We start from the raw sequence: 172418 nt of genomic DNA, 5'->3' as shown, positions 1-172418 counted from the left end.
CGTTGTTCAGTTTTCAAAGATCAATGTCTCTTTTTCGTGACCGCCGCTTGTCAGCAGCGACCTTTATAATATATCACGGCGTCCTCGTTTTAGTCAACAACTTTTTATTTTAATTTTATCAGTTGTCTTTCTTACGTTCCGGAGCCATGCAGCTCTTCGGAGGGACGAGTTATAATTTATCACATGAACCATGTGTGAGTCAACCATAAATTTTATCGCTCCTTTACTTAAAAACCAAACAAAAAAAGAGAGTACATAAGTCTCTCCCATACATGCATGTATTTTATCTTATATTATATAGTATAACGAATCTCGTGTCCGTCACTCGTTCCTTTATCTGCCCATGAGGTAATCTCTCTAATCAATGATCGGGAACTGAGCTTTCGCAATGTCAGCGGAAGTTCAGCGGCCAAATGGCTTAACCCGGACTGTTTCAACAATTCTTCTACACTCCACGCCTCTTTGCGGCTACCCAGTATGGACAAAAGAAATGAAGAGCAGTCGTTCATCTTTGACATAAGCGAAAATTCACATGCCAGCAGTATTAGCTCCACTCTCTGTTCCAACGTCTCCGTACTGATGGTAAGCTCCTCATACAACTTGTAGACCGATGTATTCTGGCTTCTCAGTTGTTCCCAGACTGCAGGTTCCGGAAACCGTCCTCCTTCGCTCACTTCAATACGCGCCCAATGATAGAGAGCTATCAGAACACAGTTATACGCATCCATTACACAACCTGCCCCGAGATAACGTTTAGCTTTCACATACATATGCAGAAAGCGTGCAAACTCCATAAACATCACACGTTCCCGAAGCGGGTTCTCAAACTTAATAATGGTATTACGAAGACTCCCCATGATTCCCAGAGGGTCCCAAATCACTTCACCTGAGATCAGGCTTGTAATCAGTTCGTTGTTGTCGCCAGCCGTTACTGCCCGCTGCAGGGTTGGAAGATCAACATGCAAAGTCTGAGTTCTAACCTCACCCGTTATGGAGTGGCTGATATTCTTGCCCCTCTCCACGTCATCATGCAGCATCATTACAATCATATCGTAATCGTGAAGAAGTGCACTTTGGAAAGAAGTACTGCTCTGCTGCCGCAAAGCGACTACTCCAAGGACACTCTCATCAAATGTTTCTCCACTTAATAATGTCAAATTGGATAGTTCCATGCTTCCCTCCATTAAATATGGCGATTGTGCGTCTGTTAAGCTATAATTCATTTATAATATTATTCTACATATTCACCACAGTTCCTTCTGTATGCCCGAACTATATTTAGTAAGGAGCAGATACTCATGAAGTTTAAATCAGCTAAAATCAATGCTTTCCGCACATGGGGTCTACTGCTCACTATGCTCGGAATGGGGCTAATGATTCTGGGAACGGCGGGTATCGTGTTTTGGGGACATGCAGGAAAAATCATTGCCGCTATAGGCCTGGTTATTGGATTGATCTCCATGGTTGCCAGCCTAGCCATCTATTTCTGGGCCGGAATGCTCTCAACAAGTGCTGTTCAGGTGGATTGTCCGGAATGCGGTAAGATGACCAAGATGCTCGGAAAAACAGACCGCTGCATGTTCTGCCATACCATACTAACTATGGACCCGGAACAGGCAACCATTACAGCAGAACACCTTGAACATCACCAAGCGAAATTGTAACCAAATCTCTGAGTTAAAAGAAAGCTTTAATATGCATAAAAGCAAGGGTCCCGTTGAGCCCTTGCTTTTTTTATGCTATTTGAAAATATCCTAAGAACGTATTAGTTCACTACTGAAAAATTTCTTTTAAAGCTGCCCACGCCTCCTGATTGCCAAAGCTGCGGTTCCAGGATGCGATGCCTCCAAGCGAAAAGGACTTGGCAAGCTCCACCCTTGCTTTAAGGGACACCTTGTCCTCAATCCATATTTTGCGGGGGACTCCTTCATCTTTGTATTCAATATAGTTCTGGCCCGTTGCCTGATCTAATTTCGGCTTAAGCTTCTTTGTACTTATAATTTCAGCTGCCGCATTCATACTCACTGCCTTGGAACTTACTTTAATCTCTCCATCCTTCTTCGTTTCCGACCAAATACGAGTATATAAAGGGACTCCAAGGATTATCTTCTCCGGCGGTACATCGTCTTCATCAATAATACGAGTAATAGAATTACCAACCCACGGCAATGAAGCTACTGATCCAGCAACAGGACTGGCTGCCCAGTGTTCGTCGTATGCCATCACGATAATGAAATCTGCGATTGTTCCAAGAGCCCGCCGGTCAAGGAATAGAGACCACATCTCACTGTTCGATTTGGGAGTCACATCTATGGATACGATCAGATTCTTGGCTTGTGCCATGGGCTTCAGTTCCCGCATAAACTGCGTAACATTCTCCCCATCCTTCGTATACACATTCTCAAAATCAATATTGATGCCGTCCAGGTTATACAAATCGGAATATTCCAGCATCTGTACGATGATCCGCATCCGCTTTTCATAGGTTGATAGGGCTACCGTGGTCATATCAGCCTCAAAGCTGTTGCTCAGCAGACCCCATACCTCCATTCCCTGCTTGTGGGCCCATTGGACGTACCCATTATCAGCCTGACTGCGTACATTGCCTTCCCCATCCACAATCCGGAACCAGGTGGGGCTGACGACATTGATGCCTGGTAGTTTACCAATGGACTCTGGATTCGGTTTACGTTCATAAACAGCTTCCCATACCAGGTTAATCGGCTTCCCTTTCCAGCTCCGCTCGGCTCTGGTAGGCTCGGAAGGCTGTGGCTCAACCGTTTTATCTCCATCCAAAAGGATACTCTTGCTTTGAACAAACCCTGTATAGCCGCTATCCATCTGAACATAGAGCCATTCCTCTGCCTTATCCCAGACCTTAACGATGCTTCCCGGAGGCATGTCAGCCGCAATGGGTGCGTGAATGGTGGGTTCCTGGCGTAGAGCAATGCTCTTTCCGCCCTCTTTACCTTTAACTTTACCCAGTGGTACGGTTTCTCCGGCAACCATCACCTGAACAGCTCCTGTGGACTTGTCCTCCTGAACCTCAAATCCATATAGCTCTTTCAGCGTTTCCGCGGGAAGGTAGGTGAGATCCCCTTTCTCCTCCGGAGCCAGGCGCAGTTGAAGCGGTTTATTGTTCAAGCTTGCTGCGGTGGTATCAGCCTGCATGTATAAAAGCTCGCTATCTGTAGATAAAATAACCGACTTACTCTCGGCTTCATACCGGATGGATGAATCAACATACTCCTGCAGAAAAGGCAATGGCAGCAGCAGTCCATCCCCGGACCCTGAAGCAGAAAACTCGGTAAGCTCCCCCTTGACGAAAATAGGCTTGTCTATATTTTTCCAGTCAGGATCGATATGTTGGCGGTTTGGCATCACATAGAATATGACCCAATATGCGGCAGCAGCAATTATAATAAGGCTCAGAAAGCGGCTAAAAAGACTTCTGCCTCTGCTTCCGCGCCTCTGTTTTTGTCTTCTGTCCAATTTAAGTCCTCCGTATATAGATGATTTTGAATGATACATGACATGCATAATCGGCACAGCCGACCTCTATGATACGTTTGAAAGAGCCTTTGGTTTCTGTAAAATTTTTCCAAAAAAATATAACGTGATTCATCCGGGTTACGGAATCAGCACGTTATTGATACTTCATGTTCTTAAATTTATTAATGCTGCTCTCCACAGCCTTGGCAAACCCCGTATAACTCCATGCGTAATCCATTGATTTTGAAGCCGGTAGCCTCTTCTGCCCGATGCTCCACCTCGTGAAGAGACGGATAACTGAAATCCTCTATTTTACCGCAATCCTGGCAGATTACATGATAGTGGTCTGATACATTAGCATCGAAACGGCTGGAATTATCACCGTAAGTGAGTTCGCGTACCATTCCTGCTTCCATAAACATTTTAAGATTATTATATACCGTCGCCACACTCATACTTGGAAATTTCGGTTCAAGCGCTCTATAAATATCATCGGCAGTTGGGTGATTCATCGCTTCCATCAAATAAGTTAAAATCGCATGACGCTGGGGTGTAATACGGACACCTGTTGTCTTCAATTGTTCCAATGCATGCTGTACGCCACTACCCATCCATGTCACCGCCCTTTACGGAAAGCAAATTAGCAAATCTACATGTAATTGTAAGACTGGCCCTTGAATATTGTCAACGCGGCTTCTACATTATATTTATTATTATATAATAAAAATTACTTATTTCAATATTTCCTCACATTTAAGTTGCTGTTTCCTTCAACATGCAGCTTAAATTCACCATTTCCTATTTCTCCGGAGATCGTCTTCTTGTCAACGGGAAGCTGCGGGAACTCCGAAATGATATCTCCATATCCGCTGGAGCCATCCATACTGAAATTGGCCTCTTCAGGCAAATACAAATTGAGGTCACCAACCGCGCTGTATATATCCCACTCCCCGCCCACAGCAGATGAACGGATATCGATATTCCCGTTAAGAGACTCCGCATGCAGTTTTGCTCTGGCTTCCGAAACTGTAAGATTACCGTTTTTACTGGCGACATGAATTGCATCCCCGCTGTTGATTGCGCCGATATCCCCTACCGCAGTAGTAAGCTTTAACGATCCTGCAATATCCCAGGCATTCATAGCCCCACCACCAGTCGAAATCTCAACACTCCCTTGAACGGAACGGACGCGAACCTCTCCATTCAACGTTTTACCTGTTACATTCCCAAATACACGATTCAAAATCACAGGCCCGTTGCCTGTTTCAAGAGAGATATTCTCGATAGCTTCTACATTCTGGAGTGTGATTCCACCATTCATTGTCCGAACCTCCAGATTGAACCGGCGGTCCTCTGGCAGATAAATATCCATGTCCATACGCGGCTGACGCTTGCCGGAATCACCGTAGGCCTTGCCTTTAGGTGTCAGTTTAATTGTCGGACCCTCTGAGACCTCAATAAACGACTGATCGGATATGGCTTCAGCCATAACTCCCTCCAGTTGGTCCACCCATACGGTAGTGACGATCTCAATATCCTCCACAGGTGCTTTGTGTAGCAGAATGTCTCCATTGATAGCGTTAATAGAAATTTTGGCAGAATTCAGTTCTACGGGTACTATAAGCGGCTGTTTCTGAAACTTGCTGCCTGATGCCTCACTGTAATCCACTGCTGCTGCAGTCAAATTAAGATTGACCCTGTTCCATAAATGCAGATAATGTTCTTGCTCAGCTACTACAAAAACGCAAGCCGCTGCCACCAGTGAAAGTACAAGGCCACGCAAATCAAGCCTGAGCCTATGCTCTGCCAAAGCTGCTCCTGAGATAGGACGATTTCCGAACCAAAACATGAGCAGATACTCCAGACCCCAGAATACAGGGACAGCCGGCCACCATTTCAGAAGAAGCAACAGAGCGTCAGGGTTTCCTTTCCAATCGAGAAGCAGCAGTATACTAACACCCACAAGCAGTGCGGCAGCCGTATATCTTCCAACTCTGCGTCTACTGTTCCCCTTACGCCGCTGACGAGCTGTACCCCGGTATATCTCACGTATTCCTAATGTAAGGCTGCTGCCCAGAAGGATCATTGCAATGGTCAAACCTGAGTAATTCTCAATAAACAGCTGAAGCCAAGGAGGTTTTTGACGGAAAAGAAAAAGCAGCGCCCCGCCAAACAATAGCAGGAGGCCAAAGGAAAGCCCAGGTTCAGTGATAAACACGGTACGTTTCGATATAGGTTCAACGGAATTGTCTGGAGATTCCATACCCTGTTCAAGCGCATGCTGAGGATAGGTGTTCGCCGTTCTAAGATTGTAGAGAATCCGGTCAGAGGCCTGCAGGACATTATAGATGTTATAGAAATAAACTACAGGTATGAACAGCGCTAGAAGGATAAGCAGCGGGACATTAATCTGCATGCCGATTGAAGAGAAATATAACAACGAGGCAATATCTACAAGAATCAGAAATATCAGAGAAATCCCAGTTCGGAAAAGCCCCAAATACAAATGCCCGGCCCCAGGCAGGAAGACAGCAAGCAACCCGGCTAGAAATTTATGTTTCCGGGGTGGGCGGCGTTTGGGGCGTGGAGGGATGATTGCCCTCTCCTCAGCCGGTACAGTAGTATCACGATCGGCGGTGTTCCCGAGTTCCTCGGATGAGGGTGGCATTCCGGTTGCATTTGTCATTTAGGGATTCTCCTTTCCTATCAGAATGTATATATTGATCCATAACTTAGTCCTTACCGCTTCGGTGGAATTCAACAAGTTCAACACCCGGTGCAACTTCTTCTACTCCTACCGGTATGAAACCATGTTTCTTATACAAGGATACCGCCGGACCGTTCAGCTTGCCTGTAGACACGATGAACTGCTCCATTTCTCCATAATAGTTGAATACATAGTTCAAGAGGCTGCTGGCGATTCCCCGGCCGAAATAAACCGGGTCTACCATCATCCGTGTGATTGTCAGCTTACCGGGCGATTCCTCCTCTACAGCCACTGCCCCCAACAATTCACCGTCTACACCTATATTTCCATAAAAAATCTCCACACTGCGGCGCAGCATGTCCATGGTTTCCATGAGAGGCGGAATCTCCTTAAATCCTATGAGCTCCGCTTCAAGCCTGTAAGCCTTGTGCTGCAGGCCCCATAATTCGCTGACTGTCAGATCATCCCTCAGGTTCAGCTTGATGATTTCACTCATTCTTTCGATCTCCTTATATATCGCGAAGAGCTTGCCGCTGCCCGGCAAGCTCTTTCATTAGGCTGCTTATATCATTACCCGAACCAAAGACTAAGCGTTCAGCACTTCTACCAGAAGCTTATTGGCCAAGCCTGGATTCGCTTTTCCTTTGCTCTCTTTCATAACCTGTCCTACAAGGAAGCCGATAGCCTTTTCTTTGCCAGCCTTGTAATCCTCAACCGACTGCGGATTCGCCGCTACAACGGCCTCGACAATCCCTTTAATTGCGCCTTCATCGCTAATCTGCACAAGACCCTTCTCCTCAACGATTACCGCAGGGAGCTTGCCGCTCTCCAGCATTTCCTTGAAGACGGTTTTAGCAATCTTACTGCTGATGGTTCCAGCGGAGATAAGTCCGATCATTTCACCCATTCCTTGCGGTGTGATCTTCACTTGGGATAACTCCAGATTATTGGCGTTCAAATAGGCAAGAAGATCACCCATTATCCAGTTAGCAACAGACTTGGCGTCCTGCGTAAAGCCAAGCGCCCCTTCAAAGAAGTCAGCCAGCGGCATAGATGAGGTAATTACGCCCGCATCGTATGCGGGAAGTCCATATTCCTCGGAGTAACGGACTTTGCGCGCGTCCGGAAGTTCAGGGATCGAAGCCCGGATCGATTCCTTCCAGGCATCATCAATATGCAGAACAATAAGATCCGGATCCGGGAAATAACGATAGTCATGCGCTTCTTCCTTGCCGCGCATAGACAAGGTCTTACCTCCAGCTTCATCCCAGCGGCGCGTCTCTTGAACGACAACGCCACCATCATCGAGGATTTCAGCTTGGCGGTATTCTTCATATTCCAGGCCGCGGAGTACGCCACGGAAAGAGTTCATATTCTTAAGCTCTGCACGGATACCAAATTCCTCTTGTCCTACAGGACGCAGACTGATATTCGCGTCACAACGCATGGAGCCTTCCTCCATTTTAACGTCGGATACATCACAATACTGCATAATCGCTCGAATCTTCTCCAAATAAGCGCGAGCTTCCTCCGGCGATCTCAAATCCGGTTCGGATACAATTTCAATGAGCGGTGTACCGACGCGGTTAAAGTCAACCAGCGAAGCATAACCTCCATCAACGTGGGTCAGCTTCCCGGCATCCTCCTCCAGGTGGAGGCGGGTAATGCCGATTCTTTTGGTTTCTCCGTTCACTTCGATATCAATCCAGCCGTTCAAGCCGATAGGCTGATCAAACTGCGAGATTTGATACGCTTTAGGTGAATCGGGATAAAAGTAATTCTTGCGGTCGAATTTGCTGACATCACCAATGGTGCAGTTCAGCGCCATCGCCGCTTTCATGGCGTAATCCACCGCCTGACGGTTCAATACCGGCAGTACGCCGGGATGACCGAGACATACGGGGCAGGTATGTGTATTGGGTGGTGCTCCAAATTCCGTGGAGCAGCCGCAGAAGATTTTGGATTTCGTATGAAGCTCTACGTGAACTTCTAGTCCGATGACCGTTTCATATTTAGATGACATGGTGTCCTGTTTACCTCCTTTGAACGTAATTACAGCTGCGGACGCTGTTTATGATGTTCTGTATGTTGTTCATAAGCGTGCGCCACGCGCAGCACCGTACTCTCATCAAATTCTTTGCCGATAATCTGCAGACCTACAGGCAGCCCTTCAGCAAAACCACAAGGAACGCTGATGGCAGGAATGCCCGCAAGACTGACTGGTATGGTCAATATATCGTTCAAGTACATGGTCAGCGGATCCTCTGTTTGAGAGCCAAGCTTGAACGCCGTTGTCGGCGCCGTCGGGCCAATGACTACATCATACTTCTTAAACACTTCGTCAAAATCCTGTTTGATCAAGGTCCGTACTTTTTGCGCCTTCAAGTAGTAAGCATCATAATACCCCGAGCTGAGCGCATAGGTTCCAAGCATAATACGGCGCTTAACCTCCGGTCCGAAACCACGGCTGCGGGACTTGAGGTAAAGGTCAAGCAGGCTTCCGCCTTCCTCCACCCGCATTCCATAACGGACGCCGTCGAAACGTGCCAGATTGGAGGATGCCTCCGAAGAGGATAACAGATAATAGGTAGCCACAGCATATTCCGTGTGCGGCAGCGAAACCTCTTCCCATACCGCACCAAGACCTTCAAGCACATTAAGCGCAGCCAGTACCGATTCACGGACTGCAGCGTCAACACCTTCACCAAGATACTCCTTAGGTACAGCAATGCGAAGCCCGGTGATGTCACCGGTAAGTGCGCTTAAATAATCAGGGATATCCACCTTGGCAGATGTGGAATCCTGTGCATCGTATCCTGCAATAGCCTGTAGTACATATGCCGAATCTTCGACGTTACGTGTAACAGGTCCAATCTGGTCCAGCGAGGACGCAAATGCCACAAGGCCGTAACGGGAAACAAGGCCATACGTTGGCTTCAATCCGACAACACCACAATAGGAAGCCGGCTGGCGGATCGAACCGCCAGTATCGGAGCCAAGAGAGAAGAACACTTCACCCGCAGCCACACTTGCAGCGGAACCGCCACTGGAGCCGCCAGGAACTCTTTCCAGATCCCAAGGATTACGGACCGGACCAAAACTGGAATTCTCATTAGAGCCGCCCATCGCGAACTCGTCCATGTTGAGTTTACCGATTACGACAGCGTCCGCCTGACGGAGCTTAGAGGCAACGGTAGCATCGTAAATCGGCTGGTAGTTAGCCAGAAACTGGCTCGCACAGGTAGTGCGAAGCCCCTGAGTCACGATATTATCCTTAACACCAGCAGGAAGCCCAAATAACAGTCCGCGGGAATCTCCGGCTGAGAGTTTATCATCCAGTGCACGGGCAGTGGCCCGGGCTCCCTCTTCATCCAGGGTCAAAAAGGCATGAAGCTCCTGATCCCGCCGGGCGATGACAGACAAGGATTCTTCGGTCAGTTCGCTGACAGACACCTCTTTGTTATGGAGCATATTATGTAATTCAGGTAGTCGGTAATGAAACAAGCTCAAGATTACATCCCCCTTCTCATATGGTTATACTATTCCAGAACAGCAGGCACCTTAAATTGCCCGTCTTCTTCATCAGGCGCATTAAGCAGAGCCGCCTCTTGGGAAAGACTCTCTTTTACGATATCCTCACGCATGACATTGCTGACCTGCAGCACATGTGTAGTCGGCTTGACGTTCTCCGTATCGAGTTCATTCAATTTCTCTGCATATTGTAAAATAGCATTCATTTGTTCTGTTAAGGTCGCCTCTTCTTCCGGGCTTAACTGCAACCGGGCCAGCTTGGCCACATGGTGCACATCCTTGACCGTGATGCTCATAAGAAATATCCCTCCTAGTGTAAAGGGCTAAAGTGCCCGGATAACGTTTCTAATTATATTGTAGAAGCCTGGACAATTCAATGACGTTGCTTTTGTGTCCTTATATAAGTTGAACCCGAAAAAAAAAGACCGGCTTTCGCCGGCCTTCCTTAAATCCATGCGCGGAGGTTCACCTGTTTGATGAACTCCGCCTGGGACATACTTTCTTGTGAAGTTGTCTCCGGCTCTTCGGTATCGACAGATTCGCCATTCATCAAATGATGGAACAGCTTCTCATTATACGTAGACAAAGCGTAATCTATTAAAGCTTCTCTTGTAGCTCTTTCCGCTTCCTCAACCAGCAGGTCCTCTTCAGCCTCCACGTCTTCCGCAGTGACATAAAAATTACGGTTCGCCTGAGGCACACGAATGACATAATCAAACGCATTATCCGGGTTGCGGTCGTAAGCAATCAAGTAGCCATAATCCCCGATAGGAAGATTCTGCTCAAAAGCATCCGCAATAATAATAACCTTCTCACCTAATCGCAGCATCGCCCTACCTCCTCGAATCAATCTAGCATCGCTTACTTATTTCAACAGTCTACTAAAAAAAGATAGTGATGTCTACTAGATGGGAGGCAGGTTTGAAAAGAGTTTGAAATTTATCATGAAAAAGCAGAAAACAACTACCATAGAGCGATACGGCATGCCTTAATTGCCCAGCTTATTGTTCCCTGCGAGCAGCGTTGTTCCAGTAATGCATAGAACGATAAACATCAGAGAAGAAATCAGTGGTCCGCCCAGGGATACACTGGAACCGCCGCTGCCTTCTGTAAGAAGCGCAGCGGAAAGTCCCGACAAATGCGCCGGTGTCCATTCCGTCCACGATGGAACCAGGCTGTTCACGAGGGATAATCCTGCTGCGGCAGCCAAAGATAAAAATGCGGCAACAGGGGCCTTCAAGAATGCACTAAACAGCAAGGTTATCGAAAGAATACATAATAACCATAGACCATAAAGACCAGTGGCCCCCAGCACATCGTTCCATGCAAGGCTTCCGATCAACTGCTCTGTATAATAGCCTGCCGCTCCTGCCCCGAGTCCAAGTGAGATAACCAGCAGGACAAGAAGTGCAGTCCATTTGGCCAGAACAATGGACAGAGATGAAACCGGTCTTACCTGCACCAATTCCGCTGTTCCGCTAACTCGTTCACCCGCGAGACTGTTCATCCCGGCCAGAACCAATACAAGCAGACCTATAGTTCCGTATTGCCCTATGGCTTGAACCATAGTGGCCGCAGCTCCCGGCATTTCATAAGCTTCCATTATAGCAGGAGGCACATCTCCGGAAGCCTTGAGAATCTCGGGCAGATAATACGTGCTCAAGGGCTGCATGATTCCCAGGATGATGAACACCACCGGAATCCATGCCAGCTTGTAGCTGCGGAGCATCTCAAGCATTTCCTTTTGGAATAAAATCACGCCGTTTCTCATGCTCCCACCACCTTCATAAACAAGTCCTCAAGCGTAGAGGAGCCCGCTTCAAAATTCAGCAGAGGAATGCTCAGATCAGCGGCTTCCTTCATAATAAAGCGGCGCGCTTCTTCCAGATCATTCACATTTAAAAAAGCGTCCTCACCGAACACTCTGCCTTCAAGCACAAAAGCTCTTGAGGAGAGTGAATTCAGCCAATCCAAGGCATCCTTTCGCTTCTCAACCCGAAGGCGAATCACGGGAATACGGTACTTCAACCGGAGCTCGTCAAGCGTTCCTTGCTCGGCGATGGTTCCCTCATTGAGCAAAATAATATCATCGCATATTTCCTCAGCGTCATGAAGCACATGCGTGGAAAAAATAACGGTGGTCTCCTGCCGGATCTCATGCAGCATTTCCATTACTTCGCGTCTGCCAATAGGATCAAGTGCAGAAACGGGCTCATCCAGCAGCAGAAGCCGCGGGCGGTGTACAAGTGCCTGGGCTAGACCCAGTCTCTGCTTCATTCCTCCGGAATAGCCGGCAATCCGGCGTCTGGCTGCGTCCTTCAATCCTGCCTTCTCCAGTGCAGCTGCACCGAGGGAAGAAGCTTCTTTTGCATTTAACCCGCTAAGTCTGGCGGCAAATGACACATACTCTCCTCCGGTCATCCAACCATAAAAAGACGGGGCTTGCGGTAAATACCCCAGCGTTCTGCGGTAATCCGCACCTGGCTTCATTCCTTCAAAAGCAATGCTTCCCGAGGTAGGTTGAAGCAGACCGGCAAGCATGCGCAGCGTGGTCGTTTTGCCCGCCCCATTGGGACCCAAAAGCGCCGTACAGCGGCCCTGATGAATATCAAAGCTGATATTATTAACAGATACCTGTTTGCCAAAGCTTTTGCTTAAATGGCTAACCTGCAGCAAAGAAGACATCAGACATTCTTCCTTCCTACAATAAAATAAATGATGGAGCCCAGAATATTGCCAAACAATATAATAAGCACCCATAACCATTTAGGACCCCGTGTGGCTTCCGCTTTCGCCAGTGATATCAATCCGATAACCGCCAATAATACCTGAAGAGCAAGTAACGGCCATATTAATCCCCAGTTGATTTCATTCATTATGATTCCCCCTTTCTATTCTCCCGCCGGATCTCCGGCAATACAACCACTAAGAGATACACCACCGTTGGAGTCGGCAGACCCGTTATCCCCCATAACCCCCAGAACCACGCCTTCTTTCCTCTTTTCCGTGCATCCCGGAACAAAAGAGTCCCTTGAATAAGCAAAGCTATCCCCAAAGGAATGAATAACCACGCCGGAAATCCCTGTGACTCATTCATGGTGACGAACCCTCTCCTTCCGGAACATACGGGATATTGCGGCAACGCCCAGTGCAACTACAGGAATAATCCCCTGAAGCGCCAGGTAGGCAAGTGGTGCCGCATTAAGAAGTGTCAGGCACGTTCCAACGAGGACTACCGCGAGCAGCAGGAACAGTAGCAATTCATTACGCATCCGGGTCCGGCGCTTCACGGCCTCAGCCTCAATCTGCTTGGTTAGGGCGCTGAGCGATGGAGGTGTAATTTCAGCATACATATGATCCAAGCGTTCAAGCTCAAGCGTCAGCTTCTCTATCAGTGGATCTTGAACCTTATTTCCGTCATTCTTCATCCAGTCTCAGCTCCTTCCTCAATTGGCGCAATCCATAGGCTACGCGTGATTTGACAGTTCCTTCGGGAATCTGTAGCATGTTGCCGATCTCTTCATAACCATAGCCGTAATAATGCTTCAGCAGAACAGCAATTCTCTGTTCCTCCGGAAGCCTGGACAAGACTTTCAGGACATCGCTGAACTCCTCATTCCGGCTCTCGAATTGCCACTTTAGCGACCGGATGCCCTGTTCCTGCTTCGATATCCATTCTTTCTCCACTTTACGCCGCCGCAGACGGTCAATGAACAATCGGGTAGCGATAGTCATCAGCCATGAAGAGAAGGAAGAATCTGAACGGTAAGATGAGATCTTCTCCATGCATCTAAGCATCGTATCCTGACATAAATCCTCGGCAAGTGACGGATCCAGGGTGACCTTAAGCAAATACCTGTAGATAAAGGTATAATGGTCGCGGAGGAGCTGAGCCAGTGCGGAAGCATCCCCCTGCCGGGCTGCAGTGATTAATTCCTGGTTACTGTGGGTCATTGCTCCCTATCCCTTTCGCGGTTGATGTAAATAATACGGATAGCTTCTGCATTTCGTTCAATTCGTTCTTATCAATATGTAAATTATTTATTCCGGTGGTCCCAAAGCTTGCGCCGCCAAGGCTGCATCGAACCCCGGCCCCGTGGAAAGCTCCAGAATAAAGGGTTCCGGACCTTATCTGCCCGATGAGACAGCTGCTCATGATGCGCTTCATTAGTATATGTACATAGTCCGCCATCCATATGATACTTGATGTCTTTACTCAAACAAATCCCTCATCCCATTATGATCTGAAAAAAGACAAAAAAAAGAACGCAAACCGGGAATAATCCACAGTCTGCGTGCTTCGCGAAGGTAAATGTTACATTTAATTAACATTATTGTAGCAAGTTTGTATCTTATTGTCTACCCTAAATTCGACAAACCGTTCTAGTTCACATACGGATTACGTTCACGCTCAAATCCGATGGTCGTCCGTGATCCGTGGCCCGGATACACCTTGACCTCATCATCCAGCTTATATAGCTTGCCGCGGATAGAATCGAACAGATCCCGCTCACGGCCTCCAGGAAGATCAGTTCGGCCTACACCAAGTCTAAACAGCACATCTCCCGAGAAAAGATCATTGCCGCAATGAAAGCTGACGCTACCCGGAGAGTGGCCCGGTGTATGATACACCTTGAATTCATGGCCGATCAGCTTCAGGGTTAAGCCCTCCGCGAGATCATATTCCGCAGGATCGGTAGTGAGTGGCGGCGAAACATTGGGCCACATGAGTGAACCGTTCAGCTTAGGATTTGTCAGCCATTCACTCTCCAGCGGATGCAGATAGACAGGACATTTCTTGAGCTTGCGGATCTCGTCCACACCGCCCATATGATCGAAATGCGCATGGGTCAGCAGGATCGCTTCAATCTCCATGTCTGCAACTGCACGCACGAGTGCGGCAGGATTCATTCCGGGATCAATAATGATTCCTTTAGAAGGATCAGCACCTGTCAGTAGATAAGCATTAGTCTGTAGAGGACCCAAATTGTAGTTACGAATATTTAGCATTCTTGTTTAGAATCCGGAGATCAGACTGCGCAGTTCCTGTACGATTACCGCGTGTGATTCCGTTCCTTCCCCGTAAGCTTGCCCCATGGCCTTACGTACTTCAGTGATCTTGCTCTCATAATCAGGAGCCTCGCGGTCCGGATTCTCCCGTTTGAAATCGTTCATCAGCGTCTGAACATGCAGAGGCCGTGGACCCCAATGGCCAAGCACATATCCTCCGGTATCTGCAAAAATAACAATCGGCACCGCTCGTCCGCCCATAGTCAGGAATTGATCCATAACCTCAAGATTCTCCTCCAGGATAAGCACTTCTGTCTTTATGCCCGCAGTCTCCAGAACACGGAATACTACCGGAATATTACGCACCACATCGCCGCACCAGTCCGCAGCAAGAATGAGCACACGCAGATCATCCCGGTGATTCAAACTTTCGAAAAATTCCCGGTCACCTTCGTCATCCCACGTAAACTTCTCATACCATGATTCAAACGCCTGTTGATTACGGGTCATACTCTCCACAAATTGACGGGGAGTTAAACCATGATCAAATTGGGCCGCTACATTTGTCTTCAATGCCATGACCTCACTTCTTCTTGGATTTGTACCACTTGTACCCAAAGTAAAGGATAATAAGCGCTATGGCCCCGAGAATAATCTCATGGGTATATTTGGAGGCTACCTCATCAATATCCTTCCACTTGTCACCGAGCGTCATTCCCAGATAGACAAACAAGGAGCTCCATGGGATTACCGCCAGCGTAGTCAGCAGAGTGAATTTACCCAGTGGCATACGCGAAATCCCCGCAGGAACGGAAATGGCGTGGCGCACCACCGGTATAAACCGGGCGGTAAAAATAACACCTGTCCCGTATTTATTGAACCATTCTTCCGAGTGGTCGATGTGTGACTTTTTGATAAAAATGTATTTCCCGTACTTCTCGAGCACCGGCCTGCCGCCGTACCGCCCAATCCAGTATACAAAAATCTGTGCGATCACACCGCCGATGGTACCGAACAGAACCGCGCCAAAGAAATTAATCTCTCCTGCCCACACCAGATATCCGCCGTAAGCCAGTACAATTTCACTCGGAATAACCTCAATCATCAGTCCGATCATAATTCCAAAATAACCAAGGCTCTGAATCCATTCGAACAGTTGCGAGATCAGATCAGAAATAAAATGCAATCCAGTTCCTCCTCCCGTGTATTTCGGAATACGCATCTTCTCGTATAGTCCTGAGTGAGCCGTCTCCGATTTATGTAGTTAGTCCTTCTTCTCTTAGCCTATTCTAGCATACGGAAGGATACGACTTCTACTTGAGCAAAACTTACAGCCAAATGCTGTTACCGTTTGAATACCGTATTATGGGACAGCTGAAACAGCCGTTCCATAACCTGACGGTTCAGGGAGTAATAATAGCGGTTCTCGGAGCGCTCGTAGACGACCATATTTTGCCCCAGTAAAAAAGTCATATGATACGAGATCGTAGCCGGCGTCAAATCCAGAAGCTCCGCAAGTTCCTGCCCGTAACACGGCCGTTCGGAGAGCAGACGGATAATCTCGATTCTTTTCTTATCGGAGAGGACTTTGAAAAAAAGGACCGCCTGCTCCACGGCAACGCCGCCTTCTTCGGCCTTGTTACTGTGCAGACCCAGCACGAACCACCGCGGATTCTCTTTACCCTCCAGACGGTAAGTATGCCAGCCGATCCCCTTAAAAAAACTTAAATGGATCATTGAAGCACTACTGCCATCCTCCTGCTCGTTCTTGTTATACCCAGGCTTGTCAGGACTGTTCAAAAAACGGCTCATAAATTCTACAGGATCCTTATCGTACACATCACGGAATGATGAGAGACGTTGTTCTAGTTCATGCAGCACCTTAGGTTCAACCGGAAGATAATAGCTTGTATAAAACATACGCAGTAAAAAAACAAACCGGGCATGGCTCTCCTGCGGATGACTCAGCATCTCCAGAACACGTAGCTTCCTCTGCGGATCGGCAAAAACCGTCTTCGCCGCAAGCTCAGCCATCGCTTTATAATCACTGCCCTTAATACCGCTTCCGGGATATACCTCCTTACACACGCTGCCCATCATATCGTCCATCAGCCGCCCAGGGCCGTCACTTTCTATGCGATCAATCACCGCTGCCGGATCCGGGATACCGCTGTAGCGAAGTATGCTTTTATAAAACAAATACCCCAAGCCGCTCAGATCAAAGAAATAGCTCAGCTCCTGCTGCAGAAACAGGGACATGGGGCTGCTGATTTCATCCAGCCACTCTGTCATTTCGGGCTCCGGAGTTAATCCGAAATCACTCAGCATATTAAGGAAATGCTGGCGAGTGCCCAAAGCAAACAAGGCATACATCATTTCCATGGGGGGATGGATGACAATAGGATGTTGGTTATTCATATAGAAAAGCTCCTTCCAAGTGCTAAATTGAGAGGCAGTAACGTACTCCCTTATTAAAGCGAGTAGCTTCCTGACCAGCTATTTCAGGTTTTTTACAGGGGGGCGTTATATTTATATAGATCTGGGAAAAGCACGTGAGTTGGCTTAACCTGTCCCGCCTTAGATGATTATCTAATAAAACCATGATCTCGTCAAAGTATCGCTTGACTAGATGCTCATCGAAGCTTAATATTTGCCTTAGATAAATTTCTAATGCGAAGAGGTGTGTATATTGAGTTCTTTTCTAATCTTGGGCGGCGTCACCTACGATACGATTGTCTCGATGAAAGAATTCCCCAAAGCCGAGCCGGCTACGCTTCACGCCCATGGCTTCCATGAAACTGTAGGCTCAACTGGAGCGGGCAAAGCTTTATGCCTACACAAGCTGGGAACGGAAACCACACTGCTCGCAACTGCGGGTGATGACGAGTATGGCCGCAAAATCCGGCGGTTTCTGGAACAGGAAGGTCTCTCCTTCCATTTGGACCACGATCCCACCGGAACAGAACGACATGTTAATCTCATGGATGAGAATGGCGGGCGGATCTCGATTTTCTTGAATACCTCCTCTGTCGATGCGAAGCTGGATCTTGAGCGGACCAAAGAGCTGCTTCAAAAGTCCGATTATGCCGTGCTGAATATCGTCGGCTATTGCAAGCAGTATATTCCGCTTCTTCAGGAACTGGGTAAGGAAGTGTGGTGCGATCTGCACGATTATGATGGCCGGAATACGTTCCACGATGGTTTCATTGCTGCTTCGCATTATCTTTTTCTGAGCTCGGACAATCTTCCGGATTACCGGCCGCTGATGGAGCAATGGATCCGAGAAGGTAAAAAGCTGGTTGTCTGTACGCATGGGCGAAACGGTGCAACCGCGCTTACCCCGGACGGGCAATGGCTGGAAATCCCTATTATTGAGCAATATGAGCGCGTGGACAGCAACGGGGCCGGGGACAATTTTTTTGCCGGATTCCTGTACGCCCACTCTCTTGGATGCTCACTGCCCACCTGCCTGCGTGCCGCTGCCGTCACCGCCGGCCTATGCGTGACCTCGAAAGAGCTCGTCGCAGAAGGATTGAGTGCCGCAAAGCTGCATGAGGATTACGAGAAGTATTACGGGGAGAAGCTGCTGTAAGGTATTGTTGATGGCTGAATCTGGCGTGCTGCAGGGTTTAGAGGTGGTGCACCGGAGTGCGTAGTTGCAAGCATTGAAGGATAGCGTACCGGAGTGCGTAGTTGTAGGCATGGAGGGTAGCTCCGATTTGTGTGGCTGCTGGTACTGGAGCATGGTGCGCTGGATTGGGTTGCTGTATGGATTGGATAATGATGCGCCGGATTGGGTTGATCACCCTCTCCGGTGCATCATTTGTTTACTATAAGGATTGAACTTAAGATTTTGTCATTTGGGCGAGGTCTTAACTAGGGTGAAGTTTTGGGCTTCCGGCAGCTGTTACCTCCCGATTTCTTGATCAAAACCGCTGTTCACGGAGAAATCCGGATACAGTGTATGCCTTCGCTGCGAGCATTCTTCGGATAACTTTCGAGCAGTACTGTTGCTCCTACAGGTCCACCCCCATTTGTCACCCTTCCGTTGTTATCCTTGCCTTATGCGATTGACAGAGAAATCACGGATCGCTATTATATATTTAGATAATTATTTAAATATCGAAAGGTCGAATACTGATGAATGAATCCTTTAAAGCGCTCGCTGATCCTACACGCCGCCAGATCATCCGTCTGCTTCGGGAGAGAGACAGAACCGCCGGAGAAATCGCTGATTATTTCAATATGAGCAAGCCGAGTATTTCCCATCATTTGAATGCGCTCAAGCACGCCGGTTTAGTTCAAGACGAAAGACAGGGGCAATTTATTCTGTATTCTCTAAACACCACCGTACTCCAGGAAGTCCTCGGCTGGCTGCTGGAATTGACCGGGACCGATAAAACTGATGATAGGCATTTATCTGCAGAAGAACAATCTGGAATGGAACATTCGGAGGAGGAACGAAAATGAGCAAGCTTAAGCTCGAAAATTTCAAATGGAAGTGGCAAGATACGTTCAGTGTAATCGCAGGGCTGCTCTCACTCGGCTATGCGCTGATCAATTATAACCAGCTGCCTCCGCAGCTGCCTGCCCAGTTCGGAATTACCGGAGAGGTCAACACCTACTGGGACAAAGACTCCCTAATTGCAGTCTTCGGAACACTTGCTGTACTGTGGCCATTCTTGCTGCAATTCACGCGGATCATTGATCCCAAAAGAGAAAACTATAAAAAATTCGAGAATGCCCACGCGATGATCCGGCTGGCGGTTGCCCTGCTTTTTGACGCTTGCCTAGTGCTCTCCGTAACATATGGACTCGACAAGGATATTCCAGTCTACAACATCCTGCTCGCTGCGCTTGGACTAATGTTCATTGTGATCGGCAATTTCATGCCACAACTGAAGCATAACTATTTCCTTGGCATCCGTACCCCTTGGACACTGGCGAGTCCTAAGGTATGGCGCAAAACCCACCGATTGTCCGGGATATGCTGGGCCGCAGCCGGACTGTTGTTTATTGCCGGAGCCCTGCTGCCCCAAATCTTATCGATCCCGGTTATTATTACCGGCCTTGTGGCGGCGACGGTTCCGCCAATGTTCTATTCCTGGTATATTTCCAATCAGGCGGGAGATTAGGGTGAATGTCGTATTTAGAGATGTAGGCTGAGAGGTAAGTTGAGAGGTGAGTTGAGAGGTGAGTTGAGAGGTGAGTTGAGAGGTAAGTTGGGGTTAATTCGCTTCGAACAATGCCAGGTATTCGCACCACTTAAAATAAATTAAAGTCCTTGCAGGGATATTAGAGCAGGCCGCTTGTGAACGCAGGCGGCTTGTTTTGTGCAATAGAATGCGCCGAAATCACCTCTAAAACTCGATCTGTTGCATTTTGTGCAACAGAATGCGCTGGAATGACTTCTAAAACTCGATCTGTTGCATTTTGTGCAATAGAATGCGCTGAAATCACCTCTAAAACTCGATCTGTTGCATTTAGTGCAACAGAATGCGCTGAAATCACCTCTAAAACTCGATCTGTTGCATTTTGTGCAATAGAATGCGCTGAAATCACCTCTAAAACTCGATCTGTTGCATTTTGTGCAATAGAATTTTAAGAACCACTCCATTATTTATCATTCTATTGCACAAAGTGCATCAGATTGCAAAAACAGAGTCTTTTTAGCTTATTCTATTGCATGAAATGCAATAGAATTCTTTGTTCCTAAGGATCTGATTTGAAATTGTACAGGGTTGGTACATTCAATTACACGTAGAGCTTGGTGTCAGATGCGATGTCTGTACACGGGCTGTCCTTATACTATGTTGGGATATAGGAATTTTGGGATGCTCTACTTAGGAGTTTAGAATATTCTAGTTAGATGCCTTATTTGAGCTGGGTATGCGCTACTGGGTTGAGTTATGGCGTTTGAATTACGGCGTTTGAGTTATTGAGTTAGAGTTATTGAGTTAGGAGATGCTTTGTCTAAGTAACATTTGCGTGTATAAGTTTGTGTCCAAGATACATAATTCGTGCATGGATTGAGAAAACGGCTGCGAGGTAGAAATAAAAATAGTCTTCCCGTCTCCTAAGGCTACCTATGTTTGAGGCTGTTCAGAGAGCAAGGTTTGAGGTTGTGTAGGTAGCAGAGATTGGCGCTGTTCAGGAAGCAGTGATTGGAGCCGCTGGCGGAGTCCGGCAGCTTGTTGCGTTAGATGGAAGCAGCGGTCATTAAATTGGTGGCTGGCATCACTGTCTGCAAGCAACTGATATTGACGAAGTAGCTCCAATCCGGCGGTAGCGCTGTGTTCAGCCCCCACCCTATCACCTACGGCCATCCTCCGCTCGGCAAGTTTCAGGAGACCCTGTACTGCTAACGTTCTTTGTCTAAAGTTATAGACATCGAGACTCAGGCTTCGGCGGATCCAATAAAGCGCATCTCCCTCATGCTCCCTCTTTAACATAATCTGAACCATCCCCCAGTGTAGTGAAGGACTATCTGGAGAATAGTGTAAGCTATACCGGAGCAAGCTTTCTCCCTGCTCTGGATTTAGACGCTCTGCCAAAGCGGCAGCCGCTCTGGCAGACATCGGATTCCAGCTCAGGGACTGTTGAAGCAATGTAATCTGTCTATCGGATTCCAGTGATTCCGAAGCCTTCCGGAACAATGTGGTGCTTACATCTGCACGCCAAGCTACGGTGCTAAGAGAAAGCAAGAGAACGATTGAACCTGCTACCATTATGCCCCTTATCATAGAAGAACTAAAAAAGGCGATCCTCCAAGGATGGATCAAAAGTTGCTGCTTAGCATCAGAGTCTGCTTGATGGTATGTCAAGGCACTCAAATGGGTTACTGGAACTGCCCGGTATGATACTTGGTCTGCCTGATGGGATAATTGGCCTGCTTGCTGGGTTAATAAAGCTGCCTGATGTGATACTTGGTCTGCCTGATGTGATACTTGGTCTGCTTGCTGGGATACTGAAGCTGCGTGCTGGGATACTTGGTCTGCCTGATGTGACACTAGGTCTACCTGAAGTGATTCTTGGTCTGCTTGCTGGGTTACTGAAGCTGCACGCTGGGTTACTGAATCTGTCTGATAAGTTATTGAGGATGTTTGAAAGCGTCTTGAGGCTGTCTGAATAAATACAGATTCTTCCTGATGGGTAACTGTATTGTCCTGAAGGCTTCCCGTAGCACTCTGATAGGATACGGAGGCCGCCTTATGACATGCAGCTTCTGCCTGATCCCGAACTGAAGCATCTGCCGCAGCCAGTGCGGACAGACTGAACAGCAGCAGCCACATCAGTCCATAGCTCCAGTCAAAGTCAATGGCACCATGCAATGCTATCACTAGAAAAGGGGGCAAGAGCCGGGGCGACGTTCCCCACAGCCATAAGGCTATCGCGGCCAACATTATCGCCGCGACCATCCACCCGGTTATCCCGAGATTCAAGAGAATATCGAGATAACCGCTATGCGGCTGGCTGCCTACATACGGATGAGACTGGGCGGAAAGGTACACATTCCGCCAAGTCTCTCCTCCCCGGCCCAGCCAGGGGGCCTCTGCCGCGAGCCGCCAGGCGTCGCGGTAGAACAGCGCACGCGCGGTGACCGTCGGGGACGGTCCGGCAATCCGCGCGTGTACGTGCAGGAGGACGGCGGCGACGCCCGCCGTCCATCCCAGCGCCGCCAGCAGCAGCACGGCGGCGCTCCCCCCGCCCGCCGCGCTCTGCCTGCGGCGGGCCAGCCACAGGCCGGCAAGCGCAGCGCCGGCCCAGAGCCCGGCCAGCGACAGCAGGCCGGGCCAAGGCTCTACCGCGAGCCGCGCCGCGGCCAGCTCGCGGTAGAGCAGCGCCGCCGCGGCCACGGGGGCGGCGCCTGCGGCAAGAAGCGGCGCGAGCAGGCGCCGCTTCCAGGGCAGCACGGCGGCGCAAGCACAAGCCGCCGCCAGCCACGCGCCGCGCGACTCGCTGAGCAGCAGCGCGGCAGTGTACGGGAACAGCGGCAGCAGTCGCAGCAGCGCAGCAGTGTACGATTGGCCTGCCGGTGAAGATGCATCGTCCCCGGCGACGGCAAATAACCGCTCGAGCAAAAACACAGCCATTACTGCCCCGAAGGTATTCGGGTACTGCAACAGCCCGCCCAGCCGGGCACCGGACACGCTCACCTCGGGAGAAGAGCTGTATGCAATAGCATACGGAATTCGTAAGCCTCCACAGGCAGATTGAAGGGCACTGAGACAAAGAACCATACCCGTGGTATGCCAGGCAGCGATGATTATCCGCGAGGAGCCGTTACTGGACGCCCCCTTATAAGCAAGGACAGCAAAAGTACCATAGAAGCTCCAGCGCAAACATTCATTCAAGGTACCCTGCATGGATACCACATCACCTTCCACCGCGTGAAGCATATATAACACAGCTATTCCAAACGGGCAGCACAGCACCAGCATTTCAGCCACGTTTGTCTTTCTCCGGGGAATTACCGGCTGCAACAACGCTTCTGACTTAAATATGAGTGAGGATATAAACCGGTACCCCATATAAACAGCGCACCACCCAAACCATCCGGCTGCAAAAGCATACAGATCCTCTGCAAAAAAGAATCCCCGCATAAAAACTGCAGTTATCATTGCTGCTGTAGCGGTGGCAGCGCAACAATAAAAAGACACCGGAAGAATTGTCTTATTCATAACATCTCTGACCATGCAATGCCCCGCCCCTTCGTTGGATAGATACCCTCATTGTTGCCACTTTCACTTGCAAACTACACCTAACTGAAATAATCGAGGGGTTCGGAAGACGATACCTGCTGGGCGAAGTAAAGTTACTTTATAAATTGAACTTAAAATTTTGTCATTTGGTCGAGTACGTAACTACGGTGAATGTTTGGACTTCCGTCCGCGGTTGAAATCCGGAGATAGCATATGCTATAGGTAGCGAGCTTTCCTGTGGACAGCTTATGGAGGGATGCTACCGCACCTCCAGCTCCAAAAATCTCCTGCCGTTACCTATGCTTGTTCATTAGATTCTTAAGTTCAGCCTATCTAATACATGATGCGGCGTTATAGCCTGATTTCTACTCCTCATGGGACTACTATCTCTGATCACGATTTCCACTCACTTTTTCCGACTACTATCCCCCTACAGATCCGGGTTAACGGGGGCTCGCGCTGCTTCTTGAACGGAACTATGCTTCCGCTGCATTTCAGTTCATCACAAAATAGGATAACCGTCTCCGTTTAGGAAGATTAGTTATCCTGTCATTTATGCGTATGGGGTTAAGCCGTTAATCAAGAGTGCACGTGCAGATCACCCGGCAGCAGGTCGCCGCAGGCTTGTTCTAGATAAGGTTTCGCCCCCAGAAAATCGCGGAACGTGCTATATTCGCGCCATTTCGCATCCTGGTCTCCGCCCGCGCTTTTAACGGCACGGATCAGAATATTCTTCGGGGTATGCTCCAAGTCAATGAATTCAAGGAGCTGGGTGCGGTAGCCCATCAGATCCAGAAGCTTCGCCCGCATGGCATCTGTCGCCAGCGCCGAGAAACGCTCCTTCAGTATGCCGTGGGACAGCAGCGGATTCATTACTTCATTGTCAATCTGGGCAAAAAGCTCGTGCTGGCAGCAGGGAACAGAGAGAATTACCGACGCGCCCCAGCGAACGGCTTTTTCGAGTGCAGCGTCCGTTGCCGTATCACAGGCGTGAAGGGTCACCACCATATCAACTTTCTCAAGCTCATTATATTCAGCAATATCTCCGACGAGAAAACGCAGATTGTTGTATTGTAGTTTGCTTGCAAGTAAGCTGCAGTGTTCGATGACATCTGCCTTAAGGTCAAGACCAACAACGTTGATTTCACGTTTCTCCCTCACCGCCAAATAATGATAGAGCGCAAAGGTCAGATACGATTTGCCGCAGCCAAAATCAACAATGGTAATCGGCCGCCCGGCAGGCAGGTCCATAAGAACATCCTCCACCATCTCCAGGAAGCGGTTGATCTGCCGGAACTTATCGTATTTCTTGGCCAACACCTTACCTTCACCATTCATGATCCCCAGCTCCACCAGGAATGGAACAGGTTCACCTTCGCTTAGAACGTACTGCTTCTGACGGTTATGCGCCAGATCAGCCTGAGCTTTTTTGGTTGGAGCTTTCTTCAGAATGGAGACCTTTTGTTTTTTACTCAGCAGCACCTGGTAATCCGCTTGTTCTGTGCAGAGCAGACCTTGCCGAAACGTCTCACCAAGCAGTTGAAAGAGCTCCGCCGCCGCCGTATCCGCAGGAATATTACGGTGCTCTACCTTGGTTCCGGTATAATAAGCGAACTGATAATGCAGTCCGCTTTTCAGCTCAACGGGTTTGACCTGAACCTTGCTGTAGGCTATGCCTTCTCTTTTGCGCAATTGGCTTAGAGTCGCCGTAATCAGGGTATGTTCGCCGATTATTTGATTAATCAATAATTGTAAGGATTCCACAGGGCACATCTCGCTTTCCACTTCTTATTTGAATCTTTCTGCTTCTAACCATGTTATCTTGTTTATTATGCTCTCCACTGCGCAGCCCGTGCAGCCACTTGAAACCACTCAGCCTGCCCCTCTTTCACTTCCAAAAGCGGCAAATTCCCAAGTGCAAGCTCCTCCGGGTCTTTAAGCAGTAGGCGCCGGTACAACTCTTCTCCCAGAACCGCAACATCTTCCCCCTGATCGATTAACCGGTACAGGCAGTCCTCGGCTTTGCCATAGCGGCCAATCGATTCCAGATAAGGGAGCAGCAGACGTTCGGTTTTGACCGGCAGCTGGTAGATGGAAACCTCGGACAGAACCTCATCAATGAGATCCGTCAACTGCAGCAGCTTCCGGTCCGCACCATGCAGATCACTGTAGAGATACAGGTGCAAAGCCTTCATCAGCCGTGTTACTGCCTCATATTGCTCATTCTTTTCTTTATATACACCAGCTTCTTCCTGAAGCATGCGGGCTACACCTTGCAGCTTGTCAACCTCCATCATGCCGCCCATCCGAAACATTTCGATGATATCTTCTACCGACAACGAATTCAAAAGACGCGAGTTCAACCGGAAATGCCTGTTCAGCAGCTCATCAATTTCCCACAGTGCTTCAGTCGTCTTCCGCTCCTGCTTCAGATTCAACACTTTAGCGACCATTTGAGTCATATCCTCAATCATCCGGACGATATAATCTCTGCGGAACATCCTGCACACTCCCTTCGCTTTACTAGCGGTTCTGATTATTTTAAACCATTCCCCTGCTCATTGCCACCAGAGATGCCTTTGTGTGAGCCTTGACAGTCCCAGGGAGAAGGGATACACTAAATTGAAATACGATCTAAATTATAGATCGATCTGAAACACAGATCATACAACCTCATAAAGGAGGCCCCATGGACACAAAAGAATCCAGCTCCAATAATCCCTTGGATTTGCATCCGCTTTTACCGGAAGATCCGTTCCCCGTAACCGAAGAGCAGAGCAAGCTGCTTGAAAGCGCTCTGCGCATCAAAATTATGCATGCTCTGGCGGGAGAGCCTCTCACCTCCAAGCAAGTTGCCGAGAAGCTGGAAAAGTCGCCAGGCAACATCCATTACCATATCATCAAACTATTCGATGGCGGACTGCTGGAATTGGTACGAACCGAGGTATCAGGCGGTATTATCCAGAAATTCTACCGCTCGAAGGCGACGTGGTTCAAATCGCCAAACCTCTCCGGTTTCCAGTTCCGCCCGGAGGATCAGATTGAGCATTTCTCAACAAGGCTTATCTTGTCAGATAAGGAATTAAAGGCATTTCGCCTAGAACTTAAAGAGCTCCTTACTAAGTGGGAGTCCGGTGCTTCACATGGCGGAGAATATGGCCTTGACGTCATTATCGGCCGTCTGGAACCTGAAAATGATCCCGCTTCAAAAAAAGGAGGCGAAGCCGAATGATACCCGCGAATACGTCCGAACCTGTTAAAAACAGTCCCCTACGCAGCTTCGCCGCCCCTTTTGCGAAATCACCTGCTTTTCTTTTCCTGTGGCTGGGACATCTTATTTCCTTTCTTGGCAGCTCCGTCACAATGGTAATTCTCCCGGTTCTGGTCTATTCACTTACAGGTTCAACCACTACCATGGGTTTTGTCATGGCAGCTTATATGCTGCCCAATGTAGTTATGCTTCCGGTTGCCGGACATATTGTTGACCGGTATGACCGGGTCAAAATCATGATGATCGCCGATCTATCCCGCTTTCTCATTATGATGACAACAGCCGGCTTGGCACTCTCCGGACAGCTTAACATTCCGCTTCTCTTCTTGCTGGTCGGCTTTTATGGCCTGCTGGACGGATTGTTTCAACCCGCATATTCCGCGGTACGTGCCAGCGTATTTACTCCTGATATTCGTGTAGCTGCTAACTCCCTTACACAGATGACCACCCAGACTGTTCGTCTTATTGGCCCTGCCCTTGGCGGTCTGCTAATTACACATTGGTCCGCAGGCATCGGATTCGGCATTGATGCTGTAACCTACATATTGTCCTGGGTCTGCCTGGTCTATTTGCGAAAAAGAATGATGGCCAGAATCAACAATGACGGTCCCGTACGTTCAGCCCCAACAGCTCCATCAAACTGGCGGGAGGACTTCAAAGAGGGTTTCGCGGTACTACGCAGTCATACGTGGTTGTGGATTACCATTATGGCCTTCTGCTTCGTGAATATTTGTTACTCGGGTGTGGCAAGCGTTCTTCTGCCTTGGCTCTTTAAGATTCACCACGGATGGGACCCCTACTTCTACGGTCTGGCAGTTACTTTCTCAGGTGTAGGAGCTATCGCTGCCGGGCTGCTCTTCGGCATGAGACCACAGTGGAGACATAGAGGGATTATGGCTTACGGAGGGGCGCTGCTCAGCGGAATCGCGCTTTTGGGCTTGGCTTTTGCCTCTACACCCGCTGCGGCAATTGCACTGTTTGCAGTGGAAGGCTTCGGGATTATGATATTTGGCCTCATCTGGGAAATCAGCCTGCAAGAACTCGTGCCAGAGGAAGCTTTCGGGAGGGTGGCCAGTCTGGATATGCTTGGTTCTTTCGCTCTGCTCCCGGTTGGCTTTATCGCCGTAGGTTGGCTGGCGGACCACATCGGAGGTGTGGCAGCTATCGCAATTTTTGCCGGGCTGGGCATGACAGCTATTGCGTGTGTGCTTAGTATTCCGGCAATCCGCAAATTCCAGTGACGCTTTCAACTCTATACTAACAGGAGGCCTTCCGTTCACTGAAGGCCTCCTGTCCATTTATCCGGGTCTCTGATTAGTTTTATCTGTGGACATACTACGCCCTTAAACCTTCATAAAATCCTTAATAACTTCAGCCAAACGTTCCGGAGCCTCAAACATGCTCATATGTCCCGCTCCTGAAATAATGGCTTGGGTTACATTACGTTTGTCCGAGGTGAAGGTCTTCTCTGACGGAACCAGCCCGTCCTCCGCTCCGGCAACCAACAGTACCGGAAGCTCGCTGGCAGAGATTACATCACGGCGGTCAGGACGCTCCCGCATCGCCAATGCAGATCCTACTGCACCTTGGGGAGGTGTCTTATATCCGATCTCCTTCACTCTGTCCACCAATTGCGGTGTATGCTCACGGCTGGATGGAGCGAACAGCCCAGGTACAAGAGCATCCACAAAGGCTGTAATTCCTTGATTTTGGATCGTACTCACACTTGCCAGCCGTTTCTCTTTCGCTTCTTCACTGTCGGGATAACCCGTAGAATGGATCAGTCCAAAGCTGTTCAATCGTGATGCATGACGCTGGGCAAAGGATAGGGCAATATAGCCCCCTAGAGAGTGGCCCAAAAGAGTTACCTTAGGCAATTCAAGCCCATCCAGCAGAGCTAGTACATCATCCGCCATCTGCTCAATCGTATAAGCTCGAAGCGGGGCATCGGAGCTGCCGTGTCCGCGTAAATCCGGAGTAATGACTCGGAACCTGCCGCTTAAGTGAGGTACTAGCTTCTCCCAATACTCTGAACTCCCACAAAAACCATGCAGCAGTACAAGCGCTTCTCCCTCTCCCTCTTCTTTGAAGCAAATGTCGCTGCCTTCCAAACGCACTGTCTCCATGCTTGCAACCTTCTTTCTATGAATTAGTTGACTTTGAACCGTTCAGCGGGATAGCCGAACCCTCTGGCCGCAGCTGCAGCAATTGTATCCGCCATGGTCATCACCCGGTGTAACGGAGTAGTCTGCAGTGTCCGGTAAGGTTTGGGGCCATGAACATCCACAACGGCAGCCAGACTGTAATTCCCCACGGCCGGGAGATCAACCCCCATGGATTGTGCAGGCTGCAACGGTTCACCGGAAGCCAGAAAATAACCCATTGCAGCAGGTGGTCCCAAGCAGGCATCAATGGCGATAATAATATGACCAGCCGGAATTTCTGCAAGTCTTACCAGCAAATTATTGGCATCACAAGGCTCAGGCAAAGTACCGGTCACATGAGGAAAACCGTATTCGAGCAACTTGCTTCCGGTTAATGGACCCAGCGCATCACCTGTAGAACGGTCTGTCCCAATGCATAGAAAGGTTACCTGTTCCACAGAATGAAGATCTGCGATCTCTTGAAAAAATGGAAGCAGTCCTGCCGCGTTCAGTTTATTCCGTTTCCCGCTTCCCTGCTCCCTGATTGCCATACAGCACCCCATTCAATAAAAATTTAATGTTCTTTACGCTCTCATTGCAGAATATCTTTAATTTTACATGATTTCTGCTACGAGGACAAAAAAATGGAGGTTCACCCTCCAAACATGGTAAAATACATGAATCAATAACAGAGAGGATGTTAAATAACGATGGATTTGAGTCAGCCCAGCCAGGAAAATGTTGAATATATGATCGAAGGCATCAAAAACAAACTGAAAATGGCCAGTGCTGCCGCTATGCAAGCTTCTGCCTTCTCGGTGGACCAGTATGAAGATATCCTCGATATATACGAAGTGACGATGAACGGCGGGAATTTGAGCATATCCCAAGTGGAAGCTATTGTATCTGAGCTTGGACATTTGCGGCGGAAATAAACTGCTGCTTATTATTAAAGGAGCCATCAGCTCTCACTCATCCTTATGGATGGTGGAAGCCGATGGCTCCTTTTAGTCTGGAGCAGTACATCATAGAATGTCTATATAATTTCCAGCGGGAACTCCGCTTGCGCACGGCCTACCAAGGTTCCGCCGTCATTGTAGATATCTCCAGAGAACGCTTTGCTGAGTTTATCCATCGTATTCGCATTCGAATATCCCAGCTGCTTTAAGATACTGTGAACGATAAGTCCCCATTCTTCTTCAGAGCCATCCAAAATTTTAAAAGAGATGCCGAGTCGCTCACGGCGCAGCCCGAAGCAATACACGCCTTTAAAGCCACCTTTGGCAATTATGTTGTCATCCTCCAGAAGAATTGAATCGAGCCGTCCAAATCCGGCTACCATCTCGGGATGCATGTGCATAGCAGAGGTAATAGTAGATACGGCTCTACGAGTAGGCCCATCTCCGATGAGATCCGGGCAGGAGAGCTTTAAATAGGCACATGCCAGTGCAGTTAAAGGCAAGGCGAATACCGGCAGCCCGCATCCGTCCGTACCCCGCCGGATGCTGTCAGGTGCTACATCTGCCATGTAGGCAATCGTCTCTATAATTTCACGCTGAACGGTATGATCCGGATTCGCGTATTCTTCCACAGGTAATTCCTTCAACTTACTATAAGAGAGGATCCCCAGATGTTTACCCGAACAGTTATGGTAAATTTTCCGTTTCCCCTTGCCACGAATGGCCTCTTCCCTGCTGCTTCTGTCCAGCGGGTAACTTGTCGCGCAGATCATCTGCTCCTCTACGATCCCAATCTTCGAGGAAATACTCTCAAGAGCTGCCACATGATAGCTCTCGCCACGGTGTGACGCAGTCATCAGGGCGATTTCAGCCGGTGTAAGTCGGTAATGTTCTGCGATTCCTCCCCGGATGCCGGGAATGGCCTGCAAAGGTTTAGCCGCTGAACGGGTAAATGATACAAATCCGGGATCACCGGCATAACCCTTAAGTTGACCATTCTCGCCAACTATGGCGATATGTCCGCTATGAACACATTCCAGTAAGTCGCTCCGGTACTCCCGCACCAGTACTGTTTCCATGATGTCTCTCCTCTTTTCTCTATATATCCATCTCATCTTTCTATCTGTCGGGGTGGTTTGTAAAGTGGCAAAACAGCTTGTTTGCACTGATAAAAGCCCTGATTGATCACTCATTCTATCCTTTGCTCCAGTAATCTTCCCCTTGCTACAATCGTGTTTCAGCCCATACCCCTACGTTTAAATACCAAGTAAGAAAACATCAGAATACTATATTCCCATAAGGAGTGATCTGTGATGAGTAACGTAGAACATGAAGTCGAAAATGGAAGCAACTTTCTAAAAGGTATATTCATTGGCGGCCTGCTTGGCGCTGCAGCTGCACTGCTGTTCGCTCCAAAACCCGGACGCGAAATACGAAGCGACTTGTCCGACAAGCTTACGCTTGCCACAGATAAAACCAAGGAAGTAGCTGGCGTAGTTACAGATAAGACCAAATCGATCGCTACGACTGTTAGCGAGAAGGCGACTGACCTTGCGAGCACAGTTTCGGCTAAAGCCTCTGATATCTTCACCACAGTCAGCGACAGTAAACAGCAAATCGCCGCTACCCTGCAAGAAACAGGCAAAAAAATCGGTGAGAAGCTGGGCGAAACCTCTGAAGGCGTCGCTTCTGATATAAAAGATGCTGCGAGGGATGTTAAGGATGAGGCCATTTCTTCCTCCAAGGAAGTTGCCGATGAAGCCAAAGATGCCAAAGAAGAAATGCAATCCGCTTATAAATCCTCCTACTAATATACAATGGAGCGGTTAGAACAGCTACGTACGAAATTTTAACAATAGCCAGCTGACCGCAGCTGGCTATTGTTATGCGAACCGTGGGTCAAGCATTCAACGCAACACCTAACGGCTGCCACAATGGATGAGGGAATCACTTGCATATTTTCAAGAGCTCAGGCCTTCTTGGGCCGGAAAGCAGGGATAGCTAATGAGTGACAACATAAGCAAAGCAAAAAGCTATGAAGTAGATGAGCATCCTTTCGAGCTCAGACATGAGGTTAAGCGGCTAAACGCCCGGCTTGACAAAATTGCCGATTCTCTCGAGAAATCTGAGTTCAAAGATATTCTTGAGAATTACAGCGATCCCAAAAAGAGAATTATCACCAATCTCATGGCCGGTATTTCCCGTGGGCTCGGATTATCGCTCGGTACCTTTGTAGTTCTCGGTCTGCTGGGATATATCATCAGCCTGTTTCTCGATGTACCGGTGCTCGGAGAATACCTCGCTGAAATAAAAAAATACATCGATGCGAATAGTTAAATTACCGCAGCAATAAGGACATGTTACCTTCGTACGCAAGGGAACATGTCCTTATTTGTTTCATGCTTGTCTTATAAATTAGAGGTGTTAGACATGATCTGCTTCAATTTCTCCGTTGCCCGCTTCTGTATTCGCGATACGCTCATTTGAGAGACACCCAGCTTCTGAGCAATTGCCCGCTGCGACTGTCCGTCCTGGAAAGCTAACAGCAGCACCTGCTGCTCTTGCTCTTTGAGCTGGGCTAAAGCTTGTTGCAGGTCCATCCGACTCTCAACGGTTTCATAATCGTTGGCATCCGAGCTGATCAGTTCACCAAGTGTAGCCCCGGTCTCCTCCTGTGAAAGCGGGGAGTCCAGCGAAACATAGTGATAGCATTCTCTGCCGGCAAGCACCTCTACCGTCTCCTCCACGGATAAATCAAGATACGCGGCAATTTCCTTAACGTCCGGAGAACGCTCCAGCCTGCCCGTCAGCTCATCAATAGCCTGCTGGACTAAAGCGCCCTTCTCCTTAATTCGTCTCGGAACCTGTATGTACCAGGATTTATCCCGCAGGAAGTTTTTCATATGTCCGATCATACTTTTCATCGCATAAGGTTCAAAAGGAATTCCCATACTGATGTCATATTGTTGCAGCAGACGGATGAGCGCCATTTGGCCTACCTGATACAAGTCCTCGTACAGATCTGGACGGTTGCGGGCAATTTTACCTGCAGCCATCTTCACCATGGGCTCGTATTTTCGGATGAGAACGGTGGCAATCTCATTATCTTTTGTCTGCTGGTATTCCCAAATTAGAGCAATTGCTTCATTCATGGACTCGGGGGGAGTCACTTTTTCATTCATACTTTCTCCTCGCTGAAATTAAGCCGTTTGGTGAGAGTGACTACTGTCCCTCTACCGGCTTCACTTACAACGGTTACATCATCCATCAATGCCTGCATTAAATAAAAGCCTAATCCGCCAACCTGAACCTCACTGAGCTCTTTGTCGTGCAGCGTCGTGCGTTCTGCTGGCGTACCCATGTTGTCAAAGCTCTCCCCCTCATCTTTGACAGTAATGGACAAGGCACTTGTCCCTACATCGAATATGACGTCAACCATGCCATCTTCCTGTCCATATGCATAGAGTACAGAGTTATTACAGGCCTCCGAAACCGCTACCTTCATATCTTCGATATCTTCATAAGAGAACCCCATCTTTGAGGCAATACCATATAAGTTGAGTCTTACAATATCGACGTAATCGGCACTGGCAGGTAATTGTAGAGATACTTTTTGCACGTCATCACTCATCCTATGTTCGATCCTTTCCTAGTGGGAATTCTATTGGGGGGCAAAAAACTTAGCTATACCCGTCATATCAAATAGCTTCTGAATTTGCGGGGGTACTTCTTCAACACTAAATTTAACATTCATTCCGTGTCTTGCTTTCAGAATGGACAGCAAGATACCTATGCCAGTACTGTCAATGTAGCGTAGATCTTTCAAATTGATGATAAGATCAAACTCTGTTTCACTAACCAGCGGCTCCATCACTTGCCGAAAATCAGGAGCGACGGACAAATCAAGTTCTCCGCTTAGAAACACGGTGCAAACATTATCTTCTGTCTGAGTCTTTGCATAAAATTTTTCGCTTTTATGTGTATTCATAGACAATCTCTCCTGATTAAATGTTTTCTTTACCAATAACCCTAAAGAACTCCCATTGAAACAAAATAAAAGTGGTAATTATTGAGCTAAATGTGATTTATAGATGAGTTCCAATCAAACATAAGCGGGTCTTTATCGTAATTACGGGTTATCACTTGCTTTAGGCTGCTCATCTTGAGAGGTTTGCTTATATAATCATTCATTCCTGAAGCGATGCAGCGGTTCTTAATGCCTTCCATTACGTGGGCGGTCATAGCAACAATAACAGCCTTACGAGATGATGCCCCATTACCTTCACGAATCAAGGCTGTGGCTTCCAGGCCGTCCATTACAGGCATTTGCAAGTCCATAAATACAAAATCATAGGGATAGGCCAGTGCAAGCTCCACAGCTCTTCTGCCGTTGTCGGCAACATCACTGTTAAATCCGAGCACGTCCAACATACTGACCATCAGTTTCTGGTTGATCGGATGATCATCAACAACCAGAACCCGCCCTCTGGTCTTCTCTGGCAGCATATCCACACCACTGTCATTCCCGAATACTGCATGAAACGCAGCATCCTCAGGCACTGCTGCCACGATCGTGAAGACGAATGTAGCCCCTTTTTCTTCCATAGATTCGATGCGGATATCGCCCCCCATCATCTCGACCAATGACTTACAGATGGCAAGACCAAGACCCGTCCCACCATACTTCCGTGACATGGAAGAATCCAACTGTGAAAAAGGCTGAAACAACCTGTCGCATTTATCTGGGGATACTCCAATTCCCGTGTCCTTCACTGTAAACTCAAGGACAACTCTATTATCCAATGTTTCTATACTTGAAGCAACCAAATATACGCCACCATGATTCGTAAACTTGATTGCGTTGGAGACTAAATTAATGAGAACCTGACGCAAACGGGTCATATCCCCGTGCAGCAGTCTCGGGATGTTCTGATCAATAAAATAAGCAAGCTCCAAATTTTTCTTGCCCGCCTCTGCGGAAAAAAGAGTAAATACCTCCTGAATGCAGGGCTGCAGCTCAAACAACTGCTGTTCCATTTCCATTTTTCCGGATTCCATCTTCGTGAAATCTAGGATATCTTTAATTACGGTTACCAGACTATCCGCACTTCTGCGGATAATATCCGTGTATTCCTTCTGTTCGGGATTAAGGTTCGTCTCCATAAGCAGATCAATCATACTCACCACACCATTCATCGGTGTACGTATTTCATGACTCATCATTGCCAGGAATTCAGTTTTTGCTTTGGCGGCAATATCCGCTTCTTCCTTCGCTTTAACCAGCTCTGCATTGATTCTCTCAAGTTCCTGTGTCTTCTGCTGCAGAAGCATAGACTGAGTCTGATGTTTCTTGTTCGTTACATACATATCCACAAAGCCTGCAATTTTCGACTTCAAAATCTGCGGAATAAATGGCTTGACCATGTAATCCATGGCTCCTGCCGAATATCCTGCGAATAGATGCTCCGCGTCTTTGCTGTTGGCGGATATAAAGATGATGGGGATGTTCTTTGTCTTATCCCTGGCTTTGATCAATCTTGCGGTCTCTATTCCGTCCATCTCCGGCATCTGCACATCCAGCACAATCACGGCGAACTCATAACGAAGCAGACAACGCAGTGCTTCATCACCGGAATTTGCTTTGATCAGCTTATATTGTGGACATTCCAGTACCGCCTCAAGAGCCAGCAAATTCTCAGGACGGTCATCTACAAGCAGTATATGAATCGGTTCACGTGCCCCCATAAGACCCTCCCGGTGCTTTATTTGATCTTTCGGTAAATTTTCTCCACTCGGTCCAAAGGTTGATAGCTGCTGCTGAACCGGGTGAAATGAATGGATTCCTTGGAGCCAAGAACGAGAACTCCATAGCGGCTTAAGCTGTCATGAAACAAGCCATGCACGTGATCCCGAAGATCATCGTTGAAATAAATCATTACATTGCGGCAAAAAATAACGTTGAATTCATTAAACGAGGTATCTGTAGCCAAATTGTGCTCCGAAAAAATTACGTTTTTTCGTAAAAAAGGCTGTAGAATAACTGAATTGTATTTTGCTGTGTAGTATTCAGAAAACGCCCGTGTTCCCCCGGCCTCCAAATAATTCTGGGTATACTGCTTCATCTTGCTGATCTCGTATACCCCTTCTTTGGCCTGCTGGAGCGAGCGGTTGTTCATATCTGTCGCATAAATCCGCGCTTTGTCATATAATCCTTCTTCGTGAAGCATTATGGCCATGGAATAGACCTCTTCCCCCGTGGAGCAGCCGGCATGCCAAATCCGGATATAGGGATAGGTACGCAGCAGCGGGATGACCTTACTCCTGAAGGTCTGGAACAGCCCCGGATCCCTGAACATATCTGTCACAGGAATAGACAAGCTGTGGACAAAACGCTCAAAGCATCCCCGGTCATGTAATACTTTGTCCTGCAACGCAGAAATGCTAGGCACGTTCTCCGCGTGAACATGATGCCATATCCTTCTTCTTAGCGATGGAAAGGCATAATTCCGGAAATCATATCCATATAAACGATGTACACCATCCAGAAGCAGTTCGATTTCAATAATTTCAAGTTCATTTTTCCCTTTGGACAAAGAGGTCATTTTTTCGTCAAATTGGTGCTCCATTGCAGTCATGATTTTCCCTGCTTCCTTACCGTTTGTAAGAGTATTACCCAAAAACGGGGATTACGAATACAGCCACACCCGCATTAGCGATAATAGTTGATCGGTTCCGATCGGTTTCTTCATATAATCGGATACACCGGCTTCAATACATTTGGCTCTGTCTTCTTTCATTACCTTGGCAGTCAAAGCTATAATCGGCATCTTGGCAAACTGCGGCATCTGGCGAATACGCCGTGTAGCCTCATATCCGTCCATCTCCGGCATCATCATATCCATTAGTACTAGGTCAAAATCTCCCCGCTCCGTAAGCATATCAATGGCTTCACGCCCGTTCTCAGCATACGTCACTTCCATCCGGTAACCCTCTAGCACGCTGGATAACGCAAACACGTTTCGGATATCATCGTCCACCAGCAAGATTTTTTTACCTTCAAACAGTTTTTCTTTATTATGGAGCTTTTGCAGGATTTTACGCTTGTCCTCCGGCAGATTGGCCTCCACACGATGGAGGAATAGCGTAGTCTCATCCAAAAGCCTTTCTGGTGACCGCACATCTTTGATGATGATGGACTCGGCATATTTCCGCAGTTTGGTCTCTTCCTCGCTGTTCAAATTCTTGCCGGTATAAATAATAATAGGCAGACCATTTAATTCCTCATCATCACGGATTTGATCGAGCAGTTCAAACCCGTCCATGTCTTCAATCATTAAATCAAGTACCATACAATCATATCTCTGCCTGTGAAGTTCACTTAGCGCTTCTTTGCCGCCAGATACCGTTGTAATCTCTACATCATCATGGCCGATCAGTTCAGTAATGGAGAGGCGCTGTGTTTCATCATCCTCGACGATGAGCAGATGTTTGAAGGTGCTTGACGTACGTGCCTCAATAGAGGAAAAAGCCCGCTCTAAGTCGTCTTTTGAAACCGGCTTCCTTAAATACGCCATGGCTCCCATCATGAGTCCCTCTTTCGCCTCATCATCCACAGAAATGACATGAACAGGTATATGGCGGGTCTGTGAAGAACTCTTCAGTTCCCGCAGAATCTCCCAGCCATCTAAAACCGGAAGCTGAATATCCAGAATAATGGCATCGGGCATATACGTCTTCGCCATCTGCAGCCCGGTATCACCCTGAAGGGCCACCATCGCCTTAAAGCCTCTTCCGCGCGCCATGTTGAGCAGGATTCCGGCAAAACTGGCATCATCCTCAATGATTAGCAGTACCTTATCATTAGATTCAAGTGAACCTCGATCATCCTCAATACTAACGGGCTCATGAGCAGGTAGTGTGTCCTGTGAAAATGGAGTCGGGGAGCTCAATGTATTTCCAATCTTTAGTGTACCGGTTTCGGAAGCAGCCACCCCCTCTGTAGGAAGCAGACTATAATCGGCTAATACAGGAAGATAGAGTGTAAATGTACTCCCCTGACCCTCAGATGATTCCAGGATAATCGCACCGCCCATCAAACGGGCGAGTTCACGGCTGATCGACAGTCCAAGACCCGTTCCGCCATATTTCCGGCTAGTCGTGCCGTCAACCTGCTGGAAGGCTTCGAAGACCAGATCCAGCTTGTCCGCCGGGATGCCGATACCGCTGTCTCTTACGGAAATCGCCAGATATTCCTTACTGTTTGGGAGGAATTCCGGAAGCTGATTGTGGTCTGCTTGGCTCACAGCAAATTCCACATAACCCTTGTTTGTAAATTTAAATGCATTAGATAGCAAATTGCGGAGCACCTGCTTCAGGCGGTGACTATCGGCAATGATGTTGTCCGGAAGTGGTTCTTCAAAGATTATCCGCAGCGCCAGGCCTTTCTTAACAGCTTGAGCGCTAAAATTCTGCTTCACAAAACTTTTTAAATCTGCCATCCTGATCGTATCAGTGTTCAATTCCATCTTACCTGCGTCCACTTTGGACAAATCAAGGATTTCATCAATCATCTTCAACAAATCTGTTCCCGACAAATAAATCGTATGGGCAAATTCAACCTGCTTCTCCGACAGATTACCTTCTTTGTTCTCTGTCAGCAGCTGCGATAGAATCAACAGGCTGTTCAGTGGTGTTCGCAGTTCATGAGACATATTCGCAAGAAACTGGGATTTGTATTTGCTCGCAATGGAGAGCTGCATCGCCTGCTTCTCCAATTGACTGCGGGCCTGCTCGATCTGATCTTTCTTCTCCTCCACCTGCTGCACCTGATCTTCTAGTGCCCGGGTTTTGGACATGAGCTCGCTGTTGTAATGCTCCAGCTCCCCCTGCTGACTCTGCAGCATTTCCTCGGATCGTTTAAGCGCCTCTGTCTGCTCCACCAGATTCTCATTAGAACGTCGCAGATCTTCTTGCTGGGCATGTAATTCTTCGGATTGGCACTGCAGCTCCTCCGTGAGTGTCTGGGATTCCCGCAGCAGTTCCTCGACGACAAGACGGCGGATTACATTATTCAGAATGATGGCCAGATTGACTGCCAGTTGATTCAACAGCTCGTTATGCAATCCGGACAGGGGTTTAAAAGATGCGAACTCGATAACTCCCAGCAACTCTTCATCAAATAGCAGAGGATAAATAGCAATATTGCCTGGCTGGGCTTCCCCAAGACCGGAAGAAACATTCATATAACCTTCAGGGGCAGATGATAGCCTAATAGGTGTTTTATCCAGTGCACTTTGTCCTACCAGTCCCTCCCCTAGCCCGAAGCTTGCCTTGGGATTACTGCTCCCGTCATACGCATAGGACCCTAAAAGCTGTAGGATTGCCGGATTATTTCGATCCTTCAAGTAAATCGCTCCATACTGGGCCCCCAATATAGGAGTGAACTCGCTGATAAACATTTGAGAGATTTGATCGAGAGAACTGACACCTCGCATCAACTCTGTCACCCGAGCCACATTGGTGCTCAGCCAGAACTGGTCATTCTGCGCTTGGGTATACGCCTTCTGAAGTGTCTGCTTCTCTTCAATATCCTCAGCCATTTCTTTAAATACGCGGGCAATTTCGCCGATCTCATCATTGGAGGTTACCTTAATACGGCGGATCGCCCTTGTCTTCCCGTTCCCAAAGCTGCTAATCATCATCGATATAACATTGAAACCACGCGTAATGCTCGGAATAACCCATAGAATAACGCCAAGACCAAGTAGTAGTCCCACAACCATAATGAGCGTTACCATTTGGAGAGAAGCCTTATAGGCAGCTTTAGCATTCGCTATTTCTTCATTAATTCTGAAATCCTGATAATCTGACAAGCTGTTTAGACTGGCCAGTATTTCACTCTGAATGTTCTGGCCGGTGTTATTGCGGTACTCATTGGCCTCTTTCACTTTGCCTTGATTCAGAAGATCGAGGACATGATTCTGATACTCCAGGTATGCAGTGCCTGCCGTTTCTATCCGCTTAACCAGTTGAAGTTCTTCGGTAGTGGTCATCGCTGTCTGCATCTGCTTGAAGAAAGCTGCCGCCTTTTGTTCATGCATCTCAATCTGACTCATTTGCGGGTTTGACTCGATGGTTTCAGGATTAAGGATAATGGTCGTCAGAGCTCTGGACATATCATTCACTTCACCCCGCATCCCCGAAGAAAAACGTACCTTTTGGTAACGATCCTGATAGATGGAATGAAGCTGGTTATTCATATAATTCAGACGGTCAAGTCCCGTTATGGTAAGTGCGAGCATGATTGCCAGCAGCGCACTGAAGCCAATCAGCAGCTTGGCCCTAATCTTCATTGCTCATCGTTTCCTTTCATTAATGAGATCCACACCAGACATTTATCGTCGTCGCGTTCTCCCTTAATCTCTTCTTTAAAAAAGGCATTGCTCATCATTTCCTCCTGCCAGGTATGGGAGCCGCTGAGGTGCCCAATTAGAAAATCAAGCTGCTCCTTATGAGCTCCATCCACTAATTCAAGAAGCCCGTCCGTGTAAAGTGCCAGGTGCGCATCTTCTTCATATGTAATACTCTGCGTCTCGACCTCCATATGGTCGAATAAACCAACAGGGTAACAATTACTTTTCAAAAGAACAGGATTTGACGCTTCTCCCTCAAACAGCATTCCAGGCGGATGTCCCGCATTGATATAATCAATCTGTTTTAATCGGGTATCAATAACAAGATAGATAGCAGTGAAATAATACTTAATGAGCTGCTGATCAATATGGAGCTGATTAAACCGTCTATTAAGCTCCTGGATAACCTTCTCAGGCTCCACATAGGTAGTCACGGTATCCTTTAGCACCGATGCGATGAACATGCAGAAAAGCGAGGAAGAAATTCCATGCCCCATCATATCCAGCAGAATTACACCATACCGTCCTTCTCCAAGCGCATACCAGGCATACAAATCACCTGCGAGCTCAAAAGAAGGCTGATACAGCGCATGCACGACAAATCTCTCCTCCTCGATCGGAAGGCTAAGTACAGCATTCTGGACTAGGGCGGCCAGCTTCAACTCATCCTGAATACGCTGGTCACGTTCTTTATGCCAGTCCTTCTCTTGCTTTAGACGGAGCGCAAGCCGAATTCTGGCCATAAGCTCTACTTTATTAATCGGCTTGGTCACGTAATCTACTGCTCCCGCGTCCAGCGCTTCAGCCAGCTTCTTAGAATCTCCAACGGCTGTAACCATAATAATGGGGATATCCCTTAATTGCTCATATTGCTGTACGACACGGCAAGCTTCAATTCCGTCCATCTCCGGCATCATCATATCCAGCAGAATCAAATCGATTCCAGATGGCCGGGGTCTCCTTCCGTTTTCGAGTGCACTGATATCCAGCAGATTGAGCATCTCTTTAGCGGAAGAAGCCGTAATGCAGTTTCTGTATTCTTCTTTTTTGAGAATTTCACGGATTATGATAACGTTTGTTGGATTGTCATCTACGATTAATATTTTCATCAGCTTCACCTCGCACGAATAGTATTCAGACCGGAAATTCCTTATATAACATAGGCAGTTTGTTTCATCATATCAGGATACATTCAATAAATTAACCTCCAACCCCACTACGTACAGCAGGGCTGGAGGTTACGCTCTTGGACTATGATAGTATCTGCCCAAAATCAAAGCTTATAGTGAGATTTTTTTGTGATAACAAGTACTTTCCCTAAATCCAGTTCTTTCCCGTAAAAATTCGCTTCCGCTCCACTGAAGCCAAGTGAGGTGATTTTCATCCGAAGTGCGTTACCGCGGGAACGAAACATGTTGGCGATGGCACCAAATAAACCTTCTTCCTGTAGACTCACCTCGTTGCTAGCAGCGGCATCAATGATGCGGCCTTCACGGTCCTGGTCATGACTGATTACATAAATATCCTCTTTATTATACCCACTGCTATGCAGCCGATTCACTTCCTCGATCGCTTGAACACCATTCTCCAACACTTTCGCATAAACCTGCGCACCTATTGAATCCATGAGTTCACTCTCCTTAGAAGTTTTTTTAAAGAAATTACTTGTCATGACTTATTTTTATTAACTTATTTTTATTAACCTCGTCGACACCGCTTTGAATCACTTAGGAAGAATTACCATCAAAGAGGTCGATTCCCTGCCATTCACCAGTAATCGTATCCCGGTAAATCTTGAGGGCAACATTCCCTCTCATATATACATCACCGTCTTCAGCTTTGAAATCAGGTGACCCCAATAACCCGCGAAGATTGTTCTTTGTGGGATCAAGCTCCACCCCATTGAGGAAAAGACCATAATGTTGAGCTTGCTCCGGTGTAATATGAACATAGATTACGATTCCGTCGCAAATCCCTGCTGTTATATCCTTATATTGATATTCCAGACAGTCCTGAAAGGGATCCTTGGTAATGTCTTGAGGAACTCCTTTTATCTTTAACACTTCCTCTTCAGAGACAAAAAGCGGAATTCCTCCCAGATCATTAAAATCATTAATGTATTCGGCAGGAGGCGGAATATGCTGAAAAGCCAGTTGAATCGCTGTTGGACGGGAGAATGCAGCAGCAGCAGAAAAAGGGTTATCTACTGCAGATGAATGAAGGTAAGGTGTTAAAAGTCCTAATAGAAGGAGAATTGTATTCATAAGAATATCCCACCTTTCTTAACTGGCTGCACCCGCTATTACTTACTCTTGATGTTACCGGCGGAATCTCTGCCAAAGCGATGCGGCTACATCCACACCCTTGAGCAAGGAACCCATTTTCCCCTGACCGCTTTTACCTTGTAGAGCTTCGTATGAATCCCGGGTTCGTTCCTCAGCTGGCGTCAAGGGTACTGCGTCAATCGATACGTCCTTTGCCTTCGCCCTCGTTTCCCGCGTTTTACGAAATTTCTCCAGTGCGGATACAGATACCTGTTTCATGCTAAGCGTCAATTCACTCATAACATCTCCAAGGTTCTTCACGGTATCCATGATAGGATCAATCTTCTGAATTTTACCTTGAACATCAAGAGTGATGTCATTCGCATGTCTAACGGTTGTCTTCACTTCATAGGTCAATTCATCTATAGTCTTTTGAACCTCCTGCAGAGTCTGGCTTACTTTATCCAGCGACTCTTTTGCAGACTTCAGGGTTTTTATTAAGAAAAAGACGAGGATTGCAAAGGCAACGGCTACAAGAGCAACGCTTAGTTCAATGATCATTTCCATACCCCTTTCCGGTTCATTGTGTCAAATGATTTCGCTTTGTTATTGCATAGTTACCCCTTCTATATTAGCCCGAAACAAACCGTTCCGGTCGGTTCCCGCACGGCTGACGCATTGATTCAAAACCGGCGGGCCCGTTTAAACAATGAATACATCAGTCACAAAGAAAGGGTGAACGCATCATGTTAAGATGGTCTGTAATCTTACTGGTGATTGCTTTAATTGCCGGTATCTTCGGTTTCTTCAATCTCGTTGCAGCTGCGGCGGGAATCGCTAAAATATTGTTCTACATCTTCCTTGTACTGTTCGTCGTCTCGCTCTTTACACGGCGAAGAGACCGGTCTATGTAGGCAACCTTTCAACCAAGACCGCGGTTCTTCTGACAAAAGAAGCACCGCGGTCTTTTTTTGTCTGCGCAGCATCATTCCCCTCCCTTGAAAGATCGGTTGTTCATTTCGACATTTTAAGTTTATAAATGACATGAATATAGAAAAAGTATAGGCTAATCAGGCGTTATTGTCATGTTTATCCAAAAAATTTCAGACAGTGGTTCATATCGCCCTTTATATGTTTACTACTGTATTAGCAAACCGAGAACAAAAAAAGCTTGACAAAAAAACACTGGGAGGAATTTAAATGAAAAAAGTCACCGGATTGGTTATTGCACTTGGTTTGATGGCCTCTATCGCCGCGTCTGCATCTGCTGCTGATGTCACAGGAACCGTAACTGAGAGCACTTACACAGATACGTTTACTATTCCTGTGATCACCCAGGCGGATTTGAGACCTGCAACACCACAGATCATACTAACTCGCGTAACCCCTTTTTATTTCACCCAAGACGGCTTCCCAATATCGCTTCTTGAGCCGCAAACTCTTGATACTACCGGTCAGGTAATGACTGATGCGCTGGGTAAAGAGTGGAGAGAAATCTATACCTGGATGGGTAAAGCATGGATTATGGTTCCGCCATCCGCTTATATCATCCTGCCATAAAGCAGCATACAAAACATCAAAAGGGGTTATCCGGCCGGCAATAAAACTTGCCGGAGAGATAACCCCTTTTGATATCCGATTTGGTGCACCCGTCACATAATGGTACTGCTCCGCTTCCTACTTAAATGAAGCAATGTATAATTAGCGGATGACAGATCCTCCGTAGAGGAAACGGTTCATCCAAGAAGCGCTAAGTTTGTCTATCCTCACACCGCCGGAATCCACGGAGTACGTATGCAGAATCTGCCCGTCTCCCAGGTAAAGTGCGACATGTGTAATTCGTTCTTGCGACTTATCGATTCCTGCATAAGCAGAAGCCGAGCTGCCTTTATAGCTCATAAAAAATATCAAATCTCCGCGTTTTAGCCCGGAAATATTATTAATGACCGTACGATTCTCCTTCACCCAAGTGCCTTGTTGACGGGAATCCGCTGGCAATAACAGCCCATTCCCATCCAGGAACATCTGCCGCACAAAATCAGAGCAGTCAAAAGTACTTGTATTGCTCCGGCTGGAGCCATACTCGTAAGGCGTTCCCAGATACTTCATGCCGGCTGCAATCACATTCTCAATTAATGCTGATGCTGGCGTCGGTGTTGGTGTTGGCGTCGGTGTTGGTGTCGGTGTTGGCGTTGGCGTTGGTGTTGGTGTTGGTGTTGCCGGACTCAATGGAATAAGGCTGATATACTGGTCCAATGAGCTGGTGTAACCTGTTTGGCCATCCGCATTTACTACTTTATAGAAGTAATCGTTCGTCTCCTCAAGAATGGTGACAATATCGCCCTTTTGCAGATAAGTGATCGTCTGGCTGCTTGTTGAAGGAGCGGTACGGAGACGGACACTGGACTCAATTATAGCTTTCTGTACCACAGGATTAGCTACCGGTGCGGAGACAAGGCTGATATACTGTTTCCCCGAACTGGTGTAGCCAACCTCTCCGGCTGCTGTACGCACCTTGTAAAAGTAAGCATTCGGCGTTTCCACAATTGTGACAACATCTCCCGCTTGTAAATAACCGAGTACGCTGCTGCTTGTTGAAGGAGCAGTCCGAAGACGAACTGAAGATTCAATGACGGCTGTCTGTACGGTTGCAGTTGAGAGGCTCGAAGTAACCGTAGCGGCAACTGCCGTCTGAGGACTGAACGTCCCCCAAGAAGCAGCTATAGCTGCCGTAACCAACAACGAGAAAGTATACTGCTTATGAAATTTAATCATCCTGTTCCCCCGAATAGCATGATGTGAACTCAACAAAGGCGCGCGCTGTGATTGTTGTTTTCTGCCCTCATTATAGGCTTACCCGGGATTTGGAACATGCTCCAAATTGCACAAATAAGTATGCCAAGTTATGGTAACATACAGGTCTATAGTCTCGATTTCTCCTTGGATTTGGTGGATTTTACATAGAACTAGGAGTATCCTCGGACGACGGTTCATTCACTCGGGGTTCAACATGCACATGAACGTTCATAATGTTGTGCATATTGTGCATGCGTTCCTCGATAGAGTCACTAATGATGTGTCCCTCCAACACGGAAATTGCCGCATTTACCTCAACAACAACATCTACAAGCACATGATTGCCATGCACCCTTGCCTTCAAATCCTTGATGCCTTCCACGCCGGGAGTTCGGGCAATGGTACTCCTTAGGTCCAACAGCCGATCCTCATCGAAACCATCGGTCAGACGGTAGGTTGAATCACGAAATATATCCCAGGCCGTCTTTAGAATAAGCAGGCCTACAGCCACCGCAGCCGCGGAATCGATCCATGGCAGACCGAACTGCGCGCCGGCAATTCCTATGGCAGCCCCTATACTAACCATGGCGTCGGAGAAATTATCTTTAGCCGCAGCCATCAGCGCATTGTTATTGATCTGCTTCGCTAGTCTTTTATTATAGGTATATACGCCTAGCATGGCGACTGCACAGACCAGTGCAATGCCTGCCGACCACAGTTCCGGCTTTTCTTTGGCGCCTTCAAACAGGGAGCGGATCGCTTCAACCATAACCTGAATTCCAACCATCGCCATAATAAAGGACGCAATCAAGGCTGCCACGGTCTCTGCACGGAAATGCCCGTAGGCATGATCAGAATCCGGCGGCTTGCGGGAAATCCGCAGACCGATCAATACAGCAAGTGAAGCCACGATATCGGTCAGGTTATTGAAACCGTCGGCTAACAGGGCGCTCGAAGCAAACAAATAGCCGCTGATCAGCTTCAGACTGGAAAGAACCAGATATGCCGCAATGCTTATCCAGGCGCCGCGTTCTCCTTTACGGATGTCCTCATAAATATCAACCAATTCGTTCCCTCCTAAAAGTTTTGTGAAGCATGTGCTCCTCTGTATGAGCTTCGTAACAAAACTGCTTCGAAAGCGTAAGCTAAAAAGTTTTGTGGAGCATGTGCTCCTCTGTATTACTTCGAGAACAAAACTGCTTCGCAAGCATATGCCAATTTTCAATTATTCTTACCCTTGTGGCAACTTTTAAAAACCATTAATATAAGGCTATGGACTTGCTTCAAAGGAGGTTAACACAATGAGCGAAAGCAACGATAAAGTTAAAGTCAATCTGGCGGATGCCATCCGTCAAAAATTAGAGCAAAAGAAACAGCAATCTTCAGGTAAACCGGGTTCTTCTTTCCAGGCCGGTTCCGCCAAACCGCTAAAAAGCCAGAACAACAAAAAGCCTAACAACCAGCGCCGCCGTACTGGCGGATCCTAATTGCTGACGGCAATTCCATGATGATCTGAGCATAAACGGCTGTGTTATCCCTCTCGGGATGACGCAGCCGTTTTTATGTACAAGAAAATTAAAAATGCAGCTGCCCATTCCCGGAGGACTGGACGGCTGCATGAACTATATTACACTTCAACAGGATACATGCGTTGGCGCATTTCCTTAATTTCAGGGCTTTCAAGGTACTCATCATACGTCATCGTACGGTCGATTACACCTGCCGGAGTAATTTCGACAATACGGTTCGCAATCGTCTGGATGAACTGATGGTCATGGGATGTGAATAGAATCGTCCCGTCGAAATCAATCAGACCATTATTGAGGGCTGTGATGGATTCCAGATCCAAGTGATTGGTAGGTTCATCAAACACAAGCACATTGGCACCATTCAGCATCATCTTAGCAAGCATACAGCGGACCTTCTCGCCCCCGGACAAAACGCTGGCTTTCTTGAGCGCTTCCTCGCCGGAGAACAACATACGTCCAAGGAATCCGCGGAGGAACGTCTCATCCTGATCCTTGGAGTACTGGCGCAGCCATTCTACAAGGTTCATCTCAACACCGTCGAAATAGTTCGAGTTGTCTTTCGGGAAATAGGCCTGAGTAGTCGTAACCCCCCAGCTGTATTCTCCGCCGTCCGCTTCCTTCTCACCCATCAGTACATCAAACAGCAACGATTTCGGCTGGGAGTTCGGGCCTACAAAAGCAATCTTGTCGCCCTTGTTCACCACAAGGCTGATTTCGTCGAGTACCTTCTCGCCATCTACGATTTTGGTCAAACCGCTGATGGTGAGGAGCTGCTTGCCGGCTTCACGCTCAGGCTTGAAGTTGAGGAAAGGATACTTCCGGTTGGAAGGACGGATATCATCAAGCGTAATTTTCTCAAGCTGCTTCTTCCGTGAGGTTGCCTGCTTGGACTTGGAAGCATTGGCCGAGAAACGCTGGATAAAGGCCTGCAGTTCCTTAATCTTGTCTTCCTTCTTCTTATTCGCATCACGCTGAAGTGCCTGTGCGAGCTGACTGGACTCATACCAGAAATCGTAGTTGCCTACATACATCTGGATTTTGCCAAAGTCGATATCTGCGATATGGGTACATACCTTGTTCAGGAAGTGACGGTCATGAGATACCACAATAACAGTACCTTCATAGTCCATCAGGAAGTTCTCCAGCCAGCCGATGGATTCGAGATCCAAATGGTTGGTAGGCTCATCCAGCAGCAGGTTGTTCGGACGGCCAAACAACGCCTGGGCCAGCAATACGCGGACTTTCTCGTTGCCGCTCAGTTCCGCCATTTGCTTGTCATGCATTTCGCGCGGGATTCCAAGACCAATCAGCATCGCTCCGGCATCCGGCTCGGCATCCCAGCCGTTCAGCTCAGCGAATTCGCCTTCCAGCTCACCGGCACGAATTCCGTCTGCTTCCGTAAAGTCACTCTTCGCATAAAGAGCATCCTTCTCTTTCATAATCTCATACAGACGGGTATGTCCCATGATTACCGTTTCCAGTACAGGGAACTCGTCATACTCGAAATGATTTTGTTTGAGGACTGCAAGCCGCTCGCCGGGTGTAATATGCACATCACCGGTGTTAGCTTCAATCTCGCCGGACAGGATTTTCAGAAATGTGGATTTGCCGGCACCGTTGGCACCGATCAGACCGTAGCAGTTGCCCGGGGTGAACTTTATATTTACATCCTCAAAAAGTGCGCGTTTTCCGTAGCGGAGTGTTACGCCGCTTGTACTAATCATTAAGCATTACCATCCTTTTCACTTAGGGTTCCGGCTCATTATAGCACAAAACCGTGCTCCATTGCCTGTAAGTTCAGGCATTTTCAACTCTTTTTCATTACCAAATTCTATTGTCTCGGTGAACGGTTCTGGGGATGAACCACCAGCGTCTCTCCGTAACTGAGCACTTTAATCCGTTCCTGGTCAATTCCGTGGCTCTGCCTGGAGAGCTCCATCCGGTCCAGCGCCTCACGCGCGGTATCATCTGCCAGCCTGAAGGTGCCGTAATGCATCGGAATCATCGTCTCTGCACCTACATCCAGAAAGGCCTGTACCGCTTCCTCCGGATTGACATGCTGGGAGGTCATAAACCATTCCGGTTCATAGGCCCCAATGGGCATCATGGCTACATGAATGGTAAACCGGCTGCCGATCTCCTTGAATCCGGGAAAGTAGCCGCTATCTCCGGCAAAATACAAATTCGGCGGGAGTTCACGCTTCTCTCCTGATCCCGGGGCTGCTGCAGGATGCTGCTCCAGGTTCGCCGGTTCAAGGACAAACCCGCCCCAGTGGGAGGTATTCGTATCAAAAGGGGTTCGCCGTGTCCAGTGCTGAGTCGGCACAAAAGAGAGCTTAATCCCGCCTACGGTAATCGTCTCCCACCATTTCATCTCTATACAGTTGTGGAATCCCTTGCGCTGCATCTTCCGCTTCAGGCCAACCGGGACAATCATCGTTGTTCCCGCACGGTATAATTTTCTAATCGAACGCACATGTAAATGGTCATAATGCGAATGGGAGATCAATATCAGGTCGATGGGCGGGACCTCTGCCAGCGGGATACCCGGCTCTCCCAGCCTTTTTTCAAAGCCCAGCCTCCGCGCCCAGATGGGGTCGGTAATAATGTTCATCCCTTCGTATTGCAGAAAAAAGGTCGAGTGCCCAATCCAGGTCACCGTCGTATCCAAACGGTTCTGCTTCAAGAAAGACACCTTGGGCGGAACATTCGGAACTACGTAGGAATAATCCTTCTGCTTTTTGCGGCGTTCTTCGCGCCACTGGCGGAATTCCTTCAGTGTTTTATCCGTGCTGACATTGTCAATATTATTGTAACGAAGTTTAGCCATGCTTTTGATTTCACTCCTTAACAGGCTTACCAGGCAATGGCAAACCGTGCGTCACGCGCATATACTCTTAATCTATTTATCGGCAGACTTCCCTGTAAAATATCCATATTTCGAAATATTCAAATTAAAATTTCTATATTATTCAACTTACTATCAGCTTCTCCACAGAGAATATGCGCAAACCCCTCTGCTCTAAGACAAATTCCAGCCTTCCTTTTTTGTACTGTACACTGCAAATGAGGTAAAATGCGGGTAAAGACACGACGTATATTCTAACGATCAAGGGGGAGTAAGCGCACTATGAAAATCACTTTTATTGAACCGACTCCAAGCCCTAATACGATGAAACTTCATCTGGACGAAAGCCTGGCCTCCGGCATCCGCCGGACATACACTCCGGAGAGCAAACGCTCCGCTCCCACCTGGGCACAGGAGATGCTGGAGATCCCGGGTGTAATCAGCGTCTTCCACGCTGCCGATTTCGCCGCACTCGAGCGGAAAGGCAGCGCCGACTGGGCCGCCATACTCCGGGAGGTACAGAGCCGGTTTGGCACCGGAGCCGGCCAAGGCGAAGACTGGAGCCTGACGGATGAGAACGCCGGAGCCCATTATGGAGAAGCGGCAGTATTCGTACAGATGTTCCGTGGAATTCCCATCCAGATCCGCGTTAAGACCGGAGCGCAGGAAGAGCGTATTGCTCTTTCTTCACGTTTCACCCAAGCGGTGACGGATGTCGCCAGCGCCGTGTTAATCAAGGAGCGCAAGCTCACCGACTACGGTGTGCGCTACGGGGAACCCGCGGACATCGCCCGCGAGGTGGAGCAGGAGCTGGAGGCGGCGTATCCGCAGGAACGCCTCGACTCGCTTGTGGCGCAAGCCATCGCACACGGTGCGAGTGGCGAGTTCGTCGAGCAGCGGCGAAAGCGGGAGCATAGCGAGCTGCTGCAGGATCTTGCGAGTGACGACTGGCGCGTGCGTTTCGCCGCGCTGGAGGATCTCGCGCCGGCGCCGGAGCTGCTGCCGCAGCTGCGGGCGGCGCTGCACGACTTCAAGCTGCAGATTCGCAGGCTTGCGGTCGTGTACCTGGGCGACCTGCGCACGCCGGAGGCGCTGGAGCTGCTCTTTGAGGCGATGGGCGACAGCGCCCCCGCCGTGCGGCGGACTGCGGGCGATACGCTGTCCGATATCGGTGATCCCGCTGCAACTGGCGTGATGACGAAGGCACTTGCGGACAGCAGCAAGCTTGTCCGCTGGCGTGCCGCCCGCTTCCTATATGAAGTCGGCACTGCTGAGGCTCAAGAAGCGCTGGCTGCAGCTGCCGAAGATCCCGAGTTTGAAGTCGGACTGCAGGCCCGAATGGCCTTGGAGCGCATTGCTTCCGGTGAGGAGGCAGCCGGTACCATCTGGCAGCAGATGTCCGAGCGGCGGAAAAGCTGACGCTAACCTTCCGTTATTTGTCATTGATCTCCGGAGCATCTTGCTCTATACTAAAACCTGTTGTGTTTATTAACGATAAAGTTAAGATAGCCTCATCATACCTACGATGAGGTAGAGGTCGCGGATATTAAGAGTAAGCATGGGGAGACGTTAGAGCCGTCAATGAGCCGTAGCTGAAAGGAATACCCGCCGAAGCCCGTGCTGCAGTTCTTGCAGCCGCACGGGCTGGGGCCGTTGCCGAAAGGAACGGAACTGTCATACTGTATTCCCGGGCATAATATCCGGATGCAGTATGTTGCGCTATCTTCACAGGGAGAGTATGATGCGGAGCTGTATCTTTTTGCGCCGCAGAGTCATTCTGCGGCTTTTTGACGTTCAGCACTCCCCGTTCATGAACAGAAACAAGACAATTCAGAAGGAGTGTTCTATTCATGCAAGGCAAGACTCAAAATAATGGGCACGGCATTAATACTCAGCCGGCGCTCAAGAAATCATTCAAGGCACGACATCTGACAATGATCGCGCTTGGCGGTTCCATCGGTACAGGCTTATTTCTTGCCAGCGGTGGTGCAATCGCTTCATCCGGTCCCGGCGGTGCACTTCTTGCGTTCACGGCAGTCGGAATCATGGTATATTTCCTGATGACGAGTCTCGGCGAGCTCGCAACCTACCTGCCGGAATCAGGATCATTCAGCACTTACGGAACACGGTTTGTCAGTCCCTCCTTTGGCTTCGCTATCGGCTGGAACTTCTGGTACAACTGGGCCGTCACGATCGCCGCGGAGCTTTCAGCCGCTACGGTAATCATCAAGTACTGGTTCCCGGACAGCCCTTCCTTCCTCTGGAGTCTGGTGTTCCTGCTGCTGATGTTCGGGCTGAACTTCCTGTCTGCCCGGGGATATGGTGAATCCGAATACTGGTTCGCCATTATCAAAATCATCACCGTAATCGTGTTCCTAGTGGTTGGCGTCCTGATGATCTTCGGTATTATGGGAGGCAAGTCAGTAGGCTTCAGTAACTTCACGCTCGGAGGCAGCTCCTTCCATGGCGGATTCTTTGCCTTTGTCGGAGTGTTCATGGCAGCCGGCTTCTCTTTCCAAGGGACGGAGCTGGTAGGTGTTGCCGCAGGTGAAAGTGAGAATCCTAGACGCAACGTTCCAATCGCCATCCGTCAGGTCTTCTGGCGCATTCTGATCTTCTACATCCTGGCTATCTTTGTAATTGGCATGCTTATTCCTTACACCAACCCGGATCTGCTGCGCGGAGGAATTGACGATATCGGGGTCAGCCCGTTCACCATCGTATTCAATAAAGCCGGACTGGCTATTGCCGCTTCTGTGATGAATGCTGTTATTCTTAGCTCCGTGCTCTCTGCTGGTAACTCCGGCATGTACGCTTCTACCCGTGTTCTTTATGCTATGGCCAAGGATGGCATGGCACCGAAAGCACTTGGTAAATTAAACAGCCGCGGTGTTCCTGTAGGAGCTTTGCTGGTTACAACTGCAGTTGGTATGCTTGCCTTCCTCGCTTCATTCTTCGGAGACGGTGCAGTATACAACTGGCTGCTTAATGCATCAGGCATGTGCGGCTTTATCAACTGGCTTGGCATTGCGATCTGCCATTACCGCTTCCGCAAAGCATTCGTAGCTCAAGGCCATTCTTTAGACGAGCTTCCTTACCGTGCGAAGTGGTTCCCATTCGGACCTATCTTTGCTTTCCTGCTCTGTCTGGTCGCTGTGTTTGGCCAGAACCTGGGTGCATTTACAGGCGGCAGTATCGACTGGTACGGCGTAGCAGTATCCTATATCAGCCTACCGTTGTTTCTGATCATCTGGCTCGGTTACCGCTGGTTCAGACCATCCCGTATCGTTCCGCTGGATCAATGCGATCTCAGCACTAATGTAGACTAACACTAAGGATGTCCTTAGCCATATCATGGCTGGGACATCCTTTTTTTTCGGAGCTTTTCAATAAAACACAAAAAAATCGCCTCTTCGAGATCGACGGATTCAACCACCGTCTCAACAAGAAGCGATTATTTGTTTATATAGAATACACTGAACCGGATTAATCCCAGGATACAGACACCTTGAGATCCCCCGTATTCTCAAATACAGAACTCTGATAGGAGAGATGATCAAATCCCAGATCATACAGCTGCTGCAAATCGGAGATCAGCGACGTTTTGCTGCCACGGTAACGGAACGTGATACCCGTCTCCCCGGAATCTGCCGCCTTCTCTGCCAAAGTCATAATTCCGGAGGCAGATGTGATGACCCGATCCTCATCATAGAGCACATAATGAAGTTCCTTCTGCAATGCTTCATAATAAGCGGTTTTGTCTCCGCCACGCTTCACCAATTCGCTAAGCGTCTGATAGTAGGGTACGGATGCTGCCGGATAATTTCTTACCCAGTAATGATCCACGGCCATTTGGCTGTCTGTGCGTAAATAATAACCCGTTTGAACCACTCCTGCTTGATCAGGAGAAGGATCATCCCATGTCGTATCTAGGTGATACCACCGTCCATCCAACTGCACCAGATTCCATGCATGTGACTGGCTTCGTCCACCCTCCGGTCTTGCAGTGCCTTCCACAATCTGGTTTGGAATGCCTGCTTCCTTGAGCATTTTATAGCTGAGCAGTGCATACCCCTGACATACGGCACTTCCCGTCTTCAATCCTTCATATGCGGTATATTTGCGGTAAGAGGTATCATATTGCAGCGTAAGCACTACCCAATCATGAATGGCTTTTACCTTCTCATGGCTGTTCATGCCCGGCTTTATTATTTCTTTCAGTGCCGCCTTCACTTCCTGCGATACAAAGTTGGTCTGCTGTAAGGTCTCCAGATATTTAATCTCGACCGTTACCTTCGCGGAGCGGGTACTGCCTCTGTATGAGAACCCATAGCTTCCAATGATATAGTGCAGATAAGGGTCACTACTCATTGCCTGATCTAGCGCAGCCTGTATCTGTGATTTCAGATTGCTTGTTTTTCCTTCATAATTAAATACAATGGTTCCGGTACGATTATTCATAGACTGGGTCAGTCTGCCTGCCATTTCATTCACGGAGTGCAGGGCCGACGTACTTGCCGCGGTAGCATATCCCAGCCCCCAATACATCGTCGGCGGAATTGCGGCAGCGATGATTACTCCGCTTAATATACCTTTCAACAGCGTCATGCGTACTTTTCCCATGAATGCACATTTCCTCCTGAAGTCTATATTGTTAACCCCTCTGAATGAGCAGAAATAGTCCTTATATTATTAAATGCAGAGTTCTTCATTCCCACAACCTTCTGTCAAAAAAACGATCGATACAGAGTTCGTATAGTTTAATACTATTACTATCGGTTCAAAAGTCCAGCGGTGTAAGATGAATCCTGTTCTCTATGCAAAAAAAAAGCACCACCTGTCAATCCCGGAATATCCAGGATTAAACGGCAATGCTGTGCTGCAGGGATAGCTAAGAAGTCAAATATACTACCATTAAAGTGTAATCAGATATTGTTGACCTATTCGGGTCTCGAACCCTCGGGCATCGGTCTTGGTTCCATCCGGCTGACAACATAAAAGCGGCTGGGTGTAGTAAACCGAGCACGGACGGCCATGCGTTGAAGTTACGGTAGCCTTCACCAATTTGCCTTCTGCCCATTCCATGTCTACGAGGAAGCCGCCGCGTCCAACCAATCCCTTCACACGGCCGTAGTTCCAGCTCTCCGGCAGTGCCGGCAGCAGCCGTAATCCGCCTTCATGGCTCTGAAGCAGCATCTCAGCGATTCCGGCAGTAACACCGAAGTTGCCGTCGATCTGGAATGGCGGGTGATTGCCGAACAGATTCGGCAGGCTGGAGACGGAAAGTATCCGGCGCAGGCAGGCGTATGCGCTGCCGGAATCGGCGAGCCGGGCATGCAGGTTCAGCAACCAGGCAGCGCTCCATCCCGTATGACCGCTGCCGGATTCCAGCCGCTTCGCAAGTGTGAGCGCCGCTGCTTCCGCAAGTTCGGGTGTTCCTGCCGGAGTAATGCTGCCGCCCGGATACAAATCATACAAATGCGACACATGCCGGTGTCCAGGCTCCTGCTCCGCAAAATCGCTACTCCATTCACGGAGGCGGCCATCCGGAGCAATTCCGGGATGGGACAGCCGTTCCCGTGCCTGAAACAGCTCTTCCCGAAATTCAGCGTCCATCTTCAAGATGTCTGCTGCCTCAATACAGTTCGCGAACAGCTCATGTATGAGCGACATATCCATGGCAGAACCCGAGGATATACTGCAGACTTCTCCGTCCGGAGTCAGGAAAACATTTTCTGGAGAGGTAGAGAGTCCTGTCTTCAGGTTCCCATCCGGCTGCTCCACCAGCCAATCCAGACAGAACAAGGCGGCTCCCTTCAGCAGCGGATAAGCTGTATCCCTGAGATATTCCTCATCGGGCCTAAAGGCATACCGCTCCCAGAGATGCCGCGACAGCCACACCCCGCCCATCGGCCAGAAAGCCCACAATGCCCGTCCGTCAGAAGGTGTCGACATCCGCCAAAGATCTGTATTATGATGTGCAGTCCAGCCTCTGGCCCCGTAATGTACGGAAGCTGTCCGGCTGCCGGTGTCAGCAAGCTCCTGAATCAAATCCAGCAGCGGTTCGTGGCATTCACCAAGCCCGCAGAGCTCCACAGGCCAGTAATTCATCTCTACATTAATATTAGTTGTATAATTGCTGTTCCATGGTGGCATAAGATGAGGGTTCCAGATGCCCTGTAAATTCAGCGCCTGCGTTCCCGGCCTGGAGCCGGCGATCATCAGATAACGCCCATAATCGAACAGCAGTGCTTCAAGATCGAGATCATCAGCTCCGGCTTTGTAGCGTTCAAGACGCGTATTTGTAGGCAGTCCTTCATCACCGGAGACAGAAGATTCCAACTCCATTTCCTGCCCGGAAAGACGCTGCAAGACTCCCTCATCTTCAGGTTCCGCAATCGGGCCTAGTTCAAGCCGAACGCGCCGGAACAAGGACTGATGATCGGTGATATGCCGTTCCCGCAGTAGATCATATCTGGCGGGCGCTTCTGCGAGCTGGTCCGTACAGAGGGGCGCCGGCAATATACCATGAGTGCCGGGAACCGCATCATACCCGGCAAAGTCTGTAGCCGCAGCCAGCAGGAAGGTGACTGACTGTGCTCCGGTAACGATAAGCTTACCGCCCGTTGCCTCCAGCATTCCGCCATCCACCCGAGCCGCAAGTCCAGCCGCAAAACTCAGTCCCCGCCCTTGTTCATACAATACAGCCCGGGGGTGATCGCCCATATAATTATCGGCTACATGGGATGGCGCGCTGCCAGACATAACAAGCATTTCACCTGAAATCTCCGTAGTATACGGATGAGGTGAAGAAAGTTCAGCCGTCAAGATAGGAAGTATACCCTGCATCGCAGAGATATGTACGACGAGCAACCCGTCCGGACGGCTGACGAATACCTCCCGTTTAATCTCCTTACCCCCTTGGCGATATTCCACCGCCGCAATCGCGGTATCCAGATCCAGTTCCCTCCTGTAACCCTGAACCTCATCTTCTCCTTCAAAGGAGATGCACAAATCGCCGAGTGGTTGGTATGATTCCGTTCGTCTGCCCAGCATCCCCTGTTCGATGAGCGCTTCAGCCTGTATAAGGTTCCCCTCAGCGACCAGCCTGCGGGCTGGCTCCAAATGCCGCCGCGCATCATAATTTAGCGTATCCCGCGGAAATCCGGACCACAATGTGTCTTCGTTCAACTGGATAACCTCGCGGGAGTTCCCCCCGAACACCATAGCTCCAAGACTCCCGTTGCCGAGCGGAAGTGCTTCTTCCCACACTGCTGCCGGTTTGGTATAGCTCAGCTTCCTGCTTCTCCCTAGCATGCTGTCACCCCATATACTTTCCTGTATTCAACGAAATACGGCGGGAATCCTGGGCGACTGCCCGGACTTCCCGCCTGCATATTCTAATTATCAATTTATCCGTTAGGTTTGAACCCCGGCTTATTCAGTCCACAGTTTCACGCGTTTCTTAACAAGCTCTTCACGCAGATCTTCTGCTTTAGTTACATCGGCTTTATCCAGATCCGCCATGTAGGCATCCCAGATCTTATCGAAGTCAGCCGGTTTGGACAGAATAGCTTCTGGAATGCGTTTCCAGGTAATATCTTTCAGCTTGTTGTCCAGAACAACGATTTCACTGTCTCCGGGAATCGTGATGTTCCAGGCAGCGCCCCAAGGCTTAACTTTAAATTCTTCTTCTTTCGGGAACAAGTCTCTCCATGTGGTAGCACCATAAGCTGCCAATGTTTCTTTTTCAACATCATTGAAGCCTGCTACTACTTGATCAGGGAAACGGGTAGTGTAATAGTTGCCCGTAGGGTCCAGTACACCGTCTCCATAGTGAGCGCTCAGCAATGCATAGCTGGAGCCGACCGACCCCAAACCTGTTTCTTTTTGGAAATTGGTGGAATCATTATATTTGCGGTTATTCACATCTTCAGGGATTACGCGTTTGCCGTCAACTACGTTGTAGTGCTTGCCTTCAATCCCCCAGTTAATCAGCACTTGACCTGCGTCCGATGCCAGGTAATCCAGGAATTTAATCGCACGTACCGGATCTTTACAATCTACGCTGATTCCGACTCCGTTACCAGCCATGAAGCCTGTTGGCCAGAATGAAGTTTCCTTATACTCTTCGGACAAAGTTACCGGGTAGTGACCATAACCCTGATCAAATTTACCTGCAGTCTTAAGTGCGTTCTCGCCTTCTCCATAACCCCAGTCCTGGTCAATCAGACCAACCACACGGCCGGTAGCGATTTTTGCTTTGTATTGGTCATATTTCTGCACGAAGCTCTCAGGGTCAAGCAAGCCGATATCGTTCATATGGTTCAGCCAACGGAAGTATTCCTTCTCGGCAGCACGACGGAAGTGATACGTTACTTCCTGTGTATCGATATCGATAGCATACTCGCCGTCATCCGGGGAGCCTGTAGTTAAGAATGCCGGATTAGTAACAGTGATGTACATGTACCAGTCATCGGCATTCAGCGTCAGACCAATATTTTTATTGCCGTTTTCATCAGTCGGATGTTTTTCAAGGTAGGCCTTGATTACGTTTTCATAATCCTGAACTGTTTTGATTGCTGGATAGCCTGCTTCCTTTACTGCACGGTGCTGAAGCTCAAATCCGCCGCCGGCGTTAAAATACTTGTTGTCTACACCTGCATAAGTAGGAATGGCATAAATGGCATGATCATCGTCGCTGTAACGCGCACGCTTCAAACCTTCTTCGCCGAGTACTTTTTTGATATTTGGAGCATATTTGTCAATCAGGTCCGTCAGGTCAAGCATAGCGCCAGCGTCTACCAGCTTGCTGACATCGGTCTTTGCACTGACGAGATCAGGATATTCGCCGCTTGCTGCGATCAAGGCCACTTTCTGTTGTGGATCGCCAACGGCGAACTCCGCATCCAGCGTGATACCTGTTTTTTCGGTAAGTACCTTACCTACTTCATCCTGCATACCAGCCCAGTTCGGACTTGGATCAGCGCTGAAGAAGGAGAAAGTCATCGGACTTGTATCTTCAGGTGCTTCTGTAGCTGTAGCTGCATTATTGCCGGTATTCCCTGTGTTGCCAGCATTATTGGTGTTGGCCGAGTTATTGTTGCCGCCGCAGCCTGCAACCATGCCGAGCAGCAAAGTCGAGACCATCAACAAGGCGGAAGCTTTGGCCATTCTTTTTGTACTTGCCATCTTGTAAACCCTCCTCATATTTATCTATCGTATAACAGGGAGTTCCCTGATGATACCATAATCTTGGCTTCCACCGCACATTGGCGGTGGAGACCATTTACTGGAACAATTAGCTCTTGACTGCTCCCAGCGTCATGCCTTTAACAAAATAGTTCTGCAGGAACGGATACACCAGCAGAATCGGCACAGTAACCACAATCGTGATGGCCATCTTGATCGATTCCGGAGATACCTGGTTCGTGGCTTGACTCACGATGTTAGAACGGTAATCTCCCCCGTTGCCTGAAGTTGTACTTTGGAGCACCTTCATAAGTTCAAACTGCAGAGTGGTCAGTGCTTCTTTCGATCCGTTATACAGATACGTATCAAACCAGGCATTCCACTGTCCGACAGCCAGGAATAGTGCAATCGTAGCCAAGGCCGGTTTCGCCAGCGGCAGGATCACTCTCCAGTAAATCGTGAAGTCATTGGCACCGTCCAGTTTCGCGGATTCTTGCAGTGCATAAGGGATGCCGTCGATAAAGGAACGGATAACAAAGACGTTGAAGGCACTGACCGCACCGGGAAGAATGTAGACTGCGAAGGTACCCATCAGGTGCAGGTCACGCACCAGCATGTAAGTCGGGATAAGACCCCCGGATACATACATAGTCAGCGCCAGGAAAGTGGAGACGAATTTGCGTCCTTGGAAATCCTCCCGGGCAATCGTGAATGCCAGCATGGAAGCTGTCAAAAGACCGAGCAGCGTGCCAAGGATGGTACGCAGGGCAGAAATTTTGAAGCCGGTAATCAAACCGCTGAAGGTAAAAATCTTGATATAGTTATCCCAAGTGAACTCCCGGGGAAAAATCGTTATTCCGCCGCGCACGCTATCAATCGAATCATTCAGCGAAATGGCGAGCACATTGAGAAATGGATAAATCGTGACGACTACAACAAAGGCTACAACGATGTATACAACTACATCGAATATTCGGTCAGACCAGGACTTGCGGCTGGCCAGCGAAGTTCTTTCCATCACCAAGCTCCCCCTTTCTACAAAAGACTCTCTTTAGTTGTGCGTTTGAAAATTCCGTTAATGGTGAAGAGCAGAATCACACTGATCACAGAGTTGAATATATTGATCGCGGTACCGTAGGAATATCTCGCCATGCCGAGCCCGTATTTCAGAGAGTACAGGTCAAGCACCTGAGAATAGTCGGTTACCAGGTTGTTTCCGAGCAGGAATTGCTTCTCAAAGCCGATGTTCAGCAGATTGCCGATCGACATGATAAGCAGCACGATAATCGTCGGGCGGATACCCGGCAGTGTAATATGCCATACCTGGCGCAGGCGGCTTGCACCGTCCACACGGGCCGCTTCATAAAGCTCGGGGCCAATCCCCGCAATCGCGGCCAGATAGATAATGGCGTTCCATCCGGTTTCTTTCCATACATCCGATAAAGTAACAATTCCCCAGAACAAATGGCCTTGTGCCATGAACTGTATAGGTGTGTCGATAAAATGTAGTCCAAGCAACAAATCATTGACCAGACCGTTCTCACTGGAGAGCATTTTGGTTACAATCCCCGCCGCTACGACCCAGGATACAAAGTGAGGCAGATAGGAAATTGTCTGTGCGAATCTTTTGAAGAATCCGAGCCGAAGCTCATTCAGCAGGATGGCGAATGTAATCGGGAAAATAAATCCCGCTACCAGTCCCATGCCGCTCATTGCCAGCGTGTTGCGTAGGGCTACAAAGAACTGATCATCCGAGAACAGCGTTCTGAAATGATCGAATCCCACCCACTTCTGTTCAAAAAAACCTTTAGCGGGCTTGTACTGCTGGAATGCCATCGTCCAGCCCCACAGTGGAAGGTAACTGAATACGAACACCCAGATCACAAAAGGAATAGACATCATGTACAAATACTTCTGATTTTTAAAGGTTCTCCAAAACCGTCCTGAAGCAGGCTTCTGAGCACGTTTGTGGGATGAAGGCTGCGTGTCCTGTATGGTTGTTGCCGCTTTCATAAAGCCCCTCCTTTCTCTATGTTTATATTTTAGGGTTCTGTAAGCGATTGCAGTACCCTACAAATTTGACATGAAATCAGGTGAAAATTAGAGATTTAGAGGCTCTTAAACCTGTGGAAATCATGAAAACATTCAGGAACCTTTCAGCCGATTCTAAGGTCATCTTAAGATGATCTTCAGCCCAATTTCAGGATGGCTGTACATAATGGGGACTGTAAGACAAATTAGTACTGGAGGAATAACGATGAAGAGAACAGTGAAAGCGATTGGGATTACGGCTGCTTTGGCCGTTATGATTCCATTCAGCGCGTATGCGGCTACTACAGGAAGCAAGGCTACAGATACAACAACGAAATCTGCAATCCATAATCAGAGCAGTGTACACGAGGGTCGTGGCGGAATCGGGATCGGGGGCGGAATTAGCCAGGCGGTGCTTGATCTGCTGAAGCTGGACAATACAGCCTTTCAAGCGAAGGTTGATGCAGGTAAGACTTTAGCCCAGATTGCCGAAGAACAGGGCGTTTCCCGGGACAGCCTGAAAAGCGCGTTAACCTCCGAGTTCGACAAGAAGCAGGTTGATCAGAAGACCGCATTTACAGCGAACCTTGATTCGTTGATCGACGGCAAGCTCCAGGGCAAAGCCGCTGATGATCGGGGCTTCGGATTCCGTGGAACCGTGGATTATACAGCCACAGCCACTCTCCTGGGACTAACCACTGATGAATTGAAGACAGAACTCAGCGCAGGCAAGTCGCTGGCTGATTTGGCTAAATCTAAAGGCGTAGATGTCCAGAAGCTGATTGATGCTCAGGCAGCAGCATTAACGGCCAGTATTAAACAAGCCGTAACCGACGGCAAGCTCACTCAAGCCCAGGCGGACACCCAACTAGCCAATATTGCAGCGCTCGCCGAGAAGATTGTAAATCGTGCAGGGGTTGAAAAAGGTCAACATGGCGGCGGTAAAGGCCGGGGCTTTGGCGGAGAGAGACCGGCAGCGACCGGTTCGGCTCAAGGAACCGATGCAACCTCTGCTGCTTCAGGTGTCTAAGGTTTAAATGAAACATACCATGTCCTGCCTCTCCATCGAGAGCTCGGACATGGTATGTTTTTTTATAACTATTCGAAATTATAACTCCTGAGCAATCTCCCATATATGTCCGCCGGGATCAAGAAAGCTTACAGTGCGAATGCCCCACGGCCGATTCATTGGACCATTCAGAAGGCTCACCCCACGATTACGTAACTCGGCGCATACTGCATCCACATCTTCCACGCGGATCGTGAATTGAAACCGTGACCCAGCCTCGCGGCTTGCAACCTTTCCTGGATCGATAAGCCCATGAGCCTCATAAATTCGCAGCAGATTAATACTCATATTCCCAAAATCAAATACCGCCGAGTTCTCGTCTGCATACACATTTGTCAGGCCAAAGACTTCCTGATAGAACGTCATCGTACCTTCCAGATCCTCGACAAACAAAGTAACAACACTGATGTTCCTTAACCCTAAGGCATCCATATTCGATTCCTCCTCATTGTTCATTTGAACACACTTTTTCCATTTGGTTATTCCCATTATTACTTTTATATCCTCTTTTATTACATTTTCTATTATAAATAGATCATTTCTAAATTTCCTGAGCCAAAATAATACCTCATCTGCTTCAGCGGTCTAAGGATCAAAAAAACAAACCAGTATTCCATTAGTAATGGGAAATATATCAATTTTTCTTCCTGAAAATAAAAATAATTGATATACTTGGAATGTTGTTAATATTTAAGGAGGTAAATAAATTTGAAACGTTTGTCATTGCAGGCACTCATCTTCTTCATTGCTTTATTCAGCATTTCTTCCTCAGTCGCGTTCGCAGCGCCTAGGGACACCGTGAGCCCATACGGCTTGGAACTTCAGGCTTGGACGGCGAACGGTAACACGGATGTACAGATCCATGTGTATGCACTCGATGGTTTAAGCGCTCCGCCAAACGGCATTACAAATTTGAAGATTCAAGCATTCGGCGTTTCGGGTGAATACCTTTTTAATCAGGTCTATGATCAAAGCTCTAATCTATCGACTTATGAAACGGTAAAACTGCAATTGGATCCAGAAGGTAGAGAAGTGAAACGCGTTGAGGTAGCCGCTGTCGTACCGGGCTTAGGGAGTAAACCAAAGAAAATAATTCTGACAAAAACCGCCGAAGTTCTAGTTCGTCCGGATTTGACGCTTGCAAACGCCTCAGCGCCGGCTACTGTCCTGGCTGATGAACCGTTCCAGGTCACTGTGGATCTGACAGAGCTGAACGGCACTTCAGGAGCGGTAGCACGTGTCGATCTCTTAAATGGTGATCAGGTATTGGCTACAATTAATGAGACTCAGGTGAGCAAAGGTGCAACGGTGCCGCTAACCTTTACGGCAGCCCTCCATGAGCCGGGTGTTTATCCGTTGACTCTTAGAATTATCAAGACAGATATTGGCCAGTCCAATACATACAATGATGAGACTAGCGTAACTGTGCAGGTTAAACAGCCTGAACTGGGGCTGCAGTTGCCTTATTTCTCATCGCAATATTTTTATATGCCTGAGTTTGAAATGCATTATATTGGCTTGAGGGACGGTATCCTTTACTACTCCTACCATGATACTGAAGGGGTTAACGAGAACTTTGATTTTAATACCACCGTTCCGGGCGGTATGATGCAAGGAGGTTCATTGTCTGTTGAATTATATGGTACCACTACGGGGCATAAGTATTCCTTTGATCTCGAGAATATTACCATGGACTCTACTCAACAGTATCCAAATCAATACCATTATCAGGATGATGCTAAAGAGATACTTATTGATATCACTCCGAACGGCGGTGGAGACCTTATCTCGATTACAAAAAATGCCGGAAACCTCAACAGCACAGTTTATTATGACGGAGAGTGGCATCAAATAAACACCGTTCAAGGAGAATATGCCATAAAGGAAGAACACTCCGTAGTGTATACAATCAAGATGGTGAATAACTTAGGTCAGACGTATGTGAAGTCTGGAACCATTGTTCTTGAATATTTGCCGACCCAATTCGACGAACAATGGGATTGGCAGAATGAATCCAATCATTCTTGGGGATTCCACAATAAGTATGAAGGAATCCTGTCCAGCTTTAATTAATTTGCGAACCTGAATCATGTATATGAAGCGGCGACTGCCATTCGATATCTATTCGGAGGCGGCCGCCGTTATTTTTTATAACCTCCCGCCTGCCTCTGTTCACTGCAGAAATGACATTTATCGCTGGGATCTCACTATTGCTCCTCTATAATTATGAAAAAGATTCCAGAACCATCGGGAGGTTATTATTCTGAACAAACGACTTGACTACCTGGATCATTTACGGACGGCACTCACCATACTGGTTGTCGTCTTTCATACCTCTATCGCCTATGGAGCATCCGGCTCCTGGATTCTGGTAGACGTGGATACCACTCAGATGACGGTTACTTCCGTCTTGCTGACCATTTTCACAGCCATCTGTCAGGCCTTCTTTATGGGTTTGTTTTTCTTCCTCTTATCCTACTTTATTCCGGCCTCTTATAACCGTAAAGGAGCAGTCCGATTTCTAAAAGACCGCCTGCTTCGGTTGGGGATTCCTCTCGTATTGTATTGTTTGCTGATAGGTCCGGTCACAGTCTGGTATGCTCAACTTCGGGGCGAAATGACACTAAGCGAGTTCTATCGTACCGAAGTATGGAGTTTCAAGCAGATTTTCTTTGGGCCGGCGTGGTTCCTAGAGGCCTCTCTTTACTTCACAATACTATATGCAGGATACCGCCTGCTCACCGGGACAAGTGCAGTCGTACCGTCCGACCGGCCATTCCCTACACACAAAGCTATCCTTGCAGCTGCCGTGGGCACTGGTCTAATCGCGTTCGCCGTTCGTTTTATTTTTCCTGCGGGTGAAGGTCCTCTTGGATTACAGCTAGGTTATTTCCCGTCCTATATACTATTATTTATAGCCGGAATATACACCTATCATAATAACTGGTTGCATCAAATTTCCGCTCCAAAGGTTAAATTGTGGGGGTGGATATCCGTCTGTGCTATTCCTATTCTCCCTGTTGGCCTCATTCTGACTGGGGCTCTTGACGGGAATTTAACGTTCGATGGCGGCTTGAACTTTCAAGCCTTACTCTATGCACTTTGGGAGCCTTTTGTATGCTTCGGCATTATTCTTATGCTGCTCCGTCTTTTCCAAAACATCTTCCATACTGCCGGGAAATTTAGTAAATGGATGTCTGCCCATGCTTATACCGTGTACTTGATCCACCCTGCTGTCATCGTGTTCTGGACAATCTCCTTCCATCATATTATGTGGCCGCCGGCCATCAAATGGGTTATCGTTTCAGCGATCAGTGTCTTCTTCTGCTTCCTAATCTCTGCGATCCTGCGTTTCATCCCGGGAGCTAAACGAATTCTTTAGAGTTATGCGAACAAACGTCCCTCTCCCATAAGCTGACAGCAAGTTTATTTTTAACCGTATATTCCATTGTCCAAATTTTTCCTCCAATATATAATTGAGTAAATTGAATGTGAAGGCGGTTTAATGCGTATGTCTTTTAGTTATTATGGTGAACTTTGTACAGAGGTCTATGATCTGACCAAGAAAATAGGTTGCGTATCCGACCCAGATGTAGAGTATTACCGAGGTAGACTAGAGCATTGTAAAGGACGTATTCTTGAAGCCATGACCGGGTCCGGGCGTGTGCTCATCCCGCTTCTTGAATCCGGTCTTACGGTAGATGGCGTTGACTATTCTCCCGAAATGCTGGCCTCTTGCCGTAAACGGTGTGAGGAACGGGGGTTAATCACCCGATTGTATGAGTCAGATCTGGAGAGACTTTCCTTGCCGGATACATACGAGGCTATCATTATTCCCGGTGGCTCTTTGATGTTAATTGAGGATCGGAAGGAATCACTGAACGCCTTAAAGCGCCTATACGATCATCTTCAGCCAGGGGGAAGACTTATCCTTGATTTCTTCCTTCCAGATACCAATTTTGAGTGCGGCCGCATTGGCGGTACATCAACCTTACATTTGCCGAATGGTGACATTATTACTATGGAAAAAACGCTTGTTGAAGCCGATTTATACAATCAGTACAAGATCAACTTTATTAAATATGAAAAATGGCACCACGGTGCACTGATTCAGACAGAGTTACAGCGTTTCGCACTACGTTGGTACGGCGTCGAAGAATTTAAGCTTATATTAGAGAGCATCGGCTTCTCCAATGTGATTGTATCCGCCGACTTCGAGTATGGTAAAGTACCAACCCATGGACAACAGATATTTATATATGAAGCGACAAAGAAGTAAGCAAACAACTAGCGAACGCAGAAAATAGCCTAAGTCCCTAATTCATAAGGACTTAGGCTATTTAACTCTCGTGAGCGCAGTTAATTCAGCCAAAGAGATCCTGGCTATCTGCACGTAGCCCCTCCCCTCTCCCCTGGGTTTCAGAATTACCATACCTAATTCAGGAATCTCGCCCAGCCCAATGCGTTGATCTTTTCTCTGTCTCCTCCCTTCATATGATGGATTTCGTATACAATGAGAAGCTCTTTTAGTTGTGAAAGAGGCTCTTCTTCAGCTTAAACATTCAAAGGTGAAATGCCGATATATAACTGGTGGAAGTTACATATGAAACATCACTTATATGAAAATAATAGAAAGAAGGTCTTTTCACCTATGCTGGAGTCACAAATATATAAATATCTCCTAGATCACTTTGCCTTTCTACAGTCCAGAACGCTTTACGTCTTCGGAGCTGGATACACCGGACGGGTAACTGTAGAGTCCCTGCTCCGGCTTGGCCTCAATGTGAAACTAATCATTGATAATGATTCTTCCAAATCCGATTCTACATTGGAAGGAATTTCAATAAATTCATTGGATAGCATTCTTGAATCAAGGACTGCTTCCGACTATTTTCTACTGGCATTAGAGAAATACGAGGAAGTAAGCGCACAGTTGGAGAGCGTTGGTGTCTCAAAATTTACTTACACCCCATTATTAAAAGTAGTTTCAGAAAACACTTTAGAAAAATTGGCTGAACCCATCCTTCAGAAACTTTTAAAAAGAGAGTTATACGATATAAACCTGCAAATGCAAAAAGATGCCTTAGCGGAGACTGCTCAATTTGTTAAAGCGAATATGTTTCAAACTGCTCAATACAAAGACAGAGTCGCTTTGGTAAAGAGTGTTTTAGAACAACCTTTAATTAAGGGTCTTTACTTAGAATTTGGTGTCTTCCAAGGTCATTCCATTAACTACATCTCTTCAATGGTTCCGTTGGAAACGGTACACGGATTTGACTCATTCGAAGGCTTACCGGAGTCTTGGATGCCTGGTTTCGACAAAGGTATGTTTGAAGTCTCTTCCCTTCCTCCGGTCAATTCAAATGTTCAGTTAATAAAAGGCTGGTTTAATGAGACACTTCCTCCTTTTCTTACGGGTAACGAACACAACTGTGCCTTTATTCATGTTGACTGTGATTTGTATTCTTCAACTAAAATTATTTTTAATGAATTAAAAAATAGAATCGTGGATGGTACTGTCATTGTGTTCGATGAGTATTTTAATTATCCTAACTGGAAAAGCGGAGAGTTCAAAGCATTTAATGAATTAATTGAAGAAACAGGATTGGGGTTTGAATACTTAGGGTTCGTTATGGATGACCGTCAGGTGGCAGTTAGAATTACCAGTAAGAAATAATATAAGTATCAGATTATTAATAGTCACCTTTTACCCACTTAAGCTTCACTATTAATAAAGCCCCCGGCTACCGCCGAGGGCTTTATTACATTCAGTTCCCCTTCCGATACGAGCTCGGCGAGGCGCCGACATACTTGCGGAACTTGGCATTAAAATAATCAGGATTCATATAACCGACCTTCTCGGCGACCTCGTAGACCTTCATGCCCTGGGCGAGGAACTGCTTGGCTTTCTCAATCCGTACCTTATCCACGTAAGTGTTGAAGTATTCGCCCGTGGTGCTCTTGAACATTTTGCCGAGATAGGCACTGTTGTAATTGAAGAGCTCAGCTAGGGTCTCCAGCTTCAGGTTCTCGTTGTAGCGGCGCTGGATCAGCTCGGTGATCTGTTTGATCTCGTTGCCCCTTCCGCCGCTGTTCATCCTTCCTGCGATTCCAGTCAGGAAAGCGACCACCTGCTCCTGTAGATCTCCGAAGCAATAGCTGTGATACAGCTCCCCGATGGGTGGCGAATTCTCCGCTGCGTAAGTACGGATCTCCGGATAGGTCGGCTCCAGGCGCACAAGCACGGTGCTAAGGATGTGGACAAAAGTCTCCTTCACCCGCAGTTCATCCGCCCCCGCCACAGTCAGCTCGTCAATAATGACGCTTACGAGGGGCCTGATCATGGAAGTGCTTCCGGTTTCCACAGCCAGCAGAAGGCGGGTTTCGCCATTCTCGGCTCCGTCTTCCACTTCCCCGCTCTTCTCTTTATCTTCAATACTCCGGGAGAACGTTTCTGCACTAATCATCGTTTCATTATCCGCGAAAAAAGCCCGTTGCAGCAGCTCTCTCGCTGTAGTAAAGGATACAAAAGCCGCCTCCGGACGCGTCACTGCCCCTCCCGCCGCAACCCTGAAACGGAATCCTTCCCGCTCCATAATTCCCGCTAATTCGTTGTACAGCTCTTTCCGGTCCAGCTCGGTGAACAGCGGATTGTTCAATAAGATTCCCATATAAGGCGGCATGGTGAAAAAGAGCCCGTTCCCCTTATGAGCAAAATGACGCATGAGCGCTTCCTTCACATTCGTCAACTTATCATCCCCCGCAGCAGCTGATTCCCTGAGTGAAATAAGAACGACTTCATAATTGCCATTCTCCAGTCCAAGCGCCGCCACAAATTTGCCGGGATCATGCACTTCGTCTTGAGCCGTTGAGGGCTGCAGTAGCTCACGCAGCAGCATCTCCCGGTTACGGGCTGGCTCACCTTCGGTCCATTTGCTGAACTTGTCCTCCTGGGAGATCGTCTCCCGGAGCTGCTCCAGATACTGAATCATCTCGTCTTCGTCTACCGGTTTCAGCAAATAACCATCTACCCGATGGGAAATCGCCTGTTTCGCATAATCGAAATCGGCATGTCCGCTAAGAATCAGCACATGACTGGTAGAACCTTCACTTCGCAGCTCGCGGATTAACTCCAGTCCATCCATTCCCGGCATACGGATATCGACGACCAGAAGCTCCGGATAATAGGTATGATATTTCTCTAGGGCCTGTAAGCCATTAGCAGCGGTAGCTACAACGCTAAATCCTAGTTCCTCCCAAGGAATGATGCTACGCAGTCCTTCCCGGAGCTTCGGCTCGTCATCTGCAATCAGTACTTTGATCATAAGCCAATGTCCTCCATTGGAATGCGGAATGTAATAACGGTACCTTCGCCCTCTGGACTCTCAATGACCAGCCCGTATTCCTCCCCGTAGGAGAGCTTAAGCCGGTCGTGGACATTGCGGAGTCCGATACGGTCTCCCTCCTGTTCCTCCAGCGCCTCAAGCGTATTTCTTACACTCTCCAGTCTTTCGGAAGTAATGCCTACTCCGTTGTCCCGGATGGTGAAATGGGCGTGACCTGCAATTTTATGAATATCCACCGTGACGAACGCTCCTTCCATTTTATTATCGAGGCCATGAATGACCGCATTTTCAACGAGAGGCTGAATAATGAGCGGAGGCATATACAGCGGCTCTGTTGCCGGATCCACCGTGAACTGATACCGCAGCCGCTCCTCGTAGCGGAACTGCTGAATATCCAGATAGCAGCGGACCATCTCCAGCTCCTGCTTCAGTGGAATCTTGCTTTTGCCAACCTCAAGATTACCACGCATCATTTTGCCAAGCAGCCGCACAACCCGGGCAATTTCGGTCTGTCCATTCATATGAGCTTCCATCCGGATCGATTCCAGTGCGTTGAACAGGAAATGCGGGTTGATCTGGCTGGCCAGCATTTTGAAACGAATATCATTCTGTTTCTGCTCCAGTAGAATGTTCTGGGTATTGGATTTCTGCACTTCCTGCATCAGTTCATGAATGCTGCGCACCATGGAGTTGAACTGCCGGGCAAGAAGTCCGATTTCATCCTTCCCGTCAATCTTCAGTGTTGTATCGAAATCACCGGTCCCCACGCGGTTAATATGCTTGCTGAGCCGAAGCAGCCGCCGTGAGAACAAAGAAGAGAAGCCGAATACTAATAAAAAAGCCAATATGATACTAATGACAATAACCATCAATGCCAGGCGGATAACCTGATTCGGAACCTTCACGATGCTTTCGATAGAGAATACCGATATAATCCGCAGATTATTGCGGCTGGACTGGGGATTCAGCACATCAATGAGGATTTTGGAAGACTTCCCGTCTACTACGGCTTCGTAGCTGCCGCTCCCTTCACCTAGCACACGGGTATCAAACGAAATATCAGCAAGCTTTTTCCCCGCCCTGCCACTACGGTTCGCAGCAATAATGTTGTCCTGATCGTCCACAATCATGGTCTCAAAAGATTCCTGATTTAGGATAGAGCTAAGCTGGGTCGTGCTGGCGTTGATCACAAGCAGGCCCGTTTTGCTGGAGCCCTCCAGCTCTATTTTACGGACCAGACTAAGATATTTATGATGGTCGCGTTCATCCTCAATGTATTCCCAGCCTACCATGCTGTCGTATCTCTGACCTCGCTGGTACCACAAACTTCCCTTAATTTCATCGCTAGGGTTGATTAGCTCCCAGTTATTGAGCAGCGTCTTGTTGTCTGTATACAATCTTATATTGGATATTTCATTATATAATCGCAAATACTCTCGCATATCCGGATAATCCCGGTACGCCTCCACAACATCGTAAGTGCTCTCATAGTTGCGGACGGCAAGCTTCTTCAGCCTTGCATCATTGGACAGCCGGTAGGAAATATCCTGCGATACGCCGATGACCTCTTCCGTTCTCTTCTTCACCCGCTCCACATTGATGGAAGCTTGTTCAATCGCATTTTCAAAAGCCATCGACCGCATTTCCACCGTTAGATAACCACCTACAAGCAGGACTGGCAATAGAGTAACCAGTAAAAAAGCAAGAAGCAGCTTGTTGCGTATTTTGATATCATTTAACCGCGTAACCATCCAATGGAACATTTGCTTCCGCCTCCAAAACATTGTGTCCGCATACAATCTTTCGCGCTTCACAGCTCTTTATCTCTTTACAATACAGAAGATTCATGGATACTACAATCGGTTAAGTCTGGCTTCTTCCCTGTATCGCCGCTCAGGCAAACAGCCTTCCGCATATGCGAAAGGCCGTCTTTTCTGCACTGTTAGTGTTTGGGCAAAGTGGTGATAATTATTTGCGGTAGGCTGCCAGCTTGCTGTTGAGCCCGCGCGTTGCTCCATAAACCTCTTGATACAATGCGAACATTTCATTATATACCGAAGCCTGCTCCGGATCGGGAGTGTACCGTCCAGCCTGACGGATGAAGACTTCAGCACAGGCTCCAAGTGACGGGAACCAACCGCTGCCGTATGCGGCCAGCATGGCTGCGCCCATGGCCGGGCCTTGCTCGCTCTCCAGCTTCACAATGGTGGCATTAAAGATGTCCGCCTGCATCTGCAGCCAAGCTTCATTCTTCGCACCGCCGCCGATGGCAATAACTTCAGTAATCTCTTTACCCGAGCTGCGCACGATGTCAATGGATTCACGCAGCGAGAACGTAATGCCTTCCAGAACGGCACGGGCAAAATGGGACAACGTATGTCCGGAATCCATTCCGATAAAGCTGCCGCGAATATCCGCATCCGGATGCGGTGTGCGCTCTCCGGAAATGTACGGGGTGAACAGCAGCCCGCCGCTACCGGCTGGAATCGATTCGATATCACCAAGAAGCTCGTCGTATCCCATTTGTGAAGCAAAGGTTTCCTTGAACCAGGTCAAGCTGTGGCCTGCTGCAAGGGTAACCCCCATGATATAGTAAGCATCCTTCTCGCCATGATTGAAGAAATGGACTTTACCTTCCAGATTTAAATCCTTGTTGGTTTCATAGGACAACACGACGCCGGAAGTACCAATGCTGCACATCGTACGGCCTTCACCTAGAATACCAGCACCAAGTGCGCCACAGGCATTATCCGCGCCACCGGCATACACTTTTGTGGAAGTCAGCAAACCCGAAGCTTCTGCGATTTCCGGCAAAAGCGTACCTGTCTGTTCGAATGATTCAACCAGTTTCGGGCATAGTGACACCGGAAGGTTAAAGGCTTCCGCAATTTCATTGCTCCACTGCTTCGCGCCTACATCTAGCAGCAGCGTACCTGCTGCATCCGAATAATCCATCGCGTAATCGCCAGTCAGGCAGTAGCGTACATAATCTTTAGGCAACAGGAATTGATGAGCCTGCGACAGTACCTCTGGCTCGTTCTCCTGTACCCATAATATTTTCGGCAATGTGAATCCTTCAAGTGCGCGGTTTCTGGCAATCTCCAGCAGTTTCGCACCGAGTGTGCTTTCGATTCTGCGGCACTGGGCTGTCGTACGGGTATCATTCCAGAGAATTGCCGGACGCAGCACTTTGCCTTCCGCATCCACCAGAACCAGGCCGTGCATCTGACCGGAGAAGCTGATGCCGTCAATGCTTGCAGCATCCACGCCGGTCTTCTCCATCAAGCGGCTAAGACTGGTCAGCGTACCTTTCGTCCAGTCCTCCGGATTCTGTTCGCTCCAGCCCGGCTCCGGTCTGCTCAGCGGATAAGACTCTGAGTGCTCGCCAACTACGTTGCCGCTTTGATCCACCAGCACCGACTTTACAGCGCTGGTTCCAAGATCTATCCCGATTACATATTTCATGGTCATATCTCCCTTTGTTGTTCGGTGAGTACCGTAACTACGGTGAGTTTTGGACTTTCGGCCGTTGTTGTCTCCGGATTTCCTGATTGATACCGCTCTTCGCGGTAGAAATCCGGAGACAAAGACGGACGCTCTCGCTCCTACAGTTCCAAATCTCCCCTTCGTTACTTTCACCTCATAGCGTTCTATTAGTAAAAAAACGGGGGCTGCCGAAGAATGCTATCTTCAGCAACCCCCGTTGCGATTTGCTCTCTCTGCAAGCAGAGAATTGCCTAATATGAAACCATTGATGAAACTTTTGAATGCAAACCTTCTATAGAAGTTCTGCGAGCTGTGTATGAATCCCAGCTACTATACAGCCTGGATACCTACTGCAGCCCAATCCCTGCTACTACTCAGCCAAGATGTATTGGTTCAAGGTTGCTTTCAGCAGTTCTTGACGGCCGGATTGGTTCGGACGCGGGTTCTCGTTATTCAGTGCATACTCGGCAAGGGAAGCCAGAGTTGCTTTGCCGGATACGATGTCGGCACCAACGCCTTCGGTGAAGCTGCTGTAGCGTTTGTCGATGAAGTTTTCGAAGACGCGGTCTTCAATCAGCTTAGCTGCTACTTTCAGGCCTTTAGCATAAGTGTCCATGCCAGCGATGTGTGCCAGGAACAAATCATCCGGCTCGAAGGACGGACGGCGTACTTTGGCGTCGAAGTTGATACCGCCGCGGCCCAGACCGCCGTTCATCAGCACTTCATACAGTGTCAATGTGGCATCATAAATGTTAACTGGGAATTCATCTGTATCCCAGCCCAGAAGCGGATCACCTTGGTTCGCATCGAGCGATCCCAGCATGCCGTTGATACGGGCAACACGCAGTTCGTGTTCGAAGGTGTGGCCTGCAAGTGTCGCATGGTTCGCTTCAAGGTTCAGCTTGAAGTGCTTATCGAGGCCGTATTTTTGCAGGAATGAAATTGTTGTTGCTGAATCGAAATCATATTGATGTTTAGTAGGTTCTTTCGGTTTAGGCTCGATCAGGAATTGTCCGTCAAAGCCGATTTCCTTCGCATAGTCCACAGCCATGGAGAACAGGCGGGCAATGTTGTCTAGTTCAAGACCCAGGTCGGTGTTAAGAAGTGTTTCATAACCTTCGCGTCCGCCCCAGAATACATAGTTCTCTGCTCCGAGCAATTTACCAACTTCCAGACCTTTTTTCACTTGTGCTGCTGCATGAGCGAATACGTCTGCGTTGCAAGTGGAGCCTGCACCGTGCATGTAGCGCGGGTTGGTGAACATGTTCGCTGTGTTCCACAGCAGCTTCTTACCGGATGTCTTCATGCCTTGTCCGATCAGGTCAACGATGGTGTCGATATTCTTGTAGAATTCACGCAGGTTGTCGCCTTCAGGTGCGATATCGATATCGTGGAAGCAGAAGAACGGCAGGTTCATTTTTTCCAGGAATTCAAAAGCTGCCTCTACGCGTGCCTTCGCTTTGTCGAGCCCATTCAGATGATTCCAGCTGCGAACTGCAGTTTCAGCGCCGAACGGGTCGGAACCGCCCGCTGTAAGTGTATGCCAATAGGCCATTGCAAAACGAAGATGCTCCTCCATGGTTTTGCCGGCTACGATTTCTTCAGGGTTGTAGAATTTAAATGCCAAGGGATTAGTTGAGCGGCTGCCCTCATAAGAGATTTTGCCCACTGTATCAAAATATGCCATTTGAATATCCTCCTCATATTTGTGCTTGCCCGCAAGCGTTTACAGGATCATAGTAACACATCACGAAGACTTTGTATATTGGTTAAACAAAGTTTTTTTCTTTATGATTCCCTGCGGTAATATTCCCCCTTTCCAGTATAAAGATGAGCGGCAGCAGAAATTCCTGTGATCATTCCCTGTTGCATTTTGCAGAACATGGCACTAGACTAAGTGGCGTACAAGCGATGCGAACGTTTATGCCAAAGGAAGTGTTATCCGTGAAAGTTACCGGTGACCAGGCGCTGGTCAAAAAAATAAATAAGTCTATTGTTCTACATATGATCCGCAGAGCCTCCCCCCTCTCCCGTGCGAAGGTATCCGAATTAACCGGACTGAATAAAGCAACCGTTTCCAATCTGGTAGCCGAGCTGTGCCAACAGGAACTGGTGACTGAGGTCGGTATCGGTGAATCCAGCGGTGGGCGCAAGCCGGTCATGCTCCATTTCAACACGATGGCGGGTACAGTTATCGGTATGGAGCTTCGTGTGAAGCAGCTCACCGCCATTCTGTGTGATCTGGGAGGCAACCGGCTGGAGGAAAGTGATGTAATCCTTGAGCGCCATGACCTTCCTTATGTTCTTGAGGAGATGGGGCGGATGATTAACGGCCTGATTGCACTGGCCCCGGCTACACCTTATGGCCTGGTGGGCATTGGAGTTGGAGTCCCGGGGATGGTCGATGAGAACGGTGTGGTGTTATTTGCACCCAACTTAGGCTGGGAAATGGTCGATCTCCGGGGACATCTCGAGTCTGCCTTCGCCGTTCCTGTAACCATTGACAATGAAGCCAATGCCGGAGCCCAAGGAGAGTTGAATTTTGGAGCGGCGCGGGATGTACGGCATTTGCTGTATGTCAGTGCCGGGTCAGGGATTGGGTCAGGCATCATCATCGGCGGAGAACTCTATAAAGGTGCACGGGGATATGCCGGAGAGACCGGTCATATGACGATCGATGCGGACGGGAGACCTTGCAGCTGCGGCAGCCGCGGGTGCTGGGAACTGTATGCTTCGGAGAAAACCTACGACTATCCGGAGGTGCAGCTGCCTGCGGCCACAACTCCGGAGTTGGTCCGTTTAGCCGCTCAAGGACAGGCAGATGTCTTGCATCACTATGCTACTATGGGGGAATCTCTGGGGATCGGGGTTACGAATCTGATCAACAGCTTTAATCCGGAGGTCATCGTGATCGGGGGGGCCTTAACGGAAGCCGGGCAATATCTGGGCGATTCTCTGCGCAAGGTCGTCTCCGAACGTACTCTGCCCTATCACAAGCAGCAGCTGGAAATCACTTTTTCTACTTTGGGAAGTCAGGGAACTGTAATTGGCGCGGCTTTCTCGGCGGTCATACATTTTCTCGGGCATACCCGGGTTACTTTGTAAAAAAGGAACAAGCCTCTTCGTTGTTTCAGAAAATTGACGTAAATTCGCCCTATTTAGGGACTGTAAAAATGCAGATAAAAAGCTTTCGATCCTATATAATGAAGGGTATACCGGTGTGACATTTATCACCATCAACCTTTCTGAAATGGAGCGAGAGTCCATGACCTATGTTGATACGTCCGATATTTCGGCGCAAATGTTCATCACTGTGCTGCTGTTTCTGCTTATTATCGCTCCCTTGATCAGCCTGGGAATTTTGCGCCTGTTTCAATCCAGAAAGAAATCGGGTTTTACACTTATTGGCTCTGGTATTGGTGTCTATCTGCTTTTTCAAGTTCTTGTGTCTGTCTTTCAGTCATAAATAATATGCCAAAAAGCCGCCACTTTACGCTCCCTATCGGGAACTAAAGTGGCGGCTTTTATATATCCGGGCAGACGTATTATTTACGCCGGAGCCAGCGCTTTGTTGAACTGGGTCTTGTTCATGCCTACGATTTTGTAATCGCCGATTACGGTGATGGGCACCGCTCTCATGCCCATATCCCAAACTTCTTGGGCATAATCATCATTTTGCTCAATGTTGCGTTCCTCGAAGGAAACTCCCTGCTCGGTCAGGAAGCTCTTCACCTGACGGCAATGCGGACAATTGGTGGACGTATACACAATTACATTTTCCATAGTTGAATTCCTCCTAAAAGTTTTGTGGGACGGAGCAAGCTTACAGGATGACTGCGCTGTGCTCCAGACTTTCGATATATTTCTCGGCATCGATAGCTGCCATACAGCCGCTGCCTGCCGCCGTAATCGCCTGTTTGTAACGGGTATCCTGAACGTCACCGCAAGCGAATACGCCTGGGATGTTGGTCTCTGAAGTACCGGGATTCGTCACGATGTAGCCGTTCGCGTCGGTTGTAATCTGTCCGCCAAGGAATGCCGTATTCGGATGGTGTCCAATAGCCACGAATACACCGCTGGCTTCGATTAATTCCTCTTGCCCGGTTTCGTTGTTCAGTACCTTAAGACCGTTAACGATACCGTTCTCACCAGCCGTAACTTCAAGTGGAGTACGGTTTAGTGCCCAAGATACTTTAGCGTTATCGCGGACGCGATCCTGCATAATCTTGGAGGCGCGCAGCTCACCGCGGCGGTGAACCAGCGTTACTTTGGATGCAAAACGTGTCAGGAAGCCTGCTTCTTCAAGCGCTGAATCTCCCCCGCCCACAACAATAATTTCTTTCCCGCGGAAAAAGAACCCGTCGCAGGTTGCGCAGGTGCTGACACCGCGTCCGATATTGTCCTGTTCTCCGGGAATTCCGAGATATTTAGCTGTTGCTCCTGTGGACAGAATTAGTGTGTCCGTCGTCAGTTCACCCATTCCCTCCAAGTTCAGCTTGAACGGACGCTCGCTGAGATCGACGCTGTTCACCCATCCTGTGCGGAATTCTGCACCAAAGCGTTCTGCTTGCTTACGCATATTATCCATCAGATCCGGGCCCATAATTCCTTCGGCGAAGCCGGGGAAGTTCTCAACCTCAGTCGTTGTCGTCAATTGTCCACCCGGCTGGGGACCTTCAATAACGAGCGGATTCAGATTGGCACGGGCCAAATAAATAGCGGCAGTCAACCCGGCGGGTCCGGTGCCTATAACAATTGATTTATACATGATTATATCCTCCTTGGGCTGGGCAGCAGCATCTACTTTTTTCCTTGATTAAAATTATTACAATGTAGTACTTATTATGATAACTGCAGCCGAATATGTCAATATGCCAGACTCCTCCAGCCCAAACTATTTTGTGAACAATTTAATTTTAAGAATGGTATCGTCAGCGCAGCAGTCTAAGTCCGTTCAGTATGACCAGAATTGTGCTTCCTTCATGGCCCACAACCCCAAAAGGCAAAGCGATACCCTGCAGGAAATTGCTCAGAATCAATACCGAAATGACGCTGATCGCAAAAATCATATTTTGCTTCACGATTCTTTGCGTCCGGCGGGCCAGGGAAATTGTGGCGGCAATCTCTTCAATATTATCATTCATCAGCACCACATCGGCGATCTCCAGCGCAGCACCGCTGCCTTTCATCCCCATGCCCATACCTACCGTTGCCGTTGCCAGCGCAGGCGCGTCATTCACACCATCCCCGACCATAACCACATGCCCGTAGGTTTCACGCATCGCTTTGACATACCGCACTTTATCCTCAGGCAGCAAATCCGCATACACCAAATCCACACCTGTCTTACGGGCAATTACCGCTGCCGTTGCAGAACGGTCACCTGTCAGCATCGCCACTTTGATTCCCAGCTCCTGCAGCTTCCGGACAGCAGTTTCCGCATGAGGACGAACGGTATCCTGAAGGGCAATCATGCCTGCAATACTATTCTCCTGCAAAATCAAAGAGACGGTCTTTCCTTCCTCTTCCAACTGCCGGCGTTGCGCTTTCCAGTATTCCAGAACCGCCTCCGGCTCCCGAAGATCCTCCGAATCAAGAACATCAGACTTACCTACACGCCACTCCTGTCCGTCAATCCGTCCTTCAATCCCCCAGCCGGTCAGTGATTTCGATTCCTGCACACCGCGCAGCACGAGGAATTCCTCTTCAGCCTTGCGTACAATGGCCTCAGCCAGCGGATGACGCGACATATTTTCCAGCGAAGCACAAATCGTTAGCAATTCATCCCGGTCATATCCCTCACCAACGATGAAATCCGTAACCTGTGGTGCTCCCTCTGTCAGTGTGCCGGTTTTATCAAAAGCAACAACAGAAGTCCGTGCCATATTTTCGAGATGGATGCCGCCTTTGAACAGAATCCCGCGGCGTGCGCTTTTGGAAATCGCGGACAGCATAGCGGGCATAATGGACGAGACCAAGGCGCAAGGAGAAGCTACCACTAGAAAGACCATCGCTTTATAAAAGGTCGCGCTCCAGCTCCAATCAAGAAGAAACGGCGGCAGCAGCACCAGCAGCAAGGTTGTTCCGACGACAATCCGGGCATAAATAGCCTCAAGACGTTTGATAAAACGCTGGGAATCCGGCACTTCCGTCTCTGCTGCCTCCACCATTTTGACAATCTTGGCGAACAGCGTATTCTCCGCCGACTTGGTTACTTCAATATAAAGGGGTCCTTCCCCGTTGATTGTACCCGCGAATACCTCATGACCTGCGGATTTATCCACTGGAACGGATTCCCCTGTAATGGATGCCTGGTCGACTGATGATTCACCTCGGTACACTTTGCCATCCGCCGGAATCAGTTCACCTGGACGCACCAGCAATAAATCGCCAATAGCCAGCATATCAATCGCGACTTCATTCATCGCACCTTTCTCAATACGCAGCGCCGTTGCTGGTTTAAGTGCCATTAGTGAGGAGATATCTTTTTTACTGCGCTCCATGGTGTAGCTCTCCAAGGCTCCGCTCAGGGCAAAAATAAAGATCAGCATCGCCCCCTCATTCCAATAGCCAATGGATGCAGCTCCAAGCGCCGCGGCAATCATCAAGAGATTCACGTCAAGATCCCGTTCCTTGATTAGCGTCTCTATGCCATCCCTCGCCTTGATCCAGCCGCCAATCGTATAAGATATTACGTACAGGAGAATCGATAAAATCTCCGACCATCCTCCTACTGCCCAAGCGATCAGCATTAACACACCGCTGCCAAGGGCTGCCTGCATTTCGGAATTGCTGAGTATCGACTTCAGATCAAATTTACGGCGGTTGGGGAGCTGCGGCTGCTTCGCACTTTTAGCGAATGCCGTACTTTGGGGCATTTGTTTGGATGTTGCTTGCATAAAAATCACCTTCCTAAAATGTATTGGATGAAGTTTGGTTGAGATCTGAATGAGACCCAATTGAGAATGAGAGCCATTATTATGTCCCTGAAAATGACACATGCTGCCCCGGCTTAGCCGGGACAGCATGAACAATGGGCATTATATAATTTTGTGTTATTGAGAATGATAATCATTGTTTCTATAGTGCAAATATATTTCCTTAGTGCAACTTATATTTATACTATACCACCTTTAGACCAAAAGTAAACCAGAGGCAAGCTGATATATTTTCACATTTGAAACTTCTTCACCATTTCACTGAGATTCTCAGCAAGGACAGCCTGATTCTGAGTAGCCTTCGTTATTTCTTGAATGGCCAAGACCGATTCACTTACACTGGAGAGTATTGAATCAGAGCTGATCACTGCTTCCTCGGCTGTCACAGACACGTTTTTAATTGCATTTTTAATTTCACTAATGGTTAGATTAACCAGGTTCATGGAGTCCCCAATATCCAAAGAAATTTTATTGAATTCGATGGCATCCTCACCATACTGCCTGCCTGTATTTACAGATAATTCGTAATCCGGTTTAACTTTATTGTCGATAAAGCCTAGAACGTCCTGGGCGTTACTGGATAGATTATTGAAGGCATGCTGCACCCGGCCTGTAACTTCCTGAATGCTCTTGACCGAAACCGATGACTTTTCAGCTAATTTCCTAACCTCATCCGCTACCACCGCAAAACCTCTTCCATGTTCTCCTGCTCTTGCCGCTTCAATAGCTGCATTCAAGGCGAGCAGATTGGTCTGACTGGCAATATTCTCTATTTCTGCAGCCATAATCTTCACTTCATTCACTACCTTGCCTTCTTCGATGGCTTTTAATATACTTGCCTGCTTTTCCATATACAGTTTATTTGCCGTATCCGAGCTGATTTCAGCATTATTTCTCACTTGTTTTGCATTGGCTTCGATGGTTTTGGCAATCTCATTTCCTCGTTGTGCTCTTTCCGTAACGCCCGCTACATTCTCCGCGATATCTTCAGTGGTTGCATTCACTTGCTCTGTAGTCGCATTTAGTTGCACTGCGCCAAGAGATACCTGTTTCACTGCATCATCAACAATTACCATTTTCGCCGAGATTTCTTCGGTTGTGGCGTAGAGTTCTTCACTGGTGGAGCTAATATCCGTGGCGCTATCCGATATGTGTCCAATCAATTCTTTAAAACTCTCAATTGCCTTGTTTAAAGCTTTGGCTAAACCGCCTATCTCATCATGCGAATCCATGTTCACCGTTTGGGTAAGATCATTGTTTCCCAGCGCTTCAGCCACGGCTAGAATCTTCTTAATTTGGCCTGAGGTAGTAAGAGATATCAAAAGTCCTAAAGCAATAGCTACCATTAATCCCAGCGCAGTAATTACTATGATCTGTGTGAAAGCCTTATTATACGATGCATCACTGGATTCATGATCCGCTTTAGCCATGTCGGACGCAAGCTTAATCTCTTTATCCAGTACACTAATCATCGCGAGCCTGCTTGTCAGAAAATCAGGAAACAGCTCATTCGCCTTAACATAATCACCTGCATCGACGTACTTAATTATTTCCAGTCTAGTCGCACGATTCTCCACAAGAAGTTTTTCGAATTCGGCAAATTGCTTTCTGTCTAATTCAGTAATAATCGTCGGTTTATATCTTTCCACGAGTTGATCGACGATGCGCTTGGTTGCTGCCATATGGTTTTTATTGGCCTGAACTTCAGATTTATGAGTAGGATCTATCGTTAGCAGCATATCTGCTTTAATCTCAGCTAAGCTCAATTTGATATTCACTATACTGTCTATCCCGATCAAATCGATATTATAAATATTCTCCATATTGTTATTTATCTGTTTCATATTATAGATGCCTACCACTCCAACAATACCGATAAACAATGAAACGACCATAAAAGCTGACAACAATTTTTGAATCATTTTCAAATTATTAAACCATCTCATAGATTTCCACTCCCCATGTATTCTTGATCTTCCAATGTTGTTGACAGCTATGAAGTCTTGCGAGTAGTGAAGGCACGATTAACTGCACCGTTTGATTCTAAGCGGATCCAATTCTACTCTCGTCTGCCGGCACCGCTTTGAATTCCCTGCTTTCTGAGCTTATACTAATCCGTATTTCTAACTGAATTATGATTGAATTATGTATAAAAAATAAAAAGCCCAGACATATCCATGTCTAGGCTATCCGATATGAGAACTAGAAAACGCACAGTACAATGATATTTCTAACTGATGCTGGAATCCACCGATTCATGCCGCGCCATCCAGGTCAGGCAGGCCGCTCTCAGCAAAGCCTCCGTCCGCTGACTGGCTGTGCAAAAGATTCCGCTGAAGCCGATCAGGTACAGATCGGCTAAAGCCGGTGCCGCCGTAGGCCCGGCGGCGAGCACCACCGCCGCTGGCTTGACGCGCCGCACGGCGGCCAGGATCTCTTCCGCCGCCAGGGCGAAGCCCTCCGCGGCGGTCTCCCCCGGCGCGGCCTCGTCCGCCGCGCCGTCCAGCACAAGGAAATCGGCGATACGCGCGATTTCCCCGGCGGCTTGCCCGGCATCCGGGGCGATTAGCGCCCCGATGCGGCAGGCCGCCGCAAAGGCGTGGCCGAGAGTCTGCTCGGCCACGTTCTCGATGAATTCGCGCTGCGCCGCGAATTCGGCTCCGCTGGCGGGATATGCCGCCAGCAGATCAAGGCGGCTGTCGCCGCCCTTCATATGCCGCTCGCTTATCGCGGCGAACAAGGCTTCAAGCTGGGCGTCCTGCAGTGCTGCCAGCCGGGATGGCTGCACGGCAAGCTCTTCGGGCCGCAGAAGTGAAACAACCACCCAGCCGCCATCCGGTGATTCCAGCAGCTCAGCAGCAGAGGCACGCAGGAAATGATAGATTCGCTGCAGGCAACGGTCTGCCTCCAGCCCCCCCTCACTGGCAAGCCAGGTATGATAAAGCGCAGCAATCTCCGGTCTCATCAGCCATTCCTCACCCCGGACAAAGCAGGGCCCTACAACTGCTGTACCCCCGCCCGGTGAAACCGCATGCCGGTCATCCTGACCTTCGCGCAACACCAAAAAGGCCGGCAGCCGTTCAGTACGGCTGAAATAGCTCCGGTTCAGCCGTCCCGCCTGTTCAGCGGTGCTATACTTCAATGGGCGTTCTTCATTATTTCGAATACCATCCTGCTGATGTTCACCCTTCATTGCTCTGCACCCACCCTTTTCAGCTTTGGATTGTCACCCGGCTGCAGTTACTCGTAATTTAAGCCGGCTTCAAAGTATGCTTCACTTATAAATACTGGAAGCAGGCTGGATTTATGCAAGCGTTCTCCAAACTGTTCCATTTCACCAGAACCTTGTCCCGGACAGGTTCCATAACGAATAAAAAAGCGGGCTGCACCTTTTCAAGTGCGAAACCCGCTTTTTGTGCAATTTATAGTTTGCTCATAGCTATTTAGCAACCCGCCAATAGTTCAAGGATTAGGCTTGGCTGGCTGCGATCGCCTGCTCCAGATCATACAGGATATCATCAATAAACTCAGTCCCGATGGATAGACGGATCAGCTCCGGTGTTACTCCTGCGGAAACCTGTTCATCCTCTGTAAGCTGCTGGTGAGTTGTGCTGGCCGGATGGATAATTAACGATTTGGAATCTCCGACATTAGCCAGATGGGAGAACAGCTTCACGCTTTCAATCAGTTTGCGGCCTGCTGCACTTCCCCCTTTGATCCCGAAGGTGAGAATAGCACCTTGGCCTTTCGGCAGATACTTCTGGGCAAGATCATATGAAGGGTGGCTCGGAAGGCCGGAATAGCTAACCCATTCCACATCTTCATGGGCTTCCAGATACTGAGCAACCTTCAGCGCGTTCTGGCTGTGGCGCTCCAGGCGCAGATGCAGCGTTTCGAGTCCTTGCAGCAGCAGCCAGGAATTGAACGGGGCGATGGATGCGCCAAGATCACGCAGCAGTTGCACCCGGGCTTTAATAATGTATGCAATCGGTCCTACGGCTTCCGTGTATACGACTCCGTGATAACTTGGGTCTGGCTCGGTCAAACCGGGGAACTTGCCGCTCGCCTTCCAGTCAAAATTACCGCCGTCTACAATAACTCCGCCGATGGAAGTCCCATGACCCCCGATAAATTTGGTTGCAGAGTGTACTACGATATCGGCTCCAAACTCAATCGGACGCAGTAAATAGGGGCTTGGGAACGTATTGTCTACAATTAACGGGATACCATGTTCATGTGCAATAGCTGCTACAGCCTCGATATCCAGTACATTGCCCTGAGGGTTGCCGATGGTTTCGGCATACAGTGCTTTAGTCTTGTCCGTGATCGCGCTCCGGAAATTCTCCGGGTTATCGGAGTCTACAAAATGAACCTTGATGCCAAGCTTCGGCAGGGTCGTAGAGAATAAATTGTAGGTTCCGCCATACAAACTGGCTGAAGATACAATCTCATCGCCTGCCCCTGCAATATTTAGAATAGAAAAGGAAATAGCTGCCGAGCCGGAAGCTGTCGCAAGTGCACCTGCCCCTCCTTCAAGTGCAGCCAGCCGCTGTTCGAATACATCTGTTGTCGGATTCATCAGCCGGGTATAGATGTTCCCGAATTCCTTTAAGGCGAACAGATTAGCGGCATGCTCCGTATCACGGAAACCGTAAGAGGTGGTCTGATAGAGCGGTACTGCACGTGACAAGGTGGTAGGATCAATCTCCTGGCCCGCATGAACGGCCAAAGTTTCAAAGGACAGCTTGCGATCTTCTGGCATAAGTATTTCCTCCCTTATAATTGAAATATAAAGACTGGACCTTCCGGCATTTGGAATAATGCGTTCCGAATTGAACCTATTCTCTCACAAAGAATGTCATTTGAAAAGACTAATTCTCATTATTCCGGTGAGTTTAATCAATAAAGATTGAAATACCCTTACTCTATAAAAAAAACGGCAGAGATCCAAGGATCATCTGCCGCTGTTCTTTCCTTTAGTATCCGGACTCGTTCCGTTCGCCTTTAGCGATGGATACGCCGCCGCTTGTTCCAATACGGGTTGCTCCTGCACCTACCATAACCAGGGCATCTTCCGCACTGCGGACGCCGCCGGAAGCTTTAACCCCGATGTCCGGGCCAACGGTGGCACGCATCAGAGCGATATCTTCCTTGGTCGCTCCACCTGTGGAGAACCCTGTTGAAGTCTTAACAAAATCGGCTCCGGCTTCTACTGAAAGCTTGCAGGCCCGTACTTTCTCTTCGTCGGTAAGCAGACAGGTTTCAATAATGACCTTGGTCAGCGCTTTGCCGCGGGCTGCATCGACGACTGCGGCGATATCGCGCCGTACGAGCTCGTTGTCGCCGTCCTTTAATGCGCCAATATTAATAACCATGTCCACTTCGCCCGCACCATTTGCGATGGCATTCGCAGTTTCGAACGCTTTGGTCTCCGGTGTTGAAGCCCCCAGCGGGAACCCGATAACGGTACATACTTTAACTTCCGGAGTATCTTTAAGCACTTCATGGGCTACAGCTACCCATGCCGGATTAACGCAAACCGAGGCGAATTTATACTGCTTGGCCTCTTCCGCCAGTTTAATGATATCTTCTTTTCGTGCATCCGCTTTTAACAGCGTATGATCAACAATTCGGGATAGCGTATTTTCGCTCATATGGTGTATTCCTCCATGATTTTGGATAGTGCAGATTCCCGCACTCAGTAATCATACCAATTGTAAGCAGCTTTGCAAAGTCAGTGCCGTTCTCCATAGAGATCCTTCATACACTTCCCAAAAATACAGCAAATTCACGAAATCCGTAATTTTTTAAAAAATAGGATTAATATGACAAAATACTCTGTTTAAATTGGCAAATACAGGTATAATGAGTGTCGTGTCTTTCGACATTTTTCTTGTTTTCTTTTCATTTTCAAAAACTTAGGAGGGGATCTTACGCAAATGGGAAATTTTAGTTTCGCACCAAACGCAGCAGACCGGAAGTTTAATGTCATGGTTGAGGGCAGTATGTCCCAAGAGGACGCCGGCCGTTTTATTCAACAGTACAACGAACATGTAAGCAAATTTGACGCCACCCAATATGAAATTGTTTTGGATTGCACAGGCCTTAACGTCTCTTCACCTGATGTACTGCCTATGCTTGAAGCTTGCTATGTAATGTACAAAGAATCCGGCTTCAAAAAAGTCGTGTTCACCATCGCTAAAAACCCTGTACTCAAGATGCAATTGGGACGGGTTGCCCGCTCTACCAAGCTTGAAAACTACGAAATTTTAGAAGTATAAGGAGGTAAGCCTTTGGATCATATTACGATTCGCCAAGCCGCTTATTACCATCCGGAACATGTTGTGCATAATGAGTTTTATTTGAATCATTTCAGCAGTATGGGCAAGGATATTAAACACTTCCTGGAGGTAATGGGACGGGAACGAAGATATATTGCGGCAGGCGAAGAGGAAAATGCGCTTACGATGGGTCTGAGGGCAGCCGAAAAGGCGTTACTGGATGCCGGTCTGGCCGGGGAAGATCTGGATATGATCGTATTCGCTTCCCAGACGCCGGAATATACCTATCCCACCAATGCGCTCATCCTGCACCGGATGCTGGGAGGCAAGCACCGAACCATCACAATGGACTCCAATGCCAATTGTGCCGGAATGGTTACAGCCGTAGAGCAGACAAGCCGTTATATGCAATCCAATCCTGCCGTGCGTTACGCACTTGTTGTCGGCAGCGACTACAGCTCCATTAACTGTAATCCCGATGATGAAATTACTTATCCCAACTTCGGGGATGCGGCTGCGGCCGTTATCCTGGAACGCAATAGCGAAACCCCTGGTTTTATTGATTCTCTATACTATACTGACTCTCAAGGCAGCGAGGACATTCTGTTCCCTGCCTGCGGTTTATCGGGCATTTACCAGGAAGGGATAACGCCGGAGCAAATCCGGATCCGCTGGACACCTTTCGACGGTACCGTATGTGTGGATGCAGCCATCAAGGACATCCAGGAGCTCCTTGACCGGCACGGGCTGACAGTGAACGACATTTCTGCTTTTTGTCTGTCTCAATTTTCTCTGAAAAATATTGAATTGATTCGGACCGGACTTTCCGCACCGGAAGACAGATTTATCTATATTGGTGACGAATTTGGTTATACCGGTACAAGCAGTCCTTTTATTGCCTTTCAGCGTGGTGTGGAGGACGGACGTATTAACCATGGAGATCATGTAGTTTTCTGGTCGGTGGGCGCGGGATGGCAGATTCCGACAATGCTGTTCAGATACTAGCATAGCATGAATCAAGACCAAAGAAGCCTTGCTCAAGGGGAGCAAGGCTTCTTTGTATGGGTGCCCGTTAGGAATCCGCAGTATTCCGGTTAAAGGTAAATACCTTGCTGGAGCTTATTTAGTCAGAGAGCTAATATCTATGAAAGGTGTTGCTCCGCTGGTGACGCTAGGCAGCTTGCCGTCCCATTTCTCCAGCGCCTTCTCGGATACCTCGATCTGCTTCAACTGAATTAGCTCCGGAGTGACCTCCTGCTTCTTCAGCCTCAACGATTCCGCTTCCGCTTGGGCCTGCGCAATTTTCTGCTTCGCTTCGATCTCAATCCGGCGCAGGTCGTTCTCAGCCTTCAAAGCCTGCTGTTGGGCGACCTGCTTCGCTTCGATCGACTGGTTGAAGGCGTCGGAGAATTTGAAGTTTACGATGTTGATATCATTGACGATAAGATCATATTTCGCAAGGCGGGTCTTCAGATGCTCACTGATCTCCCCGGCCACCACATCCCGGCGGGTAATCAGATCCTCAGCGGGATATCTTGCCGTCACTTCCTTGACGATCTCCTGGATGGCCGGATTAATAATCACCGAATCAAAGTTGCCTCCGATATTATTCATAATGTTATAGGCCGAATCCTTGTTCACCGAATAGTTCACGGCAACATGGGTCGAAACCGGCTGAAGATCTTTGGAGGAAGCCGAAGTGTCTGTCTCTGCCTTCGTGACCTGTGTGTTGACCTCAATCACCTGCTGGATAAAAGGAATTTTGAAATGCAAACCCGGTGACAGCATGTTGTTGTTCAATTTGCCGAAGGTTTTGTACAATCCGACATGCCCGTATTCAACAGATGTGAACGAGTTCAATCCAATGAGCAGCACAACGATGATTAGCCCAGCAATCCTAACGATTCTCCCCGAACGAAATGCCTTCAGCTTCAGATTATTCTCCAGATTCATCTCTACCCCTCCTGAGCTTGCGGGTAAGCGCCAGGTCATATTGTTCAGCGGATGAGTTTATCCATCTCAAGCTGACTTCCGGCTCACTTCCCGCTGCAATGATATCGGTGTATACGAATGCTGCGGCTAAAGGTCTCATTTGAGCGAAAAACTGGAATTAGTGCCTACTATATTGTCTTTATACAACACGTAAAAAGGGCTGATCCGTAAGCTGTTAGGCAGCCTACAGATCAACCCTTACCGTAAAGTTTACAGCTGCATCTACAAGTTCGATGAAGCTTTTGTGTCAGGCAGGTTCCCTTATTGACGATATACGCCGGAAGTTCTCAAATCTTCATAGAAAGCATTGAACTCGTCAATATTGAACTGTTGCGCTGCGTCCGACAAGGCTGTAGCCGGATCAGGATGCACCTCCACCATGATTCCGTCCGCTCCTGCGGCGAGTGCTGCTTTGGCACATGGAAGCATGATATCCTTGCGGCCGGTAGAGTGGGTCACATCAACCAGCACGGGAAGATGGCTCTCCTGCTTCAGGATCGGAACAGCGGAAATATCCAGCGTGTTGCGGGTCCATTTCTCATAGGTCCGGATACCGCGTTCAATCAGCATGACCTGAGTATTGCCGCGGGACATGATGTATTCAGCTGCATGCAGAAACTCCTCCAGCGTAGCTGACAGGCCGCGTTTCAGGAGTACAGGCTTGTCTACTTCCCCGACTGCTTTCAGCAGCTCGAAGTTATGCATGTTGCGAGCGCCGACCTGGATAATATCCACATAATCCAGCGCCTCCTCGATATGTCTCGGATCAACGATCTCGCTGATAGTCAGTAGGCCGTAGTCGTTAGCAGCTTCACGCAGAATCCGCAGACCGTCCATGCCAAGGCCTTGGAAATCGTATGGCGAAGTACGGGGCTTGAAGGCTCCGCCGCGCATTACTTTAACGCCCGCTTTTTGCAGCGCTGCTGCTACTGTACGGGTCTGAAGCTCACTTTCTACCGAGCAAGGTCCCGCCACCATCAGTGAAGAAAGTCCTCCTACGCTAACACCGCCAGGCAGTTCAACAACAGTATCTTCCTTATGGCCTTTCCGGCTGACCAGCAGCGCCTTTTTGTGCTCATCACTTTGCAAATCCAGGGAAGCCGAGAAGATTTGTTTGAACAAGCTGCGGATCGTTGCATCCGTGAATGGACCTTTATTCGCTGCTACCAGGCGGTCCAGCATTTGTTTCTCCCGTTCAGGGTCGAACTTAGGCACGCCCTGCTTCTCCTTGATGACTCCAATTTCCTGCACAATCGTTGACCGCTCGGAGATCAACTCCAGCAGCTGACCATTAATCTCGTCCAATCGGGTTCTAAGGCTATCCAATTCCACATTACTCATTCTCTTCCACTCCTTTTTCGTCATTGATTATATAAAACTGAACGCAAAAAGGCCCCCCGTCGCAAGGGACGAGGAGCCGTGGTACCACCCTTATTTAGAGTAAACCCTTATGCGGCAGAACAAGAAAATTACAATCCCTGTGTCCCTGCCAGAGTAGACTCTGTCTTTCATCCGTTAACGCTGGAAGCGGGGCCTCCCTACCCATGCTGCGATGATCCGCGGGCACTTCAGGAGCCGACTCGGAAGTGAACTTCGGCGTTACTCGTCTCTTGAGGGTGCTCTCAGTCTCCGGCACACCTTCCCTGTTAAGATCCGTTTTAACGCTTACTCTCTTCGTCATTGTCCTTATGTTATAGAGATCAGCACTTTCATGGTGCTGGTTTCTGCTATCTTAATGGAAATATACGTGGCGCGCAAGATATCCATTCACCGCGTTACAGCGATGATGCATTATCCCATATATTTCCGATTTCGTGTCGTACAAGCACCTCCTCCCGAATAGACTAGTTGTACAACAATCTTCAAAACTTGGAGGGAGAGGGCAAGTTGAATACATTTTTCGGTTATATTTTTCTCGGATTATCCCTTTCGGCGCCCATCGGACCGATCAATGCCGCACAATTGGACAAGGGTATCCGGGGAGGCTTCTGGCATGCCTGGTTTATCGGGCTCGGTGCAGTGTGTGCAGACATTATTTATATGCTGCTCGTCTATTTTGGAGTCATCCATCTGCTTGATTCTCCCTTTGTAAAAGCGTTCCTCTGGTTGTTCGGCTTTTTTGTACTGCTCTACAGCGGGTTTGAAAGCATTAAGGATTCCGGCAGAACTTCGTTCTCCGGGACCCGGGGAATCGCAGCACCTTTAGGCAGATCCTTTCTCTCTGGGTTTCTGCTCTCCTTATCCAATCCGCTCTCTATCCTGTTCTGGCTTGGTATTTACGGTTCGGTTCTGGCTAAGGCGGCAGCCGAATATCCGATGCAACAGCTCCTTCTGTACAGCGGGGCCATTGTCATTGGCATTCTCGTCTGGGATGTTACGATGGCCGCGTCCTCCAGTATTTTCCGTCGGCTTCTGACTGAGCGGGTTCTAAAGGCTATCGCTGTGTTATCCGGCCTCTCCCTCATCGGCTTCGGGCTTTATTTTGGTGTACAGGCCTACCGGCTGCTGTTCTTCCGCTAAGCTAATATTTGCTTTTCTTCAGGCGTATCGCTTTGATCCAATATCCCGGTCGCCCTGCTTTCTGAGTTGAAGAGTTACCGGATGCAGCAGCTTTTCTCTTTCGTACCGCATGAACGATCAGGTCACAACCGCCAATGAGCGCTACAAGCATAAGGCTGATATAGAATCCCGGACGGCTCAGAGAGTGAAAGAGTGTCCCAACCACAGCCAGAGCAATCAGAAGCAGGCCGATCCAGCGTTTGACACCACTCCACTTCTCCGGCTTCAACAGTTTTCCGGAAGAAAGCAGGATAAAAGACCAGTTGTAGAGCAGCATGAGCCCGGCTGCCGTAGTGATATACTCATACACTTTTCCCGGCATTAGGAGAGACATCACGATAGCAGCTGTAAGTCCTCCGGCAATAAGTCCAAGAGCGGATAAAGGATATTTATTCTTCCACTTCCGGGAGAAGAGCTTCGGCGCATCACCTTCTTGAGCAAGGGTTATCAGCATGGAGGTAACGGCATACAGCGAAGCCGTCATCGTCGAAAAGCCCGCAATAATGAGGACACCATTAAATACATGGGGCACAAACGCCAGATGATCACTGCGGAGTGCCAGCACAAAAGGACTTTCATCGGGATTAAACACCTTCAGCGGAACCATCGTCACCGCAAGACCGATGGATATTACATACACAGATGACAGCAGCAGCAGCATAACCTTCCCCGCTTTAGGTGCATCTTCCGGTTTCTGCAGCCGGTAGGACATAATTCCAAGCACTTCAATACCTCCGTAGGCATAAAAGGCAAAAATAAAGGCAGACCATAACCCCATCCCGCCGGTTGGTAAAAACGTTCTCCGGTCAAGCGGAAGCTTAGGTGTATATTTAGCTCCTCCGATCCAGCCAGCCAGCAGCGCTGCGGCCAGGATCAGAAACATTAGAATAGCTGCAACCTTGATGACAGCCAGTACATTTTCCACCCGGTCAAAGCCTTTATTGCCGAAAAAAACGATGCCGAGTCCGATCATTCCAAAGCCTGACGCGAAGATCCACATGGGAATGGCAGGGAACCAGAAGCGAGAGAATATTGCAAGTGCTGTCAGTTGGCTGCCCATGATGAGCAGCTCCGAGAACCAATAAACCCAACCGCTTCCGAATCCCGCCCAGCTTCCGAATGCTTTTTTGGCATAGGAACGGAAGGAGCCCTGTTCGGGGTGATCGGCTGTCATTCGCGACAGGGCATCGAACACTACGTAAGTACCGGCAGCCGCTAAAAGATAGGCAATCAGTACCGCCGGACCTCCAATGGATATCGCCAGACTGGACCCGAGAAAATATCCTGTACCTATCGTTCCTGCTACACCAAGCAGGGAGAGCTGCCACCATTTTAGCTTTTGGCTGTCTGGTTTACCGCCGGAGCTTTTGTTCATGAGAAGACATCATCCTTTGCTAGATCTCATACCTGTATATCGTCCCCAGCCTGAATGAATTCATTCCTGCCCTTTTCCCATGAAAAAAAGAGGCTGAGCAGCCTTAGTAATCTGGCCGCTCAACCTCATTTGCCTATCAGGATTAGAAAAATTTGCTGATGATTCCGCCTATTGCATTATTTTTAATCGGCTTGCTGATATAATCATCCATTCCCGCTTCCAGGCAATGCTCACGGTCTCCCTTCAGCGCATTGGCGGTCACGGCAACGATAACCGGCTGTTCCTCTGGAGGCAATTTCTCCTTGATCATCTTTGTCGCGTCAAGACCATTCATCCGGGGCATCTGCACATCCATAAAGATGAGATCATAGGTATCATGGGCCAAGGCCTGCATCACCTCGGTTCCATCGGCGACGACATAGACCAAGTGTCCGCGTTTCTCCAACATTTTGCGCATCACAATCTGGTTGATCTCATTATCCTCGGCCACCAGTATTTTTAACGGCTTCTCGCTCTGTCCTGCTGCATAGTTTGAATACAACCGTCCCGCAGTGCTCCAGGTATCTTTTCCCTCTTCGGAAAAGGCGACCGTAAATACAAAAGAAGCTCCAGGATAACCGGATACAAGTGAGATTTGTCCGCCCATGAGCTCCACCAACTTCTTGGAAATGGCAAGCCCCAAGCCTGTCCCCTCATGCTGGCGATTCATGTAATGATCTAATTGATGGAATGGCTCAAACAGCCGGTCCCGCTGATCTTCCGGAATGCCAATACCCGTATCAGAAACAGTAAACCGGAGAATAGACTCCCCTTTTCGGCGTTCGTCCAGTTGTACTGCCAAAGTTATTCCGCCCTGATTAGTGAACTTCACTGCATTTCCAAGCAGATTAAGCAGAATTTGCTTCAGCCGCTCTCCGTCGCCTGTTACATACTCCGATACATCTGGACTGACAGAGACATCGATGAATATTCCTTTCTCTTCAGCCCTTTGTGTCAGCACATCTACAGCTGAGAAAATACAATTGCGGATGGAGAAAAGTTCCGAATTTAGTTCTATCCTTCCCGCTTCAATCTTGCTGAGATCAAGGATATCGTTGATGATGGCAAGCAGGGAGTCACCGCTTTTCCGGATAATATCGAGATACTCCCATTTCACTGAATTCTGCGGGGTCATGTCCAGCAGCAGATCCGTCATCCCGATAATCCCATTCATAGGGGTACGGATCTCATGGCTCATCATGGCTAGAAATTCGCTTTTGGCCCGGTTGGTATTCTCCGCGGCTTCTTTGGCAATCAGCAACTTCTTCTGCTCCGTAATGTCCTTAACGATAATATAAAAACCAACCTTGGTCTGATTTATTAGAATTGGAGCAATGGTAGTCAACACTTCCACAGATTGACCGTCTTTGTGCCAGATCTTATCAATATTATTATCATTGCTGTTATTTTCCGGGGAATAAGTCAATATATCGGGCAAATGTTCCGGGCCCACAAGTTTGGATACATTCATGCCTGACAGTTCACTGATCTTATAACCTGTAAGCTGCCACGCCTTGTCGTTGCCATTAATAATGTTGCCTTTAAGATCCAATGAGATAACGGCATCATGGTTGTATTTCTTCAGTGAAGTATAGCGTTCAACCGATTCCTGGAGCTTCTGCTCTACAGCTATGCGCTCTGTGACATCTCGTCCAACCGACAAATAAAGGCTTTCACCCTGGTAGTCAAGCTTCCGCTGTGCGAATTCGATCCAAACATAAGTGTTATCCACTCTCTGAATGCGAAGCTGTATCCTGCGCTCTACTGAAGATTCGGGCATATCAAGAGCGGCCTTATCCTCCGCATGGATAAGATGAATGTTATTGTGACCTACTAAATCCTGCGGGGTATAGCCGAGTATTTCCCGAACAGAAGGGGAGCAGTAGCGGCAAATATGGTCATTTCCTATTAAATAGACCAAATCTTTTATGTTCGTGACCAGCATCTCGAACCATTCTTCTTGGAGCGAAGAACTATCCCTATGATGTTCCTCCAGCATATAATCCACCGCCCGTTCGTGGGAATAATTCAAATCTTATTAATTAATATCTTGCATATTATGGCGGTGAAAGTCAAATGGAATAGTGGAGTTTGAAGTCGCAGGGAATATAGTCTTCTAGTAAAAGAGGAGGGGATCTACCTCCCCTCCTCCCGGCTTATTTTAACTGCCAATCACTGATATTAAACTCCTGTTTGGCCAGCTTCTCTTCCACAAGAAAGTTCTTGGTGCCTTCCAGAAGCTTTAAACCATCTTCCGTAAACGCAGTATCCTTGATATCGCTGATGGGAGTCACCTGTTTCACCAGCTCAGGAGTGGAGTCTCCAATCTCCGCGAGGAATTCATAATACTCATCCTCATGCTGCTTCAAGTCTTCCAGTGCCTTCTCGCGGGCTGCATTCCATGCCTTCGGGAAGTCCGGGAACTTCTTCAAATATTCCTCTGACACGACCGTTACACTGGAACCGAGCAGCTCCGGATGCTGCGAGGCATCATCCAGATGGACGTAGCCCTGGTCAATCAGCTTCAAGGCTGGAATACCGGTATTGGTCGTGGCATCCACGTCGCCCCTGGACAGAGCCGCGGTTGCATCTGGAATCAGCATATGCACAAGCTTATAATCAGTGACCCCTTCCTGCTTCAGCAGACCCACCACATACCGGTGCATGAACGAACCCTTTTGAATAGCAATCGTCTTTCCTTCCAGATCCTTCACGGTTTTGGGTCCGTCCTTTTTGCCGATCAGGAACCCGACGGTGTTCGCGGAAGACTGAGAGATCAGGCGTGTCTTGGCACCCGATGCGTATGCAATAATAGCCGGGGTATCGCCAAGGCTACCGAAATCAAGCCGCCCGCTGATTAAGGATTCCGTCTGATCCGGTCCGTTCGGGAAGCCGGTCAGCTTCACTTCGGTGATGCCGTATTTCTTCAATTCCTCCTGAATGATTCCCTTGTAAAAGCCCCAGCCCTCGGCACCTCCCGGCACGTTCAGCTTGTTCGAACCAATGTACCCAAAGTTCAATACCGCTGGAACCTTGGATTCTGTTTCGCTTCCCGCCGCCTCCGCGGTGTTCACACCTCCTGCTGACGCCTCTTTCCCGCCCGAATTCCCATTATTTCCGCACGCCCCAAGCACCAGCATGATCAAAAGCAGACTTGTGAACATCGTGAACCGCAAACCCTTTTTCTGATTCCGGCCCTCATGTAACTTTCTGTACGGTTTGTTCAACATCTGTTCTCCCCCTGAATGTTTATATATTTGCTGGCCTTGCCAGGTTCCTCAAAATCCCGCTCTGCTCGACAATTGGTACATAAAGTCATGGCTTGCAACAGGCTGTCTGCCTTTTCCCCAGCCCACTTTCTCGCGGTATCCACCAAGCAGCCCCTGCTGCTCCAGCTCTTCCTCTGTCACACCGGTAAGTGCTTCAGAGTCTGGTGCAACGTACAGGGCATCCACCGGACAATACAGCTCACACATAAAGCAGGTCTGGCAATCACTTTGCCGGGCGATGACAGGAATTCCGTCCTCCACGCGGTCAAAGACATTCGTAGGGCAGACAGAAACGCATTGATTGCACTCGATACATTTGGCGGCGCTGATTACTTCAATCACGACAGAACACTCTCCTCCGCTACTCGCTCGCTCTTCACCCACACCTGATCTAATCCTCCACTGATTAGGCGGTGATGCTGCTGTTCATCCTGTGCCTTATAATCGTCACGCTTATGCATACCTCTTGTCTCGGTCCGGGCCAGTGCTGAATTGTACATCCAACGTGCTGTAGCTGTCATCGCTTCCGCTTCCCGGGCTTTGACACCTTCCGGTGTACGCTGAATTTCCACTCCGCGCTGCTCTTTCCACAGGTTATCCAAACGTTCGAGCGAGGAGGTCAGACCGCTCTCCGTACGGAACAAATTGATGTTATAAGGCTTCACTTCCGCCTGTACAGCAGCTACATATTCGGCTGTCCGCGCTGCCGTACCCGGCTTCACTTGCTTATGAACAAGCGGCGAGGATGACAATCCTGTCACGGCGCGGAGCGCCGCATACTGGCCAAGACTCTTCGCATAATCGGCGGCACCTTCTCCTGCGAAGGAACCCGAGGACATAGCCCAGGCCGCGTTGTGACTGCCACCCCCGGTAAAGCCGCCGCAGATCAGCTCGCGGGTTGCCGCATCCCCTGCCGCGTAAAGTCCCGGAACTCCAGTCCCACAGCTCTCATCCACGATGCGGATGCCTCCGGTTCCACGAACTGTTCCTTCCAAGCGAAGCGTAACCGGGAATGCATCCCGGAACGGATCGATGCCAAGCCGGTCAAAGGGAAGGAAAAAGTTCGTCTGCGCCACCCGCAGCAGCGGTCTCAAATCTTCAGGGGCGAGGTCCAGCTTGGCGTAGACCTGGCGACCCTGCAGCAGATTACGGGCGATGACCGAGCGGCCCTTCTTCGAGCCGGCCCCTTCAACGATGCTTCCATCCTCGTGATAGAAGCTGGCATAGCTGTAATATGCCGTCTTCGTGACGGAAGAGAAGGTTGGGCAGATCGCATAAGCGTTCGAGAATTCCATTCCGGATAGGCTTGCCCCCGCCTCGGCTGCGAATAAATAGCCGTCGCCTGTCAGCACATTGCAACCAAGCGCCTTGCTGAGGAAAGCACAGCCTCCGGTGGCAATCACAACAGCCCCGGCCTGAACACTCCAGGTCGCTCCATTCTGTGTCTGGACACCTGCAGCACCGGCTACGCCGTTGCCGTCGGCCAGAAGTTCAAGTGCCGGACTATGATCGAGGATTCTGACGCCTGCTTTCTTCACTAGCTTGCGCATCAGTCTCATATATTCCGGTCCCTGCAGGCTTCGGCGGTACTGATTCCCTTGCCCATCGAGCGGAAAGGGATACCCCGATACCCCAAGCCTGTTCATATTCTCATAGGTGCGGTCAAGTACGCGGTCCATCCAGCGGTTCTCGGCTAATTGCCCGCCCATGATATAACGGCTTGCTTTGGCCTCTTCCCGGAGCCGTTCCTCCGGCTTCACGTACCAGACTCCGGTTCCGGATGGCGCGGTGGCACCGCTGGAGCCGCAGTATCCTTTATCCGCAAGAACTACCTTCGCCCCTTTAGCCGCTGCCGTAAGTGCAGCCCACGTTCCTGCGGGACCCCCTCCAATAACCAGTACATCCGCTTCCAGATTCAACGAATCTCTACTTACCGCTTGACCCATTTGTCATTACCTCCTCTAAGTTCCCGTCACCGGGTCATCCCTAACCTTCGTAGCTGTCGCGCCAGAACAGCAGGCGGCGCTCAAGTGCCTTGAACAGTGAATCGATCAGCTTACCGATAATGGCGAAGATAAGAATGCCTACGAATATCACCGGTGTATTGGAATTCTGCTTCGCCTCATTAATGAGGAACCCGACACCGGACTGGGAACCGATCAGCTCGGCAACAACAAGCCCGATCCACGCCACAGCAAGCGATAACCGCAGGCCGAGCAGGATACCCGGCAATGCCGCCGGCAGGATCAGCCTTCTCAGCTTTTGATACGGACTAAACCCCAGCACCCTGGCGACTTCAAACAGCTTGTTGTCTACCCCTCTGATCCCCATAAAAGTATTAATGTACAGTGGAAAGAAAGAGCCGCTTAGAATAATGGCAATCTTCGATACTTCACCAAATCCGAACCACAAAATGATCAGCGGTGCAATCGCCAGATGGGGGACTAGCCGCAGCACTTGTATGCTTGGGTCGAGCACATATTCCGCACTCCGGAATAAGCCGGTCAGCACACCGAGCACCAGACCCAGCACACCTCCAATCAGAAAGCCCATGCCCGCCCTCCCGATACTGACGCCTAGATGGTGTACTAGCTCACCTGTTACCACAAGGTTCACCAAAGCGTCTGCAATCGAAAGAGGTGTCGGAAGAAACTCGGGAGATACAAGCCCTATACTTCCGGCAAGCTGCCACAAAGCGATGACAGCCACTGGAATGATAGCTCCCCATCCGATGTCAGACAACGATGTTCCGGAAACCGGAGTCCTCATGTTATGCACCTTCCCGCCGTTTCGCAGGAGGACGGAAGAACTTTTGTTCCGATTCTCCTTCGCACGGGTTAGGATGGCTTCCACTCGATCGCCCATGGTTCAATGCCCCTTTCTATCCCTTGTAGTTGTCCTGCCATCTCAGCATCCGCCGTTCCAGTAGACGTAAGATCGTATCGCTTAGCAATCCGGCGACGGCGAATACGAGAATACCGACGAATACAACCGGTGTATCAGCGAACTGCCGTGCATCAGACATCATGTAACCGATCCCTGAGGTAGAGGCGATTAGCTCCGCGACCACCAGTCCGAGCCAGGACAACCCCAGAGAGAGGCGTGCTCCGAGCAGAATATTAGGCAGTGCTGCAGGAAGCACCAGTCTTATCACCTGACTGAGCCGGCTGAAGCCCAGCACCCGGGATACTTCAAACAGCTTATTATCTACGCCGCGGATACCCATAAAAGTATTGATATATATGGGGAAAAAAGCGGATTTTGCAATCAGCAGAATCTTCGACTCTTCCCCGATGCCAAACCACAGAATAAACAACGGCACCACGGCCAGGCTTGGAATCATGCGGATCATTTGCAGGGATGGATCTAACAGCTTCTCGGATTTCCGGAACAGCCCGACCAAGATACCCAGCAGCAGACCTAGACCGCCGCCCAGCAGGAATCCGTACAATACCCTTACCGCGCTGATTCTGAAATTACCCCAAAGATCACCCGAGAGCGTTAAAGAATAGAATGACCGGGCAATAGTAAGGGGAGCCGGAAAGAGCATTTCCGAAATGACGCCGTATTGCCCTAAGATTTGCCATAGAATGAGCACGCCTCCCGGCACTAGCAGACCAAGTCCAGCCCTTGCCGCTCTTCCCAGTCTCCGGTTCGTTCCACCATCCGGTCTTCCTTCCAGCCCTCCCGTTCTTCCCGCCGATCCTACTGCTGTTGCCATCCCCTCTGCCATGGCTGCTGTTTCCCTCCCTCTATACTTTAAATCCCGGCGCCGTCTGTCAGTTCCAGCTCATCCACCTTCTCGAATTGGTTCAGCACCCTCAGACGCAGTTCCTGAAATGAGGACGTTGTTTTTTTGCGGGGATAAGGCAGATCCACAGGTACGATGGAACGAATCTTGCCTGGGCGAGGCTCCAGAATAACGACCCGGTTCCCCAGAAATACGGCCTCGTCGATATCGTGAGTTACAAAAATCATCGTTGTCCGGTTCTTCCGCCAAATGTCCAGAAGCACGGTCTGCATGTGAGCCCGGGTAAAAGCATCCAGTGCACCAAACGGCTCATCCAGTAGCAATATTTTGGGATTCCGGAGTAGCGCACGGGCGATGGCCACACGCTGGGCCATTCCGCCCGACAGCTCACGCGGATACGCCTTCTCGAACCCTTTAAGCTTCACGAGTTCAATCAAATCGTCTACCTTTTCTCGTATTTCCTTGTTGCTAAGCGAAAGGTCCGAAGCAATATTCTTCTCCACGGTAAACCACGGAAACAAGCGGTGTTCCTGAAAAATAAACCCTTTATCGATTCCCGGCCCTCTGATCTCTGCACCCTCCAGCGTAACAGTTCCGGTATAGTTGTTGTCGAGGCCCGCGACAATTCGTAAAAGTGTGCTTTTTCCGCATCCGCTGGGACCAATGACTGTAATGAACTCCCCTTCCTTCACATGGAGCTCCACTTCGTGCAGCGCTTGTATCTTACCGCTTGCCGTATCAAACACTTTATTCAGGTTCGTTATGTTCAGTAATGACTCTCCCATCCCGCGTCCTCCTTCGTCTGAATACAAAAAAAGCAGAGACACCGCGTTTACGAACAACGCAGGTGCCTCTGCCAGAACAGTCGGCCATATCTTCAATTGAGTTAATTCATACTAATTCAATTGGAATTTGTATATTTAAAATATCATCTATTTCTCCAGGAGTCAACGCGTAAATCGCAAATAATTATGATAAAAGTCACAAAAACCATAAATCCTTATCGGTAAACTGCCACTTAAAAAGGACGTGTACCGTTTTCCCGCCATTTTGCGGTACTCACGATCACGCCCTTGTGCAGGGTCCAACATTAGATTAAATATCTTAAATATATATATACACTGGATATCACTATAGAAAGTATCATCAACGGAAATCCGTATTTCAAGTATTTCATGAACGTAATCGGATAACCTTCCTTGCCCGCCAGACCGGCGACAATCAGATTGGCGCTCGCACCGATTAAGGTACCATTCCCGCCAAGGCAAGCCCCAAGGGCCAAGCTCCACCATAGTGGCTCCAAATTCGATACCCCCATCGTTCCCATATCCTGAATCAAGGGAATCATCGTGGCTACAAATGGAATATTATCAAGGAATGCTGAAGCGATCGCACTCAGCCACAGGATCAGCATCGAGGTTAATACCAGATCGCCCCCGGTAAGGTCGATAGCCCTAGCAGCCAATTCCTCAATAACCCCAGTCTCCACCAGCCCGGATACCAGTACAAATAAGCCGACGAAGAAAAAGATCGTGATCCATTCCACGCTTTGAAAAGCTTTTTCCAGCATCCGCTCCCCTGTCAGCAAGAGCAGCAGAAACGCGCCTGTCAGAGCCACCGTCGCCGATTCGAGATGTAGCGACTGATGAAGGAAGAACCCCAGAATGGTTACGGCCAGAACAATCAGACATTTACGTAAAAGCTTCCTGTCAGTGAGCAGCGAATGCTCGTCCATTTCCATGATACCCCGCTGCAGCTCTGGAGTAGACCGGATCTGCTTACGAAATATGAGAATGAACAACGGAATATAAACGATGACGATGATACCAATTACCGGCGCCAGATTGCTGATGAACGACATGAAGGTCAGCTCCTTCACGGCGCTGCCGATCATAATGTTAGGCGGGTCACCAATCAATGTAGCCGTACCGCCTACGTTGGATGCGATGATCTGCGAGATCAAAAAGGGAATGGGATTGATCCGCAGCTGTTTAGTAATACTGAAAGTTACAGGGACCATAAGCAGCACAGTGGTGACATTGTCCAGGAATGCAGAGGCGAAAGCTGTAATCAGGAATAGGGCTACGAGAATCCATGTAGGCTTGCCTTTAGCGGCTTTAGCCGCCTTGAGTGCAACATATTTGAAGAGCCCCGTCTCCGCCGTGATCCCAACGATCATCATCATTCCGATAAGCAGACCGAGTGTATTGAAATCAATATGATGAAGCGCGGTTTCCTGATCCACAATTCCGAATAACACCATGATTACCGCACCAGCCATAGCCAATATCGTACGGTGGATCTTTTCCGAAATAATTAGTCCATAAATAAGCAAAAATATGGCAATAGCCCAAAATGCTTGCGGTTCCATAAAAGCCTCCCGTTTTCTGAAAGTTTCGACTTATCTCTATGTTATAATACTTTATACATGCCTTAACGGACAGACAAGTTTATAAATACTCCCATAAATCAACTAAATGAATAAGGAGCAAGCGTTTATGAACAGCGAATCCAATAACCCTCCAGAATTCGAATTCGGCATTTACACCCTTGGCGACATTGTTGCCGACCCTTTTACAGGTCAGACCATTTCACCCAAACAACGTATGGATGAAATTATGGCCGCCGCCAGGCTTGCGGATGAAGCCGGACTCGATGTATTCGGGGTTGGCGAGCACCATCGGCTAGATTTTGTAGTTTCTTCAGTCCCTGTCGTTCTGGCTGCCATCTCGCAGGTTACGTCACGGATCAAGTTGACCAGCGCTACCACGGTACTCAGCACCATCGATCCCGTACGTGTGTTTGAGGACTATGCCACGCTGGATCTGCTATCTGACGGCCGGGCGGAGATCATCGCCGGACGCGGTGCATTTATTGAATCGTTTCCGCTCTTCGGTTATGAGTTGGATGACCATCACCGCCTTTTCGCCGAAAATCTGAAGCTGCTGAAGCATTTGAACAGGGATCAGATTATGAACTGGAACGGCCAGTTTCGTTCCGAACTGAAGAATGCTGAAATTGCTCCGCGTCCGCTTCAGCCTGAACTCCCGCTGTGGGTAGGTGTCGGGGGAACGCCGGAGACTGCTGAACGGGCCGGTTCTCTCGGAATCAACCTCGCAGTGGCGATTCTAAACGGAGACCCGGGACGTTTTCTACATCTGGCGGAACGGTACCGGCAAGCGGGAGCAGCCAGCGGATTTGAACCTGGGGACCTCAAGATCGGCATCACCAGCCATGGGTACATAGCAAGAACATCCACTGAAGCTCTTGATGATCTTTATCCGTATTATCTTAATTATTTTAATGCTATTATGTCACAGTCCGGCAATCCATATAAGCTTTCCCGCAGTGACTTTGAGCAATTCACCGCACCTGACAACGCGCTTGCCGTCGGCAGCCCGCAGCAGGTGATCGAGAAAATTCTCCACCAGCACGAGCTATTCGGCCATACCCGCTTTATGGCCCAAATGGACATCGGCGGCATGCCTTACGCCAAGGTGGCCTCCGCCATCGAGCTGCTAGCTACTGAGGTGGCACCGGTCGTGCGCAGGGAGATTGCACGAAAGAAGGGTTAAACTCTTCTTTAACCAAAGGAATTAAACGGAAATGGCAGGCCAAGAAGTTTCTTGGCCTGCCATTCTAGTGTTATGCTGTTTCCCTGCTTGATATTGCTCTAACAGTGTCCCCTAAGCCATCCAAGCTGGCGCAGGCCATTCTTGGGCCGTCTTATTCTTCCTTCCGATATTCCCTCGGTGTACGTCCCGTTGATTTCTTGAAGACGCGGCTGAAATATTTCTCATCCTCATAACCGACAAGCTCCGAGATTTGTGTTAGCTTTAGGCTCGTATTCTGCAGCAAAGCCTTGGCTTTCTCTACCCGCAGGTTCGTTAAATAATCGGACAGGTTCTCGCCGGTCACCTGCTTGAATTTGCGCGAGACGTTCTCGCGGCTGAGATAGAATCGCTCGGCGATATGCTGCAGGGTCATATCCTGCTGATAATTCCGGTCCAGATACGCGCGGATTTCCAAAACCAGCCTGCTGTCGGCATTAAGGCCCGGCCCTTTCTCCCTGAACAACTTCCGCAGAACCGATTTCAATTGATTCCCCCAGCCTTCCACCGAGAAGAGCCCTTCTTCATCATAACAAGGTTCGAAGGCTAGGCTCTCCTTCGTCTCCTCCTCACTCTCCCTGTGCTCTTCCTGCCACCGGGCCAGCAGGAGCTCGATTTCTTGTTGTACATGACGAATGCTAGTCTCGGTAATCAGGTCAAGGCTACCCAAATGTCCGGCCCATTCATCTGCGGCCCGTTCCATTTTCGCCTGATCGCCGGACAAGAGCGACAATCTGAGCTTCTCCAGATAGAGATGCATTTCCTGTTCGGCAGCCGAGTTCTTCTCCTGGGGCTCTTTCCGGTAATAGTGAATTCGTCCCTCACTGCGGAGAAGATTCCGCCCGCCAAGACCCTGCAGCGCTTCCCGGAAGGAATCCGGAAGCTGATCCGGTAATCCTCCGGGTCCGCTGAGACCGATATCGAGCTGCACCCCATATGCTTGCATAAAGGATTCGTTCATACGGTGCAGCCATTTCTCCGCTTCCTCCGTCTGATCCCAGAACAGAATCACGATATCCGTATCGGCATGCCAGTAGCGGAAGGCAAAGCCGATCCGCTGCGGAGTCAGGATTTCATTGCAGACATTAGCCAGCACAAAGGACGTAAGCTGCATATCCCCATAAAAGCGTTGCAGCAGTCTGCAGTTGGCGGAGGTCAGCGAAATCACGGCTGCACGGCAGCAAGGTGTATCTTTACGGAAACCCAGCTCTTCCTCAAGGGTTGGAGCGAGTTCATGCACCGTGCGCATTCCCGTCAGCAGATCGGACAGGGCTTTGTCCCAAAAGAGCGGACGCAGTACATTAAGCTGAATATTTTGCCGGCAGGCCAGCTCCCGCTCGCGCTCCTCGCTTCTCCACATTTCAAAAGCACGTTCTGCCGAGGCTATAAGCTGTTTACTGTTTAAGGGCTTGAGCAAATAGTCGGTTCCTCCATACACAATGGCCGGTTTCACATAATTGAAGTCCTGATAACCGCTGATCACAATTGTCTTCGTCTGTGGGGAATGGGTATGAAGCCATTCCAGCAGCTCTGCACCATCCATCAGCGGCATCCTCATGTCTGTGAATACAATCGCCGGGCGCTGTTCCTTGATAATTGATACGGCTTCCTGCCCGTCAGACGCCTCGAAGATTTCTGACACTCCATGTTCCTGCCAAGGGACGAAATAGCGGATGGCCTCACGAACATGCTTCTCATCATCTACGATCAGTACCTTCATCCTTGCCCGCTCCCTTCGTCATATCTCTCATCTGTTAAAGGAATGGTCAGTGTAACTGTGACCCCGCCTTCCGGATTATTGCCAATTGTAAGATCAGCCTGTTCGCTGATCTGTAATCGCAGTCTGGCCCGCACATTGCGCAGTCCAATCTCCTCATGCTCGGTTCCATCGGTACTGCGAAGCGCGGTCTCAAGGTGATCCAGATCCTCCTCTGAGACACCTGTTCCGTTATCCTTGACGGTAATCTGCAGCGCACCTCTTTCCAGCCAGCAGCGGATCATAATAACCCCCTGACGTATACCATCCGTGAACCCATGCTTGAATACATTCTCCACGATCGGCTGCAGAATCATCTTAGGGACTATGATCTCCGAAGCAGCCTCTGTAATCGATATATCCAGCCTAAGCTCCTCTTCCCCGAAGCGCTCCTGCTGCAGCAGCATATAATTCTCTACGTGCTCGATCTCCTCCCTAAGCGTCACCTGCGTACGTTCCGTGCCCATGGAATACCGCATCATGCTACCCAGCGAATAGATCAGTTCATACACCTTAGGTGCGTTATAGCGCAGCGATGAGGTGCCAATGGATTGCAGCGCATTGTACAGGAAATGAGGATTAATCTGGGCCTGGAGCGCCTTCAACTGGTTGGTCTTATTGGCGATTTCGAGCCGGTATTCCTGAAGAATCAGGTTATTAATCGTCCGGGTCATGCCCGAGATTTTACGGGTCAGGAGCCCGAATTCATCCTCCCGTTCAGCATCAACCACCGCGTCGAGCTGTCCGATCTGCACCTTCTGGGTATACGAAATCAATTTCTTGATCGGCCGGGTGAAACCGATGGAGATTAGCACTGCAGCAATGCCTCCAATGATCAGAAATATCACCCCGATGGCGCCATTAATTCTTGTGATGGTCCTGGCATCACTGTACAGGTCTTCATAAGGCACCAGCTTAATTATCGTGCCTTTGAACAGGGATGAATTCAGATGCCGGTACATCACAATCCCCTTGAATCCCCGGTCGTTCCAAGTGAAATGGCCGCTCTCCTGATTAACGGCCCCCTGGGTCCAGCCTTCCTTAAATGTCCTGCCGATCCAGTTCGGTTCGGAAGCATACAAGGCCTCTCCCTGTTCATTAAGAATATAGAGGCGCTCTGTCTCGGAATTATACATGGACCTTGATATACTCTCCAGTTCAGTTAGCCGAAAGTCCATGGACAGATCGGCCAGCACCTCGTCACTTGGTGTCCGGTAGATCGGGAAATGAGCGCTAAACACAGGTACTGTTCCAACCTTGCGGCCCAGAAATCCGGACCTCAGTCCGTATTGATGGTCTTTATGCGTAACCTCGATAAAAGGGCGGTTGCCGCCGCCCGGATTCGGGGTTGGCATGTACGTATCATTCGTCTCCCTCCGGAACAGGCCGCCCAGCACCGTGTTAGATTGCTTAACCGCCCGGATGTACAAATGAACCTGAAATATATTTTGATCAGACAGGAATAGATTGTACAGCTGGGTGGAGACAATACCTCGGTTGTCCGGCACAGTCTCCCCGGCAGGCAAGGTGTCTGGCGCCTTAGCTACAAGAAGGGCCGTGTAAAAGGAGCCCTGGACATTGATTCCGCTGTAGAGCGTCATCGCGCGCTGGTTAATGCCGCCGAAATAACTGCTAAGATTAGCTTCTCCAAGCGTCAGCAGTTTCGTATTCTGCTTCACGGACTGCTCCGTTACCGACTGCTTGGTGTAGATGTATGAGAATGTAACGGAAACTCCGGCTGGAATAACGGTAGCCAGAAGCACAAGCGCCATGAGGCGCGTTCGGATACTGTTTCTGAACATTTCTTCCCTCCTGCAACTTCACGGTGTCTTAGACAGCAACAATATAATCCACTTTTATCATCATCAAATTGAGTGTTGAAACAAAGCCGGGTTTCCTATAATAAAAACACGCTCATTAAATTAAATAAAGGAGATTCCTATGAGAAAAGCTCTGCGCGTTCAAAGGGACTGGGGCCCACAAATCGTATTTCTAGGGCCATGTCTGCTCTTCTTCCTCGTCATCGTAGTCACGCCCTTCATTCTTGGATTCTATTATTCCTCCACGGACTGGAACGGACTGGATCTGGACAAAGCCGTCTGGACGGGGGCTGCTAACTGGAAACGCATCTTCACGAATGATGATAAGTTCTGGGATTCCTTGTTCTTCACACTCCGCTTCACTGCGGTTTCTGTGATTATAGCTAATATCCTGGCGCTTCTGCTCGCTTTTATCCTGATGACTGCCCTGAAGACCAAGAAGCTGCTCCGCACCGTCTTCTTCATGCCAAACGTGATCGGCGGCATTCTGCTTGGCTACATCTGGCAGTTCATCTTCACGAAAGGCTTCGGCACCATCGGCGATCTGACCGGTATTCATTTCTTCAATCTTCCTTGGCTCGGCACACCGTCTACCGGGTTCTGGGGTCTGGTGATTGTATTCGTCTGGCAGACTGCCGGATATATGATGGTTATCTATATTGCAGCACTGGCTGGAGTTCCGAAGGACCTTGTTGAGGCGGCAAAGATTGATGGCGCTCGTGCTCCTCAGCTGTTCAAAAGCGTGTATCTGCCCCTGATCATGCCGGCTATCACCATCTGCCTGTTCCTGACGACATCCAATGCTTTCAAAATGTTTGACCTGAATCTCTCGCTCACCAAAGGCGGTCCGGGTACCTCTACCCAGTCTCTTGCCTTTAACATTTATGCCGAGGCGCTGATCAACAACCGTTATGGTCTGGGCACTGCCAAAGCACTATTATTCTTTGTCGCTGTATCCGCTATCACCATTACCCAGGTCTGGTTGACCAAAAGAAAAGAGGTGTCCGCATAATGCACAGTACCAGCAGATACCGGATGAGCACCTTTGCTCTTGAAGTGGTAACCATCCTGCTCGCTCTTGTCTTCCTGTCACCGTTCTATCTGGTCCTGACGAATTCGGTCAAAGGACTGCGGGAGATTCTCGTGGACGCCGCGTCCGTTCCTCAGGTCTTTAAGTGGAGCAACTATGCCGACGTATGGAAAATCATCGATTTCCCGCAGGCGTTCTGGAACTCTTTTCAAATCACAATCCTCAGCGTAATCTTCATTGTGCTCTTCAGTTCAATGGCTGCTTACCGGATTGTCCGGAAGCCTTCCCGGTTTAACTCGTTCGTGTTCCTGCTGCTGATCTCGGCCATGATTATTCCTTTTCAGTCGCTGATGCTGCAGCTGGTGCGGGTAACGAGTATATTGGAGCTTCGCGGGGAATTATATGGAATCGTGGCCTGTTATCTTGGTTTTGGCATGCCTCTGTCCGTCTTCCTGTTCCATGGCTTTATCAAAACCGTTCCCTATGAGCTCGAGGAAGCTGCCCGGGTAGACGGTTCAAACCCTTATGGTGTATTCTTCCGTATCGTCTTCCCACTACTCATGCCGATCATTGTCACTGTGGTAATTCTTAACACACTGTGGATCTGGAATGACTACCTTCTGCCCGTGCTGGTGATTGGAAGCAATAAGGATCTAACGACGCTTCCAGTTGCCGTTACGAAGTTCTTTGGACAGTACACGAAGAAATGGGATTTGGCCCTGCCTGGTCTCGTGATGGCCATCACGCCGATCCTGATCTTCTTCCTGGCCCTGCAAAAATACATCGTGGAAGGGGTGACTACCGGCTCAGTTAAGGGGTAATGTGGTGGGCTGTTCTAAAGGATGGCTGCAGGCTGCCACACACTCAACTTACGGCGGGATTGTTCTGAATACTGCGGCGCGCCCACCCATACGTACGAAGGAGAATCTTCCCCAAGCGGGGTGCGCTGCAACAATATCCACTTTTTCCGGCAAAATATTGCGTTCTGTTCGTCAGCAAATTACATTAGGATCAGAGTGTAGGAACATAAACCAGGGAGGTTATATACACATGAAGAAAAAGCTTGCATTCATTTCCGCAATCGTTTGCACACTTATTATGGCAGGTTGCGGCAACGGCGGCAACAACAATTCCGCTACAAATGGAAACGCTACCAATGCTCCGGCAGAAACGGCGGCTCCCGCAGCAACAGAGACCCCCAAGAAGGATATCACCATAAAAATGTTCCAATTTAAAGTTGAGATCGCGGAACAGCTCAATGCACTCGCAGAAGAATATGAGAAGGAAACTGGCGTGAAGGTTGAAGTCGAAACCCATGGCGGCGGTGAAGATTACGGCGCCCTGCTTAAGGCAGAAATCGCAGCCGGATCTGAGCCTGAAATTTTCAATAACGGCGGATATGCCGCTCTCGTTCCTTATATGGACCGTGCTACCGATCTGTCGGGCGAAGCTTGGGTGAAGGATTTGATTCCTACCTCGAAAATCCCTGCAACCGTAGACGGCAAACTGTACGGTATGCCGATGAACGTGGAAGGCTATGGCCTGATCTACAATAAAGACCTCTTTGAGAAAGCCGGTATTACCGAAGAACCGAAGACCCTCTCCGAGCTTAAAGCTGCAGTAGAGAAACTGAAAGCAGCGGACATCACACCTTTTGAAGCAACTAATGAATGGTGGTCGATGGGGATCCATCTGGTGAACGTGGCTCTTGCTCATCAGCAGGATCCAAAACAGTTCATTGAGGATCTTAAAGCAGGCACACAAACGATTAAAGGCAATGCCGTATTCACGCAATGGCTGGATCTGGTAGATGTGATCTTTAACAACGCCCAAGAAGATAAAATGACCACAGACTATGCAACCCAAGTTGCAGACTTCGCTTCCGGCAAAGCTGCGATGATGATGCAAGGTAACTGGACTCAAGGCGATATCGATAAGATTGATCCGGCGCTGAATCTTGGAATTCTTGCTCTTCCGATCAGTGATGAAGAAGGAACCGTCCTGGTTGGCGTTCCGAACAACTATATCGTCAACAGCAAATCAGCTCATCCCGAAGAAGCTAAAGCGTTCCTTAACTGGATGGTTACTTCCGAAACAGGTAAGAAATATTTGACTCAAGAGTTCAAATTCATTCCTGCGGAAACCAATATCGAGACCAAAGCTGAGGACATCGGCCAAGTAGCCGTTGCCCTTCAAGAGAAATCCGCTACTGCACTTGGCTGGAACTGGGATATGTTCCCGGATGGCGTAACTCAAGGCTTCGGCGCTGCCATGCAGGAATATCTCGGCGGACAAATCTCCCGCGATCAGCTTCTGGAGAAGCTGGATAAAGCCGTTCAGGATATTGTGAAGCAATAACAGCGGCTGCTTTGATTGGTTAGGCCGCATGTGGCCGAATTAGAATGGTTTGCAAAATAAACAGGGGATTCCAGCAGCCAATACGGCTGCCGGAATCTCCTGTTGTTTATGCCGGAAATACGCTGCGATAGAAGAACGATGCCCCTTCGCCTCGAGAATGAATTCTGTTGCACTTTGTGCAGCAGATTGCCTCGTTTTCGCCCCCAAAATGAATTCTGTTGCATTCTGTGCAACAGAGTACGTCATTTTATGCCCCGAGAGTGAATTCTATTGCACAAAATGCAGCAGAACCCACTATACACCTCAATATTTATAATTCTATTGTAGTAAATGCAATAGAACCTATGCGAAAGACTATTTACTCTTCAAAAGCAAAAATTAACCGTATTTTATGATCCCGGATGTAGAGGGTTTGCAGTATGGGCAGATGGGTCTACAGCAGGTAGATGTACGCAGAGAGCGGACATTTTGCAGCCGACAGATGGGTTCGATGGGATTCCATGCTGCGCATCGTAAAGAAATAGCGGATAGCATCGATCCCAAGAGGTTGGGTAATTTCCCAGAAGGGAGATGGATTCTGAGCCACACCTCCGGTAGTCGCGGACTTCCTGCGCCCGCACTATTTTTACCTCTAACCTTCATTCAGCGCCCGCAGCAGCTCCAGCGCCTCTTCGTTGTCGGGCTCCAGCACCAGCGCTTGCTGTGTGTATTCCACAGCCCCAGCTTCGTCTCCCAGCTCAAGGTAACAGATTGCCAGACTGTAGAATACAGGTGCCACCGGCTCATGAATCTGATCCTGTAAAGATCGCTCCAGGAACTCCCTCGCCTCTTCGAACCTATTCATCTCAAACAGAAGCAGACCACAGTCCAGCGCCAGATCGTACTGCTGCTCCAACGGATAATAACCTGCCCACATCAGTCTGATTCCCTGCTGAAGATCCAGCATTTCCTCATCATTGGCCTCCGGGAGAAGCTCTGAAATACGCTCGGCGCTCTGGATGAACATTTCAGCATCGTAGCCGCCGAGGCGCCAGAACGCCAGGATCTGCTGCAGCCCCATGGTGTCCACCTGCTGATCCACCCATTCCTTCATGCTGAAGAAATCATCCGGCCCAAATCGGGATACCGACCGCCGGTACGCCAGACGTGTATTGGCATAACGACTTGGCTCATGAAGCATCAGAATCATGCCGATATTCAGGTTCTTATAATGATGCTCCGTGAACAAAGCAAGTGCCCCTCGCTGCTCCAGCACATTTTGAATCGCATGATAATTGGCCGTCAGGGAGAAGCTCCCGTGATGGATCAACTGCGGGGGTTCGGCAAATTCCCAGTTCTCCAGACGGTGGTCGCCTTTGTCTGCAGTAAGAAGAAGGAATCCTTCCTCCGACAGTGCTCCCACCCGCTCCAGACAGGAAAGGCCGGCTTCCGGGAAAAGAACATGCGAATCCTCCAGCTTCTCCCGGTAAAGTGCAATAACACTATGATACGGGTAAGCCTCCTCTTCGTATGCTGCCGCCCTAACGTAATGAAATTCCGGGACCATCTGCTCCAGTATCTCTGAAGGCTTCAGTTCATCCGTATTCTCCGGAACCTGGAACGACACCTCGCAGTCGAATATTTTACCTTCATCCACATATAGCAGCTCCTGTGGAATACTATCGAAGAAATAATTGGCTACTACCGGCAGTGGCTGCTTCAGATCACCCGGTTTAATCACGATACCGCTCTCCGTCAAATGCAATTCCACATCGTGCAGTGCATCAAACTGTGCGAAATCAAGAACCCCCCTACTCACAAAAGGCTGTAGACCGGGATGCTGCTGCCAGCCTTCTATATTTTTAAGTGGAAGATCACTCATTACATAACGGAACGATGGCAGTGGAATTCCGGCGCAATCGATGATCGCACACAGCTCAGTAAGAATATGAAACGCCAGCCGGCCTGATCCGGCTCCCAGCTCCAGAATCGTGACCGGCTCAGCAATGAAACCGAGTGTTGCCCGGTCCTGAAGAAATCCGAAGATCATCTCAGCATAGGCCGAGGCAATCATCGGATTATTCGTAATATATTGCGGAACCTCATCATTGCGCCAAGCCCGGGTTCCTTCCTCTTCATAATATGCTCGTTGCAGCTCCCAGATGGGCGCTTCACTGAAACGGTAACGCGGGGATACAGTAGAACTCATCTTTGTCCAACCTACTCTTCTGTTATGTCTTAACCTTTATATTATCATTTCCAGCACCAGGAACAAATTCAGTGCAACCACCAGTCCCGAGATCAGCCATCCAAGCACTGACGTCCAGCGGCGATTGACCAGTCCTCCCATAATCTTGCGGTTGCTTGTGAAGATGACGAGTGGAATCAGTGCGAACGCAATCCCGAAGGACAGGATGACCTGGCTCATCACAAGCGCTTTTGTCGGATTGATCCCGAAGAAGATAATGGCCAGCGGAGGCAGAATCATAATGGCGCGCCGCAGGTACAGGTTGATTTTTTTATTAATAAAACCTTGCATGACCACATCACCAGCCATCGTGCCGACGGACGAACTCGATAGTCCCGCAATCAGCAGCCCAAGACCGAAAGACACTGCTGTAACCGGCCCGGCAATCTGCCCGAACTGGTGAAACGCCACATCCAGATCCTCAACCACAAGACCATTCTTGAAAAATAAAGCGGCAGAGACGATCACCATCGCCATATTTACGGCTCCGGCAATCAGCATGGCGATCATTATGTCGATAAACTCCAGCTTGAAAATCTGTTTCTTCTCCTGCTCATTGTTACCTACAACCCGGCTTTGCGTCAGTGAAGAATGCAGATAAATCGCATGCGGCATAACGGTTGCTCCCAAGATTCCTGCAGCCAGAAGAATACTGTCCACACCTTCAAACCGGGGAGTAAATATCCCTGTTGCAACAGCGCCCATATCCGGCTGTGCCACAATAACCTGAAAGGCGAATGCCATAACTACGATAAAGACCATTCCGGCAATGCCAGCCTCAAGTGTGCGGAATCCGCGGCGCTGCAGCTCCAGAATCCCGAAGGAACCTACGGCGGTGATTAATGCCGCAGGCAGCATGGGAATACCGAATAACAGGTATAGTCCCAGCGCGGCCCCGATAAATTCAGCCAAATCGGTAGCGATAATGACCAGCTCACTCTGAATCCAGAGAAAGATGGAGACGGCTTTAGGGAACCGTTCATGCGCGACCTCCGGAAGATTCTTGCCCGTGGCGATGCCAAGCTTCGCGGATAAGGTCTGGATCAGAACCGCCATCAGATTCGAGGCAAAGATGACCCACAATAACATATATCCGTATTTGGAACCGGCTGTAATGTTCGTAGCGAAATTGCCGGGATCAATATAGGCGACAGCAGCGATAAACGCCGGTCCAAGAAAAGGAAGCACTCGGCGGAAGCCTTTGATATCCCCCCGCAGAACCGCTTCGGCGGTGACGATGTTTCGTTTATTTTTCAACCCGTAGGGTTTAACCACATTCACATTTGGTTCAATCATGTCTTCCCCTCCTGTTCAATAAAAATTATCTATAATCATGTAAAAGTTGTCTATATACACGAAAGTTTCCTTAGTGCAACTTTATACTCAAATTATAATCCCGTTAATGAATAATGTAAATAGCTTTTCATGATGGTTTCAATACCCATTGCATTTGACCCCTATCATAAAAGAATTAGAAACGCATATATTTCTCATTGGATTATTTCTAATTCGGGGAGGAGCAAAGCTGATGGACGATTGGCATGTTTCAGCTTCAAAACCCGCAGTGCCCCAGCCCATTCGAAAGGATGGTGCGGGCAACATCGACCTGGGTCCCAGGGATATTATGCGGGATCGGGAGAACCCGGATATGTTCGTTCCGCCTGTGACCGATGAAGGGCTTGTGCCCAATCTGAAATTTTCGTTCTCAGATGCCCATATGCAGTTGAACTGCGGAGGCTGGTCACGGGAAGTTACCCAGCGCGAATTGCCCATTGCAACAACACTGGCCGCTGTGAATATGAGCCTGACCCCTGGAGGTGTACGCGAGCTGCACTGGCATCAACAGGCTGAATGGTCTTACATGCTGCTCGGCAGCGCCCGAATCACCGCTGTAGACCAGAACGGACGGAACTTCATTGCGGACGTGGGACCGGGTGAACTGTGGTATTTTCCGCCGGGAATTCCGCATTCCATTCAGGGCCTGGAGGAAGGCTGTGAATTTCTGCTCGTCTTTGATGACGGAAGTTTCTCCGATCTGAATACTCTGTCCATATCTGACTGGTTCGCACATACTCCCAAAGAGGTGCTGTCCGCTAATTTCGGAGTGCCTGCCGCGGCCTTTGAGTCCATTCCTTCCGATCAAGTGTACATCTATCAAGATAAGGTTCCGGGCACGCTGCAGAGCCAGGCCGTAGAGTCCCCCTACGGTGAGATTCCACAGAGCTTTAAGCATAAGCTGCTGGCACAGACGCCACTTCGAACCTCCGGTGGAAGCGTTAGAATCGTGGACTCCACGAACTTCCCTATCTCGAAGGCTATCGCTGCAGCGCTGGTGGAGATTGAGCCGGGCGGCATGCGCGAGCTGCATTGGCATCCCAATAATGATGAATGGCAATATTATTTAGCGGGAGAAGGCCGGATGACCGTATTCGCCGGGGATGGCGCTGCACGCACCTTCAACTACAGAGCCGGAGATGTCGGATATGTTCCTTTTGCCTATGGGCATTATATTCAGAACACGGGGAAAGGGTCTTTATGGTTCCTAGAAATGTTCAAAAGCGACCGCTTCGCCGATGTTTCGCTCGCTCAATGGATGGCACTGACTCCACACCAGCTGGTGGAGAGCAATCTTCATGTAGGGCCGGAAGTTATAGACTCTCTACGGAAGGTTAAATCCCCTGTGGTGAAATTTCCGGGATATCATCGATAAAAGGTTGGGTTGCCCATTGATGTATCCTTCTAAAAAATTGGGGTGTCCCAAGCCATTTCATTTCATGGCTTTTGGAACACCCCACTTTTTATATACAGGATTACTTACGGCTACATTCCGCTCCGCTGCTGCCTTTTGTTCATCATGGCGTTGATGCTTTCCGAGCAGAGCAGCATAACGATAGCGTACACCACGAGCACGAACGGAAAGATCACAAAGGAAGTGCGGGCGGCGACCCAGCCCAGTAGTGGCGGAAGGATGGCTCCGCCCGTGTAAGCCACAGCCATCTGGTAGCCCATGATCTTCTGGGAATTCTCTCTGCCGAAACGGGCAGGGGTCTCATGCAGCATGCACGGAAAGATTGGCGCGCAGCCGAGCCCAATCAGAATCAGCCCAGCCAGGGAGAAAATGTCCGGCAGCGGAACCGCTAAGAGCACGGCGCCGGCAAGCGAGATGAACTGGCCCGCACGTATCAACACACGGTTGCTGAGTTTAAACGTCACGAATCCGGTAATCAATCGTCCTGCGGTAATGCCTCCGTAATACAGCGAAACCCATTGTGCCGCCGAAGCGGCAGATAAATCTTTTACATGCACCAGAAAGCTGCTGCCCCATAATCCCACGGTTGCCTCAACCCCGACATAGAACAGGAACGTAAGCATTGCGGCTTTAACACCTTTGATGCGATGGGGTTTTTGCCCCGGAATCATCTCCGGAAGTTCGGACTCCGCCACAGTCTCTGCATGTATTCCCACAGACTCCATACGGCTCTGCTCCTCCCGCTTCCAGAGCGGAAGTGTGAAGAACAACAGCGCGACAAGCACAAACTGCACGATCGCAACCGTCATATACCCGCTGCGCCATGAACTGCCCCCGGAGATGTACCCGGACATAATGATCGGCCCAAGCATCGCACCGACTCCCCAGAAACAATGCAGCCAGCTCATGTGGTGGGCTTTATAGTGCGTAGCCACATAGTTGTTGAGTCCGGTGTCAACCGATCCGGCGCCCAGACCAAGCGGCAATGCGAATAGGGCCAGCCAAATAACGGAAGGCGCCAGGGCGAACCCGAGCAGAGCTGCCGCTGTAAACGCAACACTGATAAATGTGACCATACCGGTCCCCAGGCGCTTCAGTATCACCTCACTGGATAAGCTGGAAATAATAGTTCCGGCAACAATAATCATGGACAGCAGTCCGGCCAGATCAACGGGTGCTCCGTACTCGACCTGCATCACAGGCCAGGCTGCGCCAAGCATGGAATCCGGCAGACCTAAGCTGATGAAGGCCATATAAATGATGATCAGAAAAAATGTAGCCATATCGTTAACCACCTATATCTTTTATTTGGTTAGTTGCAAATTCGGTTCAAGCGTGCGGAGCGTCTGCACGATCATTCCTTGGGTATAATCTGCGGCGAAATCGGCTGACAGCCGCATTTCCGGCATTCCTCCAGGCGGAAGTTGTTCGCTGCAAAGTGTCGATACAGCCTTCATGTGCTCCGGTCCGAGCAGGCTCCCGGACACGACGACTGTATCCGGATTCAGCACACTGCTGACCGTTACCACTAGCTTCGCCGCAGCTTCACAGGCAGCGTCGAAGGAGGATAGCAGACTGTCATCCCCCCACAATATCCCAAGCGGAAGGTTGCCGATCTCCCCGGCAAAGCCCCTTCTCCCCTTGTACAGCTTGCCGTGTAGATAAATGCCCGCCCCCGGAGCGAACCTTTCTGGAAAATATAAATAGACCACCGAAGCGTCCATTGACGTCTCCGCCCCGTGACAGTATCCGATAACGGCGGCATTCACATCATTCTCGATTACAACGGGCCTGCCATAACGGGAGCTGAAATGCCCTGCCACGGGAACACCCCGCAGTCCGTCATAATCGGAAACCACCATTGTCCCGTCCACTTCCGCGCCCGGCAGTCCGAAGCCGATCGCCTGAACGGAAGGGTATTGCTCTAGAATATTGTCGATGATGCCTTCAAAGCAGAGTACATCTACCGCCTCCACCTGAACCTCACTCTCATGCACACAGTTCCCGGATAGATTGACCACCCTGCTGTGTATGTAACTGGCTCCTCCCTGCTCCTGCGGGAACAGAATCAGTGCAAAAGCATAATTGTCATTGTATGCATATTGTTGTGCCGGACGGCCTCCGCTGGAGGAGGACAACCCTACTTCCAGCACTTCCTGCTGAGCCGTCAGCTGCTGCAGCATCGTTCCTACGGTCACAATACTCAGTCCTGTGGTATCTGCAATCTGTTTCTTGGTAGCCTGCTTTTTCTCCTTCAGCACCTTGCGCACCAGATTCAGATTAATCTCCTTGATCACGAGGGCGTTGCCGCCGATGTTACTCATATCTTCTCACCTCGGTTATTATAATACTTTATAAAAGTATTTTAATAAATAGAGAAATAAAAAAAATTCTCCAAAAGTGGAGCAGCCTGCTTCCCGGAGCTTCATCATCTGCGGGAGAATCATTTCGACGACTTCATCCCGATTATAATCGTCCGGAGTCATCTTTCCGTCTTCCATAAATCCGACCATTACATGCTCGTGGACCAGGATCCGTCCCGCTTCCAGTTCATCAATTCTCCCATTCACCGTCTGCAGCATGATGAGAATCACTCCTGTTCTTTCTTTGAATTGTTTTCAACAAACCCGGCAAGAGGTATAATTAGGATTGCATTTATTCCAGTACAAAGGACGTGCTTCATTTGGAACAAGAAAGCGCTCTACTAGCCAAGCTGCTTCAAGAGGAAGAGGATTATAAGTTCCCTGAATTTACGAATATTACCGCCTATGAAGTGGGCACACGAATTATAGATAAGGCTCTCCGGGAGGACAAATCGATTGTCGTCAACATCCAGCGCGGCGGCGAGCTGCTCTTCTACACCAAAATGAATGGGACAAACATGGAGAACGACGATTGGGTCAGCCGCAAAAATAACACGGTATTCCACTTCAATCACAGTTCTTACTACATGCATGTGCTCCTTGGCTCCACTGGTTCGAGTGTGGAAGCACACGGTTTGGATCCTGTGAAATATGCCGCTGAAGGGGGCGCGTTCCCGCTGATCGTCAAAGATGCCGGAATCGTTGGCACCATTACGGTTTCAGGGCTTCCCGGCGAAGAGGATCACAAGATGATCTCTGATACCCTGCGGGAATTTCTAAAGGTTGGTTCATAAAAAACAAATAAACCGGTACATCCGGTACAAGCCCTGAGCTCCTCCGTAAGGAAAAGTTCAGGGCTTTTTTCTGCCCAAGTTTCCGGCCTGCCCTATTCTTTAAACCGGTAGCTCACAAAGGCCAGCTGTCTGCTGTCCGGGGACCATGAATTTACATTAAGTGTACCCTGGCCACCGAACAGCTTGACCAGTGTGCGGTATTCTCCGCCATTGCTGGACATTAAGCGGATCTCGACATGTTTATTGGCCGGATGGTCACCAGGATCGACATCGCCTTTGCGGTAGGAAATATAGGCGACCGTTTCACGATCCGGTGAGACATGGGGGAACCAGTTGTTGCTCTCGTCAAAAGTCATCTGCACCGGTTCGCTGCCGTCCGCGTTCATCCGCCATACCTGCATCAGTCCTGTACGCACGGAATTGAACCAGATATGTCTTCCATCCGGAGAGTACTCAGGACCGTCGTCCAGCCCCGGCAGGTCTGTCAATTGAACCTCGACCCCTCCGGCTGCGGGAATGGTGTAAATATCGTATTGACCGTTCCGTTCGGCGCAATACGCCAGAGTATTGCCGTCTGGAGACCAGCCGTGAAGATAACTCGGCCCAAGCGGAGTCACAAGTACCGGCGAGCCCCCTTTTACCGGAAAAATGTAGATTCTGGACTTCCCGTCCTCACGGGTATGATGGCTGACCGCAAGCTGTGAATGGTCGGGAGACAGCACATGATCGTTGTTGCAGTTCACGGCAAAGCCGGAATCGATCAAAGTACTTATGCGGGCCGCGATATCAAACGAATATATGCACCCCTTACTGTTGTAAATTAGACTCTCTCCGTCCCGGGTCCAGTTCGGGGCTTCGATCAGCTCGTCGAATTCAGCCAGAACCGTGCGCTTACCCGTCTGTATGTCGACCGTCTCCAGAATGCTGATAATACTGCGCTCATTGGTGTTATGCGTTTCCTTGTTCGTATCCATGTCAGGCTCCTTTATTTGAATTTCGGATATAATATACTGTTGCCCATGCTCTTTAATGAGTTCTACATCCACTCTCCAGTTCCTTTTCACAGCTACCGCAAATAACGAACAAAGATATTTACTTACTAATATTGAGAAACATTAAAAAGTATAGTAGAATGAACTTATTGAAGGAGGAGAGAACTATGGCCGAAACTGCACCTGTAATGGAAATTGGTATCAGCACTTTTCTGGAAACAACGCCAGACCCGGTAACCGGTGAAATTATGAGTCATGCCCAGCGGCTGCGCGATGCCGTGGAGGAGATCGTACTCGCGGACCAGGTCGGTCTTGATGTATATGGTATTGGCGAGCACCACCGGATTGATTATGCCGGTTCGGCTCCTGCCGTTGTTCTTGCGGCTGCAGCAGCTATGACTAAGAATATTCGGCTGACCAGCGCGGTAACGGTTCTATCTTCAGACGATCCTGTCCGTGTATACCAAGCCTTCTCAACAATAGACGGCATCTCTAATGGCCGGGCGGAGATTATGGCGGGACGGGGTTCTTTTATCGAATCCTTCCCCCTGTTCGGTTACGATCTGGACAATTATGACGAATTGTTTGAAGAGAAGCTGGAGCTGCTGCTTGCGATTAGAGCCTCGGAGAAAGTGAACTGGCACGGCGGTCACCGCCCTGCGATCCACAATCTCCCTGTCTATCCCCGCTCTGTTCAGGACCCGCTTCCGGTATGGATCGCAAGTGGCGGTAATCCGGAATCGGCGATACGTGCCGGTGTCCTGGGACTGCCTATCGCCTTCGCGATTATCGGCGGAATGCCCGAAAGCTTCGCTCCTCTGGTCAAGCTCTATAAGGACGCGGCAGCTGGGGCCGGGCATGACCCTGCCAAGCTGCAGATCGCCACACATTCACACGGCTTCGTCGCGGACACAACGGAACAGGCCGCTGAAATGTTCTACGAGCCGACCCAGGCGCAGATGAACGTCATCGGACGCGAACGCGGCTGGAGCCAGCGGTACAACCGCTCGGCCTATGATGCCGCGCGCAGCCTGCGCGGCGCGCTCTATGTCGGCGACTCCGAATATGTCGCCGAGAAGATTCTCCTGCTGCACAAGAACCTCGGCGTCACCCGCTTCTTCCTGCACGTCAACGTCGGTACGATGCCGCACCGCGACGTGATGCGCGCCATTGAACTGCTTGGCACCAAGGTTGCGCCGATCGTGCGAGCGGAGCTGGCCCGGGGCTAAGACGTGTATAAAATATCAATGAAAAGAAGCGTGAACGCCAATTGGCGTTCACGCTTCTTCTTTTACCGTAGCTAATATCCGAGTGTAATTAACGAGAAACCTTCGAGGTAAAAGACACCTTCATGTCTGAACCGTGCATATACGCACATCTTAATTTATTTCGTACTGCGTCTTCCATAATTACCCTTTATAATCTGGAGTATCGAATAAAGCCGACGACATCAATAATAAATGGATTGTGGAATTTTCCGATGAAGAACACATTTCATGTGATCATTTCTCCATTTCACGTTTCAATATTACTGTAGCCGGCGGGGAATTCTGGAAATAGAGCTGAATACCTCAGAAATCTTTCTGGAGATTTGCGTAAGAGGCAGAACATGATCGACACATTTCAGCTCCGCAGCCACTCTGGGCATACCGTACACCACACAGGTTGATTCTGACTCGCCAAGGGTAACCACCTGCGGATCGGCTTGTTTCGCGCGTTGCATGCCATGTGCGCCATCCCCGCCCATTCCTGTCATGATCACATAGCTTTTCTTCAGGCCCTTCAGCCGGGTTACGGAATCAAAGAGCACATCCACCGACGGGCGATGACCGTTCACTGTATCCTGTTCATGGATGACAATCCGGTAAAATCCTGCAGCCGTTCCCTCCACTTCCATATGCTTACCACCTGGTGCAATATATACAAAACCGGGTTCCAGCGTCTGATGATGCCGGGCTTCCACTACATGCAGTTCCGAATGCTGGTCAAGACGCTGGGCCAGTGAAGCTGTGAATTTAGGCGGCATATGCTGAACCACCACGACCGGAACACTCAGATCTGCCGGGAGTGAACAGATAACTGCATCAAGTGCTTTCGGCCCGCCTGTGGATGTACCAATCGCACATATGCCTTTTACATTCTTGACGGGTTCTCTGCTTGGGATGGGCGGAAGCTTCAGCTCGACCGGCATTGTTCGCGGCACCTGGGGAGCTTCGCTCTCCAGTCTTCGGATATAAGTGCGTGACGCTACAGCAGCTTTCAGTTTAGCCTGGATTTCATTCTGTTTATGGACCAGATCCACTGAGATGGAACCGGATGGCTTAGCGATAAAGTCAACGGCACCGAGCATCAATGCCTGAATCGTGGCATCCGCACCCTCTTGGGTTAGCGAACTGAGCATCACTACCGGTGTTGGTCTGACCCTCATAATCTCACCCAGTGCCTGCAATCCGTCCATGATCGGCATCTCTACATCCATGGTGATTACATCCGGCCGGAGTAGCGTTACTTGCTGTAAGGCATCTGCCCCATTTCTGGCCGTTCCAGCCACTTCGAAATCCGGGAACTCTTGAATCATCTCCGACAGCAGCCTCCGCATAAAAGCGGAATCATCAACAACTAATACGCGGGTAACCATGCTGCAACTCCTCCTGTTAAGCCAACTATTCAGGATCTCCTTCCCCAGTCTCCTGGACAAGATAATCTAATTTCAGAACGCTGACAATTCCATTGTCCGACTTCCCGATTCCTTCAAAAAATGCGCTGCTCACAGTGCCTAACCGCTCCGGCGGATCCTGGGCGTCATGAATGCGTATAACCTTATTCACGTGGTCTACGAGAATACCCACCTTCTCGTCTGAACGGTTAATGACAACGATACGAGTACGCTTGCTATTCGGTTCATCCGCAAATCCAAAACGCTTGCGCAGGCTGATTACCGGAACAATTTTACCACGCAGGTTGATTACGCCCTCAACATAAACGGAGGTGTGCGGGAATTGGGTAATCTCCTGTATCCGGATAATTTCATGAATATCGTGAATCGGAATGGCATACCTCTCTTTGCCGATGCCAAGCTCTACATATTGAATAGATGTATCTAAAGCCATCTCACTTCACCTCATTCACCTGTATACTTAAGAAACCCGGAATGCGGACAACGATTCATTGAGCTGGTCTGTAGATTCCACCAATCCCAGTGAAGAAGATGCGGTCTGTTCGGCGCAAGCGGATACTTCCTGACTTGCAGCGGCGATACTTTGCACGGATTGCAGCACGTCCTCCGCCTGAGCGGCCTGCTCCTCGCTGGCTGCGGCGATTTCCGAGATCAACTGCGCGGTTTCGTTGACAATGCGATTGATCTTATCAAATGCCTGCGCCGCCTCCGCCGAGGATTTGACGCCAACTTCTACCGCAGAAGCACTTTTCACTGTATTCTCCTGCATCGTCTCAATAGTCAGGGCAATCTGTGAAGTAGCTTCTCCGCTCCGTTCCGCCAGCTTGCGGACTTCATCTGCGACTACGGCGAAGCCTCTTCCATGTTCACCCGCCCTTGCAGCTTCGATTGCGGCGTTTAGTGCCAGCAGGTTCGTCTGATCTGCGATATCGTCAATCAGATCGAGAATCTTGCCGATTTTCTTGGAATCCTCTTGCAGCTTGTACATCTGCTCACTTGCCACATTCATCTCATGGATAGAGGCTTCAACAACACGCATGTTTTCCGTAGTAATACCCGCTGTCTGCTGATACATAGCCGAAGCTTTCTCCGCATTCTGAGCGACTGAAGTTACTGCCATTGTCAGTTCACTCACCAGCATCGTCATGGTCTGGGCATCATTGGCTTGATGAGTACTGCTTCTTACCACTTCCTCGGTATTCAGTGAAATCTCCTGGGAGGCAATCGAGACACTTTGCGACAGCCCCACAGCCTTCTCAATCAGTACCCTAATATTACGGGTCATATTATTAATGGCGTCTGCTACCAGTCCAATTTCGTCTCTGCTCCGCAGCTTAATCGGTTCAATCGTTAAATCGCCGGCAGCCAGCTTCTCCATGACTTTACGGATGAGCTTAAAGGCACCGCTTATTTTACCAATGTAGATATAACCTAAAGTGAACGAAATGAGCAGCAACACGATACTAATCACAAGAATGGTCGTAAATGACTTATCAATGGCTTTCTCGGAAGTATTCACTTCTTGCTCCATGAATACCTCCACAATTCCTGATGCAGAATCCAGATGCCCGCGCGCCTCAGTGAACTGAGTCACATGAAGCAGTTCATTCGTGACTACTACCGTTCCTACAGTTTCAAACTGTTTGGCAATCCCATCTGCCCATTTCGCAAATTCTGCCTTTGAGTTAGCGATGTTAACTTGTATCCCATCGTTGTTCTCGTCCTTCAAATCCAATATCCGCCGGTCGTTTTGAGAATTCAGTATCCCTTCAACTATACCTAATCGTTCATTCACTTGTCCGACATTCTCGTTGAAAGCATCCAAGGCTTCCTTGTCTCTGGTTGAATAATAGAGCTGCGCCGCAGAATAGGCCTGATACATATCCCTGTCAGCATTGATCATATAGTAGGTCAATTGATAGCCATTATCATAGAGCACATGCTTTAGATTGTTATCGGATGACTTCACCAGGTGAAGCGATAAATAAGAAGTAATCCCCAAAGCAAGTATTGGAATTAATAGAACGGACAACAGCTTGATCTTTATCGAAAGGCTAAACTTCTTCATAGACCTTCCCCTCATTCCTGAAATTTAGAATAGTGAACCGATATCAAATATCAAGGCGACTTTCCCGTCTCCCAATATGGTGGCCCCGGTGATACACCTGCTCTTCCCTACATATCTTCCGACTGATTTCACAACGATGTCTGCATTTCCACTGAGCTCATCCACCATGAGCGCGATCCGCTTCTCTGCCATGCCAATAATAACAATCGGCCGATAAGGCTTCTCAATCTGATGTTTGTCCCACCCTAGGACCTCCTGCATATGCAGCAGCGGCAGGACTTCACCACGCAGGTTGATCACCGGTTCGCCACGGATCGAATCGACCTCTTCCGGCCTTACCCGGATAATCTCCAGAACATTGGACATGGGGAGGATAAAACCAGTTCCATTCACTTTGACCTGAAGTCCGGGAATAATAGCCAGTGTCAGCGGAAGACGGATATGAAACTCCGTTCCCTCGCCAATGTCACTTTGTATATCAATGATGCCATTCAGCTTCTCAATGTGATCTCGGACAATATCCATGCCCACACCACGCCCGGATATATCACTGACTGACTCCGCTGTTGAGAAGCCGGGCCTGAATATAAGACGCACTGCTTCACGGTCGGATAAATAAGCTGCCGCTTCATCGGTAATGATGCCCTTCTTGATTGCACTTTTTTTGATTCGTTCAGGATCTATTCCACCACCATCATCTTTTACCCGTATGACTACCTGATTACCCTCATGAGAAGCATGAACAGTTAAGGTCCCTTCCGGAGATTTACCGCACCGTATCCGCTCCTCTTCAGACTCAATTCCATGATCCACTCCGTTGCGAAGCAAATGGATAAGGGGGTCACTGATCTCCTCGATAACTGTCCGGTCAATCTCTGTTTCTCCACCGATCAGTTGCAAGTGGATCTCTTTGCCTAACTGTTTAGATAAATCTCTGACAATCCGAGGTAGACGGCTGAATAATTGCTCCACCGGCAGCATCCGGATCTTCATGACCTGTTCCTGTAATTCATGAATGACCCGTCCTAGGTGGTCACTCTGTCCGGTCAACTTGCCAAAATTATCATCGGCCTGGTAACGCCGTTCCATATCTCTGCTTGTCTGCTTAATGCCAACCTGATCAATCAAAAGCTCTCCCACCAGATTCATCAGTTGCTCCAGTTTCTCCACTTCTACACGGATGGAACGGACTTTTTTGCGGTCTTGTGATTGTTCGGGCTGGGAGGCTCGAGACAAGACAGGGGACACTTCATGTGTTTCTATAATCTTCGGTTCGCTCCCCTTTGACGCTTGAACTGATGGATTGAGTTCCACATCCTGAACATGTATGTAAGTCACATCCACCAAGGAAGATAGCGCTTCCTGAATCTCGGACTCCGTACGTTGGGTGATGAGAACCAATTGCAGAGCATTAAACCGGGAATCATCTTGCTCATCGGAGTGCTCATCCATAGGCGGATTCATGCACACGATTTCGCCAAGATCCGCAACATGACGATGAATTATTGTACTCCGGGCTACTTTCATGAGACAGCCCTTATCCAAGCCAACCAGAATATCGAATATTCCATGTCCCTGCTCTTTGCCTTCAAGACAACGGTAACGTTCATCCAGGTTCAACATCAGCGGTGATGGTGATTGTTGCTCCAACAAGGATTCTACTATCGACACGGTTACATTGGAGCCGCCCTCGCGATACCGGATGATCTTTCCGGCAAGCTTCGAAATATCCATTCCACCGGAATCCGTAGCGACCGCATCTACGAGCGCCTTGATCATATCTGCGCACTCCATAAGCAATTCGATAAGTTCAGGAGTGAGACCTAATTTATTATTGCGGAGCAGATCCAGCAGGGACTCCATCTCATGAGTAATCTCCTTAATACCAACGAAACCCATGGCAGCAGAAGAACCTTTCAATGTATGGGCAGCTCTAAAAAGGATCTGAATGGTTTCATGTTCTTCTATTCCCTGTTCCAACCGGAGAATACTCTCCTCCATAATTTGAATCTGCTCTTCAGCCTCTTCCATAAACACATCCATGAACTGGTTCATATCCATTGCAGCATCACATCCTATGGGGAACCACCCCTTAGTACCTTACAATCTAGTTATATCAACCAATTCTAGCGACAAAGTGATATAAATATTAAAAAGTCTGAAAAGAATGTGATAAAATCATAGATATAAGAACAACTGTGGAGGTTACCCTAGAATGGATAAACCTAAAATTCTTGTGGTTGACGATGATCGTGATATTCTTATACTCCTAAAGAAGCGTTTGGAGATCGAAGGATATGAGGTAATTACGGTTTCCGATGGTCAGGAAGTCATCAGTCATGTCAAGATCCATAATTTCGCATTAATCGTCCTGGACATCATTATGCCGAATATAAACGGTCTCGATATTTGCAAGTCCATTCGTGATCATTTCACTGGGCCCATACTTCTACTCAGCGCAAAGGACCGCGAAATTGACAAGGTGGTTGGTCTGGAATTAGGCGCGGATGATTATATCACCAAGCCGTTCAGTATCGACGAATTGACAGCACGGATTAAATCCCATCTCCGAAGAGAGAGTCGCAACGTCAATGTCAAAGCTCCCGCGTCTAACCAGAAGGTGTTTCAATTTGGTGAGATGATTATCAACGGTGAAACCTATGAGGTATCTGTACAAGGTGAGACGGTACACTTATCGGGGAAAGAACTGGAGATCCTGCTGCACCTGGTCCGTAACCGAAATCTTGTTCTCAGCAGAGAGCAAATCTACAACGCCGTTTGGGGATATGAAGATAATGGAGATATCAATACGGTAACCGTCTATCTGAAAAACATCCGCAAAAAAATCGATCCGGATCACCGCTTGATCAAGACAGTCTGGGGGATCGGCTACAAATTTGTGAATTAAGAAGAAACAGTTAAAGTATAAGGAGGAACTTATCCTTTCTTATATTTAAAAAGGTCGTCCCCGGAAACCGCCTGAAGCGGATCCCCGGGACGACCCTTTGTAATTTAATCCATCCATTTTCTTCTGATACCAATGATCTGCTCATAAATTTCGCTGAATGCTTGGACAATTACAGGATCAAAGTGGATTCCGCTTTGGCTCATGATTTCTGCCAAAGCTTCCTCTTCCGACCATGCCCTTTTGTAAGGTCTTTCTGAAGTCAGAGCGTCAAACACATCGCAAACTGCCACGATCCGCCCTTCAAGGGGAATTTCTTCTCCCTTTAAGTTTCTTGGATATCCGCTTCCATCCCACTTTTCATGATGAGTCAGCGCGATGCACTCCGCAAGAATCAACGTCTCATGTTGGCTTCCCGCCAAGAGCTCTGCCCCCTTAGTCGTATGCTGCTTCATAACCTCAAACTCTTCGGGGGTAAGTCTTCCCTTCTTTAACAATATCGAATCAGGAACCGCCAGCTTGCCGATATCATGCATGGCACTCGCATACTTCAGTTTATGGCAATAATCATCCTCCAAACCTAACTGCTTAGCCATTTGAAAGACATAATTGCTCATCCGGATCAAATGCCGGCCTGTCTCATCGTCTTTTTGCTTCATTGCATCAATCAGCCGCAAGACATACTCTTCCTTAAGCTCGGCAATTCGTACAGCTCGCTGTTGCAGCATAGCCTTTAACTGAGAATTTTGCAGCTCCTGGAGCTTGCGCTGGCGGCTCGCCTCTAGTAAATGGCGTACTTTGATGGTCACCTCCGTAGGATCAAAAGGTTTGGTGAGAAAGTCCCGGGCTCCAAGCTCCAGAGCCCGATGCCGTGATTCCGCATCTTGATATGCTGTGATTACCAGCAATGAATACAACAGCTGATGGTTCTGTTCGTGCAGTGATGTCATAATATCAAATCCGCTAACCACCGGCATATTCAAATCAAGCAGAAGAACATCCGGCATTTCCCGTTCTATCGCCTCAAGTGCTTGTGTTGGGTCATGAATCACCAATATATTCTGATGACCTTCCAGCCGAAACAGCTTCTCCAGCAATAGTGTATTCGATCTGACATCATCGATGATCATGATTTTTGGTGATTCTTCTATAGTCAGGAGATCCATATTTGACATCTACAGCACCCCGCTCTTCTCAAATCCGCCCTAGTCATTAGCCAAGAGGGATCAATAACTTAAATATACTTCCTTCTCCAACCGTGCTCGTTACCTCGATCTTTCCCTCCATCATCTCGAGCAGTTTATGGGACACTGTCAGCCCGATCCCGGTTCCTTCAACCTGTTTGCCTTCAAGCAGACGTTGGAAAGGTTCGAAGATCTTCAGCAGATCCTCGGATCGAATCCCGATTCCCGTATCCTTGATAACAATCGCAAGCTGATGTTCATCCACTGTATAAGCACTCACTGTTACCGAACCATCCGGCTTATTATATTTGATTGCATTTGAAAGCAAATTAAGGATGACCTGTTTGATCCTCATTCGATCGCAACGAATGGATTGTTCATACGATGGCTGAGCATTATTGTAGAGATGTATACCACTTAGAACAGAAATCGGCTGAACCCAGGCAAAGCACTCCTCCAAAACATCGCCAAAACGAACACTTTCCATAGTTAACGCTAAACGGCCGGATTCAATTCTGGATAAATCAAGAATTTCACTGATGAGCTCAAGCAAATGCTTTCCGGCTTTAATAATTTCTTGTACATTTTCCTGCTGGGACTCGGACAGCGGTTCAGAGGTATCATATTGTAGTAATTGAGCGAAGCCCAGTATCGCGTTCATCGGGGTACGCAGCTCATGGCTCATGTTGGACAGAAATTCTGTTTTCGCTTTGCTCGCTTTTTCAGCAATTTCCTTGGAACTGCGCATGGACTCCTCTGCCTGCTTGCGATCCGTTATGTCGCGGGATACCATGCAGACCCTCCGCACCGAATCATTTCTTTTGCGGATAAGTGTTAGATTTACCAGCATCCATCTTGGACCCTTACTCGTCTCCAGTGAATACTCAAGTTCCATCGTTTGTCCTGTATTTAGAACCTCGCTTAAAATATCGATAAATCGCTTGGCATCCTCCGGAGCTAACAGATCATCTATTCTGATCCCCTCTAGCTTTCTTGCAAGATCGAGGTTGAATTTTTTGTCTACAGTCCATACTTTTTCAATGTTTCCATACTCATCGATTTCAGCAATAATATCATCGATGGATTGAATCATCGCATTCATATCCGCTTCCCGGCTTTCGAGTGCGTCTCTGGCTTCAGTCAAGGCCGAGTTAGTAACCCCCAGATCTTTACCGACCCCAACCAGAATATGGGCGGTATCCCTGATTTCATTCACATGTATATCTGGCGTCTGCTGTTCATAGTTCCCGTTCCCGATCTCAACCGCAATCATATTAATATCCATAAGCGGCTGTGAAATCCGTTCGCTCATGACCTTGGCCCGGCGGTACAAAATAGTAAAATAAATAACATAAAAAAAGATAAGTCCAAGAATCATCAGTATTCCGATTTCCGTCAGCTCATGCTTCAAGTGGTTAGGACCTGCAAATATCTTGTCCTCAGATGCCAGCACCATAAGCTTCCACCCGGTATTCTCAACAGATGCCCAGGCGAGGATCTGCTTCTTATCACCGATTGTGACTTCACTGAGTCCGGATTTATTGGCGGTAATCTGAGGATAAAGACTTTTTAGGTCTTTGTGATAGTAGAGATTGAATTCATCCGGCTTAAAAGTGTCCTGCTGCACCGTCTCCTGGTAATTATGAGAGGTTAGCTCCTCAATTCCAAACAACTGCTCAGCCTGCTCAGGCATAGCTAGAATACTGCCATTATTGCTGATCAGCATTCCGAGTCCATCCCAAGGAATATCCATCTCCAGTACCTGATCTTTAAACGTTTCCACGGTAACATCTATCCCTACCACACCCTGCAGAACATCACCTTTATATACAGGTGCAATAGAAGATGCCAACCATCCATTCCCTGCGGGATCGAGATAGGCATCGGTCCATGTTGCTTCTCTTGTCGGATTGTGAGTCATATCCGCTTCATAATAGAAGTTAAATGTGGGAATATCCATCTTTGGGGCGTACTGCGAGATCACATCGAAATACGGATAAATAATATTTAAAGAGTCAGAACTATTGTAATATACCGCCGCCGCAAGCGGTTCTCTATCAATAATCCCCTTCATGAATGGCTGAAGTACGAGCAGACTGGCAACCTTCTTTTTCTCTTGCTCTCCGACCTTTTGGATTCCGCTGTAAAATACAGCAGCTCCGCCGGAAGCACTGTCAGCCTTCGAATAATATACTCCGTCTGAATTCATCGTCAGGCGTCCCGCGTCTTCCTCTGATAACTTCATTCCAAGCCTGAGCACGTCAGAAATGGAATCCCGGTATAAGTTAGTCACCAGGGAAATACGGTGGGTCTGATTCTCGATGAGCGCCGCCTCTTGTGAAGCAACGACTTGCATTTCATTCAGCACTTCATTCTTCATAATAAGTGTCTGCCGTTCCCGTGACCACTCATTGGTCACAAAGTAAATGCCGATGAATACAAGCTCGACAAGCACCAGGGGAACGACAGTCGACTTAATATAAGTTCTCCATATCCACTGAAATAAAGAAATCGGTGTATTGGCGTTTCTTCCCATTTAGCTTCCTCGTTTCTAACGTTCCGATGGCTTGATATATACCACCAAATTCTGCAAATAGTTCTGCAGTTGATATCGACATATCTGAATACGCTCCAGGTCTTGAAGAGCCGCAGATTCTTCCAGGGACCGTCCAATATCTGAAATTGAACGTAAGCCGTAGCCGCCTCCACTTCCTTTCATAGAGTGACCTATCCGCTGAATAGACTCGAAATCACGCTTCACTAGTGCATCCGTAATACTGAGCAAATCCTCTTTCCGATGCTCAAGGTAACCCGGAATAAGTTCCCCTATATCTTCATCCAGCCAAACCTCAACCCGTTGACCAGTCATGTCGCTAGCCTCCGATCTCATGCAATTCGCCATGTCCATAGCGACGAATCATTTCAAACAATTGCTCCCTGAAGATCGGCTTTTCCAGGAAATCCGTGCATCCTGCATCACGACAGGCTTTGCGGTGCTCCTCAAAGGCATGGGCGGTAAGCGCGATGATCGCCGTCGGCTTAAGACCCTCAGCTATTTCCCATGAGCGTATCTTTCTGGTTGCTTCATATCCGTCCATCATAGGCATTTGGATATCCATAAACACCATATTGTAAAAGCCTTCCTTGAACATCTTCACCGCTTCTACTCCGTTAACAGCAACATCGACGCGGCAATCCATTTTTTTGAGGAATGCAATGAACAAGTTCTGATTATCAATGTGGTCCTCGGCTAATAAAATACTCAACTTCCGGGCACTCAATAAACCTGAATCCTCCGGAGAAGACAGCTCAAAGGGTAGTTTTACAACAAAAGTTGACCCTTCCCCCTGCTTGCTCTGATAAGATATCGTACCCCCCAGAGTTTGTACAAGCTTCCGTGAGAAAGCGAGCCCGATGCCAAGACCGCCGTATTTTCTTGTAGAGGATGGGTCCAGCTTGAAAAATGGCTCAAAGATGTCTTCTTCTGCTTCCTCTGGAATCCCGATCCCCGAATCCTTAATCCGGATCTCGAGCCATAACATCCCGGTTTCCCGATGCGGACGTGCAGCCATAACCACTTCGATAAATCCACGGGGAGTGAACTTCAGTGCATTTTCTAGTAATGTGGCTGCAATCTGCATTAGCCGGCGAAAATCTCCGATAACCCGTACATCGTACAGCTGCTCATCCTTCATTCGGAATTCCAAGGACTTCTGCTCGATAATACTACGATATTTCGCTTCCAGTTCCACCCCGATTAATTGAAGATTGAAAGGAAGCTTCTCAACATGCAACCCGCCGTTCTCCATCGCAGAATAATCCAGAATCCGCTCGACTAAATATAATAGATTCTCGGACGAGTTCTTTAGTATACGGGCTTCCTCCGAGGTAAGCTCATTATTCTCCTGCAATTGTGCAATACCCATAATAGAATTCAGCGGAGTACGAAACTCATGGCTGATCATGGCCAGGAACTCATCCTTAGATTGATTCGTCCGTTCCAAGGCTTCTTTATTAAGAAGTAATTGATGTTCACTTTCCTTGTGTGCAGAAATGTCGGTAAACGTAAGCATGATCAGATCATCAAGGCTGCTGATTACACACCGGTAATACCGCATTACGCCTTCTACTTCAAGCTGCATCTCCTGTTCGACTGCTTCATTACCGGATATAATGCTGAAGATCAGTTCCTTATAGGCATCCAGTTGCGGAAGAACAGCGTGTTCCAGATTGGCAAACAGTGCAATTGCGGCATCATTCATCATAACAGGATGTAATTGCATCTGCTCTGGACGCATCACAATAACGGCATCTTTCAAATACTGGAGCACCTGCTCGAGTATATTGCGTGATTGCTGCTCGCTCTGCATTAATTGCCTGCGTTCGGTCACATCTGTTTGAAGCCCTATATAATGAGTGGTGATCCCTTTCTCATCTTTCAGAGCTGAGATCACAAGTTCATTCCAGAACGGCTCGTGATTCTTCCGGTAATTTAGAATTTCTACGTTAACCCTGACATTCTGTCTAAGGGAGTCCCGGATGAGTTCAACAGTTTCTTGTTTCGTATCTTTGCCTTGAAGGAAATTGCAATTACGTCCAATGACTTCGTCAAACGTATATCCTGTGATTTTAGTAAAAGCACTATTCGCATAAATAACGGGTCTGCCCGGCAGCTGTGCATCAGCGATTATAACACCAGTACCGACATCTCTAACTGCCCGCTCGTACAGATTCTTCTCGGCGATCATATCCCGAAGTGCACTCTCCGTCGCCTGATACGTCCTGATCAATTCCAGGCGTTTGCCTGTCGAAAGGTAAATCACTACACTGGCTGTAAGGAAGATAACGAGTGAGAATACCGTCTGCTTGATATCCCCGGTAAAGAACACGAAGATAATCAGTTCCAGCAGAATAGCTATCATATAAATCCTCAGCTGCCTGAGAGAAGAAATGACCTGGCTCACGGCAAAATACATCATCAGGATCGTAATCAGCAGCATGGTGTCGTAATGGTACTGCATAAGAGAGATGAAAGCCGATGCTGAAATAAACCAAAGATATCCGAATAACCATGGATCCGGATTTGATTTAACTCGCTTCATCCGGAAGCTGGCCACTAGCAGCAGCGAGCCTATAAGGAGTGTGAGAATTTCAATCAAATCCAGGCTGGGATCAGCCGGATTCATCCACGCTGCAACTCGTCCCATAACCAGAATACTTATTAATGATAAAACTATATACAGGCGCATGACTTTCAATTTGTTCATGAACAGCTCTCCCCAACAATACAATACCCGGCGCGCGCTCATCACTCACCCAAAGAGAGGTGTAGAATAAGGGTCAAATCGCCGGCATAAACCGGAATGCTAATAAAACTGCTGCTTGTTCTTAGATTGCTTTTCCCTTCGTGCAGTACCGGAGGTGTAATATTCGTGTTCATTTGAAGATCATTAAAGGCCGAGCAGCAGGCGGCGCCTACCCAATTGCCGAATTCCCCAAATGCACTCCACCCCATATCATCGATACTATCCACCGTAAAACCGCACATGACACTGACAATTCCTTTCAGGACTTCATAGTCCATACTCAGAATGATTTCACCGCGAACATCCCCCGTCATTCCAACCATCACAGCTACGCTATCCGTATGAACCGATGATTGCTGAAGAAGTGGCTCCCCCGACCGGAAACTAAGGCCTAGATACTGCGTTAACACCTTCTCCAAACCGGAAACTACAGCATTTATTTGAATATCCTGTATACTCATCATATCGGCATCTCCTTCCATTTTTATTATGAAATTTGTTTCTGAACGGATGCTAACAGGCGCTCAATCTGAAAGGGTTTAACGACGAAGTCCTTCGCTCCCGCTTTCAAGGCCTCCATGACCATGGCCGACTGTCCCATAGCACTGCACATAATGATCTTGGCACCAGGATCAGCCTCAAGAATTCTCTTCACAGCCGCCACACCATCCATATCCGGCATTGTAATATCCATGGTCACCACATCCGGTTTGACCTGCTGATATACCTTGATGGCCTCGGCTCCATTCGCTGCTTCCCCTACAACTTCATGACCATTGGATTCCATCGCCGAACGTACCATTAATCGCATAAATGCAGCATCATCTGTAATCATTATTCTCGCCATATTTGAACACTCCCTGTCTTTCAATCTTCTTGATAAACTTATTCTAGAATGAAGTTCTAAAGGGAACATGACGAAATTATGAAAGAAAAATAAAAAAGATGAAAATTTAAGGTAAAAGCAACTGTGCTCTGTCGGAGGCGCTCCAAGGGCGGACTGTTGCTGCAATCGCTGTTGTCTTCGGATGTGTTGAATAAGTCTCAGAGACAGCTTTTACTCAAAAGGAGGATAGAGCAGTACAAAAAACGCCTTATAAATAGCGGGTACCCCGGCTATTTATAAGGCGTTTCTCCATAAAAGACTATAATTACTTTACGCTCCGTAGAAACCGTGCAACACCTGGACCATCTCCGGCTTGATGTTGATATCAGGGCGTCTGTCCTTAGCTAAGCGCATGGCTTCGTCCACGTTCGGGGCCAAACCGAGCTCAATCAAGAGACCGCTGGCGACGGTGCCTGTCCGGTTGCGGCCGCCGGCGCAGTGGAAATAGACGGTCTTGTTGTTTGTGACGGCATCCTTGACCGCGAGGATTGCAGCATGGATATAACCTTCCTGACCCCCTTCGTCCTCGACAATCGGATAATGATGACGGGTCACATGTGCCGGGAAGCCTTCCGCCTCTGTGCCGGTATCTCTCAGATCAAATACGTCTGTGATTTCCCGTTCCCGTAGGGCATCCAGCAAAGCTGCTTCTCCGCCGATATATACTTTTCCAGCAATCAGTTCATGATAGTTGGCCATTCTTTATTCCCTCCGCTCTTACTCGCCAGTCTCGGCAAAATGTTTGATCCGTTCCCCGACCTGATCGCGGACACGCTGGAACACGGCCCATTTCTCTTCATCGGTTCCTTGCGCTTTGGCCGGATCATCGAATCCCCAATGCTCCCGTTTCACCTTTGGAGGTGTTACCGGGCATTTGTCGGCGGCGTCGCCGCACAGCGTGATTACAAGGTCTGCATTGTTCAGCAGATTGGAATCAATAATATCCGAAGTCTGCCCGGTAATATCAATACCCACTTCATTCATAGCTTGTACCGCTTTAGGATTCAATCCGTGTGCTTCAATACCAGCGCTGTAGACATTCCAGCTGTCTCCGAGATATTGCTTAGCCCAGCCTTCAGCCATCTGGCTCCGGCAGGAATTCCCTGTGCATAAGAAGTAGATAGTTTTCTTGTCCATGTGTGATTAGCTCCTTTAAATTAGAAAATGGTTAATCGTAGGTAAAGTCCCAAAAGGGTAATAAACAACGTTGGAATCGTTAATATAATCCCTGTTTTAAAATAGGTGCCCCAGGAGATCTTCACGCCCTTGGATGACAGAACATGCAGCCAGAGCAAGGTGGCCAGTGAGCCAATTGGGGTTATTTTCGGCCCAAGATCGGAACCGATGACATTCGCATAGATCAAGGCTTCTTTAATAATCCCGCTGGTATGTGTGGCATCAATGGCCAGTGCATCAATCATCACTGTAGGCATATTGTTCATGACCGATGAGATGAACGCGGCAATGAAGCCCATACCCATCGTTGCAGCGAACAGCCCATGATCAGCAGCAGCTTTGATTCCATCCGCCAGAACATCCGTAAGCCCGGCATTACGCAGCCCGTACACGACGACATACATCCCGATGGAGAAGAACACAATCGCCCATGGGGCCCCCTTGATCACTTCTGTTGTTGGTACAGCTGGGCTTCTTCTCGCCATCAACAGGAAGAAGATTGCGATCACTCCCGCCACAATGGAGACCGGAATGTTCAGGAATTCGCTGACAAAGTACCCCACCAGAAGTACACCGAGCACAATCCAGGATAGCTTGAACATCTTCTTGTCTTTAATGGCATCGGCAGGTTTCTTTAGCTGCGAGCTGTCAAACCGTCCTGGAATGCTTTTTCGGAAGAAGAAGTAAAGGACCATGATGCTCGCCGCCAAAGAGAACACGGTTGGAATAATCATATGTCCCGCATACTCCATGAAGGTGATTCCGAAGAAATCGGCGGACACGATATTCACCAGATTACTGACAACAAGCGGCAATGAGGTCGTATCGGCGATAAATCCGCTGGCGATAATGAACGGGAATACTTTCTTCTCGTCAAAATTCAGCGCCCGCATCATCGCGAGTACAATCGGGGTAAGGATCAGCGCCGCACCGTCATTGGCAAAGAATGCAGCTACCACCGCGCCAAGCACCGTGACATAAACAAACATCCGCAGACCATTGCCATGTGCCGCTCTCGCCATATGCAGGGCAGCCCACTCAAAGAATCCGATTTTGTCCAGAATTAGTGAGATTAGAATGATCGCGATAAACGCCAGCGTTGCATTCCACACAATTAAGGTGACATCCTTAACATCACCGAAGCTGACCACACCTGCAATCAAAGCAAGTACAGCCCCGCCGCAGGCAGAGTATCCGATCGATAAATTCTTCGGCTGCCAGATGACAAAAACTAGTGTAATTAAAAAGATGATGCTTGCCAGTATAACTTCCGACATGTACTGAGCCTCCATTACAATTCAAGCATTATTATATAACTATATGGTTATATTCGAGTCATAAAAAACATTGCGTTAATCACATGAAGCAACAACATGCGCTTTGTTAAGCTGCGCCAGAATGGTGCGGGAATCCGGCATTTGATCAAGTACGGCCTGGATATAGGGCTTATCTTCAACGTTTAATGAATAGTGTACCCATTGTCCACGTTTGCTTTCTTTAACAATGCCCTGACTTTTCAGCTTTCTTAAATGCTGACTGATCGCCGGCTGGGAAATATCGAAGATATCAACAAATTCGCACACGCACCACTCCCGTTCTTTGAGCAGCGAGAGCATCGCAAGACGCGTCTTGTCCCCGAGCAGCTTCAAATCATCCGAAATCTCTGTAAGTGTCTCCACGCCAGTTCCTCCTCCCTGAAGTATATAAGCTAATGGTTATATTCTAATAGCGAGACTGCAGTAAATCAAGAAAAATAATAGTTGCACATTGCAAATGGTTAGCGTATAACTAAATCATGAGGTGAAGGAAATGGAAAATCCACGTGAATTATTTCAAATTATGACCCGCCGGTTTGGGTTGTTGAACAAGAACTGCTGCAGTATTGGCGGGTGTGATATCTCCTTGGTGCAAAGCCACCTGCTATATGAGATTGACCGTCAGCATAACCCTTCCATGCAGCAGGTTGCCGAAACTTTAGGCACCGACATCACAACTTTCAGCCGTCAGGTTCAATCGCTGGTTAAGATGAATCTTATCAAGAAGACACCCGACCCGTCCGACCGTAGAGTATTTACCCTTTCGCTGACCACCGAAGGGAAATTCGTGGCGACAACGATTGACCAGCAAATGAATGATTATCTGGAGGAAGTTTTTTCCTTTATGAGTGAATATGAGAAAGAAACCGTGCTTCGATCGGTGAAGCTGTTCAATGAGGCCATGGGGAAATCAAGCCGCTGCTGCGCGCCCGTAACCGGGTGATTTCTCTTGATCTATAGTTGCACATTGCAAATAAAAAAACAAGAGGAGTGTTCATTTATGAACGACAAGCTGACCAATGACCAGATCCGCCAAACCGTAAGAAGCCGGTACCGGCAAATTGCTGTAGAACGGGTATCCACCAATCCAACACGCAGCTATAGTGAAGGCGCCAGAAGTTGCTGCTCCACGCCGGTAGATTTTAATGAAGTGTCCAGCAAGCTCGGCTACTCCTCCGATGAATTAACCTCTGTTCCTGAAGGGGCGAATCTAGGTTTAGGCTGCGGGAATCCACAAGCCATTGCAGAACTGCAGCCTGGAGAAACTGTGCTGGATCTGGGCAGTGGCGGCGGGTTTGACTGCTTCCTGGCATCCCGGCAGGTGGGTCCATCAGGCCGGGTCATCGGTGTAGATATGACTCCAGAGATGATCACACGGGCACGCGGTAATTCCCTTAAAGGCGGCTTCACCAATACCGAGTTCCGTTTAGGTGAAATCGAACATCTGCCAGTTGCAGACAATACGGTAGACGTCATTATCTCGAACTGCGTAATTAACCTCTCTCCCGACAAGCTGCAGGTATTCCATGAAGCCTTCCGAGTATTAGCGCCCGGCGGCCGCCTGGCCATCTCCGATATTGTCACGACCACAGAGCTTCCTCCGGAAATCCGGAATGATATGAATGAACTGTATTCCGGTTGTATCTCCGGCGCTTCATCCATGTCCGATCTGAGGACTATGCTGGAGACAAGCGGCTTCAGCCAAATTTCAATTGAGCCCAAAGACGAATCGAGGTCTTTTATCAAAGATTGGGTGCCAGGCGCGAATGTCGATGAGTATATCGTCTCTTCTGTAATCAAGGCGATTAAAGCTTAAGTTAAACTGTAAATCCACGAATCCGCTAACTCTACACGTGAAATGCAGGAGGAATGAAGTATGATAACGAGCCTTACAATCCGTGATGCAGCCTTGAACGACTTGGACTGTATCCTTCGTATCTATAATCAAGGTATCGAAGACCGGATCGCCACACTGGAGACCGAAACCAAAGACCAGGAATATATGGAGAAGTGGTTTGGGGAGCATCAAGGGCGCCATAGCGTATTGGTGGCAGAAACCAATGGCGAAATCACCGGCTGGGCTGCGCTGAATCCTTATTCTCACCGCTGTGCATATAAAGGAGTAGCCGATCTTTCAGTCTACATTGACCGCGGCTTCCGTGGTCAGGGTATTGGTTCCTCCCTTCTTGAGGCGCTGGAAGCCAAAGCTAAAACCAATGAGTTCTATAAAATCGTGCTCTTTACCTTCCCCTTCAACGCACTGGGCCAAGGACTCTACCGCAAGCTGGGTTACCGCGAGGTCGGTATCCTGGCGAAGCAAGGGGTAATGGACAATCAGCCTGTGGATGTGATGATTATGGAGAAACTGCTATAGCCGTAAATACACAAAACAGGCTCCGGAGATAACTTCCAGTGGGGCCTGTTGTTTGTTTTTATCATTCTATAAATGTACAATATACAACATCCTAATCTTTCCAAACTTCCATGCGAAGAGGTGCCAGATGCATCAGTTCAACGAAATTTTCATTCAAGTTCTGATTTTGCTTGCGATTTCAATGGGAGTTATTGCTGTTGCCAAAAAAATAAATCAGCCGTACTCCATCGCGCTGGTTGTGGTCGGCCTGATTCTGGGTGTCATCCATGTGCCTGTGCTTGAAGAGGCTGAAGCGTTTATTACTCAATCCCACGTATTCCAGACAATCATTATTTCTTTATTCCTGCCGATATTGCTAGGAGATGCCACTTTGAAGCTCCCTGTATCTCATCTTCGTGAGCAGAGTAAGCCGGTGCTGGCTTTGGCGTTGGGCGGGACGCTGCTTTCTTTTCTGATCATCGTCGTTTCCATGCACTGGCTGGTGGGACTTCCCTTGGTTGTTGCCTTCACCTTTGCCGCACTGATGAGCGCCACCGACCCGATCAGCGTGATCTCGATCTTCAAATCGCTGGGCGTGCCGAAGAATGTGGTCACGATTATTGAGGGGGAGTCGCTCTTCAATGACGGAATTGCCGTTGTGCTGTTCCAGATTTCTTCCATTTATCTTCTTTCCTATATGGAGATGGGCTGGGCAGGTGTAGGCAGCGGAATTCTACTGTTCTTGAAATTCAGCCTTGGCGGGATTCTGATCGGTGCCATCATGGGATATTTGTTCTCGCAGCTGATCCGTTTCTATGATGATTACCCTCTGGAGATCGGCTTCTCCATGCTGCTGTTCTTCGGGAGCTACTTTATTGCAGAGCATTTTCATGTATCCGGCGTAATTGCCGTAGTCGTTAGCGGCCTAATCTTCGGGAGCTATGGTGCAAGAATCGGCATGTCCGAAACCACATACACGAATATCAACTCGTTCTGGGATGTCATTACACTGGTGGCCAATTCCTTGATCTTCCTGATGATCGGGCTTGAGATTAAGAATATCAGCTTCTCCGACAAATGGGGAATCATTGCCTCCGCTATCCTGATTGTCCTTCTCGGAAGAACGCTTGCGCTGTATGCAAGTCTCGGTTTCCTGAAGAAGTTCCCTGCCTCTTGGAAACTCATCCTGAACTGGGGCGGGCTTAAGGGAAGTCTGTCACTCGCGCTGGCACTAAGTCTGCCGATGTCCTTCGAAGGCAGAGAGAACATTCTGGTGCTAACCTTCAGTGTAGTCTTATTCTCCCTGCTGGTTCAGGGCTTGTCTATCAAATCGCTAGTGAAGAAGCTGGGATTGGCGAGTGGATCGGAGCCGCAGGATACAGGGCACTAAATACATTCCGAACATTTGAATCCATACATTATCAAAAACAATGGGTGTATCGGCAGCCATAGGACTTGGCTACCGGTACACCCTTGCTCGTATTATAATTGCGGAATATCATTCGGATTACTGGCTTCCGCCGGTCTATCCAATAGACCGCCAATGCCGTAATCCTTCAGGTTCTTAATAAACTGCAGCGCTTCAACCCGGGTTAATGCCTGATCTCCTTCAAAGCTTTGAATGCCGGCTTTATTCGGGTTTTTGCCTTCCGCTAGACCAAAGGCTAGCAGATAGCGGATAGCATTGTCGCCGCTGAAGTTAACACCTTCTGTCGATGAGATCAGTTCAGCCACCTGTTTGCGGAGGATGACCGTATTTCTTACTTTCAAATCCGTGAAGCTTCGCACCGGGTAATTCAGCTGTTTGGCTCGGGCGTAATAGATATCCGACCAGGTTATAGATGGGACAGCAGCCAGATTAGGCTCAAAAGAACGAAGCAGCATGGCCAAGAACTCAGCCTCGGTAACTGTTTTACCTGGTTTAAACGATCCATCATCATAGCCCTTGATGATTCCGCCCGTAATCCCCCACTGAACCGTTCCCTCATACCAGGCTCCTGCTTTAACATCATTGAAGGCAGTTGTCCCTGCCGCTTTGACGTTCTGCGGGACGTATCCAACAATCAGTGCCAGTGCGAGAAATAAGGAACATGCCGCACCTGCCATCGATTTAAATTTCATATAATTGCTCCCATCTGGTTAGTAGAATTCATGCTTTCCGTCTTTGGTTACCTTGTGGTGAACTCCAGCATAATTGGGTTCTTCAGCTCGTACGCTGTTCCTGAGCCCGGACTCGGCTTGCCTTTAACCGACTTATCAATGAGGATCGTAAAGGTTTCATGTACAGGGAATGACCCTTGCCCCGGTGTAATAAGAATCCGGTTGAAGACTACCCTGATGTTCACTCCCTCTACCGGCTCACCTTTACTATTGAGGACAAAGATATTCTCTCCGGGCTTAATTGATGAAACATCGATCGTTTTGAAATTTGTGCTCTTCATGGCAATCTGCAGACTAATGCCAATAGGTGCGGCAGATCGAATCTCATTTTTGGCTGGAACATCTTTAACTCCCATCGTTTCTTTGAGTTCATTCAACTGCTGCTGGAATTCCTTGCGCTCTTCAGTATCGTTTAAGGCCAGCACAGCCTGCTTCGCTTTAACAAAGTCCGAAACCGTATGCGATTCCTCGGCGTCCCCGAGGACCGATTCTACATCCCCGGATGACTTCTTATCCTTGTCCTGAGCCGTTGGTGCAGCTATAACTGCAGTTCCTCCGCTTGGGGCAGGAGTTGGATTCATAGGAAGAGATATGACACCGCTGCCCGGAAGCGAACCACCGGGATCCGGAGTACTTGGAGCTGTCACGACTGGCTGCGTCACAACGGATACGGCCTGTGTATTTGCCTTAAGTGCCACTCCAGCCGAAACATTACTGCTGGCGTCTACGGTTTTAACAACGATGTTGTATTCGGTATCCGCGAGAAGGTCTGTCAGCTCAAACCCTGATGCAGAGGTTTCTCCAGCCGCGCTTCCGTTCAGATAGACTTTGACTTTGGAGAAATCGGCATCCGCCGGATTACTCCAGCTCAGCTTAATCGTGCTAGTTGTGCTTTCATCCGCTTTTAGACCTGTAACTTCTGCTGGTGGCGTTAGGTCAATTACAGCTGTTTCAGCATAAGTCGCCTCTGTTACGCTTACACCTGCCGATTCATTACCCGTCAGATCTACAGATTTCACCGCAACGGTATAAGAGGTGCTCGGCAGCAGGGCATTTACCGTGTAGGTCTGTTCCGCTGTCGTGCCTGCCTTTACATTGTTCACATAAATATTACTCGCGGCGAAGTCCGATTCTGCTGGATTGGACCATGCCAGAGAAAGAGAACTATCCGTTTTGTCGGTCACCTTCAGCCCAGTCACGTTACTTGGAGCTGTTATATCCTTGCTGAATGTAAGAGAGCCAAACCCAAACTCAATATCCCGTCCCGGCGTCCCCAGATCGACAGCATATTTTCTGATTTCTTCTCGAAGCTGGACATTGGTCATTGATGGATATTTCTGCTTAAGCAGAGCCAGCATGCCCGTTACGTGAGGAGCCGCCTGAGATGTACCGCTTGCCATCGCATATCCCTGTGTACCGTTAAACTCATAAGTGGATACAATATCCACTCCGGGAGCGGCCACCTCTACTTCACTTCCGGCGGACGAAAAGCTGCCTCTGGCATTACTGCTGTCAACCGCTCCGACAGCGATGACGCTGTCGTATTTTGCCGGATAGTTCACTGTATTTTGGCTAACTGGTTTACCTTCCTGGCTGTTTCCTGACGAAGCGACCACAAGAATGCCTTCACTGTAGGCGCTGTCTACCATCTGTTTCAGAGCCAGAGAATCTTCATCCGTTCCGAGTGAGAGATTAATAATGTCCATGTGGTTCTTGATCGCCCAATCCACACCCTCCAAAATGTCCGCAAGGTTGCCTTTTCCTAACTGATTCAATGCTTTGACAGCATATAACTGCACATCCGGAGCGACTCCGACCATGGCAACACTATTATTGTTAGCCGCGATAATTCCTGCAACATGAGTACCGTGTCCGTTATCATCGGTATAGCTGGTGGTATAATCCACTGTTGAAATTCCGCCAGCAATATTCAGTTCACTGTGCAGAAAAATACCGGAGTCTACCACAGCTACCTTAACTCCTGTTCCCGTGTAGCCCTCATCCCACATGGCCGTAGGATGAACCTCCTGGAAACTCCACTGGGATTGCTCTGCCGGAATGACGCTCGTGACCGCATTGAAGCTTGAGTCTGTCATTTGAAAAACCGTATTGCGCTCAATATAATCAATGTTCGGATCGTTCATCAATGCATTGAGATCGCTGCTAGTCACCGTAGCCGAAACCGCAGGGATGCTCTCAAATTCGTACCCGACATCCACACTTTCTTCAAGAATAAGGTCTTTCCCCTCCTCATTCTTGTACACAACAATAACTTCCTGCTCCGTTCCTGGCACCGGTCTCTCGACCGCATAAGCCATTTGGGAGTTCGCGAATAGGAATAGAGCTGCTAATGCGACAGCCAATCTATTCATCTTCTTTTTTATATTCATAGGGGTCTCTCCTCAATGAAAGAATAGCCAAAGGGACGACGACTCATAGACCATAAAGTTTGGATGATAGAATATCGGCTAAAAACAATTTTAAATTTAGAATTTTACAAAAAAAAGATATAAAATATGTCAGGAACATTATCAAATCACAGGCCAAACCAAGTACAATTATATAATCTCAATGAAAAGGATGTATTCGAATGAAAGAGCTCCACCGAATGATACATAAAGATGTCCAAAGCTTGGAAGGCAGTGTATTTGAACGTAGAGCTGCCAGAGGTATCATCCTAAGAGGCTCAGACATCCTTCTTTTGTATACCAGAAGATACAATGATTACAGCTTTCCAGGAGGAGGTTTGGAGCCCGATGAAGATCTGTTCGCAGGGTTGCGCAGAGAAATGTACGAGGAGACTGGGGCCACCCAAGTTGAAATCGTTCATGAGCTGGGATACATCGAGGAATACTTGCCTTATTACAAACCCGAATTCGATATGCTCCATATGATCTCTTATTATTTCGTATGCAGAATAGAGGAAGAACTTGGCGAGACCCGGCTTGAAGACTATGAAATCAATAACGGAATGTCAGCCGTATGGGTAAATATTCACGAGGCGATCCACCACAACCGTCAGGTGATTGAGAGCCGGGAAGCTTCCATGGGTTTAGCCGTCGAACGGGAGACGTTTGTGCTTGAGAAGGTTGCCCGGGAGCTGCTGAGTACGCCAGCTTGAACCTTCAACGATCTGACAGCCGGAAACAATCAAAAAAATCCCAATAAGGCGTATGCCCCATCGGGATTCCGGTTATCCGTTAAATCATTATTTTAGCTTAAACGTCTTCACTATTCTCGGAACATCGTCATTGACCATGTGCTTCAGCAGGCGGATAGGCCGGCCGTATTTTTTATAATCGTAATCGTCTCCCGACTTGTTAAGGAATTCTGAAGGAAGCTCTTCAGGAACTATATAGGCAAAAATCAGCCCGTCCCGGACTGCCAACCGAATGAAAGGTGACTCATCATACCCGTCATCCCGCCATTTCTTCAAGGTCATCCGGAACACCAGCATGGACAACGCCGGTTCGTACACCTTGCCTTTGTATTTAAAATAGAAGTGAACGCCATATTCCTCATCACCCGTTCGGCCGGTTCTTTTAACGACAGTGTAGCATTTCCATGAACGCGGAAGCTTCAGATGGAAGCCGTACTTCGGATCGCTGTACAAAAGGGTTAATCCCGGCTTCGCCTTTGGACCGGGACGGTTCATTTTCGCAGCCAGCTTTCTACTCCGGACGATAGACTTCATTAGATTCACCCCTCTGCCATCGATGATTCGGATCTTTGGATCATAGTCAGTTTATTCAGACGGATAAGAATGTGACTACAGATCGGCTTATAATTGGAGCGATACCAGCAGCACAAAAAAGCCTATTGTCCGCAGCACAGATTATGGACCGTTTTTGTCTTGTCCTTCGCTCTGCTCTGCTTCCAAAAGGCTTCTTATATACAACTTCTGATGAAGTTCACATCATTATTCCGGCACTACTCATTCTTCAGATTCAAACCGAAATAGCTATTGGCATTATTGAAGCAGATATCCTGAACAATACTTCCCAGGAACGGAAGATCATTCTGCACTTCACCGCTCACGACCCAGCCGCCGAGGAGATTGCACAGAATACGGCGGAAATACTCATGACGCGTATATGAGAGGAACGATCTCGAATCCGTAAGCATTCCCACAAAGCAGCTGAGCAGGCCAAGATTGGATAAAGAGGTCAACTGCTTGAGCATACCGTCCTTCTGGTCGTTGTACCACCAGCCGGAGCCAAACTGCACCTTCCCCTTGATCCCGCTGCCCTGAAAAGATCCCGCCATCGCTGCCAGCACATCATTCTGCGCCGCATTCAGATTGTACAGGATCGTCTTCGGCAGCTCGCCGGTCCGTTCCAGTCCGTCCAGCAGCTTATATAACCGTTCGGCATAGCTGCCGTCACCGATCGTATCGAATCCCGAGTCCGCACCTAGCTGATGGAAAGCCCGTGAATTGGGATTGCGGATGGCACCGATATGCAGCTGCATCGCCCAGCCATAGGCGGCATATTGCCTGCCCAGAGCGAGGAATAACGCCGTAGCGTATTGGTCACTCTCCAGACTGCTTAATGCTTGGCCGCCAAGCCGCTTACTGAAGATACTCTCCAATATGGAAGGCGAAGCCTCTGCATACGGCAGGTGCGAGAACCCGTGGTCAGCGATGATACAGCCATGCTTGTGGAAATAATCCACCCGCTCCAGCAGCGCACGTTCCATCAAAGCATAGGTAGTAATGGAATAACCTACGGCCTGCTCCAGCTTACAGACATAGTCCGTAAATGAAACCGACTCAATTAGAAGTGCTTTGTCCGGCCGGAACGTCGGTGTCACCCCGGTATTGAACTCTTTTTGCCCGGCAATCTGTACGTGGTAATTCAGATCATCCACCGGATCATCCGTGGTGCAGATCCATCTTACCTTGGAACGCGTAATCAGCCCTTGCGGTTTGAAGTCATCCTGAGCAATCAGACGGTTGCAGTGATCATAAATGTCCCGCCAATTCCCCGGATTCAGTTGCTCCTCCACGCCGAAGTAGGCTTTAAGCTCCAGCGCCGACCAGTGATACAACGGATTGCCGATGGTATAGGGAAGAACCTCGCTCCACTTGGCGAACTTTTCTTCATCTGAGGCGTTGCCGGTAATATATTTCTCATCCACGCCGAACGTTCTCAGCGCACGCCATTTATAATGGTCCCCGCCCAGCCAGACATCGGTGATGCTCTTGAACGGCTTATTCTCGGCAATGGCCTGCGGATCGAGATGACAGTGATAGTCGATAATAGGCTGAGCTTCAGCATACTCATGATAGAGTACCCGGGCTTCTTCCGACTGTAATAGAAAATCTTCATGAATAAAAGCCTTCATCCTTATGCTCCTTTGCCCTTATTTCAAATAATGGTCCAGCGTTCTCCGCACCGCTCCCGGACCTGCCAGCATTTCATGGAACATGACCTCTATCTTCTCCCCGAGACCGATGGCATACAGCTCTACTCCAAAGATCTTCTCATCCTGTAAGATAGCACGCACATTTGAAGACGTATCCCCCAGGCTAGTCCCGGCCAAATGACCCTGAAGAGATTCCAGCAGCGGATCGGGGCTCAGTACGAATGGCTGACCTTCATCATCTACTCCCACCAGATAGCGGCACCAGGCGGCAATAGCCAGCGGGATCGCCGTAAGCGCCGACGGATCAAGATCATCCCTGCGGATATAGGATTTGATTGTTTCACCGAACCGGATGCCCACCTTCTGCGAGGTGTCGGTAGCAATCCGCTGCGGAGTGTCCGGAATGAATGGATTCGCGAAACGTTCCTGGATCACTTCGTCAAGGAACTGCTTAGGACTGAGGATACCCGGATCAACGACAACCGGCAGCCCTTCGGTATACCCTATAGTTTCCACAAACCTGCGCAGCGTCTCATCCTTCATCTCATCGGCAATCAGGGTATATCCGAGAACACAGCCGGTTACGGCAAGCGCGGTGTGCAGCGGATTGAGGCAGGTGGTCACCTTCATCGTCTCCACCTTGTTGACCGTATCTCTGTTAGTGAAGATAATACCCGCTTCCTCAAGCGCAGGGCGGCCATTGGTGAACTTGTCTTCGATCACCAGATACTCGCTGATCTCCGCATTCACGAAAGGCGCGGTGTACGTATTCTTGGACGTAACGATGACGTCCATCTCGCCGATACCCTGCTCAAGCAGTGCCGCCTGCACCGACTCCGACGGGCGGGGCGTGATTTTATCGATCATGGACAGCGGGAACGTGATCTTGCTCTCGTCCTCAAGGTAGGCGGTGAATCCGTCTTCAACCAGGCCCCTCTTCGCCCACTCTTTGGCCACGGTAATAACGCCGTTCTTCAGCTTATCCCCATTATGGGAGCAGTTGTCCATACTGACGAAAGTCATCGGGTATTGGCCTTTCAGATAGCGGCGGTATGCGAGCGATGCAACAATGCTCATCACATGAATGGGCTGCACCGGACCGTTCTCCATATCCTTCTCCACGATACCGAGGTACTGTCCATTGAGTCCAGTCAGGGAATAGCCTTTCTCCGTAATCGTGAAGCTGGCCATCTGCAGGCTGGAATTCTCAAAAATCCCTGTTAGGCGGCTGTAATCCGCTTCACGGTTCTTGTCGGCTGTGATGGCCTCGACAATGCTTGCAACGACCTTCTTCTGGAACTCGCCGCGGGTATTCATCTGCACCAGCAGCGTCAGGTTATCGTAAGGCTTGTATACCTTGTCGATCATCTCGAAATCGAATGATTCCGCAGCGATAATCCCGGTATCCGCCTTGCCGCTGTCCAGCAGCTTCTGGTGGGCGTTCGCTACAAAGCCCCGAAAGATGTTACCTGCACCGAAGTGCACCCACTCCGGCTTCTCCCCTGTGTTCTTTGCGATCTGTGGGATATCGAACTTCGGAAGCTCGACGCCCGCAGCCTTCCAGGACGATTCGTCAGCGATACTGCTTAGTGATAAACGAAGCATTTATTTCGCTCCCTTCGCATTCTCCAGACTGTCCCAGACTCCCAGCAGATACATAATGCCGAGCGCCCGGTCATACAGACCATAGCCAGGACGGCAGTTCTTCTCTTCTCCCCATAAATGACGGCCGTGGTCCGGACGCACATAACCGGTGAAGCCGCTCTCGTGGTAGGCTTTTACAACCTCGGCTACATCTACGCTGCCATCGCGTCCACGGTGTGAAACCTCTATGAAATCACCGTTATCGAACACTTTTACATTGCGGATATGGGCAAAATAAATCCGGTCATGGAACTCGCGGATCATCGCCGGCAGATCGTTCTCCGGATTCGTTCCGAGCGAGCCCGTGCAGAAGGTCAGTCCGTTATACGGACTTGGCACAGCGTCCAGCATACGGCGGATCGTATCGCGGCTGCGAATAATGCGTGGCAGTCCAAAGATCGGCCAAGCCGGATCATCAGGGTGGATCGCCATTTTGATATCCACTTCTTCACAGACCGGAATAATGCGTTCCAGGAAGTATTTCAGGTTCTCGAACAGCTTCTCTTCCGTTACATCGGCATAGGACGCGAACAGATCATCCAGCTTGGCCAGCCGCTCCGGCTCCCAGCCCGGCATCGTGAACTGTCCGGCGCCTTTCAGAATGCGGTCCACCATCTCGCGCGGATTATCGGTAATGGCAGCCTTTTCATAAAAGAGGGCGTTCGATCCGTCCGGCAGCTCCTTATACAGCTCCGTGCGCGTCCAGTCAAAAACCGGCATGAAATTATAGCAGATGACTTTAACGCCAACCTTCGCCAGCTTGCGGATGGTGTCGATATAAATGTCGATATAATGATCGCGGGACGGCAGGCCGATTTTGATATCATCATGAACGTTGACACTCTCAACCACGGCGGTGCTGAAGCCCTTGCCTGTGATTTGGTCCGCCACCTTCTGGATCTCATCCATTTCCCACACTTCACCCGCCACTTTATGATGCAGCGACCAGACAATCCCCATAACCCCTGGAATTTGCCGGATATGATCAAGTGTAATGTTGTCATTTCCTTCCCCGTACCATCTCCACGTCATATTCATCCGCGAATCCTCCTCCGATGCACTCTAATATCTTGTATACAAGATTTGTTCTGATCATAAAGCACAGGGCGTCGGACTGTCAACGCAACCTTAACATTAGATAAAAAGACCTTTAGAAACTACATACAGCACATAATACTCATCTTCTATTCGCTTTTATTCAAGTCCATCATGTTGTATACTAGATTATAAAAAAACAACCCGGAGCGGAGCCGCCATGTCTATAAAAGAAGAGATTATGAACTCATTGAAGAACGAAATCCTTACGCTGAAGCTGAAGCCCGGAACGATTCTGAGCGAAACCGTTCTATCCGAACGTTACCAGATCTCCAGAACCCCGCTCCGCGATGTGCTGAAGCAGCTCAGTCTGGAATCCTATATCGATGTCTATCCCAAGAAAGGCAACCTCGTCTCCTACATCGATCTGGAATCGGTGGAGCAGATTATTTATTTGCGGAGTGTTCTGGAAAAAGAGATCATCAAAACCCTCTCCTCCCACCTTCTGCTTACAGGGGTACATGAGCTGAAGGAGATTCTGGACAAGCAGCAGGCTCTCATCCATGAGGACGACGCGGCAGAACGCTTCCTGAACCTCGATGATGTCTTTCATCAAACTCTGTTCCGGCTGGCCGGGCGGGAATTCCTGTGGAACCTGATTCAACAGTCCAACGTGCATTACGCAAGATACCGCAGGCTGCACATGCTGAGGCAGGAAAAGCTGGCGGAGATTCACCAAGATCACCAGAACATTCTCCAATTCATGATGCATAAAGAGATAGATAAGCTCGATGAGCTCATCCACCATCATCTGAGGGAGGATATTAATTCAATGTATTTGCAGGAGAACTTCTCGGAGTATATTAAGGAATAACCTTGGACATCATTCACCATGTTTAATAGTCCCCGATATATGATTCATCGAGGCCTGCCACCACTTGTTTAAACTCTAGATCTCAGAATAATTAATGAAAATGTTTATTTATAACGGAATTTATTTAATTTAGCTTCGGTGGCGAGTAAGGAAGCGGAAAGACTCTCGTCGAGGCTTCCCTCTCCTCTTCTGAAGTACAGGCAACGCACAAAATTCTTGCTGTTCACCCGGGCAATCGTCTGTTCGCGGCTTCTTGGCCACTCAGCACATTGTGCAAGGGTTTTTATCCAGCCAGCGAGATCCTCACTTGGAAGCAGGTCTCGTTTGATCATGACATCCACAATACTGGCCATTCGTTCATCTTCTTCCTCATTAAAGCTTTGTTGTCCATTATAAAGCATTCCATGAATAACACCGAGGACCTCATGGCGCACCTCACTATCGCTTTCCGGACACTGCACCAGCTCCACCAAAGCATCAGCACCGTGAGCTGCGCTGTGGGCCCACCCCCCTTCCAACAAATAACCGCGAAGATCCTTTTCTTCCCGGTAATAACGGAGTAACGAATGCTTCAGATTCAAGAAATCCTCCGGTTCCAGAAAAGGCTGCTGTCTGTGGCGGCGTATAATCAGGACAATGACCAGCGCAGTGAACGATCTTGTAAACACACTTGGGTCGTCAATACTGCCAATACGGTATAACAGATGCTCCTCATCGGTCAGAATCATTAGCATTTCGCGAAGCTCCATTGTCGTGAAACGCTTCTGGGTCTCTATCCATTCATAGAAGGTTGGATAAATAAGCTCATCCCGCAGCGCCGGCTCGGGATCACCAATATGTTGCAGCATCAACGTAATAAATTCCTGTATCCGCTCATCTTCACGGAGCAGATACTGCTCTTCCTCAATTCTTTGCAGGTCCAATATGAGTCTTGACCTTGCCTCGTTCATTGTTCATCCTCCCTTAATCATGGCCATAATCTCTTCAATTACAATCTCCGGTTCATCATGATGAATATAATGTCCGCTACCGGTGGCCATCCGGCATTTGCTAGACGTGGACAGCCGCAGGAAATCCCTTTGCATTTGTTGATCAATCCTCAGTATCTCCTCATGCGGCCATTCGTCATTAGCTTCATCCGGTAAGCCTCGTATAATAATGGATATATTCAGATCACTTTTCCGTGTTCGCTCAGCAACCTGCTTATAGCTATGCGGCTTGTTAATTCTTTCGCTGTTTAGCATCGGATTTGAATAATACTCTCTATTCTGGGAGATGAGCTTATCGGGTAGCACCTCTTCATAGGCAAGCTCCTTATATTCGGCGGCGGCATCAATCAGAACCATACCCGAGACAAGCTGAGGGTACATGCTGGTATACAGCCTGGCGATCAGCCCGTCAAAAGAATGCCCCACCAGGATATAAGGCTGCTCAACCTCAAGTAATTGCAATAATTCAGAAAGCTCCTCCACCATCTCAATACAGGTACGCGGGCCAAGATCAGCTTGACTCCTCCCGGTTCCGGCCCTGTCATAGGAGAACCTTGAATACTTTTGCGAAATCCGCGCTTGCACCACATCCCAAGTATCACTGCTGTCGCCTAACCCGGCGATAAAGACAACACCAGGTGCTCCTCTTCTTACATATCTGCAGTAGAGTTTGCTATCGCCACTACCAGCAAATCTCTCCGTGTAACCGCTGCTGGACGGGTAAATTAACAAAAGGCAGCGCAGTTTGGACGTTTAATTGAAGCGTCCAAGCATGCCGCTGCCTTTGGGATTCGCTCAAGCGAAACCCTTGCCCTCTGCTAATCTCTGGGATATTTCTTTAAATCGTTCCATAACGTGCTTGAAGCATTCTTCAATGCATCGACGGGTGACTGGAGGTTGTCGTTCAAGGTTGTCTCCCATGTCTTAAACAATTCGGCTCGTGCGGGGTCATCATAACCAAAACAACCAGCGAACTTGGATTTCCTCGCATCCGGATATTGGCCGTAGGTGAGAATAACGGTATTTATCATTCCCGTATCAGTGCCGGCCACGACGATTAATGACGCAGCCTCATTGATCCATGTCTTGTCATCTGTTTCTATAATCGTCGCATTGATCAGTAGAGAGAGAGCTTCGGTATTCCCTTTGAATTGGCTGATTAGATAAGCGACACTGTATCTTAGATTCGCATCCGGCGAGTACATCAACAGATTGCCGAAAGACTTCAGCGCGTTATCCGACTTGAACGCCTTAAGCAGCTCCAAAGCTGCCCTCCGCGAATCCTGATCATTGACGGCAGCCGAGAACAATGCCGCTATGTCTTTAATATTGCCCTCCAGATTATGAACGGCGAACTCCTGCGCCATGGTCGCCGACCATGACGGTTCCCCTTTAACGATGATTGCCTGCAAGCCTGCAAGCAATTGCTGCCGGTCGATATTCATCAGCTTGTCGCGCTGCGCCGTTTCGTCGGCTGTCAGCTTGGTGTAGTCCTTCTTGAATAATGTCTTCAAGCCTTGCCGGATATCGGCATCCAGTAAGGCCAGATCTGTGTAGATAACTGGTTTAGCCGCCGCTCCGGTATTCAAGCCGCCGCTTGTTGCGGGCGCTGTCACTTGAACGGCGATGCTCGCTTTGCCGCTGTACCCTTTTTGAGAAACCGAGGCAGTAATTGTTGCTTTACCGGATACAATACCGGTTACGACGCCGGCTGAAGTCACGGATGCAACCTTGGCATTGCTCGTTGTGAAGACAACGGTGACTTTAGCCGACCGTTTCAGTTTCGTGTTCAAATCCATTTTCCCACCTTTTGCCAGGGAGATAGACCCTTCCGTGAATTTCAGGCTCACAGCTTTGACCGGCGCGGCCCATGCAGTACCGGCGGTCAGTTGAATAAGAAAAATTAGAATCAGGGATAAAGCCATTATGCGGTTCTTCGACATCGTTATGTACTCCTTTTGGACAATTATGGAATATGAGTGCAAGTATACCACGAGATTTCCAGTTGTACGAACTATGACGGATTATGTATAAAAAAAGAATAATTCAAGGCGGCCTGTTTACCGACTCTTGAATTATTCAGAACAGACAAATAGATCCTCACGGATTTCCTGTAAGTCTTAGAACTTACAGCCTTATTCCCGCATACACCTGCTGATCGATCTCTACTGCCGCCTGCTTCACCTGCTCCGCGAACCATCTCCCGTAACGCTTCTCGGTCCACTCTTGAACCAACGCATCCCTGGCCGTTTCAAAGGAAGGTGGCTCCGGCTGCCTTGCGATGCTATCTTCATATTCCTGCCTCAGCTGCTCCTCCGTAGGGAGGCCGTCCTGTTCCGTCAGCCACTCTTTGAGGCCAAGCACGGTATTGGAAACCGTATACCGGTAATAGGCAACTTCGCTGTACTGCCGGGGGCCGTAGATGACTTTCCCTGCAGCAGCACTCTCTGCCCGCTCCCGGTTCTCCTCTTCCCATTCCGCGAGAAAAGCATCATAACCAATAGCGGTATTCAGCCCAGCCTGGCTCGCTGCCAGCTCCCGGACCCTGTCCTCCACTAATAGCTGCAGCGTCACTTGTTTTAGTCGCTCTTGGGGAATTTCACCTTCCCCTCCACAGGGCGTACTCCAGAAGCTTGCTGCTGCAGGATCGCAGCCATAGGTTTGCTGGTAATAGGTCATCGTCTCGGCACGCTGCTCCGGCATCCGGACCTTGAATTCCTTCAGCGTCACAGCATAGCCGTTCACCGTCGCTACCACGGCATTCTCATCCGCTCTCTGCGCCGCTTCACCGACTGAAGCAAGGGCAGGCGATGTTCCGGACCACCGCGGAAGCAGCAGCGCGCAGGCAAGCAGAACGGCTGTCCCGCATATCATCCATATATATTGTTTCCCGTGGTTCATCCGAATCATTGCCCGTCTCCTTCTTCAATCCATTGTAATCAAGTTAGCATCGGAAGCCTCACCACAATATACATTACTGAATGACCTTCACATCATCGATCCGGGCTGTAGAGGTATGCATCCGGATACCTATCTTACCGGCTGATATCGGCGCCGTATCGGTCCACTGGATGAGCTGGGCGTTATTTACGTAACCTGTAATCGAATTGCCGCTCACCGTCACCTTCATATCTGCCCATTGCCCCGGAGTGATGGTCACGCTGGCGCTGCCTACCAGGGTCATCGTGCCTCCGCTTTTTTTGTACAGCTCCGCTTTGTCCACGGCGTCGTTCAACCGGAACATATAATAGTTCGAATTATCCGCATAACGGAACACCAGTCCTGCGTTCCCCGAAGCGGTCAGCAGCTTGACGCGTGCCGAATAAGTGTAATTGTTCCATGATGCATTACCGGTATAAGCCAGTGCTTCACCTGAAGCAAGGCTCTGGGACAAGGCAAGGCTGCCGTCTGATATCAGGCTCCACGTACCGCCGGAAGTCGCCCAGTCGCTGTAATCATTATCCTCGAAATTGTCGGACAAGAGTGTTATCGGCTGCGAAACCGTGCTCTGGTATTCAAACGCCCCGATATCCGGCACTCCGTAATAAAGCGGATTGCCGAAGAAGTCTTTGCCGCCATTCCCCGCAACCGCCACGCCAGCGTTGATCAGCGGAGAAGCCGTGGTCAGCTTGAATCCGTCAGCTGTCGCCCGGCTCGATACCGCATTCGGATTGACGAACATAGGATCGCCGACGATTTTATAAGGGTCACTTGGAACGCTGGAATTCAGTCCATAGAAGCTGTTATGGTCATAGGTCATTCTTGGACTGTTGGTATACTGCCCGCTCGCCCCGTTATAGAAGATGTTATTCGTGTAATACGCCATCCCTGTCGTACTGGCATGGGTCAGTGCCCGGTTCTGCGTGCCGGAACGGTAGATAACATTATTATAGACGTACAAATTCCCGCCGCCGCTGATCAGGTTAAACGCCCCGTTGCCGTCCAGATCATTCTTGCTGATATTGTAACGGAAGGTATTATCGTCGGTATCGTTCATAACCAGTAGGGTTCCGCCTTGATTGTTGTGGCTGTAATTATACTGATAAACGCTGGAGTTCACCTCCACGTCGAAGTCCCACGGCTGGCCGTCCCCATCCAGCTTCCGGGTATCGAAGGCTTCATTATATTGAAACACAGCACCGGTTGTATAATAAGCCCACTGTGCCGCCACCACGGCAATACGATCCAGGTAATTCACAACCGCTGTGTCTATGTCGCAGGCGTTGCCGATCGCATTCGTCGTATTGTATTCAATAAGCGGAGCTACAGCAGCTCTGACCAGAATGCCGTCGCGGTGTATTTTCTCCACATAGTTGCCCCGGATCACCACATTCTTGAAAGCATCAAGTTTATGGGTCCAAGCACTGTTGGCAAAAGCGTCGGTCATCGTCTGGATGCCCGTATCCGCTACATTGATTATGGTATTATTCTCGATCAGAATGTCGTCCCAAGTGCTTTCAATCGCGCTATTGGCGCCTCTGGCATGGAAATTGATGCCGCCGGTCCGCCGGTCCGTACCGAAGATGTCATGGATGTCGAGATTCTTAATGTAGATATGCCGGAAGCTGCCTGCGCCGGTGCCTTCACCGACCACAAGAACCCCGTGTCTTCTAATATCCGTCGGCTGCTGGCCGCTCGTGATCTCGAGATTGTTGATCTCCCAGTAGGAAACATTACGCAATCTTACCCCAAAGCCTTCACCGTTCACGCTCGTATTGCCGAAATGAATCAGCGGCTTCGCCCCTGTTCCGTAACGGTCAACGGTGATCGGATTACCCTCCGTACCCGAGCCTTTCAAATCCAGATACTGACCACTCCATACGCTCCCCGCTTTCAGGAGTATGCGGTCTCCGGGACTGAAGGTGACCGTGTTCACCTGGGTCAGTGTCTTCCAAGCCGCAGCCTCGCTCGTTCCCGCCGCGCCGTCATTTCCGAGGGCAGAATCAACATAATACGTAGTACCCGCTGCCTCTGCTACTGGTCCTGCCGCTCCTGATAACAGGGCTGACAACAGAAAACCGATGATGACGAGCAGAGGCATTGCCCCGGCTCTGCTTCTACTTCTCTTCACTTGCGATCACTCCTTCATCATGTACTTCTGAAGCAAAGGTTTCACCCAGCCAAGCTCCCTGCCGCAGTAGTCCCTGCTGAAGCTTGGGAACATCCACATTCCGGCTGCAGCCGTCTGCCCCGGCTGCCATCGCCGCTGCCAACCCGGAGGCTTGCCCCATCGCGAAGCAATTGGGCATGACGCGCAGCGAGCCCTGAACAACCCGGTCCGATGAGGAAGCGCGGCCGGCTACCCAAACATTGTCGAGGCCAAGCGGCAGCATGCAGCGGTACGGCACGCCATGCGACTGCCCCGGCGGAAGATGATGGATATGCATAGCGCCCGAGCTGCGGGCCATATGAATGTCGATGAAATAGGCGTTGCGCGCAATGTCATCGGCGAATGAAGCCATGTTCATGAAGTCTTCCTGCGTCAGCACATAGTCGCCGACGATCCGCCGCGTCTCGCGGATGCCGATCTGTTCTCCTGTTGACAGCAGATGAGCCTGCTCGAAGCCGGGAACATAAGCCCGGAAGAAATCGAGCTGACGCTTCACCAGCTGACGTCCTTCGAAAGCGCCAAGGGTCAGATCCTCCGCCTTCGTTCCGTCGATGCCGAAGACATGGCCGAAGTTGACGCCGACCAGATCATCAGCAATCCAGGCCAGGCCGGAGACGGAATCGCGTCCCGGGGGCAGTTTCCCTTCCGCCTGCGCCTTCTGAACCGCCTGATGAATCTGCTCGGTGTCGCTGCTCTCCTGCAAATACTGCACAAACCGCAGTCTGTCTACACTGCCTAGCAAGTAACACATCGTAGCTGCCTGAAGCTCGCCGGATTCCCCGCCTTTATGGAACGGCGCTCCGGCCATAGCCGCCAGGTCAGCATCTCCGGTCGTGTCGATGACTGTCTTCGCCCGAATGAAGCTTCTGCCGGACTTGTTAACGATGACGACGCCTTCAATCCTGCGGCCAGTTTCATCCAGTACGGGCTGGCTCACTACGGTATGCAGCAGCACTTTGACACCGCTTTCAATTACAGCCTCGTCATATACACGCTTCAAAACCTCCGGATCAATCGGCACCCAATCCAGCTCGGATCCGAAACGTTCCCGGAAATCCGGCTCGCAGCCTGCCTTCATCCGCTCTAGCAGCTCCAGGCCGATGCCGCGAATAATCGCTTTCTCCCCGTCACTGTATGGGCAGAACGCGGGAACCAGGGCAACCGTACCCATGCCGCCAAGAAATCCCCGCTGCTCAATCAACAGGGTTCGCGCGCCAGCTCTTGCGGCCGAAATGGCCGCAGCAATGCCGGCGGGCCCCCCGCCGGCAACTAATACATCCACTTCCTGCGACACGGATAACGCTTCCGCAGGCAATATTATTTTCTTCTCGCTCATGGCTCTCCTCCTAGTTGGAACTCTCGTTTCTTCCATTATAGGGAGAAGGCCGTGCGGGAAGCGTGTATCCTCATTGCCTGTTTGCATGCAAAGTTTCGACTTCATTCCCCCATGATTTCGCCGGGGACTGAAATCTGGGTTTTATATTCGCTTGGGCTCTTTCCGCTGTATTTCTTGAATACTTTGGAGAAATATGCCCGGTCGGAGAAGCCGAGGGTATAGGCCACGTTCTCAACGGTTTCATTCTGCCGGCTCAGCATCGTAATCGCCATATTGATTTTGTACTGGTTGACGTAATCGGTGAAGTTGACACCTGCGAGCTTCTTGAAGTATCGGGAGAAATAGCTGGCATTCAAATGCAGATGCTCCGCCATATCCAGCGAGGTAATCATGCTGTCTACATGCTCGTCGAGAAACTGGTCAATGGCCTGCAGGCGGATATCCTTCCCCTGAGCGGGAGCCGGTGCCAGTGTATGCTGTCTCCACAGATTCCGCAGCTCCCGCTTGGTTAAGCGGGCAACTTCATCGATGTGCACCGCCTGCCCCAGCCAGAAGAAGAAACGGCTCTCGACAGCACCGCTTGATTCAAATACCATCTGGCGGACAAAGTCGCCGCAGATTTCTTTCACCAGACGGGGCAGCAGCCGCTCGGAGGTGACATGCTGAATCCACGGATTAACCGCCATATCGATCCAGGCGGCATTGCCCTCCTCAAGCGCCAGCGACAGCATACCCCGTTCCTTATCCCATTTCCGTTCTGTTGTCTGCTGGAAGGCAGCCCGGAACTCCATAGCAGCAACCGCTTTGGCTTCCGGATAAAGATCGTAGAAGCTGTCGTCCCTGCATTCGCTCAGCGTCTTATACACGGTATCGAACTGCTCTAGTAATACGGTTTGGGTGGAATAGAACCCGCTCACCTTAATCTTCAGAAATTGCTCCGCCTTGTCCCTGACCAAATCCATGAAATCAATCCACGGCTGATAAGAAACCTCCGGGTCCGCTACATTCCAGATCAGATAGATCCCCGTATCATCGGTCATGATTGGTGTAACCGCCACAGGTCCCGCCGACAATTCCATGGCAATATTGTATACGGCAAAGTGAATCAGCGGCATATCCCCGTAGCTGTACCTCTCGGTCAGGGAAGCGGCATCGATATGGAGGAAGCCCTGGCGGAAATAAGGAAGCTTCCAGGAGATACCGAGACGTTCACCGAAGGAGAGAGTATGATCCAAATCACCTGCCGGGGAGAGCAATTGCTTCAGGAAGCTTTGCCGCAGCACCTCTTTGTTACGCTCGATCGCTTGCTTGAACGAATAGCGCTCAAGCAGTTCCTCCCGGCTCCGGAAACGGCTCATCGCCTTGACCAGACTGGCCTTAAGCTGCCCGGGTGACAGCTCATCCTTAATAAGATAATCATCGGCTTCGAGCTGGAACGCCCGCTTGGAATATTGAAAATCCTCATAACACGTCAGGAATATCAGCCGGACCTCCGGCTTGGTAATCCGAAACGCCTCGGCCAACTCCAGCCCATCCATTCCCGGCAGTCCAATGTCGATAATGACGAGATCCGGCAACGCCGTATGAAAGTCCTCCAGCGCCTGACCGCTGCTTGAAGCCGAAGCAACAAGCTCCAGCTCCAGATTTAACGAGCCCAGCAGATGTGCCACATACTCCAGCATAGGTACATCGTCATCGATCAGCATTACCGTCATCATGAATTACCGCCTCCTTACTGCTTGTTACCGGAATATATAAAGTAAAGCTCATGCCGCCGCCCTCGCGTGCCGCCGCTGTAATACTCGCCTGATACCCGTACAGCACCTGAAGCCTGCGCGCCGTGTTAATCAGGCCTACGCCTTTATCCTGCTGCCGGAGAGTTTCGTCCTCCATCCCATGCAACCGCCGGTTCAGCCGCACAATCATGTCATCACTTAGGCCACGCCCATTATCGCTGATGGTGATCTCCAATTTGTGGCCCTGAAAAGAGGTCCGCAGTTCAATGACCGGATGCTCCGGACGGGAGGAGAAGCCATGATAGATCGCATTCTCGACGATAGGCTGCAGCAGCAATCTTGGAAGCTCGATGTCTTCCGTTCCCTCTCCCAACTCATACTTGAAGTCAATGCTCAACCGGTTGCGGATTTGCATGACCTGAACATAGCTTCCCAGTACCTTGCACTCCTCGGACAACTTCATCGGTTCGTCAACATGGACATAGGCACGCAGCAGCTTCATCAGCGCATCAACCATGGTTCCGTGAGACTCATCTCCTAACAGCAGCAGGCTAACCTTAATTGAGTTCAGTGTATTCAGCAGAAAATGCGGACGAATCTGCGCGGCCAGCGCCTGAAGCTCCAGCAGCCGCTTCTCCTCCTGCTCGCTCTCCACCTGATGCAGCAGCCCGTTGATATCGTCCAGCATCTGATTGAACGCCGCAGAGAGAACGGCGACCTCGTCCTTCCCCTTCACCGGAATTCTGACATCCCGCTTTCCGCCGACATACTGCTTCACGCTTGAACGGAGCAGGCTGATCGGCTTGTTCATATGCCCCGCCCAGAACATGGACAAGATCAGAAACGCTAGAAAGAACAATCCAACAACTGAAAGCGTTACCATAAATTCCCGATTGATATGACTGTCAATGAATCTGCGGGGGATCTCGCCGGAGAGCACCCAGCCGGTCTTCGGAATCGATACCCTATTCACCAGCCTGTCCCCGGAAGACGCAGCTTCACTCCCGCCTTTAATGGCAATAATATCGCCGGACGGACCGCTCAAGGAGAAGACGACGTCAGGGTTTCCTGTATCCAGGAGGCTGTGAAAATAGGATTTAGGAATCCCGATGTACAGCGTCGCCAGCTTCTCATGGTTGCGCGGGTCGATAATAAAACGGGCCGCGTAATAATAATCCGGAGCGAAGTGGGCCTCACCGAAAGGGAACCACTGCAACGCCGTCGTTTCCTTCTCGTCAAGCTTACCGCTTTCCTTCAGAAACTGCTCCGGAAGCTCCGAGAACACCGGTGAGGTGCTGTCACCCATGATAATTTTGTCCGCCCGGTTCACGAGCATCATCTTCAGATTGGCATCTGCGGACTGCATCGACAAAATATCAGCCATAGACTTCAGCCTGGAATAATGGGCATAGGTCTCGAAATTGGCAAAGCTTTCGGCATCCTTCAGATGCCGAAAGCTTTCTAGAGTATCCGGATTATAGGTTTGAGAGAAATAGACCGAAGCGAAGGAGATGCTGTCAATCGTTTTTCCGATCTGATTCGCAATAACCGTAAGCGTCTCTTCATTGGAGCGGGCCAGTTTATCGCTCACGTTCTGCTTCACGGAAGAATACGACCAAAAGGTCACAGCGATGAAGGGAAACAGTATAAGGATTAGAAATGAGAACTGCAGTTTGCGATGGAACGAAAATCTTCTTAACCATTCCATGATGAGATCATCCTTGTCCTGATTTATGCGTAATTACACTCATTATAATCCCTTGTCGCTGTGTTAAGCCTGACATTATCTACTATTTGTTCGCTTCGACGACTTTTTTCACTTCGTCCGTGATCTCCGCTTTCACTTCATCGAAGTTGCGGTTATCGAGCATGTAGCTGGAGAAGCCGTTTTCGACGATCGTTTTCAGCTCTGAGCCATAAGGAACACTGAAGGTGTCCGGCATTTTATTGCGCGGATCAAAGAGCGTCTTCGCCAAGGATTCGGTATCGATCAGATTCTCATTTTCCTTGAAGAATTCATTAATCAGTGCTGCGCCGTCAACACCCTTATAGGCAGGAATTTCTTTCGTATATGTGGAGGACTCTTTCGTCATCCATCTTACGAAGTCATACGCAGCCTCTTTATGTTCTGATTTCGCGCCAATCGCCAAACCGCCGCCGGAGATATTGGTCATGCCGATTTCACTTGAATCCACGGCACGCGGCACCGGTGCGTATACCATTTGGAAGTCATGCGGGAATTTCTCCAGTTTCAATCCTGCTCTTACCGCATAGCTTGGAACCACTAGCATACTTGCGTTCCCTGCAAAAAATTGCTGTAGCACATGGTAATTGGAAGCCAGCACGTCTGCATACGGTTCAACACTCTTATCTTCCTGCTCCATTGCCCGGCGAAGCTCGAAGAAATATTTGAAGGACGGATCATCGAAGGTCGGGTTCAGATCGGCATCCAGCTGCGGATTCGGACGCTCGGTATAAGCGATAATGTTGGCATATTCGCCCCAGGTGTGGAAGTAGGTTCCGTAGTGTCCGTCCATAGTCAGCTTCTTCGCATAATCGCGGAAGTCATCCCAGGTCCAGCCCATTTCAGGAAGCTTCAGTCCGGCCTTCTCCAGATGATCGCGGTTAAACACCGTGAACCATTGGGTCGAACTGCCCAGGAGTCCGTAGATATTGCCGTCCAGCTTAATGACTTTGTTATATTCATCCTCAGGTTTTACGTTTTCCTGTTCGAATAATGAGTTAAGCGGTTCCACAACTCCGCGCGAAGCGCGTTCCAGCAGCTCCTCTTCGTTCCCGGTCATGAACACGTCAACCACTTCGCCGCTGGCGATCTGAATATCCAGCTTCTTCATGAAATCGGTGCTGTCACTGTTCTGCACAAGGGAGACATATTCCACTTCCACCTTGTCCTGCGACTCATTGTAGGCCTGAACAGCTTGATAGATCGGCTCATCCGGCTTGCTCGCCTTGTAGGTGTAGAATTTGATCTTCTCCTTGCCTGCGGGCTGCTCCGTCTGTTCGGCGGCTGCCGGTGCGTTCGTAGCCGATGTATTGTTTCCACTATTGTTACCGCATGCGGTAACCGTAAGAATCATTAACAGACAGATAAGCAATAATGATTTTTTCTTCAAAATAATTCCCCCTTGTAATGGTTGCTGCAGGCTCATTATACTATCTCATCTTCGCGCATACCGTGTACAGAATTGCGGTATGCGCGTAGACATTTTTGACCTTGGTCGGACCCTTCGCAGCGCCGGCCAAACATAATTACCCCTTAACCCCGCCGATAGCGATCCCTTCAATAACCTGCTTCTGCAGCGCCAGGAACAGCGCCAGCAGCGGAATAATTGCCGCAACAGATGCCATCATCATGACCGCAATGCGAGTGCCGAACTCCTCCTGGAAGAACTGCATGCCGAGCGGAATCGTATACAGCTTCGTCGAGTTCAGCATGATCAGCGGACCCTGGTAATCATTCCAGGTCCAGATGAACTTGATAATCCCCACCGTCGCCAGAATCGGCCGGCTCAGCGGAAGCATGACGCTCCAGAAGATACGGATGAAGCCGGCGCCGTCCAGCTCGGCCGCTTCCAGCAGATCATTATGAATGCTTACCATGAACTGCCGGAGCAGGAAGGCGAAATAGCTGGAGAACATGCCCATTAGAATCAAAGCGGCATGGGAGTCGTACAGCCCCAGTTCCTTAATCATAATATAGCGCGGCACAAGCGTCGCCTGCTCCGGAATCATCATGAACGCAAGCATCAGGCTGAACACGATCCCCTTGCCCTTGAAATCCAGCTTGGATAAGGCATAACCAGCCATTGCAGAAATGACCACCGTAGCCAGCGTAGAAATGACCGCAATCTTGATCGAGTTCATATAGAACAGACCGAAGGAGACATCGCCCATCCACACCGCTTTAAAATTACTGACCAGATTCCATTCCTTCGGAATCCATTGAATCGGAAACGTCCAGACCTCCTGTTCCGTCTTCGCGGCAGCGGACAGCATCCAGATCAGCGGCAGCAGGAAAAGGATCGACAGCGCGGCGATAAAAACGGTCAAAATCAGGTTGCCTGTCTTTATTTTTTTGAGTGACATCGCATGGGTTCCTTTCGCTTGAGACTAATAATGAACCTTCCGGTTCTGCGTAATCCAGGTAATCGACGTTACGATCATGATTATGAGGAAGAGCACCCAAGACATCGCCGAAGCGTACCCCATCTTAAAATGTTCAAATCCTTCCTCATAAATCTGATACACAATCACCGTACTGGAGTAGTTGGGGCCGCCGTTCGTCAGGAACTTGATCATGTCAAACACTTTGAAGGACGAAATCGTACTGGTAATCGCCAGGAAAAAGGTGGTCGGACCCAGCAGCGGCACGGTAATCCTCCGGAACTGCTGGATGCCGGTCGCCCCGTCGATCGTTGCGGCTTCATACAGCTCTTCCGGAATATTCGTCATTCCCGCCAGGAAGATAATCATCTGGTAGCCGAGAATCTGCCAAATATAAATGATCATAATCGCAATCAGCGAGTAGCTCGTGTCAACCAGCCAATGCGGGGGACTTGAAATGCCCAGCTGCATCAGCAATTGGTTGAGCGGACCTTTGGACGGATGATAAAGCGCCTGCCACACCGCCGCGATCGCTACCGTCGAACAAATATAAGGGATAAAGAACGCCACTTTAAAAAACGTCTTGCCGTACAGCTTCTTATGGATCAGCGCAGAGAGAATGATGCCGAGAAGCATGGTCAGCGGCACTGTGCCGACGGTGAACAGCACATTGTTCTTCAGCGCCAGAAGAAAGTGATTATCCTTAAACAGATTCACAAAGTTGTCCATCCCGATAAAATGAATCGCCGACAGCCCGCCCACCAGATTCCATTCGGTAAAACTCAGAAAAAGACTGAACAGCAGCGGGAACACGGAGAGAATAATCATGCCGATGACCTCAGGAGCTATGAAAAACCATCCTGCCCATTGCTCCCGTCTTTTACGTGTCCAATACGTCTTCTTCTTCGTTGCCACAGCCGTCTTCTGCACAATAACCTGCTCACTCACCAGCGCTCACCCCCAGAGTTTCCGCGCCGGTTTCCGGCAAGTAGGCGCCCTCTTCCTTCAGCCGTCTGCGCAGGGCGGCAACGTCCACGGCGTGAACGTCATGCCCGGCCTCAGCTGCGGCCAGCGCTGCTGCCAGTCCGGCTGCTTCCCCCATCGCCAGACATACCGGCATGACCCGGACGCTTCCCAGTACTTGGCGGTCGCATGAAATGCTGCGTCCGGCGACAAGCACATTGCGCAAGCCGCGCGGCGTAAGGCAGCGGTATGGAATGCCGTGCGATTCACCCGGGCCATACAGCGTAATTGTCAGACTAGAGCCTGTACCGCTTTGCTGCTCCTCCTTCGTCCCGTGGATGTCGAGGAAATAGCTGTTGCGGCAAATCTCATCATCGAAGCTTCTGCGCTGGATGTAATCCTCCGCCGTCAGGATATAATCGCCGATAATCCGCCGCGATTCGCGCGTACCGATCAACGTTCCCGTACTCATGACGAACGCATTGCCAAAAGCCGCAGGCTGAACATCAGCCAACATGTCCCGGTAAGCAACAGCCATTCTGCGGCCTTCGATCATCGCATGCGAAACGGAGAATGTATCCGTGTTATCCACGCCCCACAGATGCCCGGCATTGAAGCCCACAGCGCGCGGCGCGACCAGGTTATTGCACAGATGCGTGTCCGGAATCCCGGGATAAGCGCCCGACCCGAAGACCTCATGAATCGGACTAAGGGGATTCTCCGCATGCAGATTCTGCCCGTTTAAGTAAGCATAGTCGTCCACGTTGCCGAGAATGAAGCAATGCGTAGCCGGCTGCAGCTCGCCGGTTGCCGCATCCCCTTTCTCGTACTCCGCCCCGGCCCATGCGGCAACATCGCCATCCCCGGTGCAGTCGACATAAACCTTGGCCCGGAATGCCTGTAAGCCGCCCTTGTTCAGGACCACAATCGCGGTCACATTACCATCCTCGTCCCGTTCCACATCGGCCAGCGTGGTCAGAAACAGAACACTGGCTCCGGCTTCCATCACCAGGTCATCATAGACCCGTTTCAGCTTTTCCGGCTCGATGGGAACCCAGTCCAGCGCATCCGATTTAACATGCGGCATCTGCGCTCTCAGCGTCTCGAACACTTTAGCCGCCAGTCCGCGGTAGATCATTTTCTGCTTATCGGAGAACGGGCACCACGCCGGGACCAGTCCCGAGGTTCCCATTCCGCCAAGACTTCCGGTCGCTTCGATCAGCAGTGTGCGCGCCCCTTCCCGGGCCGCCGCAGCCGCTGCGGTACAGCCCGCCGGGCCGCCTCCGACAACGATGACATCGAAAGAGGAATTTAAGGGGATTTCCTTGCTTTTTAACGTAAAACTATCCATGTGAGCCTCTCTTTCCCGGCAGCCGAATCTTGCTGGCTCCGCCTGCCGTTCTTCTATGGGTTTATTGTAGCAAGAGGCATTTGGGATTACGGTATAGCCTTCCGACTCCTTGATGTGTAATATTTTGACCTGCGACGATTAGAGCTGAAATGAACTCTTCGGCGTTAGTCGCTGATTTCTAAGGCATAGAGGTGCTGGTCTCTAAGGCATAAGCCACTTGTCTCTCGAGAGTAGAGGGGCTGGTCTCTTGTGAGTAGGCGCTGGGTCCATCGGGAGTTAGGCCGCTGCGGGTTCGGAGGGTTCTTGCGATCGCTGTTAAAGCCCGATTTCCGGATTGAACTATAATATAGGTTGAAATCGGGCTTTAAAGGCGAACACTTCGTTTCTCCAGAATCCCTCCGACCCTTCGCTCTGCTCGCGCGAGTACAAACTAACCAAACGCAACGCCCCTTCAATGCCCTTAACCGGGCCACCTTCGCTCTGCTCGCGCGAGTAAAGTCAAACCCAATACCAAAACCAATGCCGGTTGAGTCGAAGCAGCTTTTAAATTGCAGATTGTTAGTTGAATCAAAGCAGTCAAATAACAAAGGAGCATGCCGCAGAGTGGACATGCTCTTTTGATTGTGGGTAAGAACAATGCTTGCAAGGCTGTTTCTTGTGCAGCAACCAAACAGGCCAACCGGGATTTCGGATGGCCTGAAAGGAAGGGTGGATACGCTGGCTTACAGCATTATTGGGTTGATCTGCTACGATGATGTTTGGTCTGGCATTCCAGCAACATCGGATATTCTAATACTAAGGGGCAATCGCAACCGCAGACCCGCGCTTATCTCCCGCAGCTCCATTAATACTCCCTTGAATTGCCGAGAAGACTAATGCAGGAATCTGAGATCCGAAAGATCGTCAGTTTGCAAAATAAACCCGCTCCATATCCGCAATAAGCAACGGGTGCACCGGATGCCAGCCCAGTTGCTGACGGGTAAGCGCGCTTGAGGCTGGATGGTCGAGCGCCACAAAACGTGAGAGCCAGGCGAAATGACCGCCCGCTTCTTGAAGCGTAATGGATAACATTGGAAGGCTGAGATTTCGGCCGATGACCTCGGCGATGTCCCGGATCGCAATGCCCTCATCGCTGACGGCATGTAGCTTCGCGCCTGCAGGCGCAGCTTCCAGAGCCAGACGGTACAGATTGGCAGCATCCAATCGGTGTACGGCAGGCCAACGGTTGGTGCCGTCACCGACATATGCTGAAACCCCTTTGCTGCGAGCGATGCTGATCAGACTCGGAACAAATCCTGTATCATCCGCATCGTGCACCGATGATGGAAGGCGAATAACGGAGACGCGGACACCGCGCGCTGCGAATGACAGAGCCATCTCTTCCCCCACGGCCCGGAAGTGCGCCTTGGAAATCGGTGTGTCCTCAGTGCTGATCTGGCTGCCGTCCGATGCCAGAAGCGAGGTGACGGAGGTGACGACGAAAGGCCGGTTGGTGCCTTCAAGTGCCTCGCCCATCGCCTCTATGGCGCGAGCATCCGCTTGGCTCGATGCCGCGTAGTCAGTAGTGTCCGAGATGATGGTGTATGCCGTATGGATAACACCATCTGCGGCCGACGCTCCGCTGCGCAGGCTGTCCAGATCATCAAGGGAACCGCGGTGCACCTCCGCCCCTACGGCTGTCAGCGCCGCAGCTGCCTTGTCCGAGCGGGCAAGGCCAAGGACCTGATGGCCAGCATCCAATAGTTCACGTACAATCGCAGAGCCGATAAAACCCGTTGCTCCAGTAACAAAAACTCGCATGAATTATTCCTCCTTAATCTGTTGTACAGCCTTATTATAGGCCTTGCACTCCCCGCTTCTTTGCCTGTTCCAATTCACTTCTTGCCTGATCCGCCACGATGCCCCGGTTCAACCGGAGATGCGAAGCCACAACAAAAAGCCGTGGGCACACACCAACGGCTTTTCTGTGTTTTTGTCACTATCCAAGGCTAGTTTCTGTTGTTCAGGAATGGTAGTTTCCCGCACCAGCTAGTCCATCGTCTTCGGCATTTGAGTCTGCTGACGCAAGTTCGCAACATCCCTGCTTGGTGGACTTCCGAAGAAGCGGCTATACTCTCGGCTAAACTGGGAACTACTCACATACCCTACCATCTGGCTCGCCGAAGTTGCGTCCATCTGGCGGGACAGCATCAGACGACGGGCTTCATGAAGGCGCAGCGCCTTCTGATATTGAACCGGGCTCATTGAGGTCAAAGACTTGAAGTGCTCACGGAACGATGACTCGCTCATATGCGCAAGCTCGGCCAGGTCCGCGACCTTCATCTCTTGCGCGTAATTGTCCCGCAGCCAGGTAATTACCTTGGCAATCCGCTGCACACCCGAGTCTGTAAGTCCCATCTCCGCCACCTGAACACCGATCGGACTGCGCAGCAGACGAATCAGAATCTCGTCCATGACAAGCGGAGCGAGTAATTCAGCATCGCCCGGACTTTGCAGGCATTCAACCAACCGCGCCGCTGCGTTTATCATGCCAAAGTCCGCACCCGTCACGTACCCGGCCTTCCACTGCCGGATGACAGGCAAACCTTGCGGGTATATTTTCAGAACCAGCTCCGCAATCCGCTGTGAATCCAGATCCAGCCGGATCGCCAGAAACGGCTCCGCAGGGCTGGCCTGTGTAGTCTTCAGCGCTACCGGCAGGGCAACGGGGAACATGAACATATCCATCCTCCCGAAATGATACACTTCATGTCCAATCATCACCGTCTTTGCTCCTTGTGCTACAAGCAGCAGTGACGGCTGGTGTACTGTTTTCAAGCCATCCGAATCCGCCCGCGAGAAGCGGCTGAGATTCAACCCCAGAATATGCTGATTAAAGACGCCATCATGCGGTGTATTCTCATAAATCAGGCTTGCCAGCCGGGCCGTTTCCGCCTCCAGCAGCCCTCCGTCCTTGACTGAAGCCAGTGAACCCGATAGTTCATTTCGTATGCTCATGATTGTGCAACTCCTGCCGGTTTAGATATTTGCTTCTCCGTTCCGCCCCACTGCCTAAAGCGGATAGGATCTGGATAAGATGATCCTTCTTTCAATTATTTGCTGTTCAGAAACCGCCGCGCACCCTCAGTCAGGCCGGACAGCTTCTTCTCCCCGCTGGTTATGACATAACTCCCTTCCGGCTTGAGCCCTTGCGGGCGGGCACGGATTGTTTTTGGCGAAATGCCATATCTGGCCTTAAATACCTTATGAAAATAAGAATAGGTACCAAACCCACAGCTTCCGGCGATATTTTCCAGACTTAAGTCAGTATATCGTATCCGTTCCAGTGCGTTAGATAAACGAATCTCTTGCGTGTAGTGAATAATTGTATATCCTGTCAACTCTTTAAAAAGATGCACCGCCCGAGATACACTAAGGCCAACATGGCTAGCTACTTCCTCCACCCGCAACGGCCTAAGCGCATGCTCATTGATATAGCGTCTCATCCGCATAACCAACTCGTTGGAACGCCCCAGCTTGCCCTGCTCGGAATTAGATTCTACCGTTAGCCGGTCAAGCGATAGGCAAAGTGCGCAGAGCAGGTGCTGAATCAGCTCAGCGTTCTCCTGTACGATCCGGTGCTGTTCTATACTAAGCTGCTGCCATAAAGACAGCAATCCCGAATCCAGGTGAATCCTCTGCTGCATCCGCCGGGGCTGGGCCACCCACCATTTCTCGATCCACTCCCCCTCGCACAGGAGATAGTAATCGCCGCTCTCGATTTTTCCATCCATCTCTTCAACCACCAGATGATAAGGCTCCCCAGGCCTGTAGATCAGCAAATCCCCTGGATGAATCACACTCATTTTGCCATTCACCAGCGCTCGGCTGCTACCAACTACTTGCAAGCGAAACAGAAAAAACGGCGGCGGAGTGAATGAGGTTGTAAAAGGAAGCGTATGGAAGGAATAGGCACAGGCATGAAGCTTCAAATCCATTGCAATCACCTTTCCAGCCAAATAGTAGAGGTATACAACCAGATAAAACATTCATTAATCTTAAACTATTAACTATACTATAACCAAATCAAAGATAATGCCGCAAACAGATTCTGAAGGAGACTCTACACAGACATGTTAAACCGAATACGCACTCTTTTTTCGATTCCCAGTTATTCCATATTTATGACCTGCATGATGCTGCAAGGAATGGCTATCTCCATAAGCTCGCCGTTTCTCGCGGTTTATTTTACAACTAAGCTTGGTGTTTCTGCGGGAACCTTCGGGATCTTCACAGCAGTGACTTTGATCAGCGGGGTATGGTTCAGCTCACGGATTGCCAAACGGTCCGATTCCGGTCTGAGCCGTAAAAAATTGATGGTTACCGCTCTGCTGTTTAACACCATGGCCTTTGCCGGCTATTTGTTCATTCATGATTTCTATCTGCTGCTCCTGTACATGACCGTATTCACAGCAGTCGGAGCGCCTGCTATGCCGCAGCTGTTCGCAAGTGCCAGGGAAGCCGTGAATGCCAGCCCTTCTGTCGATCATGCCTTGGCCAATTCCAGCCTTCGTTCGATGTTCTCCCTTGGTTTCATTCTCGGCCCGCTGATCGGATCAGTCATCCTCAATCATTGGGATTTCCCAGGGATCTTTATGAGCACGGCATTGATCTTATTGTGCAACGCCCTGCTTGTCCAATTCTTTGTGAAGAGTCCCACAAGGCAAACGCAAACCAAGATCAAGGCAGGTCCTCCCTTCAAGCTGCATCAGAATTCCAAGGTATTGATTCCCTTTCTGGTCTTGACGCTGCTGTATACGGGGCACTGGATCAATAACCTGAACATTTCGTTATTCATCATCAATACGCTAGAAGGCAACACACGCAATGTAGCCTCGGTATCCAGTATTTGCGCCTTGCTGGAGATTCCTTTTATGCTGGCTCTGGGAGGTCTGGCTGCTAAATATTCAGCCCGCGCGCTTATGTTCTGGGGGATCGCGGCAGGGGGAGCCTATTATGTAGTGGTACTTGCGACAACGGGGCTGTGGCAGATTCTAGCCGGACAGGTGCTGCTGGCCTTTTTTGTAGCCGTGATTTCCGCCATTGGCATCAGCTACATTCAAGACCTGCTTCCGGATCTTCCCGGATATGCCTCAACCCTTTATACGAACTCGACTACAATCGGAAGGCTTGCGGGGAGCTTGGTTGGAGGAGCAGCTGCGCAGTGGGTCGGCTACCGTCATGCGTTCTGGGGATGCCTGCTTCTGGCTGTCATATCTTTAGGCCTCCTGGCGATACCACAGCGGCAATCCGCTAATGAAATTTACGAATTGTGACGTCTTTACAAACGACAAATAAGGATGTCTTCGAAGCTTTGCTTCAAGACATCCTTATTTTCATTTCATTGTTGGGTTAAAAGATGCTATAGAATTACAGGCAGGATTCTGCCGTTTTCGTCATAATGAATCTCCGTAAATTTGACGCTGCGCTTGTGATCCACACCACCGGATAACGATGCGTCATGGTAGAACAAATACCATTTGCCGTCAAACTCCACGATCGAATGGTGGGTCGTCCAGCCAATGACCGGATTCAGAATCGTCCCTTGGAAGACAAAGGGTCCGCAAGGCTTATCGCTCACCGCGTAGACAATCTTATGAGTCGTGCCCGTGGAGTAGGACAGATAATATTTTCCCATATGCTTGTGCATCCATGGGCCTTCGAAATATCTTCTGTCTTCATCACCCGCAAGAAGCGGGTTCCCCTCTTCATCTACAATGGAGATTTCCTGCGGCGCTGACTTAAAGGACAACATGTCTTGACTCAATTCAGCCACCCGAGGGCCGTACGCCGGTTCACCAGGGCCTTTCTCTACCGCATCTGGCTGGAATGAGCCAGTGTGCCATTTTTCCAATTGTCCGCCCCATAAGCCGCCGAAATACATATAGGCGCTCTCATCCTCGTCCACGAATACGGCGGGATCAATGCTGAAGCTTCCTTCGATATAGCTCTCCTGGGCCTGAAAAGGACCTGCCGGAGAGGCTGATGTAGCTACCCCGATACGGAAAATGCCATCCTTGTCCCGGGCCGGGAAGAATAAATAATACGTCCCCTGCCGGTACGCGGCATCGGGCGCCCACATTTGCTGCGAAGCCCAAGGCACATCCCGGATATGAAGCGCCTCCCCGTGATCTACACATGGGGACTCCGGATTGTCTAAGGAGAACACATGATAATCTTCCATCGCATATTGGTCGCCATTATCGTTCGTAGGTCCATCGTGGTCGATGTCATGAGAAGGGTAAATATACAGCTTGCCCTCAAATACATGAGCGGAGGGATCGGCTGTATAAAGATGGGTAACTAGAGGTTCATTCTGTGCTGCCATAGTAGGTTTCTCCTCCTGAGTGGAATTTACGCCTGTTGATTAGCCAAAGAAAGGTAGCTCTCCTAACTCTAATTTAGGTAATCAACAGGTCTCTATTAGGATTTGATACATTCACGTGCGGTGTCATTTGTCTTTGAAGCCGGGTTAGCAGAGTTATTCTTTCACGCCACCCAGCGCTACACCCGCAATAATATAACGGGATAACAGGAAGTACACGACAAAGAGAGGTAATGCGGTCAAGGCCAGCCCCATATAAATCGAGCCGAACTCCATCTTGTATATATCTCCCTTCAAAAGGCTGACCATGACCGGCATCGTATATTTTTCCTTCTGCGTCAGCAGGATCAGCGGCATGAACAGGTTGTTCCAGTTCGCTACAAAGGCAAAGATCGCTTGCGTTGCTACTGCCGGCATCATCAGCGGCAGGATGATACGGTTGAACGTGAAGAACTCACCCGATCCGTCAACGCGCGCTGCTTCCACGATCTCTAACGACAATGTTGCAAGCAGGTATTGGCGCATAAAGAACACCACCGCCGGTGCGGCAATCGCCGGCAGAATCAGCGGCCAGAAGCTATTGGTCCAATGCAGCTTATACATGAATTGATAGAAACCGATGGCGCTTGCCTGGGAAGGAATCATCATCACGCACAGGATAAAGGTGAAGAATGGCCCCCGCAGCTTCCAGTCGTAGGTTACAAGACCATAAGCCGCCAAGGATGAGAAATAAACTGTGCAAAGCGTTGCAGAAGTAGAAATAATGAGCGAGTTCATGAACCCTTGAAGAGGATCGAAGC

156 protein-coding genes and 1 riboswitch (1 of these 157 only partly in view) are annotated in these 172418 nt (G+C 49.2%); of the genes, 40 read left to right on the top strand and 116 right to left on the bottom strand.

From position 1 onward, the window contains the following. Nucleotides 1-293: 293 nt before the first annotated feature. Nucleotides 294-1223, bottom strand: a complete 930-nt coding sequence (locus tag ACAN55_RS09855) for a nucleotidyltransferase-like protein (RefSeq protein WP_379131442.1) — start codon at nt 1221-1223, stop codon at nt 294-296. Nucleotides 1224-1298: 75 nt separating this feature from the next. Here ACAN55_RS09855 and ACAN55_RS09850 point away from each other — a divergent pair, with 75 nt between their 5' ends. After that, a complete protein-coding gene (locus ACAN55_RS09850; protein WP_379131438.1) occupies nt 1299-1664 on the top strand; it encodes a DUF2614 family zinc ribbon-containing protein in 366 nt (121 codons plus the stop codon). Nucleotides 1665-1773: 109 nt separating this feature from the next. Here the strand turns inward: ACAN55_RS09850 and ACAN55_RS09845 are convergent, their stop codons facing one another. The 19 genes from ACAN55_RS09845 to ACAN55_RS09755 form a co-directional block, all read right to left on the bottom strand. After that, nucleotides 1774-3492 carry a glycosyl hydrolase family 18 protein gene (locus tag ACAN55_RS09845; RefSeq protein ID WP_379131435.1) on the bottom strand — a complete coding sequence of 573 codons (1719 nt, stop codon included), beginning with the start codon at nt 3490-3492 and terminating at the stop codon, nt 1774-1776. 182 nt (nt 3493-3674) lie between these two features. Continuing rightward, on the bottom strand, nt 3675-4103 hold the full coding sequence (perR, locus tag ACAN55_RS09840; protein ID WP_379131433.1) for a peroxide-responsive transcriptional repressor PerR: 429 nt from the start codon (nt 4101-4103) through the stop codon (nt 3675-3677). Nucleotides 4104-4228: 125 nt separating this feature from the next. Next, a complete protein-coding gene (locus ACAN55_RS09835) occupies nt 4229-6178 on the bottom strand; it encodes a DUF4097 family beta strand repeat-containing protein (RefSeq protein ID WP_379131431.1) in 1950 nt (649 codons plus the stop codon). 46 nt (nt 6179-6224) lie between these two features. After that, the gene (locus ACAN55_RS09830; RefSeq protein WP_379131428.1) at nt 6225-6695 is read right to left on the bottom strand and encodes a GNAT family N-acetyltransferase; all 471 of its coding nucleotides are present in this window, start codon (nt 6693-6695) and stop codon (nt 6225-6227) included. Between the two features lie 90 nt (nt 6696-6785). Further along, nucleotides 6786-8222, bottom strand: a complete 1437-nt coding sequence (gene gatB / locus ACAN55_RS09825; RefSeq protein WP_379131426.1) for an Asp-tRNA(Asn)/Glu-tRNA(Gln) amidotransferase subunit GatB — start codon at nt 8220-8222, stop codon at nt 6786-6788. A gap of 29 nt (nt 8223-8251) precedes the next feature. After that, nucleotides 8252-9709: an Asp-tRNA(Asn)/Glu-tRNA(Gln) amidotransferase subunit GatA gene (gene gatA, locus ACAN55_RS09820; protein WP_379131424.1), complete on the bottom strand. Its 1458-nt coding sequence runs from the start codon at nt 9707-9709 to the stop codon at nt 8252-8254. Between the two features lie 29 nt (nt 9710-9738). Beyond that, nucleotides 9739-10026, bottom strand: coding sequence for an Asp-tRNA(Asn)/Glu-tRNA(Gln) amidotransferase subunit GatC (gene gatC / locus ACAN55_RS09815; RefSeq protein ID WP_379131421.1), 288 nt, complete (start codon nt 10024-10026; stop codon nt 9739-9741). A 149-nt stretch (nt 10027-10175) separates the two neighbouring features. Beyond that, complete coding sequence (locus ACAN55_RS09810) at nt 10176-10559, bottom strand: ATPase (RefSeq protein ID WP_379131418.1); 384 nt, start codon at nt 10557-10559, stop codon at nt 10176-10178. A 159-nt stretch (nt 10560-10718) separates the two neighbouring features. Beyond that, on the bottom strand, nt 10719-11501 hold the full coding sequence (locus tag ACAN55_RS09805; protein ID WP_379131416.1) for an ABC transporter permease: 783 nt from the start codon (nt 11499-11501) through the stop codon (nt 10719-10721). Next, complete coding sequence (locus ACAN55_RS09800) at nt 11498-12415, bottom strand: ABC transporter ATP-binding protein (protein WP_379131414.1); 918 nt, start codon at nt 12413-12415, stop codon at nt 11498-11500. The genes ACAN55_RS09805 and ACAN55_RS09800 overlap by 4 nt, the downstream gene beginning before the upstream one ends. Further along, nucleotides 12415-12606 carry a PLD nuclease N-terminal domain-containing protein gene (locus tag ACAN55_RS09795; RefSeq protein WP_379131412.1) on the bottom strand — a complete coding sequence of 64 codons (192 nt, stop codon included), beginning with the start codon at nt 12604-12606 and terminating at the stop codon, nt 12415-12417. Before ACAN55_RS09795 ends, ACAN55_RS09800 begins: the two co-directional genes overlap by 1 nt. Next, the gene (locus ACAN55_RS09790; protein ID WP_379131409.1) at nt 12606-12827 is read right to left on the bottom strand and encodes a hypothetical protein; all 222 of its coding nucleotides are present in this window, start codon (nt 12825-12827) and stop codon (nt 12606-12608) included. The genes ACAN55_RS09795 and ACAN55_RS09790 overlap by 1 nt, the downstream gene beginning before the upstream one ends. Continuing rightward, a complete protein-coding gene (locus ACAN55_RS09785; RefSeq protein WP_379131406.1) occupies nt 12820-13158 on the bottom strand; it encodes a DUF5345 family protein in 339 nt (112 codons plus the stop codon). The genes ACAN55_RS09790 and ACAN55_RS09785 overlap by 8 nt, the downstream gene beginning before the upstream one ends. Next, a complete protein-coding gene (gene sigY, locus ACAN55_RS09780) occupies nt 13148-13684 on the bottom strand; it encodes an RNA polymerase sigma factor SigY (RefSeq protein ID WP_379131403.1) in 537 nt (178 codons plus the stop codon). Before sigY ends, ACAN55_RS09785 begins: the two co-directional genes overlap by 11 nt. An 83-nt stretch (nt 13685-13767) precedes the next feature. After that, a complete protein-coding gene (locus tag ACAN55_RS09775) occupies nt 13768-13950 on the bottom strand; it encodes a hypothetical protein (protein ID WP_379131401.1) in 183 nt (60 codons plus the stop codon). Nucleotides 13951-14113: 163 nt separating this feature from the next. After that, nucleotides 14114-14740, bottom strand: coding sequence for an MBL fold metallo-hydrolase (locus ACAN55_RS09770; RefSeq protein ID WP_379131399.1), 627 nt, complete (start codon nt 14738-14740; stop codon nt 14114-14116). A gap of 6 nt (nt 14741-14746) precedes the next feature. Continuing rightward, nucleotides 14747-15319, bottom strand: a complete 573-nt coding sequence (locus ACAN55_RS09765) for a thioredoxin family protein (RefSeq protein ID WP_379131396.1) — start codon at nt 15317-15319, stop codon at nt 14747-14749. A gap of 4 nt (nt 15320-15323) precedes the next feature. Further along, entirely contained in the window at nt 15324-15926 is a 603-nt protein-coding gene (gene uptA / locus ACAN55_RS09760) for an undecaprenyl phosphate transporter UptA (RefSeq protein ID WP_379131394.1), read from the bottom strand. 158 nt (nt 15927-16084) lie between these two features. After that, the gene (locus ACAN55_RS09755) at nt 16085-17158 is read right to left on the bottom strand and encodes an ArsR/SmtB family transcription factor (RefSeq protein WP_379131392.1); all 1074 of its coding nucleotides are present in this window, start codon (nt 17156-17158) and stop codon (nt 16085-16087) included. A 271-nt stretch (nt 17159-17429) separates the two neighbouring features. On the opposite strand from ACAN55_RS09755, the gene ACAN55_RS09750 reads away from it, so the two are divergent. The 3 genes from ACAN55_RS09750 (at nt 17430) to ACAN55_RS09740 (ending at nt 19875) form a co-directional block, all read left to right on the top strand. After that, complete coding sequence (locus tag ACAN55_RS09750; protein ID WP_379131389.1) at nt 17430-18332, top strand: carbohydrate kinase family protein; 903 nt, start codon at nt 17430-17432, stop codon at nt 18330-18332. Between the two features lie 548 nt (nt 18333-18880). Beyond that, the gene (locus ACAN55_RS09745) at nt 18881-19210 is read left to right on the top strand and encodes an autorepressor SdpR family transcription factor (protein WP_379131386.1); all 330 of its coding nucleotides are present in this window, start codon (nt 18881-18883) and stop codon (nt 19208-19210) included. Continuing rightward, nucleotides 19207-19875 (top strand): SdpI family protein, encoded by a 669-nt coding sequence (locus ACAN55_RS09740; protein ID WP_379131383.1) that lies wholly within the window; start codon nt 19207-19209, stop codon nt 19873-19875. Before ACAN55_RS09745 ends, ACAN55_RS09740 begins: the two co-directional genes overlap by 4 nt. A 160-nt stretch (nt 19876-20035) precedes the next feature. On the opposite strand, the gene ACAN55_RS09735 is transcribed toward ACAN55_RS09740, so the two are convergent. The 4 genes from ACAN55_RS09735 to ACAN55_RS09720 form a co-directional block, all read right to left on the bottom strand. Continuing rightward, nucleotides 20036-20302 carry a hypothetical protein gene (locus ACAN55_RS09735; protein ID WP_379131381.1) on the bottom strand — a complete coding sequence of 89 codons (267 nt, stop codon included), beginning with the start codon at nt 20300-20302 and terminating at the stop codon, nt 20036-20038. Between the two features lie 524 nt (nt 20303-20826). Then, entirely contained in the window at nt 20827-23421 is a 2595-nt protein-coding gene (locus ACAN55_RS09730) for an O-antigen ligase family protein (protein ID WP_379131379.1), read from the bottom strand. A 600-nt stretch (nt 23422-24021) separates the two neighbouring features. Continuing rightward, a complete protein-coding gene (locus ACAN55_RS09725) occupies nt 24022-25215 on the bottom strand; it encodes a class I SAM-dependent methyltransferase (RefSeq protein WP_379131459.1) in 1194 nt (397 codons plus the stop codon). Between the two features lie 56 nt (nt 25216-25271). Further along, nucleotides 25272-25943, bottom strand: a complete 672-nt coding sequence (locus ACAN55_RS09720) for a DUF6483 family protein (protein WP_379131377.1) — start codon at nt 25941-25943, stop codon at nt 25272-25274. A 188-nt stretch (nt 25944-26131) separates the two neighbouring features. Here ACAN55_RS09720 and ACAN55_RS09715 point away from each other — a divergent pair, with 188 nt between their 5' ends. Together ACAN55_RS09715 and ACAN55_RS09710 are read left to right on the top strand one after the other, a co-directional pair. Then, entirely contained in the window at nt 26132-26674 is a 543-nt protein-coding gene (locus tag ACAN55_RS09715) for a helix-turn-helix domain-containing protein (RefSeq protein ID WP_379131375.1), read from the top strand. Continuing rightward, nucleotides 26671-27954 carry an MFS transporter gene (locus ACAN55_RS09710; RefSeq protein WP_379131373.1) on the top strand — a complete coding sequence of 428 codons (1284 nt, stop codon included), beginning with the start codon at nt 26671-26673 and terminating at the stop codon, nt 27952-27954. Before ACAN55_RS09715 ends, ACAN55_RS09710 begins: the two co-directional genes overlap by 4 nt. Before the next feature lie 102 nt (nt 27955-28056). Here the strand turns inward: ACAN55_RS09710 and ACAN55_RS09705 are convergent, their stop codons facing one another. After that, nucleotides 28057-28839 (bottom strand): alpha/beta fold hydrolase, encoded by a 783-nt coding sequence (locus tag ACAN55_RS09705; RefSeq protein WP_379131371.1) that lies wholly within the window; start codon nt 28837-28839, stop codon nt 28057-28059. A 23-nt stretch (nt 28840-28862) separates the two neighbouring features. Continuing rightward, a complete protein-coding gene (yyaC, locus tag ACAN55_RS09700; protein ID WP_379131369.1) occupies nt 28863-29408 on the bottom strand; it encodes a spore protease YyaC in 546 nt (181 codons plus the stop codon). Nucleotides 29409-29567: 159 nt separating this feature from the next. On the opposite strand from yyaC, the gene ACAN55_RS09695 reads away from it, so the two are divergent. After that, entirely contained in the window at nt 29568-29792 is a 225-nt protein-coding gene (locus ACAN55_RS09695; protein WP_379131366.1) for a DUF1128 domain-containing protein, read from the top strand. Between the two features lie 101 nt (nt 29793-29893). Here the strand turns inward: ACAN55_RS09695 and ACAN55_RS09690 are convergent, their stop codons facing one another. Continuing rightward, complete coding sequence (locus tag ACAN55_RS09690) at nt 29894-30895, bottom strand: asparaginase (RefSeq protein ID WP_379131364.1); 1002 nt, start codon at nt 30893-30895, stop codon at nt 29894-29896. Nucleotides 30896-31129: 234 nt separating this feature from the next. On the opposite strand from ACAN55_RS09690, the gene ACAN55_RS09685 reads away from it, so the two are divergent. Further along, nucleotides 31130-31627: a YtxH domain-containing protein gene (locus tag ACAN55_RS09685; protein ID WP_379131361.1), complete on the top strand. Its 498-nt coding sequence runs from the start codon at nt 31130-31132 to the stop codon at nt 31625-31627. A gap of 193 nt (nt 31628-31820) precedes the next feature. Further along, on the top strand, nt 31821-32153 hold the full coding sequence (locus tag ACAN55_RS09680; RefSeq protein ID WP_379131359.1) for a DUF5665 domain-containing protein: 333 nt from the start codon (nt 31821-31823) through the stop codon (nt 32151-32153). 71 nt (nt 32154-32224) lie between these two features. Here the strand turns inward: ACAN55_RS09680 and ACAN55_RS09675 are convergent, their stop codons facing one another. The 10 genes from ACAN55_RS09675 to ACAN55_RS09630 form a co-directional block, all read right to left on the bottom strand. Beyond that, entirely contained in the window at nt 32225-32998 is a 774-nt protein-coding gene (locus tag ACAN55_RS09675; protein WP_379131357.1) for a sigma-70 family RNA polymerase sigma factor, read from the bottom strand. Further along, nucleotides 32995-33447 (bottom strand): anti-sigma B factor RsbW, encoded by a 453-nt coding sequence (gene rsbW, locus ACAN55_RS09670; RefSeq protein ID WP_379131355.1) that lies wholly within the window; start codon nt 33445-33447, stop codon nt 32995-32997. Before rsbW ends, ACAN55_RS09675 begins: the two co-directional genes overlap by 4 nt. Before the next feature lie 30 nt (nt 33448-33477). Further along, nucleotides 33478-33804 (bottom strand): STAS domain-containing protein, encoded by a 327-nt coding sequence (locus ACAN55_RS09665; protein ID WP_379131352.1) that lies wholly within the window; start codon nt 33802-33804, stop codon nt 33478-33480. A gap of 86 nt (nt 33805-33890) precedes the next feature. Further along, nucleotides 33891-35561: a response regulator gene (locus ACAN55_RS09660; protein ID WP_379131349.1), complete on the bottom strand. Its 1671-nt coding sequence runs from the start codon at nt 35559-35561 to the stop codon at nt 33891-33893. Nucleotides 35562-35578: 17 nt separating this feature from the next. After that, nucleotides 35579-36442 (bottom strand): CheR family methyltransferase, encoded by an 864-nt coding sequence (locus ACAN55_RS09655; RefSeq protein ID WP_379131457.1) that lies wholly within the window; start codon nt 36440-36442, stop codon nt 35579-35581. Between the two features lie 60 nt (nt 36443-36502). Then, nucleotides 36503-40168: a response regulator gene (locus ACAN55_RS09650; RefSeq protein WP_379131347.1), complete on the bottom strand. Its 3666-nt coding sequence runs from the start codon at nt 40166-40168 to the stop codon at nt 36503-36505. After that, nucleotides 40165-41337, bottom strand: coding sequence for a SpoIIE family protein phosphatase (locus ACAN55_RS09645; RefSeq protein WP_379131345.1), 1173 nt, complete (start codon nt 41335-41337; stop codon nt 40165-40167). Before ACAN55_RS09645 ends, ACAN55_RS09650 begins: the two co-directional genes overlap by 4 nt. Nucleotides 41338-41501: 164 nt before the next feature. Further along, nucleotides 41502-41855 (bottom strand): YflT domain-containing protein, encoded by a 354-nt coding sequence (locus tag ACAN55_RS09640; protein WP_379131343.1) that lies wholly within the window; start codon nt 41853-41855, stop codon nt 41502-41504. Nucleotides 41856-41955: 100 nt separating this feature from the next. Beyond that, nucleotides 41956-42492 (bottom strand): hypothetical protein, encoded by a 537-nt coding sequence (locus ACAN55_RS09635; RefSeq protein ID WP_379131339.1) that lies wholly within the window; start codon nt 42490-42492, stop codon nt 41956-41958. Between the two features lie 54 nt (nt 42493-42546). After that, the gene (locus tag ACAN55_RS09630) at nt 42547-43053 is read right to left on the bottom strand and encodes a DUF948 domain-containing protein (protein ID WP_379131336.1); all 507 of its coding nucleotides are present in this window, start codon (nt 43051-43053) and stop codon (nt 42547-42549) included. 185 nt (nt 43054-43238) lie between these two features. On the opposite strand from ACAN55_RS09630, the gene ACAN55_RS09625 reads away from it, so the two are divergent. Then, the gene (locus ACAN55_RS09625) at nt 43239-43406 is read left to right on the top strand and encodes a DUF1328 domain-containing protein (RefSeq protein WP_379131333.1); all 168 of its coding nucleotides are present in this window, start codon (nt 43239-43241) and stop codon (nt 43404-43406) included. A 286-nt stretch (nt 43407-43692) separates the two neighbouring features. Then, entirely contained in the window at nt 43693-44052 is a 360-nt protein-coding gene (locus ACAN55_RS09620; protein WP_379131331.1) for a hypothetical protein, read from the top strand. Between the two features lie 141 nt (nt 44053-44193). Here the strand turns inward: ACAN55_RS09620 and ACAN55_RS09615 are convergent, their stop codons facing one another. Together ACAN55_RS09615 and ACAN55_RS09610 are read right to left on the bottom strand one after the other, a co-directional pair. Further along, on the bottom strand, nt 44194-45267 hold the full coding sequence (locus ACAN55_RS09615; protein ID WP_379131329.1) for a C40 family peptidase: 1074 nt from the start codon (nt 45265-45267) through the stop codon (nt 44194-44196). A gap of 181 nt (nt 45268-45448) precedes the next feature. Next, the gene (locus tag ACAN55_RS09610) at nt 45449-46354 is read right to left on the bottom strand and encodes a cation diffusion facilitator family transporter (protein WP_379131327.1); all 906 of its coding nucleotides are present in this window, start codon (nt 46352-46354) and stop codon (nt 45449-45451) included. 235 nt (nt 46355-46589) lie between these two features. Between ACAN55_RS09610 and ACAN55_RS09605 the strand changes: the two genes are divergently transcribed. Then, nucleotides 46590-46775, top strand: coding sequence for a hypothetical protein (locus ACAN55_RS09605; RefSeq protein WP_379131324.1), 186 nt, complete (start codon nt 46590-46592; stop codon nt 46773-46775). Between the two features lie 140 nt (nt 46776-46915). Here ACAN55_RS09605 and ACAN55_RS09600 read toward each other — a convergent pair whose 3' ends face one another. Together ACAN55_RS09600 and ACAN55_RS09595 are read right to left on the bottom strand one after the other, a co-directional pair. Next, entirely contained in the window at nt 46916-48541 is a 1626-nt protein-coding gene (locus ACAN55_RS09600; protein WP_379131322.1) for an ABC-F family ATP-binding cassette domain-containing protein, read from the bottom strand. Nucleotides 48542-48648: 107 nt separating this feature from the next. Then, nucleotides 48649-49647 carry an MBL fold metallo-hydrolase gene (locus tag ACAN55_RS09595; RefSeq protein ID WP_379131320.1) on the bottom strand — a complete coding sequence of 333 codons (999 nt, stop codon included), beginning with the start codon at nt 49645-49647 and terminating at the stop codon, nt 48649-48651. 300 nt (nt 49648-49947) lie between these two features. Here ACAN55_RS09595 and ACAN55_RS09590 point away from each other — a divergent pair, with 300 nt between their 5' ends. Both ACAN55_RS09590 and ACAN55_RS09585 read left to right on the top strand, forming a co-directional pair. Then, on the top strand, nt 49948-51084 hold the full coding sequence (locus ACAN55_RS09590; protein ID WP_379131317.1) for a conserved virulence factor C family protein: 1137 nt from the start codon (nt 49948-49950) through the stop codon (nt 51082-51084). A 104-nt stretch (nt 51085-51188) separates the two neighbouring features. Further along, nucleotides 51189-51395, top strand: a riboswitch (Lysine riboswitch). Nucleotides 51396-51515: 120 nt separating this feature from the next. Next, entirely contained in the window at nt 51516-52994 is a 1479-nt protein-coding gene (locus ACAN55_RS09585) for an amino acid permease (RefSeq protein ID WP_379131315.1), read from the top strand. A gap of 157 nt (nt 52995-53151) precedes the next feature. Here the strand turns inward: ACAN55_RS09585 and ACAN55_RS09580 are convergent, their stop codons facing one another. The 5 genes from ACAN55_RS09580 to ACAN55_RS09560 form a co-directional block, all read right to left on the bottom strand. Continuing rightward, nucleotides 53152-54288, bottom strand: coding sequence for a transglutaminase domain-containing protein (locus tag ACAN55_RS09580; protein ID WP_379131312.1), 1137 nt, complete (start codon nt 54286-54288; stop codon nt 53152-53154). 291 nt (nt 54289-54579) lie between these two features. Then, nucleotides 54580-56982 (bottom strand): glycoside hydrolase family 95 protein, encoded by a 2403-nt coding sequence (locus ACAN55_RS09575; protein WP_379131309.1) that lies wholly within the window; start codon nt 56980-56982, stop codon nt 54580-54582. A 120-nt stretch (nt 56983-57102) separates the two neighbouring features. Further along, on the bottom strand, nt 57103-58857 hold the full coding sequence (locus ACAN55_RS09570) for an ABC transporter substrate-binding protein (protein WP_379131307.1): 1755 nt from the start codon (nt 58855-58857) through the stop codon (nt 57103-57105). A 109-nt stretch (nt 58858-58966) separates the two neighbouring features. Further along, entirely contained in the window at nt 58967-59875 is a 909-nt protein-coding gene (locus ACAN55_RS09565) for a carbohydrate ABC transporter permease (protein WP_379131304.1), read from the bottom strand. 17 nt (nt 59876-59892) lie between these two features. Next, nucleotides 59893-60870 (bottom strand): ABC transporter permease, encoded by a 978-nt coding sequence (locus tag ACAN55_RS09560; RefSeq protein ID WP_379131301.1) that lies wholly within the window; start codon nt 60868-60870, stop codon nt 59893-59895. A gap of 244 nt (nt 60871-61114) precedes the next feature. Here ACAN55_RS09560 and ACAN55_RS09555 point away from each other — a divergent pair, with 244 nt between their 5' ends. After that, nucleotides 61115-61918, top strand: coding sequence for a hypothetical protein (locus ACAN55_RS09555; RefSeq protein WP_379131298.1), 804 nt, complete (start codon nt 61115-61117; stop codon nt 61916-61918). 78 nt (nt 61919-61996) lie between these two features. On the opposite strand, the gene ACAN55_RS09550 is transcribed toward ACAN55_RS09555, so the two are convergent. Next, nucleotides 61997-62389 (bottom strand): VOC family protein, encoded by a 393-nt coding sequence (locus tag ACAN55_RS09550; RefSeq protein WP_379131295.1) that lies wholly within the window; start codon nt 62387-62389, stop codon nt 61997-61999. A gap of 276 nt (nt 62390-62665) precedes the next feature. On the opposite strand from ACAN55_RS09550, the gene ACAN55_RS09545 reads away from it, so the two are divergent. The 4 genes from ACAN55_RS09545 (at nt 62666) to ACAN55_RS09530 (ending at nt 67634) form a co-directional block, all read left to right on the top strand. Beyond that, on the top strand, nt 62666-64030 hold the full coding sequence (locus ACAN55_RS09545; RefSeq protein WP_379131292.1) for a hypothetical protein: 1365 nt from the start codon (nt 62666-62668) through the stop codon (nt 64028-64030). A 184-nt stretch (nt 64031-64214) separates the two neighbouring features. Beyond that, on the top strand, nt 64215-65339 hold the full coding sequence (locus ACAN55_RS09540; protein WP_379131454.1) for an acyltransferase family protein: 1125 nt from the start codon (nt 64215-64217) through the stop codon (nt 65337-65339). A 129-nt stretch (nt 65340-65468) separates the two neighbouring features. Next, nucleotides 65469-66236 (top strand): class I SAM-dependent methyltransferase, encoded by a 768-nt coding sequence (locus ACAN55_RS09535; RefSeq protein ID WP_379131289.1) that lies wholly within the window; start codon nt 65469-65471, stop codon nt 66234-66236. A 294-nt stretch (nt 66237-66530) separates the two neighbouring features. Then, entirely contained in the window at nt 66531-67634 is a 1104-nt protein-coding gene (locus ACAN55_RS09530; RefSeq protein ID WP_379131287.1) for a class I SAM-dependent methyltransferase, read from the top strand. A gap of 91 nt (nt 67635-67725) precedes the next feature. Here ACAN55_RS09530 and ACAN55_RS09525 read toward each other — a convergent pair whose 3' ends face one another. From ACAN55_RS09525 to xylA, 4 genes are all read right to left on the bottom strand, one after another. After that, entirely contained in the window at nt 67726-69282 is a 1557-nt protein-coding gene (locus ACAN55_RS09525; protein WP_379131284.1) for a response regulator, read from the bottom strand. Continuing rightward, a complete protein-coding gene (locus ACAN55_RS09520; RefSeq protein ID WP_379131282.1) occupies nt 69279-71066 on the bottom strand; it encodes a sensor histidine kinase in 1788 nt (595 codons plus the stop codon). Before ACAN55_RS09520 ends, ACAN55_RS09525 begins: the two co-directional genes overlap by 4 nt. Nucleotides 71067-71271: 205 nt before the next feature. After that, nucleotides 71272-72768 (bottom strand): xylulokinase, encoded by a 1497-nt coding sequence (gene xylB, locus ACAN55_RS09515; protein WP_379131280.1) that lies wholly within the window; start codon nt 72766-72768, stop codon nt 71272-71274. Between the two features lie 391 nt (nt 72769-73159). Further along, nucleotides 73160-74476, bottom strand: coding sequence for a xylose isomerase (gene xylA, locus ACAN55_RS09510; RefSeq protein ID WP_379131278.1), 1317 nt, complete (start codon nt 74474-74476; stop codon nt 73160-73162). 257 nt (nt 74477-74733) lie between these two features. On the opposite strand from xylA, the gene ACAN55_RS09505 reads away from it, so the two are divergent. Next, entirely contained in the window at nt 74734-75894 is a 1161-nt protein-coding gene (locus ACAN55_RS09505; protein WP_379131452.1) for an ROK family protein, read from the top strand. Between the two features lie 160 nt (nt 75895-76054). Next, nucleotides 76055-76255, top strand: a complete 201-nt coding sequence (locus tag ACAN55_RS09500; protein ID WP_379131275.1) for a hypothetical protein — start codon at nt 76055-76057, stop codon at nt 76253-76255. A gap of 83 nt (nt 76256-76338) precedes the next feature. Here ACAN55_RS09500 and ACAN55_RS09495 read toward each other — a convergent pair whose 3' ends face one another. The 7 genes from ACAN55_RS09495 to deoC all read right to left on the bottom strand — a co-directional run bounded on the left by ACAN55_RS09495 (nt 76339) and on the right by deoC (nt 85381). After that, nucleotides 76339-76572, bottom strand: coding sequence for a glutaredoxin family protein (locus ACAN55_RS09495; RefSeq protein ID WP_379131273.1), 234 nt, complete (start codon nt 76570-76572; stop codon nt 76339-76341). Between the two features lie 40 nt (nt 76573-76612). Further along, a complete protein-coding gene (gene trxB, locus ACAN55_RS09490) occupies nt 76613-77557 on the bottom strand; it encodes a thioredoxin-disulfide reductase (protein ID WP_379131270.1) in 945 nt (314 codons plus the stop codon). 163 nt (nt 77558-77720) lie between these two features. Continuing rightward, nucleotides 77721-79688 carry a heavy metal translocating P-type ATPase gene (locus ACAN55_RS09485; protein WP_379131267.1) on the bottom strand — a complete coding sequence of 656 codons (1968 nt, stop codon included), beginning with the start codon at nt 79686-79688 and terminating at the stop codon, nt 77721-77723. Between the two features lie 272 nt (nt 79689-79960). Further along, nucleotides 79961-81673, bottom strand: a complete 1713-nt coding sequence (locus tag ACAN55_RS09480) for a methyl-accepting chemotaxis protein (protein WP_379131265.1) — start codon at nt 81671-81673, stop codon at nt 79961-79963. 284 nt (nt 81674-81957) lie between these two features. Further along, nucleotides 81958-82920, bottom strand: coding sequence for a hypothetical protein (locus ACAN55_RS09475; RefSeq protein WP_379131262.1), 963 nt, complete (start codon nt 82918-82920; stop codon nt 81958-81960). Between the two features lie 276 nt (nt 82921-83196). Next, a complete protein-coding gene (locus ACAN55_RS09470) occupies nt 83197-84489 on the bottom strand; it encodes a homocysteine synthase (RefSeq protein ID WP_379131260.1) in 1293 nt (430 codons plus the stop codon). A gap of 214 nt (nt 84490-84703) precedes the next feature. Then, nucleotides 84704-85381, bottom strand: a complete 678-nt coding sequence (gene deoC, locus ACAN55_RS09465; protein ID WP_379131257.1) for a deoxyribose-phosphate aldolase — start codon at nt 85379-85381, stop codon at nt 84704-84706. Between the two features lie 285 nt (nt 85382-85666). Between deoC and ACAN55_RS09460 the strand changes: the two genes are divergently transcribed. Then, on the top strand, nt 85667-86008 hold the full coding sequence (locus tag ACAN55_RS09460; protein ID WP_379131254.1) for a hypothetical protein: 342 nt from the start codon (nt 85667-85669) through the stop codon (nt 86006-86008). A 12-nt stretch (nt 86009-86020) separates the two neighbouring features. After that, nucleotides 86021-87013 (top strand): ketoacyl-ACP synthase III, encoded by a 993-nt coding sequence (locus ACAN55_RS09455; protein ID WP_379131251.1) that lies wholly within the window; start codon nt 86021-86023, stop codon nt 87011-87013. Nucleotides 87014-87127: 114 nt separating this feature from the next. On the opposite strand, the gene ACAN55_RS09450 is transcribed toward ACAN55_RS09455, so the two are convergent. The 3 genes from ACAN55_RS09450 to ACAN55_RS09440 all read right to left on the bottom strand — a co-directional run bounded on the left by ACAN55_RS09450 (nt 87128) and on the right by ACAN55_RS09440 (nt 89341). After that, nucleotides 87128-87961 carry a prohibitin family protein gene (locus ACAN55_RS09450; RefSeq protein ID WP_379131248.1) on the bottom strand — a complete coding sequence of 278 codons (834 nt, stop codon included), beginning with the start codon at nt 87959-87961 and terminating at the stop codon, nt 87128-87130. Then, nucleotides 87945-88100, bottom strand: coding sequence for a hypothetical protein (locus tag ACAN55_RS09445; RefSeq protein WP_379131246.1), 156 nt, complete (start codon nt 88098-88100; stop codon nt 87945-87947). The genes ACAN55_RS09450 and ACAN55_RS09445 overlap by 17 nt, the downstream gene beginning before the upstream one ends. A 161-nt stretch (nt 88101-88261) precedes the next feature. Next, nucleotides 88262-89341: a bifunctional 3-deoxy-7-phosphoheptulonate synthase/chorismate mutase gene (locus ACAN55_RS09440; protein WP_379131244.1), complete on the bottom strand. Its 1080-nt coding sequence runs from the start codon at nt 89339-89341 to the stop codon at nt 88262-88264. 546 nt (nt 89342-89887) lie between these two features. On the opposite strand from ACAN55_RS09440, the gene ACAN55_RS09435 reads away from it, so the two are divergent. Beyond that, nucleotides 89888-90520 (top strand): LysE family translocator, encoded by a 633-nt coding sequence (locus ACAN55_RS09435; RefSeq protein ID WP_379131242.1) that lies wholly within the window; start codon nt 89888-89890, stop codon nt 90518-90520. Between the two features lies 1 nt (nt 90521). Here the strand turns inward: ACAN55_RS09435 and ACAN55_RS09430 are convergent, their stop codons facing one another. From ACAN55_RS09430 to ACAN55_RS09390, 9 genes are all read right to left on the bottom strand, one after another. Next, a complete protein-coding gene (locus tag ACAN55_RS09430; protein ID WP_379131240.1) occupies nt 90522-91934 on the bottom strand; it encodes an amino acid permease in 1413 nt (470 codons plus the stop codon). 142 nt (nt 91935-92076) lie between these two features. Further along, entirely contained in the window at nt 92077-93972 is a 1896-nt protein-coding gene (locus ACAN55_RS09425; RefSeq protein ID WP_379131237.1) for a PAS domain-containing hybrid sensor histidine kinase/response regulator, read from the bottom strand. A gap of 157 nt (nt 93973-94129) precedes the next feature. Then, on the bottom strand, nt 94130-95203 hold the full coding sequence (locus ACAN55_RS09420) for an ABC transporter substrate-binding protein (RefSeq protein ID WP_379131235.1): 1074 nt from the start codon (nt 95201-95203) through the stop codon (nt 94130-94132). A 48-nt stretch (nt 95204-95251) separates the two neighbouring features. After that, nucleotides 95252-95584 (bottom strand): 4Fe-4S binding protein, encoded by a 333-nt coding sequence (locus ACAN55_RS09415; RefSeq protein ID WP_379131232.1) that lies wholly within the window; start codon nt 95582-95584, stop codon nt 95252-95254. Further along, complete coding sequence (locus tag ACAN55_RS09410) at nt 95581-97188, bottom strand: FAD-dependent oxidoreductase (RefSeq protein ID WP_379131228.1); 1608 nt, start codon at nt 97186-97188, stop codon at nt 95581-95583. Before ACAN55_RS09410 ends, ACAN55_RS09415 begins: the two co-directional genes overlap by 4 nt. Before the next feature lie 40 nt (nt 97189-97228). Continuing rightward, a complete protein-coding gene (locus ACAN55_RS09405) occupies nt 97229-98107 on the bottom strand; it encodes an ABC transporter permease (protein ID WP_379131225.1) in 879 nt (292 codons plus the stop codon). Nucleotides 98108-98123: 16 nt separating this feature from the next. After that, nucleotides 98124-98975 (bottom strand): ABC transporter permease, encoded by an 852-nt coding sequence (locus tag ACAN55_RS09400; RefSeq protein ID WP_379131221.1) that lies wholly within the window; start codon nt 98973-98975, stop codon nt 98124-98126. A 26-nt stretch (nt 98976-99001) separates the two neighbouring features. Then, on the bottom strand, nt 99002-99778 hold the full coding sequence (locus ACAN55_RS09395; protein WP_379131218.1) for an ABC transporter ATP-binding protein: 777 nt from the start codon (nt 99776-99778) through the stop codon (nt 99002-99004). 305 nt (nt 99779-100083) lie between these two features. Beyond that, nucleotides 100084-101364 carry an ArsB/NhaD family transporter gene (locus ACAN55_RS09390; protein WP_379131215.1) on the bottom strand — a complete coding sequence of 427 codons (1281 nt, stop codon included), beginning with the start codon at nt 101362-101364 and terminating at the stop codon, nt 100084-100086. 127 nt (nt 101365-101491) lie between these two features. Between ACAN55_RS09390 and ACAN55_RS09385 the strand changes: the two genes are divergently transcribed. After that, complete coding sequence (locus ACAN55_RS09385; protein ID WP_379131212.1) at nt 101492-102568, top strand: LLM class flavin-dependent oxidoreductase; 1077 nt, start codon at nt 101492-101494, stop codon at nt 102566-102568. Nucleotides 102569-102719: 151 nt separating this feature from the next. Here the strand turns inward: ACAN55_RS09385 and ACAN55_RS09380 are convergent, their stop codons facing one another. Together ACAN55_RS09380 and ACAN55_RS09375 are read right to left on the bottom strand one after the other, a co-directional pair. Next, the gene (locus ACAN55_RS09380) at nt 102720-104324 is read right to left on the bottom strand and encodes a response regulator (RefSeq protein ID WP_379131209.1); all 1605 of its coding nucleotides are present in this window, start codon (nt 104322-104324) and stop codon (nt 102720-102722) included. Continuing rightward, nucleotides 104321-106162 (bottom strand): sensor histidine kinase, encoded by a 1842-nt coding sequence (locus tag ACAN55_RS09375; protein WP_379131207.1) that lies wholly within the window; start codon nt 106160-106162, stop codon nt 104321-104323. Before ACAN55_RS09375 ends, ACAN55_RS09380 begins: the two co-directional genes overlap by 4 nt. A gap of 139 nt (nt 106163-106301) precedes the next feature. Between ACAN55_RS09375 and ACAN55_RS09370 the strand changes: the two genes are divergently transcribed. The 3 genes from ACAN55_RS09370 (at nt 106302) to ACAN55_RS09360 (ending at nt 109568) form a co-directional block, all read left to right on the top strand. Further along, nucleotides 106302-107192: a carbohydrate ABC transporter permease gene (locus tag ACAN55_RS09370; RefSeq protein WP_379131205.1), complete on the top strand. Its 891-nt coding sequence runs from the start codon at nt 106302-106304 to the stop codon at nt 107190-107192. After that, a complete protein-coding gene (locus ACAN55_RS09365; RefSeq protein ID WP_379131202.1) occupies nt 107192-108031 on the top strand; it encodes a carbohydrate ABC transporter permease in 840 nt (279 codons plus the stop codon). The genes ACAN55_RS09370 and ACAN55_RS09365 overlap by 1 nt, the downstream gene beginning before the upstream one ends. A gap of 229 nt (nt 108032-108260) precedes the next feature. After that, nucleotides 108261-109568, top strand: a complete 1308-nt coding sequence (locus ACAN55_RS09360; RefSeq protein WP_379131199.1) for an ABC transporter substrate-binding protein — start codon at nt 108261-108263, stop codon at nt 109566-109568. 433 nt (nt 109569-110001) lie between these two features. Here the strand turns inward: ACAN55_RS09360 and ACAN55_RS09355 are convergent, their stop codons facing one another. Genes ACAN55_RS09355 through ACAN55_RS09345 form a run of 3 tightly spaced genes read right to left on the bottom strand, consistent with a single transcriptional unit; the run spans nt 110002 to nt 113091 of the window. Further along, on the bottom strand, nt 110002-110154 hold the full coding sequence (locus tag ACAN55_RS09355; protein WP_379131197.1) for a hypothetical protein: 153 nt from the start codon (nt 110152-110154) through the stop codon (nt 110002-110004). A gap of 45 nt (nt 110155-110199) precedes the next feature. Further along, nucleotides 110200-111756, bottom strand: a complete 1557-nt coding sequence (locus tag ACAN55_RS09350) for a tetratricopeptide repeat protein (protein ID WP_379131194.1) — start codon at nt 111754-111756, stop codon at nt 110200-110202. Nucleotides 111757-111792: 36 nt separating this feature from the next. Then, the gene (locus ACAN55_RS09345; protein ID WP_379131191.1) at nt 111793-113091 is read right to left on the bottom strand and encodes an Nramp family divalent metal transporter; all 1299 of its coding nucleotides are present in this window, start codon (nt 113089-113091) and stop codon (nt 111793-111795) included. Between the two features lie 232 nt (nt 113092-113323). Between ACAN55_RS09345 and ACAN55_RS09340 the strand changes: the two genes are divergently transcribed. Then, complete coding sequence (locus tag ACAN55_RS09340) at nt 113324-114505, top strand: oxalate decarboxylase family bicupin (RefSeq protein WP_379131189.1); 1182 nt, start codon at nt 113324-113326, stop codon at nt 114503-114505. A 110-nt stretch (nt 114506-114615) separates the two neighbouring features. Here the strand turns inward: ACAN55_RS09340 and ACAN55_RS09335 are convergent, their stop codons facing one another. The 3 genes from ACAN55_RS09335 to ACAN55_RS09325 are packed head-to-tail and all read right to left on the bottom strand — an operon-like array spanning nt 114616 to nt 117126. Continuing rightward, entirely contained in the window at nt 114616-115827 is a 1212-nt protein-coding gene (locus ACAN55_RS09335; RefSeq protein ID WP_379131187.1) for an MFS transporter, read from the bottom strand. Nucleotides 115828-115848: 21 nt separating this feature from the next. Further along, nucleotides 115849-116868 (bottom strand): ROK family protein, encoded by a 1020-nt coding sequence (locus ACAN55_RS09330; RefSeq protein ID WP_379131185.1) that lies wholly within the window; start codon nt 116866-116868, stop codon nt 115849-115851. Nucleotides 116869-116886: 18 nt separating this feature from the next. Continuing rightward, nucleotides 116887-117126, bottom strand: coding sequence for a hypothetical protein (locus tag ACAN55_RS09325; RefSeq protein ID WP_379131182.1), 240 nt, complete (start codon nt 117124-117126; stop codon nt 116887-116889). A 101-nt stretch (nt 117127-117227) separates the two neighbouring features. On the opposite strand from ACAN55_RS09325, the gene ACAN55_RS09320 reads away from it, so the two are divergent. Beyond that, nucleotides 117228-117701, top strand: coding sequence for a heme-degrading domain-containing protein (locus tag ACAN55_RS09320; protein WP_379131179.1), 474 nt, complete (start codon nt 117228-117230; stop codon nt 117699-117701). A gap of 92 nt (nt 117702-117793) precedes the next feature. On the opposite strand, the gene ACAN55_RS09315 is transcribed toward ACAN55_RS09320, so the two are convergent. Beyond that, nucleotides 117794-118675 carry a TolB family protein gene (locus tag ACAN55_RS09315; RefSeq protein WP_379131176.1) on the bottom strand — a complete coding sequence of 294 codons (882 nt, stop codon included), beginning with the start codon at nt 118673-118675 and terminating at the stop codon, nt 117794-117796. Nucleotides 118676-118860: 185 nt separating this feature from the next. Between ACAN55_RS09315 and ACAN55_RS09310 the strand changes: the two genes are divergently transcribed. Further along, the gene (locus tag ACAN55_RS09310; protein ID WP_379131173.1) at nt 118861-119922 is read left to right on the top strand and encodes an LLM class flavin-dependent oxidoreductase; all 1062 of its coding nucleotides are present in this window, start codon (nt 118861-118863) and stop codon (nt 119920-119922) included. 299 nt (nt 119923-120221) lie between these two features. Here ACAN55_RS09310 and ACAN55_RS09305 read toward each other — a convergent pair whose 3' ends face one another. The 4 genes from ACAN55_RS09305 to ACAN55_RS09290 are packed head-to-tail and all read right to left on the bottom strand — an operon-like array spanning nt 120222 to nt 125499. Further along, a complete protein-coding gene (locus ACAN55_RS09305) occupies nt 120222-121331 on the bottom strand; it encodes a protein-glutamate methylesterase/protein-glutamine glutaminase (protein ID WP_379131170.1) in 1110 nt (369 codons plus the stop codon). A 25-nt stretch (nt 121332-121356) separates the two neighbouring features. Further along, nucleotides 121357-121803: a chemotaxis protein CheW gene (locus ACAN55_RS09300; RefSeq protein WP_379131168.1), complete on the bottom strand. Its 447-nt coding sequence runs from the start codon at nt 121801-121803 to the stop codon at nt 121357-121359. A 27-nt stretch (nt 121804-121830) separates the two neighbouring features. Then, nucleotides 121831-123438, bottom strand: coding sequence for a methyl-accepting chemotaxis protein (locus tag ACAN55_RS09295; protein WP_379131166.1), 1608 nt, complete (start codon nt 123436-123438; stop codon nt 121831-121833). Between the two features lie 24 nt (nt 123439-123462). Next, nucleotides 123463-125499: a chemotaxis protein CheW gene (locus ACAN55_RS09290; protein ID WP_379131164.1), complete on the bottom strand. Its 2037-nt coding sequence runs from the start codon at nt 125497-125499 to the stop codon at nt 123463-123465. 154 nt (nt 125500-125653) lie between these two features. Between ACAN55_RS09290 and ACAN55_RS09285 the strand changes: the two genes are divergently transcribed. Beyond that, nucleotides 125654-126346: a response regulator transcription factor gene (locus tag ACAN55_RS09285; RefSeq protein ID WP_379131161.1), complete on the top strand. Its 693-nt coding sequence runs from the start codon at nt 125654-125656 to the stop codon at nt 126344-126346. 104 nt (nt 126347-126450) lie between these two features. On the opposite strand, the gene ACAN55_RS09280 is transcribed toward ACAN55_RS09285, so the two are convergent. The 10 genes from ACAN55_RS09280 to ACAN55_RS09235 form a co-directional block, all read right to left on the bottom strand. Beyond that, nucleotides 126451-127509, bottom strand: coding sequence for an HD domain-containing phosphohydrolase (locus tag ACAN55_RS09280; protein WP_379131159.1), 1059 nt, complete (start codon nt 127507-127509; stop codon nt 126451-126453). 46 nt (nt 127510-127555) lie between these two features. Next, nucleotides 127556-130063, bottom strand: coding sequence for a sensor histidine kinase (locus ACAN55_RS09275; RefSeq protein ID WP_379131156.1), 2508 nt, complete (start codon nt 130061-130063; stop codon nt 127556-127558). A gap of 15 nt (nt 130064-130078) precedes the next feature. Beyond that, nucleotides 130079-130396, bottom strand: a complete 318-nt coding sequence (locus tag ACAN55_RS09270; RefSeq protein ID WP_379131154.1) for an Hpt domain-containing protein — start codon at nt 130394-130396, stop codon at nt 130079-130081. A gap of 4 nt (nt 130397-130400) precedes the next feature. Next, the gene (locus ACAN55_RS09265; RefSeq protein ID WP_379131152.1) at nt 130401-132794 is read right to left on the bottom strand and encodes an ATP-binding protein; all 2394 of its coding nucleotides are present in this window, start codon (nt 132792-132794) and stop codon (nt 130401-130403) included. Between the two features lie 41 nt (nt 132795-132835). Next, nucleotides 132836-133297: a chemotaxis protein CheX gene (locus ACAN55_RS09260; RefSeq protein WP_379131150.1), complete on the bottom strand. Its 462-nt coding sequence runs from the start codon at nt 133295-133297 to the stop codon at nt 132836-132838. A gap of 23 nt (nt 133298-133320) precedes the next feature. Then, nucleotides 133321-133680, bottom strand: a complete 360-nt coding sequence (locus ACAN55_RS09255; protein WP_379131148.1) for a response regulator — start codon at nt 133678-133680, stop codon at nt 133321-133323. 309 nt (nt 133681-133989) lie between these two features. Continuing rightward, a complete protein-coding gene (locus tag ACAN55_RS09250; RefSeq protein WP_379131145.1) occupies nt 133990-134418 on the bottom strand; it encodes a protein-tyrosine phosphatase family protein in 429 nt (142 codons plus the stop codon). A gap of 18 nt (nt 134419-134436) precedes the next feature. Continuing rightward, the gene (gene arsC, locus ACAN55_RS09245; protein ID WP_379131143.1) at nt 134437-134856 is read right to left on the bottom strand and encodes an arsenate reductase (thioredoxin); all 420 of its coding nucleotides are present in this window, start codon (nt 134854-134856) and stop codon (nt 134437-134439) included. A 20-nt stretch (nt 134857-134876) separates the two neighbouring features. Next, the gene (locus tag ACAN55_RS09240) at nt 134877-136172 is read right to left on the bottom strand and encodes an arsenic transporter (protein ID WP_379131140.1); all 1296 of its coding nucleotides are present in this window, start codon (nt 136170-136172) and stop codon (nt 134877-134879) included. 75 nt (nt 136173-136247) lie between these two features. Continuing rightward, nucleotides 136248-136574, bottom strand: a complete 327-nt coding sequence (locus tag ACAN55_RS09235) for an ArsR/SmtB family transcription factor (RefSeq protein ID WP_379131137.1) — start codon at nt 136572-136574, stop codon at nt 136248-136250. 130 nt (nt 136575-136704) lie between these two features. Here ACAN55_RS09235 and ACAN55_RS09230 point away from each other — a divergent pair, with 130 nt between their 5' ends. From ACAN55_RS09230 to ACAN55_RS09215, 4 genes are all read left to right on the top strand, one after another. Further along, the gene (locus ACAN55_RS09230; RefSeq protein ID WP_379131135.1) at nt 136705-137154 is read left to right on the top strand and encodes a MarR family winged helix-turn-helix transcriptional regulator; all 450 of its coding nucleotides are present in this window, start codon (nt 136705-136707) and stop codon (nt 137152-137154) included. Nucleotides 137155-137211: 57 nt separating this feature from the next. Beyond that, nucleotides 137212-138027, top strand: a complete 816-nt coding sequence (locus tag ACAN55_RS09225) for an arsenite methyltransferase (RefSeq protein ID WP_379131133.1) — start codon at nt 137212-137214, stop codon at nt 138025-138027. Between the two features lie 63 nt (nt 138028-138090). After that, nucleotides 138091-138585, top strand: coding sequence for an arsinothricin resistance N-acetyltransferase ArsN1 family A (locus tag ACAN55_RS09220; protein ID WP_379131450.1), 495 nt, complete (start codon nt 138091-138093; stop codon nt 138583-138585). Nucleotides 138586-138712: 127 nt separating this feature from the next. After that, nucleotides 138713-139954, top strand: coding sequence for a cation:proton antiporter (locus ACAN55_RS09215; RefSeq protein WP_379131131.1), 1242 nt, complete (start codon nt 138713-138715; stop codon nt 139952-139954). 92 nt (nt 139955-140046) lie between these two features. Here ACAN55_RS09215 and ACAN55_RS09210 read toward each other — a convergent pair whose 3' ends face one another. Both ACAN55_RS09210 and ACAN55_RS09205 read right to left on the bottom strand, forming a co-directional pair. Continuing rightward, nucleotides 140047-140685, bottom strand: coding sequence for an S-layer homology domain-containing protein (locus tag ACAN55_RS09210; RefSeq protein WP_379131129.1), 639 nt, complete (start codon nt 140683-140685; stop codon nt 140047-140049). A 47-nt stretch (nt 140686-140732) separates the two neighbouring features. Further along, nucleotides 140733-143114, bottom strand: a complete 2382-nt coding sequence (locus ACAN55_RS09205; protein WP_379131126.1) for a S8 family serine peptidase — start codon at nt 143112-143114, stop codon at nt 140733-140735. 218 nt (nt 143115-143332) lie between these two features. Here ACAN55_RS09205 and ACAN55_RS09200 point away from each other — a divergent pair, with 218 nt between their 5' ends. Next, nucleotides 143333-143845, top strand: coding sequence for an NUDIX domain-containing protein (locus ACAN55_RS09200; RefSeq protein ID WP_379131123.1), 513 nt, complete (start codon nt 143333-143335; stop codon nt 143843-143845). 87 nt (nt 143846-143932) lie between these two features. Here ACAN55_RS09200 and ACAN55_RS09195 read toward each other — a convergent pair whose 3' ends face one another. The 4 genes from ACAN55_RS09195 to uxuA all read right to left on the bottom strand — a co-directional run bounded on the left by ACAN55_RS09195 (nt 143933) and on the right by uxuA (nt 148773). Further along, nucleotides 143933-144418 (bottom strand): hypothetical protein, encoded by a 486-nt coding sequence (locus tag ACAN55_RS09195; protein ID WP_379131121.1) that lies wholly within the window; start codon nt 144416-144418, stop codon nt 143933-143935. Between the two features lie 236 nt (nt 144419-144654). Further along, on the bottom strand, nt 144655-146070 hold the full coding sequence (uxaC, locus tag ACAN55_RS09190; RefSeq protein ID WP_379131118.1) for a glucuronate isomerase: 1416 nt from the start codon (nt 146068-146070) through the stop codon (nt 144655-144657). Between the two features lie 18 nt (nt 146071-146088). Beyond that, on the bottom strand, nt 146089-147696 hold the full coding sequence (locus ACAN55_RS09185) for a mannitol dehydrogenase family protein (RefSeq protein ID WP_379131114.1): 1608 nt from the start codon (nt 147694-147696) through the stop codon (nt 146089-146091). Continuing rightward, complete coding sequence (gene uxuA, locus ACAN55_RS09180; protein WP_379131111.1) at nt 147697-148773, bottom strand: mannonate dehydratase; 1077 nt, start codon at nt 148771-148773, stop codon at nt 147697-147699. Nucleotides 148774-148990: 217 nt separating this feature from the next. Here uxuA and ACAN55_RS09175 point away from each other — a divergent pair, with 217 nt between their 5' ends. Further along, nucleotides 148991-149644, top strand: coding sequence for a GntR family transcriptional regulator (locus ACAN55_RS09175; RefSeq protein WP_379131109.1), 654 nt, complete (start codon nt 148991-148993; stop codon nt 149642-149644). 104 nt (nt 149645-149748) lie between these two features. Here the strand turns inward: ACAN55_RS09175 and ACAN55_RS09170 are convergent, their stop codons facing one another. The 12 genes from ACAN55_RS09170 to ACAN55_RS09115 form a co-directional block, all read right to left on the bottom strand. Next, entirely contained in the window at nt 149749-150594 is an 846-nt protein-coding gene (locus tag ACAN55_RS09170) for a DUF2785 domain-containing protein (RefSeq protein ID WP_379131106.1), read from the bottom strand. A 3-nt stretch (nt 150595-150597) separates the two neighbouring features. After that, complete coding sequence (locus tag ACAN55_RS09165) at nt 150598-151365, bottom strand: alpha/beta fold hydrolase (protein WP_379131104.1); 768 nt, start codon at nt 151363-151365, stop codon at nt 150598-150600. Between the two features lie 86 nt (nt 151366-151451). Further along, complete coding sequence (locus ACAN55_RS09160) at nt 151452-152576, bottom strand: Ig-like domain-containing protein (RefSeq protein WP_379131102.1); 1125 nt, start codon at nt 152574-152576, stop codon at nt 151452-151454. A gap of 184 nt (nt 152577-152760) precedes the next feature. Continuing rightward, entirely contained in the window at nt 152761-153543 is a 783-nt protein-coding gene (locus ACAN55_RS09155) for a hypothetical protein (RefSeq protein ID WP_379131099.1), read from the bottom strand. A 64-nt stretch (nt 153544-153607) separates the two neighbouring features. Then, nucleotides 153608-155704 (bottom strand): 3-keto-alpha-glucoside-1,2-lyase-like domain-containing protein, encoded by a 2097-nt coding sequence (locus ACAN55_RS09150; protein WP_379131097.1) that lies wholly within the window; start codon nt 155702-155704, stop codon nt 153608-153610. Further along, on the bottom strand, nt 155691-157079 hold the full coding sequence (locus ACAN55_RS09145; protein WP_379131095.1) for an FAD-dependent oxidoreductase: 1389 nt from the start codon (nt 157077-157079) through the stop codon (nt 155691-155693). The genes ACAN55_RS09150 and ACAN55_RS09145 overlap by 14 nt, the downstream gene beginning before the upstream one ends. Before the next feature lie 101 nt (nt 157080-157180). Then, nucleotides 157181-158797, bottom strand: coding sequence for a response regulator (locus ACAN55_RS09140; RefSeq protein WP_379131093.1), 1617 nt, complete (start codon nt 158795-158797; stop codon nt 157181-157183). Continuing rightward, entirely contained in the window at nt 158772-160523 is a 1752-nt protein-coding gene (locus ACAN55_RS09135) for a sensor histidine kinase (protein ID WP_379131090.1), read from the bottom strand. The genes ACAN55_RS09140 and ACAN55_RS09135 overlap by 26 nt, the downstream gene beginning before the upstream one ends. Before the next feature lie 82 nt (nt 160524-160605). Next, nucleotides 160606-161949, bottom strand: a complete 1344-nt coding sequence (locus tag ACAN55_RS09130; protein WP_379131088.1) for an ABC transporter substrate-binding protein — start codon at nt 161947-161949, stop codon at nt 160606-160608. Nucleotides 161950-162085: 136 nt separating this feature from the next. Then, complete coding sequence (locus ACAN55_RS09125) at nt 162086-162922, bottom strand: carbohydrate ABC transporter permease (protein WP_379131086.1); 837 nt, start codon at nt 162920-162922, stop codon at nt 162086-162088. Nucleotides 162923-162946: 24 nt separating this feature from the next. Then, entirely contained in the window at nt 162947-163888 is a 942-nt protein-coding gene (locus tag ACAN55_RS09120) for a carbohydrate ABC transporter permease (RefSeq protein WP_379131084.1), read from the bottom strand. Then, on the bottom strand, nt 163881-165254 hold the full coding sequence (locus ACAN55_RS09115; RefSeq protein ID WP_379131082.1) for an FAD-dependent oxidoreductase: 1374 nt from the start codon (nt 165252-165254) through the stop codon (nt 163881-163883). The genes ACAN55_RS09120 and ACAN55_RS09115 overlap by 8 nt, the downstream gene beginning before the upstream one ends. A 657-nt stretch (nt 165255-165911) precedes the next feature. On the opposite strand from ACAN55_RS09115, the gene ACAN55_RS09110 reads away from it, so the two are divergent. Then, on the top strand, nt 165912-166130 hold the full coding sequence (locus ACAN55_RS09110; protein WP_379131080.1) for a hypothetical protein: 219 nt from the start codon (nt 165912-165914) through the stop codon (nt 166128-166130). A gap of 27 nt (nt 166131-166157) precedes the next feature. Here ACAN55_RS09110 and ACAN55_RS09105 read toward each other — a convergent pair whose 3' ends face one another. From ACAN55_RS09105 to ACAN55_RS09095, 3 genes are all read right to left on the bottom strand, one after another. Beyond that, nucleotides 166158-167054, bottom strand: coding sequence for an SDR family oxidoreductase (locus ACAN55_RS09105; protein ID WP_379131076.1), 897 nt, complete (start codon nt 167052-167054; stop codon nt 166158-166160). Between the two features lie 228 nt (nt 167055-167282). Continuing rightward, on the bottom strand, nt 167283-168251 hold the full coding sequence (locus ACAN55_RS09100) for an AraC family transcriptional regulator (RefSeq protein WP_379131074.1): 969 nt from the start codon (nt 168249-168251) through the stop codon (nt 167283-167285). 95 nt (nt 168252-168346) lie between these two features. After that, nucleotides 168347-169282: a helix-turn-helix domain-containing protein gene (locus ACAN55_RS09095; protein WP_379131071.1), complete on the bottom strand. Its 936-nt coding sequence runs from the start codon at nt 169280-169282 to the stop codon at nt 168347-168349. 84 nt (nt 169283-169366) lie between these two features. Here ACAN55_RS09095 and ACAN55_RS09090 point away from each other — a divergent pair, with 84 nt between their 5' ends. Then, nucleotides 169367-170569, top strand: coding sequence for a sugar efflux transporter (locus ACAN55_RS09090; RefSeq protein ID WP_379131068.1), 1203 nt, complete (start codon nt 169367-169369; stop codon nt 170567-170569). Between the two features lie 86 nt (nt 170570-170655). On the opposite strand, the gene ACAN55_RS09085 is transcribed toward ACAN55_RS09090, so the two are convergent. After that, on the bottom strand, nt 170656-171621 hold the full coding sequence (locus ACAN55_RS09085) for a glycoside hydrolase family 43 protein (protein WP_379131066.1): 966 nt from the start codon (nt 171619-171621) through the stop codon (nt 170656-170658). Nucleotides 171622-171774: 153 nt separating this feature from the next. After that, a protein-coding gene (locus ACAN55_RS09080; RefSeq protein ID WP_379131063.1) for a carbohydrate ABC transporter permease crosses the window boundary here: on the bottom strand, nt 171775-172418 show its 3' portion. The gene runs 211 nt beyond the window's last position; 644 of the gene's 855 nt are visible here — the last part of the coding sequence; the start codon falls outside the window, past its right edge — the gene reads right to left on this strand; it ends in the stop codon at nt 171775-171777.

The sequence above is a fragment of the Paenibacillus oryziterrae genome, assembly GCF_042610485.1.
Lineage (GTDB): Bacteria > Bacillota > Bacilli > Paenibacillales > Paenibacillaceae > Paenibacillus_AQ.
Note: the sequence above shows the minus strand (reverse complement) of the source record. Positions and strands in the feature narration are given on the sequence as shown.

Excerpts from the sequence above, each read along its gene's own strand:
- ACAN55_RS09855 (WP_379131442.1), bottom strand. The coding sequence starts at position 1,223 with ATGAATTATAGCTTAACAGACGCACAATCGCCATATTTAATGGAGGGA.
- ACAN55_RS09850 (WP_379131438.1), top strand. The coding sequence starts at position 1,299 with ATGAAGTTTAAATCAGCTAAAATCAATGCTTTCCGCACATGGGGTCTA.
- perR (WP_379131433.1), bottom strand. The coding sequence starts at position 4,103 with ATGGGTAGTGGCGTACAGCATGCATTGGAACAATTGAAGACAACAGGT.
- ACAN55_RS09835 (WP_379131431.1), bottom strand. The coding sequence starts at position 6,178 with ATGACAAATGCAACCGGAATGCCACCCTCATCCGAGGAACTCGGGAAC.
- ACAN55_RS09830 (WP_379131428.1), bottom strand. The coding sequence starts at position 6,695 with ATGAGTGAAATCATCAAGCTGAACCTGAGGGATGATCTGACAGTCAGC.
- gatB (WP_379131426.1), bottom strand. The coding sequence starts at position 8,222 with ATGTCATCTAAATATGAAACGGTCATCGGACTAGAAGTTCACGTAGAG.
- gatC (WP_379131421.1), bottom strand. The coding sequence starts at position 10,026 with ATGAGCATCACGGTCAAGGATGTGCACCATGTGGCCAAGCTGGCCCGG.
- ACAN55_RS09810 (WP_379131418.1), bottom strand. The coding sequence starts at position 10,559 with ATGCTGCGATTAGGTGAGAAGGTTATTATTATTGCGGATGCTTTTGAG.
- ACAN55_RS09805 (WP_379131416.1), bottom strand. The coding sequence starts at position 11,501 with ATGAGAAACGGCGTGATTTTATTCCAAAAGGAAATGCTTGAGATGCTC.
- ACAN55_RS09800 (WP_379131414.1), bottom strand. The coding sequence starts at position 12,415 with ATGTCTTCTTTGCTGCAGGTTAGCCATTTAAGCAAAAGCTTTGGCAAA.
- ACAN55_RS09795 (WP_379131412.1), bottom strand. The coding sequence starts at position 12,606 with ATGAATGAAATCAACTGGGGATTAATATGGCCGTTACTTGCTCTTCAG.
- ACAN55_RS09790 (WP_379131409.1), bottom strand. The coding sequence starts at position 12,827 with ATGAATGAGTCACAGGGATTTCCGGCGTGGTTATTCATTCCTTTGGGG.
- ACAN55_RS09785 (WP_379131406.1), bottom strand. The coding sequence starts at position 13,158 with ATGAAGAATGACGGAAATAAGGTTCAAGATCCACTGATAGAGAAGCTG.
- sigY (WP_379131403.1), bottom strand. The coding sequence starts at position 13,684 with ATGACCCACAGTAACCAGGAATTAATCACTGCAGCCCGGCAGGGGGAT.
- ACAN55_RS09770 (WP_379131399.1), bottom strand. The coding sequence starts at position 14,740 with ATGCTAAATATTCGTAACTACAATTTGGGTCCTCTACAGACTAATGCT.
- ACAN55_RS09765 (WP_379131396.1), bottom strand. The coding sequence starts at position 15,319 with ATGGCATTGAAGACAAATGTAGCGGCCCAATTTGATCATGGTTTAACT.
- ACAN55_RS09755 (WP_379131392.1), bottom strand. The coding sequence starts at position 17,158 with ATGAATAACCAACATCCTATTGTCATCCATCCCCCCATGGAAATGATG.
- ACAN55_RS09745 (WP_379131386.1), top strand. The coding sequence starts at position 18,881 with ATGAATGAATCCTTTAAAGCGCTCGCTGATCCTACACGCCGCCAGATC.
- ACAN55_RS09740 (WP_379131383.1), top strand. The coding sequence starts at position 19,207 with ATGAGCAAGCTTAAGCTCGAAAATTTCAAATGGAAGTGGCAAGATACG.
- ACAN55_RS09730 (WP_379131379.1), bottom strand. The coding sequence starts at position 23,421 with ATGAATAAGACAATTCTTCCGGTGTCTTTTTATTGTTGCGCTGCCACC.
- ACAN55_RS09725 (WP_379131459.1), bottom strand. The coding sequence starts at position 25,215 with ATGTGCCCTGTGGAATCCTTACAATTATTGATTAATCAAATAATCGGC.
- ACAN55_RS09720 (WP_379131377.1), bottom strand. The coding sequence starts at position 25,943 with ATGTTCCGCAGAGATTATATCGTCCGGATGATTGAGGATATGACTCAA.
- ACAN55_RS09715 (WP_379131375.1), top strand. The coding sequence starts at position 26,132 with ATGGACACAAAAGAATCCAGCTCCAATAATCCCTTGGATTTGCATCCG.
- ACAN55_RS09710 (WP_379131373.1), top strand. The coding sequence starts at position 26,671 with ATGATACCCGCGAATACGTCCGAACCTGTTAAAAACAGTCCCCTACGC.
- ACAN55_RS09705 (WP_379131371.1), bottom strand. The coding sequence starts at position 28,839 with ATGGAGACAGTGCGTTTGGAAGGCAGCGACATTTGCTTCAAAGAAGAG.
- yyaC (WP_379131369.1), bottom strand. The coding sequence starts at position 29,408 with ATGGCAATCAGGGAGCAGGGAAGCGGGAAACGGAATAAACTGAACGCG.
- ACAN55_RS09695 (WP_379131366.1), top strand. The coding sequence starts at position 29,568 with ATGGATTTGAGTCAGCCCAGCCAGGAAAATGTTGAATATATGATCGAA.
- ACAN55_RS09690 (WP_379131364.1), bottom strand. The coding sequence starts at position 30,895 with ATGGAAACAGTACTGGTGCGGGAGTACCGGAGCGACTTACTGGAATGT.
- ACAN55_RS09685 (WP_379131361.1), top strand. The coding sequence starts at position 31,130 with ATGAGTAACGTAGAACATGAAGTCGAAAATGGAAGCAACTTTCTAAAA.
- ACAN55_RS09680 (WP_379131359.1), top strand. The coding sequence starts at position 31,821 with ATGAGTGACAACATAAGCAAAGCAAAAAGCTATGAAGTAGATGAGCAT.
- ACAN55_RS09675 (WP_379131357.1), bottom strand. The coding sequence starts at position 32,998 with ATGAATGAAAAAGTGACTCCCCCCGAGTCCATGAATGAAGCAATTGCT.
- rsbW (WP_379131355.1), bottom strand. The coding sequence starts at position 33,447 with ATGAGTGATGACGTGCAAAAAGTATCTCTACAATTACCTGCCAGTGCC.
- ACAN55_RS09665 (WP_379131352.1), bottom strand. The coding sequence starts at position 33,804 with ATGAATACACATAAAAGCGAAAAATTTTATGCAAAGACTCAGACAGAA.
- ACAN55_RS09660 (WP_379131349.1), bottom strand. The coding sequence starts at position 35,561 with ATGGGGGCACGTGAACCGATTCATATACTGCTTGTAGATGACCGTCCT.
- ACAN55_RS09655 (WP_379131457.1), bottom strand. The coding sequence starts at position 36,442 with ATGGAGCACCAATTTGACGAAAAAATGACCTCTTTGTCCAAAGGGAAA.
- ACAN55_RS09650 (WP_379131347.1), bottom strand. The coding sequence starts at position 40,168 with ATGAAGATTAGGGCCAAGCTGCTGATTGGCTTCAGTGCGCTGCTGGCA.
- ACAN55_RS09645 (WP_379131345.1), bottom strand. The coding sequence starts at position 41,337 with ATGAAAATATTAATCGTAGATGACAATCCAACAAACGTTATCATAATC.
- ACAN55_RS09640 (WP_379131343.1), bottom strand. The coding sequence starts at position 41,855 with ATGGATTCAATAGGTGCGCAGGTTTATGCGAAAGTGTTGGAGAATGGT.
- ACAN55_RS09635 (WP_379131339.1), bottom strand. The coding sequence starts at position 42,492 with ATGAATACAATTCTCCTTCTATTAGGACTTTTAACACCTTACCTTCAT.
- ACAN55_RS09630 (WP_379131336.1), bottom strand. The coding sequence starts at position 43,053 with ATGATCATTGAACTAAGCGTTGCTCTTGTAGCCGTTGCCTTTGCAATC.
- ACAN55_RS09625 (WP_379131333.1), top strand. The coding sequence starts at position 43,239 with ATGTTAAGATGGTCTGTAATCTTACTGGTGATTGCTTTAATTGCCGGT.
- ACAN55_RS09620 (WP_379131331.1), top strand. The coding sequence starts at position 43,693 with ATGAAAAAAGTCACCGGATTGGTTATTGCACTTGGTTTGATGGCCTCT.
- ACAN55_RS09615 (WP_379131329.1), bottom strand. The coding sequence starts at position 45,267 with ATGATTAAATTTCATAAGCAGTATACTTTCTCGTTGTTGGTTACGGCA.
- ACAN55_RS09605 (WP_379131324.1), top strand. The coding sequence starts at position 46,590 with ATGAGCGAAAGCAACGATAAAGTTAAAGTCAATCTGGCGGATGCCATC.
- ACAN55_RS09600 (WP_379131322.1), bottom strand. The coding sequence starts at position 48,541 with ATGATTAGTACAAGCGGCGTAACACTCCGCTACGGAAAACGCGCACTT.
- ACAN55_RS09595 (WP_379131320.1), bottom strand. The coding sequence starts at position 49,647 with ATGGCTAAACTTCGTTACAATAATATTGACAATGTCAGCACGGATAAA.
- ACAN55_RS09590 (WP_379131317.1), top strand. The coding sequence starts at position 49,948 with ATGAAAATCACTTTTATTGAACCGACTCCAAGCCCTAATACGATGAAA.
- ACAN55_RS09585 (WP_379131315.1), top strand. The coding sequence starts at position 51,516 with ATGCAAGGCAAGACTCAAAATAATGGGCACGGCATTAATACTCAGCCG.
- ACAN55_RS09580 (WP_379131312.1), bottom strand. The coding sequence starts at position 54,288 with ATGGGAAAAGTACGCATGACGCTGTTGAAAGGTATATTAAGCGGAGTA.
- ACAN55_RS09575 (WP_379131309.1), bottom strand. The coding sequence starts at position 56,982 with ATGCTAGGGAGAAGCAGGAAGCTGAGCTATACCAAACCGGCAGCAGTG.
- ACAN55_RS09570 (WP_379131307.1), bottom strand. The coding sequence starts at position 58,857 with ATGGCAAGTACAAAAAGAATGGCCAAAGCTTCCGCCTTGTTGATGGTC.
- ACAN55_RS09565 (WP_379131304.1), bottom strand. The coding sequence starts at position 59,875 with ATGGAAAGAACTTCGCTGGCCAGCCGCAAGTCCTGGTCTGACCGAATA.
- ACAN55_RS09560 (WP_379131301.1), bottom strand. The coding sequence starts at position 60,870 with ATGAAAGCGGCAACAACCATACAGGACACGCAGCCTTCATCCCACAAA.
- ACAN55_RS09555 (WP_379131298.1), top strand. The coding sequence starts at position 61,115 with ATGAAGAGAACAGTGAAAGCGATTGGGATTACGGCTGCTTTGGCCGTT.
- ACAN55_RS09550 (WP_379131295.1), bottom strand. The coding sequence starts at position 62,389 with ATGGATGCCTTAGGGTTAAGGAACATCAGTGTTGTTACTTTGTTTGTC.
- ACAN55_RS09535 (WP_379131289.1), top strand. The coding sequence starts at position 65,469 with ATGTCTTTTAGTTATTATGGTGAACTTTGTACAGAGGTCTATGATCTG.
- ACAN55_RS09530 (WP_379131287.1), top strand. The coding sequence starts at position 66,531 with ATGCCGATATATAACTGGTGGAAGTTACATATGAAACATCACTTATAT.
- ACAN55_RS09525 (WP_379131284.1), bottom strand. The coding sequence starts at position 69,282 with ATGATCAAAGTACTGATTGCAGATGACGAGCCGAAGCTCCGGGAAGGA.
- ACAN55_RS09520 (WP_379131282.1), bottom strand. The coding sequence starts at position 71,066 with ATGTTCCATTGGATGGTTACGCGGTTAAATGATATCAAAATACGCAAC.
- xylB (WP_379131280.1), bottom strand. The coding sequence starts at position 72,768 with ATGAAATATGTAATCGGGATAGATCTTGGAACCAGCGCTGTAAAGTCG.
- xylA (WP_379131278.1), bottom strand. The coding sequence starts at position 74,476 with ATGGCATATTTTGATACAGTGGGCAAAATCTCTTATGAGGGCAGCCGC.
- ACAN55_RS09500 (WP_379131275.1), top strand. The coding sequence starts at position 76,055 with ATGACCTATGTTGATACGTCCGATATTTCGGCGCAAATGTTCATCACT.
- ACAN55_RS09495 (WP_379131273.1), bottom strand. The coding sequence starts at position 76,572 with ATGGAAAATGTAATTGTGTATACGTCCACCAATTGTCCGCATTGCCGT.
- trxB (WP_379131270.1), bottom strand. The coding sequence starts at position 77,557 with ATGTATAAATCAATTGTTATAGGCACCGGACCCGCCGGGTTGACTGCC.
- ACAN55_RS09485 (WP_379131267.1), bottom strand. The coding sequence starts at position 79,688 with ATGCAAGCAACATCCAAACAAATGCCCCAAAGTACGGCATTCGCTAAA.
- ACAN55_RS09480 (WP_379131265.1), bottom strand. The coding sequence starts at position 81,673 with ATGAGATGGTTTAATAATTTGAAAATGATTCAAAAATTGTTGTCAGCT.
- ACAN55_RS09475 (WP_379131262.1), bottom strand. The coding sequence starts at position 82,920 with ATGAAGGGTGAACATCAGCAGGATGGTATTCGAAATAATGAAGAACGC.
- ACAN55_RS09470 (WP_379131260.1), bottom strand. The coding sequence starts at position 84,489 with ATGCCAGAAGATCGCAAGCTGTCCTTTGAAACTTTGGCCGTTCATGCG.
- deoC (WP_379131257.1), bottom strand. The coding sequence starts at position 85,381 with ATGAGCGAAAATACGCTATCCCGAATTGTTGATCATACGCTGTTAAAA.
- ACAN55_RS09460 (WP_379131254.1), top strand. The coding sequence starts at position 85,667 with ATGGGAAATTTTAGTTTCGCACCAAACGCAGCAGACCGGAAGTTTAAT.
- ACAN55_RS09450 (WP_379131248.1), bottom strand. The coding sequence starts at position 87,961 with ATGAATCTGGAGAATAATCTGAAGCTGAAGGCATTTCGTTCGGGGAGA.
- ACAN55_RS09445 (WP_379131246.1), bottom strand. The coding sequence starts at position 88,100 with ATGAGACCTTTAGCCGCAGCATTCGTATACACCGATATCATTGCAGCG.
- ACAN55_RS09440 (WP_379131244.1), bottom strand. The coding sequence starts at position 89,341 with ATGAGTAATGTGGAATTGGATAGCCTTAGAACCCGATTGGACGAGATT.
- ACAN55_RS09430 (WP_379131240.1), bottom strand. The coding sequence starts at position 91,934 with ATGAACAAAAGCTCCGGCGGTAAACCAGACAGCCAAAAGCTAAAATGG.
- ACAN55_RS09425 (WP_379131237.1), bottom strand. The coding sequence starts at position 93,972 with ATGCTGGAGGAACATCATAGGGATAGTTCTTCGCTCCAAGAAGAATGG.
- ACAN55_RS09420 (WP_379131235.1), bottom strand. The coding sequence starts at position 95,203 with ATGTTGAACAAACCGTACAGAAAGTTACATGAGGGCCGGAATCAGAAA.
- ACAN55_RS09410 (WP_379131228.1), bottom strand. The coding sequence starts at position 97,188 with ATGGGTCAAGCGGTAAGTAGAGATTCGTTGAATCTGGAAGCGGATGTA.
- ACAN55_RS09405 (WP_379131225.1), bottom strand. The coding sequence starts at position 98,107 with ATGGGCGATCGAGTGGAAGCCATCCTAACCCGTGCGAAGGAGAATCGG.
- ACAN55_RS09400 (WP_379131221.1), bottom strand. The coding sequence starts at position 98,975 with ATGGCAGAGGGGATGGCAACAGCAGTAGGATCGGCGGGAAGAACGGGA.
- ACAN55_RS09395 (WP_379131218.1), bottom strand. The coding sequence starts at position 99,778 with ATGGGAGAGTCATTACTGAACATAACGAACCTGAATAAAGTGTTTGAT.
- ACAN55_RS09390 (WP_379131215.1), bottom strand. The coding sequence starts at position 101,364 with ATGGAACCGCAAGCATTTTGGGCTATTGCCATATTTTTGCTTATTTAT.
- ACAN55_RS09385 (WP_379131212.1), top strand. The coding sequence starts at position 101,492 with ATGAACAGCGAATCCAATAACCCTCCAGAATTCGAATTCGGCATTTAC.
- ACAN55_RS09380 (WP_379131209.1), bottom strand. The coding sequence starts at position 104,324 with ATGAAGGTACTGATCGTAGATGATGAGAAGCATGTTCGTGAGGCCATC.
- ACAN55_RS09375 (WP_379131207.1), bottom strand. The coding sequence starts at position 106,162 with ATGTTCAGAAACAGTATCCGAACGCGCCTCATGGCGCTTGTGCTTCTG.
- ACAN55_RS09370 (WP_379131205.1), top strand. The coding sequence starts at position 106,302 with ATGAGAAAAGCTCTGCGCGTTCAAAGGGACTGGGGCCCACAAATCGTA.
- ACAN55_RS09365 (WP_379131202.1), top strand. The coding sequence starts at position 107,192 with ATGCACAGTACCAGCAGATACCGGATGAGCACCTTTGCTCTTGAAGTG.
- ACAN55_RS09360 (WP_379131199.1), top strand. The coding sequence starts at position 108,261 with ATGAAGAAAAAGCTTGCATTCATTTCCGCAATCGTTTGCACACTTATT.
- ACAN55_RS09350 (WP_379131194.1), bottom strand. The coding sequence starts at position 111,756 with ATGAGTTCTACTGTATCCCCGCGTTACCGTTTCAGTGAAGCGCCCATC.
- ACAN55_RS09345 (WP_379131191.1), bottom strand. The coding sequence starts at position 113,091 with ATGATTGAACCAAATGTGAATGTGGTTAAACCCTACGGGTTGAAAAAT.
- ACAN55_RS09340 (WP_379131189.1), top strand. The coding sequence starts at position 113,324 with ATGGACGATTGGCATGTTTCAGCTTCAAAACCCGCAGTGCCCCAGCCC.
- ACAN55_RS09335 (WP_379131187.1), bottom strand. The coding sequence starts at position 115,827 with ATGGCTACATTTTTTCTGATCATCATTTATATGGCCTTCATCAGCTTA.
- ACAN55_RS09330 (WP_379131185.1), bottom strand. The coding sequence starts at position 116,868 with ATGAGTAACATCGGCGGCAACGCCCTCGTGATCAAGGAGATTAATCTG.
- ACAN55_RS09325 (WP_379131182.1), bottom strand. The coding sequence starts at position 117,126 with ATGCTGCAGACGGTGAATGGGAGAATTGATGAACTGGAAGCGGGACGG.
- ACAN55_RS09315 (WP_379131176.1), bottom strand. The coding sequence starts at position 118,675 with ATGGATACGAACAAGGAAACGCATAACACCAATGAGCGCAGTATTATC.
- ACAN55_RS09310 (WP_379131173.1), top strand. The coding sequence starts at position 118,861 with ATGGCCGAAACTGCACCTGTAATGGAAATTGGTATCAGCACTTTTCTG.
- ACAN55_RS09305 (WP_379131170.1), bottom strand. The coding sequence starts at position 121,331 with ATGGTTACCCGCGTATTAGTTGTTGATGATTCCGCTTTTATGCGGAGG.
- ACAN55_RS09300 (WP_379131168.1), bottom strand. The coding sequence starts at position 121,803 with ATGGCTTTAGATACATCTATTCAATATGTAGAGCTTGGCATCGGCAAA.
- ACAN55_RS09295 (WP_379131166.1), bottom strand. The coding sequence starts at position 123,438 with ATGAAGAAGTTTAGCCTTTCGATAAAGATCAAGCTGTTGTCCGTTCTA.
- ACAN55_RS09290 (WP_379131164.1), bottom strand. The coding sequence starts at position 125,499 with ATGGATATGAACCAGTTCATGGATGTGTTTATGGAAGAGGCTGAAGAG.
- ACAN55_RS09285 (WP_379131161.1), top strand. The coding sequence starts at position 125,654 with ATGGATAAACCTAAAATTCTTGTGGTTGACGATGATCGTGATATTCTT.
- ACAN55_RS09280 (WP_379131159.1), bottom strand. The coding sequence starts at position 127,509 with ATGGATCTCCTGACTATAGAAGAATCACCAAAAATCATGATCATCGAT.
- ACAN55_RS09275 (WP_379131156.1), bottom strand. The coding sequence starts at position 130,063 with ATGGGAAGAAACGCCAATACACCGATTTCTTTATTTCAGTGGATATGG.
- ACAN55_RS09270 (WP_379131154.1), bottom strand. The coding sequence starts at position 130,396 with ATGACTGGTCAACGGGTTGAGGTTTGGCTGGATGAAGATATAGGGGAA.
- ACAN55_RS09265 (WP_379131152.1), bottom strand. The coding sequence starts at position 132,794 with ATGAACAAATTGAAAGTCATGCGCCTGTATATAGTTTTATCATTAATA.
- ACAN55_RS09260 (WP_379131150.1), bottom strand. The coding sequence starts at position 133,297 with ATGATGAGTATACAGGATATTCAAATAAATGCTGTAGTTTCCGGTTTG.
- ACAN55_RS09255 (WP_379131148.1), bottom strand. The coding sequence starts at position 133,680 with ATGGCGAGAATAATGATTACAGATGATGCTGCATTTATGCGATTAATG.
- ACAN55_RS09250 (WP_379131145.1), bottom strand. The coding sequence starts at position 134,418 with ATGGCCAACTATCATGAACTGATTGCTGGAAAAGTATATATCGGCGGA.
- arsC (WP_379131143.1), bottom strand. The coding sequence starts at position 134,856 with ATGGACAAGAAAACTATCTACTTCTTATGCACAGGGAATTCCTGCCGG.
- ACAN55_RS09240 (WP_379131140.1), bottom strand. The coding sequence starts at position 136,172 with ATGTCGGAAGTTATACTGGCAAGCATCATCTTTTTAATTACACTAGTT.
- ACAN55_RS09230 (WP_379131135.1), top strand. The coding sequence starts at position 136,705 with ATGGAAAATCCACGTGAATTATTTCAAATTATGACCCGCCGGTTTGGG.
- ACAN55_RS09225 (WP_379131133.1), top strand. The coding sequence starts at position 137,212 with ATGAACGACAAGCTGACCAATGACCAGATCCGCCAAACCGTAAGAAGC.
- ACAN55_RS09215 (WP_379131131.1), top strand. The coding sequence starts at position 138,713 with ATGCATCAGTTCAACGAAATTTTCATTCAAGTTCTGATTTTGCTTGCG.
- ACAN55_RS09210 (WP_379131129.1), bottom strand. The coding sequence starts at position 140,685 with ATGAAATTTAAATCGATGGCAGGTGCGGCATGTTCCTTATTTCTCGCA.
- ACAN55_RS09205 (WP_379131126.1), bottom strand. The coding sequence starts at position 143,114 with ATGAATATAAAAAAGAAGATGAATAGATTGGCTGTCGCATTAGCAGCT.
- ACAN55_RS09200 (WP_379131123.1), top strand. The coding sequence starts at position 143,333 with ATGATACATAAAGATGTCCAAAGCTTGGAAGGCAGTGTATTTGAACGT.
- ACAN55_RS09195 (WP_379131121.1), bottom strand. The coding sequence starts at position 144,418 with ATGAAGTCTATCGTCCGGAGTAGAAAGCTGGCTGCGAAAATGAACCGT.
- uxaC (WP_379131118.1), bottom strand. The coding sequence starts at position 146,070 with ATGAAGGCTTTTATTCATGAAGATTTTCTATTACAGTCGGAAGAAGCC.
- ACAN55_RS09185 (WP_379131114.1), bottom strand. The coding sequence starts at position 147,696 with ATGCTTCGTTTATCACTAAGCAGTATCGCTGACGAATCGTCCTGGAAG.
- uxuA (WP_379131111.1), bottom strand. The coding sequence starts at position 148,773 with ATGAATATGACGTGGAGATGGTACGGGGAAGGAAATGACAACATTACA.
- ACAN55_RS09175 (WP_379131109.1), top strand. The coding sequence starts at position 148,991 with ATGTCTATAAAAGAAGAGATTATGAACTCATTGAAGAACGAAATCCTT.
- ACAN55_RS09170 (WP_379131106.1), bottom strand. The coding sequence starts at position 150,594 with ATGAACGAGGCAAGGTCAAGACTCATATTGGACCTGCAAAGAATTGAG.
- ACAN55_RS09160 (WP_379131102.1), bottom strand. The coding sequence starts at position 152,576 with ATGTCGAAGAACCGCATAATGGCTTTATCCCTGATTCTAATTTTTCTT.
- ACAN55_RS09155 (WP_379131099.1), bottom strand. The coding sequence starts at position 153,543 with ATGATTCGGATGAACCACGGGAAACAATATATATGGATGATATGCGGG.
- ACAN55_RS09145 (WP_379131095.1), bottom strand. The coding sequence starts at position 157,079 with ATGAGCGAGAAGAAAATAATATTGCCTGCGGAAGCGTTATCCGTGTCG.
- ACAN55_RS09140 (WP_379131093.1), bottom strand. The coding sequence starts at position 158,797 with ATGATGACGGTAATGCTGATCGATGACGATGTACCTATGCTGGAGTAT.
- ACAN55_RS09135 (WP_379131090.1), bottom strand. The coding sequence starts at position 160,523 with ATGGAATGGTTAAGAAGATTTTCGTTCCATCGCAAACTGCAGTTCTCA.
- ACAN55_RS09125 (WP_379131086.1), bottom strand. The coding sequence starts at position 162,922 with ATGTCACTCAAAAAAATAAAGACAGGCAACCTGATTTTGACCGTTTTT.
- ACAN55_RS09115 (WP_379131082.1), bottom strand. The coding sequence starts at position 165,254 with ATGGATAGTTTTACGTTAAAAAGCAAGGAAATCCCCTTAAATTCCTCT.
- ACAN55_RS09105 (WP_379131076.1), bottom strand. The coding sequence starts at position 167,054 with ATGCGAGTTTTTGTTACTGGAGCAACGGGTTTTATCGGCTCTGCGATT.
- ACAN55_RS09100 (WP_379131074.1), bottom strand. The coding sequence starts at position 168,251 with ATGAGCATACGAAATGAACTATCGGGTTCACTGGCTTCAGTCAAGGAC.
- ACAN55_RS09095 (WP_379131071.1), bottom strand. The coding sequence starts at position 169,282 with ATGTTTTATCTGGTTGTATACCTCTACTATTTGGCTGGAAAGGTGATT.
- ACAN55_RS09090 (WP_379131068.1), top strand. The coding sequence starts at position 169,367 with ATGTTAAACCGAATACGCACTCTTTTTTCGATTCCCAGTTATTCCATA.
- ACAN55_RS09085 (WP_379131066.1), bottom strand. The coding sequence starts at position 171,621 with ATGGCAGCACAGAATGAACCTCTAGTTACCCATCTTTATACAGCCGAT.